General features: G+C 72.5%; 203 protein-coding genes, 2 pseudogenes and 2 riboswitches (1 of these 207 cut by a window edge). Of the genes and pseudogenes, 114 read left to right on the top strand and 91 right to left on the bottom strand.

Annotated features, from left to right (window positions below):
• Nucleotides 1-646, bottom strand: the 5' portion of a protein-coding gene (gene efeO, locus ACH4N1_RS01025) for an iron uptake system protein EfeO (RefSeq protein ID WP_398093570.1). It extends 497 nt beyond the left edge of the window; only the first 646 of its 1,143 coding nucleotides appear in the window; it begins with the start codon at nucleotides 644-646; its stop codon lies off the left edge, out of view.
• A 303-nt stretch (nucleotides 647-949) separates the two neighbouring features.
• Here efeO and ACH4N1_RS01020 point away from each other — a divergent pair, with 303 nt between their 5' ends.
• Complete coding sequence (locus ACH4N1_RS01020; protein ID WP_398093568.1) at nucleotides 950-1,594, top strand: PhzF family phenazine biosynthesis protein; 645 nt, start codon at nucleotides 950-952, stop codon at nucleotides 1,592-1,594.
• Nucleotides 1,595-1,705: 111 nt separating this feature from the next.
• The gene (locus ACH4N1_RS01015) at nucleotides 1,706-1,942 is read left to right on the top strand and encodes a hypothetical protein (protein ID WP_398093567.1); all 237 of its coding nucleotides are present in this window, start codon (nucleotides 1,706-1,708) and stop codon (nucleotides 1,940-1,942) included.
• Between the two features lie 68 nt (nucleotides 1,943-2,010).
• Here the strand turns inward: ACH4N1_RS01015 and ACH4N1_RS01010 are convergent, their stop codons facing one another.
• Both ACH4N1_RS01010 and map read right to left on the bottom strand, forming a co-directional pair.
• Nucleotides 2,011-2,658 (bottom strand): heme oxygenase (biliverdin-producing), encoded by a 648-nt coding sequence (locus ACH4N1_RS01010; protein ID WP_398093566.1) that lies wholly within the window; start codon nucleotides 2,656-2,658, stop codon nucleotides 2,011-2,013.
• A gap of 154 nt (nucleotides 2,659-2,812) precedes the next feature.
• A complete protein-coding gene (gene map / locus ACH4N1_RS01005) occupies nucleotides 2,813-3,670 on the bottom strand; it encodes a type I methionyl aminopeptidase (RefSeq protein WP_398093565.1) in 858 nt (285 codons plus the stop codon).
• Nucleotides 3,671-3,728: 58 nt separating this feature from the next.
• On the opposite strand from map, the gene ACH4N1_RS01000 reads away from it, so the two are divergent.
• Nucleotides 3,729-3,959: a hypothetical protein gene (locus tag ACH4N1_RS01000; protein WP_398093564.1), complete on the top strand. Its 231-nt coding sequence runs from the start codon at nucleotides 3,729-3,731 to the stop codon at nucleotides 3,957-3,959.
• Nucleotides 3,960-4,019: 60 nt separating this feature from the next.
• Here the strand turns inward: ACH4N1_RS01000 and ACH4N1_RS00995 are convergent, their stop codons facing one another.
• The gene (locus ACH4N1_RS00995) at nucleotides 4,020-4,625 is read right to left on the bottom strand and encodes a hypothetical protein (RefSeq protein ID WP_398093563.1); all 606 of its coding nucleotides are present in this window, start codon (nucleotides 4,623-4,625) and stop codon (nucleotides 4,020-4,022) included.
• Nucleotides 4,626-4,763: 138 nt separating this feature from the next.
• Between ACH4N1_RS00995 and npdG the strand changes: the two genes are divergently transcribed.
• Nucleotides 4,764-5,480, top strand: coding sequence for an NADPH-dependent F420 reductase (gene npdG / locus ACH4N1_RS00990; protein WP_366060077.1), 717 nt, complete (start codon nucleotides 4,764-4,766; stop codon nucleotides 5,478-5,480).
• Between the two features lie 96 nt (nucleotides 5,481-5,576).
• Nucleotides 5,577-5,756, top strand: a complete 180-nt coding sequence (locus ACH4N1_RS00985) for a hypothetical protein (protein ID WP_398093561.1) — start codon at nucleotides 5,577-5,579, stop codon at nucleotides 5,754-5,756.
• Here the strand turns inward: ACH4N1_RS00985 and ACH4N1_RS00980 are convergent.
• Entirely contained in the window at nucleotides 5,746-6,546 is an 801-nt protein-coding gene (locus ACH4N1_RS00980) for a site-2 protease family protein (protein ID WP_398093560.1), read from the bottom strand. The two genes, ACH4N1_RS00985 and ACH4N1_RS00980, sit on opposite strands and share 11 nt — an antisense overlap.
• A 182-nt stretch (nucleotides 6,547-6,728) precedes the next feature.
• Here ACH4N1_RS00980 and ACH4N1_RS00975 point away from each other — a divergent pair, with 182 nt between their 5' ends.
• Nucleotides 6,729-10,229 carry an AfsR/SARP family transcriptional regulator gene (locus tag ACH4N1_RS00975; RefSeq protein WP_398093558.1) on the top strand — a complete coding sequence of 1,167 codons (3,501 nt, stop codon included), beginning with the start codon at nucleotides 6,729-6,731 and terminating at the stop codon, nucleotides 10,227-10,229.
• 8 nt (nucleotides 10,230-10,237) lie between these two features.
• Here ACH4N1_RS00975 and ACH4N1_RS00970 read toward each other — a convergent pair whose 3' ends face one another.
• The 3 genes from ACH4N1_RS00970 to panB all read right to left on the bottom strand — a co-directional run bounded on the left by ACH4N1_RS00970 (nucleotide 10,238) and on the right by panB (nucleotide 13,205).
• Nucleotides 10,238-11,065, bottom strand: a complete 828-nt coding sequence (locus tag ACH4N1_RS00970; RefSeq protein WP_398093557.1) for an ABC transporter permease — start codon at nucleotides 11,063-11,065, stop codon at nucleotides 10,238-10,240.
• Nucleotides 11,062-12,090 carry an ATP-binding cassette domain-containing protein gene (locus tag ACH4N1_RS00965; protein WP_398093555.1) on the bottom strand — a complete coding sequence of 343 codons (1,029 nt, stop codon included), beginning with the start codon at nucleotides 12,088-12,090 and terminating at the stop codon, nucleotides 11,062-11,064. The genes ACH4N1_RS00970 and ACH4N1_RS00965 overlap by 4 nt, the downstream gene beginning before the upstream one ends.
• A gap of 248 nt (nucleotides 12,091-12,338) precedes the next feature.
• Nucleotides 12,339-13,205, bottom strand: a complete 867-nt coding sequence (panB, locus tag ACH4N1_RS00960; RefSeq protein WP_398093553.1) for a 3-methyl-2-oxobutanoate hydroxymethyltransferase — start codon at nucleotides 13,203-13,205, stop codon at nucleotides 12,339-12,341.
• Nucleotides 13,206-13,373: 168 nt separating this feature from the next.
• Here panB and ACH4N1_RS00955 point away from each other — a divergent pair, with 168 nt between their 5' ends.
• The 6 genes from ACH4N1_RS00955 to ACH4N1_RS00930 all read left to right on the top strand — a co-directional run bounded on the left by ACH4N1_RS00955 (nucleotide 13,374) and on the right by ACH4N1_RS00930 (nucleotide 19,394).
• Nucleotides 13,374-14,966, top strand: coding sequence for an MFS transporter (locus ACH4N1_RS00955; protein WP_398093552.1), 1,593 nt, complete (start codon nucleotides 13,374-13,376; stop codon nucleotides 14,964-14,966).
• Nucleotides 14,967-15,182: 216 nt separating this feature from the next.
• The gene (locus ACH4N1_RS00950) at nucleotides 15,183-15,884 is read left to right on the top strand and encodes a TetR/AcrR family transcriptional regulator (RefSeq protein ID WP_398093551.1); all 702 of its coding nucleotides are present in this window, start codon (nucleotides 15,183-15,185) and stop codon (nucleotides 15,882-15,884) included.
• 147 nt (nucleotides 15,885-16,031) lie between these two features.
• A complete protein-coding gene (locus tag ACH4N1_RS00945) occupies nucleotides 16,032-17,090 on the top strand; it encodes an endonuclease/exonuclease/phosphatase family protein (protein ID WP_398093550.1) in 1,059 nt (352 codons plus the stop codon).
• An 89-nt stretch (nucleotides 17,091-17,179) separates the two neighbouring features.
• Nucleotides 17,180-18,394 carry an MFS transporter gene (locus ACH4N1_RS00940; protein WP_398093549.1) on the top strand — a complete coding sequence of 405 codons (1,215 nt, stop codon included), beginning with the start codon at nucleotides 17,180-17,182 and terminating at the stop codon, nucleotides 18,392-18,394.
• Nucleotides 18,395-18,675: 281 nt separating this feature from the next.
• Nucleotides 18,676-19,059 carry a type II toxin-antitoxin system RelE/ParE family toxin gene (locus ACH4N1_RS00935; RefSeq protein WP_398093547.1) on the top strand — a complete coding sequence of 128 codons (384 nt, stop codon included), beginning with the start codon at nucleotides 18,676-18,678 and terminating at the stop codon, nucleotides 19,057-19,059.
• Nucleotides 19,056-19,394: an XRE family transcriptional regulator gene (locus ACH4N1_RS00930; RefSeq protein WP_398093546.1), complete on the top strand. Its 339-nt coding sequence runs from the start codon at nucleotides 19,056-19,058 to the stop codon at nucleotides 19,392-19,394. The genes ACH4N1_RS00935 and ACH4N1_RS00930 overlap by 4 nt, the downstream gene beginning before the upstream one ends.
• Before the next feature lie 116 nt (nucleotides 19,395-19,510).
• Here ACH4N1_RS00930 and ACH4N1_RS00925 read toward each other — a convergent pair whose 3' ends face one another.
• From ACH4N1_RS00925 to ACH4N1_RS00915, 3 genes are all read right to left on the bottom strand, one after another.
• Nucleotides 19,511-20,575, bottom strand: coding sequence for a DUF6215 domain-containing protein (locus tag ACH4N1_RS00925; RefSeq protein ID WP_398093544.1), 1,065 nt, complete (start codon nucleotides 20,573-20,575; stop codon nucleotides 19,511-19,513).
• A gap of 62 nt (nucleotides 20,576-20,637) precedes the next feature.
• Nucleotides 20,638-21,054 carry an ATP-binding protein gene (locus ACH4N1_RS00920; protein ID WP_398093542.1) on the bottom strand — a complete coding sequence of 139 codons (417 nt, stop codon included), beginning with the start codon at nucleotides 21,052-21,054 and terminating at the stop codon, nucleotides 20,638-20,640.
• Nucleotides 21,051-21,275, bottom strand: coding sequence for a hypothetical protein (locus tag ACH4N1_RS00915; RefSeq protein WP_398093541.1), 225 nt, complete (start codon nucleotides 21,273-21,275; stop codon nucleotides 21,051-21,053). The genes ACH4N1_RS00920 and ACH4N1_RS00915 overlap by 4 nt, the downstream gene beginning before the upstream one ends.
• A 112-nt stretch (nucleotides 21,276-21,387) precedes the next feature.
• Between ACH4N1_RS00915 and ACH4N1_RS00910 the strand changes: the two genes are divergently transcribed.
• Both ACH4N1_RS00910 and ACH4N1_RS00905 read left to right on the top strand, forming a co-directional pair.
• Nucleotides 21,388-22,251 carry a Scr1 family TA system antitoxin-like transcriptional regulator gene (locus tag ACH4N1_RS00910; RefSeq protein WP_398093539.1) on the top strand — a complete coding sequence of 288 codons (864 nt, stop codon included), beginning with the start codon at nucleotides 21,388-21,390 and terminating at the stop codon, nucleotides 22,249-22,251.
• Nucleotides 22,223-22,501, top strand: a complete 279-nt coding sequence (locus tag ACH4N1_RS00905; protein ID WP_398093537.1) for a DUF397 domain-containing protein — start codon at nucleotides 22,223-22,225, stop codon at nucleotides 22,499-22,501. The genes ACH4N1_RS00910 and ACH4N1_RS00905 overlap by 29 nt, the downstream gene beginning before the upstream one ends.
• A 49-nt stretch (nucleotides 22,502-22,550) precedes the next feature.
• On the opposite strand, the gene ACH4N1_RS00900 is transcribed toward ACH4N1_RS00905, so the two are convergent.
• The 3 genes from ACH4N1_RS00900 to ACH4N1_RS00890 all read right to left on the bottom strand — a co-directional run bounded on the left by ACH4N1_RS00900 (nucleotide 22,551) and on the right by ACH4N1_RS00890 (nucleotide 26,152).
• Nucleotides 22,551-24,596 carry an NAD(+) synthase gene (locus tag ACH4N1_RS00900; protein ID WP_398093536.1) on the bottom strand — a complete coding sequence of 682 codons (2,046 nt, stop codon included), beginning with the start codon at nucleotides 24,594-24,596 and terminating at the stop codon, nucleotides 22,551-22,553.
• A 285-nt stretch (nucleotides 24,597-24,881) separates the two neighbouring features.
• Nucleotides 24,882-25,496, bottom strand: a complete 615-nt coding sequence (locus ACH4N1_RS00895; protein WP_398093534.1) for a DUF305 domain-containing protein — start codon at nucleotides 25,494-25,496, stop codon at nucleotides 24,882-24,884.
• Nucleotides 25,493-26,152, bottom strand: a complete 660-nt coding sequence (locus ACH4N1_RS00890; RefSeq protein ID WP_398093532.1) for a DUF3105 domain-containing protein — start codon at nucleotides 26,150-26,152, stop codon at nucleotides 25,493-25,495. The genes ACH4N1_RS00895 and ACH4N1_RS00890 overlap by 4 nt, the downstream gene beginning before the upstream one ends.
• 233 nt (nucleotides 26,153-26,385) lie before the next feature.
• On the opposite strand from ACH4N1_RS00890, the gene ACH4N1_RS00885 reads away from it, so the two are divergent.
• The gene (locus tag ACH4N1_RS00885; RefSeq protein ID WP_398093530.1) at nucleotides 26,386-26,820 is read left to right on the top strand and encodes an RrF2 family transcriptional regulator; all 435 of its coding nucleotides are present in this window, start codon (nucleotides 26,386-26,388) and stop codon (nucleotides 26,818-26,820) included.
• A 184-nt stretch (nucleotides 26,821-27,004) separates the two neighbouring features.
• Here the strand turns inward: ACH4N1_RS00885 and ACH4N1_RS00880 are convergent, their stop codons facing one another.
• Nucleotides 27,005-27,538, bottom strand: coding sequence for a DUF4232 domain-containing protein (locus ACH4N1_RS00880; protein WP_398093529.1), 534 nt, complete (start codon nucleotides 27,536-27,538; stop codon nucleotides 27,005-27,007).
• Nucleotides 27,539-27,859: 321 nt separating this feature from the next.
• On the opposite strand from ACH4N1_RS00880, the gene ACH4N1_RS00875 reads away from it, so the two are divergent.
• Nucleotides 27,860-28,348 carry a sortase gene (locus ACH4N1_RS00875; RefSeq protein WP_398093528.1) on the top strand — a complete coding sequence of 163 codons (489 nt, stop codon included), beginning with the start codon at nucleotides 27,860-27,862 and terminating at the stop codon, nucleotides 28,346-28,348.
• Nucleotides 28,349-28,505: 157 nt separating this feature from the next.
• Nucleotides 28,506-29,210, top strand: coding sequence for a class F sortase (locus ACH4N1_RS00870; RefSeq protein ID WP_398093526.1), 705 nt, complete (start codon nucleotides 28,506-28,508; stop codon nucleotides 29,208-29,210).
• A gap of 136 nt (nucleotides 29,211-29,346) precedes the next feature.
• On the opposite strand, the pseudogene ACH4N1_RS00865 reads toward ACH4N1_RS00870, so the two are convergent.
• Nucleotides 29,347-29,558: pseudogene (locus ACH4N1_RS00865) on the bottom strand (hemin transporter); the annotation flags it as partial.
• 232 nt (nucleotides 29,559-29,790) lie between these two features.
• Here ACH4N1_RS00865 and glnA (ACH4N1_RS00860) point away from each other — a divergent pair.
• Both glnA (ACH4N1_RS00860) and ACH4N1_RS00855 read left to right on the top strand, forming a co-directional pair.
• Nucleotides 29,791-31,152: a type I glutamate--ammonia ligase gene (gene glnA / locus ACH4N1_RS00860; RefSeq protein ID WP_398093524.1), complete on the top strand. Its 1,362-nt coding sequence runs from the start codon at nucleotides 29,791-29,793 to the stop codon at nucleotides 31,150-31,152.
• Nucleotides 31,153-31,203: 51 nt separating this feature from the next.
• Entirely contained in the window at nucleotides 31,204-31,365 is a 162-nt protein-coding gene (locus ACH4N1_RS00855) for a hypothetical protein (RefSeq protein ID WP_398093523.1), read from the top strand.
• Nucleotides 31,366-31,422: 57 nt separating this feature from the next.
• Here ACH4N1_RS00855 and ACH4N1_RS00850 read toward each other — a convergent pair whose 3' ends face one another.
• Entirely contained in the window at nucleotides 31,423-31,872 is a 450-nt protein-coding gene (locus tag ACH4N1_RS00850) for a serine hydrolase (RefSeq protein ID WP_398093522.1), read from the bottom strand.
• A 241-nt stretch (nucleotides 31,873-32,113) separates the two neighbouring features.
• On the opposite strand from ACH4N1_RS00850, the gene ACH4N1_RS00845 reads away from it, so the two are divergent.
• The gene (locus ACH4N1_RS00845; RefSeq protein ID WP_398093521.1) at nucleotides 32,114-32,464 is read left to right on the top strand and encodes a helix-turn-helix domain-containing protein; all 351 of its coding nucleotides are present in this window, start codon (nucleotides 32,114-32,116) and stop codon (nucleotides 32,462-32,464) included.
• Nucleotides 32,465-32,479: 15 nt separating this feature from the next.
• Here the strand turns inward: ACH4N1_RS00845 and ACH4N1_RS00840 are convergent, their stop codons facing one another.
• Nucleotides 32,480-32,959: a VOC family protein gene (locus ACH4N1_RS00840; RefSeq protein ID WP_398093519.1), complete on the bottom strand. Its 480-nt coding sequence runs from the start codon at nucleotides 32,957-32,959 to the stop codon at nucleotides 32,480-32,482.
• 170 nt (nucleotides 32,960-33,129) lie between these two features.
• Here ACH4N1_RS00840 and ACH4N1_RS00835 point away from each other — a divergent pair, with 170 nt between their 5' ends.
• Nucleotides 33,130-36,126 carry a bifunctional [glutamine synthetase] adenylyltransferase/[glutamine synthetase]-adenylyl-L-tyrosine phosphorylase gene (locus tag ACH4N1_RS00835; RefSeq protein ID WP_398093518.1) on the top strand — a complete coding sequence of 999 codons (2,997 nt, stop codon included), beginning with the start codon at nucleotides 33,130-33,132 and terminating at the stop codon, nucleotides 36,124-36,126.
• 161 nt (nucleotides 36,127-36,287) lie between these two features.
• Here ACH4N1_RS00835 and ACH4N1_RS00830 read toward each other — a convergent pair whose 3' ends face one another.
• Complete coding sequence (locus ACH4N1_RS00830; RefSeq protein WP_398093516.1) at nucleotides 36,288-37,118, bottom strand: phosphatase PAP2 family protein; 831 nt, start codon at nucleotides 37,116-37,118, stop codon at nucleotides 36,288-36,290.
• 130 nt (nucleotides 37,119-37,248) lie between these two features.
• Nucleotides 37,249-38,283 carry a LacI family DNA-binding transcriptional regulator gene (locus ACH4N1_RS00825; RefSeq protein WP_398093515.1) on the bottom strand — a complete coding sequence of 345 codons (1,035 nt, stop codon included), beginning with the start codon at nucleotides 38,281-38,283 and terminating at the stop codon, nucleotides 37,249-37,251.
• Nucleotides 38,284-38,664: 381 nt separating this feature from the next.
• On the opposite strand from ACH4N1_RS00825, the gene ACH4N1_RS00820 reads away from it, so the two are divergent.
• From ACH4N1_RS00820 to ACH4N1_RS00785, 8 genes are all read left to right on the top strand, one after another.
• Complete coding sequence (locus ACH4N1_RS00820; protein WP_398093513.1) at nucleotides 38,665-39,939, top strand: extracellular solute-binding protein; 1,275 nt, start codon at nucleotides 38,665-38,667, stop codon at nucleotides 39,937-39,939.
• A gap of 108 nt (nucleotides 39,940-40,047) precedes the next feature.
• Entirely contained in the window at nucleotides 40,048-41,049 is a 1,002-nt protein-coding gene (locus ACH4N1_RS00815; protein ID WP_398093511.1) for a carbohydrate ABC transporter permease, read from the top strand.
• Nucleotides 41,050-41,062: 13 nt separating this feature from the next.
• A complete protein-coding gene (locus ACH4N1_RS00810) occupies nucleotides 41,063-41,968 on the top strand; it encodes a sugar ABC transporter permease (RefSeq protein ID WP_398093509.1) in 906 nt (301 codons plus the stop codon).
• Nucleotides 41,969-42,215: 247 nt separating this feature from the next.
• On the top strand, nucleotides 42,216-43,910 hold the full coding sequence (locus ACH4N1_RS00805; RefSeq protein WP_398093507.1) for a glycoside hydrolase family 13 protein: 1,695 nt from the start codon (nucleotides 42,216-42,218) through the stop codon (nucleotides 43,908-43,910).
• Between the two features lie 268 nt (nucleotides 43,911-44,178).
• Nucleotides 44,179-45,552, top strand: a complete 1,374-nt coding sequence (locus tag ACH4N1_RS00800) for an alpha-amylase family protein (RefSeq protein WP_398093506.1) — start codon at nucleotides 44,179-44,181, stop codon at nucleotides 45,550-45,552.
• A 174-nt stretch (nucleotides 45,553-45,726) separates the two neighbouring features.
• Complete coding sequence (pulA, locus tag ACH4N1_RS00795) at nucleotides 45,727-51,129, top strand: pullulanase-type alpha-1,6-glucosidase (protein WP_398093504.1); 5,403 nt, start codon at nucleotides 45,727-45,729, stop codon at nucleotides 51,127-51,129.
• A 70-nt stretch (nucleotides 51,130-51,199) separates the two neighbouring features.
• Nucleotides 51,200-52,822 carry a SpoIIE family protein phosphatase gene (locus tag ACH4N1_RS00790; protein ID WP_398094375.1) on the top strand — a complete coding sequence of 541 codons (1,623 nt, stop codon included), beginning with the start codon at nucleotides 51,200-51,202 and terminating at the stop codon, nucleotides 52,820-52,822.
• A 44-nt stretch (nucleotides 52,823-52,866) separates the two neighbouring features.
• The gene (locus ACH4N1_RS00785) at nucleotides 52,867-53,223 is read left to right on the top strand and encodes a 5-carboxymethyl-2-hydroxymuconate Delta-isomerase (RefSeq protein ID WP_382782313.1); all 357 of its coding nucleotides are present in this window, start codon (nucleotides 52,867-52,869) and stop codon (nucleotides 53,221-53,223) included.
• Nucleotides 53,224-53,247: 24 nt separating this feature from the next.
• On the opposite strand, the gene ACH4N1_RS00780 is transcribed toward ACH4N1_RS00785, so the two are convergent.
• Both ACH4N1_RS00780 and ACH4N1_RS00775 read right to left on the bottom strand, forming a co-directional pair.
• A complete protein-coding gene (locus ACH4N1_RS00780; protein ID WP_398093502.1) occupies nucleotides 53,248-53,937 on the bottom strand; it encodes a TetR/AcrR family transcriptional regulator in 690 nt (229 codons plus the stop codon).
• Between the two features lie 66 nt (nucleotides 53,938-54,003).
• The gene (locus ACH4N1_RS00775) at nucleotides 54,004-55,926 is read right to left on the bottom strand and encodes a hypothetical protein (RefSeq protein ID WP_398093500.1); all 1,923 of its coding nucleotides are present in this window, start codon (nucleotides 55,924-55,926) and stop codon (nucleotides 54,004-54,006) included.
• Between the two features lie 177 nt (nucleotides 55,927-56,103).
• Between ACH4N1_RS00775 and ACH4N1_RS00770 the strand changes: the two genes are divergently transcribed.
• Nucleotides 56,104-56,541, top strand: coding sequence for a hypothetical protein (locus tag ACH4N1_RS00770; protein ID WP_398093498.1), 438 nt, complete (start codon nucleotides 56,104-56,106; stop codon nucleotides 56,539-56,541).
• Between the two features lie 160 nt (nucleotides 56,542-56,701).
• Here ACH4N1_RS00770 and ACH4N1_RS00765 read toward each other — a convergent pair whose 3' ends face one another.
• The 7 genes from ACH4N1_RS00765 to ACH4N1_RS00735 form a co-directional block, all read right to left on the bottom strand.
• The gene (locus tag ACH4N1_RS00765; protein ID WP_398093497.1) at nucleotides 56,702-58,243 is read right to left on the bottom strand and encodes a DUF1996 domain-containing protein; all 1,542 of its coding nucleotides are present in this window, start codon (nucleotides 58,241-58,243) and stop codon (nucleotides 56,702-56,704) included.
• 261 nt (nucleotides 58,244-58,504) lie between these two features.
• Nucleotides 58,505-59,506: an NAD-dependent epimerase/dehydratase family protein gene (locus ACH4N1_RS00760; protein ID WP_398093495.1), complete on the bottom strand. Its 1,002-nt coding sequence runs from the start codon at nucleotides 59,504-59,506 to the stop codon at nucleotides 58,505-58,507.
• A 60-nt stretch (nucleotides 59,507-59,566) separates the two neighbouring features.
• On the bottom strand, nucleotides 59,567-60,160 hold the full coding sequence (locus ACH4N1_RS00755; protein WP_398093494.1) for a winged helix-turn-helix domain-containing protein: 594 nt from the start codon (nucleotides 60,158-60,160) through the stop codon (nucleotides 59,567-59,569).
• Between the two features lie 414 nt (nucleotides 60,161-60,574).
• On the bottom strand, nucleotides 60,575-61,606 hold the full coding sequence (glnII, locus tag ACH4N1_RS00750) for a glutamine synthetase (RefSeq protein WP_363087119.1): 1,032 nt from the start codon (nucleotides 61,604-61,606) through the stop codon (nucleotides 60,575-60,577).
• Nucleotides 61,607-61,895: 289 nt separating this feature from the next.
• Nucleotides 61,896-62,627 (bottom strand): hypothetical protein, encoded by a 732-nt coding sequence (locus ACH4N1_RS00745; RefSeq protein WP_398093492.1) that lies wholly within the window; start codon nucleotides 62,625-62,627, stop codon nucleotides 61,896-61,898.
• 129 nt (nucleotides 62,628-62,756) lie between these two features.
• Nucleotides 62,757-63,626: a hypothetical protein gene (locus tag ACH4N1_RS00740; RefSeq protein ID WP_398093490.1), complete on the bottom strand. Its 870-nt coding sequence runs from the start codon at nucleotides 63,624-63,626 to the stop codon at nucleotides 62,757-62,759.
• Between the two features lie 65 nt (nucleotides 63,627-63,691).
• A complete protein-coding gene (locus ACH4N1_RS00735; protein WP_398093489.1) occupies nucleotides 63,692-64,051 on the bottom strand; it encodes an ArsC/Spx/MgsR family protein in 360 nt (119 codons plus the stop codon).
• A gap of 142 nt (nucleotides 64,052-64,193) precedes the next feature.
• Here ACH4N1_RS00735 and ACH4N1_RS00730 point away from each other — a divergent pair, with 142 nt between their 5' ends.
• Together ACH4N1_RS00730 and ACH4N1_RS00725 are read left to right on the top strand one after the other, a co-directional pair.
• A complete protein-coding gene (locus ACH4N1_RS00730; protein WP_398093487.1) occupies nucleotides 64,194-64,481 on the top strand; it encodes a hypothetical protein in 288 nt (95 codons plus the stop codon).
• Between the two features lie 244 nt (nucleotides 64,482-64,725).
• Nucleotides 64,726-66,066: a DUF2252 domain-containing protein gene (locus tag ACH4N1_RS00725; protein ID WP_398093486.1), complete on the top strand. Its 1,341-nt coding sequence runs from the start codon at nucleotides 64,726-64,728 to the stop codon at nucleotides 66,064-66,066.
• A gap of 7 nt (nucleotides 66,067-66,073) precedes the next feature.
• On the opposite strand, the gene ACH4N1_RS00720 is transcribed toward ACH4N1_RS00725, so the two are convergent.
• Together ACH4N1_RS00720 and ACH4N1_RS00715 are read right to left on the bottom strand one after the other, a co-directional pair.
• Nucleotides 66,074-67,762, bottom strand: a complete 1,689-nt coding sequence (locus ACH4N1_RS00720) for an alpha/beta fold hydrolase (protein ID WP_398093485.1) — start codon at nucleotides 67,760-67,762, stop codon at nucleotides 66,074-66,076.
• A gap of 32 nt (nucleotides 67,763-67,794) precedes the next feature.
• Complete coding sequence (locus ACH4N1_RS00715) at nucleotides 67,795-68,316, bottom strand: DUF1269 domain-containing protein (RefSeq protein ID WP_398093484.1); 522 nt, start codon at nucleotides 68,314-68,316, stop codon at nucleotides 67,795-67,797.
• Between the two features lie 166 nt (nucleotides 68,317-68,482).
• On the opposite strand from ACH4N1_RS00715, the gene ACH4N1_RS00710 reads away from it, so the two are divergent.
• Nucleotides 68,483-68,752 carry a hypothetical protein gene (locus tag ACH4N1_RS00710; RefSeq protein ID WP_398093483.1) on the top strand — a complete coding sequence of 90 codons (270 nt, stop codon included), beginning with the start codon at nucleotides 68,483-68,485 and terminating at the stop codon, nucleotides 68,750-68,752.
• A gap of 52 nt (nucleotides 68,753-68,804) precedes the next feature.
• Here ACH4N1_RS00710 and ACH4N1_RS00705 read toward each other — a convergent pair whose 3' ends face one another.
• From ACH4N1_RS00705 to glnA (ACH4N1_RS00685), 5 genes are all read right to left on the bottom strand, one after another.
• Entirely contained in the window at nucleotides 68,805-69,389 is a 585-nt protein-coding gene (locus ACH4N1_RS00705) for a hypothetical protein (RefSeq protein ID WP_398093481.1), read from the bottom strand.
• Between the two features lie 2 nt (nucleotides 69,390-69,391).
• The gene (htpX, locus tag ACH4N1_RS00700) at nucleotides 69,392-70,312 is read right to left on the bottom strand and encodes a zinc metalloprotease HtpX (protein ID WP_398093480.1); all 921 of its coding nucleotides are present in this window, start codon (nucleotides 70,310-70,312) and stop codon (nucleotides 69,392-69,394) included.
• 144 nt (nucleotides 70,313-70,456) lie between these two features.
• Nucleotides 70,457-70,714, bottom strand: coding sequence for a hypothetical protein (locus ACH4N1_RS00695; RefSeq protein WP_398093479.1), 258 nt, complete (start codon nucleotides 70,712-70,714; stop codon nucleotides 70,457-70,459).
• 156 nt (nucleotides 70,715-70,870) lie between these two features.
• The gene (locus tag ACH4N1_RS00690) at nucleotides 70,871-71,254 is read right to left on the bottom strand and encodes a hypothetical protein (protein ID WP_398093478.1); all 384 of its coding nucleotides are present in this window, start codon (nucleotides 71,252-71,254) and stop codon (nucleotides 70,871-70,873) included.
• A gap of 505 nt (nucleotides 71,255-71,759) precedes the next feature.
• Nucleotides 71,760-73,169, bottom strand: a complete 1,410-nt coding sequence (gene glnA, locus ACH4N1_RS00685) for a type I glutamate--ammonia ligase (RefSeq protein ID WP_363087126.1) — start codon at nucleotides 73,167-73,169, stop codon at nucleotides 71,760-71,762.
• Between the two features lie 208 nt (nucleotides 73,170-73,377).
• Here glnA (ACH4N1_RS00685) and ACH4N1_RS00680 point away from each other — a divergent pair, with 208 nt between their 5' ends.
• Complete coding sequence (locus tag ACH4N1_RS00680) at nucleotides 73,378-73,845, top strand: RDD family protein (protein WP_398093477.1); 468 nt, start codon at nucleotides 73,378-73,380, stop codon at nucleotides 73,843-73,845.
• A 223-nt stretch (nucleotides 73,846-74,068) separates the two neighbouring features.
• Here ACH4N1_RS00680 and ACH4N1_RS00675 read toward each other — a convergent pair whose 3' ends face one another.
• From ACH4N1_RS00675 to lipB, 4 genes are all read right to left on the bottom strand, one after another.
• Nucleotides 74,069-74,770: a DUF4191 domain-containing protein gene (locus ACH4N1_RS00675; protein ID WP_398093476.1), complete on the bottom strand. Its 702-nt coding sequence runs from the start codon at nucleotides 74,768-74,770 to the stop codon at nucleotides 74,069-74,071.
• A gap of 90 nt (nucleotides 74,771-74,860) precedes the next feature.
• Nucleotides 74,861-75,061: a hypothetical protein gene (locus tag ACH4N1_RS00670; RefSeq protein ID WP_398093474.1), complete on the bottom strand. Its 201-nt coding sequence runs from the start codon at nucleotides 75,059-75,061 to the stop codon at nucleotides 74,861-74,863.
• Between the two features lie 302 nt (nucleotides 75,062-75,363).
• Complete coding sequence (gene lipA / locus ACH4N1_RS00665) at nucleotides 75,364-76,329, bottom strand: lipoyl synthase (RefSeq protein ID WP_382790198.1); 966 nt, start codon at nucleotides 76,327-76,329, stop codon at nucleotides 75,364-75,366.
• Between the two features lie 126 nt (nucleotides 76,330-76,455).
• Entirely contained in the window at nucleotides 76,456-77,253 is a 798-nt protein-coding gene (gene lipB / locus ACH4N1_RS00660) for a lipoyl(octanoyl) transferase LipB (protein ID WP_382790196.1), read from the bottom strand.
• A gap of 345 nt (nucleotides 77,254-77,598) precedes the next feature.
• Here lipB and ACH4N1_RS00655 point away from each other — a divergent pair, with 345 nt between their 5' ends.
• Nucleotides 77,599-79,092: a regulator gene (locus ACH4N1_RS00655; RefSeq protein WP_398093471.1), complete on the top strand. Its 1,494-nt coding sequence runs from the start codon at nucleotides 77,599-77,601 to the stop codon at nucleotides 79,090-79,092.
• A gap of 116 nt (nucleotides 79,093-79,208) precedes the next feature.
• Here ACH4N1_RS00655 and ACH4N1_RS00650 read toward each other — a convergent pair whose 3' ends face one another.
• Together ACH4N1_RS00650 and ACH4N1_RS00645 are read right to left on the bottom strand one after the other, a co-directional pair.
• On the bottom strand, nucleotides 79,209-80,594 hold the full coding sequence (locus ACH4N1_RS00650; protein ID WP_398093470.1) for an NAD(P)/FAD-dependent oxidoreductase: 1,386 nt from the start codon (nucleotides 80,592-80,594) through the stop codon (nucleotides 79,209-79,211).
• A 162-nt stretch (nucleotides 80,595-80,756) separates the two neighbouring features.
• The gene (locus tag ACH4N1_RS00645; RefSeq protein WP_398093469.1) at nucleotides 80,757-81,650 is read right to left on the bottom strand and encodes a TIGR01777 family oxidoreductase; all 894 of its coding nucleotides are present in this window, start codon (nucleotides 81,648-81,650) and stop codon (nucleotides 80,757-80,759) included.
• A gap of 71 nt (nucleotides 81,651-81,721) precedes the next feature.
• On the opposite strand from ACH4N1_RS00645, the gene ACH4N1_RS00640 reads away from it, so the two are divergent.
• A complete protein-coding gene (locus ACH4N1_RS00640) occupies nucleotides 81,722-82,213 on the top strand; it encodes a GNAT family N-acetyltransferase (protein ID WP_398093467.1) in 492 nt (163 codons plus the stop codon).
• Nucleotides 82,214-82,264: 51 nt separating this feature from the next.
• Here the strand turns inward: ACH4N1_RS00640 and ACH4N1_RS00635 are convergent, their stop codons facing one another.
• Nucleotides 82,265-83,449, bottom strand: a complete 1,185-nt coding sequence (locus tag ACH4N1_RS00635) for a MarP family serine protease (protein ID WP_398093465.1) — start codon at nucleotides 83,447-83,449, stop codon at nucleotides 82,265-82,267.
• Between the two features lie 293 nt (nucleotides 83,450-83,742).
• On the opposite strand from ACH4N1_RS00635, the gene ACH4N1_RS00630 reads away from it, so the two are divergent.
• Nucleotides 83,743-84,501 carry a peptidoglycan recognition protein gene (locus ACH4N1_RS00630; RefSeq protein WP_398093464.1) on the top strand — a complete coding sequence of 253 codons (759 nt, stop codon included), beginning with the start codon at nucleotides 83,743-83,745 and terminating at the stop codon, nucleotides 84,499-84,501.
• A 71-nt stretch (nucleotides 84,502-84,572) separates the two neighbouring features.
• Complete coding sequence (locus tag ACH4N1_RS00625) at nucleotides 84,573-84,842, top strand: hypothetical protein (protein WP_398093462.1); 270 nt, start codon at nucleotides 84,573-84,575, stop codon at nucleotides 84,840-84,842.
• A 79-nt stretch (nucleotides 84,843-84,921) separates the two neighbouring features.
• On the opposite strand, the gene ACH4N1_RS00620 is transcribed toward ACH4N1_RS00625, so the two are convergent.
• The 7 genes from ACH4N1_RS00620 to ACH4N1_RS00590 form a co-directional block, all read right to left on the bottom strand.
• Nucleotides 84,922-85,440 (bottom strand): DUF4240 domain-containing protein, encoded by a 519-nt coding sequence (locus ACH4N1_RS00620; protein ID WP_398094374.1) that lies wholly within the window; start codon nucleotides 85,438-85,440, stop codon nucleotides 84,922-84,924.
• 73 nt (nucleotides 85,441-85,513) lie between these two features.
• Nucleotides 85,514-86,488 (bottom strand): helix-turn-helix transcriptional regulator, encoded by a 975-nt coding sequence (locus tag ACH4N1_RS00615; protein WP_398093460.1) that lies wholly within the window; start codon nucleotides 86,486-86,488, stop codon nucleotides 85,514-85,516.
• Nucleotides 86,489-86,593: 105 nt separating this feature from the next.
• The gene (aceE, locus tag ACH4N1_RS00610; RefSeq protein ID WP_398093458.1) at nucleotides 86,594-89,296 is read right to left on the bottom strand and encodes a pyruvate dehydrogenase (acetyl-transferring), homodimeric type; all 2,703 of its coding nucleotides are present in this window, start codon (nucleotides 89,294-89,296) and stop codon (nucleotides 86,594-86,596) included.
• A gap of 321 nt (nucleotides 89,297-89,617) precedes the next feature.
• Entirely contained in the window at nucleotides 89,618-90,241 is a 624-nt protein-coding gene (locus ACH4N1_RS00605) for a GntR family transcriptional regulator (RefSeq protein WP_398093456.1), read from the bottom strand.
• Between the two features lie 209 nt (nucleotides 90,242-90,450).
• A complete protein-coding gene (sucB, locus tag ACH4N1_RS00600) occupies nucleotides 90,451-92,292 on the bottom strand; it encodes a 2-oxoglutarate dehydrogenase, E2 component, dihydrolipoamide succinyltransferase (protein ID WP_398093455.1) in 1,842 nt (613 codons plus the stop codon).
• Between the two features lie 67 nt (nucleotides 92,293-92,359).
• Nucleotides 92,360-93,748, bottom strand: coding sequence for a dihydrolipoyl dehydrogenase (gene lpdA / locus ACH4N1_RS00595; RefSeq protein ID WP_398093453.1), 1,389 nt, complete (start codon nucleotides 93,746-93,748; stop codon nucleotides 92,360-92,362).
• 291 nt (nucleotides 93,749-94,039) lie between these two features.
• Nucleotides 94,040-95,566 carry a leucyl aminopeptidase gene (locus ACH4N1_RS00590; RefSeq protein ID WP_398093452.1) on the bottom strand — a complete coding sequence of 509 codons (1,527 nt, stop codon included), beginning with the start codon at nucleotides 95,564-95,566 and terminating at the stop codon, nucleotides 94,040-94,042.
• A 355-nt stretch (nucleotides 95,567-95,921) separates the two neighbouring features.
• Here ACH4N1_RS00590 and ACH4N1_RS00585 point away from each other — a divergent pair, with 355 nt between their 5' ends.
• A complete protein-coding gene (locus ACH4N1_RS00585; RefSeq protein ID WP_398094372.1) occupies nucleotides 95,922-96,695 on the top strand; it encodes an endo alpha-1,4 polygalactosaminidase in 774 nt (257 codons plus the stop codon).
• A gap of 343 nt (nucleotides 96,696-97,038) precedes the next feature.
• Here ACH4N1_RS00585 and ACH4N1_RS00580 read toward each other — a convergent pair whose 3' ends face one another.
• Entirely contained in the window at nucleotides 97,039-97,845 is an 807-nt protein-coding gene (locus ACH4N1_RS00580) for an adenosylcobinamide-GDP ribazoletransferase (RefSeq protein ID WP_398093451.1), read from the bottom strand.
• A 61-nt stretch (nucleotides 97,846-97,906) separates the two neighbouring features.
• Between ACH4N1_RS00580 and ACH4N1_RS00575 the strand changes: the two genes are divergently transcribed.
• On the top strand, nucleotides 97,907-98,671 hold the full coding sequence (locus ACH4N1_RS00575; RefSeq protein WP_398093449.1) for a hypothetical protein: 765 nt from the start codon (nucleotides 97,907-97,909) through the stop codon (nucleotides 98,669-98,671).
• Nucleotides 98,672-98,703: 32 nt separating this feature from the next.
• Here the strand turns inward: ACH4N1_RS00575 and cobT are convergent, their stop codons facing one another.
• Nucleotides 98,704-99,825, bottom strand: coding sequence for a nicotinate-nucleotide--dimethylbenzimidazole phosphoribosyltransferase (gene cobT / locus ACH4N1_RS00570; protein ID WP_398093448.1), 1,122 nt, complete (start codon nucleotides 99,823-99,825; stop codon nucleotides 98,704-98,706).
• Between the two features lie 148 nt (nucleotides 99,826-99,973).
• Here cobT and ACH4N1_RS00565 point away from each other — a divergent pair, with 148 nt between their 5' ends.
• Nucleotides 99,974-100,930 carry a class I SAM-dependent methyltransferase gene (locus ACH4N1_RS00565; RefSeq protein WP_398093447.1) on the top strand — a complete coding sequence of 319 codons (957 nt, stop codon included), beginning with the start codon at nucleotides 99,974-99,976 and terminating at the stop codon, nucleotides 100,928-100,930.
• 181 nt (nucleotides 100,931-101,111) lie between these two features.
• Here ACH4N1_RS00565 and ACH4N1_RS00560 read toward each other — a convergent pair whose 3' ends face one another.
• Nucleotides 101,112-102,332 carry a bifunctional adenosylcobinamide kinase/adenosylcobinamide-phosphate guanylyltransferase gene (locus ACH4N1_RS00560; protein ID WP_398093446.1) on the bottom strand — a complete coding sequence of 407 codons (1,221 nt, stop codon included), beginning with the start codon at nucleotides 102,330-102,332 and terminating at the stop codon, nucleotides 101,112-101,114.
• 114 nt (nucleotides 102,333-102,446) lie between these two features.
• Here ACH4N1_RS00560 and ACH4N1_RS00555 point away from each other — a divergent pair, with 114 nt between their 5' ends.
• The gene (locus ACH4N1_RS00555) at nucleotides 102,447-102,659 is read left to right on the top strand and encodes a hypothetical protein (RefSeq protein WP_073497036.1); all 213 of its coding nucleotides are present in this window, start codon (nucleotides 102,447-102,449) and stop codon (nucleotides 102,657-102,659) included.
• 160 nt (nucleotides 102,660-102,819) lie between these two features.
• On the opposite strand, the gene ACH4N1_RS00550 is transcribed toward ACH4N1_RS00555, so the two are convergent.
• Both ACH4N1_RS00550 and ACH4N1_RS00545 read right to left on the bottom strand, forming a co-directional pair.
• Nucleotides 102,820-103,521 (bottom strand): class I SAM-dependent methyltransferase, encoded by a 702-nt coding sequence (locus ACH4N1_RS00550; RefSeq protein ID WP_398093445.1) that lies wholly within the window; start codon nucleotides 103,519-103,521, stop codon nucleotides 102,820-102,822.
• Nucleotides 103,522-103,604: 83 nt separating this feature from the next.
• Nucleotides 103,605-104,231: a DUF3043 domain-containing protein gene (locus ACH4N1_RS00545; RefSeq protein ID WP_398093444.1), complete on the bottom strand. Its 627-nt coding sequence runs from the start codon at nucleotides 104,229-104,231 to the stop codon at nucleotides 103,605-103,607.
• A gap of 289 nt (nucleotides 104,232-104,520) precedes the next feature.
• On the opposite strand from ACH4N1_RS00545, the gene ACH4N1_RS00540 reads away from it, so the two are divergent.
• From ACH4N1_RS00540 to ACH4N1_RS00520, 5 genes are all read left to right on the top strand, one after another.
• Nucleotides 104,521-105,297, top strand: coding sequence for a PspA/IM30 family protein (locus ACH4N1_RS00540; RefSeq protein WP_398094370.1), 777 nt, complete (start codon nucleotides 104,521-104,523; stop codon nucleotides 105,295-105,297).
• 34 nt (nucleotides 105,298-105,331) lie between these two features.
• The gene (locus tag ACH4N1_RS00535) at nucleotides 105,332-105,610 is read left to right on the top strand and encodes a hypothetical protein (protein WP_398093442.1); all 279 of its coding nucleotides are present in this window, start codon (nucleotides 105,332-105,334) and stop codon (nucleotides 105,608-105,610) included.
• 244 nt (nucleotides 105,611-105,854) lie between these two features.
• Complete coding sequence (locus ACH4N1_RS00530) at nucleotides 105,855-107,075, top strand: sensor histidine kinase (protein WP_398093440.1); 1,221 nt, start codon at nucleotides 105,855-105,857, stop codon at nucleotides 107,073-107,075.
• Nucleotides 107,072-107,755: a response regulator gene (locus tag ACH4N1_RS00525; RefSeq protein ID WP_398093438.1), complete on the top strand. Its 684-nt coding sequence runs from the start codon at nucleotides 107,072-107,074 to the stop codon at nucleotides 107,753-107,755. The genes ACH4N1_RS00530 and ACH4N1_RS00525 overlap by 4 nt, the downstream gene beginning before the upstream one ends.
• Nucleotides 107,756-107,936: 181 nt before the next feature.
• Nucleotides 107,937-111,041 (top strand): efflux RND transporter permease subunit, encoded by a 3,105-nt coding sequence (locus tag ACH4N1_RS00520; protein WP_398093436.1) that lies wholly within the window; start codon nucleotides 107,937-107,939, stop codon nucleotides 111,039-111,041.
• 70 nt (nucleotides 111,042-111,111) lie between these two features.
• Here ACH4N1_RS00520 and nadA read toward each other — a convergent pair whose 3' ends face one another.
• A complete protein-coding gene (gene nadA, locus ACH4N1_RS00515; RefSeq protein ID WP_398093434.1) occupies nucleotides 111,112-112,296 on the bottom strand; it encodes a quinolinate synthase NadA in 1,185 nt (394 codons plus the stop codon).
• Nucleotides 112,297-112,574: 278 nt separating this feature from the next.
• Here nadA and ACH4N1_RS00510 point away from each other — a divergent pair, with 278 nt between their 5' ends.
• Nucleotides 112,575-112,931 carry an iron-sulfur cluster assembly accessory protein gene (locus ACH4N1_RS00510; protein ID WP_030794551.1) on the top strand — a complete coding sequence of 119 codons (357 nt, stop codon included), beginning with the start codon at nucleotides 112,575-112,577 and terminating at the stop codon, nucleotides 112,929-112,931.
• Nucleotides 112,932-113,018: 87 nt separating this feature from the next.
• On the opposite strand, the gene ACH4N1_RS00505 is transcribed toward ACH4N1_RS00510, so the two are convergent.
• Complete coding sequence (locus tag ACH4N1_RS00505; RefSeq protein WP_398093433.1) at nucleotides 113,019-114,875, bottom strand: hypothetical protein; 1,857 nt, start codon at nucleotides 114,873-114,875, stop codon at nucleotides 113,019-113,021.
• 134 nt (nucleotides 114,876-115,009) lie between these two features.
• Complete coding sequence (locus ACH4N1_RS00500; RefSeq protein WP_398093432.1) at nucleotides 115,010-115,219, bottom strand: hypothetical protein; 210 nt, start codon at nucleotides 115,217-115,219, stop codon at nucleotides 115,010-115,012.
• Between the two features lie 129 nt (nucleotides 115,220-115,348).
• Between ACH4N1_RS00500 and ACH4N1_RS00495 the strand changes: the two genes are divergently transcribed.
• The gene (locus tag ACH4N1_RS00495) at nucleotides 115,349-116,323 is read left to right on the top strand and encodes a carbohydrate kinase family protein (RefSeq protein ID WP_398093430.1); all 975 of its coding nucleotides are present in this window, start codon (nucleotides 115,349-115,351) and stop codon (nucleotides 116,321-116,323) included.
• A gap of 132 nt (nucleotides 116,324-116,455) precedes the next feature.
• On the opposite strand, the gene ACH4N1_RS00490 is transcribed toward ACH4N1_RS00495, so the two are convergent.
• Complete coding sequence (locus ACH4N1_RS00490; protein WP_398093429.1) at nucleotides 116,456-117,832, bottom strand: cysteine desulfurase/sulfurtransferase TusA family protein; 1,377 nt, start codon at nucleotides 117,830-117,832, stop codon at nucleotides 116,456-116,458.
• 292 nt (nucleotides 117,833-118,124) lie between these two features.
• On the opposite strand from ACH4N1_RS00490, the gene coxB reads away from it, so the two are divergent.
• From coxB to ACH4N1_RS00470, 4 genes are all read left to right on the top strand, one after another.
• A complete protein-coding gene (gene coxB, locus ACH4N1_RS00485; RefSeq protein WP_363087163.1) occupies nucleotides 118,125-119,084 on the top strand; it encodes a cytochrome c oxidase subunit II in 960 nt (319 codons plus the stop codon).
• The gene (gene ctaD, locus ACH4N1_RS00480; protein ID WP_366062191.1) at nucleotides 119,081-120,817 is read left to right on the top strand and encodes a cytochrome c oxidase subunit I; all 1,737 of its coding nucleotides are present in this window, start codon (nucleotides 119,081-119,083) and stop codon (nucleotides 120,815-120,817) included. The genes coxB and ctaD overlap by 4 nt, the downstream gene beginning before the upstream one ends.
• Nucleotides 120,814-121,212 (top strand): cytochrome c oxidase subunit 4, encoded by a 399-nt coding sequence (locus tag ACH4N1_RS00475; protein WP_366062192.1) that lies wholly within the window; start codon nucleotides 120,814-120,816, stop codon nucleotides 121,210-121,212. The genes ctaD and ACH4N1_RS00475 overlap by 4 nt, the downstream gene beginning before the upstream one ends.
• Before the next feature lie 130 nt (nucleotides 121,213-121,342).
• Nucleotides 121,343-122,599 (top strand): Ig-like domain-containing protein, encoded by a 1,257-nt coding sequence (locus ACH4N1_RS00470; protein WP_398093426.1) that lies wholly within the window; start codon nucleotides 121,343-121,345, stop codon nucleotides 122,597-122,599.
• A 191-nt stretch (nucleotides 122,600-122,790) separates the two neighbouring features.
• Here the strand turns inward: ACH4N1_RS00470 and ACH4N1_RS00465 are convergent, their stop codons facing one another.
• Nucleotides 122,791-123,213 (bottom strand): hypothetical protein, encoded by a 423-nt coding sequence (locus ACH4N1_RS00465; RefSeq protein ID WP_398093424.1) that lies wholly within the window; start codon nucleotides 123,211-123,213, stop codon nucleotides 122,791-122,793.
• 179 nt (nucleotides 123,214-123,392) lie between these two features.
• Here ACH4N1_RS00465 and ACH4N1_RS00460 point away from each other — a divergent pair, with 179 nt between their 5' ends.
• The 6 genes from ACH4N1_RS00460 (at nucleotide 123,393) to ACH4N1_RS00435 (ending at nucleotide 130,606) form a co-directional block, all read left to right on the top strand.
• Complete coding sequence (locus ACH4N1_RS00460) at nucleotides 123,393-124,013, top strand: heme-copper oxidase subunit III (protein ID WP_366062195.1); 621 nt, start codon at nucleotides 123,393-123,395, stop codon at nucleotides 124,011-124,013.
• A gap of 65 nt (nucleotides 124,014-124,078) precedes the next feature.
• Nucleotides 124,079-124,891, top strand: a complete 813-nt coding sequence (locus ACH4N1_RS00455) for a c-type cytochrome (protein ID WP_398093423.1) — start codon at nucleotides 124,079-124,081, stop codon at nucleotides 124,889-124,891.
• Nucleotides 124,888-125,946: a Rieske 2Fe-2S domain-containing protein gene (locus ACH4N1_RS00450; protein ID WP_398093422.1), complete on the top strand. Its 1,059-nt coding sequence runs from the start codon at nucleotides 124,888-124,890 to the stop codon at nucleotides 125,944-125,946. Before ACH4N1_RS00455 ends, ACH4N1_RS00450 begins: the two co-directional genes overlap by 4 nt.
• Nucleotides 125,943-127,565, top strand: coding sequence for a cytochrome bc complex cytochrome b subunit (locus ACH4N1_RS00445; protein ID WP_398093421.1), 1,623 nt, complete (start codon nucleotides 125,943-125,945; stop codon nucleotides 127,563-127,565). Before ACH4N1_RS00450 ends, ACH4N1_RS00445 begins: the two co-directional genes overlap by 4 nt.
• A 139-nt stretch (nucleotides 127,566-127,704) precedes the next feature.
• Entirely contained in the window at nucleotides 127,705-128,769 is a 1,065-nt protein-coding gene (trpD, locus tag ACH4N1_RS00440; protein WP_398093420.1) for an anthranilate phosphoribosyltransferase, read from the top strand.
• Nucleotides 128,770-128,871: 102 nt separating this feature from the next.
• Nucleotides 128,872-128,988, top strand: a riboswitch (SAM riboswitch).
• A 256-nt stretch (nucleotides 128,989-129,244) separates the two neighbouring features.
• Entirely contained in the window at nucleotides 129,245-130,606 is a 1,362-nt protein-coding gene (locus ACH4N1_RS00435; RefSeq protein WP_398093419.1) for an aminotransferase class V-fold PLP-dependent enzyme, read from the top strand.
• A gap of 41 nt (nucleotides 130,607-130,647) precedes the next feature.
• Here the strand turns inward: ACH4N1_RS00435 and ACH4N1_RS00430 are convergent, their stop codons facing one another.
• Nucleotides 130,648-130,929 (bottom strand): Lrp/AsnC family transcriptional regulator, encoded by a 282-nt coding sequence (locus ACH4N1_RS00430; protein ID WP_367323768.1) that lies wholly within the window; start codon nucleotides 130,927-130,929, stop codon nucleotides 130,648-130,650.
• Nucleotides 130,926-131,674 (bottom strand): annotated as a pseudogene (locus ACH4N1_RS00425) (rhomboid family intramembrane serine protease). Before ACH4N1_RS00425 ends, ACH4N1_RS00430 begins: the two are co-directional and overlap by 4 nt.
• Nucleotides 131,675-131,845: 171 nt before the next feature.
• Here ACH4N1_RS00425 and ACH4N1_RS00420 point away from each other — a divergent pair.
• The 5 genes from ACH4N1_RS00420 to ACH4N1_RS00400 all read left to right on the top strand — a co-directional run bounded on the left by ACH4N1_RS00420 (nucleotide 131,846) and on the right by ACH4N1_RS00400 (nucleotide 137,222).
• Nucleotides 131,846-132,085 (top strand): hypothetical protein, encoded by a 240-nt coding sequence (locus tag ACH4N1_RS00420; RefSeq protein ID WP_073491882.1) that lies wholly within the window; start codon nucleotides 131,846-131,848, stop codon nucleotides 132,083-132,085.
• Nucleotides 132,086-132,121: 36 nt separating this feature from the next.
• Nucleotides 132,122-133,465: an NYN domain-containing protein gene (locus ACH4N1_RS00415; RefSeq protein ID WP_398093416.1), complete on the top strand. Its 1,344-nt coding sequence runs from the start codon at nucleotides 132,122-132,124 to the stop codon at nucleotides 133,463-133,465.
• Between the two features lie 211 nt (nucleotides 133,466-133,676).
• Nucleotides 133,677-134,711 (top strand): NlpC/P60 family protein, encoded by a 1,035-nt coding sequence (locus ACH4N1_RS00410; RefSeq protein WP_398093414.1) that lies wholly within the window; start codon nucleotides 133,677-133,679, stop codon nucleotides 134,709-134,711.
• A gap of 225 nt (nucleotides 134,712-134,936) precedes the next feature.
• Nucleotides 134,937-135,965 carry an NlpC/P60 family protein gene (locus ACH4N1_RS00405; protein WP_398093412.1) on the top strand — a complete coding sequence of 343 codons (1,029 nt, stop codon included), beginning with the start codon at nucleotides 134,937-134,939 and terminating at the stop codon, nucleotides 135,963-135,965.
• 63 nt (nucleotides 135,966-136,028) lie between these two features.
• Entirely contained in the window at nucleotides 136,029-137,222 is a 1,194-nt protein-coding gene (locus tag ACH4N1_RS00400; protein ID WP_398093411.1) for a hypothetical protein, read from the top strand.
• Nucleotides 137,223-137,337: 115 nt separating this feature from the next.
• Here ACH4N1_RS00400 and ACH4N1_RS00395 read toward each other — a convergent pair whose 3' ends face one another.
• Complete coding sequence (locus tag ACH4N1_RS00395; RefSeq protein ID WP_398093410.1) at nucleotides 137,338-138,561, bottom strand: glycosyltransferase 87 family protein; 1,224 nt, start codon at nucleotides 138,559-138,561, stop codon at nucleotides 137,338-137,340.
• Nucleotides 138,562-138,698: 137 nt separating this feature from the next.
• Between ACH4N1_RS00395 and ACH4N1_RS00390 the strand changes: the two genes are divergently transcribed.
• Together ACH4N1_RS00390 and ACH4N1_RS00385 are read left to right on the top strand one after the other, a co-directional pair.
• Entirely contained in the window at nucleotides 138,699-139,841 is a 1,143-nt protein-coding gene (locus ACH4N1_RS00390; protein ID WP_398093409.1) for a glycosyltransferase family 4 protein, read from the top strand.
• A gap of 185 nt (nucleotides 139,842-140,026) precedes the next feature.
• Entirely contained in the window at nucleotides 140,027-140,155 is a 129-nt protein-coding gene (locus ACH4N1_RS00385; RefSeq protein WP_398093408.1) for a hypothetical protein, read from the top strand.
• Here ACH4N1_RS00385 and ACH4N1_RS00380 read toward each other — a convergent pair.
• A complete protein-coding gene (locus ACH4N1_RS00380) occupies nucleotides 140,143-141,939 on the bottom strand; it encodes an AMP-dependent synthetase/ligase (RefSeq protein WP_398093407.1) in 1,797 nt (598 codons plus the stop codon). The genes ACH4N1_RS00385 and ACH4N1_RS00380 overlap by 13 nt on opposite strands.
• Nucleotides 141,940-142,234: 295 nt before the next feature.
• Between ACH4N1_RS00380 and ACH4N1_RS00375 the strand changes: the two genes are divergently transcribed.
• From ACH4N1_RS00375 to ACH4N1_RS00350, 6 genes are all read left to right on the top strand, one after another.
• On the top strand, nucleotides 142,235-143,032 hold the full coding sequence (locus ACH4N1_RS00375) for a metallophosphoesterase (protein ID WP_398093406.1): 798 nt from the start codon (nucleotides 142,235-142,237) through the stop codon (nucleotides 143,030-143,032).
• Between the two features lie 151 nt (nucleotides 143,033-143,183).
• Nucleotides 143,184-143,624: an SRPBCC family protein gene (locus ACH4N1_RS00370; RefSeq protein WP_382788598.1), complete on the top strand. Its 441-nt coding sequence runs from the start codon at nucleotides 143,184-143,186 to the stop codon at nucleotides 143,622-143,624.
• Nucleotides 143,625-143,752: 128 nt separating this feature from the next.
• The gene (locus tag ACH4N1_RS00365; RefSeq protein ID WP_398093403.1) at nucleotides 143,753-144,913 is read left to right on the top strand and encodes an ArsA family ATPase; all 1,161 of its coding nucleotides are present in this window, start codon (nucleotides 143,753-143,755) and stop codon (nucleotides 144,911-144,913) included.
• Between the two features lie 57 nt (nucleotides 144,914-144,970).
• Entirely contained in the window at nucleotides 144,971-145,471 is a 501-nt protein-coding gene (locus ACH4N1_RS00360) for a DUF5304 domain-containing protein (RefSeq protein WP_398093402.1), read from the top strand.
• A 98-nt stretch (nucleotides 145,472-145,569) separates the two neighbouring features.
• The gene (locus ACH4N1_RS00355; RefSeq protein ID WP_398093401.1) at nucleotides 145,570-146,523 is read left to right on the top strand and encodes an ROK family glucokinase; all 954 of its coding nucleotides are present in this window, start codon (nucleotides 145,570-145,572) and stop codon (nucleotides 146,521-146,523) included.
• Nucleotides 146,524-146,639: 116 nt separating this feature from the next.
• Nucleotides 146,640-147,395 (top strand): endonuclease/exonuclease/phosphatase family protein, encoded by a 756-nt coding sequence (locus ACH4N1_RS00350; RefSeq protein ID WP_398093400.1) that lies wholly within the window; start codon nucleotides 146,640-146,642, stop codon nucleotides 147,393-147,395.
• A gap of 139 nt (nucleotides 147,396-147,534) precedes the next feature.
• Here ACH4N1_RS00350 and ACH4N1_RS00345 read toward each other — a convergent pair whose 3' ends face one another.
• The gene (locus tag ACH4N1_RS00345) at nucleotides 147,535-148,158 is read right to left on the bottom strand and encodes a hypothetical protein (RefSeq protein ID WP_398093398.1); all 624 of its coding nucleotides are present in this window, start codon (nucleotides 148,156-148,158) and stop codon (nucleotides 147,535-147,537) included.
• On the bottom strand, nucleotides 148,151-148,930 hold the full coding sequence (locus ACH4N1_RS00340; protein ID WP_398093396.1) for an alpha/beta hydrolase: 780 nt from the start codon (nucleotides 148,928-148,930) through the stop codon (nucleotides 148,151-148,153). The genes ACH4N1_RS00345 and ACH4N1_RS00340 overlap by 8 nt, the downstream gene beginning before the upstream one ends.
• Nucleotides 148,931-149,167: 237 nt before the next feature.
• Here ACH4N1_RS00340 and ACH4N1_RS00335 point away from each other — a divergent pair, with 237 nt between their 5' ends.
• From ACH4N1_RS00335 to ACH4N1_RS00325, 3 genes are all read left to right on the top strand, one after another.
• Entirely contained in the window at nucleotides 149,168-149,956 is a 789-nt protein-coding gene (locus tag ACH4N1_RS00335) for a lysophospholipid acyltransferase family protein (protein ID WP_398093395.1), read from the top strand.
• A gap of 94 nt (nucleotides 149,957-150,050) precedes the next feature.
• Nucleotides 150,051-151,286, top strand: coding sequence for a MacS family sensor histidine kinase (gene macS, locus ACH4N1_RS00330; protein ID WP_398093394.1), 1,236 nt, complete (start codon nucleotides 150,051-150,053; stop codon nucleotides 151,284-151,286).
• Nucleotides 151,283-151,960, top strand: coding sequence for a response regulator transcription factor (locus ACH4N1_RS00325; RefSeq protein WP_366062735.1), 678 nt, complete (start codon nucleotides 151,283-151,285; stop codon nucleotides 151,958-151,960). Before macS ends, ACH4N1_RS00325 begins: the two co-directional genes overlap by 4 nt.
• Before the next feature lie 273 nt (nucleotides 151,961-152,233).
• On the opposite strand, the gene ACH4N1_RS00320 is transcribed toward ACH4N1_RS00325, so the two are convergent.
• Complete coding sequence (locus ACH4N1_RS00320) at nucleotides 152,234-154,123, bottom strand: anthranilate synthase family protein (RefSeq protein WP_398093392.1); 1,890 nt, start codon at nucleotides 154,121-154,123, stop codon at nucleotides 152,234-152,236.
• A 105-nt stretch (nucleotides 154,124-154,228) separates the two neighbouring features.
• A complete protein-coding gene (locus ACH4N1_RS00315) occupies nucleotides 154,229-154,285 on the bottom strand; it encodes a trp operon leader peptide (RefSeq protein WP_078912442.1) in 57 nt (18 codons plus the stop codon).
• Nucleotides 154,286-154,381: 96 nt separating this feature from the next.
• Between ACH4N1_RS00315 and ACH4N1_RS00310 the strand changes: the two genes are divergently transcribed.
• On the top strand, nucleotides 154,382-155,734 hold the full coding sequence (locus tag ACH4N1_RS00310; RefSeq protein WP_398093390.1) for a class II 3-deoxy-7-phosphoheptulonate synthase: 1,353 nt from the start codon (nucleotides 154,382-154,384) through the stop codon (nucleotides 155,732-155,734).
• Nucleotides 155,735-155,891: 157 nt separating this feature from the next.
• Complete coding sequence (locus tag ACH4N1_RS00305) at nucleotides 155,892-156,116, top strand: bacterioferritin-associated ferredoxin (protein ID WP_398093389.1); 225 nt, start codon at nucleotides 155,892-155,894, stop codon at nucleotides 156,114-156,116.
• Between the two features lie 95 nt (nucleotides 156,117-156,211).
• On the opposite strand, the gene bfr is transcribed toward ACH4N1_RS00305, so the two are convergent.
• A complete protein-coding gene (gene bfr / locus ACH4N1_RS00300) occupies nucleotides 156,212-156,691 on the bottom strand; it encodes a bacterioferritin (protein ID WP_398093387.1) in 480 nt (159 codons plus the stop codon).
• A gap of 174 nt (nucleotides 156,692-156,865) precedes the next feature.
• Between bfr and ACH4N1_RS00295 the strand changes: the two genes are divergently transcribed.
• Complete coding sequence (locus ACH4N1_RS00295) at nucleotides 156,866-157,498, top strand: sulfite oxidase-like oxidoreductase (protein ID WP_363087197.1); 633 nt, start codon at nucleotides 156,866-156,868, stop codon at nucleotides 157,496-157,498.
• A 73-nt stretch (nucleotides 157,499-157,571) separates the two neighbouring features.
• Here the strand turns inward: ACH4N1_RS00295 and ACH4N1_RS00290 are convergent, their stop codons facing one another.
• From ACH4N1_RS00290 to thiO, 5 genes are all read right to left on the bottom strand, one after another.
• Complete coding sequence (locus ACH4N1_RS00290) at nucleotides 157,572-158,450, bottom strand: deoxyribonuclease IV (protein ID WP_398093385.1); 879 nt, start codon at nucleotides 158,448-158,450, stop codon at nucleotides 157,572-157,574.
• A 131-nt stretch (nucleotides 158,451-158,581) separates the two neighbouring features.
• Nucleotides 158,582-160,516, bottom strand: a complete 1,935-nt coding sequence (pknB, locus tag ACH4N1_RS00285; RefSeq protein WP_398093384.1) for a Stk1 family PASTA domain-containing Ser/Thr kinase — start codon at nucleotides 160,514-160,516, stop codon at nucleotides 158,582-158,584.
• A 149-nt stretch (nucleotides 160,517-160,665) separates the two neighbouring features.
• The gene (locus tag ACH4N1_RS00280; protein WP_398093382.1) at nucleotides 160,666-161,460 is read right to left on the bottom strand and encodes a thiazole synthase; all 795 of its coding nucleotides are present in this window, start codon (nucleotides 161,458-161,460) and stop codon (nucleotides 160,666-160,668) included.
• A 3-nt stretch (nucleotides 161,461-161,463) separates the two neighbouring features.
• Entirely contained in the window at nucleotides 161,464-161,664 is a 201-nt protein-coding gene (thiS, locus tag ACH4N1_RS00275; RefSeq protein WP_382787300.1) for a sulfur carrier protein ThiS, read from the bottom strand.
• Nucleotides 161,661-162,824, bottom strand: a complete 1,164-nt coding sequence (thiO, locus tag ACH4N1_RS00270) for a glycine oxidase ThiO (RefSeq protein WP_398093380.1) — start codon at nucleotides 162,822-162,824, stop codon at nucleotides 161,661-161,663. The genes thiS and thiO overlap by 4 nt, the downstream gene beginning before the upstream one ends.
• Nucleotides 162,822-162,933: riboswitch (TPP riboswitch) on the bottom strand. (Overlaps the previous gene by 3 nt.)
• 52 nt (nucleotides 162,934-162,985) lie before the next feature.
• Here thiO and ACH4N1_RS00265 point away from each other — a divergent pair.
• The 6 genes from ACH4N1_RS00265 to ACH4N1_RS00240 all read left to right on the top strand — a co-directional run bounded on the left by ACH4N1_RS00265 (nucleotide 162,986) and on the right by ACH4N1_RS00240 (nucleotide 168,131).
• Nucleotides 162,986-163,336 (top strand): hypothetical protein, encoded by a 351-nt coding sequence (locus ACH4N1_RS00265; RefSeq protein WP_398093379.1) that lies wholly within the window; start codon nucleotides 162,986-162,988, stop codon nucleotides 163,334-163,336.
• Between the two features lie 32 nt (nucleotides 163,337-163,368).
• Entirely contained in the window at nucleotides 163,369-164,610 is a 1,242-nt protein-coding gene (locus ACH4N1_RS00260) for an NAD(P)/FAD-dependent oxidoreductase (protein ID WP_398093378.1), read from the top strand.
• Nucleotides 164,611-164,734: 124 nt separating this feature from the next.
• Complete coding sequence (locus ACH4N1_RS00255; RefSeq protein ID WP_398093376.1) at nucleotides 164,735-165,100, top strand: Rv2175c family DNA-binding protein; 366 nt, start codon at nucleotides 164,735-164,737, stop codon at nucleotides 165,098-165,100.
• 223 nt (nucleotides 165,101-165,323) lie between these two features.
• Nucleotides 165,324-165,971, top strand: coding sequence for a thiamine phosphate synthase (thiE, locus tag ACH4N1_RS00250; protein WP_398093374.1), 648 nt, complete (start codon nucleotides 165,324-165,326; stop codon nucleotides 165,969-165,971).
• A 211-nt stretch (nucleotides 165,972-166,182) separates the two neighbouring features.
• A complete protein-coding gene (metF, locus tag ACH4N1_RS00245) occupies nucleotides 166,183-167,106 on the top strand; it encodes a methylenetetrahydrofolate reductase [NAD(P)H] (protein ID WP_382783277.1) in 924 nt (307 codons plus the stop codon).
• Nucleotides 167,107-167,162: 56 nt separating this feature from the next.
• A complete protein-coding gene (locus ACH4N1_RS00240; RefSeq protein ID WP_398093373.1) occupies nucleotides 167,163-168,131 on the top strand; it encodes a hypothetical protein in 969 nt (322 codons plus the stop codon).
• Between the two features lie 39 nt (nucleotides 168,132-168,170).
• On the opposite strand, the gene ACH4N1_RS00235 is transcribed toward ACH4N1_RS00240, so the two are convergent.
• The 4 genes from ACH4N1_RS00235 to ACH4N1_RS00220 all read right to left on the bottom strand — a co-directional run bounded on the left by ACH4N1_RS00235 (nucleotide 168,171) and on the right by ACH4N1_RS00220 (nucleotide 173,722).
• Nucleotides 168,171-169,679, bottom strand: a complete 1,509-nt coding sequence (locus tag ACH4N1_RS00235) for a phytoene desaturase family protein (protein ID WP_398093371.1) — start codon at nucleotides 169,677-169,679, stop codon at nucleotides 168,171-168,173.
• A 563-nt stretch (nucleotides 169,680-170,242) separates the two neighbouring features.
• Nucleotides 170,243-170,866 carry a helix-turn-helix domain-containing protein gene (locus ACH4N1_RS00230; RefSeq protein WP_366058826.1) on the bottom strand — a complete coding sequence of 208 codons (624 nt, stop codon included), beginning with the start codon at nucleotides 170,864-170,866 and terminating at the stop codon, nucleotides 170,243-170,245.
• A 65-nt stretch (nucleotides 170,867-170,931) separates the two neighbouring features.
• On the bottom strand, nucleotides 170,932-173,016 hold the full coding sequence (locus tag ACH4N1_RS00225; RefSeq protein ID WP_398093369.1) for a YhgE/Pip family protein: 2,085 nt from the start codon (nucleotides 173,014-173,016) through the stop codon (nucleotides 170,932-170,934).
• Nucleotides 172,988-173,722, bottom strand: a complete 735-nt coding sequence (locus tag ACH4N1_RS00220; RefSeq protein WP_398093367.1) for an ATP-binding cassette domain-containing protein — start codon at nucleotides 173,720-173,722, stop codon at nucleotides 172,988-172,990. The genes ACH4N1_RS00225 and ACH4N1_RS00220 overlap by 29 nt, the downstream gene beginning before the upstream one ends.
• A gap of 174 nt (nucleotides 173,723-173,896) precedes the next feature.
• Here ACH4N1_RS00220 and ACH4N1_RS00215 point away from each other — a divergent pair, with 174 nt between their 5' ends.
• The 3 genes from ACH4N1_RS00215 (at nucleotide 173,897) to ACH4N1_RS00205 (ending at nucleotide 176,206) form a co-directional block, all read left to right on the top strand.
• Complete coding sequence (locus ACH4N1_RS00215) at nucleotides 173,897-174,463, top strand: SAV_6107 family HEPN domain-containing protein (RefSeq protein ID WP_398093366.1); 567 nt, start codon at nucleotides 173,897-173,899, stop codon at nucleotides 174,461-174,463.
• A 235-nt stretch (nucleotides 174,464-174,698) separates the two neighbouring features.
• Nucleotides 174,699-175,538 carry a methyltransferase gene (locus ACH4N1_RS00210; RefSeq protein ID WP_398093364.1) on the top strand — a complete coding sequence of 280 codons (840 nt, stop codon included), beginning with the start codon at nucleotides 174,699-174,701 and terminating at the stop codon, nucleotides 175,536-175,538.
• A 266-nt stretch (nucleotides 175,539-175,804) separates the two neighbouring features.
• The gene (locus ACH4N1_RS00205) at nucleotides 175,805-176,206 is read left to right on the top strand and encodes a DUF3040 domain-containing protein (protein ID WP_398093362.1); all 402 of its coding nucleotides are present in this window, start codon (nucleotides 175,805-175,807) and stop codon (nucleotides 176,204-176,206) included.
• Between the two features lie 366 nt (nucleotides 176,207-176,572).
• On the opposite strand, the gene ACH4N1_RS00200 is transcribed toward ACH4N1_RS00205, so the two are convergent.
• The 4 genes from ACH4N1_RS00200 to ACH4N1_RS00185 form a co-directional block, all read right to left on the bottom strand.
• On the bottom strand, nucleotides 176,573-179,095 hold the full coding sequence (locus ACH4N1_RS00200) for a DUF3488 and DUF4129 domain-containing transglutaminase family protein (RefSeq protein WP_398093360.1): 2,523 nt from the start codon (nucleotides 179,093-179,095) through the stop codon (nucleotides 176,573-176,575).
• Nucleotides 179,092-180,465, bottom strand: coding sequence for a DUF58 domain-containing protein (locus tag ACH4N1_RS00195; protein WP_398093359.1), 1,374 nt, complete (start codon nucleotides 180,463-180,465; stop codon nucleotides 179,092-179,094). The genes ACH4N1_RS00200 and ACH4N1_RS00195 overlap by 4 nt, the downstream gene beginning before the upstream one ends.
• Nucleotides 180,462-181,502: a MoxR family ATPase gene (locus tag ACH4N1_RS00190; protein WP_366058832.1), complete on the bottom strand. Its 1,041-nt coding sequence runs from the start codon at nucleotides 181,500-181,502 to the stop codon at nucleotides 180,462-180,464. Before ACH4N1_RS00190 ends, ACH4N1_RS00195 begins: the two co-directional genes overlap by 4 nt.
• A 174-nt stretch (nucleotides 181,503-181,676) precedes the next feature.
• Nucleotides 181,677-182,234: a beta-class carbonic anhydrase gene (locus ACH4N1_RS00185; RefSeq protein WP_398093358.1), complete on the bottom strand. Its 558-nt coding sequence runs from the start codon at nucleotides 182,232-182,234 to the stop codon at nucleotides 181,677-181,679.
• A 429-nt stretch (nucleotides 182,235-182,663) separates the two neighbouring features.
• On the opposite strand from ACH4N1_RS00185, the gene rsmH reads away from it, so the two are divergent.
• The 16 genes from rsmH (at nucleotide 182,664) to ACH4N1_RS00105 (ending at nucleotide 200,722) form a co-directional block, all read left to right on the top strand.
• Nucleotides 182,664-183,665: a 16S rRNA (cytosine(1402)-N(4))-methyltransferase RsmH gene (rsmH, locus tag ACH4N1_RS00180; protein ID WP_398093356.1), complete on the top strand. Its 1,002-nt coding sequence runs from the start codon at nucleotides 182,664-182,666 to the stop codon at nucleotides 183,663-183,665.
• Nucleotides 183,666-183,738: 73 nt separating this feature from the next.
• A complete protein-coding gene (locus tag ACH4N1_RS00175; RefSeq protein ID WP_398093354.1) occupies nucleotides 183,739-184,284 on the top strand; it encodes a septum formation initiator family protein in 546 nt (181 codons plus the stop codon).
• Nucleotides 184,285-184,289: 5 nt separating this feature from the next.
• Nucleotides 184,290-186,257, top strand: coding sequence for a peptidoglycan D,D-transpeptidase FtsI family protein (locus ACH4N1_RS00170; RefSeq protein WP_398093353.1), 1,968 nt, complete (start codon nucleotides 184,290-184,292; stop codon nucleotides 186,255-186,257).
• Between the two features lie 204 nt (nucleotides 186,258-186,461).
• Entirely contained in the window at nucleotides 186,462-187,982 is a 1,521-nt protein-coding gene (locus ACH4N1_RS00165; protein WP_398093351.1) for a UDP-N-acetylmuramoyl-L-alanyl-D-glutamate--2,6-diaminopimelate ligase, read from the top strand.
• A 4-nt stretch (nucleotides 187,983-187,986) separates the two neighbouring features.
• A complete protein-coding gene (gene murF, locus ACH4N1_RS00160) occupies nucleotides 187,987-189,417 on the top strand; it encodes a UDP-N-acetylmuramoyl-tripeptide--D-alanyl-D-alanine ligase (RefSeq protein ID WP_398093349.1) in 1,431 nt (476 codons plus the stop codon).
• Nucleotides 189,414-190,487 (top strand): phospho-N-acetylmuramoyl-pentapeptide-transferase, encoded by a 1,074-nt coding sequence (gene mraY / locus ACH4N1_RS00155; protein WP_363087225.1) that lies wholly within the window; start codon nucleotides 189,414-189,416, stop codon nucleotides 190,485-190,487. Before murF ends, mraY begins: the two co-directional genes overlap by 4 nt.
• Nucleotides 190,469-191,887, top strand: coding sequence for a UDP-N-acetylmuramoyl-L-alanine--D-glutamate ligase (gene murD / locus ACH4N1_RS00150; RefSeq protein ID WP_398093347.1), 1,419 nt, complete (start codon nucleotides 190,469-190,471; stop codon nucleotides 191,885-191,887). Before mraY ends, murD begins: the two co-directional genes overlap by 19 nt.
• A 73-nt stretch (nucleotides 191,888-191,960) precedes the next feature.
• Complete coding sequence (gene ftsW, locus ACH4N1_RS00145; protein WP_398093345.1) at nucleotides 191,961-193,313, top strand: putative lipid II flippase FtsW; 1,353 nt, start codon at nucleotides 191,961-191,963, stop codon at nucleotides 193,311-193,313.
• A 6-nt stretch (nucleotides 193,314-193,319) separates the two neighbouring features.
• Nucleotides 193,320-194,417 (top strand): undecaprenyldiphospho-muramoylpentapeptide beta-N-acetylglucosaminyltransferase, encoded by a 1,098-nt coding sequence (murG, locus tag ACH4N1_RS00140; protein ID WP_398093344.1) that lies wholly within the window; start codon nucleotides 193,320-193,322, stop codon nucleotides 194,415-194,417.
• Nucleotides 194,418-194,536: 119 nt separating this feature from the next.
• Complete coding sequence (locus ACH4N1_RS00135; protein ID WP_398093343.1) at nucleotides 194,537-195,331, top strand: cell division protein FtsQ/DivIB; 795 nt, start codon at nucleotides 194,537-194,539, stop codon at nucleotides 195,329-195,331.
• Between the two features lie 287 nt (nucleotides 195,332-195,618).
• The gene (gene ftsZ / locus ACH4N1_RS00130) at nucleotides 195,619-196,839 is read left to right on the top strand and encodes a cell division protein FtsZ (protein WP_366058843.1); all 1,221 of its coding nucleotides are present in this window, start codon (nucleotides 195,619-195,621) and stop codon (nucleotides 196,837-196,839) included.
• On the top strand, nucleotides 196,836-197,564 hold the full coding sequence (gene pgeF, locus ACH4N1_RS00125) for a peptidoglycan editing factor PgeF (RefSeq protein WP_398093340.1): 729 nt from the start codon (nucleotides 196,836-196,838) through the stop codon (nucleotides 197,562-197,564). The genes ftsZ and pgeF overlap by 4 nt, the downstream gene beginning before the upstream one ends.
• Nucleotides 197,565-197,569: 5 nt before the next feature.
• Nucleotides 197,570-198,304, top strand: coding sequence for a YggS family pyridoxal phosphate-dependent enzyme (locus ACH4N1_RS00120; protein ID WP_398093338.1), 735 nt, complete (start codon nucleotides 197,570-197,572; stop codon nucleotides 198,302-198,304).
• A gap of 127 nt (nucleotides 198,305-198,431) precedes the next feature.
• Nucleotides 198,432-199,073: a cell division protein SepF gene (sepF, locus tag ACH4N1_RS00115; protein WP_363087233.1), complete on the top strand. Its 642-nt coding sequence runs from the start codon at nucleotides 198,432-198,434 to the stop codon at nucleotides 199,071-199,073.
• A 63-nt stretch (nucleotides 199,074-199,136) separates the two neighbouring features.
• Complete coding sequence (locus ACH4N1_RS00110) at nucleotides 199,137-199,421, top strand: YggT family protein (RefSeq protein ID WP_363087234.1); 285 nt, start codon at nucleotides 199,137-199,139, stop codon at nucleotides 199,419-199,421.
• A gap of 53 nt (nucleotides 199,422-199,474) precedes the next feature.
• Nucleotides 199,475-200,722 (top strand): DivIVA domain-containing protein, encoded by a 1,248-nt coding sequence (locus tag ACH4N1_RS00105; protein ID WP_398093336.1) that lies wholly within the window; start codon nucleotides 199,475-199,477, stop codon nucleotides 200,720-200,722.
• Nucleotides 200,723-200,933: 211 nt separating this feature from the next.
• Here ACH4N1_RS00105 and ileS read toward each other — a convergent pair whose 3' ends face one another.
• On the bottom strand, nucleotides 200,934-204,080 hold the full coding sequence (gene ileS, locus ACH4N1_RS00100; RefSeq protein ID WP_398093334.1) for an isoleucine--tRNA ligase: 3,147 nt from the start codon (nucleotides 204,078-204,080) through the stop codon (nucleotides 200,934-200,936).
• A gap of 610 nt (nucleotides 204,081-204,690) precedes the next feature.
• Here ileS and ACH4N1_RS00095 point away from each other — a divergent pair.
• From ACH4N1_RS00095 to ACH4N1_RS00075, 5 genes are all read left to right on the top strand, one after another.
• On the top strand, nucleotides 204,691-205,773 hold the full coding sequence (locus tag ACH4N1_RS00095) for a TraR/DksA family transcriptional regulator (protein ID WP_398093333.1): 1,083 nt from the start codon (nucleotides 204,691-204,693) through the stop codon (nucleotides 205,771-205,773).
• Between the two features lie 67 nt (nucleotides 205,774-205,840).
• The gene (gene lspA, locus ACH4N1_RS00090; RefSeq protein WP_398093331.1) at nucleotides 205,841-206,482 is read left to right on the top strand and encodes a signal peptidase II; all 642 of its coding nucleotides are present in this window, start codon (nucleotides 205,841-205,843) and stop codon (nucleotides 206,480-206,482) included.
• A gap of 43 nt (nucleotides 206,483-206,525) precedes the next feature.
• Nucleotides 206,526-207,470, top strand: coding sequence for an RluA family pseudouridine synthase (locus ACH4N1_RS00085; RefSeq protein ID WP_398093329.1), 945 nt, complete (start codon nucleotides 206,526-206,528; stop codon nucleotides 207,468-207,470).
• Nucleotides 207,467-207,946, top strand: coding sequence for a GNAT family N-acetyltransferase (locus tag ACH4N1_RS00080; RefSeq protein ID WP_398093327.1), 480 nt, complete (start codon nucleotides 207,467-207,469; stop codon nucleotides 207,944-207,946). Before ACH4N1_RS00085 ends, ACH4N1_RS00080 begins: the two co-directional genes overlap by 4 nt.
• Nucleotides 207,947-208,042: 96 nt before the next feature.
• Nucleotides 208,043-209,629 carry a Na+/H+ antiporter gene (locus ACH4N1_RS00075; protein ID WP_398093326.1) on the top strand — a complete coding sequence of 529 codons (1,587 nt, stop codon included), beginning with the start codon at nucleotides 208,043-208,045 and terminating at the stop codon, nucleotides 209,627-209,629.
• A 235-nt stretch (nucleotides 209,630-209,864) separates the two neighbouring features.
• On the opposite strand, the gene ACH4N1_RS00070 is transcribed toward ACH4N1_RS00075, so the two are convergent.
• A complete protein-coding gene (locus ACH4N1_RS00070; protein ID WP_398093325.1) occupies nucleotides 209,865-210,977 on the bottom strand; it encodes a mechanosensitive ion channel family protein in 1,113 nt (370 codons plus the stop codon).
• A gap of 122 nt (nucleotides 210,978-211,099) precedes the next feature.
• On the opposite strand from ACH4N1_RS00070, the gene ACH4N1_RS00065 reads away from it, so the two are divergent.
• Entirely contained in the window at nucleotides 211,100-211,669 is a 570-nt protein-coding gene (locus ACH4N1_RS00065) for a dienelactone hydrolase family protein (protein ID WP_398093323.1), read from the top strand.
• A gap of 7 nt (nucleotides 211,670-211,676) precedes the next feature.
• Here the strand turns inward: ACH4N1_RS00065 and ACH4N1_RS00060 are convergent, their stop codons facing one another.
• The 4 genes from ACH4N1_RS00060 to ACH4N1_RS00045 form a co-directional block, all read right to left on the bottom strand.
• A complete protein-coding gene (locus ACH4N1_RS00060) occupies nucleotides 211,677-213,359 on the bottom strand; it encodes an alkaline phosphatase D family protein (RefSeq protein ID WP_398093321.1) in 1,683 nt (560 codons plus the stop codon).
• 114 nt (nucleotides 213,360-213,473) lie between these two features.
• A complete protein-coding gene (locus tag ACH4N1_RS00055) occupies nucleotides 213,474-214,286 on the bottom strand; it encodes a DsbA family protein (protein WP_398093319.1) in 813 nt (270 codons plus the stop codon).
• 225 nt (nucleotides 214,287-214,511) lie between these two features.
• A complete protein-coding gene (locus ACH4N1_RS00050; protein WP_398093318.1) occupies nucleotides 214,512-215,204 on the bottom strand; it encodes a hypothetical protein in 693 nt (230 codons plus the stop codon).
• Nucleotides 215,205-215,296: 92 nt separating this feature from the next.
• Nucleotides 215,297-216,646 carry a DUF2252 domain-containing protein gene (locus tag ACH4N1_RS00045; RefSeq protein WP_398093316.1) on the bottom strand — a complete coding sequence of 450 codons (1,350 nt, stop codon included), beginning with the start codon at nucleotides 216,644-216,646 and terminating at the stop codon, nucleotides 215,297-215,299.
• A gap of 315 nt (nucleotides 216,647-216,961) precedes the next feature.
• Between ACH4N1_RS00045 and dnaE the strand changes: the two genes are divergently transcribed.
• On the top strand, nucleotides 216,962-220,501 hold the full coding sequence (gene dnaE, locus ACH4N1_RS00040) for a DNA polymerase III subunit alpha (RefSeq protein ID WP_398093314.1): 3,540 nt from the start codon (nucleotides 216,962-216,964) through the stop codon (nucleotides 220,499-220,501).
• Nucleotides 220,502-220,589: 88 nt separating this feature from the next.
• On the opposite strand, the gene ACH4N1_RS00035 is transcribed toward dnaE, so the two are convergent.
• Nucleotides 220,590-220,754 carry a hypothetical protein gene (locus ACH4N1_RS00035; RefSeq protein WP_398093313.1) on the bottom strand — a complete coding sequence of 55 codons (165 nt, stop codon included), beginning with the start codon at nucleotides 220,752-220,754 and terminating at the stop codon, nucleotides 220,590-220,592.
• A 224-nt stretch (nucleotides 220,755-220,978) separates the two neighbouring features.
• On the opposite strand from ACH4N1_RS00035, the gene ACH4N1_RS00030 reads away from it, so the two are divergent.
• From ACH4N1_RS00030 to ACH4N1_RS00015, 4 genes are all read left to right on the top strand, one after another.
• Nucleotides 220,979-222,190: an NYN domain-containing protein gene (locus ACH4N1_RS00030; RefSeq protein WP_398093312.1), complete on the top strand. Its 1,212-nt coding sequence runs from the start codon at nucleotides 220,979-220,981 to the stop codon at nucleotides 222,188-222,190.
• 107 nt (nucleotides 222,191-222,297) lie between these two features.
• Nucleotides 222,298-223,272 (top strand): ABC transporter ATP-binding protein, encoded by a 975-nt coding sequence (locus ACH4N1_RS00025; protein WP_366058861.1) that lies wholly within the window; start codon nucleotides 222,298-222,300, stop codon nucleotides 223,270-223,272.
• A gap of 64 nt (nucleotides 223,273-223,336) precedes the next feature.
• A complete protein-coding gene (locus tag ACH4N1_RS00020) occupies nucleotides 223,337-224,161 on the top strand; it encodes an ABC transporter permease (protein WP_398093309.1) in 825 nt (274 codons plus the stop codon).
• A gap of 34 nt (nucleotides 224,162-224,195) precedes the next feature.
• Nucleotides 224,196-224,891, top strand: a complete 696-nt coding sequence (locus tag ACH4N1_RS00015; protein ID WP_398093308.1) for a DUF2567 domain-containing protein — start codon at nucleotides 224,196-224,198, stop codon at nucleotides 224,889-224,891.
• A gap of 341 nt (nucleotides 224,892-225,232) precedes the next feature.
• Here ACH4N1_RS00015 and ybaK read toward each other — a convergent pair whose 3' ends face one another.
• On the bottom strand, nucleotides 225,233-225,736 hold the full coding sequence (gene ybaK, locus ACH4N1_RS00010) for a Cys-tRNA(Pro) deacylase (protein ID WP_398093307.1): 504 nt from the start codon (nucleotides 225,734-225,736) through the stop codon (nucleotides 225,233-225,235).
• Between the two features lie 17 nt (nucleotides 225,737-225,753).
• Nucleotides 225,754-226,494 carry an LON peptidase substrate-binding domain-containing protein gene (locus tag ACH4N1_RS00005; protein ID WP_398093305.1) on the bottom strand — a complete coding sequence of 247 codons (741 nt, stop codon included), beginning with the start codon at nucleotides 226,492-226,494 and terminating at the stop codon, nucleotides 225,754-225,756.
• Nucleotides 226,495-226,813 lie beyond the last annotated feature (319 nt).

Here is a 226,813-nt window from a genome sequence, read left to right as displayed (position 1 = left end):
TGAACTTCTGCCCGTCCTCCAGGCCGTCCTCGCGGACGTCGACCTTCGGGTCGATGTCGCCGAAGGACTCCGCGACCGGCTCCGTGCGTTCCCAGCCGATGCGGGAGAGCGCGTAGGCCTTCTTCGCGGTCTCCAGGTCACCGGCCTTGACCGCCTTCACGAAGGCCTGGACCTTGGGCAGCGTCTCGTCGGCCTGCTGCTGCGAGTAGGCCCGGTAGGCGGCGACGGCCTTGTCCAGGCGCGGGTCGCGCTCGGCGGTCGCGGTGCCGCCGGTGACCTTGAGGTCCTGGCGGATGCCGTCGCCCTTCATGCCCGGCTTGCAGGCGATCAGGTAGTTGCCGGCCTTCACCTCCGCGGTGACCCGCTGCTTGGTGCCGGGGCCGATGTTCTCGCGCTCGGCCACCACCCGGTCGTCGGGGAACAGCAGGTAGACCTCGGTGACCTTGGAGCCCTTGTTCTCGATGGCGAGTTCGACGTGTCCGGCGGCGATCTCCTTGGCGGAGGTCTTGCACGTGTCGTCGGTCGCGGTCACGCCGATCACCCGGTCGCCGGCGGCGGCGTCGCTCTTCTCGGTGCAGCCCGTGACGGCGGTCAGGGCCGCGACGGCAGCGGCGGCTGTGGCGACGGAGAGTCTGGCGGCGCGCATGAGGGCTCCCAGCGTGGCTGAAAAATTACGTGACAGGGTCACAGGTTTCAGTGAGGCTTACCTAACTTATCGAAGGCTTACCTGCGCCATACCCGTCCGGACCGTGATTCACCTCTCATGGACGCTGTAAGAGCACGATCCGATCACGGTGACTCAAAATGTGCCCCAAGAAACGGTCAAATCCGTCCATGGGAAAGTCGGAGCGCATCCGAAGGCCGCACGCGCGCGGCCGCGGACCCCCGCTCCCGCCCGCCACCTGGCCGGGGCCGACGTCGCGAGCGGAGTCAGTGCTTCAATTCCCCGGTGACTGATTACGACGTGCTCCGCGTGTTCTGCGCACCGAACGGCGGATACGGCAACGAACTGGGCGTCATCCGCGAGGGATCGGTGCTGCCCGACCGGGAGGACCGGCAGGCCCTCGCGGCGAAGCTCGGCTTCAGCGAGACCGTGTTCGTGGACGACCCCGAGCGCGGCGTCATCGACATCTACACGCCGACCCTGCGGCTGCCGTTCGCAGGACACCCCTGCGTGGGCACGGCCTGGCTGCTCGACGTGCCCGAACTCGTCACCCCCGCCGGAGCGGTGGGTGCCCGCCTGGACGGGGAGTTCAGCTGGATCGAGGCGCGGGCCGAATGGGTCCCGCCGCGCACGCTCCGGCAGTACGCCGCCGCCGCGGAGGTCGACGCCCTGCCCGTGCCGCCGCCCGGCGAGTGGACCTACGCCTGGGCCTGGGAGGACGAGCCCGCGGGGCGCGTGCGGGCCCGCGCCTTCCCGGGCCGCGACGACGGCATCGACGAGGACGAGGCCACCGGCGCGGCGGCCCTGCTCCTCACCGACCTCCTCGGCCGGGCCCTGAACATCACGCAGGGGGCGGGATCGCAGATCCTGACCGCGCCGCAGCCGCACGGCTGGGTGGAGATCGGCGGCCGGGTCCTCCTGGAGCGCTGAACGGGCGGACGTCCCCCGGTCGTACGCCTCCGTACGGGTGGTCCCGTGTGTGGCCGGACGGTGAACGGGGACCACTCACGGTGACTGTCCGGTCACCGTGAGAGGAGCACCATGCGCATTCGTTCTGCCCTGGCCGCCGTCGTCCTGGGTGTCGCCCTGAGCGCCGCCGGCGCCGCGACCGCCACCGCCGGCGAGGGCAAGCACGTCGAGGGCGGCGACGACCACGCCGTCTGCAGCCCGTACTTCGGCGGGATCGTGACGGAGACCAGCAAGCTCTTCTGGGGCGGCGCCCAGTGCTCGGAGTACGCCGTCGGCCACGACAACTCCGTCGGTCGCGACGACGACTGACACGGCTTCCGGGCCCGCCCTCCTCGTGACCGAGGGGGCGGGCCCGTCCCGTGCGCGGGGCCGGCGGCTCACGCCGACAGCGGGAACTCCTCGCCCAGCGCCCGGAACACGCCCGTGTTCAGGGCGAACGCCTTCCTGCACTCCGCCACGATCCGCTGCTTCTCCAGGTCGTCCGCGCGCACCGCGTCCAGCAGCTCCCGGTACTCCCGCTTGAAGGCGGCCGGGTTGCCGACCTCCTCGAAGACGTAGAAGCGGACGCCGTCGCCCTTCTTCTCGAAGCCCCACGCCTTCTCGGCCCGGTCGCGGATGATCTGCCCGCCGGAGAGATCGCCGAGGTAGCGCGTGTAGTGGTGGGCGACGTACCCGCCCGGCCAGGACCGCGCGCACGCGCGCACCCGCTCCGCGTACGCCAGCGTCGCCGGCAGCGCGGAGAGCCCCGCCCGCCACCCGGCACCCCGCAGGTGCGCCAGGTCCCGCTCCAGGGCGTCCCGCCGGAACAGCTCCGGCCGTATGAAGGGCCCCGCCACCGGATCCGACGCCAGCCGCCCGGCCCCCTCCTCCAGTGCCTCGTACACGAACCACAGCTGTTCGGTGTAGCGCGCGTACGCGTCGACGCCGAGCCCGCCGCCGAGCAGGTCGCTCATGAACGTGGAGGTCTCCGCCTCCACGTGCTGCTCGTGGGACGCGGTCCGGATGACTGTCGAGAAGGAGTCCATGGGCCGAGTCTTGTGGTGAGGCATACCTGAGTCAATGTTTTGCCGACCTCCTGTCGGCAACCTTTCCGACAGCCCGTCGGCAAAAAGCCCGCCCGGACGGCCGGAAGCCCGCCCTCGGCGAGAGGGCGGGCTTCCGGGGCGGGGGGCGGCGGACTCAGGGCAGCGTGAGGATCTCCGCCCCGGTGTCCGTCACCACCAGCGTGTGCTCGAACTGGGCCGTCCGCCTGCGGTCCTTCGTCACGACCGTCCAGCCGTCGTCCCACATGTCGTACTCGTGCGTCCCGAGCGTCAGCATCGGCTCGATCGTGAACGTCATGCCGGGCTGGATCACGGTCGTGGCGTGCGGGCTGTCGTAGTGGGGGACGATCAGCCCGGAGTGGAACGACGAGTTGATGCCGTGCCCCGTGAAGTCCCGCACGACGCCGTACCCGAACCGCTTGGCGTACGACTCGATGACCCGGCCGATGATGTTGATCTGCCGGCCCGGCCGGACCGCCTTGATCGCCCGGTCCAGCGACTCCCGGGTCCGCTCCACCAGCAGCCGGCTCTCCTCGTCGACGTCACCCACCAGGTACGTCGCGTTGTTGTCGCCGTGCACCCCGCCGATGTACGCCGTCACGTCCAGGTTGACGATGTCGCCGTCCCGCAGCACCGTCGAGTCCGGGATGCCGTGGCAGATCACCTCGTTGACCGACGTGCACAGGGACTTGGGGAAACCGCGGTAGCCCAGCGTCGAGGGGTAGGCGCCGTGGTCGCACAGGTACTCGTGCGCCACCCTGTCCAGTTCGTCGGTGGTGACGCCCGGCGCGATCCGCTCGGCGGCCGCCGCCATCGCCCGCGCGGCGATCCGGCCGGCGACGCGCATCGCCTCCACCGTCTCGGGGGTCTGCACCTCGGGCCCGGTGTACGGGGCCGGCGCGGGCTTGCCGACGTACTCGGGACGGCGGATGTTTCCGGGCACGGAACGGGTGGGGGACAGCTCCCCGGGCGCGAGCAGCGACTGGCCAGACATACCGGCGAGTCTAACCAGCGGCCATGGGGGAACATGACGGTGGCGAGAGGAGCTGGTCATGGCCCTGTTCAAGAAGCGCACGGTCGGCAAGCCGGGCGAGTGGTACTACTGCCTGGAACACCACAAGGTCGAGGAAGGGCCCGAGTGCCCGGCCAAGGACCGGTTCGGCCCCTACGCCTCCCGCGCGGAGGCCGAGCACGCGATGCAGACGGCCCGGGAGCGCAACCTGCAGTGGGAGAACGACCCCAAGTGGCACGACGCCCCGGCGGGCACCGCGGACGACGACTGACCGCACCCGCCCCGCCCGGGACCACCGGGCACGACGGCACCCCGCCCCCGGCCCCTCGCCTCACCAGGGAGCCGGGGGCGGCGCCGTCAGGGACTCCGCCAGCCGGGACAGCCGGTCGCGCAGGCGGCGGGGGCCCCTCGGAGAGGGCACCGCCTGCTCGCCCGCCGCCGCGCTCACCAGGTGCTGCACCGTGTCCAGGTCCAGCTCCGCGCCGTCCGGCACGGCCAGCGTCTCGTGCGCCAGGTCCGGCAGCTCGCCCCCGACGGGGCCCAGGGCCAGCACGGTCACCCCGGTCCGCCGGGCGTCCGACACCCGCTCCAGCAGGGGCGCGTCTTCCTCCGGCTCCGGCGCCACCACCAGCAGGGTCTCGCCCCGCCGGGCCGCCTCGATGCGGCCGAGGCCCACCGCGAGGTGCGCCGGATCCGAGGGGCGGGCGCCGTGCCGCACCAGCGTGGGGGCCAGCTCCGGCGTACCGGACCAGGCGGCCTCGTCGACCAGGTGGGCGGCCAGGTGCCACGGTTCGTACGCGGCGGTGCCCACCAGCAGCAGCCCGCCCCCGTGCGACACCACCGACCCCCGCAGCACCCCGGCGAACCTGCGGGTGGCCCCGAGCCACTGCGTCCCGGCGAGCACGTCGCGCAGCAGCGCGACCCGTACGGCGTCCATGCCACCGCATCCTGCCCCAACCGGGCGCCCGCGGCCGGGCGTTCGCCGCCGATTCCCCCGACCCGGGGACCCGCCCGGCGGCCGTGAGGGCCGTCACCCCGCCCGGTGGGACGGCCCCCACGGACGTAAAGTCGGCCCATGACCTCTAGCGACAGTGCACACAACGCCCCCGCGAAGGCACCCGCCAAGGACCCGTGGGACCTTCCCGACGTCTCGGGGCTGGTCGTCGGCGTCCTCGGCGGGACCGGGCCGCAGGGCAAGGGGCTCGCCCACCGCCTCGCCAGGGCCGGCCAGAAGGTGATCATCGGCTCGCGTGCCGCCGACCGCGCGCGGGCCGCCGCCGAGGAACTCGGGCACGGCGTCGAGGGCGCCGACAACGCCGAGACCGCCCGCCGCAGCGACATCGTCATCGTCGCCGTGCCGTGGGAGGGCCACGGCAAGACCCTGGAGTCGCTGCGCGAGGAGCTGACGGGCAAGCTCGTCGTCGACTGCGTCAACCCGCTCGGCTTCGACAAGAAGGGCGCCTACGCGCTGAAGCCGGAGGAGGGCAGCGCCGCCGAGCAGGCCGCCGCCCTGCTGCCCGGCTCGCGGGTCACGGCCGCCTTCCACCACCTGTCGGCGGTCCTCCTCCAGGACCCGGACATCGACGAGATCGACACCGACGTGATGGTGCTGGGCGAGGAGCGCGCCGACGTGGAGATCGTGCAGGCCCTGGCCGGCCGCATCCCCGGCATGCGGGGCGTCTTCGCCGGACGGCTGCGCAACGCCCACCAGGTCGAGGCCCTGGTCGCCAACCTGATCTCCGTCAACCGCCGCTACAAGGCCCACGCCGGGCTCCGCGTCACCGACGTCTGAGCGGATGGGGGACACTGGACGGCACCGGCCGTACGGCCCGCCACGCGACCGGCCGTACCCGCAGTGCAGCAGTGTCCCCCGACAGGAGCCAGCCCCATGCCCCGTCTCGCCGTCTACTCCCTGATCGTCTGCCTCCTCGCGGTCGCGGCGGCGGTCGTCTCCTTCGTCCAGGGCAGCTTCCTGGGCGTCGTGTGGGTGCTGCTGGCCGGCCTGTCGTCCAACATGACCTGGTACTACCTCAAGCGCGAGAAGATCCGCCGGTCCGTCACGGGCTGACGGAGCAGATCTCCGGGGTGCCCTCCCAGAAGCGGTACAGCGCCTGGCCGCAGTAGGTCTCGAAGTCGCCGATGCCGAGACCGCCCAGCACCGAGTCGACCACGTCGAAGAACGCGCCGTTGACCGCCGGCACCCACAGCAGCGCGAACACGAACAGCAGGCCGAACGGCGCGAACGGCTCCACCTGCCGCTTCACGCCGTACGACAGCCAGGGCTCGATGACGCCGTAGCCGTCCAGGCCCGGCACCGGCAGGAAGTTCAGGATCGCCGCCGTGACCTGGAGGAGGGCGAGGAACGCGAGCGCGAACCGGAAGTCGGCCGGCACGCCGTCCAGCGCGTCCAGCCAGAACGGGGCGGTGCACACGACGGCGAACAGCACGTTCGTCAGCGGGCCCGCCGCCGAGATCAGGCTGTGCCGCCAGCGCCCCCGGATCCGGTTGCGCTCGATGAAGACGGCGCCGCCCGGCAGACCGATCCCGCCCATGATCACGAACAGCACCGGCAGCACGACGCTCAGCAGCGCGTGCGTGTACTTCAGGGGATTGAGCGTCAGGTACCCCTTCGTGCCGACCGAGATGTCACCGCTGTGCAGGGCGGTGCGCGCGTGCGCGTACTCGTGCAGGCAGAGCGAGACGATCCAGGCGCCGGTCACGAACAGGAACACGGCCACACCGGGCTGTTCGGCGAAACCGGTCCAGGTGGCCCAGCCGGTGACCGCCGTGACGGCCAGTATCCCGAGGAAGACGGGGCTGATCCGCCGGTCGCTGCGGCGGGAGAGGGCGGTGGTCATCTGCGGACGCTCCTGGGGTGCGATGTCGGGACCGGGTGTCCGGCTGCCCGACCGTACCGGGCGCAAGGGGGGAACGTCTCGTGACCGGTCGTCGGTTCCGGGCGGAGCGGGTCGGTCCTCCCGGGCGCGCCACCGGCCCGGGCGCCGTGACCCCGGCCGCCCCCACCGGAGAGAATGACCCCGTGCGCTACCGCATCCTCGGCACCACCCAGGCACTCCGGACCGACGGCACCCCCGTCGCCGTCGGCGGGGCGCGGCTGCGCGCCCTGCTGACCGTGCTGGCCCTGCGGGCCGGCCGCAGCGTGCCCGCGGGACTGCTGGTGGAGGAGGTCTGGGCCGGCGGTGAGCCGCCCGCCGACGCGCCCGCCGCGCTGCAGGCGCTGGTCGGCCGGCTGCGCCGGGCCCTCGGCGCGGACGCCGTCGCCTCGGCGGACGGCGGCTACCGGCTCACCGCCCCGCCCGACGCCGTCGACCTGCACCGTTTCGAGCGGCTGACCGCCGAAGGACTGCGCGCGCTCGCCGACGGCGACCCCGCCGGTGCGGCCGCGCTGCTCGACGACGCCCTCGCCCTCTGGCAGGACCCGGTCCTCGCCGACCTGCCCGACCGCACCGCCGAGGCGGTCCGCCGCCAGGCCCGCCGCCTGGACGCGATACGCGCCCGTCACACCGCGGCCCTCGCCCTCGGCCACGCCGGGCAGTCCCTGCCCGAGCTGACCGCCCTGTGCGACGTCCACCCCCTGGACGAACCCCTCCAGGCCCTGCGCCTGCGCGCCCTGCGCGACGCGGGCCGCACCGCCGAGGCCCTGGCCGCCTACGAGTCCGTACGCCGCCTGCTCGCCACCCGCCTCGGTTCCGACCCCGGCCCCGAACTCCGCGCCCTCCACGCGGAACTCCTCACCCCGGCCGAACTCCCGCCCCCGGTGCCCCGCCCGGCCCCGGCCGCCGCCTCCCCGGCCTCGGCCCCGGCCTCGGCCCCGGCCCCGGCCCCGGCCTCGGCCCCGGCCCCGGCCCTGGTCTCCGCCTCCCCGGCCCCGGCCCTGGTCTCCGCCTCCCCGGCCCCGGCTTCCGCCGATCCCGGCCGGGCCTCCGCGTATCCGGGCCCGGCTGCCGCAGGATCCGGCCGGGCCGCCACCCCTCCCGCCCCGCCCCCCGGCAACCTCCGCGCCCGGCTCACCTCCTTCGTCGGGCGGGAAGGGGACATCGCGGCCATCCACGGGGACCTGGACGGCGCCCGGCTGGTCACGTTGCTCGGGCCCGGTGGAGCCGGCAAGACGCGGCTGTCGCAGGAGGCCGCCGAGACCGCGGGGGAGACCGCCCGGGACGGGGTGTGGCTCGCCGAACTGGCGCCGGTCGCCGACCCCGACGCCGTGCCCCAGGCCGTCCTCACCGCCGTCGGAGCCCGCGAGACCGTGCTCTACGGCGCCGGTGCCGAGGAGATGCGGGTGGCGGTCGCCGAACGGCACGACGACCCCCTGGAGCGCCTCGTCGAGCACTGCGCCCGCCGCCGCATGCTGATCGTCCTCGACAACTGCGAGCACGTCGTCGAGAGCGCCGCCCGCCTGGTCGAGCACTTGCTCAAGCGCTGCCCGGAGCTGACCGTCCTCGCCACCAGCCGCGAACCCCTCGGCGTGCCCGGCGAGTTGCTGCGGCCCGTGGAGCCGCTGCCCGAGCCGGCCGCGCTGCGGCTGCTCGCCGAGCGCGGGGCGGCCGCCCGCCCCGGCTTCCGCGTCGGCGACGACCCCGAGGCCTGCGCCGAGATCTGCCGCCGCCTGGACGGCCTGCCGCTCGCCATCGAGCTGGCCGCCGCCCGGCTGCGCATGCTGTCGCCGCGCCAGATCGCGGACCGGCTCGACGACCGCTTCCGGCTGCTGACCTCCGGCAGCCGTACCGTCCTGCCCCGCCAGCAGACCCTGCGGGCCGTCGTCGACTGGTCCTGGGACCTGCTCGACGAGGACGAGCGCGAGGTCCTCGGCCGGCTGTCGGTCTTCGCCCGCGGCTGCGACCTCGCCGCCGCCGAGGCCGTCTGCGGTCCGGCCGCCCTCGACGCGCTCGGCTCCCTCGTCGACAAGTCCCTCGTCGTGGCCGCCCCGGCCCCCGACGGCGCCATGCGCTACCGGCTCCTGGAGACCGTCGCCGAGTACGCCGCCGCCCGCCTCGACGAGTCCGGCGCCCGCACCCGCGCCGAGCGCGCCCATCTGACGCACTACCGCGAACTCGCCCGCACCACCGAGCCGTCGCTGCGCGGCCGGGGACAGCGCGCCGCCATCGACCGGTTCCAGCTCGAGTACGAGAACCTGCGCACCGCGCTGCGCCGGGCCGTCGCCGAGCGCGACGAGCAGGAGGCGCTCTGCCTCGTCCTGTCCCTCGTCACCTACTGGCAGATGCGCGACCTGCGCATCGAGGCCCGCACCTGGTGCCGCGAGGTGATGGCCCTCGGCCCCGACCCCTTCGCCGACCCGGTGCGCCCCGCCGCCCCGCTCTGGAAACCCTGCACCGAGGCCCCGCCGCCGATGACCGGCGAGGTCCTCGCGGAGGCCCGGCGCGGTGTCCACCTCGCCCACCTCGCCTGCATGGACACCGAGCTGGACGCCTGGCAGACCCCGGCGGCCCAGGCCAAACTGCGGGCGATCGTCGACACCTACGCCCCCGGCCTCCCGCAGACCTGCCGCACCCCCGGCCTGCTCTGGTTCTACGCCGTCATGCTCACCGGCGACATGGAACGCATCCGCGTCATCGTCGACGCCAACATCCGCACCGCCCGCGAGACCCCCGGCTACGAGTGGGAGCTGGCCGTCTGCCTCCAGATGCGCGCCAACGTGCTGGCCAACCGCTCCGACTGGGCGGGCGACGCGACCCGGGACGCCGACGAGTCCCTGGAGATCTTCCGCCGCCTCGGGGACGCCTGGGGCACCGCCGAGGCCCTCTCCGCGCGCGCCGAGGCCCACGAGCGGATGGGCGCCTACCGCCTGGCCGCCGCCGACTACGAGGCGGCCATGGTCCACGCCGAGGAGCTCGACGCCCGCAGCCAGTCGGCGGTCCTGGCGGCCCGGCTGGGCAGCGCGCTGCTGGAGGCCGGTGAGGAGGAGCGCGGCGAACGCGTCCTGCGCGAGGTCCTCGACCGCTTCGACGGCACCGTCAACGAGGCCATGCCCGCCGCCCGGCTCTTCCTCTCCGGCCACCTCACCCTGACCGGCCGCACCCCCGAGGCCCGCGAGCAGCTACGCCTGCTGCGCAAGGAGTTCGCCCTCGCGCACTTCGTCGTCTTCGACGCCCTGATCCTCGGCGCGGAGGCCTGGCTGGACACGGTGGACGAGCGCTACGAGCAGGCCCTGGTCACCATCCGCGACGCCCTGGGCCGGGCGAACGACCCGCTGTCCACGGCCATCGCCCCGTACCTGCGCTCCTTCTACCTGGCCATCGCCGCGATCGCCCTCACCGGCACCGGGCGGACCGGCGCCGACGACGGTCCGCCCGGTGCCCGCGCCCGCGCCGAGGCCGCCGCCCGCTGCCTCGGCGTCGCCGACGCCCTGCTGCCGCCCCGGCACGTCTCGCCGCGCCTGGAGTCCGCGTGCCGGGAACTGGCCCACGCCCGGGTCCGTGCCGCGCTCGGCGAGGAGGCGTACACCGCCGCCCACGCCGAGGGCGGCGGCCTCTCCTACGAGGAGGCCGCCGCCCTGGTGTGAGACACCGGTCAGCTCTTGGTGCGGAACTTGTGGATCGCGACCGGCGCCATCACCGCGGTGAGCCCCGCCGACCAGGCCAGCGTCACCCACAGACCGTGCGCGACCGGACCGCCGATCATCAGCCCGCGCGCGGCGTCCGCGAGGCCCGACAGGGGATTGAACTCGGTGAAGTTGCGCAGCCAGCCCGGCATCGACGCGGTCGGCGCGAAGATCGACGAGCCGAACTGGAGGGGCATCAGCACCAGGAAGCCCATCGCCTGCACGGACTGCGCGTTCTTCATCACCACGCCGAGCGTGAGGAACACCCACATCAGCGCGAACCCGAAGGCCGCGGACAGCGCCACGGAGGCCAGCAGTCCGGGCCAGCTGGTGATCTCGAAGCCGACCAGCACCGCGACGACCACCAGCACCACCGTCGCGAACAGCATCCGCATCAGCTCGACCGCGATCTTCGCGAACAGCACCGAGCCGCGCCCGATCGGCAGGGACCGGAAGCGGTCCATGACACCGGAGTTGAAGTCCTGGTTGAACCCGGTGCCCACGCCCTGCGCCATGTTCATCCCCATCATGGCCAGCAGGCCGGGGATGACGTACTGGACGTACTCCTCCTGCCCGCCGCCCAGCGACTGGCCGATGGAGCCGCCGAAGACGTACACGAACAGCAGGGTGAAGACGACCGGGAACAGGACCGCGTCGAACATCGACTCCGGGTCCTGCCGGATCCACAGCAGGTTGCGGCGGACCAGCGCGCCGGTGTGCCGCAGGTGGGCCCGCAGCGGGACGGGCGCGTCGGCGCCCTGGGGGCCGGCCGGGGCGAGTGGGGTGGCGGCGCTCATACGGCGACCTCCTCGAGGGGCTTGTCGGCGGGGACGGTGCCCTGCGGCGCACCGGCACGGTGACCGGTGAGGGACAGGAACACCTCGTCCAGGCTGGGCAGTTCGGTGGTGATGGAGGAGAGCGTGAAGCCGCGCGCGGTGACCGCGCCGACCACGGCGGTGAGCTGCTCGTCGCTGAGCACCGGCACCAGCACCGAGCCGCGCTCGGTGTCCACGACGGTCGAGGCGAGGCCGGTGATGCCCATCTCGTCCAGCGCGCGGGCCAGCGGGCGCAGGTGCACCGGGTCGGCCGGGCGCACCCGCAGGGTCCGCCCGCCCACGCGGGACTTCAGCTCCTCGATGCCGCCCGTGGCGATGACCTTGCCCCGGTCGACGACGGTCAGCTCGGAGGCGAGCTGTTCGGCCTCCTCCATGTACTGGGTGGTCAGCAGCACGGTCACCCCCTCGCCGACCATCGACTTCACCTCGGTCCACACCTCGTTGCGGGTGCGGGGGTCGAGGCCGGTGGTCGGCTCGTCGAGGAAGAGGACGGCGGGCCGGCCGATCATCGACGCGGCGAGGTCGAGCCGTCGCCGCATGCCGCCGGAGTACGTCCCCGCCGGGCGCCGGGCCGCCTCCGTGAGCGAGAACCGCTCCAGCAGCTCGTCGGCGCGGGACCGGGCCTCCTTGCGGGGCAGGTCGAGCAGCCGGCCGATGAGGTACAGGTTCTCCCAGCCGGCGAGCTTCTCGTCCACGGAGGCGTACTGGCCGGTCAGCCCGATGACGCGGCGGAGCAGGCGGGGCTGGCGGACGACGTCGTGGCCGGCGACGGTCGCCCGGCCGGCGTCGGGGGCGAGCAGCGTGGACAGGATCCGCACGAGGGTGGTCTTGCCGGCGCCGTTCGGCCCGAGCACCCCCATGACGGTGCCCTCCCGCACGTCGAGGTCGACCCCGTCCAGTGCCTTGGTCTCCCCGTAGTGCTTGACCAGCCCCCGCACGGTGACGGCGCGGTCCGCGCCGCCGGGGTTCATGTCGATACGTGTCATGCCACCGAAGGTGCCAGCCCCCACCGACAGACCACCTACACCCGACCGACAGCCGCCTGTGCGCCACCGACATCACCGACAGGAAATCTCCTGACGACCACGGCGACCATCAATTGAGCCACCACGACGGCGAGCAACCACGTCCGCGAGAGCGGCGCCGGTTCAGGCGCAAAGGGGGCAGCCCGCCGAGGGGGACGATCGGCGGGCTGCCCGTGGTGCCGGGATGGCTCAGTGGTGCCGGGAACGGCTCAGTGGACGGAGTGCTCCTCCAGCGGGAACGTTCCGCCGACGACGTCCTCCGCGAACGCCTTCGCCGCGTCGCCCATGACCTTGCGCAGGTCGGCGTACTGCTTCACGAACTTCGGCACGCGGCCGCCGGTCAGCCCCATCATGTCCGTCCAGACCAGCACCTGCGCGTCCGTCTGCGCCCCGGCCCCGATCCCGACCGTGGGGATGTGCAGCACGCGCGTGACCTCAGCGGCCAGCTCCGCCGGCACCAGCTCCAGCACGACGGCGAACGCCCCCGCGTCCTGGACGGCCTTCGCGTCCCGCAGCAGCTGCGCGGCGGCCTCCTCGCCGCGGCCCTGGACGCGGTACCCCATGGCGTTCACGGACTGCGGGGTGAGCCCGATGTGGGCCATGACCGGGATGCCGGACTCGACGAGCAGCTCGATCTGCCGGTGCGACCGCTCGCCGCCCTCCAGCTTCACGGCACCGACCCCGGCCTCCTTGACCAGCCGGGTGGCGCTGCGCAGCGCCTGCACGGGGCCCTCCTGGTACGACCCGAAGGGCAGGTCGCCGACGATGAGGGCGCGCCGGGTGCCCCGTACGACGGCCGCCGAGAGCACGGTCATCTCGTCGAGGGTGACGGGCACGGTGGTCTCGTACCCGAGGTGGCAGTTGCCCGCCGAGTCGCCGACGAGCATCACGGGGATCCCGGCCTCGTCGAAGACGGACGCGGTCATCGCGTCGTACGCGGTGAGCATGGGCCACTTCTCGCCCCGCTCCTTGGCGGCGGCGATGTCGCGGACGGTGATGCGGCGTGTGCCCTTGCCCCCGTACAGCGCCTTGCTGCCGTCGGAAGGCTTCGTCTGGGCAGCCGAAAGCTGCGTCATTGCAACGGCTCCTTACGTCATCTCGAGGCGCCCTCACGGCGTCCCCGGACCACGTCCATGGTGGCACCTCGTGCCAGGGAGGGCCAGAGCACCCCCTGTGGGTAAAACCTCAGTAAGAGAATGCGATACGAGACGGTCTCGTATCGAAATAGGCCTACCCTCGGGTACATGACCAATCCTGCCGTCCCCACGACCCCCCGGATACCGGAAGCGGTGCACCGGCGTCGCTGGGTGATCCTCGGCGTGCTGATGCTGAGCCTGCTGATCGTGGTGCTCGACAACTCGATCCTGAACGTCGCGATCAAGACCATCTCCACCCCGGCCCCGGTCGGCCTCGGCGCCACCCAGAGCGAGCTGGAGTGGGCCATCAACTCCTACACGCTCGTCTTCGCGGGCCTGCTGTTCTCCGCCGGTCTGCTGGGCGACCGGCTGGGCCGCAAGAAGGTCCTGCTCGGCGGCCTCGCGGTGTTCGGCATCGGCTCCGCGCTCGCCGCGGAGTCCGGCTCACCTGCCCAGCTCATCGCCTTCCGCGCCCTGATGGCCCTCGGCGCCGCCTTCGTGATGCCCGCGACCCTCGCCGTCCTGATGAACGTCTTCGAACGCGAGGAGCAGCCCAAGGCGATCGGCGTCTGGGCCGGCGGCGTCGGCCTCGCCATCGCCATCGGGCCCATCACCGGCGGCCTCCTCCTCGACCACTTCTGGTGGGGGTCGGTGTTCCTCGTCAACGTGCCGATCGTGATCACCGCCATCGTGCTGATGGTGTGGCTGGTGCCGGACTCGCGCGACCCCGCCCCCGGCCGGATCGACCCCGTCGGCGTCGTCCTGTCCGTCGTCGGCCTGGTCCTGCTCGTCTACGGCATCATCAAGGGCGGCGAGCTGGCCGACTTCACCGATCCGACCGTGCTGGCGACGATCGCCGCAGGCCTCGTGGTCCTCGCCGCGTTCGTGGTGTTCGAGAAGCGCAGCGACCATCCGTCCATCGACGTCGGCTACTTCCGCAACAAGGTGTTCTCGGCCGCGATCGGCGTCATCGCGCTGGTCTTCTTCGCGCTGATGGGCGTGACTTTCTTCTCCGTCTTCTACACCCAGAGCGTGCGCGGCTACTCCCCGCTCCAGACCGGCCTGCTGATGCTGCCGCTGGCCGTCGCCCAGCTGGTCTTCGCGCCGCGGGCCCGGCTGGTCGTGGACCGCTTCGGCAACAAGGCCACGACCACGGGCGGCATGCTCCTCATCGCGGCGACCCTGGTCGCGTTCGCCACGCTGGACCGGGACACGCCGATCTGGCTGCTGGAGGTCGTCTTCTTCCTCATGGGCGCCGGAATGGCCCACATCATGACCCCGACCAGTGTCGTGATCATGCAGGCGCTGCCCCGCGAGAAGGCCGGGTCCGCGTCCGCGCTCAGCAACACCTTCCGCCAGGTCGGCGGCGCGCTCGGCATCGCCGTCCTCGGCTCCGTGCTGTCGACGGCGTACCGCACCGGCATCGAGGACGACCTCGGCGCGGTGCCGGCCGGGCTGCGCGACACGGCGGGGGAGTCCATCGAGGCGACCCTGGGCGTCGCGGCGAAGCTCGGCCCGCGCGGCGAGGCCCTGGTCGGCCCGGCCAACGACGCGTTCCTGCACGCCATGCACGTCACCGCGCTGTGCGGGGCCGGGGTCGCGCTCGTCGGCGCGGTCGTCGTGGCGGTGTTCCTGCCGGGCCGGTCGAAGGAGCCGGAGGAGGCGACGGACGAGGGCGAACTGGTGCGCACCGACTCGTAGACCGCGGGCGGCCGTGCGGGGGCGCGGCCGTTTCCCGGAGCCCCTGGGCGAGAATGCTGCGAGCGTGACGAAAGGACGGTCGTGAGTTCTGCCGAGACCCCAGCCGGGACCCCTGCGGGGACACCTGCCGAGACCCCCGCGGGCACCCCTGCCGGATCTCCTGCCGGGACCTCCGCCGGGGTCCCCGCCGGAACCTCTGTCGGCAGCGGGGCCGCCGTGCGGCCGCCCGCGCAGCCCGCCAGGGGACGGCCGCGCAGCGAGGCCGTCGAACGGGCCATCCTCGAGGGGACGATGAAGCTGCTGGAGGAGGGGGTGCCGCTCGGTGAGCTGTCCATCGAGCGGATCGCCCGCACCGCCGGGGTCGGCAAGGCGGCCATCTACCGCCGGTGGAGCGGCAAGGAGGAGCTGTTCGTCGACGTCCTGCTGAGCATCGAGCCGGACCAGCCCGAACTCCCCGGCACCTCCATGCGCGACGACCTCGTGGTGCTGCTGGAGTGGCTGCGCCGACGTGGACTGGCCAGCCGTTCCTCGGCGATCCTGCGCACCGCCCAGGCCCAGATGAAGAGCAGCCCCAGGATCTGGGAGGCGTACCACAGCGCGGTCATCGTGCCCCGGCGCCGGCTGGGCGTCGAGGTGCTGCGGCGCGGTCAGCGCGCCGGTGAACTCCGCGCCGACCTCGACGTCGAGCTGGCCAACGACCTGTTCATCGGGCCCATGCTGGTCCGTTCCGTCCTGCGTCCCGACGCCGACCTCACCGAGGGCCTCCCGGAACGGATCGTCGACACGCTGCTCGAGGGTCTGCGGCCCGCCGGCGCCGTCACCCGCCCGCGGTCCGGCGGTTCTCCCACCGGCGCACGGTCCGTCAGTTCCCCGCCGGTCTCGCCCGAATGTGCGCGTTTCGTCACAGACCACCCCTGACGGGCCGCGATCGGAACCCCTGGCGGCACTCCGTTCGTCCTCGTGCCCGTTGGGCCGTCATGGGACGGCGGGAACCGAGCCGTTCATCCCCTAGGGTCGTACGCACGGGGGAGAGACGGTGTGCACGGCAGGTAGTGAGGCGACGGTATGGCGCAGCAGGCGTATGTGACGGAGACGGACAACGGCGGCTCGGACCCCGAGCGTCCGGGAGCCCGGCTCCGACGCCTGTTCGTGCGGCTGGCCGGACGCCTGTCGGCCGGCTGGCGCGGTGATCCGCGGATCTGGCGCCGCGGCCTCGTCGTCGCCGTGCTCGCGCTGCTGCTCGCCCTGGTGATGCTGGTGCACGCGCGCATCCCCAACCGGTTCGGCAACCTCGGCAGCCTCACCGAGACGTTCCTGCCGTGGCTCGGCGTCTTCGTCCCGCTGCTGTTGCTGCTGGCGTTCGTGCGCAGGTCGGCGACCGCGCTGATCGCCCTGGTGCTGCCCGCCGTGGTCTGGCTGAACCTCTTCGGCGGGCTGATCGGCGACAAGACCGGCGGCGGCGGCGACCTCACGGTGGCCACGCACAACGTCAACGCCGACAACGCCGACCCCTCCGGCACCGCGCACGACGTGGCCGCCTCCGGTGCGGACGTGGTGGCCCTGGAGGAGCTGACCGAGTCGGCGGCGCCGGTGTACGAGAAGGCGCTCGCGACGACGTACCGCTACCACTCCGTGCAGGGCACGGTCGGGCTGTGGAGCAGGTACCCGCTGAGCGCCGTGGCGGCCGTCGACATCAAGCTGGGCTGGGTCCGCGCGATGCGCGCCACGGTGACCACGCCGGAGGGCCCGGTCGGCTTCTACGTCGCCCACCTCCCCTCGGTCCGCGTGAAGCTCCAGGCCGGGTTCACCGCCCGCCAGCGCGACAAGAGCGCGGACGCGCTGGGCGAGGCGATCGCCGCCGACCCGCTGAGCAACAAGATCCTGCTCGGCGACCTCAACGGCACGATGAACGACCGCTCGCTCAACGCCGTGACGTCGCAGATGCGCTCCGCGCAGGGCGCCGCGGGCAGCGGGTTCGGCTTCACCTGGCCCGCGTCGTTCCCCATGGCGCGGATCGACCAGATCATGGTGACGGGCGTGGAGCCGGTCACCTCGTGGACGCTGCCGCGGACGAGCAGCGACCACCTGCCGGTCGCGGCTCGTGTGCAGGTCACCACACCGTAACCTGCCGGAATACCGGGCGGGAGAGACTTTGTTCCGTAATTGAACATACGATGGACGGAACTCCTCTCCTGAAAGGCACAGGCTCTTCCATGCCCCTGGCCCTGCTCGCCCTCGCCGTGGGTGCCTTCGGCATCGGCACCACCGAGTTCGTGATGATGGGCCTGCTGCCCGACGTCGCCGACGACCTCGGCATCTCCCTCCCGGCCGCCGGCCACCTGGTCTCCGCCTACGCGCTCGGCGTCGTCATCGGCGCCCCGCTGCTCGCGGCCGCCACGGCGCGGATGTCCCGCCGCACGGTCCTGATCTCCCTCATGGCGCTGTTCGTGGCCGGCAACGCGCTGTCCGCGTTCGCGCCCGGCAACGGCTCCCTGCTCGCCGCCCGCTTCCTCAGCGGCCTCCCGCACGGCGCCTTCTTCGGCGTGGGCGCGGTGGTCGCCACGAACATGGTCGCGCCCGAGCGCAAGGCGCGCTCGGTGTCGCTGATGTTCCTCGGCCTGACGGTGGCCAACATCGCGGGCGTCCCGGTCGCCACGCTCATGGGCCAGCGCCTCGGCTGGCGGACGACCTTCCTGGGCGTGAGCGCGATCGGCCTGGTGGCGATGGCGTCGCTGGCCCTGCTGATCCCGCGCGACCGGGCCGCCGCCCCCACGACCGGCCTGCGCGGCGAGCTGGCCGCCCTGCGCTCGCTGCCGGTGTGGCTGGCGCTGGGCACGACGGTCGCCGGGTTCGGCGCGCTGTTCTCCGCCTACAGCTACGTCACGCCGATGCTGACGGACACCGCCGGTTACGCCGACTCCAGCGTGACCCTGCTGCTGGCGCTGTTCGGCGTCGGCGCGACGATCGGCAACCTGCTGGGCGGACGGCTCGCCGACCACGCGATGCGTCCGACCCTGTTCGGCGGCCTGGCGTCCCTGGTCGCCGTCCTGGCCCTGTTCCCGCTGCTGATGACGACGGCGTGGGGCGGTGCGCTGGCCGTGCTCCTGCTGGGCGTGGCGGCGTTCGTGACGGGTTCGCCGCTCAACATGATGGTGATGGAGAAGGCGGCCGCGGGCCCGTCACTGGCCTCCTCCGCCAACCAGGCCGCGTTCAACCTGGCCAACGCCGGCGGCGCCTGGATCGGTGGGCTGGCCCTCGCGGCGGGCTTCGGCGTGACGTCGCCCGCGCTGGCGGGCGCGGTGCTGGCGGCCCTGGGCCTCGGGGTGGCCGCGGTGGCGTACGCGGTGGACCGGCGCCGGGAGTCCGCCCGCGCGGGCCGCGTGGTCGCCACCCACACGCCCGAGCGGCCGGGAGTGCTGCACCACTGAGCGTTTTCAGCGTTGCTTCTCGAGGGCGAGGGCGAGGGCGAGGGTGACCTGATGACTTTGGCGATGACGGTCATGAGGTGGGGCTGATGCGGGCTCTGCGGAAGATCTGCCAGGACCTTCAGCCGTGCCACCCTTTCGACGAGCGCCTACGCCCGCCTCGCGGCCTACCTGTACAGGTCCTGCGGCGAGCGCGGCCTGTCCGAGCCCGTCCAGCCTCTGGCCCGGGCATCGGCCCCGATTCCGCAGATCACCACGGCGAAGTTAATGCTTGCGTTAACACGGTGGCCGTGGCTCAATGGGAAGTGGTCCTGGTCGGGGAGGTCGCGGCGTGGTTCGAGGCACTGGCCGAAGAGGACTGGAACACCGCTGAACAAGTGGAAGATGCCATCGACATGCTGGCGGCCACAGGCCCGACGCTGGGCCGCCCGCTGGTCGATCGGATCAAGGGCGCTGAGAATCATCACCTGAAGGAGCTGAGACCGGGCTCGTCCGGGAACAGTGAGATCCGCATCCTCTTCGCCTTCGATCCGGTGCGCCGGGCGGTACTGCTGGTGGCCGGCGACAAGGCCGGGAACTGGCAGCGCTGGTACGACATCAACATTCCGCTTGCTGAGCAGCGGTACCGGACACATGTGGCCGATCTCGAAACCAGGGAGTACGAATGAGCACCGTGAGCTGGGAGGAAACCAAGCGCAAGGCGCGCGAGCGGCGTGCGGTCGCTGGGTTGCCGGTGCGGTCGGCTCAGGAGAAGCAAGCGGCGATGGACCGGCTGACCGCCGAAGTGCGCGCTCACAAGCTCGCGGAGGTCAGGCGTGAACAGGCGCTGACTCAGCGCCAAGTGGCCGCGTCGATGGGGGTCTCAGCACCTCGGGTCTCCGCGATCGAGCACGGTGAGCTGGATCGCGCGGAGGTCGCGACCCTCCGGGCCTACGTGGAAGCGCTCGGCGGCCGACTGCGCGTAGTTGCAGACTTCGGGGACGCGGAGTACACCGTCGCCTGAGGCGCGAGCCAAAGCTCTCATCAACCAACAAGGACCAGGTGTCTGACCTGGGCCTTGATCATGGAGCGGGTGACGAGAATCGAACTCGCGCTCTCCGCTTGGACGTCCCGGACGTCTCAGCGGGCGCTCCGTCCGGGGATCGCCGGAAGGACCTTCTCGGCGATGTCGAGGAGGGCCTGGTCGGTGGGGAGGGCTCCGGACTCGCTCCACACGGTGATGTCGTAGGAGCCGCCCCGGTCCTTGCCGTCGAGCGCCACGGACAGCGTCCTGGCCAGGGGGCCTTGTTGCATCGGCGCGCTGGACCCCTCGCTCCCGAGACTGAACTCGAACTTCATGGTGTGCTCCGATGAGAGGAACGCGGGGCGGCCGAGGACCGTGAGCGTTTTGAGGTTCTTCTCGTCCTCGTCCCCCGCGATCTTCACCAGCTTCACGTACTGGGCGGTCGACAGGTCGTTGTACGTCGCCGAGAGGTTCACGGTGTACGTGTCGAACGCGACCTGGGCCTCCGGCTCGGCGACCTTCCCGTCGGTCAGCGCGGCGGTGTTGTTGCTGCCGGAGGCCGAGGTCGCGATCTCCGCGGGCGTACCGAGGAGCTTCGCCAGGTCGGACCGGTTGAGTGCCTGGCACAGCTGGTCACCGGTCACGGGCCGGGGCTTCTTCTCGTAGACCGCCGGCAGCGTCTCGTCCTCCGTCTCCGTGTCCGAACACGAGGCGGCCTGCGGTGTGTCGTCGTCGGCCGGCAGCATGTCGGGGCCCAGCCACAGCGCGGCCCCGAGTGCCGCGAACACGGCCACGGCCGCGACGGCCTGCCCCCACGGGTTGGGCTCCTTCTCCGCGGCGGCCGGGCCGGGAGGCGAGCCGGCTCCGACCGGTGCGGGTGCCGGTGCCGTTCCAGCCGGTGCCACCTGTGCCTGGGCCCAGGCTTGAGCGACGGCGTCGGTCGGCGGCGTCCCGTCCGCGGAGGCCGCCGGAGCCGGGTTCCGGCGCGCGCGCAGCGCCCGGACCACCATGTGAACGCGTATCGCGGTGAACACGAGGAACACCGCGCCGATACCGGCCATGACCAGGTCGTGGTCGTGGACGGCGAGGTACGTGAGGCGTACGCCGAGGACGGACCCGAGGGCGATGAGCAGGGGTTCGCGGACCCAGAAGGGCAGAACGCGCAGGAGGAGACCGAGCATCCGGTGATCTCACCAGGTCGAGCCCGCGTCCGCCATGGTGGAAGCCACAATTCCGGGTGCCCTCAGGGCCCTGCCGAAGTCGCGGCCCCGGCAGGTCCCTCCAGGACAGGCGTCTCCGGCCGGCGCCCCGGTACGGCCAGTTCGCACCAGACCGTCTTGTGGTCCGCTCCCTGGTCCACGCCCCAGCGCCGGGACAGCGCGTCGACCAGGGCCAGGCCGCGGCCGGACTCGGCGGTGCCGGTGGCCGACAGCAGGACGGGGAGGGCGCGGGCGTCGGGGTCGGTGACCTCGACGCGGGTGTGCCCGTGAGGGGTGCCGATGACGCGGACCGTCACCGGGGTGCCCTCGCCGAGGTGGTCGATGACGTTCGCCAGCAACTCCGTCGCGCACAGGAGGACGTCGAAGTCGAGTGCGCGCAGGTGGTGGCGCAGCTCGGGCACGGACTTCGGCGTGGCGAGCAGGTCGAGTTCGAAGGTCATCGCCCGGTCGCCGTCCCGCGCAGGGCGGTCGCGAGCGCCTGGGCCGTGGCGGTGTTGCAGTTCCCGAGCGCGACGAGGCCGGCGGGCGGCGCGTACGCACCGGCGAAGCTCGGCAGGTCCGCCCGCAGGGACGGCAGCGTGATGCCGTGCAGGGCGAGGGCGGTACGCAGGTTCTCGACGCAGAGGGTGACGTCGTAGGGGGTGGGGGAGCGGTCGGGCATGGGGGCGGCCACCTTCTGTGCGGTGTGTGACGAACTCCTCACAGAATGTCGCCGTGCTGGCTACGGTGGAAGGGGTCGCGCGTTCGCGACCGGTACGGCGGAAGGTGTGCGAGTGGCACGGCGCAAGGACATCGACGGCTCGATGAGCGTCCCGACGTTCTACGGCAAGGAGTTGAGGTGGAAGCGGGAGGCGGCGGGACTCTCGCTGGAGGGACTGCTCCAGGGCAGCTTCTACGGCAAGACCTACCTCAGCGACATCGAACGCGGCGAGCGCCGGATGCCGTTGGACCTGGCCCGGCACGTGGACCGGGCGCTGGGGACCGACGGGTTCTTCGAACGGCACTGTGAGGATGTGCGGAAGGCGCGGCGGGGGCCGCACGCCGCGTACTTCGAGAAGGCCCTGGAGGCCGAGAAGCACGCGGAGTCCATTGAGTTGTGGTCCCCCATCATTTTTCCGGGGCTGCTCCAGACCGCCCCCTACGCTCGGACACTGGTCCGGTCGGCGCACCTGGCGGTTCCCGATGAGTGGGTCGAGGAGAAGGTGATGGCCCGGCTCGCTCGTGCCCGCCTCTTCGAGGAGGATCACACCACCCCGGAGTACTGGGTGGTCCTGCATGAGTCGCTGGTCACGGACTCGATCCTTCCGCCACTGGAGATGGCCGAACAGCTGGACCGGGTCGTGGAGTTGGCAGAGCGACGGCGGATCACTCCGCAGATCATTCCGCGAACCTGTGGGGCGTATCCCCTGATGGCCGCCTCCATCATGGTCATGACCTTCCCGGACGCGCCCCCACTGATCTACACCGAGGCGTCCTACAGCGGTGACACCATCGACGATCCGGCCCTCGTGAGGCAGTACCGCAAGGCATACGATCGGCTCAGGGCCGTTGCGCTGTCACCAGAGACGTCCCTGGCCATGATCAGGGCAGCCGCAGAGGATTACCGAAATGACAAGCAACCGGATCGACTTGAGTGAAGCGCTCTGGTTCAGGAGCAGCTACAGCAACGGTGACGGCGGGGAGTGCGTCGAAGTAGCCACCGACTTCCCCGGCGCCGCCCTCTGGCGCAAGTCCAGCTACAGCAACGGCAGCGGCGGCGACTGCCTCGAAGTAGCCGACGACATCCCCGGCCTCGTCCCCGTCCGGGACTCCAAGGTCCCCCACGGCCCCGCCCTGCTCCTCGGTGCCGCCGCCTGGGCGCCCTTCGTCGCGTCGCTCAAGGGCTGAACCGGTGCCGGGGAGGAGTCCCCGGCCCCGGCCCCTCACCAGGGGGCTGTCAGCGTTCCGCCACCGCCTCGTCGACGCGGGCGAGGTCGCGCAACCAGGCCTCGGCCGAGCTGTCGGACGGTGCCCGCCAGTCGCCGCGCGGGGAGAGCGAACCGCCGGCCGACACCTTCGGCCCGTTCGGCATGGCCGAGCGCTTGAACTGCGCGAACGCGAAGAAGCGGCGGCAGAACACCTCCAGCCAGCGCCGGATCTCCGGCAGGTCGTACGCCACCCGCTTGGCCTCGGGGAAGCCCGGCGGCCAGGCGCCGCCCTCCGCGTCGTGCCAGGCGTGCCAGGCCAGGAAGGCGATCTTCGAGGGCCGGAAGCCGTAGCGCAGCACCTGGAACAGGGTGAAGTCGTGCAGCGCGTACGGGCCGATCCTGGACTCGGTGGACTGCATCTCCTCGCCCGGCACCAGCTCGGGGCTGATCTCGGTGTCGAGGATCGCGGTCAGCACCTCGCCGGTCTCCTCGTCGAACTGCTCGCTGCTGACGACCCAGCGGATCAGGTGCTGCATCAGCGTCTTCGGCACGCCCGAGTTGACGTTGTAGTGGCTCATCTGGTCGCCCACGCCGTACGTGGACCAGCCGAGCGCCAGCTCCGACAGGTCGCCGGTGCCCAGCACGATGCCGCCGCGCTGGTTGGCGAGCCGGAACAGGTAGTCGGTGCGCAGGCCCGCCTGCACGTTCTCGAAGGTGACGTCGTACACCGGCTCGCCGGAGGCGAAGGGGTGGCCCATCTCCTTCAGCATCAGCCGCGCGGTCGGCGTGATGTCCAGCTCGGCCGCCGTGACCCCGAGGGCCCGCATCAGCTTGTGGGCGTTGCCCTTGGTGTGGTCGCTGGTGGCGAAGCCGGGCAGGGTCCAGGCCAGGATGTCGCTGCGCGGCCGGCCCGCGCGGTCCATCGCGCGGGCGGCGACGATCAGCGCGTGCGTGGAGTCGAGACCCCCGGACACCCCGATGACGACTTTCGGGCCGCCGATCGAGGCCAGCCGCTGCTGGAGGCCGGCGACCTGGATGTTGTAGGCCTCGTAGCAGTCCAGGGCGAGCCGCTCGGCGTCGGCGGGCACGAACGGGAACCGCTCGACGCGCCGGCGCAGCCCCAGGTCGGCGACCGGCGGGGCGAGCGTGAAGGACACCGTCCGGAAGTCCCCGGTCCGCGCGGCGTGCGTACGCCGGTTCTCGTCGAACGTGCCCATCCGCATCCGCTCCTGCCGCAGCAGGTCGAGGTCCACGTCGGCCACCGCGTGACTCTCGCCGAGCGCGAAGCGGTCGGACTCCGCCAGCAGCGTCCCGTTCTCGTAGATGAGGGTCTGCCCGTCCCAGGACAGGTCGGTGGTCGACTCGCCGAGCCCGGCCGCCGCGTAGACGTACGCGGCGAGGCAGCGGGAGGACGCCGAGCGGCACAGCAGCTTGCGGTCCTCGGCCCTGCCGACCGTGATCGGGCTGCCCGAGAGGTTGACGAGGACGGTCGCGCCCGCCAGGGCGGCCTCGGCGCTCGGCGGCACCGGCACCCACATGTCCTCGCAGACCTCGGCGTGCAGCACAAGGCCGGGGACGTCCGCCGCCTCGAACAGCAGGTCCACGCCGAACGGTACGGCTTCCCCACCGACCCGGATCGTCCCGCCGCGCTCGTCGTCGCCCCCGGCGATCTGCCGGCGCTCGTAGAACTCGCGGTAGTTCGGCGGGTACGACTTGGGCACGACGCCGAGCACCCGGCCGCGGTGCACGACCACCGCGCAGTTGTAGACCCGGTTGCGGTGGCGCAGCGGGGCGCCGACGACCAGGACCGGCAGCAGTTCCGCCGACCCCGCCACCACCTCCGCCAGCGCCTCCTCGACCTGGTCGAGCAGCGCGTCCTGGAGCAGCAGGTCCTCGATGGAGTAGCCGCACAGCACCAGCTCGGGGAACACGGTGACGGCGACCCCCTCGTCGGCGCACCGGCGGGCCTGGCGCAGCACCGCTTCGGCGTTGGCGCGCGGGTCCGCGATGACGGTGTGGCCCGTGCACGCGGCGACGCGCGCGAAGCCGTGCTGGTAGATCGACCAGAAGTTCAACGGAGCTTCCTCGGGTGAAGGGGGCGGACACGGCGGACGAGCGCGCGGGGTCTCGCCGGCACAGGGCGGATTCCGGACACACGGGCAGTGTAATCGTCAGAGCGACGCGATGGGGGGTGCGGGGTGCGGGGCCGCTCCGCGCACAGCGCGAGGGGCGCGGGATCCGTGTTCCCGCGCCCCCTGGGTGCTGTTCTCCGGGGCCTGTACCGCACGCACCACGCGTCCCCCGGGGCCCTGCCGCGAAACGCCCCGGCAGCCGCGCCTCCGGGTCGGGCGGCCCGTGCCCTACGGGCGCGGTGCGGCCCCCCGTGCCGTGAGCATGTCGGACATCAGCCGGATCTCCGACTGCTGGGCCTCGACCATGCCCCGCGCGAGCCGCTTCTCCACGCCCACCGTGCACTTGTCGGCACAGCCCTCGGCCATGTGGACGCCGCCCCGGTGGTGGTCCGTCATCAGCTGGAGGTAGAAGATCTCGGCCTGCCTGCCGTTCAGCGTGCCGAGCTTCTCCATCTCGGTGTCGGTGGCCATGCCCGGCATCAGCGCCCCGTCCTCGCCGGAGGCCATGCCGGCCATGTCCATCCAGGCCATCGGCTCGTCCGAGGACACCTTGGGCAGCTTCCACAGGTCGAGCCAGCCGATCAGCATGCCGCGCTGGTTGGCCTGCGTCTGCGCGATGTCGTAGGCGAGCCGCCGCACCTCCTCGTCCTTCGTGCGGTCGCGCACGATGTACGACATCTCGACGGCCTGCTGGTGGTGCACCGCCATGTCCCGGGCGAAACCGGCGTCCGCGGATTCGGCGGAGGGCACCTCGGAGCCGTTGTCCCCGGCCACGGAGTAACTGATCGCCCCGGCGGCAACCAGCACCCCGGCCACGGCCACGGCGACGCCCGCGTACCTCACTTCGACAGACCGCCCGTGCACGCGGCGCCCGGCTCCGGGGTCTGCTCGCCCTGCACGTACTTCTGGAAGAACGTGTCCACGTTCGGGTCGCTCGCCCCGGTCACCGTCCGCTGGTGCCCCCAGGCGGTCAGCACGATCGGATCGGCCTGCTTGTCGTCCGGGCTCATCAGCGTGTACGGCGTCTTCTTCACCTTCGCCGCCAGCGCGTCCACGTCGGCCTTCGGCGCCTTGCTGTTGTACGTCACCCAGACCGCGCCGTGCTCCAGCGAGTGCACCGCGTTCATGTTGTTCAGGGCCTCGGTGTAGACGTCGCCGTCGCAGTTCATCCACACCTGGTTGTGGTCACCGCCGACCGGCGGCTCCATCGGGTAGCTGACCGTCTTGGTGACGTGGGTGCGGCCCAGCGTGCCCTTCCACGTCCTCACGCCGTCCGAGCCGGTGACGAAGCTGCCGGAGGTCTTGGCGTCGGCGGAGGGGGTGTCGTCCGACTGCGACCGCACGAGGAGCACGGTGCCGACGACGAGGGCGGCCACCACGAGGGTGCTCGCCGTGATCGTCAGGATCCGGTTGCGCCGCTCGCGCGACCGCTCGGCACGGCGCATCGCCTCTATGCGCGCCTGGCGCGCCGCGCTGATGTCCTTCTTGGCGGAACCCATGGGGCCTGTCCTTCTGGGAAAGGGGGCGGAACGGTCGGGGCGTGCGGGGCCTGCGAACGATCGCGGTGTCCGGGTGTCGTTCGATTCGTTCGGTTCCACTGATCGTAGTGCGGCAACCGGGTGAACCCCTAGGCAGGTCACGGCCAAGGGCGGGCGCGGGCGGCGCCGGGACGCCCCGCATAATCGGAGACCGAGATGCGCATTATGTGCGCGCCTCCTCTACCCTTCACTCCATGCGGCTCTTGCGATCCACCGACCTGGCACTGCGCGTGCTGATGCGGCTCGCGGTGGTGGACGGGACCACTCCGACGACCCGGGACGTGGCCGCCGCCATGGAGGTCCCGTACACCCACACGGCCAAGGTCGTCGCGGAACTCCAGCACATGGGCCTCCTGGAGGCCCGCCGCGGCCGGGGCGGCGGCCTCTCCCTGACGGAGAAGGGCCGTACGGCGTCGGTGGGCGCCGTGGTCCGCGCCTTCGAGGGCGACGGCGACGTCGTCGACTGCGAGGGCGCCACCCCCTGCCCCCTGAGCAGCGGCTGCCGCCTGCGCGGCGCCCTGCGCCGGGCCCAGGAGGCCTTCTACGCCTCGCTGGACCCGATCACGGTCTCCGACATCGTCGCGGCCCCGACGGGCCCGCTGCTGCTGGGGATCTCCGGGCGGGGCTGACGGGTCCGGCGGGTCCGCCGTGGCGGGCCGCGCCGACCGGACCCCCGCCGGGCGCATCGGCACGCGGCCTGGGCGGCCGGCGGGCCTCCGGCCCGCCGGCCGGTTCGCGGGTTTCAGCCCGTTCCGGAGCTCCCGCGGTGGCCGCGTCCGCCTCCGAAGGGAGGCTCAGCGGCCGTCCGGTCGGTCACAGCCCGACCGGGTCGAGGTAGGTGGCCGGGTGGGTGGCGCCGTCCTGCTTGAGGATCTGGCCCCCGAACGGCCACTTCAGGGTGAAGGCCTCCGTCTCGTCCGGCGGGGTCACCAGGAACTTCGACGGGACGAACTTCTCCGTCTGCGGCGTGGACGCGGCCACGGGGAGCAGGGTGATGCCGAAGTCCACCGTGTCCCCCTGCTCCAGGGTCATCTTCACGGGCTTCTTGGAGGAGCGCGCCAGCGACCAGGTCCCGTCGGTCTTCTGCGCGCCGACCATGTCGACACCGGCGAAGCCGGACAGGGTGCAGGTCCGCTCGCTCCGGTTGGTGAACCAGACGTACGCCCGGGTCTGCTTCTCGCTCTGCCCCATCTCCGGCTTCGCGTCGTCCCCCAGGGCGAAGCCGGCCTTCAGGTCGGCGGTGTGGCAGCGGGTCGGTCCGGCGGCGGCCGAGGCCGGTGCGGCGGTGACGGCGGCACCGGCGACGACGGCGGCCGCAAGGGCCATGGCGGTGAGCTTGCTGTTCATGAAGTGTCGGGTTCCCCTCGCGTACGGATCGGCGCGCGGGTCAGTGCGCGCCTGCGTACCTGAAGATGCGCGATGCCCGGGGGAGGTTCGGCGCGCTGTAGGACGTTTTCCGCCATCGTTCCCGCCATCGTTCGCGCCATCGTCCCCGCGACGGAGCCCCGGGCCCGGGCCCGGCCCCTCCCGGGGGGCGCCGGGTAAGCCTGCCGGGTGAAACCTCTGTCCAACTGCCACGTCGCGGAGGTGACGAGGCGTTAATCGTTTTATCAGTAGAGGCAAGAGGCGCCGTAAGGCAGACCTGACGAAGCTTCACTGGAGGACCCCTTGGGCAACACACGCATCGGCGTAGGCATCGGACTGGTGGTCGGTGCCCTGGCGCTGCAGATCCCGGTCGCCGCGGCCGACGACTCGAGTCTCCACATCCGCTCGCGGGCGGGTTCTTCCGGCTCCACGGTCACCGTCAGCACCGACGCCTGCGGCGCGGACGTGACCTACGGCAAGGGCGAGTCCGAGCTGGCGGGGGCGTTCCACCTCTTCGAGGGCGAGCGCAAGGGCGTGCTCACCGGCCGGTTCACGGTGCCGGCCGGGACCGGGGCCACCACCGACACCGTCACCGTCAAATGCCCGCCGCGGATCAAGCTCACGGACTCCTACACGCTGACGTCGCGTCAGCCCAACGGCGCCGTCGAGGCCGGCTTCGGGGACTCCGGCAACACGGCCGGACAGCTCGCCCTGGGCGGGGCGCTGCTGGCCGCGGGTGCCGCCGGCTGGCTGGTGCGAGCGCGTCACCGCGCGCACGCGAACCGCGCCTGACCGCCCACGCACCACCCCACCGGCTCGCGGTGTCCCCTTCATCCGGCTCACCGGGCTCACCGGGCTCACCGGGCTCACCGGGCTCACCGGGCTCACCGGGAACCGCGCGGCACGGCCGTCCGTCTCTCCCCCGTCGTCAGCGAGAGGCTCGAACCCGATGGCTCCCGGCCACCCCACCCGCGCTTCCACGCCCTCGTACATCCCTTCGACGAAACTCCTGGCCTGGACAGTGGTGACAGGCACGCTGCTGGTGACCGGTGCGCTGCGCGACGGGCAGCCACCGCAGCCTTCGGCGGGCCAGGCCTTCTCCGCCCCGGCAGCCCCCACCGCCGACCCGACCGCCCCGGCGACTCCCACCGCCGGCTCCACCGCCCCGGCAGCAGGTCCGGCCGTCCGGCCTCTGCGGCCCTCACCACCCGTGCGACTCAGGATCCCCGCCATCGGCGTGGACGCGCCGATGGGCGAACTGCGCCTCGACGCGTCGGGGGCACTCCAGCCCCCACCGGCCGACGCCCCCGGCCTCGTCGGCTGGTACGGCGGGGGCACGCCCCCCGGATCCGCCGGGACGGCCGTCACCACCGGACACGTGGACCTGCCCACCGGCGCCCCCGGGGTCTTCTACGGCCTCGGCTCCGTCGCCAAGGGCCACACGGTCGAGGTCGACCGGGCGGACCGGCGCACGGCCGTCTTCACCGTCGACGCCGTGGAGGTCTACGACAAGGAACGATTTCCCGACGACAAGGTCTACGGCAGTTCCGGCCGGGCCGAACTGCGCGTGATCACCTGCGGAGGCGGTTACACCGAGCGCACCGGATACCAGGGCAACGTCGTCGTCTACGCAACGCTCACCGCGGTGAGGTAGGCGGCCGCCGTCGGGTCGGCCCGGACCTCGCCCCGTCCTCGTCCACGCGCTCGTCCGCACGCCGGAGGGAAGCCCCCGGACCGCTGATCACGAGATCACGGGTCCGTGGTGCTCCCCTCCGGGCCGCGGGCCGCCGTCAGGCCGCCGCCGGCCACAGGTCCGGGCCGAACACCTCGTAGTGCGCGTCCGCCGGGGCGACCCCTTCTCGATCGGCTGGGCCCCGACCGCGCGCATGAACGGCAGCGGGCCGCACGGGTACGCGCGCGTACCGGGCGGGACCGGGACGTCCGTGAGGTCGGCGAGGCCGGTGCGGGCACCCTCGGGGGCGTCCTGCTCGTACCAGAGGTGGACCCCGCCTCGGGGTGGAGGGGGCCGGGCGTTACGGATGTCGGTGCGAACAGGCAAGATGGGCGGGGAGCGGTACACCTGCCGCACGCGAGGCGTTCACCCCGGGGTCGGTCTCACGATCAAGGTGCGCAACGCGCATGAAATGGTGTTGTGGTGGGATGCTCAGGTGCCCGACCGCCTCCCGCGATGCGGGAGACAGGCAGCCTGACCGGCAAGGATGGGGAAGCGGAAGATGGACAAGCAGCAGGAGTTCGTGCTCCGGACGTTGGAGGAGCGCGACATCCGGTTCGTACGCCTGTGGTTCACGGACGTGCTGGGCTTCCTCAAGTCCGTCGCCGTGGCCCCGGCCGAACTCGAACAGGCGTTCGACGAAGGCATCGGCTTCGACGGCTCCGCCATCGAGGGCTTCGCCCGGGTGTACGAGTCCGACATGATCGCCAAGCCGGACCCCTCCACCTTCCAGGTCCTGCCCTGGCGCGCGGAGGCCCCCGGCACCGCCCGCATGTTCTGCGACATCCTCATGCCGGACGGCTCCCCGTCCTTCGCCGACCCGCGGTACGTCCTCAAGCGTGCCCTGGCCCGCGCCTCCGACCTGGGCTTCACCTTCTACACCCATCCCGAGATCGAGTTCTTCCTGCTGAAGGACCGCCCCCTCGACGGCTCGCGTCCCACCCCCGCCGACAACTCCGGCTACTTCGACCACACCCCGCAGAACATCGGCATGGACTTCCGCCGCCAGGCGATCACCATGCTGGAGTCGATGGGCATCTCGGTCGAGTTCTCCCACCACGAGGGCGGCCCCGGCCAGCAGGAGATCGACCTGCGGTACGCCGACGCGCTCTCCACGGCCGACAACATCATGACGTTCCGCCTGGTGATGAAGCAGGTCGCGCTGGAGCAGGGCGTCCAGGCGACCTTCATGCCGAAGCCGTTCTCCGAGCACCCCGGCTCCGGCATGCACACCCACCTCTCCCTCTTCGAGGGCGACCGCAACGCCTTCTACGAGTCCGGCTCCGAGTACCAGCTCTCCAAGGTCGGCCGCTCCTTCATCGCGGGCCTGCTGAAGCACGCGGCGGAGATCTCGGCCGTGACCAACCAGTGGGTCAACTCCTACAAGCGCATCTGGGGCGGCTCCGAGCGCACCGCCGGCGCGGGCGGCGAGGCTCCCTCGTACATCTGCTGGGGCCACAACAACCGCTCGGCCCTGGTCCGCGTCCCGATGTACAAGCCCGGCAAGACCGGCTCGGCCCGCATCGAGGTCCGCTCCCTCGACTCCGGCGCCAACCCCTACCTGGCCTACGCCATGCTGCTGGCCGCCGGCCTCAAGGGCGTCGAGGAGGGCTACGAGCTGCCCCCGGGCGCCGAGGACGACGTGTGGGCCCTCTCCGACGCCGAGCGCCGCGCGATGGGCATCGAGCCCCTCCCGCAGAACCTCGGCGAGGCCCTGACCCTGATGGAGCGCAGCGACCTGGTCGCCGAGACCCTCGGCGAGCACGTCTTCGACTTCTTCCTGCGCAACAAGAAGCAGGAGTGGGAGGAGTACCGCTCCGAGGTCACCGCCTTCGAGCTGCGGAAGAGCCTGCCGGTGCTGTAGGGGCAGGTCGGGGCGGGTGCCCCGCTGGAACGGGCTGTGGGGCCGACGGTCATGGACCGCCGGCCCCACAGCGTCTCGCTCAGGCAGGGGGGCCGGGGACTGCACACCCCGCTTGGCCAGGAGTCCGCGTATCTCTTCTGCGGCCCTGGTGACGGTGGAGCGGTCGACGCCGAACGGCAGCCCGAGGACGGCGTGCGGGAGATCATGCCGTAGCTGAATCAGGTGAGACCACCAGCGGGAACGTGTCATCCGCTGCCACGCACCAACTCGTCAGGAAACCTTCCCGTTTCCCTTGAGGATCTCCACACCCGCCCGATCCGTACCCTCCGGCGGGGCGTTGAGGCGGTGGATCATCACCCAGCGGCCGTCGTCCGTCGCTCCGGTGAAGACCGAGGCGTGGCGTGCGGCCCCGTTGTGCCAGTGCAGGGGTCCTGCCGTCTGCCAGCTCGGGGCGGGATCTCCCAGTCGGCGCTCCACCAAGAGGCGTACCACCAGGTCGGCTGCCGCACGGGGCGTGGCCCACAGTCCTCCCGCCGGCAGGATCGCGCCGGCCATCGTCCATGGCCTGCGGGGCCGTCCCAGGAGTCCCGGGGGCAGCAGGCGTCGGCCGGGATCGGGGTTCGCGGTGATCTCCGTGAGATCCAGCGGCCGCAGGACGTACTCGGTCACCAGTTCCTCGTACGTCGCCCCGGATGCCGCGGTCAGGGCTGCGCCGAGCACGGCGTAGCCGAGGTTGGAGTACTCCTCCTCCTGTCCGGGGGGGGGGCCGCCCGGCGAGCGTGTCGAGGCGGGGCAGCAGCCGGTCCAGTGCGGGCCGGTCGAACGCCGCGTACGGGTCCCGGCGGGAGAGGCGGCCGGGTGGCAGGCGGGGAACTGGGATCGTTGGTACCGCGACAACGTTCCTCTGGCTGAACGGCTTTACTACGACTACACCGGTGGCACGGAGGACTGAGGAGTAAGCATGCCCAAGAAGGTCCCGCAGGACTGGGAGACCCTGGAGCAGGAGCTGTACTCGGCCGGTGTGGATCCCGCCGAGGTGGAAGCGGGATCGCGTCGTCTGCTGGCAGAAGCCCGTGGTCGTCAACTCGCCGAGGCGCGCCATCAGTACGGGCTGGCACAGAGGGATGTGGCTGTTCGTATGGGGGTGAGCATCGCTCGCGTGTCCCAGATCGAGCACGGCGAGGTCGCCACTCTTGATGTCATCGCACGTTACGTCGAGGCGCTCGGCGGCAGGCTGGACCTGGTCGCCGACTTCGGTGACCACACGCTGCGGATGCCGGCAAGCGGTGACCAGGGCGGCGCGGCGGCGTAGTCGGCAGGGGCCCGGCTACTCCGGCCGCCGTCCGGCCAGGTCCGCGAGGACCTGGTGCAGGGGTTCCGTCGCGCGGCGGCGGTACTCCTGGATGGCCCAGCCTCCCCCACTCTCGAACTCCGCTCGAGCGGGGGGACCCCCACCGTCGGGGTCCTTGAAGTACATGAAGGTGGCGCCGTCCCGCGGGGCGAACTGCTGCGGCTCGCTCACCTCCAGGCCGCGGGCGGTCAGCTCCGCGTGGGCCGCCTTCGCGTCCGTCACGCACAGCTGCATCCCGTGGTACGTCCCCGGGCTCGGCGTGCCCGTCGGGATCTGCATTCCGTCCACCAGGGCGATCGAGCAGCCCGAGCCGGGCGGGGTGAGCTGGACGATCCGTACGCCGTCCATCACCTCGCCGTCGAGGTCCACGTGGAAGCCGACCTTGTCCCGGTAGAACTCCTTGGCCCGGTCCACGTCGGACACCGGCAACAGGATGACTTCGAGGGTCATGTCCATGGAGCAACTCCTTCGTCGCGACCGTCACGCATGCCGTACGGCCGTCCCGGGCAGCCCCCGAGGCACATGGCCGCCCCCCACACAACCCGAAACCCGGCCGGGGCGCCACCACGTCGACGCGGGTTACGCTCGAGTCCGTACGACCTTGATCGCAGCGGAGGAGGCCGGGGATGACGGGGCCGGGGCGCAGGAGCAGCACCTTCACGCGACTGCTGCGGCACGGTTTCACCGATGCCTCCGCCGCCGAACGCCTCCTGGACGGCGCCGAGCTGTCCCCGGTGCGCGACGACCCCGTGCTGCTGGAGGCCCTCGGCCGCACCGCCGACCCCGACCTCGCCCTGCGGGGACTCGTCCGGCTGCTGGAGGCGCAGCCCGGTGCGGCCGCCCGGCGCGAGCTGATCGACACCGTGATAGCCGCCAAGCCGCTGCGCGACCGGCTGCTCGGGGTCCTCGGCGCCTCCGCCGCCCTCGCCGACCACCTCGCCCGGCACCCCCGGGACTGGGAGGCCCTGGTCACCTACGAGCCGAGCGACCTGCACCCCGGGGTGGAGGAGTTCGAACGCGGACTCGCCGGGGCCGACGACCCGGTCTCGCTGCGGATCGCCTACCGGCGCTGCCTGCTGTCCATCGCCGCCCGCGACGTGTGCGGGACCACCGATCTGGCCGAGACCGCCGCCGAACTGGCCGATCTGGCCACCGCCACGCTCCGGGCCGCCCTCGGTCTCGCCCGGGCCGCCGCCCCCGACGACGCCGCGCTGTGCCGGCTCGCGGTGATCGCGATGGGCAAGTGCGGCGGACACGAGCTGAACTACGTCTCCGACGTCGACGTCATCTTCGTGGGCGAGGCCCTCGACGGGGCCGACGAGGGCAAGGCGCTGCGCGCCGCCACCAAGCTGGCCTCGCACATGATGCGGATCTGCTCGGAGACCACCGTCGAGGGGTCCATCTGGCCCGTCGACGCCAACCTGCGGCCCGAGGGCCGCAACGGCCCTCTGGTGCGGACGCTCAGCAGCCATCTCGCCTACTACCGGCGCTGGGCCAAGACCTGGGAGTTCCAGGCCCTGCTGAAGGCCCGCCCGGTCGCCGGTGACCTCGCCCTGGGCGCGGAGTACGTCGCCACCGTCGAGCCGCTGGTGTGGCAGGCCGCCGAGCGGGAGAACTTCGTCGCCGACGTCCAGAAGATGCGGCGGCGGGTCGTCGAGAACATCCCCGTCGCCGAGGTCGAGCGCGAACTCAAGCTCGGGCCGGGCGGCCTGCGGGACGTCGAGTTCGCCGTACAGCTGCTCCAGCTGGTGCACGGGCGGGCCGACGCGTCGCTGCGCAGCGGCACCACCCTCGACGCCCTGCGGGCGCTCGCCGCCGGCGGCTACGTCGGGCGGACCGACGCCGTCCAGCTCGACGACGCCTACCGGTTCCTGCGGTCCATGGAGCACCGGATCCAGCTCCACCAGCTGCGCCGCACCCACCTCGTCCCCGAGGCCGAGGGCGACCAGCGGCGGCTCGGACGGTCCCTCGGGCTGCGGACCGATCCGGTGGCCGAGCTGAACCGCGAGTGGAAGCGGCACGCCGCCGTCGTCCGGCGGCTGCACGAGAAGCTGTTCTACCGGCCGCTGCTGGACGCGGTGGCCCAGCTCCCCTCCGGCGAGGCGCGGCTGAGCACCGCGGCCGCCCGCGAGCGGCTCGTCGCGCTCGGCTACGCCGACCCGGCCGCGGCCCTGCGGCACCTGGAGGCGCTGGCGTCCGGGGTGACCCGCAAGGCGGCGATCCAGCGGACCCTGCTGCCGGTGCTGCTCGGCTGGTTCGCCGACTCCGCCGACCCGGACGCCGGACTGCTCAACTTCCGCAAGGTGTCGGACGCGCTGGGGAAGACGCCCTGGTACCTGCGGCTGCTGCGCGACGAGGGCGCGGCCGCGGAGAACCTGGCACGGGTCCTGTCGGCGGGGCGGCTCGCGCCCGACCTGCTGATGCGGGCGCCCGAGGCCGTCGCGCTGCTCGGGGACGGCGACGGGGGCGGGCTGGCGCCGCGCGGCCGGGCCCACCTGGAGCAGGAGATCCTCGCCGCGGTCGGTCGCGCGGACGGCGCCGTGCAGGGCGTCACCGCGGCGCGCGGGGTGCGGCGCCGGGAGCTGTTCCGTACGGCCGCCGCGGACATCGTCGCCTCCTACGGCACGGAGGCGCAGCCCGTCGAGGCCGACCGGGGCGCCCTCGTCGACCTGGTCGGCGGGGCCGTCTCCGACCTCACCGCGGCCACCCTGGCCGGCACCCTGCGGGCCGTGGTGCGGGAAGGCTGGGGCGACACGCTGCCCACCCGGTTCGCGATCATCGGCATGGGGCGGTTCGGGGGGCACGAGCTGGGCTACGGGTCCGACGCGGACGTGCTGTTCGTGCACGAACCCCGCGAGGGGGCCGACGAGCAGGAGGCCGGGCGGGCGGCCAACACGGTCGTCGCCGAGATGCGGCGGCTGCTGCAGGTGCCCAGTGCCGATCCGCCGCTGCTCGTCGACGCCGACCTGCGGCCGGAGGGGAAGTCCGGGCCGCTGGTGCGGACGCTGAACTCGTACGCGGCCTACTACCGGCGGTGGTCGCTGGGGTGGGAGTCGCAGGCGTTGCTGCGGGCCGAACCGGTGGCCGGGGACGAGGAGCTGGGGCGGCGGTTCGTCGAGCTGATCGACCCGCTGCGGTATCCGCCGGCCGGGCTCGGGGACGACGCGGTGCGCGAGATCCGGCGGCTGAAGGCGCGGATGGAGTCGGAGCGGATGCCGCGCGGGGCCGATCCCAAGCTGCACACCAAGCTGGGGCCGGGCGGTCTGTCGGACGTCGAGTGGACCGTGCAGTTGCTGCAGCTGCGGTACGGGGCGCGGGAGCCGGGGCTGCGGACCACGCGCACCCGCGCGGCGCTGACCGCCGCCCGGGACTGCGGGCTGCTGTCGGAGGAGGACGCGGCGACGCTCGACGAGGCCTGGGTGCTGGCCACCAGGGTGCGCAACGCGGTGATGCTGGTCCGGGGGCGGGCGGGGGACACCTTCCCCTCCGATCCCCGCGAGCTGGCCGCCGTGGGACGGTACCTGGGGTACGGGCCCGGTCATGTGGGGGACATGCTGGACGACTACCGGCGGACCGGGCGGCTGGCCCGGCAGGTCGTGGACGCGCTGTTCTACGGCGCGTGACGGCTTGCGCGGGCACCCGGCACCGGAGAGGACGAGCCGCCGGGGCGGTCCCGCGGGAGCGGGGCGGGCGGCCGCCGGGACGGCCCCGCCCGGTGCACGGGTGCCGTCGGCCGACGGGCCGCGGAGACGGCGGCCCGCGGAGACGCCGGCCCGCCGTGCGACTACGGTCTCGGCGGTGGGTGCCGCGGCAGGGCGTGCGGCAGGGCGCCGTACCAGACGCGGGCCACCGCGTAGCCGAAGGCCAGGCAGACGAGGCCGCCCACCGCGTCCAGCCAGAAGTGGTTGGCGGTGGCGACGATGACGACCAGGGTGGCCACCGGGTAGAGCAGGCCCAGGACGCGCACCCAGGGGACCGCGGCCAGGGCGAAGATCGTCAGGCCGCACCACAGCGACCAGCCGATGTGCATGGAGGGCATCGCGGCGTACTGGTTCGACATGTTCTTGAGGTCGCCGGAGGCCATCGAGCCCCAGGTCTGGTGGACGACCACCGTGTCGATGAAGTCGTCGCCGTTCATCAGGCGGGGCGGGGCCAGCGGATACAGGTAGTAGCCGACCAGGGCCACGGCGGTGGTGGCGAACAGGGCGAGGCGGGTGGCCGCGTAGCGGCCGGGATGGAGACGGTAGAGCCAGACCAGCACGCCCAGGGTCAGCACGAAATGCAGCGTGGCGTAGTAGTAGTTCATGCCGACGATGAGCCAAGTGACCGAGTTGACCGTGCGGTTGACGGACTCCTCGACGGCGATGGCCAGGTGGTGCTCCATCCGCCAGATCCAGTCGGCGTTGCGCAGGGCCTCGGTCCGCTGCTCCGGGACCGCGTTGCGGATCTGTGAGTACGTCCAGTAACTCACCGCGATCAGCAGGACCTCGAACCACAGGCGCGGGCGGCGCGGAGTGCGCAGCCGCTGCAACCGGCCAGGGCGCTGCGGGGCCGTGACAGGCCCCGAGACGGCCTGGTCATGGCCTTCCAGAGACGTCACGGTCGATTCACCCATGGACACAGAGTCTGCCAGAAAAGCCTTCTCCTCCGATCATCCCCTGGTCCTATACGGCCCGCATGTTCTCCCCTCCCCGGGACCCCCGGGGACACGGCGGACGTACCGCCCGAACGCGGACGTATGCGCCCTACGGACGGCTCCGGTCACCCGGCGCCGAGGCCGTCGAGCCGCGGACCACCAGCTCCGGCATGAACACGAACTCGCTGTGCGGGGCCGGCGTACCGCCGATCTCCTCCAGCAGGGTGCGCACCGCGGCCTGCCCCATCGCGGGGACCGGCTTGCGGACCGTCGTCAGGGGCGGGTCGGTGAAGGCGATCAGGGGGGAGTCGTCGAATCCGACGACGGAGATGTCGTGGGGGACGGACAGGTCGCGCTGGCGGGCCGCCCTTATCGCGCCGAGGGCCATCATGTCGCTGGCGCAGACCACCGCCGTGCAGTCGCGGTCGATGAGTGCCATGGTGGCGGCCTGGCCGCCCTCCAGCGTGTAGAGGGAGTGCTGGACCAGCTCCTGCCCGACCGTCTCCGCGCTCAGCCCGAGGCTCTCCTGCATGGCGCGGACGAAGCCCTCGATCTTGCGCTGCACCGGGACGAAGCGCTTCGGGCCGAGGGCCAGGCCGATCCGGGTGTGGCCCAGGGACGCGAGGTGGGTGACCGCCAGGGACATCGCCGCCCGGTCGTCGGGGGAGATGAACGGCGCCTGCACCTTGGGCGAGAAGCCGTCGACGAGGACGAAGGGGACGCCCTGCGCGCGCAGCTGCTCGTAGCGCTGCATGTCGGCGGTGGTGTCCGCGTGCAGGCCGGAGACGTAGATGATGCCGGCGACCCCGCGGTCCACCAGCATCTCGGTCAGCTCGTCCTCGGTGGAGCCGCCCGGGGTCTGGGTGGCGAGCACCGGGGTGTAGCCCTGGCGGGTCAGTGCCTGGCCGATGACCTGGGCCAGGGCCGGGAATATGGGGTTCTCCAGCTCGGGCGTGATCAGGCCGACCAGGCCGGCGCTGCGCTGGCGCAGGCGGACGGGGCGCTCGTAGCCCAGGACGTCCAGAGCGGCGAGCACGGACTGGCGGGTGGTGGCGGCGACGCCGGGCTTCCCGTTGAGGACGCGGCTGACGGTCGCTTCGCTCACCCCCGCCTGCGCGGCGATGTCGGCAAGCCGTGTGGTCACAGGGTTGGACTGTACCGGCCAGGTGTCCCCTTGCACACCAAACGGGCGCCGCGGGCGACCTGTTGGACGGCCCCGGCCCGGCTGCTGCGTCATCGCGCTCCCTCGTGAAAGTGATGGCAAGAGCTTGCAGAGTCTTGCACAACCCGCCTCTGACCGCTCCACCGTTGAAAACAAGCGTCTCATGACGGTCGCCGAGAGGTCACGCCCGAATAACTTCGGAGATCCCTTGCCCTTCTTTTCTGCAAGGTCTTTCGCAATGCTTACATCGCTGTTACGTTCTGGACGCCCGACGGCGGCAATGGCGCGGTCGGCAAGTCGACAGGGGCGGCGGACGGGGCCGCTCCCTGGGCTACCCGGGCTTTCACCCTCAAGGAGAACTCAATGCGGCGTGGCATAGCGGCCACCGCGCTGGTGGCGTCCCTCGCCCTCGCGGCGACGGCCTGCGGCGGAAGTGACGACAGCGGCGATTCGGCCGACGGTCCGGTCACGATCACCTGGTGGGACACCTCCAACGCCACCAATGAGGCGCCGACGTACCAGGCCTTGGTCAAGGAGTTCGAGGCCGCCAACAAGGACGTCAAGGTCAAGTACGTCAACGTCCAGTTCGACCAGGCGCAGAACAAGTTCGACACCGCCGCCGGTTCCAAGGGCGCCCCGGACGTGCTGCGCTCCGAGGTCGGCTGGACCCCCGCCTTCGCCAAGAAGGGCTTCTTCCTGCCGCTGGACGGCACCGACGCCCTCGCCGAGCAGGACAAGTTCAAGTCGAACCTGATCGAGCAGGCGAAGTACGAGGGCAAGACGTACGGCGTGCCGTTCGTCACCGACACCCTCGCGCTCGTCTACAACAAGGCGCTGTTCACCAAGGCCGGCATCACCGAGGCGCCCAAGACCTGGGACGACCTGAAGAAGGCCGCCGCCACGATCAAGGACAAGACCGGCGTCGACGGCTACTGGGGCTCCACCCAGGCCTACTACGCCCAGTCCTTCCTCTACGGCGAGGGCACCGACACCGTCGACGCCGACGCCAAGAAGATCACCGTCAACTCGGCGGCGGCGAAGAAGGCGTACGGCACCTGGCTCGGCATGTTCGACGGCAAGGGCCTGCACAAGGCGGACACCACCGCCGACGCCTACGCCCACATCCAGGACGCCTTCGTCAACGGCAAGGTCGCGGCCATCGTCCAGGGCCCGTGGGAGATCACGAACTTCTACAAGGGTTCGGCCTTCGCGGACAAGAACAACCTGGGCATCGCCACCGTCCCGGCCGGCTCCACCGGCAAGGCGGGCGCCCCGACCGGCGGCCACAACCTCTCGGTCTACGCCGGCTCCGACGCCGCCCACCAGAAGGCCGCGCTGAAGTTCGTCAACTTCATGACCTCCGCGAAGACCCAGGCGGCCATCGCGCAGAAGAACTCCACGCTGCCGACGCGCGACGACGCCTACACCGCCGAGGTCAAGGCCGACCCGGGCATCGCCGGCTACCAGACCGTGCTGTCCGCCGCCCAGCCGCGTCCGGCGCTGCCGGAGTACAGCTCCCTGTGGGGCCCCCTGGACACCGAACTGCCCAAGATCGCGGGCGGCAAGGAGTCCCTCGACAAGGGCCTGAGCACCGCCGAGACCGCCATCGCCAAGCTGGTGCCGGACTTCAGCAAGTGAGCCCCGCGTGGCCGCCGGATCACCCCGAGCACGGGGGAGTGATCCGGCGGCCACCGGCCTGTGCCCCAGCCCGCCCCTGATCTTCGAATTTCCAGAAGGTGTCGAACCATGACAGTCGCCATCGACCGCGCGACCGGCAAGCGCCGCGGTGACGCGCCGCGCCCCGGGCTGGGTCAGCGCCTGAAGCACGGTTACCAGAAGCACTGGTACGCCTACGTCATGATCGCCCCCGTGGTGGTCGTCCTCGGCGTCCTCGTGCTGTACCCCCTCGGGTACGGCCTGTACCTCACCCTCACCGACGCCAACAGCCTCAACACGGCCCGCACGATCGGCGTCAACGAGATCGAGGCCACCTACAAGTTCATCGGCCTGGACAACTACGCCGACATCCTGTGGGGCGAGACCGCCTACGACCGCTTCTGGTCGCACTTCATCTGGACGATCGTCTGGACGGCGGCCTGTGTCGCCCTGCACTACACCCTCGGTCTCGGCCTCGCCCTCCTGCTCAACCAGAAGCTGCGCGGCCGCACCTTCTACCGGCTGATCCTGGTCCTGCCCTGGGCCGTGCCGACCTTCGTCACCGTCTTCGGCTGGCGGTTCATGCTCGCCGACGGCGGCATCATCAACTCCGCCCTGGAGAGCCTGCACCTGCCGACGCCGCTGTGGCTGGAGGACAGCTTCTGGCAGCGGTTCGCCGCGATCATGGTCAACACCTGGTGCGGCGTGCCGTTCATGATGGTCTCCCTCCTGGGCGGCCTGCAGTCCATCGACTCCTCGCTCTACGAGGCCGCCGAGATGGACGGTGCCAACGCCTGGCAGCGGTTCCGCTACGTCACCCTGCCCGGCCTGCGCTCGGTCAGCTCGACCGTCGTCCTCCTCGGCATCATCTGGACCTTCAACCAGTTCGCCGTGATCTTCCTGCTGTTCGGCAACACCGCGCCGGACGCCCAGATCCTCGTCACCTGGGCGTACTACCTCGGCTTCGGACAGCAGCCGCGTGACTTCGCCCAGTCGGCGGCCTACGGCATCCTGCTGCTGGCCATCCTGATCGTCTTCACCTCGTTCTACCGCCGCTGGCTGAACCGCAACGAGCAGCAGCTCGCGATCTGAGGCAGGAGTTCCCATGAGCACCACCACCGTCGAGACCTCCTCCGACGTGACCGAGCCGCCCGCGGCCGCCCCCGGCAAGACCCGGGGACGCGAGCAGCGCGGCGTCGCCGCCTCGCTCGCCTCGCACGGCGTGCTGACCGTCGCCTCGCTGATCGCGCTCTTCCCGATCGCCTGGCTGGTCTACCTCTCGCTCGGCCCGGACAAGGACGACTACCTCCACCCCGGGCGCATCTGGTCGAAGATGACCTTCGACAACTACACGTTCGTCCTCCAGGAGACGAACTTCTTCGACTGGCTGAAGAGCTCGCTGGTCGTGTCGCTGGGCACCACGGTGATCGGCGTGCTGATCGCCGCCACCACCGGCTACGCGGTCTCCCGCATGCGCTTCCCCGGCTACCGCAAGTTCATGTGGGTGCTCCTGGTGACCCAGATGTTCCCGGTCGCCGTGCTGATGGTGCCGATGTACCAGATCCTGTCGGACCTCCAGCTCATCGACACCTACCTCGGTCTGATCCTGGTCTACTGCTCGACCGCGGTGCCGTACTGCGCCTGGCTGCTCAAGGGCTACTTCGACACCATCCCGTTCGAGATCGACGAGGCCGGCCGGGTCGACGGGCTGACCCCCTTCGGCACCTTCGCGCGCCTGATCCTGCCGCTCGCCAAGCCGGGCCTCGCGGTGGCCGCGTTCTACAGCTTCATCACGGCCTTCGGCGAGGTCGCCTTCGCCACCACGTTCCTGCTGGACGACGAGAAGTACACGCTCGCCGTCGGACTCCAGAGCTTCGTCAGCGAGCACGACGCACAGCGCAACCTGATGGCCGCCACCGCGGTGCTGATCGCGATACCGGTCTCCGCGTTCTTCTACCTCGTGCAGAAGAACCTGGTGACCGGCCTGACCGCGGGCGGCACGAAGGGGTGACGCCTGCCGGGACGGCGGTCGCGCGGCCGCGGCCGACCACCGGCCGCGGCCCCGTCGCGGCCGCTCCCGGCGCCGCCCACCGAAGACCCGAGGCGGCCGCGGTCACCATCCGACCCCGCTGTGACCGCGGCCGCCTCGTCAGCCACCCGGTACATCCGGCACCGCCGTACCTCCGTCCGAACCCGATGACTCCTCCCCCCGCCCGGCCTCGCTCGAGCGGGGGGAGCCCCACCGCATCAAGGAAGCCATGAGCCAGCAGCACTCCGCCGCCCCGGCCCCGACCACCCGGCCCGTCCCGGCCGTCGCCACCGTCGCGCAGCGCGGCGACTGGTGGCGGGACGCGGTCATCTACCAGGTGTACCCGCGCAGTTTCGCCGACAGCAACGGCGACGGCATGGGTGACCTGGAGGGCGTACGCTCCCGCCTCCCGTACCTGCGCGACCTCGGCGTGGACGCCGTGTGGCTGAGCCCCTTCTACGCCTCGCCGCAGGCCGACGCCGGCTACGACGTCGCCGACTACCGTGCCGTCGACCCGATGTTCGGCAACCTCCTGGACGCCGACGCCCTGATCCGCGACGCCCACGGACTGGGCCTGAGGATCATCGTCGACCTGGTCCCCAACCACTCCTCCGACCAGCACGAGTGGTTCAAGCGGGCGCTCGCCGAGGGCCCCGGCTCCGCGCTGCGCGACCGCTACCACTTCCGCCCCGGCAAGGGCGCGGACGGCGAACTGCCGCCCAACGACTGGGAGTCCATCTTCGGCGGCCCGGCCTGGACCCGGGTGACCGAGCCCGACGGCACGCCCGGCGAGTGGTACCTGCACCTCTTCGCGCCCGAACAGCCCGACTTCAACTGGGAACACCCGGCCGTCGGCGACGAGTTCCGCTCCATCCTGCGGTTCTGGCTCGACATGGGCGTCGACGGCTTCCGCATCGACGTGGCGCACGGCCTGGTGAAGGCGGAGGGCCTGCCCGACCTGGGTTCCCACGACCAGCTCAAGCTGCTGGGCAACGATGTCATGCCGTTCTTCGACCAGGACGGCGTGCACGAGGTCTACCGGCAGTGGCGCCTGGTCCTCGACGAGTACGCCGGTGAACGTATTTTCGTCGCCGAGGCGTGGACCCCGACCGTCGAGCGGACCGCCAACTACGTCCGCCCCGACGAACTGCACCAGGCCTTCAACTTCCAGTACCTGGCCACCGAGTGGGACGCCAAGGAGCTGCGCCAGGTCGTCGACCGCACCCTGGAGGCCATGCGTCCGGTCGGTGCCCCGGCCACCTGGGTGCTCTCCAACCACGACGTCACCCGGCACGCCACCCGCTTCGCCAACCCGCCCGGCCTCGGCACCCAGATCCGCACGGCGGGTGACCGCGCCCTCGGCCTCAGGCGCGCCCGCGCGGCCAGCCTGCTGATGCTGGCGCTGCCCGGCTCGGCGTACGTCTACCAGGGCGAGGAGCTGGGGCTGCCGGACGTCGTCGACCTGCCCGACGAGGTCCGCCAGGACCCGGCGTACTTCCGCGGCGCCGGCCAGGACGGCTTCCGCGACGGCTGCCGGGTCCCGATCCCGTGGACCCGCGAGGGCTCGTCGTACGGCTTCGGCGGCGGTGGCAGCTGGCTGCCGCAGCCCGAGGGCTGGGGCGAGCTGAGCATCGAGGCGCAGCAGGGCGTGCCCGGCTCGACGCTGGAGCTGTACCGCTCGGCGCTGGCGCTGCGCCGGTCCCGGCCGGACCTCGGGGCGGGCGACTCGGTGGAGTGGCTGCGCGCGCCCGAGGGCGTCCTGGCGTTCCGGCGCGGCGAGTTCGTGTGCGTCGCCAACACCACCGGTGAGCCGGTGACCATCCCGTCCTACGGCCGTGTCCTGCTCGCCAGCGGTGAGCCGGACGAGGCGGACGGCGGGACGAGGCTTCCGGCGGACACGACGGTGTGGTTCACCACGGCCTGACGGTTCACCACGGCCTGACGGTTCACCACGGCCTGACGGTTCACCACGGCCTGACGGTCCGGTCCGGACCGGTTCGTTCCGGTTCGGACCGACGTGACGTGACAGCCCGGTCCGCCACGTCCTGACGGCCCCGCGAAACTTCTTGCATCAACTTCTCCCGGCCCGCTGCCTTTTCAGGCAGCGGGCCTTTAACATCTGCGTCACCGCAAGGTTGCTGGAATCTTTCAGCAAGAACCTTCAACACCCTTCAACGTCGAAGGAACCCCACATGGCACGCAGAACCCTCTCCGGGGCGCTCGCCCTCTCGGCCGCCGCCCTTGTCATGACCCCGTCCCTGGCGCAGGCCTCCCCGCCCGGCACCAAGGACGTCACCGCCGTCCTCTTCGAGTGGAACTTCGCCTCCGTCGCCAAGGAGTGCACCAACACCCTCGGCCCCGCCGGCTACGGATACGTGCAGGTCTCCCCGCCCGCCGAGCACATACAGGGCGCCCAGTGGTGGACGTCGTACCAGCCGGTCAGCTACAAGATCGCCGGACGCCTCGGCGACCGCGCGGCCTTCCAGAACATGGTGAACACCTGTCACGCGGCGGGCGTGAAGGTCGTGGTGGACTCCGTCGTCAACCACATGTCCGCGGGCAGCGGCACCGGCACCGGCGGCTCGTCGTACACGAAGTACAACTACCCCGGCCTGTACTCCTCGTACGACTTCGACAACTGCACCTCGCAGGTCACCAACTACAGCGACCGCTGGAACGTCCAGAACTGCGAACTGGTCGGACTCGCCGACCTCGACACCGGCGAGGACTACGTCCGCGGGGCCATCGCCAGGTACCTGAACGACCTGCTCTCCCTCGGTGTCGACGGCTTCCGCATCGACGGCGCCAAGCACATCGCGGCCGCCGACCTCGCCAACATCAAGTCCCGGCTGACGAACCCGAACGCCTACTGGAAGCAGGAGGTCATCTACGGCAGCGGCGAGGCCGTCCAGCCCACCGAGTACACCGGCAACGGGGACGTCCAGGAGTTCCGGTACGCCTACGACCTCAAGCGGGTCTTCAACAACGAGAACCTCGCCTACCTGAAGAACTACGGCGAGGGCTGGGGCTACATGAACAGCTCCGTCTCCGGCGTCTTCGTCGACAACCACGACACCGAGCGCAACGGCTCCACGCTCAGCTACAAGGACGGCGCCACCTACACGCTGGCCAACGTCTTCATGCTGGCCTGGCCCTACGGCGCCCCGGACATCAACTCCGGTTACGAGTTCTCCGACACCGACGCCGGCCCGCCGAACGGCGGCTCCGTGTCCGCCTGCTGGCAGAACGGCTGGAAGTGCCAGCACGCCTGGCCGGAGATCCAGCGCATGGTCGCCTTCCGCAACGCCACCCGCGGCCAGTCGGTGACCAACTGGTGGGACAACGGCGGCGACGCGATCGCCTTCGGCCGGGGCTCCAAGGGCTACGTCGCGATCAACCACGAGAGCGGCTCCCTGAGCCGGACCTACCAGACCTCGCTGTCCGCCGGGACGTACTGCAACGTGCAGAACAACACGACGGTGACGGTCGATTCGGGCGGCCGGTTCACCGCCACCCTGGCCGCGAACACGGCGCTCGCCCTCTACGCGGGCAAGTCCAGTTGCTGACCGGGTGACCTGACCGCGTGACAGCAAGGGTCGTGAAATTTCTTGCCGAGTCTTTCACGACCCTTGCTGTAAGCCTTTCGCCGGGGTTACGGTCGCGCCGGCGCCCGGCGACACAGCCGTCCCGTGGCGCAGGGGTCGGACCCCATGAGCCGTAATCGCAAGGAGTTCACACCTGTGACACCGAGATGGCCGGCGCCCGGGACGCGCCGCACCCACCGTGCCGGGCGGGTCGCCGCGGTCACCGCGGCAGCCCTCGCGGCAGCCCTCGTGCAGCCGCTCGCGGCCCGCGCCGCCACCCCGCCCCCGCCGCCCTCCGACGCGGCGCTGGCGAAGACCGCCGCCCGGCACGACCTCACCCGCGAGCAGTTCTACTTCGTCCTGCCGGACCGTTTCGCCAACGGCGACACCGCCAACGACAAGGGCGGCCTGACCGGTTCCCGCCTCGCCACCGGCTACGACCCCACCGACAAGGGCTTCTACCAGGGCGGCGACCTCAAGGGCCTGACCCGGCGCCTCGACTACATCAAGGGGCTCGGCACCACCGCCCTGTGGATGGCGCCCCTCTTCAAGAACCAGCCCGTCCAGGGCACCGGGAAGGACGCCTCGGCCGGCTACCACGGCTACTGGATCACCGACTTCACCCAGGTCGACCCGCACTTCGGCACCAACGAGGACCTGGAGACCCTCATCGACAAGGCGCACGCCAAGGGGATGAAGGTCTTCTTCGACGTCATCACCAACCACACCGCCGACGTCGTCGACTACGAGGAGAAGTCCTACGGCTACCTCGCCAAGGGCGCCTTCCCGTACCTGACGAAGGACGGCGAGCCCTTCGACGACGCCGACCACGCGGGCACGAAGGACTTCCCCGAGGTCGACGCCGGCTCCTTCCCGCGCACCCCCACCGTGCCGTCGGCGAAGAAGGACCTCAAGGTCCCCTCCTGGCTCAACGACCCCACGATGTACCACAACCGGGGCGACTCGACCTTCGCCGGCGAGAGTTCGACGTACGGCGACTTCTCCGGCCTCGACGACCTGTGGACCGAGCGTCCCGAGGTCGTCCGGGGCATGGAGAGGATCTACCAGCGCTGGGTGCGGGACTTCGACGTCGACGGCTTCCGCATCGACACCGTCAAGCACGTCGACACGGAGTTCTGGACGCAGTGGGCCACGGCCCTCGACGCCTACGCGGCGAAGCGGGGCCGCGACGACTTCTTCATGTTCGGCGAGGTCTACTCCGCCGACACCGCCGTCACCTCCCCGTACGTCACCCAGGGCCGCCTCGACGCCACCCTCGACTTCCCCTTCCAGGAGGCGGCCCGCCAGTACGTCTCCCAGGGCGGCAGCGCGAAGAAGCTGGCCTCCGTCTTCGGCGACGACTACCGGTACACCACCGACAAGGCCAACGCCTACGAACAGGTCACCTTCCTCGGCAACCACGACATGGGCCGCTTCGGCACCTTCCTCGCCCAGGACAACCCGAAGGCCACGGACGCCGAACTGCTCGCCAAGGACCGGCTCGCCAACGAGCTGATGTTCCTCAGCCGCGGCAACCCCGTCGTCTACTACGGCGACGAGCAGGGCTTCACCGGCGCCGGCGGCGACAAGGACGCCCGCCAGACGATGTTCGCCTCGAAGACCGCCGACTACCTCGACGACGACGAGATCGGCACCGACCGCACCCACGCGTCCGACGCCTACGACACCGGCGCCCCGCTCTACCGGCAGATCAGCACCCTCGCGGCGCTCCGCAAGGCCCACCCGGCCCTCACCGACGGCATCCAGACCGAGCGGTACGCGGCGGACGGCGCGGGCGTCTACGCCTTCTCCCGCACGGACGCGAGGACCGGCACCGAGTACGTCGTCGCCTTCAACAACGCGGGCGAGGCCAAGTCGGCGACCTTCGAGACCGGTTCGGCGGGCACCGCCTTCCGCGGGCTCCACGGCACCTCCGCGACCGTCACCTCGGACGCCGGCAAGAAGATCACCGTGACCGTCCCGGCGGGCTCGGCGATCGTCCTCAAGGCGGCCGGGAGGCCCGCCGCGCCGGCCGTGAAGCCCACCGTCACCCTCCGGGCCCCGGCCGCCGGCGCCACCGGCACCGTCGAGCCGAGCGCCGACGTGGACGGCGGCGGCCTCAACCGCGTCGTCTTCGCCGCCCAGGTGGGCAACGGGAAGTGGCGCACGCTCGGCTCCGCCGACCACGCCCCCTACAAGGTCACGCAGGTCATCGGCGAGGACGTGCCCCCCGGCACCGCCCTGCGCTACAAGGCCGTGGTGATCGACTCGGCCGGTCGCACGGCGAGCGCGACCGCCGCCTCCGCCACCAACACCCCGCCCGCCCCCGAGATCCCCACCGCCTCCTCCCGCGACTACGCGGTCGTCCACTACAAGCGCACCGACGGCGACTACGCGGACTGGGGCCTGTACGCCTGGGGCGACCTCGCCGACGGCGAGTCCACGAACTGGCCCGACAGCCACCCCTTCACCGGCCGCGACGCGTACGGCGCCTTCGCCCACGTCAAGCTGAAGCCGGGCGCGTCCGGCGTCGGCTTCCTCGTCATCGACGGACAGGGGAACAAGGACGTCTCCGCCGACCGCACGATCGACGTCACGAAGACCGGCGAGATCTGGATCGAGCAGGGCAAGGAGACCGTCCTCACCGAACGGCCCGCGTACCCGGCACAGGACAAGAGCAAGGCCGTCCTGCACTACCACCGGGCCGACGGGAACTACGACGGCTGGGGCCTGCACACCTGGACGGGCGCCGCGAACCCCACCGAGTGGTCGAACCCGCTGAAGCCGGTGCGGACCGACAGCTACGGCGCGGTCTTCGAGGTGCCGCTCACCGAGGGCGCCACCAGCCTCAGCTACATCCTCCACCGGGGCGACGAGAAGGACCTCCCCACCGACCAGTCGCTGGACCTCACGGCGAACGGCCACGAGGTGTGGCTGCTGAACGGCCAGGAGAAGTACCTCCTGCCGCAGCCCGCCGGCTCCGCCGCCGCCCTCGACCTCACCACCTCCAAGGCGGTCTGGATCGACCGGAACACCGTCGCCTGGAACGGCTCCGACGCGGCCGCCTCCACCCAGCTGCTGTACTCGCGCACCGGCTCGATCACGGCGAAGGACGGCACGCTCACCGGCGCCGACCAGCGCTGGCTGCGGCTGGCGAAGAGCACCCTCACCGACGCCCAGAAGGCGAAGTTCCCGCACCTGAAGGACTACACCGCCTTCACCGTCGACCCCCGTGACCGCGACCGCGTCCGCGAGGCCCTGCGCGGCCAGGTCGTCGCCTCCCAGCGGGCCGTGAACGGCGCCGTCCTCGCCGCCACCGGAGTGCAGACCGCGGGCGTCCTCGACGACCTCTACGCGGGCGCGACCCGGGCCGACCTGGGCCCGACGTTCCGCGACGGCCGTCCCACCCTGGCCGTCTGGGCGCCGACCGCGCAGAAGGTCGCCCTGGAGATCGGCGGCTCCACCGTCCGGATGAAGCGTGACGACGCCACCGGCGTCTGGTCCGTGACCGGCCCGAAGTCCTGGAAGAACAAGCCGTACCGGTACGCGGTCACGGTGTGGGCGCCCAGCGTCCGCCAGGTCGTCACCAACAAGGTCACCGACCCCTACTCGGTCGCCCTGACCGCGAACTCCGCGCGCAGCCTGGTCGTCGACCTCGACGACAGGGCGCTCGCCCCCGAGGGCTGGTCGAAGCTGGCCAAGCCCGCCGCCGTCCCCCTCGAGGACGCCCAGATCCAGGAACTGCACGTCCGGGACTTCTCGGTGGCCGACCCGACGGCCGACGACCCCGGCACCTACCTCGCCTTCACCGACAAGGACAGCGACGGCTCCGCGCACCTGCGGCAGCTGGCGAAGTCCGGCACGTCGTACGTCCACCTGCTGCCGGTCTTCGACATCGCCACCGTCCCCGAGGAGAAGACCGACCAGGAGACCGCCGACTGCGACCTCGCGTCGTACGCCGCGGACTCCGACCAGCAGCAGGAGTGCGTGGCGAAGACCGCCGCGAAGGACGCCTACAACTGGGGGTACGACCCCTACCACTACACGGTCCCCGAGGGTTCCTACGCCACCGACCCCGACGGCACGGCCCGTACCGTGGAGTTCCGCAAGATGGTCGAGGCGCTCAACCAGGACGGCCTGCGCGTCGTCATGGACGTCGTCTACAACCACACCGCCGCGGCCGGACAGGCGTCCACCAGCGTCCTCGACAAGGTGGTGCCCGGCTACTACCAGCGACTGCTGGCCGACGGCTCGGTCGCCAACAGCACCTGCTGCGCCAACACCGCCACCGAGAACGCCATGATGGGCAAACTGGTCGTCGACTCGATCGTCACCTGGGCGAAGGAGTACAAGGTCGACGGCTTCCGCTTCGACCTCATGGGCCACCACCCCAAGGCCAACATCCTCGCGGTCCGCAAGGCCCTGGACGCCCTGACCCCCGCCCGCGACGGCGTCGACGGCAAGAAGATCATCCTCTACGGCGAGGGCTGGAACTTCGGCGAGGTCGCCGACGACGCCCGCTTCGTCCAGGCCACGCAGAAGAACATGGCCGGCACCGGCATCGCCACCTTCTCCGACCGCGCCCGCGACGCCGTCCGCGGCGGCGGCCCCTTCGACGCCGACCCGGGCGTGCAGGGCTTCGCCTCCGGCCTCTACACCGACCCCAACCCGAACGCCGCCAACGGCACCCCCGCCGAACAGAAGGCCCGCCTGCTGCACTACCAGGACCTGATCAAGGTCGGCCTCAGCGGCAACCTCGCCGCCTACCGCTTCACCGACACCTCCGGCAAGCAGGTCACCGGCGCCAAGGTCGACTACAACGGCGCCCCGGCCGGCTACGCGGCCGCTCCCGGCGACGCCCTCGCCTACACCGACGCCCACGACAACGAATCGCTCTTCGACGCCCTCGCCTTCAAGCTCCCGGCGGACACCTCCGCCGCCGAGCGGGCCCGCATGCAGGTCCTGGCGATGGCCACGGCCACCCTCTCGCAGGGCCCGGCACTCTCCCAGGCCGGCACCGACCTGCTGCGCTCCAAGTCCCTGGACCGCAACTCCTACGACAGCGGCGACTGGTTCAACGCGATCCACTGGAACTGCGCCGACGGCAACGGCTTCGCCCGCGGCCTGCCCCCGGCCGCCGACAACGCCCCCAAGTGGTCCTACGCCAAGCCCCTGCTGACCAAGGTCGGCGTGGGCTGCGCCCAGATCGGCGGCGCCTCGGCCGCCTACCAGGACCTGCTGAGGATCCGCACGACGGAGCAGGCGTTCTCCCTCGCCACGGCCACACAGGTCCAGTCTGCCCTCTCCTTCCCGCTGTCCGGCAAGGACGAGACACCCGGCGTCATCACCATGGAACTCGGCGACCTGGTCGTCGTGTTCAACGCCACGCCCGACGCACAGGACCAGCGGGTCGGCGCGCTCGCCGGAACCGGCTACCGCCTGCACCCGGTGCAGGCCGCCGGAGCCGACAACACCGTCAAGGCCGCCGCCTACGCGACGGACACCGGCACCTTCACCGTTCCGGCACGGACCGTCGCCGTATTCACCCGCACTCCCTGAAAATCGCACTACCTTGGTGGAGCAGACCTCGAACCCGGTCTGCTCCACCGCTGTGTCCGGGGGCGACACGATGAAGGCAGGCGGCAGGCGGCCCGCGGTGACCGTGCTGGTCGTGGACGACTCCACGGCCATCCGCCTCGCCATGGGCACCCTGCTGCGCCGGGCCGGCCACCAGGTCGTCACGGCCCCCACCGGCCGCGCGGCACTCGACGAACTCGACGCACGGCTGCGCGAGGGCACCCTGCCCGACGTGGCCCTCGTCGACGTGGACCTGCCCGACATGAGCGGCTTCGACCTGTGCCGCCGCATCAAGGCCCGCCCGCACCTGGCCGGTCTGCCCGTCGTGCACGTCAGCGCCGCCCCCCTCTCCCCGGCGGACCGCTGCCAGGGCCCGGACGCCGGCGCCGAGGCCCACCTGGCCCTGCCCGCCCGGCCCGGGGAGGTCGACGCCGTCGTCCGGGCCGCCGTCCGCGCCGCCCGGCTGCGCGCCGACGACCACCTGCTGGCCCGCAGTCTGGCCCTGCTGTCGGAGACGATCGCCGCCGTCCAGGCGGCCCGCTCCCCGCAGGAACTCGCCGAAGCCGCCGCCGACGGCACCTCCCGCCTCACCGCGGGCCCCGCCGCCGTCTTCGTCCTCGGCCCCGACGACGAGCTGTACCGCGGCACCTCCCGCGACCGCACCTCCCTCGCGGCGCCCGACACCGGCGCCCACCGGACCGTGGCCGCCCTGCTCCGCCGGCTCACCCGCGGACAGAGCGGGGTGCGGATCACCACCGTGCCCGCGCCGCTGTGGCCCGCCGGGTTCTTCCGGCCCGGCGTGGAACACGACGCCCGCCTCGCGCTGATCCCCACCGCCGACGGCCGGGCCGCGGTCTGCCTGGCCACCCCCACCCGCGGCGTACGCCGGGTCGACCCCGAGCGGGAGGCCCTGGTGGCCCGGCTCGCCCAGGCCACCGCCCTCGCCGCCGAACCGCTGCTCATGTACCAGGCCGAGCGGCACGTCGCCCTCACCCTCCAGCACAGCTTCCTGCCCCAGCCGCACCGGCTGCCCGAACTGCCGGGCGTCGAGGTCGCCGTCCGCTACGTCCCGGCGTCACGCGAGGCCGAGATCGGCGGCGACTTCTACGCCGCCCTGCGCACCCCCGAGGGCCACCTGGCCGCGGTCGGCGACGTCGTCGGGCACTCCCTGGAGGCGGCCACCGTCATGGTGGAGATCCGGCACGCGCTGCGCGCCCACTGCGTCGAGGAGAGCGACCCGGCCGTGCTGGCCGAACGGCTGGACCGGATGCTCCGGCACTACCACCCCGCGGTCACCGCGACCCTCTGCCTGGTGGCCATCGAGCCCGGCACCGGCCGCATCCGGATCGCCAACGCCGGGCACATCCCGCCGCTGATCATCCGCGACGGCAGCGGCGCCGACTACGCCAAGGCCGCCGGCCCGCTCCTCGGCCTGGGCGTGCCCCACCCGCCGCCCACCGAACTGGTCCTCGACCCCACCGACCGGCTCCTCATGGTCACCGACGGTCTGATCGAGACCAGGGGCACCGACCTCGCCGTGTCGATGGAACACCTGCGCGCCGCCGCCACCGGCGCCCTGCCCGGCCTGGACGCCCTGTGCGACACCCTGCTCGACTGCTTCGGCCACGAACGCGAGGACGACATCGCCATGCTGGCGCTGCGGCTCGCGCAATAGGCTGACCCCGTGGCCCACCACCGGGCCGTCCAGAAGGGGTGCCCATGCCGCAGATCACCGTCGACTACTCCGACCGGCTCGCCGACGACTTCGACCGGCCCGGCTTCGCCACCGCGCTGCACCGGGCCGTGGTCGAGATCGCGGCCGCCAAGCCGCCGGCCTGCAAGACGCGGTTCCGCCGCACCGAGGACGCCGTCGTCGGCCCCGACACCGAGGGCCACGCCATCGTGCACGTCCACATCGCCCTGCTGGCCGGCCGCACCGAGGAGACCAAGGCCAGGCTCACCGAGACGGTCCTGGAACTGCTCCGGCAGCACGTGAAGCCCGCGGCCGAAACGGTCCTGCACGCCTCCGCCGAGGTACGCGACCTCGACCCGTCGTACCGCAAGCACGAAGCCTGAGAAGCCGCCCCGCCCCGCCCCGTCCTACGACGCCAGTGCGACCAGCCGGGTCATCAGGTCGCCGAACGGGCCGTCGCCCGGTTCCTCGCTCAGGACCGGCCGCAGCAGGGCGCGCAGCTCCTCGTCGTAGGCGGCGGTGACGGCGGTGAGGGCGGCGAAGTCGCGCACGAGCTTGACCTCCAGCTCCTCGCGGGGGACGCGCCGCCCGTCCAGCCAGATCAGCGCGGTCGACTCGGCGAGCGAGATCCAGGACCGGACGACCAGTTCGAGCCGCGCGGGCGCCTCGGCGACTCCCAGGTGCGACAGGATCTGCTCGTACGCGACCTGGCGCACGGAGTCGACGAGCGCGTTCGTGGTGGAGGAGCCGACCGCCGGGCCACCGCGCATCAGGGCCGAGAAGCCGGGGCCGTGCGCGTCCACGAAGTCGAAGTACCGGCCCATCACCCGCAGCAGCCGGGCCCCCAGCGGCCCCTCGTGCGGCTCGGTGAACCGGCTCGCCAGATCCTCCGAGGCCCGCTTCAACGCGGCCTCGTACAGGCTGAGTTTGCCGGGGAAGTAGTGATAGACGAGCGGCCGCGAGATGCCCGCGGCCGCGGCTATCTCGTCGATGGAGACGTCGTCGGGGGAACGACGGGCGAACAGCTCGAGAGCGACGCCGATCAGCTGCTGCCGCCGCTCCTCCACGCCCATCCTGCGGCGAACCCCGATAGTCATGCGAACACCTTACCGATCGAATCCGGACGCGAACGGACGGGATCGGCCACGGTGTTCGCACGGCGCTCAGCGCAGCCCGCGGATCGACCGCCCGTCCTCCAGCGTCCCCTCCAGTTCGGCCTGCGCGCCCTGCCGCGTCGGCACGGCCAGCAGGTTGCCCTCGCCGGACCCGCTCACCCCGCCCGTCGCGCGCACCGACCCGGTGTCCTTGTCCCCGGCGGCGAGGAGGTACCAGGTGCCCGGCTCGGACTTCCACAGCACCCCGGCCAGGACGTGCGGGTCGCGCGGTCCGCAGGCCGCGACGTCGTCGGCCTGTGCCGTGACCGCCCCGAACAGGCCGCCCGACGTGTGGAACTGGGCCAGCACCCGGCTCCCGGCGCCCCGCCAGGTGTCGGCGCGCGTGCACGCCCAGCGGGCCTGGCCGCCCGCGTCGGGCAGCGGCTGGCGCGCGTACGCCCAGGCGTTGACCGACCGCACGCCCTGCGCGCGCATCTCGCCCAGGGAGCACGCGAACGGCGCCCAGGTGCGCAGCGCCTCCGCGCCCGTCGCCTCCTTCGGCGCGGTGGGCCGGCCCGCGGTCAGCCGGGCGGGCACCAGCTCGCCGAGATCGCTCAGCAGGTACGACCCGGAGGCGTCGGTCACCTGGAGCACGTTCCACGTGGTGCAGGCACCGGCGTGGGTGGCGGGGCTGGACAGCGGCGAGGTGATGCCGCCGGCCAGGGTCAGCTCCATCAGGCCGGCACCCGGCTTCGACAGGTCCCGCTCGGCCGCCGCGGACACCCAGGGGGCCGTCAGGTAGCGGACGTTGCCGTCGGCCCGGTCCAGGACCACCGCCGCGGCCTCGGCGCCGGTCGCGCCGTCCACCCGCGCGAAGTCCAGCGCCGCGCCCGTCGTGCCGTCCCTCGGCTCGGCGTAGCGGGCGATGCGCAGACCGTCGTACAGGAGGACCACGCGGGCCGTGGCGGTGTCGCCCGCGTACAGCAGCTGGGGCGGGCCGGCCGGGCCGCCGGAGGGGGTGCCGGGCGTCGACGAGACGCGCACCCGCTCGCCGGGGCGGGCCCAGACGGCGAGGGCGCGGCGCAGCAGCGCGTCGTCGCCGGTGAGGTCGCCGCGCGCGGGCCAGACGGAGAAGTCGGTGCGCGCGGAGGTCTTCCAGGCGGCGGGCGGGACCTTCACCAACCGCGCCGGATCGAGAGCGGCTTCGGCCGCCGGGTTCTGCGCGTACGCCGGGGCGGCAGCGCCGTCGGGCCCCCAGCCGTCACCGGGCAGCGCGACCAGCGCGCCGCACACGGCGAGCGCGGCCGCGGCGGCGAGCGCCGCCTTGGTGTGCTGGCGCCGCCGCATCAGGTCGGTGGGGCGGGCCTGGAGCGCACAGGGGTCGAACTCGGCGGACTCGAGCAGCGCGTACCGCGCGGGGACGGTGTCGGCCTCCCGCAGCGCGGCACCCGCGTCGTCGACGCCGGCTTCGGTCAGCACCTCGCGCACGTCGCCGTCGGGGAGCCTCTCCAGTCCGCGCAGGACGTAGGCGGCGCGGGCCGGGCCCGACACGGTGGACAGCCGCTTTTCCAGGGCGAGTTCGTCGGCCCCGCCGGAGCGCGGGAAGAGCCGCAGCCCCCACACCTGGGGCAGCAGCGGCGGCAGTTGGGCACGCCTGGGCCGGGCCCGGCGCCTCAGCGGCAGTCCCGCCTCCAGCGCCGTGCGGACGACGTGCAGGCGGACGTAGGCGTAGCCGGGGTCGCCGTCGCGGGCGCCGGACTGGGACGGGACGACCACGGCGGAGGCGCGGCGGCGGGGGAGGGCCCGCTGGACGAGGGCGTGGGCGCTGAGGACGCGCCTGCCGCGGCCGAGACCGGCGGGCAGCACCAGATAGGCGAGCCGGACCAGACGCGGGTAGTGCTCGACGAGCGCGGCCTCGGCCCGCTCGACGTCGACGGTCCGGTCGGCGGCGGAACCGGGTGCGGGGCGCGGGGCGACATCCTGTGACTGCACGTCCAGCAGAACGAGCGAGCCGGGCGATGGTCACCGCCGGCCGGGCGGCCCCGGCACGGCTCCCCGGCTGCCGCGAGGCCCTCCGGGCTGCCCGCGGGTGTCCTCGGGACGCGGGTAGGTTGAGCGGACCGGGCGCGGGAGCCGTATCCAGAGCGAGGCTCTCGCAGGGAGGAACAGATGAAGGTGACGCGACCGATGCTCGTGGCGGCCGCCGCCGCGGCGGCAGCGCTGGTGCTGACGGGCTGTGGTGCCGGCGAAGGCACGGAGAGCGGTGTACCGGTGACCGCGACCGGCAGTCTGGAGCACCTGGCCGCCGAGGTGAAGTGCACGCCCGACATGCAGACGGACGCCGACGAACTCCGGCAGGCGATCTGCAAGAACGCCGACGGCAAGTTCATCCTGCTGACCTTCGCCACCGACCGCGGCCAGCGCGAGTGGATCAACGGGGCCAAGGACTACGGCGGTCACTACCTGGTCGGCCGCAAGTGGGTGGCCGTGGGCGAGGAGACCAGCACCGTCACGGCGCTGCGGGACACGCTCGGCGGCGACATCGAGGAGGGCACGGACCACTCCGCGCACGAACCCTCGGAGGGTGCGACGCACTCGGGGCACTGAGTCCCCGGGAACTCCCGGTCACGGGGCACGGGGCACGGGGCACGGGTCACGGGGCGCGGGGCGCGGACAGCGCGAGAGGCCGGCGGTGAGGAATCCTCACCGCCGGCCTCTCCGTGCGCGGTCAGACCGCCGGCCTCTCAGAAGCCGGCCGGACCGTCGCTCACCTGCACCTCTTGCCGGTGTTGATGCAGTTGACCATCTTGTTCATCGTGTTCTGGGAGAAGAAGTTGATGAAGTCGTTGTGGTCGGTGATCGGCTTGTGCAGGTTCTCCGGGAAGCTGTCCACCGCGTACGGGTTCACGACCTGCCCGTTCTGGATCTTGGGCGCCGGGACGTTGTAGACCAGCCGGACCTGGAGCTGCGGGATCGCCTTGAAACCGTTCGCGCAGGTGCCGTTCGCCTGCACGAACGCCACGTGCGTGCGGTGGTTGGCGCTGTCGATGTTCTGGCCGTCCCAGCAGCTCTGGAAGTTGGTCGTGCGGACGACCTGGCTGCCCTGCGGGCAGATCGGGTACTTGTCCTCCAGCTGCACCTTGTTCTCGAAGCCGGTGCAGCTCCAGTTGACGTTGGCGTTGCCGTTGCCGTTGACGAAGGCCTTGGCGTCACCGGTGATGATGCGCAGCGCCGTCGGCATCGCGACGACCTTGCCCCGCTTGTTGCCGACGAACTTCAGCTGGGCCTGGGCCGGCTGGAGGATCTTGCCGACGTTGCCCTCCTTGCCGCCGCCGTCCTTGTTCTGGTCGAAGTCCTGCGAACCGTCCTGCACGCGCAGCACGGGCCAGAAGTACGACGACTTGTCGCCCTGGTTCTGGCAGCTGGTCTCGGCCGCGGCCAGCTCCTGGTCGCTGGCGAACGCGTCGTTGTTCTGGTTGCCGACGTAGTCGTGCAGGTGGTGCGCGCCGTTGGTGACACCGGGGGCGACGATCACGTTGTCCGTGTTGTGGTTGTCGTTGCCGTTGGTGCCGCAGGAGGTGGTGAAGGTGCCGCGCGATCCGCCGTTGCCGTTCGCGGCGAGACCGTTGGCCCCCACGCCGAGCTGGGCGTTCCGCGGGGCCTTGGTGATGTCGACGAAGTCCGCCGCCGTCGGGCCGTTGCCGCCCTGGCCGCCGTTGCCCTGCTGACCGTTGTTCTGGCCGCCGTTGTTCTGACCGCCGTTCTGCTGGCCGCCGTTCTGCTGCTGCCCGCCGCCGTTCTGCTGCTGGCCGCCGTTCTGGCCGCCGCCGGCATTGGTCTGCGCGCCCTGCGTGGTGCAGGCGGCGAGCTGGCTCAGGTCCTGGACCTGACCGCCCGCGCGCTGGATGTTGATGCGGATCCGGTCGATCGTGGCGGCCCGCTTCTCCTTCAGGGGGCCGACGATCGCGTTCTGCACGAAGCCCGCGTCGTTGGCCTGCGCCTGGCGCGTGGAGGCGAGCCGGGCGTAGGCCTCGGTGATCTGCTTGTCGAGGTTCGCCAGCTCCCTGTCGACCCCCGAACGCGCCCCGCCGGGCACGTTCGTCAGCTTCTGCCCCACGTCGGGGCAGGAGACCGTGGCCACCTGCGCGGCGGCGGCCTTGGTCTGGTTCTGCGACGAGTTCTTCGACTCGTGCGCCGAAGCGTAGAAGTTCGCCCAGATCAGCCCGCCCCCACCGAGCGCTAGGGCCGCCGATGCTGCCACGGCCTTCGTGGCCATCGACGAACGGCGTTTACGTGTGTTGCGTCCCATGGAACTCCTCTGACTTCCTTGCGGGGCAGCATCGAGGCGCCCGACAGGAGTGAAGCGGCGCCTCTCCATACGCACGCCGCCCCGCAGGTGTTCAGCGGTCTCAGAAATTGATGAGAGATCCGCGGGACAATTCCACTTCAACTGTCTTATGAGCAAAGGTGGTTGCGGCAGTCACCGGTCCCGGTCCGGCGGTCCCGGTCCGGCGGTCCCGGTCCGGCGGGACCGGTCCGGCGGGACCGGCCGGCGCGGGCAGTGGTGCCGCTACCGCGCGCCCGCCGCCAGCACCTTCGCCTCCACCTCCGGGTCCAGACCCTTCCGCGTCCGGTCCGGGCGCTGCGGCGCCTCGCCGCCGATCTCCCGCAGCCACCGCCAGGTGTCGGCGACGGTCTCCCCGACCGGCCGGCAGCTCAGGCCGGCGGCGAGGGCCCGGGAGACGTCCGCCGCGTGCAGGGCGTCGTGCAGGTCGCTGCCCGGCGGCACCCACACGGGCAGTTGGGTCCACGGCTCGATGCCCGCGGCGAGGACGGTCTCCGGCGCGGTCCAGCGCAGTTCGGCCGGACCGCCGGTGACCCGTACGCACGCCTCCAGCAACTCGCCCATGGTCGTGTGCCCCTGAGGGCTCATCAGGTTGAACGGCCCGCTCAGTTCCCGCTCCACCGCCTTGAGGGTCCACTCGGCGAGGTCACGGACGTCGACGTACTGCAGGGGCAGCTCGCGCGGCCCCGGCGCCAGGACCGGGCCGCCGCGCGCGATCCGGTTCAGCCACCAGGGCAGCCGGCCGACGTTCTCGTACGGCCCGAGGATCAGCCCGGCCCGCACCAGCACGGAGTCCGCCGCCCCGAACGCGTCCACGGCCGCCAGCTCGCCGCCCCGCTTGTCGCGGGCGTAGTCGGTCTGCTCCGCGCCGGGCTCGGCACCCTCGACCAGCGGCGCGTCCTCGGCGTACCCGGCGGGCGGGGACCAGGCGTACACCGAGCAGCTCGACACGTACACGTACCGGCCGGCGCGGCCCCGCAGCAGCCGCGCCGCCTCGTGCACCGCGCGGGGCGCCGCCGACCAGGTGTCGACGACGGCGTCCCACTCGCCGTCCTCCAGCGCCGCGAGACCGCCGGGCACGGTCCGGTCGCCCACCAGGGTCCGCGCGCCGGGGACGGACGCGTGCCGCCCCCGGTTGAAGGCCGTCACCTCCCAGCCGCGCCCGAGGGCCGCCTCGACGACGGCCCGTCCCGCGAACTCCGTACCACCCAGCACCAGAAGTCTCATGCCGGTGACTGTGCCCGGTCCGCCGCCGGGAGGGAACCGTGCTCTGCCGTCAGCAGAGGATCACGAACCGGTCGGCGGCGTGTACTTGTAGCCCACCCGGCGCACCGTCTGGATCGCCCGGCGGTGCTCCGCGCCCAGTTTGCGGCGCAGCCGGGCGATGTGGACGTCGACGGTACGGCCGTCGCCCACATGCCCGTAGCCCCACACGGTGGTGACGAGCCGGTCGCGGGTGTGCACCTGGTTCGGGTGCGCGACGAGATGCGCGAGCAGCTCGAACTCCAGGTAGGTCAGGTCGAGTTCCCGCCCGCTCACCCACGCGGTGCGCTGCACGGGGTCGACCCGTACGACCGCCTCACCGGCGGCCGTGGCCTCCTCGGGCGCCGGCCGGCCGGGCGCCGCCGCGAACGGGAACGGCGGCTGCCGGTCGGCCGGGACGAGCACCAGGTAGCCGACCATCGGTGGCTGCCCCGGCAGCGTGGGCAGGGTGTGTTCGGGAGCGGGCAGCCAGGTGGCACCCGGCGGCAGGAAGTCCGGGACGTCCACGACCTCGTCGCGGTCCACCGCGCGGAGGCGGTGCCGGGCGGTGAGGGCCGGGGTGGGGAGGGTGGAGGCGGGGAGAGCGGAGGCGTTGTGGAGGGAACGAGTGGTCGCCATGAGAGGTCAGCTCTTTCGCGCGAGAGGTTCGTCGGGAGGCGACGGCCGCGATGTGTGGTCGGGCCCGTCGGGGGACGTACGTCGTTCGCGCCGGCCGAAGACCGGGGTGTACGGCTTTAGAGGGCCGGCGCGTTCCTCGCGCGGCGACAGACCCGGTCGAAGTCGTGGTGCTGACGGGAAGGCCAGAACGGCTCGAGGTCCTGACGACCCGTCGCGGTGTGCTGCTGGAAGCCGGCCATGGGCTCATTGAAGCAGACACCGGCCCCGGACAGCAGACCGCTCTCACTGCTTGGACGCGTCCCGGCCGGAAACCGGACAAGGGGCGCCCGCCGAGTCGGCGGGCGCCCCTTCCGGGCGGACTGCGGAGTCAGACCCGGAGGAGATCCGGGATCCGGTTCCGGCGGGAGCGTGGGATCAGACCTGGCCGGCCTTCTCCAGCGCGGAGCAGCAGGTGTCCACGATCAGGCGGGTGACCAGGTAGGGGTCCACGTTGGCGTTCGGGCGGCGGTCCTCGATGTAGCCCTTGCCGTCCTTCTCGACCTGCCACGGGATGCGGACCGAGGCACCGCGGTTGGAGACGCCGTAGGAGTACTCGTTCCACGGGGCGGTCTCGTGCAGACCGGTCAGGCGGTCGTCGATGCCGGCGCCGTAGTTCTTGACGTGGTCGAGGGGCTTGGAGCCCTCACCGAGCGACTCGCACGCGGTGATGATCGCCTCGTACGTCTCGCGCATCGCCTTGGTGGAGAAGTTGGTGTGCGCGCCGGCGCCGTTCCAGTCGCCCTTGACCGGCTTGGGGTCGAGGGTGGCGGCGATGTCGAAGTCCTCGGCGGTGCGGTAGAGCAGCCAGCGGGCCACCCACAGCTGGTCGGAGACCTCCAGCGGGGAGAGCGGGCCGACCTGGAACTCCCACTGGCCGGGCATGACCTCGGCGTTGATGCCGGAGATGCCCAGGCCCGCCTTCAGGCAGTTGTCCAGGTGCGCCTCGACGACGTCACGGCCGAAGATCTCGTCGGCGCCGACACCGCAGTAGTAGCCGCCCTGCGGGGCCGGGAAGCCGCCCTTGGGGAAGCCGAGCGGGTAACCGTCCTTGAAGAAGGTGTACTCCTGCTCGATGCCGAAGATCGGCTCCTGCGCGGCGAACTTCTCGGCGACCTCGGCCAGCGCGGCGCGGGTGTTGGACTCGTGCGGCGTCATGTCGATGTTGAGGACCTCGCACAGCACGAGGATGTCGTCACCACCGCGGACCGGGTCGGGGCAGGTGAAGACCGGCTTGAGGACACGGTCCGAGGCGTGGCCCTCGGCCTGGTTCGTGGACGACCCGTCGAAGCCCCAGATCGGCAGCGCGTCCAGACCCGCGGGCTCACCCGTGATGATCTTGGTCTTGGAGCGGAGCTTGGCGGTCGGCTGGGTGCCGTCGATCCAGATGTACTCAGCCTTGAAGGTCACGGGCCACTTCCTTCGGGGGTGGGTCAGACGCACTTGCGGGTGCTGCGGCGCTGCGGCACTGGGGCGCCGCACTCGATGCCGGGCAGCCTGTCAACAGGCGATTTCCCGGCCATTGCTCGCATGTGAACCCCGTGTTACCTGGTGGTGCTGTGGCGCGGCTCACGGTGTGAGGGGACGGCCCGGTCCGGAGCCGCCGTCCGCAGGTGCGGCCGCGGGGCCCGGACGCGCCGGTCCCGCCGTCCGTGGCCGCGGACGGCGGGGCCTGTGACACGTACGTTTCTTCCGGACGTCACCCCACCTTCTCGATCAGGGCCCGGCGGATGAGGAACTTGCCGGGCTCGCGGACCTGCTCGAAGGCCGCGTTGTTCAGCAGTGCGCAACTGCCGGAGACCGAGGTCACCTCGACGGTCGTGGACTTGTCGTTGTCCAGGTTGGTGACCTTGAGCTTCGTCCCCGGCGGGAACTGGTTGCTGGACGCGGCCGGGGCGCCCGCCTCGCCGGAGAGGGTGACGGTCGAGCCGTTGCAGACCTGTCGGCCGGAGGCGGCCCCGGCGTTTCCTGTATTCCCCGCGTTGCCCGCGTTGCCCGTGTTTCCGGCCGGGGCGCTCTGCGGCGGCCGGGCGGGCTGGGTGGCCTGCTGCCCGCCGCCCTGCCCGTTCTGCCCGCCGCCCTGCCGGCCGCCCTGCGCCGGCTGCGTCGCCTGGGAGTCCTGAGCCGACTCCCCGACGACGCAACCCGACGCCTTCTGCTGCACCTCGATCTGCCCGACGACCGCTTCCCGGTTGGCGATCCGGGCCGCGGACTGCGCGTCCGGGTTCGCCCGCTGGTCGGCGATGAACCGCTGGTTGTTGCCGAGGGCGGTGGCGAGCCCCTGGCAGACGGTCGACTCGGCGGCCGTCCGCGGGCTCTGCGCGGCGTTGGAGGTGGTCGCCATGACGAAGGCGCCACCTCCCGCCACCGTCGCGGCGCCCACCAGCAGCGCGAGCTTCTTCTTCGTGCCGAGAGTTCTCCTGCGCGACATCCGCGCCTCCTGGGAGGTAGGGGAGAGTACGCCGCTATGTACGAGATACCGAACGGGGCTGCTCAGTGGTCACCGGCGTCAGTTGACGTGGCGTGCGTCACACGGGCGCCCCTCCGTCCGGTGATCCGCTCAGCCGTTCCCCCCGTCCTCGTACGCCACCACCGTCTCGTTGACGTGCCGCAGCAACCCCTCGGTCTGAGCGGTGAGTTCGGCCTCGCCGGTCTCCGAACCGTCGCCCCACTGGCCGTTGGCGAACACCACCGAACGGACCGTCATCACCCGCCGGAACACCCCGGCCGAACCCGGCGGCACCGTCGGCATGCCGGCCTCGGGCGGCGGGTCCAGCGAGACCACCTGGTAGGTGACCGGGTCCATCGACGCCATCATGAACACCCGGGTGGCGTCCTCGACGCGGGCGAAGCTCAGTACGCTCACCGTGATCTGCGAGCGCCGGTCCGTGTCCGTGAAGAGCGCCGCCGTCAACCGGGAGCACGGCTCGCCCTGTTCGATCAGCTGGGCCAGCTCCGCCGACATGCCGCGGGTGCAGTCGGTGGTGGTGGCGAGATCGACCCGGGTGTACCGCGAGCCGTCCCCGACGCGGACGTTCTTCGCCGGGAAGGCCTGCTCCGGCCGGATGACCGGCCGGGCGAGCAGCGAGGGCAGGGCGCTCGGGGCGTCGGAGGGCAGGGACGCGTCGACGGACGGGACGGCCGGGCCCGAACCGGTCGCGGTGGCCGCCGGGGGAGCGGCGTCCCGGCCGCCCCCGCCGGGCCCGCCGTCCCGGTCCGCCGCCATCACGACACCGGCCGCGACGGCGGCGGCCAGGACGGCACCGGTCCCGGCGGCCGCGAGACGCCGGTTGCGCCGGCGCCGGCGTATCCGCTCCTGCTCGATCCGCTCCTGCTCGATCCGGTTCTGCTCGATCCGGTCCTGTTCGGCCGTGAACGGGGCGTACGGCTCGGGTGGTCCGTACGGGAATCCTTGATCACCGAAGGTCATGGCGGCGGAGGGTAACAGCGTGGCCGCCCCGACTCCCGTCGCCCGACCAATCGTTCACAGCCGGACTAACGGGACAGAGCGTCCCGTACGGCCTCGTCCGTGCGGGCCACCACCGCCGTACCGTCCTCGGCGGTGATGATCGGGCGCTGGATGAGCCGGGGGTGCCCGGCGAGCGCCGTGATCCAGCGCCCGCGCGCGGCGGCGTCCCGCGGCCACTCCCTCAGCCCCAGCTCCTCGGCCTCGGCCTCCTGGGTGCGGGTGATGTCCCACGGCTCCAGCCCGAGGCGGTCGAGCACGGCGCTGATCTCGTCCTCGCCCGGTACGTCCTCCAGGTAGTGGCGGACGGTGTAGTCGGCGCCCTCGGCGTCGAGGAGGGTGAGGGCGCTGTGACACTTGGAACAGGCGGGATTGATCCAGATCTCCATGCCGGTCACGGTAGCCGGAAACAGGGCCGAAAGCCCTTCTGGCCAGGGGCGTTTGTCAGTGGTGGGCCGTAGAATAGAAGCAGTGTTCGAGGGTTCCGCCGGAGGTGCCGGCCGGGGCCCTGACCGCGACAGGAGGATGCCCGTGCCCGCTGCCGCACTCAAGACGAAGCGACCTGTCCCACTCGACCAGCCCTACGTGCCCGTGGAGAAGCGGCCGCTGCCGCCCGGACGGCCCCGCGACTGGTACGTCACGCACAACCGGCGCCTCAAGGCCATGCGCCTCGCGATAGCCCTCCTCGACCTGGGCGTCTACCTGCCCAGCCAGGCCCGCAACGAGAAGATCCGCAGCACGGCCCTGCTCATCGGCGTGCACCCGCCGTCGGACACGACGTGCCACATGGTGCGGGCGCTGATGCGCTACAGCAGGTGAGGGCGGCGCCGGGTGCCGCCCCGCACGGCACCCGGCGCGCCACGCCCCCTCCGGAAGATCCGCCGCCCATGGGCAACGCCCCCCCGCGTCACCCGTTCGCCGTACCCGGCGTGCGGAGGCCCCCCGCCGGGCCTTCACTGCGATCAAGCCCACACACGCAGTCGTAGGCACCCGTGCACAGCCGTACGCACGCGTGGGCGTGCACGCGAGCAGGGAGGCCAGCCATGACGCAGAGGCAGCCCGCATGACCACCCCCGCCGACCGCGCCCGCCGCGGCCGGGACGCCCGCAAGCGCGCCTCCCGCTCCGCGCACGCCTACTGGCTTCCGTCCGTCGACCGCCCCGACCCCGTCGGCGTCCTGGAGCGCCAGGGCCGCGACCGGCTGACCGAACTGCTGCCGATCCGGTACGGGCGGATGGCCGCCTCGCCGTTCGCCTTCCTGCGCGGCTCGGCCGCCGTGATGGCCGCCGACCTGGCCGCCGGACAGCACACGGGGCTGACCGTGCAACTGTGCGGCGACGCGCATCTGCTCAACTTCGGCCTGTACGCCTCGCCGGAGCGCGCCCTCCTCTTCGACATCGACGACTTCGACGAGACGTTCCCCGGCCCCTTCGAGTGGGACGTCAAACGCCTCGCGGCCTCCGTCGCCGTCGCCGCGCGGGAGAACGGCCACAGCGAGGCCAAGGCCCGCCGGGCCGCCCTGGAGACCGCCGCCGCCTACCGCACCGCCGTCCGACGGCTGTCCGGCCTCGGTGAACTCGCCGTCTGGTACGAGCGCATCGAGGCCGACCGCCTGCTGCCGCTGATCCGTTCCGCCCGCCGCCGCCGGCGCGCCGGGGCCAGCCTCACCCGGGCCCGCCGCCGCACCGGCCTGCAGGCCCTCGACCGGCTGACCGAGGTGGTCGACGGGCGCCGCCGCATCGTGCACGACCCGCCGCTGCTCGAACCGGCCGGCGCCTCCGACTCCGCCACCCTGCGCAAGATCTTCAGCGACTACCGCTCCACCCTCTCCGAGGAACGCCGCCTGCTCCTCGACCGCTTCCGCTACGTCGACGCCGCCCGCAAGGTGGTCGGCGTCGGCAGCGTCGGCACCCGCTGCTTCGTCGTCCTGCTCACCGGCCGCGACACCGACGACCCGCTGTTCCTCCAGCTCAAGGAGGCCCGCCCGTCGGTGCTGGAGGAGCACCTGCCGAGCGGGGCGTACGTCCATCCCGGCCACCGGGTCGTCGCCGGTCAGCGGCTCCTGCAGGCGGCGAGCGACATCTTCCTGGGCTGGACGACCGGGCCGCAGGGGCGCGCCTTCTACTGGCGGCAGCTGCGCGACATGAAGGGCTCCGCCGACGTCGCCGGCATGACCCCGGCCGACCTGGCCACGTACGCCCGGCTGTGCGGCACGGCCCTGGCCCGCGCGCACGCCCGCTCCGGCGACCGCGTCGCCATCGCCGGGTACCTCGGGGGCGCCGACACCTTCGAACGCGCCGTGGCCGACTTCGCCCTCGCCTACGCCGACCAGACCGCCGCCGACCACGCGGCCCTGGGCGCGGCGATCGCGGCGGGGGTCGTACCCGCCGCGCCCGGAGTGTGAACGCCCCTCACGCGTAGGCCTCCAGCAGCCCCGCCACGTACGCCTCCAGCCGCCCGCCGAGCACCTCCGCCGTCAGGTCGGTCCGGCCCAGCTCGCGCCACGGCCCCGCCGGCTTCGCCGCGTCGGGGCAGTAGGCCAGGGCGTCGAGCAGCCGCCAGTACAGGTGGTCGGTGCCGTCGGCCAGACCGTGCCCGCCGTGCTCCTCGTAGCGCCCCCGGAAGCCGAGGCCGTGGGCGGGACCGTGCAGCAGGGCCAGTGCTGTGGAGCAGTGTGCGACGTCGAGGTCGGCGGGGCCCCAGGAGGTCTCCACCCAGTCGACGACCCCGCTGACGCGCAGCCCGTCGCCCGCTCCCTCGAACAGCACGTTGCCGGGATGGAAGTCCCGGTGCAGGAAACGCCCCTCGTGGGCCGGGGGCTCGCGGCGGATCACGTCGACCGCCCGCTCCCACACCGCCCCCGCGGGCGCGCGGACCCGCTCCGGGGACGTCCAGGCCTGGTAGGTCCGCGGGCGTTCGCCGGGGCCGACGGCGTGGACCCGGACGAGCTGGGCCGCGAGCAGGTCCAGTCGGCGTTCCAGGTCCTCCTCGTCGACCCGCACCCGGCCGGGCAGCGACGACATCAGCAGGCTGGGGTGGTCGCACAGTTCGCCCGTCGCGTCGACGGCGACCAGTCGCGCCGCCGGGACGCCCTCCTGCCCGGCGAGCAGCGTCAGCACGTCCGCCTCACGCGCCAGCAGCCCCGGCGCGTGACGGCGGAAGAAGGGCTTCACGAACGTCCGCAGCACCAGGGACGTGCCGTCGTCCAGGGTGAGCCGGCGCATCTGGGAACTCCAACCGCCCCGCAGCGGAAGGGAGTCGACGACCGTCCGGCCTTCCGGCAGCCGCCCGGCCAGCCAGGCACGGGTCGCCGTCCAGCCGTTCTCGCCGAGGCCGGTGAGGACGGCACGGACGAACTCCCGCCGGTCGTCGGGGTGATCGCGCAGCCACGCACCCAGCTGGTGGTCGGCGTCCGGCAGTTCGAACCGGGTGTACTGGGAACGGGCGGCCAGCGCGTCCTGCACCGCCTCCGTGACCTCCGCCGGGATCACCGCGTCGGTCCCCGGCACGGCGAGCACCGCCCGGCCCTCGTACGCCCGCAGGACGTCGAACGCCGGCGCCGCCTCCCAGCTCCCCGGCGTCCGGATGATCGCGCTGAACCGCCCGGCCCCGTTCCCGGCCGCGTCCGCCCGGGAGGGACCCCCGCCGTCCCCGAACGGCACGTCCCACGCCTCGGCCGCGTACACCGCGGGCGCGCACAGGCCGAGGGCCGCGACCCGGTCCCCGTAGTGGGCGGTGAGGTCGGCCACCGTCTGGCCGCTCATGCTGAACCCGACGAGCACCAGCGGTCCGCCCCGCGGCACGTACGCGTCGATCACCGCCACGGCCTGCTCGAAGCGTCGCCGCAGACTCGACTCCCGCAGCGCGCCGGTGCTTTCGCCGTGGCCGGAGAAGTCGAGGGCGAGGGCGTGACAGCCCCGCGCCGTGAACTCGCCGAGCAGCGGCAGCAGTCGTTCCTTGCTGCTGCGGCCGGCCCCGTGCAGCACGACGGCGGTGGCCGCCGCCGGCCCCTTGCCGCCGTCGCCGTACACACCGCTGAGCCGTTCACCGTCGTGCTCGTGCCGGAAGGGTCGATGAAGGACGCCGGAGAACTCGCTCATCGACCCATTCACTCACGTCCACCGACGGGCGGTCACGCCGTCGGAGAACCGGCCTCCGACCGGGGCGCCCGGGCCGCCCTGATCGCCTCCCGCAGATGCTCCTCCTCCGCCTTGCTCAGCGAGGTCTGCACCAACTGCCCGCCGAACGGGGCGATCTGCGGGATCACCTTGTCCTCGGCCGCGTGCTCGGCCAGGACGAAGAGGGCCGCGGCACCGGGCCGCAGGTTCTGGCTGAGGTCCCTCATGAAGTCGTCGTCGATACCGGTGTCGGTGAAGGAGCCTCCGGCCGCTCCGGCCGCCGCGCCCACCGCCGCCCCGAGCAGCGGGGCCAGGAACAGCAGTCCGATCACCCCGCCCCACACGGCGCCGCCCGCCGCGCCGACCGCCGTGTGGTTCACCGCCTGGTGCAGTTCGATCCTGCCGTCGTCGCGCCGCTCGACGACCACCGCGTCCTCCAGCTCGACCAGATGCTGCTTGGACAGCTCGAACAGCTTGTCGCGCACCTGGCCGGCGGTGGCGAGGTCGTCGTAGGCGACGACGAAGAGATTGCTCATCAGGGCACCCTTTTTGATCCGGCATGTGCCGTTCTGGCCGACTCCAGGCGCCGGGAAAAAGGGATGCACGTCGAGTGACCGTCTCCCTACTCTGAGGAGACCGCCCCACCCCCCGTCCCCACCACCCGGCACACCCGTCCGTCCCTGCCCAGGAAGGAGGCACACCATGGGCACCGTCGTTCTCTCCGGGACCGTCGTCCTGGTGGTCCTGGGATGCGGCAACCACCTGTACTGGCTCGCCGCGGTCGCCGCCCTCTACCTGTACGCCCGCCGGGGCCACGGCTCGTCCTCGTCGTCGGCGTCCGGCCCGGTCGCCGGCTCCGCGCAGGGCTCCGCTCCCGCGTCCGCGCCGACGTCGTACAAGGCCTACCGGGCACGCCGCGACCAGCAGGCCAAGTGGGAGCGCCGCTACGCCCGCGAGCGCGGCGGCAGGTAGGAAGCGGAGGGCCGCTTCGCGCAGGGGCCCCCGCACCGGCCGGCGCCACCCCTCACAGGCCGGGCGCGCCCCACAGCGGGTACCAGCGGCCGAGGTCCGACTCGGTCCGCAGGTCGCTCGCCAGGGCCGCCCTCACCTGGAGCTCCAGCGAGCTGTCGCGCCGCTGCCCCCCGCCGGGCAGCGGCGCGAACGGGTAGAAGGACCCGCGCTTGTACAGGTACACCAGCGCCAGCCGTCGCCCGTCCCGGTCCTCGAACCCCACGAGCGAGCACAGCAACTGGGGGCCGAAGCCGTTGACCTCCATCGCGCTGTTCACCGCGTGCAGATCGTTGACCAGCTCCGGGAGCTCGCCGGGGGAGCGCAGGGAGACCAGCCAGGAGTAGCCGTAGTCGTCCCGCAGCAGCCGCACCGGGGGGCCGGTGCGCTCGGTGTCCGCGTCCAGCAGGGCCTGGACCTCGCGGTGCGTCTGCTCGAACGCCGACCCCTCGACCGTCGCGAAGCACACCGCGCCCTGCCCGGTCGGCGTGAACCCGGCCGCCGCCTCCAGCGTCACCGCCGCCGACGGCAGCGCGAACAGCTGGTCCAGGTCGGGCGCGACCGGCTTCGACCGGCCGAGCAGGATGTCCAGCAGCCCCATGATCAGTCCGCCTTCCCCGGAGTGGCCGCCTCGCCCAGTTCGGCCGAGATCCGCCCCAGCTGTGCCAGCCGCTGCTCCAGGCTGGGGTGGGTGGAGAACAGCCGCGCGACACCCGGCTCGGAGCCCAGCGCCGGGGTGAAGTAGAACGCGTTGAACGCCTGGACCGTCCGCAGGTCCTTCGACGGGATCCGCGCGATGTCCCCGGTGACCTTCGTCAGCGCGGAGGCCAGCGCGGAGGGCCGTCCGGTCAGCAGCGCCGCCGCCCGGTCCGCCGCCAGCTCCCGGTACCGGGACAGGGCCCGGATCAGCAGGAAGCTGAGCGCGTACACGGCCGCGGAGACACCCATGACGGCCGCGAAGACGACCGCGGTGTTCTGGTCCCTGCGCCCGCCGCCGAAGAGCTGGCTGTAGAAGGCGAACCGCACGACCAGCCCCGCGATCACGCCGAGGAACGAGGCGATCGTGATCACGGCGACGTCCTTGTGCGCCACGTGCGACAGCTCGTGCGCGAGGACACCCTCCAGTTCGGCCGGCTCCAGCCGCCGCAGCAGCCCGGTGGTCACGCACACCACCGCGTGATCGGCATTCCGCCCGGTGGCGAACGCGTTCGGCATGTCGATCTCCGACACGGCGACCACCGGTTTGGGCATGTCGGCCAGCGCGCTCAACCGGTCGACCACGGCGTGCAGTTCGGGATACTCCTCCCGCTCCACGACCCGGCCCCGCATCGCGAACAGCGCGATCCGGTCGGAGAACCAGTACTGCGCGCCGAGCATCCCCGCCGCGACCACGACGACCAGCACCCACGACTTCAGCAACACGATCAGCGCGGCGACGAACGCCACGTACAGCAGCCCGAGCAGGAACAGCGTGACCGTCATCCGCACGGTCAGCCCGCGGTCGCTGCGAAATCGACTCCGCATCTGCACCACCACCCACAGTCAGGCACTCGCCCCACTGCCCAGTGTGCACCGGCCCTCCCCCATGAGGAGGTCCCCGACGTCCCCAGTCCGGGCAAAAGGTCCCGGGAACCCCGGCGACCCGCCGGCGCCGCCCCGGCCGGGCGGTCAGTGGGGCGCCTGGAACCGCGCGTACCCCAGCAGCAGGATCACCGCGGCGACGCAGCCCAGGACGATCGCCGTCGACGTCCAGGACGACCGGCGGGGGGTCCGCGGGCCGGGAGCGGCCCGGAAGGGCTGGGGCTCGGGCGGGTTCTCCTTCCAGCGGGCGGCCAGCATGCGGGCGCGTGCCGAGGGCTCCTTGTGTTCCGCGCTGTCGGCCCACTTGAGGTCGAACTCCCGCTCGGCATCGTCCTGTTGGGACATCCCCGTCTCTCCCCGTCACCCTTGTCGAACAACTGTGCCGGAAACCATACGACGGCGCCCCCGCCCTGAGAAACCGGGAACGGGGGCGCGGCCCGGCGGGCCGACGGCGCCGCGCCGGGTACGGGCTGGGCGGCGGTTGCCCGGGTCGGACGTGGTTCAGCCGCCGACGCGGCGCTCTGCGGCGTGGGCGTTGTCGTCCTTCGCCTGGGCGCGCGTGCCGGGGGTGACGCAGACGAGGTCACTGGGCTGAGCCTCACGCCACACGAACCCCGGCTTGCACGTGGGGTCGTCCTCGCTGACCCGGCGCTCTGCGGCGTGGGCGTTGTCGTCCTTGACCTGGGCGCGCGTGCCGGGGGTGACGCAGACCAGGTCGTTCGTGGTGACCTCACGCCACACGAACCCCGCCTTGCACTGGAGCGACAGTGCGGGCAGCTCCGGAGCCGCCTCCGCGGTGGTCGACAGCCCCACGCCCCCTGCCACTGCGGCCAGGACAGCCGACACGACGGTGATCCTGCGAGCACGCTCGAGAATTTTCGCCATGCTTTCACACTCCTTTGTAGGATTGCGAGCTTTGTCCACACCCGAAGGGTGCGCTGACGTGAGAAGACCGTGACGGGGCCGGGCTCATCGAGGTGCGACGTACAAGCAGGGCCCGACTCCGGAACCGGAGTGCCTCTGCTGTCGGATGGAGGTGGTGCGGCCTGGCCGATCACTCCGCGTGTGCCCTGGCTGAGCCATGGCGTACGGACGGGTCAGGGGGAATTCCTGCTCTTTCCCGACCGGGTCTCGCTTCTCAGATTGGCACTTCACTCTTCGGGGTGCATCTCGAGTGATCTGCGAGCGCGGTACGGAGGTTGGCCGCAGGACCTTGAGCCGCCCCCGAGGCGGACCCGGCCGAAGCCGGCGGCGCCGCTCTCGGCGGCCGTTCACGGCGCGGGGCCCGAAAAAGGCCGTCGGCCGTGCCCTTCCAGCGGAGGAAGAACACGGCCGACGGCCCACAGCCGGCCCGGGTCGGAGCGGAAACCCGCTTCGACCCGGGGCTATATCACACGTCGAAGTACAGCTCGAACTCGTGCGGGTGCGGACGCAGCTGGAGCGGCGCGATCTCGTGCGTGCGCTTGTAGTCGATCCACGTCTCGATCAGGTCGGGCGTGAAGACGTCACCGGCGAGCAGGAACTCGTGGTCGGACTCGAGACGGTCCAGGACGGCCGACAGCGAGGTCGGGACCTGCGCGACGTTCGCGTGCTCCTCGGGGGCCAGCTCGTAGAGGTCCTTGTCGATCGGCTCGGCCGGCTCGATCTTGTTCTTGACGCCGTCCAGACCCGCCATGAGGAGCGCGGAGAACGCCAGGTACGGGTTGCCGGAGGCGTCGGGCGCGCGGAACTCGACGCGCTTGGCCTTCGGGTTCGAGCCCGTGATCGGGATACGCATCGCGGCGGAGCGGTTGCGCTGCGAGTACACCAGGTTGACCGGGGCCTCGAAGCCGGGGACCAGGCGGTGGTACGAGTTCACCGTCGGGTTGGTGAAGGCCAGCAGCGACGGGGCGTGCTTGAGGATGCCGCCGATGTAGTAGCGCGCCATGTCCGACAGGCCCGCGTAACCGGCCTCGTCGTAGAACAGCGGGGAGCCGCCGCTCCACAGCGACTGGTGCACGTGCATGCCCGAGCCGTTGTCGCCGAAGATCGGCTTCGGCATGAAGGTCGCGGTCTTGCCGTTGCGCCAGGCGACGTTCTTCACGATGTACTTGAACAGCTGAAGGTCGTCGGCCGCGGCGAGCAGCGTGTTGAACTTGTAGTTGATCTCGGCCTGGCCGGCGGTGCCCACCTCGTGGTGCTGGCGCTCGACCTGGAGGCCGGACGCGGCCAGCTCCAGGGAGATCTCCGCCCGCAGGTCGGCGAAGTGGTCGACCGGCGGGGTCGGGAAGTAGCCGCCCTTGTAGCGGACCTTGTAGCCGCGGTTGTCCTCCAGCGCACCGGTGTTCCAGGCGCCCGCCTCGGAGTCGATGTGGTAGAAGGACTCGTTCTCCGACGTCTTGAAGCGCACGGAGTCGAAGACGTAGAACTCGGCCTCGGGGCCGAAGTAGGCCGTGTCGGCGATACCGGTCGACGCCAGGTACGCCTCGGCCTTCTTCGCGACGTTCCGCGGGTCACGGGAGTACTGCTCGCCCGTGATCGGGTCGTGGATGAAGAAGTTGATGTTCAGCGTCTTGTCGCGGCGGAACGGGTCGAGACGCGCCGTCGACAGGTCGGCGCGCAGCGCCATGTCGGACTCGTGGATGGCCTGGAAGCCACGGATCGACGAACCGTCGAACGCCAGCTCCTCGTCCGGGTCGAACGCCTCGACGGGCAGCGAGAAGTGCTGCATGACGCCCGGCAGGTCGCAGAACCGGACGTCGATGAACTTGACGTCCTTGTCCGCGATGAACTTCTTGACCTCGTCGGCGTTCTGGAACATCCAGCTCCTCCTACTCCCGGCCGTCGAGCCGGGGTGGTAGTTCGTTCGTGCGGCCAGTGCGGTGGCACACGCTGTCGTCGACCCTAGGGACGGGTGGTTTCTCTGGCGTGACCCGTTTGTTTCGCAGAAGTTAACGGGCCCGGTTCCACCGTAACGCCGCCGCACCCCACCGTCCCGCCCGCGAAAGGGGGCGCAGTACCGTGGACGGGTGGACAACAGGCAAGCAATCGGATCGTGGCTGTCCGGGCCCCGCGCGGCCATGGAGGACGCGGGTGCCGACTTCGGGTACCGGGGCGAACAGCTGGGCCTGCCGGAGGAGGGGCCGGGGTCGATCGCCCGCCCCGGCCGGCGACTGGGCGCGCTGGCCGTGGACTGGGGCCTGTGCGTCCTGATCGCATACAGCTTGATCACGCACGGCTACGGCCCCGCGACCAGCAACTGGGCCCTGCTGATCTTCCTCGTGATGAGCCTCCTCACGGTGGGCACGCTCGGGTTCACGCCCGGCAAGCGGCTGTTCCGCCTGCGCGTGGTGGCCCTCGGCACCGGCACCGTCAGCCCCCTGCGCGCGGCCGCCCGCACCGTCCTGCTCTGCCTCGCCGTGCCCGCCCTGATCTGGGACCGCGACGGCCGCGGCCTCCACGACCGCGTGGCCCGCACGGTCGAGGTCCGCTTCTGAGAAGCAGAGAAGCAGAGAAGCAGAGAAGCAGAGAAGCAGAGACGCGGAGACGCGGAGACGCGCGTCCGGGCGGCACGAGCGCGAGCACGGCCCCACGGCAAAGCGGCAAAGTGCGACGGCGCGACGAAGTGCGACGGCGCCACGAAGTGCGACGGCGCGACGAAGGGGGCGCCCGGATGATTCCGGGCGCCCCCTCCGTGTGGGACGTTCGTGGGGGCGGTGATCAGCGGGGCCGCTGTCCGCCCTTCGGCAGGCGCATGCCCTTGGGCATCGGGCCCTTCGGCAGCGGCATGTTGCTCATCAGGTCGCCCATGGCGCGCAGCCGGTCGTTGGTGGTGGTCACCTGCGGACCGGTCAGCACCCGCGGCAGCTTCAGCATGGTGGTCCGCAGCTTCTTCAGCTCGACCTGGCCCTCGCCCGTGCCGACGAGCAGGTCGTGCACCGGGACGTCCGCGACGATGCGGTTCATCTTCCTCTTCTCGGCGGCCAGCAGGCTCTTCACCCGGTTCGGGTTGCCCTCGGCCACCAGCACGATGCCGGCCTTGCCGACCGCGCGGTGCACCACGTCCTGGCTGCGGTTCATCGCCACCGCGGGGGTCGTCGTCCAGCCTCGGCCGATGTTGTCGAGCACCGCCGCGGCAGCGCCCGGCTGGCCCTCCATCTGCCCGAAGGCCGCCCGCTCGGCCCGGCGCCCGAACACGATCGCCGTCGCGAGGAAGGCGAGCAGGAAGCCCAGGATGCCGAGATAGATGGGGTGACCGATCAGGAAGCCGATCGCGAGGAAGACACCGAAGGTGACGATTCCGACAGCCGCGAGCACAAGGCCGATCTTCTTGTCGGCCTTGCGGGTCATCTTGTAGGTCAGGGCGATCTGCTTCAGTCGCCCGGGGTTAGCGGCGTCAGTCGCCGTGTCCTTCCTCGCCATGCCACGCAGTCTACGTGGCCCCGGGAGCGCCGACGACGGCAGTGCCCCGGAGATCTCCCGGAGGCGGCCCGGAGAAGAGGCCGGGGGCGGTCACAGATGGACGGAGGTGACCTCTTCGAGGACGCGCTGCGCCTCGAAGCGGTCCTTGGCGCGACGACGGTCCTCCAGGACGGAGGTCCAGGCGTTGCGCCGGGCGGTGCGCTGGCCGCTGCTCATGAGCAGGGACTCGACGGCGCGCAGGGCGTCGGTGATGGACGGGATCGCGGTGGCGCGAACGGGCGCGGCCTGCATGGCGGGGGTCCCCCTCGGGAGCGGCTCGGCACGGATCTGCGGTGGTCTGCGCTGGTCTGCATCGGTCTACGTGATGTGACACCAGCGTCACTGTTTGGTGTTACCAGGGCATGACCGACCGGTCAAACACCCATGAAGCCTCGGTGCGGGGGGCCGAAATGCTGACGCGGCCCTGACGTGCGCCCTCATCTGCGAGGACGGTCAGGACCGCGTCGTATCGGACTCTACTGGCGGGTAATCGCTTGTGCGGGAATTCACACACCGGCGCTCCCGGCCCGGCTCGAGGGGCGCTTGACGGAGTGTCAGACGGCCTGGACGGCCACGAAGGAACCGCGCTTCTCGACGGCCATCTGGTACAGGCGTCCGGCGCGGTAGGAGGACCGTACCAGCGGTCCGGACATGACGCCCGAGAAGCCGATCTGCTCGGCCTCCTCCTTCAGCTCCACGAACTCGTGCGGCTTCACCCAGCGCTCCACCGGGTGGTGGCGCACCGAGGGGCGCAGGTACTGCGTGATGGTGACCAGCTCGCAGCCCGCCTCGTGCAACTGCCGGAGCGCCTCGCTGACCTCTTCGCGGGTCTCGCCCATGCCGAGGATCAGGTTGGACTTGGTGACCAGGCCGAAGTCGCGGGCCTCGGTGATGACCTTCAGCGAGCGCTCGTACCGGAAGCCCGGACGGATGCGCTTGAAGATCCGCGGGACCGTCTCGACGTTGTGCGCGAAGACCTCGGGGCGGGCGGAGAAGACCTCCGCCAGCTGCTCGGGGACGGCGTTGAAGTCGGGCGCCAGCAGCTCGACCTTGGTGCGGCCACCCTCGCGGCCGGCGGTCTGCGCGTGGATCTGGCGGACCGTCTCCGCGTACAGCCAGGCGCCGCCGTCCTCCAGGTCGTCGCGGGCGACGCCGGTGATGGTGGCGTAGTTCAGGTCCATGGTCACCACGGACTCGCCGACCCGGCGGGGCTCGTCGCGGTCCAGCGCCTCGGGCTTGCCGGTGTCGATCTGGCAGAAGTCGCAGCGCCGCGTGCACTGGTCGCCGCCGATGAGGAAGGTCGCCTCGCGGTCCTCCCAGCACTCGTAGATGTTCGGACAGCCGGCTTCCTGGCAGACCGTGTGCAGGCCCTCGCTCTTCACGAGGTTCTGCATCTTGGTGTACTCGGGACCCATTTTCGCCCGGGTCTTGATCCACTCGGGCTTGCGCTCGATGGGGGTCTGGCTGTTGCGGACCTCCAGGCGCAGCATCTTGCGTCCGTCGGGTGCGACTGCGGACACGACCGGCTCCCTGTAGCTTCGATTCTTCGGCGTACACCAGGGTACGCCCGTGTTTGTTGAGCCCTACCGGTGAGGCCAACCCGCAGACCACGGGGGCCATTCCCCCAGGGGGCGGGCACCGTCCGGTCAGACGGCCGCCTTCTCGATCTCCCGCGGCTTCAGCTCCGCGTTCTCCAGCACGTCCCGCAGGTGCCGTTCGGCGACCGGCAGCACCTCGTCGATCGTGACGTCCCGGCCCAGCTCTGCGGCCAGGGACGTGACGCCCGCGTCCCGGATCCCGCACGGGATGATGCGGTCGAACCAGGCGTTGTCCGGGTTCACGTTCAGGGCGAAGCCGTGCATCGTCACGCCCTTGGCGACCCGGATGCCGATCGCCGCGAGCTTGCGGTCCTCGCGGCGCTGGCCGGCGTTGGAGGGCGCGTACTCCGGGCCGTTCAGCCGCGGGTCGAACTCCTCGTCGTGCAGCCGGGGGTCGAAGTCGAGGGAGAGACCGCCGAGCGAGGGCCGCTGCTCGACCGGGTCGCCCAGCACCCACACCCCGCTGCGGCCCTCGACCCGCGAGGTCGCGACGCCGAACTCCGCGCACACCCGGATCAGGGCCTCCTCCAGCCGCCGCACGTGCGCCACGACGTCCACCGGCCGCGGGAGCTTCTGGATCGGGTAGCCCACCAGCTGGCCGGGTCCGTGCCAGGTGATCTTGCCGCCGCGGTCCACGTCCACCACCGGGGTGCCGTCCAGCGGGCGCTCGCTCTCGGCCGTGCGCCGGCCCGCCGTGTACACCGGCGGGTGTTCCAGCAGCAGAACGGTGTCGGGGACCTCGTCCGCGAACCGCGCCGCGTGCACCCGGCGCTGCTCGTCCCACGCCTCCCGGTACTCCACGGCGTCCGCTCCGAAGCCCATGCGAACGAACCGCAACTCACTCACGGCAAGCGCCTCCCTAGGCGATACGGCAATACGGCGGTACGGCAGTGCGGCGGGGCTCCGTCCCGGTCGTCCGGACCTGCCTGCCGGCACCCGGATCCGCGGGCGGCCGCCAGGACCTGTCCGTCATGCCCCACCGCGCCCCAAGCCACTGTACGTCCGCCCGTCGCGCGTCAGCTCAGCGGGCAATCCTCACACGATCGGATGAATGAACGTCGAGATGTGCGATGGCTTGCTCACGCTCCGCTACATTCGCGCCGTTCACGAGGCCATCAGGGCTGCTCACCGCAATCAGGGCACTTCATCCGGGCACGTCACGGGCCCGGAAGGCAGGAGACCGCACCGCAGATGACGGAACGACCCGCGCAGCGCATTCCCAACCGTCAGCTCGCCGCGCTCATCGCAGAAGCGGGATTCTCCAACGCGGGTCTGGCCCGACGCGTCGACCAGCTCGGCCTCGAGCACGGCCTGGACCTCAGATACGACAAGACGTCCGTCACCCGGTGGCTGCGCGGCCAGCAGCCCCGCGGTACCACCCCCGCCCTCATCGCCGAGGTCTTCACCCGCCGCCTCGGCCGCCGGCTCACCGCCCAGGACCTCGGCCTGGACGCCTGCGCCCCCGTGTACGCGGGTCTGGAGTTCGCCGGCACCCCCGAGGAGGCCGTCGAGATCGTCAGCGGGCTCTGGCGCAAGGACTCCGGCAGCCACGCCGAGCTGCGCAAGATCGCCTTCACCGCGGCCGGGCTCGTCGTGCCCAGCCGGGACTGGCTGATCGGCCGGGCCGACGAGAAGGTGGCCCACGGCGATCCGGCCGCCCGCGTGCCCGCCCAGGGCCGCCCGGCCGCCCGCCCCGCCCCGCCCAGGACCGCCCTCGCGGCCGGCCCGCCCGCGCTGCCCGCCGTGCCCCGGCAGCGCGGCACGGCCGAGCGGGGCCCCGGCCAGCGGGTCACCGGCGGCGACATCGCCGCGCTCCGCTCGGTCGGCGAGCTCTTCCGCACCCTCGACAACATGTACGGCGGCGGTCACGCCCGTCAGGCCCTGGTGCGCTACCTGGAGCACGAGTGCGAGCCGATGCTGCGCGGCACCTACGGCGAGCAGACCGGCCGCCGGCTGTTCGGCGCCGCCGCCGACCTCACCCGCCTCGCGGGCTGGACCTCCTTCGACATCGCCGCGCACGGTCTGGCCCAGCGCTACTTCGTGCAGGCCCTGCGCCTCTCCCAGGCCGCCGCGGACCGGGCGTACGGCTCCTACGTCCTCGTCACCATGAGCCGTCAGGCCGTGTACCTCGGACACGGGCGGGAGGCCGTGCAGCTCGCGCGCGTGGCGCAGCAGGGCGTCGGCACCGGTGGGCCGCCCACCGTGCAGGCGTTGCTGCACGCGGCCGAGGCCCGCGGGCACGCGGTGCTCGGGGAGGTGCGGGCCTGCACGGCGTCCCTGGTGCGGGCCGAGCGGGCGCTGGAGGCGGCCGGGCCGGGGGAGGAGGCGCCGCTCTGGGCGCGGTTCTTCGACGAGGGGCAGCTGGCCGACGAGTTCGGGCACTGCCACCGCGACCTCCAGCAGTTCCGCGCCGCCGCGCAGCACGCCGAACGCTCCCTGCGGCTGCGGCCCGCCGGGTACGCGCGCAGCCGCCTGTTCTGCCGCGTCGTCCTCGCCACCGCCCGCCTCGGCCTCGGCGAGATCGACCAGGCCTGCCAGATCGCCGCGGAGGCGGCGGGGCAGGCCGCGGAGATGCGGTCGGTGCGGGCCGTGGAGTACGTCCGCGACTTCGAACGCCGTCTGGAGCCGTACCGCGACGCGGCCCCGGCCAGGGTGTACCGGGACCGGGTGGCGGCGCTGGGGTAGGCGCGCCGGCCCCCGCTCCACCGGCCCCCGCTCCCCGTCCCGCCGGGTCGGGTGGTGGGCGGCCGGGGGCCGGGGCCGGGGGGCAGAGGGCTCTGCCCCCCGGACCGCGCGTGCGCTCATGCCGCCCGCTGCGCCGTCCTGACCGGCTCGGCCGCGTGGAGCGAACCCGCTCCCAGGTCGGAGACGATCGCCGCGGACGCCCGGTGCGCCGAGTGCAGCGCGCCCTGGACCGTGCTGGTGTCCCGGTGGTCGCCGCAGACGTACAGCCCGGCCAGCAGCCGCACCGGGCGGCGCAGGTCGTGCGGCGGCCGCATGGCCGGCACGGCCTCGGCGGTGTGATGCACGGCCAGCGTCTCCCAGCGCCCGGTCGAGGTGCCGTACAGCCGCGCGAGGTGCCTGCGGACCGCCGTGTCGACGCCGTCCGGCGGCGTCCCGAGCACCGTGGAGGAGATCAGCGTGCGGCCGGCCGGGGCCCGGCTCGGGTCCACCCCGCTGAGCACCGCCGTGTGGGCGACCGGTCCGCTCCGGTCGGCGTCCAGCAGCAGCGAGGCCCCGGTCGAAAGCGGCTCGTCCGTCGTGTGGTGCAGGACCGTGACGGGATGGAAGCCGGGCACCCGCAGGCCGGGCAGCAGCTCCGCCGCGGTGCGCGCGTCGGTCGCCACCAGCACCGCGCGGCACCGGAACTCGCCGTGCTCGGCGGTGGTCACCGAGGTCGTGGAGACGGCGGTGGCACGTACCCCGGTGTGCACGGTTCCCGGGGGCAGCGTCCGCGCGAGCAGTTCGGGCAGGACGTCGGCCCCGCCCTCCGGCACGCACAGCCGCCCGGCCGCGAAGGCGCGCAGCGCCAGGTCCGCGCACCGGCTGGAGGTGGTCAGGTCCGGGTCGCACAGCAGCGCGGCGAGCAGCGGCCGCAGGAAGCCGTCGATCGTGCGGGCGGGCAGACCGCGCGCCGCGAGGGCCTCGGCGGCCGGTGCCTCGGGCCGGCGCAGCAGCCGCTCGGCGGGCGTGGCCGCGAGCCGGGTGAGCGCGGCGCCGAGCCGGGCCTGGTCCACGGCCGAGCCCAGCGGCGCCCCGGTCCGCATCCGTGGCGGTGCGGCGGCCGGGCCGGTGCGCGGCCGTGGCAGCGCGCCGCTCCGGGGAGCGCCGGCGAGGGCGCGCACGGCATGGAGTGCGCCCCTTGCGCCCCCCGCCCCCGCCTGCGCGCCCGCGCGGTGGTGGCGTCCGTCGCTGTGCAGCAGGACCCCCGGGGCGAAGGGACGCAGGGTGAGCGCGTCCAGCCCGGGGGTCAGGGCCAGTTCGGGATACGCCGTGGACAGCAGCTGTCCGATGCGGTCGAGCCGGAAGCCGTCGACCTTCTCGGTCGCCATGCGGCCGCCCACGCACGGGGCGGCCTCCAGGACCGTGGTCGTCACTCCTGCACTGGTCAGCCGATGTGCCGCGGAGAGTCCGGCGACCCCGGCCCCCACGATGACGACGTCCGTCCGGTACGCGGGCTCAAGCACGTGCCCCTCCTCGAGGTTGCGCGGCCGATGGAGACGTCATGCCCCCAACTGGCGTCCTGGATACCCGAGTTCGGATCGAGCCTAGGCCCGTGACCGGCTGGCGGCAGTCGCGCATGGACAGGGCACGGTCGCACGGCGGTCGCATACGGTCCCGACGGGGCCTCAGGCGGCCCGCAGGGCGTCCTCGATCCCGGGGAACGCGAAGGTGAACCCCGACTCCAGCAGCCGCTTCGGCACCACCCGCGCGCTGCCCAGCACGTCCCCGGCCATCTCGCCCAGGACCCCCCGCAGCACCGGTGCCGGCACGGAGAACAGCGTCGGCCGGCGCAGCACCCGCCCCATGGCCGCGGTGACCTCACGGTTCGTCAGCGGCTCCGGCGCGGTCAGGTTGAACGGCCCCGACAGGTCGTCACGGTCCAGCAGGTGCCGGATCGCCGCCACCTCGTCGTGCAGCGCGATGTACGACCAGTACTGCCGCCCGTCACCCATCCGCCCCCCGAGGCCCGCCTGGAACAGCGGGAACAGCCGCCCCCAGGCGCCGCCGTCGCGCGACACCACCAGCCCGGTCCGGGGGAACACCGTCCGCACCCCGGCCGCCCGCGCCGGTTCCGCCGCCGCCTCCCACTTCACGCACAGCTCCGGCAGGAAGCCCCGCCCGGCCGGCGCGCTCTCGTCGACGACCCGGTCGCCCGTCTCGCCGTAGTAGCCCATCGCGCTGCCGTTCACGAACACCCGCGGCCGCTCGTCGAGCGAGGCGACGGCTTCGGCGAGGGCGGTCGTCCCGTGCACCCGGCTGTCGTGGATCCGGCGCTTGTACTCGTCCGTCCAGCGGTGGTCGCCGACCCCCGCGCCCGCCAGGTTGACCACGGCGGTGCACCCGGCGAGCCCCGCCGCGTCCACCTGCCCCCGCTCGGGGTCCCAGCGCACCTCGTCCGCCCCCCGGGGCGCGTGGCGCACCAGGCGGACCACCTCGTGCCCGTCGGCGGTCAGGGACCGCACCAGGGCGCTGCCGATGAGACCGGACGCGCCGGCCACCACGATTCGCGTTCGTTCCATGGGCCCATCCTGCCCCCGTGCCCTCGGAACACCCCGCGGTGACGAGCCGCCCGACTCGTAGGATGCCCCCCATGACCGGCCCCCTCATACGCCCCGCCCGGCCCGACGACGACGCCGCACTCGCCCTCATCGACGCCTTGACCTGGTCCCCCCTGCACGCCGTCATGCCGCGGCCGCAGCCGCCGTACGGTCCCTTCTTCGACGCGCGGCACCTCCCCGAGGACCACCTGGTCGCCGAGGTGTCCGGCCGGGTCGTCGGCTACGTCCGCCTCGCCCGCCCCACCGGACTCGCCTGCAACGCGCACGTGCGCCAGATCCAGGGCCTCGCCGTCTCCGACGAGGCGCGCGGCCACGGCGTCGGACGCGCCCTGGTCCGGGCGGCCGTCGAGGAGACCCGCCGGCGCGGCGCCCGTCGCCTGACCCTGCGCGTGCTCGGCCACAACACCGCGGCCCGCTCGCTCTACGAGTCCGAGGGTTTCGTGGTGGAGGGCGTCCTGCCGGAGGAGTTCCTCCTCGACGGGGCGTACGTCGACGACGTCTTCATGGGCCGCTCCGTCCTCTGATCCGCCGGATGCCCCCGGACGCCCCTGAGCGTCTCCGAGCGCCCCGGAGTCCTAGGAGCCGACCGGCTCGCCCGTGTCCACGGCCGTCGTCGCCGTCGCCGCACGCTCGGCGTCCCCGGCCACCTCGGCGGCCGTCAGGACGTACCCCGTCCCGGCGTCGGAGGTGGACCGGGCGAAGACGACCCCGAACACCCGGCCGTCGGTGGTCAGCAGCGGACCGCCGGAGTTGCCGGGGCGCACGGTGGAGCGGATCGAGTAGATCTCCCGGGTGACGGTGCCGTCGTTGTGGATGTCCCGCCCCCTCGCGTCGATCCGGTTCGCCACCGTCGCCGCCCTCAGGTCCAGGTCGCCGTCCTGCGGATAGCCCGCGACGACCGCGGCGTCCCCGCGCGAGGCGTCGTCGTCGAACCGCAGCTCCGGCGCCCGCAGCCCCGGCACGTACAGCACCGCGACGTCCCCGGCCGGGTCGAACAGCACCACCCGCGCCCCGTACGACCGCCCCACACCCCCGACCTGTACGGTCGGGTCGTCGATGCCCGCCACCACGTGCGCGTTGGTCATCACCCGCTCGCGCGCGTACACGAACCCGCTGCCCTCCCGGCCCTGGTCGCCCGCGACGCCCTCGACCTTCACCGTGCTGAACCTGGCGGCGTCCGTCGCGGCCGGGGTGACGCTGTCGCCGGTGGGCTCGGCGACCCGAGCCGTCGACTCGTTCTCGAAGGGGTTGAATACCTGCGGGAAACCCGCGTCGGTGAGCGCGGACGTGGCCCGCGAGAACCAGGCCGGGGTGGTGTCCGGCATCGTGTCCTGCACCGCCCCCAGCAGCCGGGAGTCCCGGATCGCCGACGACACCACCGGCGTCGAGGACACGGCCAGCACGCTCGCCGCCACCCAGGCCACGATCAGCACCGCCGCCGAGTTCGCCACCGCCCCGCCGGCCCCGTCGGCCACCCGGAGCGGCCCGCGGTCCAGTTCCCGGCGCAACCGCAGCGCCGGCCGCCCCGCCAGCTCGTGTCCCGCCGCCGCCGGGACCAGCACGGTGAGCACCGCGGTGACCGTCGCCGCCGTCGTCCCCGGCGCCACCAGGTCCATCACCCACGGCAGGAGCCACACGCCCGCCGCCGCGCCGCCCACGAAACCGGCCAGCGAGACACAGCCGGCCACCAGTCCCCGCCGGTAGCCCGATCCGGCGTACGCCAGGACCACCAGCACCAGCGCGATGTCGAGCAGGTCCACGCAGCCGCCTTCCTCTCGGGCCCCTCCATACGTGGGGGACGGGCCCGGTGATCAGCCTCGCGCGCGGGGCCCGCCCCCGACCGGCCACGCACGCGTGCACCCGGAAAACGTCGCGGACCGGGAGGATGGTTCCACCGGGTGGCACAGCACACATCGCGGGCGGAACGGAACCGTCCGACAGTGGGGTCATGCATGCCATCCGACAGGTCCCCCGCCCCGGGCGGAGGCCTGTGCACAGACGCGGGCGGAGACCTCGGGGACGGCGCCCGGCGCGGCTGCCGCGCCCGCTCCTCGTGGTCCTGGCCTGCCTGCCCGGACTGGCCGCCGTGACCGCCCTGGGCCTGTGCGCGGACGGCGTCGAACACGCCGCCACGGCGTCCCTGGCCGCCCGCCCCGTGCGGCGCGCGGCACAGCTCCCCGCGCACTCCGCCGCCCGGCCGCGCATCGTGCCGCGCTCGGTCTGGGTGGCCGACGCCGCCCGCGCCCAGCCCCCGCCGCGCTACGACGACAAGGTCGTCGCCGTCTTCGTCCACCACACCGACTCGCCCAACGGTTACGACTGCGCCGACGCGCCCCGCATCATCCGTCACCTCTACGCGGGCCAGACCGGCGGCCGCGACTGGGACGACATCGGCTACAACTTCCTCGTCGACCGCTGCGGCACCGTCTACGAGGGCCGGGCGGGCGGCGTCGACCGGCCCGTCACCGGCGCGCACACCCAGGGCTTCAACCACCGCACGGCCGGCATCGCCGCCCTCGGCACGTTCACCTCGGGCGTCCCCGTGCCGCAGGCGATGGTGGACTCGATAGCGGCCCTCGCCGCCTGGAAACTCGGCCTGGCGGACGTCGACCCGCGCGGGAGCGTCCGGCTGACCTCCAGCAACAGCGGCAGCCGGTACGCCGCGGGCGTCACGGCCGCCCTGCCCGCCCTCGCCGGGCACCAGGACGGCTACATGACCAGCTGCCCCGGCGCGGCCCTCAGCGCCCGGCTGCCGGAGATCCGGCAGACGGCCGCCCGCCTCCAGGGCCGGACGTCCACAGGAAAGCCTTAGGCGCCGTTCAGGGTTCTCCCATCCCCGCCCCCTACGGTCATGCACAACACAAGCCGACCGAGGTGGGGATCATGAACGGCACGAACGGTGTCCCGCAGACCAGCACCGGCACCAGCACCGGCAGCACGCACCGCGGCCAGGAGGCGGCGGCCGCCGGGCGCCGGGCCCTCCGCAGCCCCTGGACGGTCGTCTGCGTCGTCGCCGCGGTCGTCCTCGGCCCCGCGGCGGCCACCGCGTCCGCCCTGGAGCAGGCCAACAAGGCACCGCTGCACCACGCGGTGCGGGCCGAGCAGCAGGCGTACCTCCCGGCGGACGCCACCCGCCGCCGCACGACCGTCTGACCCCGGCCCCAGCCGCGACCCCAGCCGCGAGCCCGGCCGCGCCCCCGACCCCGACCCGCTCGCGGCCCGGCCGGCGCGGTCAGCCCCGGAAGCGCTCCCACAGCCGCGGATACCGCTCCGCGAGCGCCCGCTCGCTCTCGAAGTCGCCCGGGGCGCCCGCGGGTTCCGCCGGAGCGGGCGCGATGCCCAGGTCCGGCGCGACGGTCCCGGTGAGCTGCTCGTAGGCCTCGTCGGCCGCGTAGCCCAGCTCCTCGCCGTCGCCGTCGATCTCCTCGTCGAACTCGCCCAGCAGCTCCGCGAGCGAGTCCGGATCGTGCACGGCGCCCTCGTACACCTCCCGGCCCTGACCGATCAGCCAGCACCGGAAGAAGTCGAAGGCGTCGTCGCTCGCCCCGTCCAGCAACACCCAGGCGGCACCCCACAGGTCCCAGGTGTACGCCCGGTTGTAGCGGGCCTCGAAGTGACGGGCGAAGTCGAGCACCATGTCGGGGTCCAGCAGGAGCAGCCGCTCCACCAGCAGATCGGCCTGGTCCTCCGGGTCGCCCCCGGCGGCCTCGCGGGTGGCGTCGACCAGCTCCCAGAACTCCGTCTCGTCCATCACGCGTCCCAGCATCCTGCCTGGGCGGGCGGGCCGCACCTGGAGTGCCGGCGGTCTCGGGGGCGGTACGGCCTCAGGAGCGGTACAGCGCCGCCAGCCGGGCCGCGTCCTCGGCGAGACGGCGGCGCAGCGGCTCCGGGGAGACCACCTCGGCCTCCGGCCCCAGCGCGGTCAGCTGGGCGTGCGCCACCTCCTCGGACTCCACGCCCAGGGTGACCGTCACCCACCCCCGCGCGTCGGGCTCCCCGGCCCCCGCCAGGGCGTCCCGCGCGGCCACCGGGTCGACGGCGTACGGCAGCCGGCGCAGCCCCGCCGGCGTGAGCCGCAGGACGACCTCCGCTCGCAGGATCGACCGCGCGAACCGCTCGGCCTGCCGGGCCCAGAAGCCGGGCAGATCGAAGTCCTCGTCCCTGCCGAACCGCTCCGCGCCCGGTCGCGCGTCCGTGAACCGGTCGACGCGGTACGTCCGGAAGGCCCCCGCGTCGGTCACCCGCGCGCACAGGTACCAGACGCCCGCCTTCAGCACGAGCCCGTACGGCTCCAGCTCCCGTACGGCCTCCGTCCCGCCCCGCAGGTACCGGGCGGTGAGCGGACGGTCGTCCCACACCGCCCGCGCGACCACGGGCAGCAGCGGGGGTGTCTCCGGCTCCTGGAACCAGGCGGGCGCGTCCAGGTGGAACCGCTGCGCCGCCGTCCTCGGGGCGTCCCTGAGGGACGGCATCAGAGCGGCCGACACCTTCAGGCGGGCCGCCGAGGCCGCGTCCTGCAGGCCCATCTCCCGGAGCGCGCCCGGTACGCCGCTCAGGAACAGCGCCTCCGCCTCGCCGCGGGCCAGGCCGGTGAGGCGGGTGCGGTAGCCGTCGACCAGGCGGTAGCCGCCGGCCCGCCCGCGCTCGGCGTACACCGGGACGCCCGCCTCCGACAGGGCCTGGGCGTCCCTGGTGACCGTGCGCTCCGACACCTCCAGCTCGCGCGCCAGTTCGGCGGCGGTCATGGCGGACCGGCCCTGGAGGAGCAGCACCATCTTGATGAGCCGGGCAGCACGCATACCCGCATGATGCCGGGTGGCACCGACAGGGTGCTCCCGCCCCCGGACGCCCGCAGGGGCGCGGCGGCCGTGGCCACCGCGCCCCTGCGGACGCACTCACCGGGCCTACAGCCCGTACCGCTCCCGTGCTTCCTTCACCGCCGTCGCCCGGACCTCGCCGCGGCGGGCCAGCTGGGCGAGGGCCGCCACCACGATGGACTCCGCGTCGACGCCGAAGTGGCGGCGGGCGGCGTCACGGGTGTCGGACAGGCCGAAGCCGTCGGCGCCCAGCGACGAGTAGTCCTGCTCGACCCACTGCGCGATCTGGTCCGGGACCTGGCGCATGTAGTCGGAGACCGCGAGGACCGGCCCCTCGGCACCCTGGAGCGCCTGGCGGACGTACGGCAGCCGCTCCTCGCCGCGCAGCAGCGCCGCGTCGGCCTCCAGCGCGTCGCGCCGCAGCTCGGTCCAGGAGGTGGCGGACCACACGTCGGCGGCCACGCCCCACTCCTCGGCGAGCATCCGCTGCGCCTTCAGCGTCCAGTGGATCGCCGTGCCGGAGCCCAGGAGCTGGATGCGCGGCGCGTTGGCCGCCGGGGACAGGTCCGCCGACTCCGCCGTGTTGAAGCGGTACAGGCCCTTGACGATGCCCTCGTCGATGCCGGGGACGGCCGGCTTCGCGGGCTGCGGCACCGGCTCGTTGTAGACGGTCAGGTAGTAGAAGACGTTCGGGTCCTCGCCCGGCGCCGCCTCGCCGTACATCCGGCGCAGACCGTCCTTGACGATGACGCCGATCTCGTACGCGAACGCCGGGTCGTACGTCAGCGCGGCCGGGTTGGTCGCCGCGATCACCGGCGAGTGGCCGTCGGCGTGCTGGAGGCCCTCGCCCGTCAGCGTGGTGCGGCCGGCCGTGGCGCCGACGAGGAAGCCGCGGCCGAGCTGGTCGCCGAGCTGCCACATCTGGTCGGCCGTGCGCTGCCAGCCGAACATCGAGTAGAAGATGTAGAACGGGATCATCGCTTCGCCGTGCGTGGCGTACGCGGTGGACGCGGCGATGAAGTCGGCCATCGAGCCGGCCTCGGTGATCCCCTCGTTGAGGATCTGGCCGTTCTTGGCCTCCTTGTAGTACATCAGCTGGTCGCGGTCGACCGGCTCGTACGTCTGGCCCTTGGGGGAGTAGATCCCGAGCGAGGGGAACAGCGACTCCATGCCGAAGGTACGCGCCTCGTCGGGGACGATCGGCACCCAGCGCCTGCCGGTCTCCTTGTCGCGGACCAGGTCCTTGACCAGCCGGACGAAGGCCATGGTGGTGGCGACGTTCTGGGAACCGGAGCCCTTGTCGAACGCGGCGAACGCCTTCTCCGCGGGGGCGGGCAGCGGGGCGAGCGCGTGCGTACGGCGGGCCGGGGCCGGGCCGCCGAGGGCGGCGCGCCGCTCCTGGAGGTAGCGGACCTCGGGGGAGTCGGTGCCGGGGTGGCCGTAGGGCACGACCCCGTCGACGAACCGGCTGTCGGAGATCGGCAGCTCCAGCAGGTCGCGCATCGCCTTGAACTCGTCCACCGAGAGCTTCTTCATCTGGTGGTTGGCGTTCTTCGACGCGAAGCCCTCCCCGAGGGTGTGGCCCTTGACCGTCTGGGCCAGGATGACCGTCGGGGCGCCCTTGTGCTCGACGGCCGCCTTGTAGGCCGCGTACACCTTGCGCGCCTCGTGGCCGCCGCGGGAGAGGTGGAAGCATTCCAGGATCTTGTCGTCGCTCAGCAGCTTCGCCATCTCGACGAGCGCCGGGTCGGCGCCGAAGAAGTCCTGGCGGATGTAGGCGGCGTCACGCGTCTGGTACGTCTGCACCTGGGCGTCGGGCACCTGGCGCAGGCGGCGTACGAGCGCGCCCGTGGTGTCGAGCCGGAACAGCTCGTCCCAGGCCGAACCCCACAGCGTCTTGACGACGTTCCAGCCGGCGCCGCGGAACTGGGCCTCCAGCTCCTGCACGATCTTGAAGTTCGCGCGGACCGGGCCGTCGAGGCGCTGGAGGTTGCAGTTGATGACGAACGTGAGGTTGTCCAGCTCCTCGCGGGCGGCGAGCGCGAGGGCCGCCGTCGACTCGGGCTCGTCCATCTCGCCGTCGCCGAGGAACGCCCAGACGTGGGAGGCGGAGACGTCCTTGATGCCGCGGTTGGTCAGGTAGCGGTTGAAGCGCGCCTGGTAGATCGCGGAGAGCGGGCCGAGGCCCATCGACACCGTCGGGAACTCCCACAGCCAGGGCAGGCGCCGCGGGTGCGGGTACGACGGAAGGCCGTTGCCGCCCGCCTCCTGGCGGAAGTTGTCCAGGTGGCCCTCGTTCAGGCGGCCGTCGAGGAAGGCGCGGGCGTAGATGCCGGGGGAGGCGTGGCCCTGGATGTAGAGCTGGTCGCCCGAGCCGTCGGCCTCCTTGCCCCGGAAGAAGTGGTTGAAGCCGGTCTCGTACAGCCAGGCCGCGGAGGCGAAGGTGGCGATGTGGCCGCCGACGCCGTGCTTCGCGCCCCGGGTCACCATGGCCGCCGCGTTCCAGCGGTTCCAGGCGGTGATGCGGGCTTCCATCGCCTCGTCACCCGGCGTGGCGGGCTCGGCGGCGGTGGGGATGGTGTTGACGTAGTCCGTCTCGAGCAGCTTGGGCAGCGCGATGCCGTTGCCCTCGGCCCGCTCCAGCGTGCGCCGCATCAGGTACGCGGCACGGTGCGGCCCGGCCGCCTGGGCGACCGCGTCCAGTGAGGCCTGCCATTCGGCGGTCTCCTCCGGGTCCCGGTCGGGGAGCTGGTCGAGCGCGCTCGGCTGGATGGCGTGGGGGTCGGTCATGTCGCCGCCTTCCTCAGTCGAAGGGGGTTCCCTCATCGGTAAGGGTTCGGGGGTGCCCTTGGTCTTTGGCAGGACAGGGCGGTGGGGCTCTGCCGCGGAGTCGTGGTACGACACCGTCGCGCGGCCCGTCGGCGACTGTAACCCCCTGATCGATGATCGATCAAAGGGTTGAGGGTGAAAACCTCTTGATCACGAGAAAGTCGGCACGGGGTGTCTCGCACAAAGGCACCCCGTGCCGCGTTTTCGAAAGGTTTTCGCAGGTGGGGCCACGTATGAGCGAATGCGCGCTCAGTGGCGTCCGGAGCTCCCGGCGCGCACCGCTCAGGGCCGCGGCGCGCAGCCCAGCACGTGTGCCTTCACGATCTCCGCGATGCGCGGGTCCCGCCGCTTGAAGGCCGCCACCAGTTCCTCGTGCTCCTCCGCGTACGACTGCTGCACCGTCCCCAGCCAACGGATCGACAGCGCCGTGAACACCTCGATGCCCAGGCCCTCCCAGGTGTGCAGCAGCACGGAGTTGCCGGCCGCGCGGACCAGCTCGCGGTGGAAGGCCACCGTGTGCCGCACCTGGCCCGTCCCGTCCGACGCCCGGTCCGCCTCGTACAGCGCGGCCACGTGCGGCTCCAGCGCCGAGCAGTCCTCGGCCAGCCGCTGCGCCGCCAGCTCCGCGGCGATCGCCTCCAGGCCGGCCCGGACCGGGTAGCTCTCCTCCAGGTCGGCCGCGGTCAGGTTCCGCACCCGCACGCCCTTGTTCGGCGCGGACTCGATCAGCCGCAGCGACTCCAGCTCGCGCAGCGCCTCGCGCACCGGCGTCTGGCTGACCTCCAGCTCGCCGGCGATCCGCCGCTCCACGATCCGCTCGCCCGGCTTCCAGCGCCCGCTGACGATCCCCTCCACGATGTGCTCGCGGATCTGCTCGCGCAGCGAGTGGACGACGGGCGCGGTCATGAGGGCTCCTTAGGGAGGGGCCGCCCATCGGCCCCTGGGGCGTTCGACGTTTAGACAATAAGGCCGCGACGGGTCCGGGGAGCGGCCCACGGGGGTGCTTCCGCGCAGGTGAGACGAGACTTACACGCGCGGGAACACTCCGGACGCCAACGTGCGGTGCCCCCGCCCGGGAGACCCGGGCGGGGGCACCGCACGACACCGCGCGCCGACTACAGGCCGAGCTCGACCTCGAACTCGCCCGCCTCCAGGATCGCCTTGACCGCCGTCAGGTAACGGGCCGCGTCGGCGCCGTCCACCAGCCGGTGGTCGTAGGACAGCGTCAGGTAGGTCATGTCGCGGACGCCGATGACCGTACCCTCCTCCGTCTCGATGACGGCCGGACGCTTCACCGTGGCCCCGATGCCCAGGATCGCGACCTGCCCCGGCGGCACGATGATCGTGTCGAAGAGGGCACCGCGCGAACCGGTGTTGGAGATGGTGAAGGTCGCGCCGGACAGCTCGTCCGGAGTGATCTTGTTGCCGCGGACCTTGCCGGCCAGCTCGGCCGTGGCCTTGGCGATGCCGGCGAGGTTGAGGTCACCGGCGTTCTTGATGACCGGGGTCATCAGGCCCTTCTCGGAGTCCACCGCGATACCGATGTTCTCGGTGTCGAAGTAGGTGATGGTCCCCTCGGCCTCGTTGATCTTGGCGTTGACCGGCGCGTGGGCCTTCAGCGCCTGGGCCGCGGCCTTGACGAAGAACGGCATCGGCGAGAGCTTGACGCCCTCACGGGCCGCGAAGGAGTCCTTCGCCCTGGCGCGCAGCTTCATCAGCCGCGTGACGTCGACCTCGACGACCGACGACAGCTGGGCCTGCTCGTGCAGCGCCTTGACCATGTTGTCGCCGATGACCTTGCGGATGCGCGGCATCTTGACGGTCTGGCCGCGCAGCGGGGAGGCCTCCAGCGCGGGGGCCTTCTTCGCGGCGGCGGGGCCTGCGGCGGTCACGGCCGCGGCGGGAGCCGGGGCAGCGGCGGCGGCCTTCGCGGCCTCGGCGGCGGCGACGACGTCCTGCTTGCGGATGCGGCCACCGACACCGGTGCCCTTGACCGAGCCCAGGTCGACGCCGTTCTCGGCGGCGAGCTTGCGCACCAGCGGGGTGACGTAGGCACCCTCGTCGGTGGCCTGCGCGGCCGCGGGGCCTCCGGCAGTCGGAGCGGCGGCCGGGGTGACCGGAGCCGGCGCGGGCGCCGGAGCCGGGGCCGCGGCGGCCGGAGCGGGCGCGGCCGGAGCCGGAGCGGGCTCCGGGGCGGGCGCGGGGGCCGGGGCGACGGGCGCGGGGGCGGCCGGAGCCGGAGCGGCGGGCGCGGCCTCGGCGGGCGCCGGGGCCGGGGCGGCGGGAGCCGGGGCAGCGGCCGGAGCCGCACCCGGAGCGCCGATGACGGCCAGCTTGGCGCCGACCTCGGCGGTCTCGTCCTCGCCCACCGTGATCTCGAGCAGCACACCGGAGGTGGGCGCCGGGATCTCGGTGTCGACCTTGTCCGTGGAGACCTCGAGCAGCGGCTCGTCGGCCTCGACGGAGTCGCCGACCGACTTCAGCCAGCGGGTGACGGTGCCCTCGGTGACGGACTCGCCGAGCGCGGGCAGGACGACGTCCGTGCCCTCGGCGCTGCCGCCGCCGGAAGCGGCCTCGGCGGTGGGAGCGGGGGCCGGGGCCGCCTGCTCGGTGGAGGGCTGCGCGGCCGGGGCCGGCTCGGGAGCCGGCGGGGCGACCTGCTCGGCGGCCGGGGCCTCCTCGGCGGCCGGAGCCGGCTCGGTGGCCTCGGCCGCACCGGTGCCGTCGTCGATGACGGCCAGCTCGGCGCCGACCTCGACGGTCTCGTCCTCGGCGACCTTGATGGACGCCAGGATGCCGGCGGCGGGCGAGGGGATCTCGGTGTCGACCTTGTCGGTCGACACCTCGAGCAGGGGCTCGTCGGCCTCGACGCGCTCGCCCTCGGCCTTCAGCCAGCGGGTGACAGTGCCCTCGGTGACGCTCTCACCGAGCGCCGGAAGGGTTACGGAAACCGCCATGGTTTCGGTTGCTCCTTACGAATTGCGGAAGTCTGTGTCGTCGCGGAGTCGCTTCGTCGACCGAGGGTCAGTCGTGCGAGTGGAGCGGCTTGCCGGCCAGGGCCAGGTGGGCCTCGCCGAGCGCCTCGTTCTGCGTCGGGTGGGCGTGGATGAGCTGCGCGACCTCGGCCGGCAGCGCCTCCCAGTTGTAGATCAGCTGGGCTTCGCCGACCTGCTCGCCCATGCGGTCGCCGACCATGTGGACGCCGACCACGGCACCGTCCTTGACCTGGACGAGCTTGATCTCGCCCGCGGTCTGGAGGATCTTGCTCTTGCCGTTGCCCGCCAGGTTGTACTTCAGAGCGACGACCTTGTCCGCGCCGTAGATCTCCTTGGCCTTGGCCTCGGTGATGCCCACGGAGGCGACCTCAGGATGGCAGTACGTCACCCGCGGGACGCCGTCGTAGTCGATCGGGACGGTCTTCAGACCGGCCAGACGCTCCGCCACCAGGATGCCCTCGGCGAAGCCGACGTGCGCGAGCTGGAGCGTCGGGACGAGGTCGCCGACGGCGGAGACGGTGGGGATGTTCGTGCGCATGTACTCGTCGACCAGGACGTAGCCGCGGTCCGTCGCGACGCCCTGCTCCTCGTAACCCAGGCCCTGCGAGACCGGGCCGCGGCCGATGGCGACGAGCAGGATCTCGGCCTCGAACTCCTTGCCGTCGGCGAGGGTGACCTTGACGCCGTCCTGGGTGTACTCGGCCTTCTGGAAGAAGGTGCCCAGGTTGAACTTGATGCCGCGCTTGCGGAACGCGCGCTCGAGGAGCTTGGAGGAGTTCTCGTCCTCGACCGGGACGAGGTGCTTGAGGCCCTCGACGATGGTGACGTCGGTACCGAAGGACTTCCACGCCGAGGCGAACTCCACGCCGATGACGCCGCCGCCCAGGATGATCGCGGACTTCGGTACGCGGTCCAGGACGAGCGCGTGGTCGGAGGAGATGATCCGCTCGCCGTCGATCTCCAGGCCCGGCAGCGACTTCGGCACGGAGCCGGTCGCCAGGAGCACGTGGCGGCCCTGGATCCGCCGGCCGTTCACGTCGACGGAGGTCGGGGAGGACAGACGGCCCTCACCCTCGATGTACGTCACCTTGCGGGAGGCGACAAGCCCCTGCAGGCCCTTGTACAGACCGGAGATGACCCCGTCCTTGTACTTGTGGACCCCGGCGATGTCGATGCCCTCGAAGGTGGCCTTGACGCCGAACTGCTCGCTCTCGCGGGCCTGGTCGGCGATCTCGCCCGCGTGGAGCAGGGCCTTGGTGGGGATGCAACCCCGGTGCAGGCAGGTGCCGCCGACCTTGTCCTTCTCGATCAGGGCGACGTCCAGGCCCAGCTGGGCCCCGCGCAGGGCCGCGGCGTAACCGCCACTACCACCGCCGAGGATCACTAGGTCGAAAACGGTGCTGGCGTCGTTCGCCACGTCACGTCCTCCATGCATGTGCGCCGTGCGCCGGTCGTCGCTGACCGCCGGCGGCTGGTGTCCGGCCGCTCTTTCTTCGGCCCTGTGGTGGGGGCCCTGTCCTGCCGAGCCCCATCTTCGCACCTGTGGGAGGCGAACGAGACGCCGGGCCGGGGTGTGAGACACCCCACGCTCACTTGTGTCCGGGGTGAGCGCCCCCGCCGGGGGCGCGGGACTGTGCCGGTCCGCGGCCGCGCCGCGTGACCGCGGCCTGCCGGGTGACCAGGCGCACAGTCCCCGCCCCCGCGGCGGTCAGCCGAGGTCGCCCTCCGCGGTCAGCTCCGCCAGCCGTACCAGCGTCCGCACGGCCGTGCCCGTACCGCCCTTGGGCGTGTAGCCGAACGGCCCGCCCTCGTTGAACGCCGGTCCCGCGATGTCGAGGTGCGCCCAGGTGATCCCCTCGCCGACGAACTCCCGCAGGAACAGACCGGCGACGAGCCCGCCGCCCATCCGCTCACCCATGTTCGCGATGTCGGCGACGGGGGAGTCCATGCCCTTGCGCAGGTGGTCGGGCAGCGGCATCGGCCAGGCCGGCTCGCCGACCTCCTCGGCGGCCTCGTGCACCGCGGCGCGGAACGCGTCGTCGTTCGCCATGATGCCGAACGTCCGGCTGCCCAGCGCCAGCATCATCGCGCCGGTCAGGGTCGCGACGTCCACGATGGCGTCCGGCTTCTCCTGGGAGGCGGCCCACAGCGCGTCGGCGAGGACCAGCCGGCCCTCGGCGTCGGTGTTGAGGACCTCGACCGTCTTGCCGCTGAACATGCGCAGCACGTCACCCGGGCGGGTGGCGGAGCCGGAGGGCATGTTCTCGGCCAGCGCCAGCCAGCCGGTGACGTTGACGTCCAGACCGAGGCGCGCGACGGCGACCACGGCGGCGAAGACCGCCGCCGCACCGCTCATGTCGCACTTCATCGTCTCGTTGTGCCCGGCCGGCTTGAGCGAGATGCCGCCCGAGTCGTAGGTGATGCCCTTGCCGACGAAGGCGAGGTGCTTCTTCGCCTTGGAGGAGGTGTACGACAGCTTCACCAGCCGCGGGGCCGCGGCCGAACCGGCGCCGACGCCGAGGATGCCGCCGTAGCCGCCCTTGGCGAGGGCCTTCTCGTCGAGGACCTGCACCTTGACGCCGTGTTCCTTGGCCGCGGTCTGGGCGAGGGCGGCGAAGGCCTGGGGGTCCAGGTCGTTCGGCGGGGTGTTGATGAGGTCCCGGGCGCGGTTGAGCTCCTCGGAGACGGCCGCGGCGCGGGCGAGGGCCGCCTTGTGGGCGGCGTCGCGCGGCTTGCCGCCGAGCAGGACGGCCTCCGCGAGCGGGGCCTTGCCGTTCTTCGCCTTGGCGTCCTTGCCCTGCTCCTTGTAGGTGTCGAAGGAGTAGGCGCCGAGCACGACGCCCTCGGCGACCGCGCCGAGGTCGGCGGCGTCCGCCAGGGGCAGGGCGAAGGCGGCCTTCTGGGAACCGGCGAGGGCGCGGGCGGCCACACCGGCGGCGCGGCGCAGCGCCTCGGCGTCGTAGGAGGCGTCCTTCCCGGGCTCCGCGCCCAGCCCCACCGCCAGCACGAGAGGCGTCTTGAAGCCGGCCGGGGCCGGCAGCTTCGTCACCTCGCCCTCGGCGCCGGCGGCACCGAGGGTTTCCAGGACGCCGGCGAGCCGGCCGTCGTAGGCCTTGTCCACGGCCTCGGCGCCCGCTGTGACGACGGGGCCGTTGGCGCCCTTGGCGACACCGATCACGATCGCGTCGGCCCGCAGGCCGGGCGCCGCGGCGGTGCTGAGAGTGAGAGCAGTCACGGTGGTGATTTCTCGCTTCCGATGTGGAGTTGCTGTGGCCGATATGAGTGGGTCGACCGGGCCCGACAGCCGACCCTAGATCCGGGCTGGGGGAGCGGTCGTTACCGGGGTCGGCCTCACCGGCGCGGCGTACCGGAGCGGCGACCCCGCGACGAGCGTACGCGTGCGTGAGCGTTCGCCCGTGCACGGCAGTGTTCACCTGTCGGTGGCGTCGTGGCCACGGACCGATCCTCGCATCCGGCGGACGGGGGCACACCTCTCGGGTGCGGTGGAGGGCGGCGCCCCGCGCCGGACGGCGGCGGGAGATCATGGCGGCAGCCGCCGTCGCCCACCCTGGAGCCCGTCCGTGAGACGCATGATCCTGCTGCCCGTCCTGCTGTCGCTGCTCGCGGGCTGTGCGTCCGCGCCGGACGAGGAGCCGGCGGAGGGGGACCGCTGGCGGCCCCGCCCCGGCATCGGCTGGCAGTGGCAGCTGAGGGGGCGTCTGGACACCTCCGTCGACGTGCCGGTGTACGACATCGACGGCTTCGACCAGAGCGCGGCGGCCGTCGCCGGGCTGCACGAGGACGGCCGCAAGGTCGTCTGCTACCTGTCCACCGGCGCGTGGGAGGACTGGCGTCCGGACGCGGCGAGGTTCCCGCGGGCGGTCCTGGGCGAGGGCAACGGCTGGGAGGGGGAGCGCTGGCTGGACATCCGCCGTACCGACGTCCTCGAACCGCTGATGGCGGACCGGCTCGACATGTGCCGCGACAAGGGCTTCGACGCGGTGGAACCGGACAACATGGACGGCTACCGCAACGGGACCGGTTTCCCGCTGACGGCCGCCGACCAGCTCCGCTACAACCGGCTGATCGCCCGGCTCGCCCACGACCGGGGCCTGTCCGTCGGTCTGAAGAACGACCTCGACCAGATCCCCGAACTCGTCGACGACTTCGACTTCGCGGTCAACGAACAGTGCGCCCAGTACGGCGAGTGCGCGAGGACGACCCCGTTCGTCGAGGCGGGCAAGGCCGTCTTCCACGTCGAGTACGAGCTCCCCACGAGCCGTTTCTGCGCCGAGTCCCGCCGCCTGAAGCTGAGTTCCCTGCGGAAGCAGTACGAACTCACCGCGTGGCGCGAGGCCTGCTAGTGACCTGAGTCGGAAGTTCTTCGCCAGATGGGCGGCCGTCAACCGGATGCCGTGCTGCCGCCAGGTCCGGCCCGGCCTGCTGAAGTCCGGTCTCCGGCACGTCAGGCAGCTCGCGAGAACTACCCGAAAATCTCCGACTCAGGTCACTAGGCCCTGTCGTCAAATTCCCGCCTGCCCCGCGGCGCCATGCACGCACTCTCGCCGCACCGGGCCCTGACCCGAGTACGTCCAGTACGAGGATCAGGGCCCGGCACGCCGAGAGCACGCACCTGACGCCGCAGAGCCCGCCCTCCAGGCGGACGGCAGGAATTTGACGACAGGCCCTAGGGGCGCCCCGCGGCGTTCAGCCGAGGCAGAGGACCACCAGTGCCGTCGTGGCCGCCGTCTCCGCCAGGCCGCCGAAGACGTCGCCGGTGACCCCGCCGAAGCGGCGCGTGCAGTGGCGCAGGAGCAGTTCGGCGGCGGCGACCGCGGCGACGACCGCGGCGGGCGTGCGGACGGCGTCGAACGGGCCGAGGAGGGCGCCCCCGGCGGCCGCGGCCGCGAGGCAGCCCGCCGCCACGGCCAGCGCGCCGCGCACCGGGACCACCCCGGCGACCGCCGCGCCGAGCCCCTCCGGCCGGGCGGCGGGCACACCGGTCCGGGCGGCGAGGGTGAGCGCCAGCCGGGCGGCGACCGCGGAGGCGACGGCCGCCAGGGCGCCCCGGCCCCAGGAGGAGCCGTAGAGCTCGGCCAGCGCGGCCACCTGGGCGAGCAGGACGAGGACGAGGGCGATCACGCCGAAGGGCCCGATGTCCGACTGCTTCATGATCCGCAGCGCGTCGTCCGCCGGCCTGCCGCTGCCCAGCCCGTCCGCGGTGTCCGCCAGCCCGTCGAGGTGCAGGCCGCGGGTGAGGGCGGCGGGTACGGCGGCGGAGGCGACGGCGGCGAGCGGCGGGCCCGCGCCGAGGAGCAGGAGCAGCAGCCCGAGCCCGGCCGCGCCGCCGCCGACGACCAGCCCGGCCAGCGGGGCCGCGAGCATGCCCCCGCGCGCGGCCCCGCGGTCCCAGCGGGTCACCCGGACGGGGAGGACGGTGAGGGTGCCGAAGGCGAAGCGGAGACCGTCGAGGCCGGAGGCCGGGGACGGCGGGGAGGGCGGGGTCGTGGACACCGGCGCAGGTTACCCGGCGGTCGGACGGGCGCCGCGGGGAGCCCGGGACGAAAATGCGCCTATGGGAGATTGGCTGCAGCGCAACATCGTCGAGCCGGGCAAGCTGCCGCTGCTCGTCGCCCTGGCCTCCTTCGTCCTGACCTTCCTGATCACCCGCGTCGTCACCCGCCTGATCCGCGCGGGCAAGGGCCCGTTCGGCAACATCAGCGCGGGCGGGGTGCACATCCACCACGTGGTCCCCGGCGTCGTCCTCACCGTCGTCGGCGGCTTCGGCGCGGTGGCCAGCGGCCGGAGCGGCTTCGGCTCGTACGTCTGCGCGGCCCTCTTCGGCATCGGCGCGGGCCTGGTCCTGGACGAGTTCGCGCTGGTCCTGCACCTCGACGACGTGTACTGGACGGAGGCCGGCCGCAAGAGCGTGGAGGCCGTCGTCCTGACGGCGGCCCTGGTCGGCCTGGTGCTGGTCGGCTTCGCCCCGTTCGGCGTCAACGACCTCAGCGAGGAGGAACTCCAGGACCGGGGCGCCGTGCTCTCGACCGTGGCCGTGAACTTCCTGTTCGCCCTGGCCGTACTGAGCAAGGGCAAGGTGAAGCTGGCGGTCTTCAGCGTGATCGTCCCGTTCATCGCCCTGTTCGGCCTCGTCCGGGTGGCCCGCCCCGACTCCCCGTGGGCCCGCCGCTTCTACCGCAGGCGCCCGCGCGCCCGCGCCAAGGCGGTCCTGCGGGCCTACCACCACGACCGCCGCTGGGCGGGCCCGCGCCGGGTGGTCGGCGACTGGCTGGGCGGCAAGACCGACGCCGAGCTGAGCCGGGCCGCCGAGCACCGCTGACGCGCCGCCGCGACGGCCGCGGGCCCCGGTGGCTACTCCGTGCCGAGCACCCCGGCGGACTCCCCGGACTCCCCGGACTCCCCGGGCCGCTCGGGCTCCCGGGGCGCTTCGGGCTTCTCCGGCAGTTCGGCGGCCAGGGCGGCGGCCGCCTGCACCAGCGGCAGCGCCAGCAGCGCCCCCGCGCCCTCGCCCACCGTCACGCCCTGGTCCAGCAGCGGCTCCAGCGCCATCCGGTCCAGTGCCTTCGCCTGCCCCGGCTCCCCGCTGCGCTGCCCGGCCAGCCACCAGTCCGGGGCCCGGAACGCGATCCGCTGCCCGACGAGCGCGCACGCCGCCGCCACGACGCCGTCCAGCACCACCGGCATCTTGCGGACGGCGCTCTGGAGCAGGAAGCCCGTCATCGCGGCGAGGTCCGCCCCGCCCACGGTCGCCAGCAGCTGCACCTGGTCCCCGAGCACCGGCCGCGCCCGCCGCAACGCGTCCCGGATCGCCGCGCACTTGCGCATCCACGCCAGGTCGTCGATCGCCAGGCCGCCCCGCCCGGTCACCACCGACGCGTCGGTCCCGCACAGCGCGGCCACCAGGACGCCCGCCGCGGTCGTCCCGCCCACGCTGACGTCGCCGAGCACGACCAGGTCCGTCCCGGAGTCGGCCTCCTCGTCGGCCACCGCGACCCCGGCGAGGAAGGCGGCCTCGGCCTCCTCCGCGGTCAGCGCGTCCTCGACGTCGATACGGCCGCTGCCGCGCCGCACCCGGTGCCGCACGACGTCCTCGGGGAACGTCTCCGGCGGGCAGTCCAGCGCCATGTCCACGACGCGCACGGGGACGCCGAGCCGCCGGGCGAGCACCGACACCGGCCGGCCGCCCTCCCGCACCTGGCGCACCAGCTCCGCCGCGCTGCCCGCCGGACGCGCCGAGACGCCCAGTTCGGCGATCCCGTGATCGCCGGCGAACAGCACCACCCGCGGCCGTACGACCGGCCGTACGGGCACCGAACCCTGCGCCGCCGCCAGCCACTCACCCAGGTCGTCGAGGCGGCCCAGCGATCCGGGCGGCACGGCCAGGCGTTCCCGGCGGGCCTCCGCGTCGCGGCGCACCCCGCCGTCGGGGCGCTCGATCAGATCGGTGAAGTCGTCGAGATTCAGCGAGCTCATTCGCCGAACAGTACCGGCACCGATCGAACGGTCCGGCGCCACATCGGCACCACACCCCCACGACGTCTTTGCACCCGGGATCGGCATCCCCTACGTTCCGTTTTGCTGCGAATTGCCGCATCCCTCGACGCCCTCCACGGAGCCGCTCATGCCCCCCAGGCCCATCCACGAGCCGCGCCGCGACAACTGCCCCTGGTGCGGCTCGAAACGCCTGCGCACCCGCCTGCGCGCGCCCGACCTGCTCCATCACCGGCCCGGCACCTTCGCCGTCGACGAATGCCGGGACTGCGCCCACACCTTCCAGAACCCGCGACTGACCGCGGAGGGCCTCGCCCTCTACCAGCGCCCCCCGGCGGGGGGCCCGCCCGGAGGCTCCGCCGCACGCGTCCTCGCCACCCGCACGCGGCGGCGCCGGCTGGTGGCCACCGCCCGCGCGATGCTGCCCTTCCCCGAGCCGGAGAGCTGGCTGGACGTGGGCACGGGGGACGCGCTGTTCCCCGAGGCGGCGAAGGAGGTCTTCACCTACACCTCCTTCGACGGGCTCGACCCCACCCCGCGGGTCGTCCGGGCCCAGGAGGCCGGCCGCGTGGAGGAGGCCCACCAGGGGCAGCTCACCCACCCCGCCACCAGTGCACGGCTGCGCGCCCGCTACGACGTCGTCAGCATGCTCGGCCATGTGGAGCACACCCTGGACCCCCGCGCGGAACTGCGTGCCGCGCTCGTCGCGCTGCGGCCCGGCGGGCATCTGCTCCTCGAACTGCCCGAACCGCGCAGCGCGTCCGCGGCGCTGCTCGGCAAGTGGTGGGTGGCCCACGGGCAGCCGCGCCACCTCCACCTCATCCCGCTGCCCAACCTCCGCGCCGAACTCGAGTCGCGGGGCTGCACCGTCGTCACGGCCGACCGCAGCGGCGCCCACGTCCCCCACGACCTCGCGGCGGCCCTCGCGCTGTCCCTGTCCCGCCCGGTCCCGGGCGCCGGCACGGCCCTCCTGCGAGCCGCCGGCCCGCTGGTCACCGCCGCCAACGCCCTCGACCACGCGCTGGCCCCCCTGCTCCGCCGGACCCGCTTCTCCAACACGTACCGGGTGATCGCCCGCAAGAACTGACCCCGGCGCCGGCGGGACCCGACCCCGGCCCTCGCGTCCACACCCCGCCCCGCCCCGCCCCGCGCCCGGTCGCGCTCGCGCGGGGCGGCCCACGTCCCGGCGGGGTGGGCCGCGCGGCCCGGAGGAGGCGACCCCGGCCGGCGGCCGTCCGCCGCCGTCCGCGGGCCGGCGCGCCGGCGCGTCAGCCCCGTGGGCCCCGTAGCACCAGCACCTGCCCCGCCACCGCCAGCAGCACCTCCTCGCACTCGCCCGCGACCGCCGCGTTCAGCCGTCCCAGTTCGTCCCGGTACCGCCGTCCCGACGCCGTGGCCGGCACGATCCCGGACCCCACCTCGTTCGACACCAGCACCACCGGCCGCCGGGTCTCCCGCACCGCTCCCGCCAACTCCGCCACCCGGGAGCGCAGTTCGCGCTCACCGCCGTCCGCCCACACCGCGTCGTCCCAGGCGCCGACGGAGTCCATGGCGTCGGTCAGCCACAGCGACAGGCAGTCGATCAGCAGGGGCGGCGCACCGTCCTGCGCGAGCAGCGGCACCAGGTCGCACGTCTCGACCGTCCGCCACGACCCCGGCCGCCGCTCCCGGTGCGTGGCGACGCGGGCCGCCCACTCGCCGTCCCCGCCCCGCGATCCGCCGGTCGCGACGTACAGCACGTCGGGGAAGGACTCCAGCCGCCGTTCGGCCTCCACCGACTTCCCCGACCGCGCGCCGCCCAGCACCAGGGTCCGCCGCGGCACGTCCGGCACCTCCTCGTACACCCCCACCGTCAGCGTCGATCCGTCCGGCACCGCCCGCGCCCCCGCCGCGGCCAGCCGGCGCCGCGACTCCGGCCCCGGGGGCACGTCGTGGTCCAGATGGACGACGACGACGTCCGTCGTGGGCCCGACCGCACCCACCGCCCGCAGCTTCGCCAGCGCGTCCGGCCGCCCCACCACGTCGGCGAGGACCATGTCGTACCGCTCGGCCGGCTCCCCGCCCTCCTCCAGCCCGGCCGGCGCGCCGCCCGGCGGCAGGTACAGCAGCCGCTGCCCGTCCGGCCCGGTCACGGCGTACCCCGTACCGGGCGCGTCCATCGCCACCGCCCGCACCCGATGCCCCGTCAGCTGTGTCAACTCCCGTCCGTCCGGCACCCGGACGGGTTGCGGCAGCCCGGCCGGCACCTCGACCGCGGGCCCGTCGTGCGGATGCGACAGCAGCACCTGCCGTACGCCGCCCAGGGAGTGCCCGGAGCGCGCCGCGGCGAAGGCCGCGCCCGGCGTGAGGTCGAGCAGCAGCGCCCCGTCCACGAGCACCGCGGTCGCCGCCCGGGCGTCCGCCCCGAGGGAGGTCGCGCAGACGGCACAGGGACAGTCGGGGCGGGGGAGTCCCGCGGGGGCACCGGTACCGAGCAGAGTCACTTCCACGGACCTGATTTTCGCGCGTCCGATCAGGTCTTGCGCATCCGGCTAGGCTGCGTGCCAGGAGCCGGACCATGATCCGGCTTCTGCTCTGCATGTGCTCACACGTTGGAGGCGTACATGGCGGCATGGACGTGGCGGTTCGAGAAGGCCGACGGGACGGAGGTCCAGCCCGCGGTGCAGCCCGAGGAGTTCACCACGCAGGGGGACGCCGAGTCCTGGCTCGGGGAGCACTGGAAGGCCCTGCTCGAAGGCGGCGCGGACCAGGTCCGGCTGTTCGAGGACGCCACGGAGATCTACGGCCCGATGAACCTGCACGCCGACGAGTCGTAGGACGGGCGGTCGCGGGACGGGCCCCGGCCCGGGGTGGCCGGTCGACGGCCACCCCGCTCACCCCGCCCCGACCGCCCCCGCCCCCGCCGCCGCTCGCCCGGCGGTCACGCCGGCCGTCCGCCCGTCGCCGGTGCGGGCGGGATCCACCCCGGGGAGCCTCTCAGCCCCGCACCCCGCACAGGTGCAGCAGTGCCGCCACGCCGCGGTACGGGTCCGTCCGGCCCGCCCGCTCCTCCGCCGCCAGCAGCGGCTCCGGGTCCTCGGGGACGTCCGAGCCGTCCACCGCCGTGTCCGTGAAGACCCGCACGCCGTACCAGGCGTGCAGCGGGGCCCCGATGCCCGCGAGGGTCGCGGTCAGGGTCTCCCGGCGGTCCGCGCGGACGTCGAGGCCCAGCCGGTTGCGGTACGCAGTGGTGTCGAAGGCGCCCAGGGCGCCCGCCCAGTCCCCGGCCAGGCCGGGCCGCATGGCCAGCGCGTCGGCGTTGCGGACCAGCAGGGACAGCAGCCCGCCGGGGGCCAGCACGCGCGCGAGGCCCGCGAGCAGGGGATCCGGCTCCTGGACGTACATGAGCACGCCGTGGCAGAGCACCACGTCGAAGCTGCCGGGCGGGAAGTGCACACCGGTGTCCCGGCCGTCGCCCTCCATGATCTGCATCCGCTCCCGGATGCCCTCGGGCTCCCCGCGCAGGGCGTCACGGGCCGCGGCGATCATCGTCGCGTCCTGCTCCAGCCCGGTCACCTGGTGGCCCAGCCGGGCCAGCCGCAGCGCCTGGGTGCCCTGGCCCATCCCCACGTCGAGCACGCGCAGCCGCTGCCCGACCGGATACCGCCCGGCTATCTGTTCGTCGAGCTGCCGGGCCACCAGCTCCTGCCGTACGACATCACGCAGTCCGCCGAGCCTGCTCAGCCAGGCCTTCGCCGCGCCCCCGGAGAAAGCAGCGGTGCTCAGGGCCGCTCTCCGCGCTTGACCTGCGGCTTGGGCAGCCGGAGCCGACGCATCTGGAGGGAGCGCATGAGCGCGTAGGCCACCGCGCCCCGCCGGTTCTGGTCGGGGAAGCGCTCGGCGAGCCGCTTCTTCAGACGGAACCCGGTCACGAGCGAGTCCAGCACGATCAGCACGATCACCACGAGCCACAGCAGCAGCGCGATCGTCTGGAGCGAGCTCACCCGGACCATGCTCAGCACCAGGATGACCACGGCCGTCGGCAGGAAGAACTCCGCCACGTTGAACCGCGAGTCGATGGTGTCGCGCGCGAACTTGCGCACCGGACCCTTGTCGCGGGCCGGCAGGAACCGCTCGTCACCGCCCGCCAGCGCCTGGCGCTGGCGCTCCAGCTGGGCTCGGCGCTCCTCGCGCTGACGCTTGGCGGCGTCCTTGCGCGACAACGAGGTGTTGGCGACGCTGCGGCGCTGGGACTGGGCCTCACTGCGCTTGGGCGTGGGCCTGCCCTTCGGGGCCTGCGGGTCGCGGGTCTGCTTGGAGTCGGCCGGCGCCTTGTCGGCTACCGGGGCCTTCTCTTCCTTGGCACGGCTACGGAACACAAAACCCAAGGGTAAGCGCTCCCCGGGCATGGACCCCAGCCGCGTGGGGAACGATCCGGCAACACCAGTCGTCTGAAGTGAGGACGGACCCGGGACGAACCGGTGGAGAGGGGACGAGCGGTGGCGCGACGGCCACCCTGAAGGTCACCTACTCCTTACGCCGGAGCAAGGCCTTGGTCAGTCGTCCTTGGGGATGAGCGCATCTGGCCTCGGACAGTGCGTCAATGGAAGCAGGGCCCGTACTGTGGGTTCTGTCGCAGAGCTGGAGCTGGACGTCAGAAGGGGGCGCGCGAAGCCCATGAGCGGTGTCATGAAGCGTATGGGGATGATCTTCCGCGCGAAGGCGAACAAGGCCCTTGACCGGGCCGAGGACCCGCGCGAAACCCTCGACTACTCGTACCAGAAGCAGCTGGAGCTCCTCCAGAAGGTCCGCCGCGGCGTCGCGGACGTGGCCACCTCGCGCAAGCGGCTGGAACTCCAGCTGAACCAGTTGCAGTCGCAGTCCTCCAAGCTGGAGGACCAGGGCCGCAAGGCGCTCGCGCTGGGCCGCGAGGACCTGGCCCGCGAGGCGCTCTCCCGCCGTGCCGCCCTCCAGCAGCAGGTCACCGACCTGGAGACGCAGCACTCGACGCTCCAGGGCGAGGAGGAGAAGCTCACCCTCGCGGCCCAGCGCCTCCAGGCCAAGGTGGACGCCTTCCGCACCAAGAAGGAGACCATCAAGGCCACCTACACGGCGGCGCAGGCGCAGACCCGGATCGGGGAGGCCTTCTCCGGCATCTCCGAGGAGATGGGTGACGTCGGGCTGGCGATCCAGCGCGCCGAGGACAAGACGGCCCAGCTCCAGGCCCGGGCCGGCGCCCTCGACGAACTCCTCGCCTCCGGCGCCCTCGACGACCCCACCGGCATCGCCAAGGACGACCTCCAGGCCGAGCTGGACCGGCTCTCCGGTGGTACGGATGTAGAGCTGGAGCTCCAGCGCATGAAGGCGGAGCTGGCCGGTGGCCCCTCGTCCGGGCAGCAGGCCATCGAGGGCGGCGCCGACCCGGCGCAGAGCCGGCAGCAGCCGCAGGACACCCCGCGCTTCGACAAGCAGTAGCTTCCGGGCCGGGGCCGGAGCCGAGGAGGCCGACGTGATCGTCCGGATCATGGGGGAGGGCCAGTGGACGCTGGCCGACTCCCACTTCGCCGAGCTGAACGAGCTGGACGACGAACTGCTGGCCGAGATGGAGGGCGGCGACGACGACGGCTTCCACCGCACCCTCGGCGCCCTCCTGGACGCCGTCCGCCGCCTCGGCGAGCCCCTTCCCGACGACGCCCTGGAACCGTCGGAACTGATCCTCCCGGCCCCGGACGCGAGCCTGGAGGAGGTCCGGGAGATGCTGAGCGACGGCGGGCTGATCCCCGGGTGAGGCCGGGCCCCGGGTCCTGTCCGACATGATCCGCCGGACGGGCCCCGGACGACGGCGGCGCCGCACCCCCCGGGGCGGCGCACGTGTCCGGCCCGTCGGGCGGCCGAGGACGAGGCCGCCCGATCCGAGGCCGCCCGATCCGAGGCCGCCCGATCCGAGGCCGACGGCCGGGTCCGAGGGCGGCAGCCGCCGGCGGCGGTCCCGGCGACGGCCACGAAAGCGACGGCACGGAAAGTGACCCCCCTTGACCCCCCTCGCCCGAGCCCGGCACCGGCTGAAGGCCCACCCCCTCGCCCTGGACTCCGCCCTCGCCGCCGCCGTACTGCTGTGCATGCTGGCCGGTTCCTTCATCGACCCGCACGGCGACCGGGGGGTCAGCTGGAGCCTGCGCAGTCCTGACCCGCTCAGCCTGCTGCTGATCACCCTCGGCGGCGTCGCCCTCGTCCTCCGCCGCATCGCCCCCCTGGCGGTCCTCGCGGTCACCGGCGCCTGCTCCGTGGCCGAGAGCGTCACCGGCGACCCCCGCGCCCCCGTCGCGATGTCCGCCGTCATCGCCCTCTACACCGTCGCCTCCACCACCGACCGTCCCACCGCCTGGCGGGTCGGCCTGCTCACCATGACCGTCCTCACCGGCGCCGCCATGCTCGCCGGGCCACTGCCCTGGTACGCCCAGGAGAACGTGGCGATCCTCGCCTGGACCGGCATCGGCGCCACCGCCGGGGACGCGGTCCGCAGCCGCCGGGCCGTCGTGCGCGCCATCCGGGAGCGGGCCGAACGGGCCGAACGCACCCGTGAGGAGGAGGCCCGCCGCCGGGTCGCCGAGGAGCGCCTGCGCATCGCCCGCGACCTGCACGACGTGGTCGCCCACCACATCGCCCTGGTCAACGTGCAGGCCGGGGTCGCCGCCCACGTCATGGACAAACGCCCCGACCAGGCCAAGGAAGCCCTCGCGCACGTCCGCGAGGCCAGCCGCTCCGCGCTCAACGAACTCCGCGCCACGGTCGGCCTGCTGCGCCAGTCCGGCGACCCGGAGGCGCCCACCGAGCCGGCCCCCGGCCTCTACCGGCTCGACGAACTGGCCGGCACCTTCCGCAACGCGGGCCTGCGGGTCGAGGTGGCCCGCTCCGACCACGGCACCGAACTCCCCGCCGCCGTCGACCTGGCCGCCTACCGCGTCGTCCAGGAGGCCCTCACCAACGTGCGCAAACACGCGGGCCCGGAAGCCAGGGCCGAGGTCAGCGTGGTCCGCGTCGGCCCCCACATCGAGGTCACCGTCCTCGACGACGGTGCCGGGGACGTACCGGCGTCGGAGGACGGCGGCGGGCACGGCCTGCTCGGGATGCGCGAGCGCGTCACCGCCCTGCGCGGCGCCCTCACCACCGGTCCCCGCTACGGAGGCGGCTACCGCGTCCATGCGATCCTGCCCGTCGAGACCCGCTCCGCCGTCCCCGAGGACTCCGCATGACCATCCGTGTCCTGCTCGCCGACGACCAGGCGCTGCTGCGCAGCGCGTTCCGGGTGCTCGTCGACTCCGAGCCCGACATGGAGGTGGTCGGTGAGGCGTCCGACGGGGCGCAGGCGGTCCGGCTCGCCAAGGAGGAGCGCGCCGACGTCGTCCTGATGGACATCCGCATGCCCGGCACCGACGGCCTCGCCGCCACCCGTCTGATCAGCGCCGACCCCTCCCTCGCGCACGTCCGGGTGGTGATCCTGACGACCTTCGAGGTCGACGACTACGTGGTGCGGTCGCTGCGCGCGGGTGCCTCCGGCTTCCTCGGCAAGGGCAGCGAGCCGGAGGAACTGCTCAACGCCATCCGGGTCGCCGCCGGCGGTGACGCCCTGCTCTCGCCGACCGCGACCAAGGGACTGATCGCCCGCTTCCTCGCCCAGGGCGACGCGGGGGACGACGGCGGTGACCCGGACCGGGCGCAGCGGCTGTCGGCACTCACCGGCCGGGAGCGCGAGGTCCTCGTCCAGGTCGCCGGCGGCCACTCCAACGACGAGATCGCCGAGCGCCTGGAGGTCAGCCCGCTGACCGTGAAGACGCACGTCAACAGGGCCATGGCCAAGCTGGGCGCCCGCGACCGGGCCCAGCTCGTGGTGATCGCGTACGAGTCCGGGCTGGTCCGCCCGAGGGTGGACTGATCTCCACCCGGCCGTACTGCACCCGGAGTATGCGCCGTATAAGGAAATCGACCTGGGGCTTACGGATCGGGCTCTCCTCATGGCTCAGGGTGTAGGGGACGGCGCCCAGGTGCGCCCGCGTCATCCCTTTCCGTCCCTGCCATGCCGCTTCTGCCGCTTTCAGAAGAGAGACCTGTAACCCATGTCCTGGCTGTCGAAGTTCAGCCTCGCGCAACGGGCCCTGATAGGCCTCGTGTCCATCATCGCGATCGTGTTCGGGGCGATCGCGATCCCGCAGCTCAAACAGCAGCTCCTGCCCACGATCGAACTGCCGGTGGTGTCGGTGCTCGCGCCGTACCAGGGTGCCTCCCCCGACGTCGTCGAGAAGCAGGTGATCCAGCCCATCGAGGACAACCTCGAAGGGGTCGACGGCATCACCGGCGTCACCTCCACGGCCAGCGAGGGCAACGCGGTCATCCTCGCCTCCTTCGACTACGGCAACGACACCAAGCAGCTCGTCGCCGACGTCCAGCAGGCCGTCAACCGGGCCCGCGTCCAGCTCCCGGACTCGGTGGACCCGCAGGTCGTCGCCGGTTCCACGGACGACATCCCGACCGTGGTCCTCGCCGTCGCCTCGGCCGGGGACCAGCAGGCCCTCGCCGACCGCCTGGACACGACGGTCGTGCCCGCGCTGAAGGACATCGACGGCGTCGGCCAGGTCACCGTCGACGGGGTGCGCGACCTGCGGGTCGCCGTCACCCCGGCCGACGCGAAGCTGGCGAAGGCCGGTCTGACCACCCAGTCCCTCGCCCAGGCCCTCCAGGCCGGCGGTGTCACCGTCGCCGCGGGCTCCTTCGACGAGGCCGGCGGCAACCGCACCGTCCAGGTCGGCGGCGGCTACACCTCCCTGCGGCAGATCCAGGACCTGGTGATCCCGGCGCGGCCGGGCGGCAAGCCGGTCCGCCTCGCCGACGTCGCCACGGTGAAGCAGGAGGAGGCCCCGGCCGCCTCCCTCACCCGCACCGACGGCAAGCCCAGCCTCGCCGTGGCCGTCACCATGGACCACGACGGCAGCGCGGTCGCCATCTCCGACGCGGTCCGGGACAAGCTGCCCAATCTGCGCGAGGACCTCGGCGCCGGCGCGTCGATCACGGTCGTCAGCGACCAGGGTCCGGCGGTGTCGAAGTCCATCGAGGGCCTGACCACGGAGGGCGCGCTCGGCCTGCTCTTCGCGGTCCTGGTCATCCTGGTCTTCCTGGCGTCGATCCGCTCGACGCTGGTGACGGCGGTGTCCATCCCGCTGTCGGTGGTCCTCGCCCTGATCGTGCTGTGGACCCGTGACCTGTCGCTCAACATGCTGACCCTGGGCGCGCTGACCATCGCCATCGGCCGGGTCGTCGACGACTCGATCGTGGTCCTGGAGAACATCAAGCGCCACCTCGGCTACGGCGAGGAGCGCCGGACCGCGATCCTCACCGCGGTCCGCGAGGTGGCCGGCGCGGTCACCTCCTCCACCCTCACCACGGTCGCCGTGTTCCTGCCGATCGGCCTGGTCGGCGGCATGGTCGGCGCCCTGTTCGGCGCGTTCAGCCTCACCGTCACGGCGGCCCTGCTGGCCTCCCTGCTGGTGTCGCTGACGGTCGTCCCCGTCCTGTCGTACTGGTTCCTGCGGCCCCCGAAGGGCACCCCCGAGGACGCCGAGGAGGCTCGCCGCGCGGCCGAGGAGAAGGAGGCGAACAGCCGCCTCCAGCGCTTCTACGTCCCCGTCCTGCGGTTCGCGACCCGGCGCCGTCTGACGAGCGTGGCGATCGCGGTCGTCGTCCTGATCGGCACCTTCGGCATGGCGCCGCTGCTGAAGACCAACTTCTTCGACCAGGGCGAGCAGCAGGTCCTGACGGTCAAGCAGGAGCTGGAGCCGGGCACCAGCCTGGCGGCGACCGACGCCCAGGCCAGGAAGGTCGAGCAACTCCTCGCCGACACCGACGGGGTGAAGGACTACCAGGTCACCGTCGGATCCTCCGGGTTCATGGCGGCCTTCGGCGGCGGCACCGACACCAACCAGGCCTCGTACCAGGTGATGCTGGAGGACTCGGCGTCCTTCGAGGACGTCCAGGACCACATCGAGGACGGCCTGAAGAAGCTGTCCGGCATCGGCAGCACCACGGTCGCCGCCGGCGACGGCTTCGGCAGCCAGGACCTGAGCGTCGTCGTGAAGGCGGCCGACGCCGAGGTGCTGCGCACGGCGGCCGAGCAGGTCCGCGCCGCGGTGGCCGGCCTGGACGACGTCACGGACGTCACCAGCGACCTCTCGCAGAGCGTGCCGCGCATCTCGGTCGAGGCGAACGCCAAGGCCGCGGCGGCCGGGTTCGACGAGCAGACGCTGGGCGCGGCGGTCACGCAGGCGGTCCGCGGGACGACGGCGGCGAAGGCGACCCTGGACGACACCGAGCGCGACGTCGTCATCACCTCCGCCCGGCCGGCCACCACGCTGGCCCAGCTCAAGGCCCTGCCCCTGGGCCCGGTGAAGCTCGGCGACATCGCGACCGTGCGGCTCGTCGACGGCCCCGTCGCCATGACCCGCATCGACGGGCAGCGCGCGGCCACCGTCACCGCGCGGCCGACCGGCGACAACACGGGCGCGGTGAGCGCGGACCTGACGTCGAAGCTGGACGCGCTGAAGCTGCCGGCGGGCGCCACGGCCGAGATCGGCGGTGTCTCGCAGGACCAGGACGACGCGTTCAAGAACCTGGCCCTGGCGATGCTCGCGGCGATCGCGATCGTCTTCATGCTGCTGGTGGCGACCTTCCGGTCGCTGGTCCAGCCGCTGATCCTGCTGGTCTCCATCCCGTTCGCGGCGACCGGCGCGATCGGCCTGCTGATCGTCACCGGCACCCCGATGGGCGTCCCGGCCATGATCGGCATGCTGATGCTGATCGGCATCGTGGTGACCAACGCCATCGTGCTGATCGACCTGATCAACCAGTACCGCGGACAGGGGTACGGCGTGGTCGAGGCCGTGATCGAGGGCGGCCGCCACCGGCTGCGGCCCATCCTCATGACGGCACTGGCGACCATCTTCGCCCTGCTGCCGATGGCCCTGGGCGTCACCGGTGAGGGCGGCTTCATCGCGCAGCCGCTGGCGGTGGTGGTGATCGGCGGTCTGATCACCTCGACGCTGCTCACCCTGCTGCTGGTCCCGACCCTCTACGCGATGGTCGAACTGCGCAAGGAGCGGCGGGCGGAGAAGCGGGCGGCGAAGAAGCGGTCCGCCGAGCCGGAGAAGGCCCCGGAGCCGGCCGGCGTCTGAGCGGTACACACACCGAGGCCCCGGTCCGCAGTGCGCGGGCCGGGGCCTCGGTGTCTGTCCGCCGCGGGCCCTACGGCAGCGCCAGCATCCGCTCCAGCGCCAGCTTCGCGAACTTCTCGGTCTCCTTGTCGACCTCGATGCGGTTGACCAGCGTGCCCTCGGCGAGGGACTCCAGGGTCCACACCAGGTGGGGGAGGTCGATGCGGTTCATGGTCGAGCAGAAGCAGACCGTCTTGTCCAGGAAGACGATCTCCTTGCCCTCGGGCGCGAAACGGTTCGCCAGCCGGCGGACCAGGTTCAGCTCCGTGCCGATGGCCCACTTGGAGCCGGCGGGCGCGGCCTCCAGGGCCTTGATGATGTACTCGGTCGAGCCGACGTGGTCCGCCGCGGCCACGACCTCGTGCCGGCACTCCGGGTGCACGAGCACGTTCACGCCGGGGATGCGGGCGCGCACGTCCTCGACCGACTCCAGGCTGAAGCGGCCGTGCACCGAGCAGTGGCCGCGCCACAGGATCATCTTCGCGTCGCGCAGCTGCTCGGCGGTCAGCCCGCCGTTCGGCTTGTGCGGGTTGTAGACGACGCAGTCCTCCAGGGACATGCCCATGTCGCGGACGGCGGTGTTGCGGCCGAGGTGCTGGTCGGGCAGGAACAGGACCTTCTCGCCCTGCTGGAAGGCCCACTCCAGGGCCCGCTCGGCGTTGGAGGAGGTGCAGATCGTGCCGCCGTGCCTGCCCGTGAACGCCTTGATGTCCGCGGACGAGTTCATGTACGAGACGGGCACGACCTGGTCGGCTATGCCGGCCTCGGTCAGCACGTCCCAGCACTCGGCGACCTGCTCGGCCGTCGCCATGTCGGCCATCGAGCAGCCGGCCGCCAGGTCGGGCAGGACCACCTTCTGGTCGTCGGACGTCAGGATGTCCGCGGACTCGGCCATGAAGTGCACACCGCAGAACACGATGTACTCGGCCTCCGGGCGGGCGGCCGCGTCCCGCGCCAGCTTGAAGGAGTCGCCCGTGACGTCGGCGAACTGGATGACCTCGTCGCGCTGGTAGTGGTGCCCGAGGACGAAGACCTTGTCACCGAGCTTCTCCTTGGCGGCGCGGGCCCGCTCCACCAGGTCCGGGTCGGACGGGGAGGGCAGGTCGCCGGGACACTCGACGCCCCGCTCACTCTTCGGGTCGGCCTCGCGGCCGAGCAGCAACAGGGCGAGCGGAGTCGGCTGTACGTCGAGCTCCGTGGTCTGGGCGGTGGTCACGACACGCACCCTTTCTACTTTTCGTCGATCTGACGCTATCTATCATAACCCGCTTCACGTCACTTTGACGATGGTCATTGCGTCGGTGTGACATGAATCCCGCGCGCCCCGGCGCGCGCCCGTCCGCGGCCGCCGAGGGACGCTGTTCGCCGCTGCGCGCGTGTGCGAGCATGAAGGAACGGGCGGAAGACAACTCGCCCGGCCCGTGGAATGAATCCGCGGCCCCGCCGGTTGAAACCGTCGGCAAGCAGTCTCCGTACAACCCGGGAGAGATGTAGATGTCCGTATCGGACGAGACCAGCACCGTCACCGACGGCATCATCCTGTCCGACGCCGCCGCGGCGAAGGTCAAGGCCCTGCTCGACCAGGAAGGCCGTGACGACCTGGCCCTGCGTGTCGCCGTCCAGCCCGGCGGCTGCTCCGGCCTGCGCTACCAGCTCTTCTTCGACGAGCGTTCCCTCGACGGCGACGTGGTCAAGGACTTCGACGGCGTCAAGGTCGTCACCGACCGCATGAGCGCTCCCTACCTGGGCGGCGCGTCCATCGACTTCGTGGACACCATCGAGAAGCAGGGCTTCACGATCGACAACCCGAACGCGACGGGTTCCTGCGCCTGCGGCGACTCCTTCAGCTAGGACGTCCCGCGTTCGACGCGGAAGGCGGCGGTCCCCCGGAGGGGGCCGCCGCCTTCCGCGTGTCCGACGCGAATCGTCAGACACGCCCTAGCGGGGCAGCCGCGCCCCCGGCTTCTCCAGGGGGACCTGCCCGCCGTCCGAGCCGACGACCGTCCGGTCGCCCAGCGGCTCGTCGAGCCGCACGGTCCGGTGGAAGAACTTGGCGATCTTGATGCAGACGGTGTCCGGCCACGGCGTCTCGGTCACGGTGACCTTCACCCGGTCCCCGCTCTCCACCGCCGTCGCCCGGTAGTCGGAGCACACCCCGCCCGTGAAGCCGACGACCAGTTCGTCGCCCTCGGCCGTGTAGCCGTCGACCTTCACGTCACGGGTCTCGCTGCCCGAGGTCGGCGCCGCGGACGGCGTGGCGGCCGGGGGCGCGCTCAGGAACTCCGGCTCGACCGCCGGATGCGTCACCGTGTAGGCGTCCCCCGCCCCGGCCCCGCGCACCGAGAACAGCCAGGAGGGCACCAGCACCTGCCGGCCGCCCGAGGCGTGCGGGGCGAGCCCGAACACCGCGTCCTCGACCGTGAGCGTCTCCTTCGGGGACACACCGGCCGACGTCCCGCACGGGCTCTCCGGCCGTTCCTCCGCCGGCACGGGCGTGGCGCAGCCGCCGATGCCCGCACGGGGATCGGTCCCCGGCGCCGCGTTCATCAGGTCCAGCGTCTCCCGCGCCCCCAGCACGGGGTACGACGCCCCCTCGGCCGGTGCCTTCACCTGGCCGCTGCCGGCGACGATCTCGCCCTGGGCGCTCACGGTGACGCCGGTCGTCCAGCCGTAGGTCGGCAGGCCGTCGATCACGGGGTCGGCGTTCACGACCCGCCGTGCGTCCACGACCTGGCTCGCGTCGAGCGTGGCGTCGTCCTGCCCGACCGCCTTCAGGACCGGTGCCGCCGCCTTCTTCGCGGCCGCCTCGCTCACCGGGTCCGCGGACGAGGCCGTGGCCTCCGGTGCGCAGACGTCGGAGCCGTTCTTGCAGGCGTCGGTACCGGGGACGTACCGGCTGAACGTCCACTGGCCCGGCGCCCCCTTCTCCACCCGGAGCACCGGGCCGGAACCGTCCTTCACGGCGCCGACCCGCCACGTGCTGCCCTCGGCCACCGGGGTGCCCTCGACGCCCAGCGCGCCCGCCAGCCGGGCCACCTCGGCCTGCGCGACCTCGCCCTTCGCCCAGTACACGGACGCCGAGTCGGGGCCCGCCGGGAGGGTGCCGTCGGCCCGGTAGGTCACCCCGTACGGGTTCGGCTCCCCGGGCGCGATGCCCTGCGGGCTCCCCTGGGCCGGCGCCGGGGCCCGGTCGTCCAGCACGAGCGCCGGCGGAGTGCCGTCCGCCGCGGGCGTCCGGCCACCGCTGCTCGTGTCGTCCCCCGCACGGGAGGCGAGACAGGCCCCGCCCCCGCCGACGAGCAGCACGGCGGCGGCGACGGAGGCGACGAGGGCGACGGAGCGCCGGCGGCCGCCCTCGGAGGGGCCGTGCCGCTCGCCGGCGGGGGAGCGGCCGACGACGCCGTCCTCGGCCTCGTCCCGCGGGTCGGGGTCGGGGTCGGGGTCCGGGGGCGGCGCCGGGACGGCGGGAGCGCCGTCGGCCACCGGTTCGACCGCCGGCTCCTCCGCGTCGGCCGCACCGGCCGTGCCGGGACTCCCCGCTTCCCCGGCCGGACCGGGGGTGTCGACGGGCACTTCGCGGCCGGACCCAGGCGCTCCCGCCGCGGTCTCTCCGCTCGCCTCGGCCTCCCCGGCCTCCCCGGCCTCCCCGGCCTCCCCGGCCTCCCCGGCCTCCCCGGTCTCCTCGACCGTGGCCTCCTCCGCACGCGCCTCCTCCGGCGTACCCCGGCCCTGCGGGGTACGTCCGTCCTCCGGCCCGCGTGCGGCGTCGTCGTTGTCGGGTCGCTCGGTGTTCACCGCATCGCTCCTTCGGCTGCGCCGCTGTCGTACCTCACATCCCCTTCACGGGGACAGCGATGGGACGCGGCGGGGGAGCGCACGGTTCCCCTGCTCGCGCCCCGGCCGAAAGAAGGGCCCGCGAAAGCCCCGCGTCAGTTGCCGTACTCCGGCATCGCCTCCAGCAGCCGGGCCGCGGTCGCGGGGACGCTCACGCCGTGGATCAGGGACAGTGGCACCGGACGGGCCACGCGCTTCTCCGGTGCGGTCCAGTGCGGTGCCATCCGGGCGCAGTCACCCCGCAGCGACGCCAGGTCGCCTTCGAGATCGGCCGGAGCGGGCGCGTGGACCTTGAGGTTCGTCATAACGGCACCGTACGCACGGTCGGTGCCGCGAAGAAAGATCTACTATCGGGTAGTTTCATCCGCTTCAACGGTCGCGGTCGACCGGGTAGCGTGAACTGTCAATCCCCCTCCCACAGGAGAGTCCACGCCGTGCGCATCGCAGTCACCGGCTCCATCGCAACCGACCACCTCATGACGTTCCCCGGCCGCTTCGCCGACCAGCTCGTCGCGGACCAGCTCCACACGGTCTCGCTCTCCTTCCTGGTCGACAAGCTGGACGTGCGGCGCGGCGGGGTGGGCGCGAACATCGCCTTCGGCATGGGGCAGCTCGGCACGAAGCCCATCCTGGTCGGCGCCGCCGGCTCCGACTTCGACGAGTACCGGGCCTGGCTGGACCGGCACGGCGTCGACACCGCCTCGGTCCGCATCTCCGAGACCCTGCACACCGCCCGCTTCGTGTGCACCACGGACTCCGACCACAACCAGATCGGTTCCTTCTACACGGGCGCGATGAGCGAGGCCCGCCTCATCGAGCTGAAGACCGTCGCCGACCGGGTCGGCGGCCTCGACCTGGTCCTGATCGGCGCCGACGACCCCGAGGCGATGCTGCGCCACACGGAGGAGTGCCGCTCCCGCGACATCCCCTTCGCCGCCGACTTCTCCCAGCAGATCGCCCGCATGGGCGGCGAGGAGATCCGCATCCTGCTGGACGGGGCGACGTACCTCTTCTCCAACGAGTACGAGAAGGGCCTCATCGAGTCCAAGACCGGCTGGAGCGACGAGGAGATCCTCGGCAAGGTCGGCCACCGTGTCACCACCCTCGGCGCGCGCGGCGTGCGCGTCGAGCGGGCCGGCGAGGAGCCGATCCAGGTCGGCTGCCCGCAGGAGGAGCGCAAGGCCGAGCCCACCGGTGTCGGCGACGCCTTCCGCGCCGGCTTCCTCTCCGGCCTGGCGTGGAACGTCTCCCTGGAGCGCGCCGCCCAGATCGGCTGCATGCTCGCCACCCTGGTCATCGAGACCATCGGCACCCAGGAGTACCAGCTCCGCCGCGCCCACTTCATGGACCGCTTCGCGAAGGCGTACGGCGACGAGGCCGCCGCCGAGGTCCAGAAGCACCTGAGCTGACCCGGGCGGCTCCGGGCAGGCCGGCACCCCGGCCTGCCCTGAGCCTGCCCTGAGCAGACTCGGGCGCCCCGGAGCCTGCCCTGAGCCGCCCCGGAGCCTGCCCTGAGCAGACTCGGGCGCTCCGGAGCCGACTCAGACGAGCCGGCGGACCAGATGGGCGGAGCCCCGGTCCGCCGGCTCCTCGCCGACGTACTCCTGTCCCCGCATCTGGCACCAGGCGGGGATGTCGAGCCGGGCCGCCTCGTCGTCGGCCAGGATCCGCACGGTGCCGCCGACCGGCACGTCACCGATGACCTTCGCCAGTTCGATGACGGGGATCGGGCAGAGCTTGCCGAGGGCGTCGACGACCAGCTCGTCCTCACTCGTGACGGCCGTCGGCGCCGGCGCCCCGAGCGTGTCCCGCACCCCTGCCACCGCGCCCGGCAGCACGGCGAGGAACCGTTCCACGTCCTCCTCGGCCGTCCCCGGCGGCAGCGACACCCGCACGTTGCCCTCGCTCAGCACCCCCATCGCCCTGAGCACGTGACTCGGCGTGAGCGTGCTGCTCGTGCAGGACGAACCGGAGGAGACGGAGAACCCCTCCCGGTCCAGCTCGTGCAGCAGTGTCTCCCCGTCGACATAGAGACAGGAGAAGGTGACGATCCCGGGCAGCCGCCGCTCCGCGTCACCCACCACCTCCACGTCCGGCACGGCCCGCGCCACCCCGGCCCGGATCCGCCCGGTCAGCTCCCGCAGCCGCGTCGCCTCGGCCGCCGCCTCCGCCCGCACCGCCCGCAACGACGCCACCGCCGCCACGATCGCCGGGATGTTCTCGAACCCGGCCGCGCGCCCCGACTCCCGCTCGTCGACGGGCCCTTGGGGAGCGAACCGCACCCCCTTGCGCACCACCAGCAGCCCCACCCCTGACGGTCCGCCCCACTTGTGCGCGCTCGCCGCCAGCAGCGACCACGGCCCCGCCACCGGCCCCCACCCGAGCGACTGGGCCGCGTCGACGAACAACGGCACCCCCGCCTCCCGGCACGCCTCGGCCACCTCCGCCACCGGCTGCTCGGTCCCCACCTCGTGGTTGGCCGACTGCAGACAGGCGAGCGCGGTGTCGGGCCGCAGTGCCCCGGCGTACGACGCCGCGGTCACCGCGCCGGACCGCAGCACCGGCACCCGGGTCACCGTCCCGCCGGCCGACTCGAAGGCCTCGGCCGAATGGAGCACGGAGGAGTGTTCGACCGCTGACACGATCAGGTGGCGTCCGGCGCGCCGCCGGCCCGCCAGCGCGCCCGCGACACCGCTGTGCACGGCGCGCGTCCCGGACGGGGTGAACACCACCTCGTCGGGCCGGCACCCCACCGCATCCGCCGCGGCCTCACGGGCCGCGTCCAGCAGCAGCCTGGCCCGGCGGCCCTCCCGGTGGAGCCGGGCGGGATCGGCCCAGCCCTCGTCGAGCGAGGCCAACAGGGCCTGACGGGCCACGGGATGGAGCGGGGCGGCGGAGGCGGCGTCGAAGTAGGGCACACGGCAACGGTAGAGCGCGGGGGAGCGGGACGGCGGGCCGGGGAACGGTGCGAGCAGCCACAAACCCGCACGCACGCGTCAACAGGCCGCATCCCCGAGCGATTAGGGGCCCTCTCCCACCCCTGGGCATGACCCCCGGCGCGTTGCCCACCCCTCCCCGCGCGACCCCAAAACGCGTCCAGTAGGGTTTGGTCCGCATAAACATCCAAACCCCTGCCCGACGCAGGGCGGCGACCTACCAGCGAGAAGGCCGCAGCCGACCGCGCGGGCGAGACTCTCGGGAAGGCGCTACGTGAGTCCCAACGGCTCCGACCGCTCGCCGCGGCGCCCGATGCGGCGGAAGCTGCTGCAGGCACTGACCGCGGGCCTGGTCCTTGCGACCGCAACCGGTTGCACATACGAGGACTTCCCCCGCCTTGGTATGCCCACCCCGACCACGGAAGAGGCTCCGCGGATCCTCTCCCTGTGGCAGGGCTCATGGGCTGCCGCGCTGGCCACCGGCGTGCTGGTGTGGGGCCTGATCCTGTGGAGTGCTTTCTTCCACCGGCGCAGCCGCACCAAGGTCGAGGTACCTCCGCAGACCCGGTACAACATGCCCATCGAGGCCCTGTACACGGTGGTCCCGATCATCATCGTCTCGGTCCTCTTCTACTTCACCGCCCGCGACGAATCGAAGCTGCTCAGCCTCGAGAAGAAGCCCGACGTCACGGTCAACGTGGTCGGCTTCCAGTGGAGCTGGTGCTTCAACTACATCGAGAGCGTCGACGGTTCCACCGGTGACGCGAAGTCCGACAAGAACCTGGCCGCGATCCCGGACCGGTACAAGAAGGACTTCCCGGCCGACGCGGGCGGTGTCTACACCTGCGGCACCCCCGGTGAGCGGAACCCGCAGACCAACAACCCCGGCCCGACCCTCTGGCTCCCCGAGGGCAAGACGGTCCGCTTCGTCCTCACCTCGCGTGACGTCATCCACTCCTTCTGGGTGGTGCCGTTCCTGATGAAGCAGGACGTCATCCCGGGCCACACCAACGCCTTCCAGGTGACCCCCAACAAGCAGGGCACCTTCCTGGGCAAGTGCGCCGAGCTGTGTGGCGTCGACCACTCCCGGATGCTGTTCAACGTGAAGGTCGTCTCCCCCGAGCGCTACGAGCAGCACCTGAAGGACCTCGCCAAGAAGGGGCAGACCGGTTACGTTCCGGCCGGCATCGAGCAGACGAGCCCCGAGAAGAACCGGGAGTCGAACATCCTGTGAGCATCCTCAACGAACCCCAGGGTGCCGCCGCAGCAGGGTCCCACTATGAGGACGAGCTGCCGGTCCGGCGCCAGCGCCGCGGCGAAGTCGCCGTCAAGTGGCTCACCACGACGGACCACAAGACGATCGGCACGCTGTACCTCGTGACGTCGTTCGCGTTCTTCTGCATCGGCGGCGTGATGGCGCTCTTCATGCGCGCCGAGCTGGCCCGTCCGGGTCTGCAGTTCATGTCGAACGAGCAGTTCAACCAGGCGTTCACGATGCACGGCACGATCATGCTGCTGATGTTCGCGACGCCGCTGTTCGCCGGCTTCGCGAACTGGATCATGCCGCTCCAGATCGGCGCGCCGGACGTGGCCTTCCCGCGGCTGAACATGTTCGCCTACTGGCTGTACCTGTTCGGCTCGCTGATCGCCGTGGCCGGCTTCCTCACCCCCTCGGGTGCGGCCGACTTCGGCTGGTTCGCCTACTCCCCGCTGTCGGACGCGGTCCGCAGCCCGGGCATCGGCGCCGACATGTGGATCATGGGCCTGGCCTTCTCCGGCTTCGGCACGATCCTCGGCTCGGTCAACTTCATCACCACGATCATCTGCATGCGCGCACCCGGCATGACCATGTTCCGCATGCCGATCTTCACCTGGAACGTCCTGCTGACCGGTGTCCTGGTCCTGCTGGCCTTCCCGGTCCTCGCGGCGGCGCTGTTCGCCCTGGAGGCGGACCGCAAGTTCGGCGCCCATATCTTCGACGCCTCCAACGGCGGCGCGTTGCTGTGGCAGCACCTCTTCTGGTTCTTCGGCCATCCAGAGGTGTACATCATCGCCCTGCCGTTCTTCGGGATCATCTCCGAAGTGATCCCGGTGTTCTCCCGCAAGCCGATGTTCGGCTACATGGGCCTGATCGCCGCGACCATCTCGATCGCCGGTCTGTCCGTGACGGTGTGGGCGCACCACATGTACGTCACCGGTGGCGTGCTGCTCCCGTTCTTCTCCTTCATGACGTTCCTCATCGCCGTCCCGACGGGCGTGAAGTTCTTCAACTGGATCGGGACGATGTGGAAGGGGTCGCTGAGTTTCGAGACCCCGATGCTGTGGGCGGCCGGCTTCCTGATCACCTTCACCTTCGGTGGTCTGACCGGTGTCATCCTGGCCTCGCCGCCCATGGACTTCCACGTCTCGGACTCGTACTTCGTGGTGGCGCACTTCCACTACGTCGTCTTCGGCACCGTCGTCTTCGCGATGTTCTCCGGCTTCCACTTCTGGTGGCCGAAGTTCACCGGCAAGATGCTCGACGAGCGCCTCGGCAAGATCACCTTCTGGACGCTGTTCGTCGGCTTCCACGGCACGTTCCTGGTCCAGCACTGGCTGGGTGCCGAGGGCATGCCGCGCCGCTACGCGGACTACCTGGCCGCCGACGGCTTCACCGTCCTGAACACGATCTCGACGATCAGCTCGTTCGTGCTCGGCCTGTCCGTCCTGCCGTTCTTCTACAACGTGTGGAAGACCGCCAAGTACGGCAAGCCGGTCCAGGTCGACGACCCGTGGGGCTACGGCCGCTCCCTGGAGTGGGCGACCTCCTGCCCGCCGCCGCGGCACAACTTCCTCACCCTGCCGCGGATCCGCAGTGAATCCCCGGCGTTCGACCTGCACCACCCGGAGATCGCAGCGCTCGAGCAGCTGGAGCACGCCGGTCACGGCGCCGCCGCCGTCGCGGGCAGCAAGGAGGCCGGCAAGTGAAGATTCAGGGCAAGATGTTCATCTGGCTGAGCGTCTTCCTGCTCGTCATGGCGACCGTCTACGGCGTCTGGTCCAAGGAGCCGGCCGGTACGACGGCCCTCTTCCTGGCCTTCGGCCTGTCCATCATGGTCGGCTTCTACCTGGGCTTCACCGCCAAGCGGGTCGACACCGGTGCCCAGGACAACAAGGAGGCGGACGTCGCGGACGACGCCGGCGAGCTGGGCTTCTTCAGCCCGCACAGCTGGCAGCCGCTCTCCCTGGCCATCGGCGGCGCCTTCGCCTTCCTGGGGGTCGCGGTCGGCTGGTGGCTGCTCTACTTCTCCGCCCCGCTGATCCTCATCGGCCTGTGGGGCTGGGTCTTCGAGTACTACCGCGGTGAGAACCGCACCCAGTAGCACACGCCGCGCGCGGCAGAGCCCGGACACTCCGAGAGGAGTGTCCGGGCTCCTGCTTTTGCCGTAATCGGTATCGCCCGTCCGTGTCACCCAGCGTGCCGTGGTTGACGTTGCTCCCTAGCGTGAAGCCATGAGCCACGAACCCCGCCCCCGCACCGTCGTCAGCTGCACGCTGCTGGTGATCGCCCTGGTAGCGGGCGCAACCGCCTGCGGCTCGGACGGCAACCCGCTCGCCTCACGCCCGTACGACGCCACGGACCGGATCTCGTTCAACGTCCCCCGCGGCGACGCCGGGAAGGCCGACCCGGACAAGCCCCTGGAGATCAGGGCGGAGGAATCCGGCGAGCGGATCACCGACGTCACCGCCCTGGACGCCGCAGGCCGCCACGTGACGGGCGAACTCGACGCCGACGGCCGTCGCTGGCACAGCACCGAGCCGCTCGCCGCAGGCGCCCACTACACGGTCCGGGTGAGCACCGAGGACGAGGACGGCGCCCCCGGCCGCCGGGTCCTCACCTTCGACACCGGCAGCCCCACCGCCAAGAAGCGGCTGACCGTCACCTTCGGCCCCGGCACGGGCACCTACGGCGTCGGCCGCCCAGTCACCGCCGAACTGAGCCGGCCGATCAAGGACCCCGCCCAGCGGGCCGTCGTGGAACGCGCCCTGAAGGTCGACGCCAGGCCCTCCGTGCAGGGCGGCTGGCACTGGGTGGACGACAAGACGCTGCACTACCGCCCGAAGGACTACTGGCCCGCCCACGCCACCGTCCGCGTCCGCAGCGACCTGGACGGCATCAAGGTCGGCGACCGGCTCTGGGGCGGGAAGTCGAAGGGCGTCACCCTCACCATCGGCGACCGCGTCATCGCCGTCACCGACGCCTCCGCGCACTCCCTCACGCTGTACCGCAACGGTGAGGAGGTGAAGGAGATCCCCGTCACCACCGGAAAGCCCGGCTTCGAGACCCGCAACGGCGTCAAGGTCGTCCTGGGCAAGGAGTACTTCGTACGCATGCGCGGCACCAGCATCGGCATCGCCGAGGGCTCCTCGGAGTCGTACGACCTGCCCGTGTACTACGCCACCCGCGTCACCTGGAGCGGCGAGTACGTCCACGCCGCTCCCTGGTCGGTGGGCTCCCAGGGCTCCGCCAACGTCAGCCACGGCTGCGTGGGCATGAGCACCGAGAACGCCGAGTGGTTCTTCGACAACGTCCGCGAGGGCGACGTCGTCCAGGTCGTCAACAGCGACGGCGACACGATGGAGACCTTCGGCAACGGCTTCGGCGACTGGAACCTGGACTGGAAGGAGTGGCGCGAGGGCAGCGCCCTGACGGCCGGCAAGCAGAAGATCCAGGAGGACACCTCCAGGCTCCGGCCGACGGCCGTCTAGGTCCTGTCGTCAAATTCCTGCCGTCCGCCTGGAGGGCGGGCTCTGCGGCGTCAGGTGCGTGCTCTCGGCGTGCCGGGCCCTGATCCTCGTACTGGACGTACTCGGGTCAGGGCCCGGTGCGGCGAGAGTGCGTGCATGGCGCCGCGGGGCAGGCGGGAATTTGACGACAGGGCCTAGCGCGCCCCGCCGCCTCAGGCCCCGGCAGGGCCCTCGGACGCGCCCACGAGGCTCTGGCGGCCCAGCAGGGCCGCCAGGGCCCCCGCGAACTCCACGGGGTCCACCGGCAGCGTCACGGCCGCGTCGGCCCGGCTCCAGGTCGCCAGCCACGCGTCCTGCGGCCGCCCGATGAGCAGCAGCACCGGCGGGCAGCGGAACACCTCGTCCTTGATCTGCCGGCACAGCCCCATGCCGCCCATGGGCACGGCCTCGCCGTCCAGCACGCACACGTCGATCCCGCCCCGGTCCAGCTCCGTCAGCACGGCGGCGGGCGTCGCGCACTCCAGGAACTCGACCAGGGGCGCGTCCGGGGCCGGCCGCCGGCCTGCGGCCAGCCGCACCTGCTCCCTGGTGTCGGCGTCGTCGCTGTAGACCAGCACCGTGGCGGTCGCCTGCATGGTTCCTCCGCGTCATTGGAGTGGAACTTCGGGGTACCGATGGGGCGGATGCTACTCCCCCGGACACCTCGTCAACACCTGTTGGAACATGCCTGCGATGGGCCATACGGGCAGTACACGGGGTGCGAACACTCCGAACGGCACCCCCCGGAGTGAGGGCGGGATAAGCGACCGACATAATGTCGGTCGTGGCGACAGCAACGACAGTAGACACCGGGCACGCGCACCCGTCGGTCAATCGGCCGAACCTCACCAGCGTCGGAACCATCATCTGGCTGAGTTCCGAGCTGATGTTCTTCGCGGCCCTCTTCGCGATGTACTTCACCCTGCGATCGGTGACGGGTCCCGATCACTGGAAGGAAATGGCGCACGCGCTGAACCTTCCGTTCTCGGCGACGAACACCACGATCCTGGTGCTCTCCTCCCTCACCTGCCAGCTCGGCGTCTTCGCCGCCGAGCGCGGTGACGTGAAGAAGCTCAGAATGTGGTTCATCGTCACCTTCGTGATGGGTGCGATCTTCATCGGCGGTCAGGTGTACGAGTACACCGAACTGGTCAAGAAGGACGGGCTCTCGCTCTCCTCCGACCCGTACGGCTCGGCGTTCTACCTGACCACCGGGTTCCACGGCCTGCACGTGACGGGTGGCCTCATCGCCTTCCTGTTCGTCCTCGGCCGCACCTACGCGGCGAAGAGGTTCACCCACGAACAGGCGACCGCGGCCATCGTCGTGTCCTACTACTGGCACTTCGTCGATGTCGTCTGGATCGGCCTCTTCGCCACGATCTACCTGATCAAGTAGCCGGGCCCGATCCCGCACCCGTCCCAGAAGCATCGACGCAGAAGATCCTGACACCGGGGTAATCCGTGAAAAAGCTCTCCGCACGACGACGCCATCCGATGGCGGCGCTCGTCGTCCTACTCCTCGCGCTGGCATGCACCGGGGGGCTGTACGCCGCGTTCGCACCCGCGAGCAAGGCGCAGGCAGACGAAACCGCACAGTCCCTCGCCATCGACGAGGGCAAGAAGCTCTACGCCGTCGGCTGCGCCAGCTGCCACGGCACCGGCGGTCAGGGCACCTCCGACGGTCCGAGCCTGGTCGGCGTGGGCGCCGCGGCCGTCGACTTCCAGGTCGCCACCGGCCGGATGCCGGCCGCGACCTCCCAGGGCGCCCAGGTGCCCAAGAAGAAGAACATCTACACGCAGGCCGAGATCGACCAGCTCGCCGCGTACATCGCCTCGCTCGGCGCCGGCCCGGCCGTCCCCACCGAGGCCCAGTACGGCCCCGAGGGCGCGGACATCGCCAAGGGCGGTGAGCTGTTCCGCACCAACTGCGCCCAGTGCCACAACTTCACCGGCAAGGGCGGCGCCCTGACCCGGGGCAAGTACGCGCCTTCGCTGGAGGGCGTGGACCCGAAGCACATCTACGAGGCCATGCAGACCGGCCCGCAGAACATGCCCTCCTTCCCCGACACCACCATGTCGGAGCAGAACAAGAAGGACATCATCGCGTACCTGGACGCGGTCAACAGCTCCGACTCGGAGAGCCCCGGCGGTCTTGAGCTGGGCGGCCTCGGGCCGGTCAGCGAGGGCCTCTTCGGCTGGATCTTCGGTCTCGGCGGGCTGATCGCCGTCGCCGTGTGGGTCGCCGCCCGGACCGCAAAGGCCAAGAAGTCATGAGTAGCCAAGACATCCCAGAAGAGAACCTGCCCGCTGAGCAGGATCACGCCCACGGAGCCGTGGACGTCGCGGACGAGAAGCACCCGTTCGCCGACCCCGGGCTGCCGCCGCACGAGCACCGCGTGCAGGACATCGACGAGCGGGCCGCCAAGCGGTCCGAGCGTGCGGTCGCCTTCCTGTTCACGCTGTCGATGCTGGCCACCGTCGGCTTCATCGCCTCCTACGTGGCGATCCCGCACGACAAGTCGGTCTTCATCTTCCCGCTCGGCCACATCAGCGCGCTGAACTTCGCGCTCGGTCTGACGCTCGGCGCGGCCCTGTTCTGCATCGGCGCGGGCGCGGTCCACTGGGCCCGCACCCTGATGTCCGACGTGGAGATCGCCGACGAGCGGCACCCGATCGAGGCGGCGCCCGAGGTCAAGGCCAAGGTCATGGCCGACTTCCGGGACGGTGCCCGGGAGTCCGCGCTGGGCCGCCGCAAGCTGATCCGCAACACGATGTTCGGTGCGCTGGCCCTGTTCCCGCTCTCCGGCGTCGTCCTGCTGCGCGACCTCGGTCCGCTGCCCGAGGACAAGCTGCGGCACACGCGGTGGTCCAAGGGCAAGCTGCTCGTCAACATGAACACCAACGAGCCGCTGCGTCCCTCGGACGTCGCCGTCGGTTCCCTCACCTTCGCCAAGCCGGAAGGCCTGGAGGAGGAGGACCACGACTTCCAGACCGAGATCGCCAAGGCCGCCCTGATGATCGTCCGCATCCAGCCGGACAACATCAAGGACAAGCGCGAGCTCGAGTGGTCGCACGAGGGCATCGTGGCGTACTCGAAGATCTGCACCCACGTGGGCTGCCCGATCTCCCTGTACGAGCAGCAGACGCACCACGTGCTGTGCCCCTGCCACCAGTCCACCTTCGACCTGTCCGACGGTGCCCGAGTGATCTTCGGTCCCGCCGGTCACGCCCTGCCGCAGCTGCGCATCGGCGTGAACGACGAGGGCTATCTCGAGGCGCTCGGCGACTTCGAAGAGCCCGTCGGTCCTGCCTTCTGGGAGCGCGGATGAGCAACAAGGACGACCGCAGCAAGGCACCCGCGGGCGAGCGGGTCGCCGACTGGGCCGACGGCCGCCTGGGGATCTACTCCCTGGCCAAGGCCAACATGCGCAAGATCTTCCCGGACCACTGGTCCTTCATGCTCGGTGAGATCTGCCTCTACAGCTTCATCATCATCATCCTCACGGGTGTGTACCTGACGCTGTTCTTCCACCCGTCGATGAACGAGGTGGAGTACCACGGCAGCTACGTCCCGCTGCAGGGCCAGCTGATGTCCGAGGCCTTCAACTCGACCATGCACATCTCCTTCGATGTGCGCGGCGGTCTGCTCATCCGGCAGATCCACCACTGGGCCGCGGTCATCTTCCTCGCCGGCATGTTCGTGCACATGATGCGCGTCTTCTTCACGGGCGCCTTCCGCAAGCCGCGCGAGATCAACTGGCTGTTCGGCTTCCTGCTGTTCGTCCTGGGCATGTTCACCGGTTTCACCGGCTACTCGCTCCCGGACGACCTGCTCTCCGGCACCGGTGTCCGCTTCACGCAGGGCGCGATCCTGTCCGTGCCGATCGTCGGCACGTACATCTCGATGTTCCTGTTCGGCGGGGAGTTCCCGGGCGGCGACTTCGTCGCGCGGTTCTACTCGATCCACATCCTGCTGCTGCCGGGCATCATGCTCGGGCTCGTGGTCGGCCACCTGATCCTGGTCTTCTACCACAAGCACACCCAGTTCGCGGGTCCCGGACGCACCAACAAGAACGTCGTCGGCATGCCGCTGCTGCCGGTCTACATGGCCAAGGCCGGAGGCTTCTTCTTCCTGGTCTTCGGCGCGATCGCGGCCATGGCCGGCATCGCGTCCATCAACCCGATCTGGGTGCTGGGCCCCTACCGTCCGGACCAGGTGTCCACCGGCGCCCAGCCCGACTGGTACATGGGCTTCGCCGAGGGCCTGATCCGCGCGATGCCGGGCTGGGAGATCAACTTCTGGGGCCACACGCTGGTCATGGGCGTGTTCGTCCCGCTGGTGCTGTTCGGTCTGTTCCTCGGTGTGATCGCGATGTACCCGTTCATCGAGTCCTGGGTCACCGGCGACAAGCGCGAGCACCACATCCTGGACCGCCCGCGCAACGCCCCGACCCGTACGGCCTTCGGTGTCGCCTGGGTCACCGGCTACCTGATCATGCTGGTCGGTGGTGGCAACGACATCTTCGCCACCCACTTCCACCTGTCGATCAACGCGGTCACCTGGTTCGTCCGGATCGGCTTCTTCGCCGGACCGGTCGTCGCCTTCGTGATCACCAAGCGGATCTGTCTCGGCCTCCAGCGCCGCGACAAGGAGAAGGTGCTGCACGGTCGTGAGACCGGCACCATCAAGCGCCTGCCGCACGGTGAGTTCATCGAGGTGCACGAGCCGCTCAGCCAGGAGGCGCTCTACACGCTCACCTCGCACGAGCAGTACGCGCCCGCCGAGATCGGCCCGACGGTCGACGAGAACGGCGTCGAGCGCAAGGTGAAGCGCACCGAGAAGGTCCGCGCCAAGCTGAGCAAGGCGTACTACGGCGAGGAGAGCCAGATCGCCAAGCCGACCGTCGAGGAGTACAAGGAGATCACGAGCGGCCACGGCCACCACTGATCACTGCGTCGCCACGCACCCCAGAAGGGCCCCGTCCGGTGTACGGACGGGGCCCTTCGCCCTGTCCGCGGCTGGATAGGGTGGAACCGTCGAGACGCGCGTCCCGTGGAGCGGGACCACACTGACCCAGGAGCGGCTTATGAGCGCTGTGACCCCCGCCGGAGGCGACACCGCGGCGGCCCGTTCCTGGCCCGAGGTGCTGAACGCCCTGCTGTCCGGACGTGACCTGAGCGCCGACGCCACGGCGTGGGCGATGGACCGGATCATGCGCGGCGAGGCCACCGACGCGCAGATCGCCGGCTTCGTGGTGGCGCTGCGCGCCAAGGGCGAGACCGTCGAGGAGATCAACGGACTCGTCCGCGCGATGTACGAGCATGCGAACGTGATCGAGGTGCCCGGCCCGGCGGTCGACATCGTCGGCACGGGCGGCGACGGCGCGAAGACGGTCAACATCTCCACGATGTCCTCGATCGTCGTCGCCGGCACGGGCGTCAAGGTCGTCAAGCACGGCAACCGGGCCGCGTCCTCCGCCTCCGGTGCCTCGGACGTCCTGGAGAAGCTCGGCGTCCGCCTCGACCTGACCCCGCGGCGGGTGGCCGAGGTCGCCGAGGAGGCGGGCATCACCTTCTGCTTCGCCGTCAAGTTCCACCCGGCGCTGCGTCACGCGGGTGCCGCGCGCGGCCAGCTGGGCATCCGCACGGTGTTCAACGTCCTCGGCCCGCTGACCAACCCGGCCAGGGTCCGGGCCCAGGCGGTCGGCGTGGCGGACCCGCGCATGGCGCCGATCGTCGCGGGTGTCTTCGCCGAACGCGGCCACTCCTCGCTGGTGTTCCGCGGCGACGACGGCCTCGACGAGCTGACGACGACCTCCACCTCCCGGGTCTGGGTCGTGCGGGAGGGCAAGGTGACCGAGGAGTCCTTCGACCCGCGCGACGTCGGCCTCGACCTCGTTCCCGTCGAGGCCCTGCGGGGTGCCGACGCCTCCTACAACGCCGAGGTGGCGCGCAGGCTGCTGGACGGCGGGACGGGCCCGGTCCGCGACGCCGTCCTGCTGAACTCGGCGGCCGCCCTGGTCGCCCTGGAGCCGACCGGGGCGCCGCTCGCCGAGCAGCTCCGCGCCGGCATGGCCAGGGCCGCGGAGTCCCTCGACTCGGGGGCGGCGAAGCGGACGCTGGAGCGCTGGGCGGCGGCCACCCACGCCTGAGCCGGGACGGCGGCCGGTACGAGGCGCGGTCCGGACCCCTGGTGTCTCAGGAAATGGACCGCGCCTTGCGCGCCGGTGATCGTATGGCAGGATGCCGTACCAGGTCATGAGTGACAGTCATCAGGCCCCGGCCGACTGTCCGGCAACCCTCCGTCCGTGGCGGGGTGCCCCGGGTGAAGACCAGGCCGTGGACAGAAAGGTCCACGGCAAGCGCGGACCCCTCGCACGCTTCTGATCGAGCGAGGGCAGGGGTCCTGGTCGTCGAGGAGCCTCTTCCGTGAGCAAGCGAATGCGATAGGGCCGCAGAGCCCCCCTCCGCATCCCTCCTTCACCTTTTCCCGCGCTCGAGCCCCAGGGCCTCCCGTGGGGATCATGCCGGGTCCGCAGGGCCCGGTGCCTTGATCCGGCCTGATCCCCACGAAGCACCCCGGCCGCTCGCGTGGTGAATCCCCCTGCCTCCCAAGGGAGTTCCGTCATGCCCGTCTCCACCGCTGCCGCCGCCCCGACCGTTTGCGCCCCCCTGCCCGTTCTGGGACGGGATGTCACCGTCCCGCTCGTCACCGGAGGCGAGATCGGCTACGCGGCCCTGGACTACGCCGCCAGCGCACCCGCCCTCCAGCGCGTCTGGGACGACGTGGCCGCCTACGCCCCCTACTACGGCAGCGTCCACCGCGGCGCCGGACACCTCTCCCAGCTCTCCACCGACCTCTTCGAGAACGCCCGCCGGACGGTCGCCGGGTTCCTCGACTGCCGGCCCGACGACCAGCTCGTCTTCACGCGTTCCACCACCGACTCCCTCAACCTCCTCGCCGCCGCGCTCCCCGCCGACTGCCAGGTCTTCGTCTTCGAGACCGAGCACCACGCCGCGCTGCTGCCCTGGAAGAACGCCCGGGTCACCTGCCTCGACGCCCCGCGCACCCCGCGGCAGGCCGTGGCCGCCCTGGAGCGGGCCCTCGCCGGCCGCGACCGGTCCGGCCCCGCCCTGGTCTGCGTCACCGGCGCCTCCAACGTCACCGGCGAGCTGTGGCCGGTACGCGAACTGGCCGCCGCGGCCCACGCCCACGGTGCCCGGATCGTCCTGGACGCCGCCCAGCTCGCCCCCCACCACCCGGTGTCCGTCCGTGACCTCGACGTCGACTGGGTCGCCTTCTCCGGCCACAAGCTGTACGCCCCCTTCGGCTCCGGCGTGCTGGCCGGCCGCGCCGACTGGCTGCGGGCGGCCGAGCCGTACCTGGCCGGTGGCGGCGCCAGCCGCAGGGTGACCCGGCGCGCGGACGGGGGGGTGGACGCGGAGTGGCACGAGAGCGTCGCCCGGCACGAGGCCGGCTCCCCGAACGTCATCGGGGCCTACGCCATCGCCTCCGCCTGCAAGGCCCTCACCGAAGCGGGCTTCGACACCCTGGTGGCCCGCGAGCAGCACCTCGTGGAGAAGGTCCGCACCGGCCTCGCGGAGGTCCCCGAGGTGCGGATCCTGTCCCTCTTCGGCGACGACGCGCCGCGGGTCGGCGTGATCTCCTTCGTCGTGGACGGCTGGAACAGCTCCCACTTCGCCGCCGCGCTCTCCGCCGAGTACGGCATCGGCGTCCGCGACGGCCTCTTCTGCGCCCACCCCCTGGTGCGCACCCTTCTCGGCGGCGACCCCCACCGCCAGGGCGAGTGCGGCGCCCCCGAGGCGGCCCCCGGCGAGAAGTCCCTCGACGCGATCCGCGTGAGCTTCGGCGCGGGCACCCCCGACGAGCACGTCGACCGCTTCGTGGCGGCGGTGCGGGAACTGGTGACCGAGGGCGCGAAGTGGCGCTACCGCACCCAGGACGGCCGCTGCGTCCCGGCGGTGTAGGCGGGTCCTCCCCGCCGCGGGCGGTGCGCCGGGCGGTCAGGTCAGGAGTCCAGCCCGATGGCGAACGCTGCCTCGAGGTCGTGCTGCGAGTAGGTGCGGAACGCCACGTGCGTGTCCGTCGCCTCCACGCCCGGAATCTTGCTGATCCGTCCCGGGATCACCTCGGCGAGGTCCTCGTGCTGCCGCACCCGCACCATGGCGATCAGGTCGTAGGTGCCGGTCACGGAGAACACCTCGCTCACGGACTCCAGCGAAGCGATCGACTCCGCGATCTCGGGGATCCGGTCCACGCTGGTCTTGATGAGGACGATCGCGGTGATCACGGCTGGTTCTCTCCCTCGGGGGCCGGAGCTGGGCTGCTGCTCACTCTAGTGCCGCGGCACCGGCGGGCCGGGTGGACCGGGCCCACGCGTAGACGAAGCCCAGCCCGAAGCCCACCATGTGCGCCAGGTACGCCACGCCCGGCCCCTCCCCGGCCCGCCCCGCCGCCACCCATTGCAGCGCCGCCCAGAAGGGCAGCACGACCCAGGCCGGGAAGCGCAGCGGCAGGAAGAAGAGGAACGGCAGGAGACTGGTGACGCGGGCCCGGGGAAACAGGTACAGGAACGCGCCGAGAACCGCCGAGATCGCCCCGGAGGCGCCGACCAGGGACTGCCCGGAGCCGGCGTTGGCGGCGGCGTACCCCAGCAGCGCCAGGGCGCCGCAGCCGAGGTAGAAGAGCGTGAACTCGACGCGGCCCATCCGGTGCTCGGTCATCGCCCCGAAGACGTAGAGGAAGAGCATGTTGCCCAGCAGGTGCACCCAGCTGCCGTGGACGAACAGGGCCGTGAAGAGCGTGAGGGCGGACCTCGGCACGCCGTCGAACACGTCCGCGGGGATCACGCCCCACCGGCGGAAGTAGGCGCGTTGCGCGAGCGCCGCCTCCTCGCCGGTGCCGTACACCGGATCGAGGCCCGAGGCCGGACCGATCACGAAGACCAGGCAGCACAGGGCCATCAGTGCGTACGTCACGGGCGCCACGGGGTGTCGGACGGCCCGGCCCAGGGGCCCCCTCCAGTCGCTGATCATGGCTACAGAGCATGACGCAACCGGACGTACCGGGCCGTACCGCCTCGCCGCCGTGGACGGACGGGCGGCGAGGACCCGCCAGGCCGTAGGGTTACGAGCCACATGCTCCGGGGAGCCTTCGGCACGCCCCGGTCCCCAAAGACCGACACTAGAAGGAAGCGGACAGTCACGATGACGGTTCCCCTGCCGACCGCCACGACGCGGTGGCGCTGCACCCTCTGCGGCAACCTCACGCGGTTCGACGTGACGCGCTCGTCGAAGGTCGTCGAGTACGTCCACCTCGATCTCGCCGGTGAGGCGAAGGTGGAGGAGCGCGAGGTGGTCAGTGAGACCATCGAGTCGGTGCGGTGCCGTTGGTGCAACGCCGTGGATCAGGTGGAACTGGTGGACAGGCCGGGCGCCGGCTCCTGAGGGAGTCGGCCCCGCACAGCTAGTGGGGTGTGACGGATGGTGGAGACCACGGGCGGGGGGCCGGGCGACGGCGCCGCCGAGGTGCTCGACCGTCCGCTGCCCGGCGGCGTGCGGCGCCGGGTCGTGCAGATCGTCTCGGACGGCTTCGGCGGCCTGACCGTCGCCGAACTGCCCGCCCAGTTGCGGCAGTACGCCCGGTTCGCCCCGAACCGGCGGGCCAAGTTCGCGGGCAACGCGATGGCCGCCGCGCTGGAGACCGATCCGCTGTTCCGGCAGCGCATCGCGGAGAAGTTCAGGGAGGCCCAGCCGGAACTGGCCGGAGCCCTGGACTCCGGTGCGCCGCCCCCGGCCGCGGACCCGCTCGACGTGGCCGCCGCGGCCTACGTGCTGCGCCCCGCCGGCTGGGTCAAGCTGGTCACCGCCGCCGGCGAGGAGGCCCTGCGGGCGGACGCCGAACGGGCCGACGAGGAGAGCCGGGCGGAGCTGGAGCGGCTGCGCGAGCAGCTCGCCGAGGCCCGTGAACTGACCCGGACCGAGACCGAGCGGCTGCGCGCCGAGCTGGACGCGGCGAAGCGGGAGGGCGAGTCGCTGCACCGCAAGCTGCGGTCGGCCCTCAGTGACGTCAAGCGGGGCGAGGCCGCGCTGCGCAAGCTCCAGGGCGAGATGGAGGCCGTGCGGAGCGAGGCGCAGGCGCAGGCGTCCGCGGCCGAGAGCGAGTCGCGGCGGCTCAAGGCGCGGCTCGGCGAGGCGGAGGCCGCGCTGGAGGCCACCCGGCGGGCGGCCCGCGAAGGGCGCAGCGTCGAGGACATGCGGGTACGGCTGCTGCTGGACACCCTGCTGGAATCGGCCCAGGGGCTGCGCCGGGAACTGGCGTTGCCACCGGTGTCGGTGCGCCCGGCGGAGACCGTGGACGCGGTGGAGCCCGGCCGGATGACCCCCAAGGACATCGCGGCCCGCGCGCTGTCGGAGAACGACCCGGCGATCCTGGACCAGTTGCTGGCGCTGCCGCAGGCGCACCTCGTCGTCGACGGCTACAACGTCACCAAGACCGGTTATCCGCAGATGCCGTTGGAGAAGCAGCGGCTGCGGCTGCTCGGGCAGCTCTCGGCGCTCGCCGCGCAGACCGGCGCCGAGGTCACCTGTGTCTTCGACGGTGCCGAACTGGTCGCGCCGGTACTGCTGGCGCCGCCGCGCGGGGTGCGGGTGCTGTTCTCCAAGCCGGGGGTCACCGCCGACGAGCTGATCCGCCAGCTGGTGCGGGCCGAGCCGCCCGGCCGGCCGGTCATCGTGGCCTCGACGGACCGCGAGGTGGCCGACGGGGTGGCCAGGGCGGGGGCCCGGCCCGTGGCTTCTGCGGTGCTCCTGAAGCGACTGACCTGAAGGTCAACGTAAAGGGCCAATGCCCGAATTGGCGCAATCGTCACGCAACGTAGCGTCAATCGGGCGTCACTGCATGTGGGTTGAGTGTAAAGAATGCAGTGCGTCACCGACTTTTTCGGCCCCAGGATTTGAAGTGATCACAAGAAGGTCACTAGGGTCTGCCTTCGAACCTCCGCACGAGTGATCACTCACATGAAGGAGCTCGCTCTCCGTGGCGTCCCACCGTCGACCCAAGCAGCCGAGTCGCGCACGCGTGACCTTGCTGACCACCGCGGCCGCCGCCGCTGTCGCCCTGACCTCGCAGGCCGCCAATGCCGCGCCGAGCGAGAAGCCCAGCAAGGACGAGGTCAAGTCCAAGGTCGACAAGCTCTACGAAGACGCGGAGCAGGCCACCGAGAAGTACAACGGGGCCAAGGAGAAGCAGGAGAAGCTCCAGAAGGAGATCTCCACGATCCAGGACAACGTCGCCCGCGGCCAGGAAGAGCTGAACGAGCTGCGTGAGTCCATAGGCCAGGCGGCGGCGGCCCAGTACCGCTCCGGCAGCATCGACTCCTCCCTCCAGCTGTTCCTGTCCTCGGACCCGGACGACTACCTGGACAAGGCGTCCACCGCCGACCAGCTGAGCGCCCAGCAGGTCGAGTCGCTGAAGAAGATCCAGGACAAGCAGCGCGAGCTGGCCCAGGACCGCGCGGAGGCCTCCGACAAGCTCGAGGACCTCGCCTCCACCCGCACCGAACTGGGCAAGAAGAAGAAGGAAGTCCAGGCCAAGCTCGCCGAGGCGCGCACGCTCCTCAACACGCTGACGGCCGAGGAGAAGGCCGCGCTGGCCGCCTCCGACGCCCGCGCCAGCCGTGACGCCGGCGAGCGCGTCGACCTCGGCAACACGGGCGCCGCCTCCGGCCGCGCCATGGCCGCCTTCCAGGCCGCCCAGAGCAAGATCGGCTCGCCCTACTCCTACGGCGCCACCGGCCCCTCCACCTTCGACTGCTCGGGCCTGACTTCCTGGGCCTTCGCCCAGGCCGGCGTCAGCATCCCGCGCACCTCCCAGGCCCAGGCGAACGCCGGCACGCGCATCTACTCCCAGTCCGACCTCAAGGTCGGCGACCTGGTCATCTTCTACGGCGACCAGCACCACGTCGGCTTCTACGCGGGCAACGGCCAGGTGCTGCACGCCCCGCGCACCGGCACCGTCGTGCGCTACGAGTCGATCAACAACATGCCGTACCAGTTCGGCGTCCGGATCTGAGCATCCGCCCGACCGCGACACCGGCACGCCCGAACGGGCGAATCACCGCGACGTGAACTGACCCCGCACCCCGCCCATGACCTGCGTCAGAGGCGGGGTGTCACGTTGTGTCGCCACCGAGGTCTTTGGTGGGCCCCCCGTCGCGCGGCTACTGTCTGCCGCGTTTCCCCGGCACGCGTGCCGGGGGACGGTCTCTGTCCGCCAGAGGAAGGAGCGCGGCTTCCCGTGGGGTCCCATCGCCGCCTTGCACCGTCCGGGTTCGACCGGGGCGCCCTGTGCGTCCTGTCCGCCGCCGCAGCCGCCCTCGGGGCCGTCGCCACCACCGCCGTACCGGCCACGGCCGCCCCGCACGAGGACACCCGGACCGAGGTGGACCGGCTCTACGAGGCCGCCGAGAAGGCCACCGAGGCCTTCAACGAGGCCGGGGAACGGGCCGGCACCCTGCGCCGGCAGGTCGGCGACTCCCAGGACCGCGTCGCCCGCAAGCAGGAGCGCGTCAACGTGCTGCGCGAGCGGCTCGGCGCGCTGGCCGGCGCCCAGTACCGCTCCGGCGGACTCGACCCGTCCCTGGCGCTGCTGTTCTCCGAGGACCCGGCCGACTACCTCGACAAGGCCTCCGTCCTCGACCGCGTCACCGCCCACCAGGCCGGCGAGCTGAAGGACCTCCAGCACGCCCTGCGCGAACTGGCCCAGGAACGCGCCGAGGCCACCCGGAAACTCGGCGAGCTGGAGAAGAGCCGCGAGGCCGTCGAGAAGCACAAGCGGGCCGTCGAGCGGAAGCTCGCCGAGGCCCGGCGGCTGCTGAACTCCCTGCCGTCCGCCGAGCGCGCCGCCTACGACCGGGCCTCCCGCTCCGGCCGCTCCGACCTGCCCGGCCTGCCCGGCCCCGAGGGCGCCGGCGCCGCCTCGGGCCGCGCGGCCGCCGCCCTGGCCGCAGCCCGCTCCGCACTCGGCAGACCGTACGTCTGGGGCGCCAACGGGCCCACCGGCTTCGACTGCTCGGGCCTGGTGCAGTGGTCGTACGCGCGGGCCGGGGTCTCCCTGCCGCGGACCTCACAGGCCCAGGCGCACGCCGGACGGCGGGTCCCGCTCTCCCAGGCCCGGCCCGGCGACATCGTCACCTACCGCTCCGACGCCAGCCACGTCGGCATGTACGCGGGCAACGGTCAGGTCATCCACGCCCCCCACCCGGGCGCGCCCGTGCGCTACGACCCGGTCGGGATGATGCCGGTGTCGTCGGTGACCAGGCCCTGACCGGGGCGGGCGGCACGCGCCTTCGGGGTTCCGTCCGGGGCGGCCCGCCGTACGATCGGGGGGATGGCTGGTCACGGGCGGGCGCGCGGATCCGGAGCCGTGGGGCTCGTGGTGCTGCTGCTCGTCCTGCTCGTGGGCTGCGGCGGGCGGCCCGCCACCGGCGGCGCCAGGGCCGAGGTGCAGCGGGTGCTGGACCGGCGGGCCGCCGCCGTCCTGGCCCACGACGCGGCCGCCTACGCCGCCACCGGGGACCCCGCCGGATACACCCGGCTGCGCGCCGTTCCGCTGGCCGCCTGGTCCTACCGGGTCACCGCCGTCCGGTCCGGCGGGGACGCGGCCGAGGCCGACGCGGAGCTGAGCTACCGCGTCGAGGGCCACGACCGGGGCCCGGTGACCGTGGCGCGCACCCTGCGGCTGACCCGCGACACCGCCGGACGGTGGCACGTGGCCGCCGACGAGCCCGCGCGGAAGGCCGGCCCGCAACTGTGGGACCAGGGCACGGTCACGGCCGTCCGGGGCGCCCGCAGTCTCGTCCTCGGGGTCGGCCGGTCCGGCGAGCAGCTGCGGACCTTCGCCGACCTGGCCGACCGGGCCGTCCCCGCGGTCTCGCGGGCGTGGGGCACCGACTGGGCCCGGCGGGTCGTCGTCCTGGTGCCGAAGTCGCTCGACGGCATGGCGGCGCTGCTCGGCTCGCCCGCCTCGTCCTACCGCGGGATCGCCGCGGTCACCACGGGGGAGACGGGCGGCGGGGCCGACGCGCCGGCCGACCGGGTCATCGTCAACCCGGACGCCTTCGGCATGCTCGGTCCGGTCGGCCGGCAGGTGGTGTTCACCCACGAGACCACGCACGTCGCCACCCGGGCCGACACCAACGCGGCGACCCCGCTGTGGCTGTCGGAGGGGTACGCCGACTGGGTCGGCTACCGCGGCACCGGCCGCACCCCGGACGAGGCCGCGCCCGAGCTGCGGAAGGCCGTCCGCGAGGGTGACCTGCCGGACGGGCTGCCGTCCGACGGCGACTTCGGTTTCGCCGGGGACGCGGCGCGGCTGGCGCGGGCGTACGAGGGCGGCTGGACGGCCTGCCGGATGATCGCCGGGCGATGGGGCGAGGAGGAACTCCACGCCTTCTACCGGGCCGTGGGGGAGCACGGGAAACGGCCGGGGGCGGTCGAGGGGGCGATGGAGAGCGTGCTGGGAACGACCCTGGAGGACTTCACCGCCGAGTGGCAGCGGTACCTCCACGACGAACTGGGCTGAGCGCCGCCGCGTCCCGTCACCCGGCCGCCGCGTCCCGTCACCCGGCCGGCCCGACGGTCGCCCCCCGCACCGGGCCCGCCCGGCCTCCCCGTGCGCCGGGCCCGGCGCCAGGACGTCAGGAGGCGACCGGCGCGTGCCCGGCGCGGACGGGCCGACCGGGGCCGGCGGGCGGGGCGGCGGCCCGTGGCACCGTCGAGCGCCACAGCCGTACGGCCGCGGTGACCGCGGCCGCCACCAGCAGGCCGTTGCGCAGGAACAGCAGGGTGAGCCCGAGGGCGTCGCTCGCGACGACGTGGTCGAACCAGACGGGGAACTCCAGCACCGTCACCGGTGACGCGGCCAGCACCAGGGCGGTCGGCGGCCCCATCCGGCTGCCCGGGAAGCACCGGCAGACGGCGGCCAGACCCACCAGCCACACCAGGTACTGCGGACTGATCACGCGGCTGGTGGTGGTGAACAGCAGGACGGCGGTGAGGGCGGCGTCCGCGAGCGTGTGCGGCGCGAACCGCCGCGCCCGCAGCCGCCACAGCAGCAGCCAGCCGAACGCGGCCGCCGTCAGGGCGAGGGACGCGTCGCTCACCACGTCCACGTGCGGGCCGAGGAACTCGACCGAGCCGTAGTGGAGCCGCACCTCGCCGCTCCAGCCGAGATGCCGGGCGACGTGGAACACCAGGGCGCCCAGCGACTCCACCTCGGTGCCGCGGTCCCGCTGGGAGGAGAGGAAGGCGAGGGCGCCGGGCGCGGCCGACGCGAACAGGGCCGCGAGGACGCCGACGGCGACCACCGCCGCGCCCGTGGCCCGCCGCCGCGCACCGGCCAGCAGCAGCACCGGCCACACCTTGAGCAGGGCGCCCAGACCGGCCAGCGCACCCATGACCCGGGGATGCCGGATTCCGGCGAGCAGCGCGGCCACCGCGACCGCGGTCACCGTCAGGTCGTAGCGGGCGTACACCGTCGGGCCCAGCAGGGGGACGCCCGCCACCCACACCAGGGCGCCGCGCGGGGAACGGCCGACGGCCAGCAGCAGCACCAGGACGGCCAGATCGGCGAGGAGGGCCAGGACGAAGAACGCCGACGCGTAGTCCAGGAAGGGCAGCAGGCCGGGCGAGAGGATCGCGAGGGCGGCCGCGGGCGGGTACTGCCAGGTCACGTCGTCGTGCGGGTAGGCCCCGGTGCTCAGCACGTCGTACCAGCCCCGGTAGATCACCGACACGTCGGTGGTGACGTCCGGGCCGGGGAAGACGTACACCTTGAACACCCACAGCAGCAGCACGAGCCGGGTCACGCCCCAGAGGGCCGACAGACCCGTCAGGCGGGCCGGGGAGCGCCTGTCGTCCATGAACTCCACGTGTGCCCCTGTTCGTCCTCTTCGTCGGGGTATGTGGACCACATGGTCTCCCCCCCCCCGGCTGTGCGCGGGCCGTGCGGCACGGCCGGGCGCGGCGGTCAGGGACGGTTTGGATAGGGTCGGCGGCGATGCACAAGACCCTGATCGTGACCAACGACTTCCCGCCCCGCCCGGGCGGCATCCAGGCGTTCCTGCACAACATGGCGCTGCGCCTCGACCCCGAGCGCGTCGTCGTCTACGCGTCCACCTGGAAGCGGGGCCGCGAGGGCGCCGAGGCGACGGCGGCCTTCGACGCCGAGCAGCCCTTCACCGTCGTACGGGACTCCACGACCATGCTGCTGCCGACGCCCGGCGCGACGCGGCGGGCCGTCGCCCTGCTGCGCGAGCACGGCTGCACGTCCGTGTGGTTCGGGGCCGCCGCGCCGCTCGGACTGATGGCTCCCGCGCTCAGGAGGGCCGGCGCCCGGCGGCTGGTGGCCACCACGCACGGCCACGAGGCCGGCTGGGCCCAACTGCCCGCCGCCCGGCAGCTGCTGGGACGCATCGGTGAGGCCACCGACACGATCACCTACCTCGGCGAGTACACGCGCTCGCGGATCGCCACCGCGCTGAGCCCCGAGGCCGCCGCGCGGATGGTGCAACTGCCGCCGGGCGTCGACGAGAAGACCTTCCACCCCGGCTCCGGCGGCGACCTGGTGCGGGCCCGCCTCGGGCTCACCGACCGCCCGGTGGTGGTGTGCGTCTCGCGGCTCGTGCCGCGCAAGGGCCAGGACACGCTGATCCGGGCCATGCCGCGGATCCTCGCCGCCGAGCCGGAGGCCGTGCTGCTCGTCGTCGGCGGCGGCCCCTACGAGAAGGACCTGCGCCGCCTGGCCCACGAGAGGGGGGTCGCCGCCTCCGTGCGTTTCACCGGCTCCGTCCCCTGGTCGGACCTGCCCGCCCACTACGGCGCCGGCGACGTCTTCGCCATGCCGTGCCGCACCCGCCGGGGCGGACTCGACGTCGAGGGCCTCGGCATCGTCTACCTGGAGGCCTCCGCGACCGGCCTGCCCGTCGTCGCCGGTGACTCCGGCGGCGCCCCCGACGCCGTACTGGACGGCGAGACCGGCTGGGTCGTCCGGGGCACCTCGCCCGAGGACGCGGCCGACCGCGTCACGGCCCTGCTGGCCGATCCCGAACTGCGCCGCCGCATGGGCGAACGGGGCCGCCGGTGGGTCGAGGAGAAGTGGCGCTGGGACCTGCTGGCGGAGAGGCTGAAGGAACTGCTCTAGGCGACCCGCGCCGCCCCGTCACGGCCGCCCGCGGGCCCGTCGGCGCCCTCCCGCGCGTCCGCGGCCCCCCGGGCGGACCGGACGATCCGCCCGGGATGCCGGCACGGCACCCCGCCTGACGCGTCGTCACCTGACGGAACGTCACATTCTGGGCGTGGCGGCCGTACGCGACCGACGGCTCGCTGGTGCCCGCACCGATCGGGGTGAACCCGTTCCTCGCCGTCGCCGTCGCCGCGCCCGCCGGACGCACCGTGGCGCGGGTCCTCGTCGAGGACACCGCGCCACGGGACGGACTCGGGTACTACTTCGCGTAGATCGCCTCGATCTCCGCCGCGTAGTCCTTCGCCACCACGTTGCGCTTGAGCTTCAGGGACGGGGTGAGGTGGCCCGAGTCCTCCGTGAACTGGGCGGAGAGGATGCGGAACTTCCGCACCGATTCCGCCTTCGAGACCGCGGCGTTGCCGTCGTCGACCGCCGACTGGATCTCCGACAGCAGGTCGGCGTCCTCGCGCAGCGACGCCGCGGTGGATCCCGCCGGCTTGCCGTGGTCGGCGGCCCAGCGGCCCAGGAACTCCTCGTCGATGGTGACCAGCGCGCCCACGAACGGCCGCCCGTCGCCCACCACCATGCACTCCGCGACCAGCGCGTGCGCCCGGATGCGGTCCTCGATCACGGCCGGGGCGACGTTCTTGCCGCCCGCGGTGACGATGATCTCCTTCTTGCGGCCGGTGATCCTGAGGTAGCCGTCCTCGTCCAGGGTGCCGATGTCGCCGGTGTGGAACCAGCCGTCGGCCAGCGCCTCCGCGGTCGCGCCGGGGTTGTTCCAGTACTCCTTGAACAGGTGCTCGCCGTGCAGCAGTACCTCGCCGTCGTCCGCGATGCGCACGACCGAACCCGGCAGCGGCTGGCCGACCGTGCCGATCTTCTGCCGGTCCCACGGGTTGAACGCGGTCGCCGCACAGGACTCCGTCAGGCCGTAGCCCTCCAGGACGGTGAAGCCGATGCCGCGGAAGAAGTGGCCGAGGCGCTCGCCCAGCGGGGCGCCGCCGGAGATGGCGTACTCGCCCCTGCCACCGAGCACCGCGCGCAGTTTGCCGTAGACCAGCTTGTCGAAGACCTTGTGCTTGATCCGCACGCCGAGTGACGGGCCCGACGGGGTGTCCAGCGCCTTGCTGTACGCGATCGCGGCGTCCGCCGCCCTGTCGAAGATCGCGCCCTTGCCGTCCGCCTGCGCCTTGGCCCGCGCCGCGTTGTAGACCTTCTCGAACACCCGCGGCACGCCGAGGATCAGCGTCGGCCGGAAGGACGCCAGTTCGTCGGTGAGGTTCTTGATGTCCGGCACCGTGCCCAGCTTGATCGGCGCCATCATCGGGGCGATCTGCACCAGGCGGCCGAAGACGTGCGCGAGCGGCAGGAACAGCAGCACGCTGCACTCGCCGGTGCGGAACAGCGGGCGCAGCCGCTCCACCACGTTGCCGCACTCGGCGAAGAAGCTGCGGTGGGTGAGCACGCAGCCCTTGGGCCGGCCGGTCGTGCCGGAGGTGTAGACGATGGTGGCCGGGTCGTCGGCCTTGGCGAGCGAGCTGCGCTCCTCCACGGCCTCGTCGGAGACGTCCGTGCCCAGCCGCCCGAGCTCCTCGACGCCGCCCGCCTCGATCTGCCAGACGTGCTTCAGCGCCGGCAGGCTCTCGCGCACCGACTCGACGGCGGCGCCGTGGGTGTCCAGCTCGACGACGCAGGCCGTCGCGCCCGAGTCGGAGAGGATCCACCGCACCTGCTCGGGCGAGCTGGTCTCGTACACCGGCACGGTGACGGCGCCCGCGCACCAGATCGCGAAGTCGAGCAGGGTCCACTCGTAACGGGTGCGGGACATCAGGCCGACGCGGTCGCCCGGCTGGACACCGGAGGCGATGAGGCCCTTGGCCGCCGCGTGCACCTCGGCCAGGAAGGCCGTGGCCGTGACGTCCTGCCAGACGCCGTCGACCTTGCGGGCGATGACGGCGACGTCGGGATGCTGCGCGGCGTTTCTCCGGACGATGTCGGTCAGATTGCCGTCGGCGGGGACCTCGTACAAAGCCGGAAGGCTGAACTCGCGCAAGACTGCTGCTCCTCATAAGGCGCCGACGCCACGACGTTGTGCGATGCGACGGTGCGGTCCAAGGCTCGGGCAAGTGCTCGCGCATCGGTGGTTGAAATGCTGAGCACGACTGGACTGCCCGGACGTTACCCGCCGGTATGGCTTCTTCGACAGGGGGTCCCGGCGAGATGTTCGCTGCGTCACACAGATGGATGGTGCAGTCCGTACGGTAGTCCACCGGAAAACCGACCGGCCAGTAACGGCAGGTTTCACCGGCACTGTTCACGTATGCCGCACGGGCCTACCCTTGATCGACATGGCCTCCACACCCTCCGGGAACTCCGGCACGCGTATCCACGTGGTCAGCGACGTGCACGGCAACGCCCGCGACCTGTCCCTGGCCGGCGAGGGCGCGGACGCGCTGATCTGCCTGGGCGACCTCGTCCTCTTCCTCGACTACGCCGACCACTCCCGCGGCATCTTCCCCGACCTGTTCGGCGTGGAGAACGCCCACCGCATCGTCGAGCTGCGCACGGCCCGCCGCTTCGCCGAGGCCCGCGAGCTGGGAGCCCGGCTGTGGAGCGGGGTCGGCGAGGACCGGGCCGCGGTGATCGAGCGGGCGGTGCGGGGGCAGTACGCCGAGATGTTCGCTGCCTTCCCGACGCCGACGTACGCCACCTACGGCAATGTCGACATGCCGGCACTGTGGCCGGAGTACGCCGGTCCCGGCACCACCGTGCTCGACGGCGAGCGCGTCGAGATCGGCGGCTGGACCTTCGGTTTCGTGGGCGGCGGCCTGCGCACCCCGATGCGCACCCCCTACGAGATCAGCGACGAGGAGTACGCCGCGAAGATCGAGGCCGTCGGCGAGGTCGACGTCCTGTGCACGCACATCCCGCCCGAGGTGCCGGAACTCGTCTACGACACCGTCGCGCGCCGCTTCGAACGCGGCAGCCGCGCCCTGCTGGACGCCATCCGCCGCACCCGGCCCCGCTACTCCCTCTTCGGCCACGTCCACCAGCCGCTGGTCCGGCGGATGCGGATCGGGGCGACCGAGTGCGTCAACGTCGGGCACTTCGCGGGGACCGGGAAGCCGTGGGCGCTGCAGTGGTGAACGCCGGTACGCGGCGCGGCACGGGCCGCCGTGCCCCACGGGGTGAAGGCGGCTGGTCGGGCGCGCGGTAGCCTTCACGCTGCACACACGTGCGCACGCTCGCGCACGGGGGATCCCTCCCTACCGGCCCGCATCTGGAGGAGCCACCGCGATGGCGGAATACACCAGCTCGAGCATCACGATCGAGGCGGCACCGGCCGACGTCATGGCGGTCATCGCCGACTTCGCCCGCTACCCGGACTGGACCGGCGAGGTCAAGGAGGCGGAGGTCCTGGCGACCGACGCGGCGGGACGCGCCGAGCGGGTGCGGCTGGTCATGGACGCGGGCGCGATCAAGGACGACCAGACGCTGGCCTACACCTGGACCGGCGAGCACGAGGTCTCCTGGACGCTGGTCAAGTCCCAGATGCTGCGCTCCCTGGACGGCTCGTACCTCCTGCGGGCCGCCGGGGCGGGGGCGACCGAGGTCACCTACCAGCTGACGGTCGACGTCAAGATCCCCATGCTGGGCATGATCAAGCGCAAGGCGGAGAAGGTCATCATCGACCGGGCGCTGGCGGGCCTCAAGAAGCGGGTCGAGTCGGGCCGGTAGCCGGTAGCCGGTAGCCGGTAGCCGGTCATCCGGCGTCGGTGGGGGCTGCCGCGGGGCCGCCGCCCCAGGCCTGCGTCCCGCCGTCGGCCACCGGGGCACCACCCCGACTTCCGTTACCGTTCACCCTCATGCGCACCCTCCTGATCACCGGCCCCGGCGGCAGCGGCCGTACGACCGTCGCCGCGGCCACCGCACTCGGGGCGGCCCGCGCGGGCGTGAGGACCCTCGTGCTCAGTGCCGACCGCACCGACACCCTGGGCGCGGCACTCGGCACGGCCACGGGCGCGGTGCCGGTGCAGGCGGGCCCGCACCTCACCGCCTGGCGTCCCGACGCCACCGCCGGCTTCCGGGACGACCTCACCTCCTTCCAGGACCGCGCCTCCACCGTCCTGGACCTGCTCGGCGCCTCCCGGCTCGACCCCGAGGAGGTCACCCCGCTGCCCGGCGCGGAGGAACTGACCCTGCTGCGCGCCCTGCGCGACGCCGCCCTCGCCGAGACCCACGACCTCCTCGTCGTCGACCTGCCGCCCGCCCCGCAGGCCCTCGCCCTGCTCGCCCTCCCGGAGGAACTGCGGCGCTACCTGCGCCGCCTGCTCCCCCCGGAGCGGCAGGCCGCCCGCGCCCTGCGCCCCGTCCTCGGCCGCCTGGCCGGCGTCCCCATGCCCGCCGAGTGGCTGTACGAGACGACCGCCCGCTGGGACCTGGAACTGGCCGCCGTGCAGGCCGTCCTCGCCGACCCCGGGACCTCCGTACGGCTGGTGGCCGAGCCGGGGCCGGCCGGCGCCGACGCCGTCCGCGACGCCCGCCTCGGCCTGGCCCTGCGCGGCCTGCCCGTCGAGTCGCTCCTCGCCAACCGCGTCCTGCCCGACGACGCCGGCGACGGCGTGCTCGCCGGGCTCCACGCCCAGCAGCAGAAGACCCTGGGGGAGTGGACCGGCGCACGGACCGTCGCGCACCTCGGCCGCGACCCCCGCGGGGACGACGACCTGACCGCCCTGGCCGTGCCCGGCGTCAACCCGGCGGCCTCCCCGGTCGAGTGGCCCGTCGAGGACCGGATCGGCGCGGACGGCGTCCTGGTGTGGCACCTCCCGCTGCCCGGCGCCGTACGCGACGGGCTGGACCTCGTCCGCCGCGGCGACGAACTCCTCGTCACCGCCGGCCCGTTCCGCCGGATCGTCCCACTGCCCTCCGCCCTGCGCCGCTGCACCGTGGCGGGCGCCGCCCTGCGCGACGGCGAGCTGCGCGTGCGGTTCGCGCCGGATCCCGCGCTGTGGCCGCGGACCCGGTGAGGGACGTTCCGCCGTTCGGGTAACGTCGGAGGGACGAACCGTAGTCAGGAGCCCGTCATGAGCGAAGAGATCCCCCCGTCGGACACCGGTGGGCACCGGACCCCCGACGAGGCACCTCGCGCCACCGACGCCGACGCCTGGGCGACCGCCTGCGCCGAGGACATGGCGGCGGAGAAGGCCCGCCGCCGGGCGGAACAGGGCGCGCCCCAGGGATCGGCCGCCGAGGAACTGCGCAGACTCGTCGACACGGTCGCCGACAAGCTCTCCGGCCTCCAGTCCCCGCTGCTCGGCGCGGTCGCCGGACCCGCCGCCCAGCAGGTGGTCCGCCAGGTCGTCCAGCAGGCCAGGGCGGCCGTCGAACCGGTCATCGAGCGCAACCCGGACGTCTTCGACCACCTGGCCGCCGCGGGCGGCGAACTGCTCGCCGCCTACCGCTCCGCCGTCCAGCAGCAGGAACGCCGCTGGACGGCCCGCACCGCCGATCCGCGCGAGGACCCGGCCCACCCCCGCGACGACGACGGGGGCACCGGCCCCGGCCAGCGCATCGATCTCGACTGACGGTCCTGCCCCGCACCCGGGCGGCGCTCGCGCGGTAGTGGCGCCGCCCCCTCGGGTACGGTTGGCCGTAGCGGGGCTCGACCGAAACTGAGGGATTCATGGGACTCACCATCGGCGTCGACATCGGCGGCACGAAGATCGCGGCCGGCGTGGTCGACGAGGAAGGCAACATCCTCTCGACCTTCAAGGTGCCGACCCCGGGTACGCCCGAGGGCATCGTGGACGCCATCGCCTCCGCGGTGGAGGGCGCCCGCGCCGGGCACGAGATCGTCGGCGTGGGCATCGGTGCCGCCGGTTACGTCAACCGCCAGCGCTCCACGGTCTACTTCGCGCCCAACATCGACTGGCGCAACGAGCCGCTCAAGGAGAAGGTCGAGGCCCGCGTCGGCCTGCCGGTCGTCGTGGAGAACGACGCCAACGCCGCGGCCTGGGGCGAGTACAAGTTCGGCGCGGGCAAGGGCCACCGCAACGTCATCTGCATCACGCTCGGCACCGGCCTCGGCGGCGGCATCATCATCGGCAACAAGCTGCGCCGCGGCCACTTCGGCGTGGCCGCCGAGTTCGGCCACATCCGCATGGTCCCGGACGGGCTGCTGTGCGGCTGCGGCTCGCAGGGCTGCTGGGAGCAGTACGCCTCCGGCCGCGCCCTCGTGCGGTACGCCAAGCAGCGCGCCAACGCCACCCCGGAGCGAGCCGAGGTCCTGCTCGCGCTCGGCGACGGCACCCCCGACGGCATCGAGGGCAAGCACATCTCCATGGCCGCCCGCCAGGGCGACCCGGTCGCCGTGGACTCCTACCGCGAGCTGGCCCGCTGGGCCGGCGCCGGCCTCGCCGACCTGGCCTCCCTGTTCGACCCGTCCGCCTTCATCGTCGGCGGCGGCCTCTCGGACGAGGGCGACCTGGTCCTCGACCCGATCCGCAAGTCCTACAAGCGGTGGCTGGTCGGCGGCAACTGGCGCCCGGTGGCGGACGTGATCGCGGCCCGGCTGGGCAACAAGGCGGGGCTGGTGGGCGCGGCCGACCTGGCCCGCGAGCCCGACCCGATCATGTGAGGGCGGCTGTCTGACGCACGACGGTTCCCCGCACCCCTTCGGGGGCGCGGGGAACCACGCCTGCGGCCGCCCGGGATCCCCGCCCCCGCCGGGCGATCAGCCCGTATCGTGACGGCATGGTGACGCCCCCGCCGCTCCCGGAATCCCGTACCGAACCGGACGGCTCCGCCGTGATCCGCGTCCTCGGCTACAACATCCGCTCGATGCGCGACGACACCGCGGCCCTCGCCCGGGTCATCACCGCCTGCGCCCCCGACCTGGTCCTGGTCCAGGAGGCCCCGCGGTTCTTCCGCTGGCGCAAGAAGCTGGCCCGGCTCGCGGCCGCCTCCGGGCAGGTCGTCCTCACCGGCGGCGGCACGGCCGCGGGCCCCGCCGTCCTCTGCTCGCTGCGGGCGAGCGTCGAACGCACCGAGGACGTGCTCCTGCCCCTCACCCCCGGACACCACCGACGGGGCTTCGCCACCGCCGTGGTCCGGTTCGCGGGCACCCGCCTCGGTGTCCTCAGCTGTCACCTCGGCCTGCACGGGGCCGAGCGGTACGAGCAGGCCGGGATGCTCCTCGACCGGCTCGCCGGACTGGGCGTGGAGCACGCCGTCGCGGGCGGCGACCTCAACGAGCGCCCCGGCGGACGCGCCTTCACCCGCCTGACCGCCGCACTCCAGGACTGCCGTACGACGGCCCCCTGGGGCGGCGAGAACACCTTCCCGCCCGACCGTCCGGACCGCCGCATCGACGCCCTCCTCGCGACGAAGGGCGTGGAGGTGCTGGGCTGCGGAGTCCCGCTCGGTCTCCCGGGCGTCACGGACGCGGACCTGAGGGCGGCCACGGACCACCTGCCGGTCCTGGCCGCCCTGCGGGTGCCCGCCGTCTGAACCGACCGCCGGACGCGGGCCGGGGCCGCGCCGTGCGCGCGTCAGGGGCGTCCGCGCCGGGGCCGGCCACGGCGCACCGGCCGGTCCCGGCGCCCCCGGGGTGCCGGGACCGGAGCGGCGACGCGCGGGTGCGCGGTCCTCAGACGACCGCGCCCCGCCCCGGATCCCCGTCGTCCTCGTCGTCCGGGCGCATCCGCATCACCAGCGTGGCGAAGCCGCCCAGGAAGCCGCCGATGCAGATCGTCGTCAGCCACCAGGTCATCTCCCAGCCGAGCAGGATCGCCAGCAGCAGCAGGACCGGACCGCCGATCACCCCGAGCCAGGCGAACTTCGCCGTGGTGTCGGCCTCGGGCAGCGGCGGCGGCTCGGGCGGCACGAAGTGCCCCTCGTCCTCCCCGTCGGGGTCCGCCGCGGCGGGCTCGGCCGGCGAGTGGTCGCGCGGTCCGACACCGGGGGCGAAGGAGACCGAGCTGCCCAGCGGTCCGGCCGGCTTCTTCTCCTCGGCGGGCTCCTCCAGGGGGCCCGCGCCCGAGGGAGCGCCGCCCGCCGGACCCTCGTCGTTGGTCTGCGCTTCCAGGAGCGCCAGGTCCTCGACCGACTTGAACGGCTTGGCGCCCGGCGGGTCCACCGGCTCGTCGCCGTACCCCGCGACGATCGCCGCCCACGCGGCCTCCTCGTCGAAGGGCACACTCTGCTCCGGCTCGTGGTCGCGGCCGTCCTCGCGGTCCTCACGGTCCTCGCGGTCGGAGTCGTGCTCAGCCACCTGCTGTCGTCCCTTCCTTGCCGACACTGGGTGCGAGCCGGCCGATGAACGCGAGAGTCTCCTCGAAGATCCGGTCCGCGTCGTGGTCCAACGTCGCCACGTGGTAGCTCTGTTCCAGCAGGACCTCGGTCACGTCCGTCGACGACACCCGGCTCAGGATCCGGGCGGAGTCGGCGGCCGGCACCACATGGTCCCGCACACTGCGCAGGAGCAGCAGCGGCTGGGTGACCTGCGGCAGCTCGCCGTCGACCATCCGGAGAAAGGCCCGCAGCGAGTGCGCCGCGTGCAGCGGCACCCGGTCGTACCCGATCTCCACCGCCCCCTCCTTCGCGATGTCGCCGGCGACCCCCCTCGTCGTGCGCACGAGGTGACGCGCCACCGGGAGCGCGCGGGCGGACAGACCGTGCACCCGGTTCGCCGGGTTGACGACCACGACGCCCTCGACCGCGTCGCCGTGCCGGGCGGCGAGCCGCAGCGCCAGGGCGCCGCCCATCGAGAGCCCGGCCACGAACACCCGCGCGCACCGCTCCCGCAGGACGCGCAGCTCGCGGTCCACCTCCGCGTACCAGTCGGGCCAGCCGGTGAGCGCCATGTCCTCCCAGCGCGTGCCGTGGCCCGGCAGCAGGGGTACCGAGACGGTCAGGCCGTGCCCGGCCAGATGCCGCGCCCAGGGACGCAGCGACTGCGGGGAACCGGTGAAGCCGTGACAGAGGAGGATCCCTACCTCCCCGCCCTCGCGGCGGTACGGCTCGGCTCCAGGAAGGACCGGCACCTTCGGTCTCCTGTCTTCGTCGTTCTCGATGGGGGCTTCTCGCTGGGGTTTCTCGGTGGAGCCTTCGGTGGCGCTTCTCGACGGGCCTTCCGCGACGGACTTCCGCGACGGACGGACGTGAGGTTCACCGTACGCGACCGCACCGACACCGACCAGGGTCGTCGAAGCCTCGGGCCGCCACTCCGGGTTAAGGTCTGAGCGACACTTACAGGAGGCACTCGGTTGTTGTACGGCGCGATGAAGGTTTCCGTCGGGGGGCCGCTGAAGATGATCTTCAGGCCCTGGGTGGAGGGCCTGGAGAACGTGCCCGCCGAGGGCCCCGCGATCCTGGCGAGCAATCACCTCTCCTTCTCCGACTCGTTCTTCCTCCCCGCGGTCCTCGACCGCAAGGTCACGTTCATCGCGAAGGCCGAGTACTTCACCACGCCCGGCGTGAAGGGCCGGCTGACGGCGGCCTTCTTCAAGGGCGTCGGGCAGCTCCCCGTGGACCGCTCCGGCGCCCGCGGCGCGGGCGAGGCGGCGATCAGGAGCGGGATAGGCGTGCTGGAGCGCGGTGAGCTGTTCGGGATCTACCCGGAGGGCACCCGCTCACCCGACGGCCGGCTCTACCGCGGCAAACCGGGCGGCCTCGCGCGCGTGGCGCTCGCCACCGGCGCTCCGGTGATCCCGGTCGCGATGATCGACACGGAGAAGATCCAGCCGCCCGGTCAGGTGATGCCGAAGATCATGCGGCCCGGCATCCGCATCGGCAGGCCGCTGGACTTCAGCCGCTACCACGGCATGGAACACGACCGTTTCGTGCTCCGGGCGGTGACCGACGAGGTCATGTACGAGATCATGAAGCTCTCCGGCCAGGAGTACGTCGACATCTACGCGACGGCCGCCAAGCGGCAGATCGCGGAGGCGGCGAAGGCCGACAGGGAAGCGGAGAAGGCCGCGAAGGCCGCCCTCGCGCAGGCCGAGAGGGAACAGGCGAAGAAGGAGAAGTCCGAGCGGGACGAGCGGGACGAGCGGGACGAGCCCTAGGGCCTTTCGTCCGGATCAGGTTGGACCAAGGGGCCGCGCCCGGTCCGGGGGAGGACCCCGGCGACGTCGGTCCGGGCTCACGGGGGTGGGGGAAGTGCCCAAGCGCGAGAGAGTCATGAGGATGTCGGTCGAGCTGCCGCTGTGGCGCGCGCTCACCGCCTACCGGGTGCTGACCATGCTGTACGCGGTCGGCCTGTTCGCCGCCGACCACGACGGCTACGACCGGCCCGGCATCGCCGTCGCCTACTTCACCGTCCTGTGCGGCTGGACGCTCGCCACCCTGCCCCGCGTGCAGAACGCGACGGCGTGCACCAAGCGCTTCCTCACCGCCGACCTCCTCGTCGCGCTCGTCGGCATCCTCCTGACCCCGCTGGTCGTCGACGACCGGTACATCCAGGACAACGGTCCCACCCTGCCCTCGATATGGACGGCCGGCTCGGTCCTGGCGTTCGCCATCAAGGGCGGCTGGCGCTGGGCGGTGTTCGCCTCCACACCGGTGGCCGTCGCCAACCTGATCGAGCGCGGCCGACCGGCCCACGACACCGTCCACAACGTCATCCTCGTCTGGGTCGCCTCCATCGCCATCGGTTACGTCGTCGAGGTCGCCCGCGCCTCCGAGCGCACCCTCGCCCGCGCCCTGGAGATCGAGGCCGCGACCCGCGAGCGGGAGCGGCTCGCCCGCGACATCCACGACAGCGTGCTCCAGGTGCTCGCCATGGTGCAGCGGCGCGGCGCGGTCATCGGCGGCGAGGCGGCCGAGCTGGGCCGGATGGCCGGCGAGCAGGAGGTCGCCCTGCGCACCCTGGTCTCCGGCGGTCTCGTCCCGGTCTCCCGGGTGTCGCGGGACGCCGCCGAGGGAGCCGTCGTCGTCGCGGTGGACGAAGACGACGGCGACGGCGACGACGAGGCCGGTCCGGTCGATCTGCGCGCGCTGCTCGCCCCCTTCGCCGCGGCCCGGGTCAGCCTCGCCGAGCCCGGCGCCCCGGTCCTGCTGGCCCCGGCCGCCGCCCGGGAGCTGGCCGCGGCGGTCGGAGCCGCGCTGGACAACGTGCGCAAGCACGCGGGGGAGCGGGCGCGGGCCTGGATCCTGGTCGAGGACGAGCCCGACGCGGTGATCGTGACCGTACGGGACGACGGGCCGGGCATCGCGGAGGGCCGGCTGGCGCAGGCCGAGGGCGAGGGACGGCTCGGGGTCGCCCAGTCGATCCGGGGCCGGCTGCGCGACCTGGGCGGCGGGGCCGAGCTGGTCTCGACGCCGGGACAGGGCACCGAGGTCGAACTGACGGTACCGAAACAGCACGTCAAGCGGGGGAAGGCAGGCACACGATGAGCAGCGGACAGGACCCGATCAAGGTGATGGTGGTCGACGACCACCCCATGTGGCGCGAGGCCGTCGCCCGCGACCTCGCCGAGTCCGGCTTCGACGTGGTCGCCACCGCCGGCGACGGCGAGCAGGCCGTGCGCCGTGCCAGGGCCGCCTCGCCCGACGTCCTCGTGCTGGACCTCAACCTGCCCGCCAAACCGGGCGTCCAGGTCTGCAAGGAGGTCGTCGCCGCCGACCCGGCGCTGCGCGTCCTGGTGCTGTCCGCGAGCGGCGAGCACGCCGACGTACTGGAAGCGGTGAAGTCCGGCGCGACCGGCTACCTGCTGAAGTCGGCGTCCACGGAGGAACTGCTGGACGCGGTGCGCCGCACCGCCGTCGGCGACCCGGTGTTCACGCCGGGCCTGGCCGGACTGGTGCTCGGCGAGTACCGGCGGCTGGCCTCCGACCCCGGCCCGGCACCCGGCGCCGACGAACCGGACGCGCCCCGGCTCACCGACCGCGAGACCGAGGTGCTGCGCCTGGTCGCCAAGGGCCTGAGCTACAAGCAGATCGCCGAACGCCTCGTCATCTCGCACCGCACGGTCCAGAACCACGTGCAGAACACCCTCGGCAAGCTCCAGCTGCACAACCGCGTGGAGCTGGTGCGGTACGCGATAGAGCGCGGCCTCGACGACGAGTGACCCCGCCGCCGGGACACCGGAAGCACCCGGCGGCGCCGGTCGCGGCACCGCCGGGTCCCCGCCGCCGTCGGCACCGGGACCGCCGCCGGCGGGAGCGCGCCGGACAGTCCTAGGGCGTGTCTGACAATTCGCGTCGGATCAGTGCGCGGCGTCTGGTGCGGTGCATCGCAAGGCGGAGGATCGCCCGTGTACTGGATGTACTCGGGTGATCCGACAACGCGGCGAGGTGCCGTGCCAGGCGTCGCGCGCCCGACGGGAATTGTCAGACACGCCCTAGAGCGCCGGCCGCCGCTCGGGCCGGCTGCCGGTGTTCCGCAGCCGAGCCATCAGCTCCCGTACGATCGCCGCCCCGTCCAGCGTCAGCACCGACTCCGGGTGGAACTGCACGCCGGCGAACCCGGGCCCGCGCAGCGCGTGCACCTCCCCGTCCGCGGTCCGGCTCACCTCCACCCCGTGCGCGCTCAGCTCCTGCCGGGCGTCGTCGTCGCACCGCGCCACGAAGCTGTTGTAGAACCCGACGGTCTCCTCCCGCCCGAACAGCTCCACCCGCGTCTGCGCCCCCTGGTACGGCACCTCCTTCCGCACGATGTCCAGCCCCAGCTCCGCCGCGATCAGTTCGTGCCCGAGGCACACGCCCAGCACCCCGTGCCGGTGCTCCCCGACGACCCGCGCGGTCAGCTCCCGCAGGAACCGCATCCGGGGGTCGGCCAGGTCGGACGGATCACCCGGACCCGGGCCCAGCACCACGGGACCCTCGTGCGCGAGCACCGCCGCCCGCAGCCCCGGTTCGTCGTGACGCCGGACGGTGACCTCCAGTCCGGACGAGCGCAGGACGTGCGCGAGCATCGCCGTGAAGGTGTCCTCGCAGTCGACCACCAGGGCGTGCCCGGTCAGTTCCCGGGACCGCTCCCGCATCCGCAGCCAGAACGGCGCCAGCGAGGCCCGGCGGCCGTCCAACGCCGCCCGCACCCGCGGATCGTCGGCCAGCCGGGGCCGCGCCCGCTCGGTCCGCGGCCTTCCCGGCCGGACACCGAGGGCCGTCAGCACGCCCGCCGCCTTGGCGTGCGTCTCCGCGACCTCGCCCGCCGGGTCCGAACCGCGCACCAGCGTCGCCCCGACCGGCACCCGCAGCCGGCCGGCCGCGTCGATGTCGGCGGTGCGGATGAGGATGGGGGAGTCGAGGGTCTGGGCCCCGCCGGAGTCCCGCCCGATCAGCGCCAGCGCGGCCCCGTAGTAGCCGCGCCCGCCGACCTCGTGCCGCTCGATGACCCGGCAGGCGTTCTGCACCGGCGAACCCGTGACGGTCGCCGCGAACATCGTCTCCCGCAGCACCTCGCGCACGTCCATCGAGGACTTCCCGCGCAGCTCGTACTCGGTGTGCGCGAGATGGGCCATCTCCTTCAGCCGCGGTCCGACCACCACCCCGCCCATGTCGCCGACGGTGCACATCATCTTCAGTTCCTCGTCGACGACCATCGACAGCTCCTCGATCTCCTTGCCGTCGGCGAGGAAGTCCAGCAGGTGCTCGGGTGTCGGCCCCCCGTCGGGATAGCGGTACGTCCCGCTGATCGGGTTCATCACGACCGTGCCGCCCGACATCCGCACGTGCACCTCAGGGCTGGCCCCCACCAGCGTCCGGTCCCCGGTGTGCACGACGAACGTCCAGTACGCGCCCCGCTCGCCCTCCAGCAGCCGCCGGAACAGCGCGAGCGCGTCGGCCCTCCCGAATCCCGGGACCGCGCCCTCGTACGTCCGCCGGATGACGAAGTTCGCCCCCTCGCCCCGCCCGATCTCCTCGCGCAGCACCCGTCCGACGATCTCCGCGTACTCCTCGTCGCCGACGTCGAAGCCGCCGCCCTCGACGCGCACCTCGTGCGCGGGGAGCTGCTCCAGCGCCTCGGCGAGCGGGATCTCGTACCGCTCCTCGGGGATCAGGACGGACAGCGGCGTGCCGTCGTCGCGGACGTCGAAGCCGCGCTCGCGGATCTGACGGAACGGCACCAGCGCGAGGCCCTCGTCGGGCAGGTCGGCGAGCCGCTCACGGACGGCGACCGGGCCGACGAGCAGCTCCACGGTGGCGCCGTCCTCGGTGGCCCGGCCCGGCGCCCGGCGGCGCAGCAGGGCGAACGGGCGGGGGTCGGCCAGGAGGTCGAGCAGATGCATGGGTCCGTGTCCTTCTCGGTGGGAGAGTCGACAGGGACGGCCGGGCCCGGAAACACCGAAGGCCGCCCCTGCGGGCGGCCTTCGCGAAGTCTTGCGTACGCGCAGTCAGTGGGCCGCCGGATGAGCGGTCCACCACCAGTTCTGGGTCGAAAGCGCGAACATGCGACGCACCCTACCCCACGCGCACCTGAGCGCCGGGGCGTCTCACCTGTCGAGCCGCACGAAAATCACTCGACACGACCCCGTAATGTGGGATGCGTGACCGTGAACGCTAAGACCAGCGCGAGCGCTGGCAACACCTGGCGAGACCTGCCCGCGGCGCAGCAGCCCGAGTACCCCGACACCGAGGCTCTGCGCGCAGTGATCGCGGACCTCGAGTCGTATCCGCCGCTCGTCTTCGCGGGCGAGTGCGACCAGCTGCGCGCCCGGATGGCGGCTGTCGCCAAGGGAGAGGCGTTCCTCCTCCAGGGCGGCGACTGCGCCGAGGCCTTCGACGCGGTGTCGGCCGACCACATCCGCAACAAGCTCAAGACGCTCCTGCAGATGGGCGCCGTCCTCACGTACGCGGCCTCGGTGCCGGTGGTGAAGGTGGGCCGGATCGCGGGCCAGTACTCCAAGCCGCGTTCCAAGAACACCGAGACCCGCGACGGCGTGACCCTGCCGACGTACCGCGGTGACTCGGTCAACGGCTTCGACTTCAACGAGGCCGCCCGCGTCCCGGACCCCGAGCGCCTGAAGCGGATGTACCACGCGTCCGCCTCGACGCTGAACCTGGTGCGCGCCTTCACCACCGGCGGCTACGCCGACCTGCGCCAGGTCCACGCCTGGAACCAGGACTTCGTGAAGTCGTCCCCCTCCGGCCAGCGTTACGAGCAGCTCGCCCGCGAGATCGACCAGGCGCTCCACTTCATGCACGCCTGCGGGGCGGACCCGGAGGAGTTCAAGACGGTCGAGTTCTACGCCTCCCACGAGGCGCTGCTCCTCGACTACGAGTCGGCCCTCACCCGCGTCGACTCCCGTACCGGCCGCCTGTACGACGTCTCCGCGCACATGGTGTGGATCGGCGAGCGCACCCGCCAGCTGGACCACGCGCACATCGAGTTCGCCTCGAAGATCCGCAACCCCATCGGCATCAAGCTCGGTCCGACGACGACGGCCGAGGAGGCGCTCCAGTACATCGAGCGCCTCGACCCCGACCGGGAGCCGGGCCGGCTGACCTTCATCGTCCGCATGGGCGCCGACAAGGTCCGCGACAAGCTGCCGGAGCTGGTCGAGAAGGTCACCGCCTCGGGCGCGACCGTCGCCTGGGTGACCGACCCGATGCACGGCAACACCTTCGAGGCGGCCTCCGGCCACAAGACCCGCCGCTTCGACGACGTGCTCGACGAGGTCAAGGGCTTCTTCGAGGTCCACAAGGCCCTCGGCACCCACCCCGGCGGCATCCACGTCGAGCTGACCGGCGACGACGTGACCGAGTGCGTGGGCGGCGGCGACGAGATCTTCGTCGACGACCTCCACCAGCGCTACGAGACCGCCTGCGACCCGCGGCTCAACCGCAGCCAGTCGCTCGACCTGGCGTTCCTGGTCGCGGAGATGTACCGGGACCAGTAGCGGCCGGTGACGTGGCGGACCGGCGACCGGTTCGCGCGTCGCGGAACCCGAAGTGGGGCGCGGATCACATACGATCCGCGCCCCATCTCCCTTTTGCGGCCTCTGGGCGCCGGGTAAGGTTAGGTAAACCTAATCGATCTCGGCGGGAGGTGTCCGCGTGTACGTCTGCAGCTGCTTCGGAGTGACGGAAGCGCAGGTCCAGCAGCACGCGGACGGCGGCGCCTGTACGCCTCGCCAGATCGCCTCCGCCTGCAAGGCGGGCACGGACTGCGGCTCCTGCGTCCGCCGCATCCAGGCGATCCTCGGCCGGGGCGCCGCCCCGCGCCGTGACCTGGCCGGCGAGGGCCGGCCGGTCCTCGCCGCACTCGACGAAGCCGCCTGAGCGCCTGAGGGTTCCCGCCGGGCCTTCCCGGCCCTCCCGGTTCTCGCCGGTTCCCCCTGGGGTCGTCCGCCGGGTCCCGGCCCTCCCGCCGCGTCTCAGCTCTCCGGCTGCTCGATCAGCTGCGCGATGTACAGCGCCTCGCCGAGCTTCTCCACCAGGTCCAGCTGGGTGTCGAGGTAGTCGATGTGGTGTTCCTCGTCCTCGAGGATCGCCTCGAAGAGGTTCGCGGACGTGATGTCGCCCTTCTCGCGCATCACCTTGATCCCGCGCTTGAGGCGGTCGATCGCCTCCACCTCGACCTGCCGGTCGGCCTCGAACATCTCCTTGACCGTCTGGCCCACCCGCACGTGGAACAGCCGCTGGTAGTTCGGCAGGCCGTCCAGGAGCAGGATCCGGTCGGTCAGGAGCTCCGCGTGCTTCATCTCGTCGAACGACTCGTGCCGCGTGTATTTCGCGAGCTTCGTCCAGCCGAGGTTCTCCTGCATCTTCGCGTGCAGGAAGTACTGGTTGATCGCGGTCAGCTCGCCGGTGAGCTGCTCGTTGAGGAACTCGAGGACCTCGGGGTCGCCCTGCATCGCAGAGGCTCCTTCCGCACGGGGATTCGGGAGGTTGCCGCCGCATGATGTCACCGGCGCGTAAGATCGTCCAGTAAGTGCGCACTTACCAAATTGGCCCATGTTTGGTGTCGCTTGTCCGATTCTGGTCATGCCTGGTCATTCGCACCGGCCGTGGTCTGTCAGGATGGAGTCATGGGTCATCCGGTGGAGCGAGAACCAGGAGAAGCAGCAGCGTCCGAGCTTCCGCCGGGGCAGCGACTTCAGCGGGGCTGGCCTGTCACCCACTACGGTCCGGTGCCCAAGTTCCGGCCCGAGCGCTGGGAGTTCAGGGTCTTCGGCGGCACCGCCGACGGTGACAAGCGCTGCTGGACCCACGAGGAGTTCACTGCCCTTCCGTACGCCACCGTGGTGGCCGATCTGCACTGCGTGACGAAGTTCAGCATGCTCGGCGCCGAATGGGGCGGCGTCCCGGCCCGGACCATCCTGGAGGCCGTGCCGCCCGCCGCCGACGTCACCCACGTCATGGTGTGGGCGGAGTACGGCTTCAGCTCCAACCTGCGGCTGTCGGACTTCGCCGCCGAGCACACCCTCTTCGCCACCCACAAGGACGGCGAACTGCTCACCGCCGAGCACGGCTTCCCGGTGCGCCTGGTCGTGCCCCACCTCTACGCCTGGAAGGGCCCCAAGTGGGTCCGCGGTGTCGAGTACATGACCGCCGACCGCCGCGGCTTCTGGGAGGAACGCGGCTACCACAACATCGGCGACCCCTGGAAGGAACAGCGCTACTCCTACCAGGAGGAGCCCGGGGACGGCCCCGAACTCTGAGCCCCGGCGTCCCCGGCGTCCCCGGCGTCCCCGGCGTCCCCGGGGCGTCCGGTCACCGCTTCGGGAGGGCGGATCAGCCGTCCCGGAGTTTCTTCAGCCGCTCCACGTCCGCCGCGTGCCCCTCCCTGCCGCCGGGCGTCTCGATCACGAGCGGTACGCCCGCGGTCGCCGGGTGCGTCATCAGCGCGCGGAACGGATCCTCGCCGATGTGACCCGCGCCGATGTTCTCGTGCCGGTCCTTGTGGGCGCCCACCACGTCCTTGGAGTCATTGGCGTGGACCAGCTTCAGCCGGCCCTCGCCGACCGTGTCCACCAGCAGGTCGAGGGTCTGGTGCATGCCCGCCGGACCGGTCAGGTCGTGCCCGGCCGCGAAGACGTGGCAGGTGTCCAGACAGACGCCGAGCCTCGGATGGGCGTCGAGCGCCTCGAAGTACGGCCCGAAGTCCCAGGTCCGCGAGCAGAGCGAGGCGCCCTGCCCGGCCGTCGACTCCAGCAGCAGGAACGGGTCGTCGTCGTGGGTCAGCTCGTCCAGCAGGGGCAGCAGGTACTCCCGGACCTGCTTCAGGGCCACCCCCCGGTCCCGCCCGCCCGTCGCGCTCCCCGTGTGCACGACCACGCCCAGCGCGCCGATCGCCCGCGCCCGGCGCAGCGAGTGCCGCAGGGACTCCACCGACCGCTGGGCCGTCGCCTCGGTGTGCGAGCCGAAGTTGATCAGGTACGGAGCGTGCACGTACGCCGGGATCGACCCCGCCGCGCAGGCCTCCCGGAACGCCTCGTCCTGCGCCGGGTTGCCCGCCGGGGTGGCCCAGCCGCGCGGGTTGGCGACGAAGACCTGGACCGTCTCGGCCTCGAGGTCATGGGCGTAGGACATGCCCACGGAGTGCAGACCGCCGGCCACCGGGACATGGCCGCCGACGGGATTGCGGGAGGGGAAGGGGGACGCGGAACTCACCCGTTCAGGGTGTCATGCCCCCGGCGCCCCCCGGTCAGCGGAGGGCGCTCGCTCCCGTCGCGCGGGACGGGCCTCCCGGTCACCGGAGTGCGGTCGGGCGGCACCGTCACTGGAGGCGGTCGGGCGGCACCTCACCGGATGGTGATCGTGATCGTCGATCCCTTGGGGGCCGTCTCGCCCCCGTCCACGGACTGGCTCTTGACCGTGTCGCCGAACAGGCCCAGCAGGCCGCGGTCCTCGTCCACCTCGAAGCCGGCCTTCTCCAGCTCGGCCTTGGCGTCGTCGACGCTCGCGCCGACCACGTCCGGGACCTCGACCATCTCCGGGCCCTTGGACAGGGTCAGCGTCACCGTGTCGCCGTCGGCGACCTCCTCGTCCGCGCCCGGCGACTGGGCGGCGACCTGGCCCTTGTCGAACTCGGAGGTGACCTCCTCGGTGGAGACCTTCACCTCCAGGCCGGCCTCCTCCAGTTCGGCCCGCGCGTCGTCCAGGTCCTGGCCGGTGACGTCCGGGACCTCGATCGGGCTGCCCTTGCTGACGACGAGGGAGACCGCCGAGCCCGCCCGCCGCTCGGTGCCGGCCTGCGGGCTGCTGCTGATCACGAAGCCCTTGAGGACGTCCTCGCTGAACGCCTCGGTGACTAGGCCGGGCTCCAGTCCGTCCGTCTTCAGCAGTTCCCTGGCCTTGTCCAGCCGCGAGCCCTTCACGTCCGGCACCTTCACCGTCTCGGGGCCGTCGGAGACGGTGAGGGTCACCGAGTCGTTGGCGCGGATGCGGGCGCCCGGCTCCGGGTCCGTGCTGACGACGGTGCCGCGCTTGACCGTGTCGCTGTAGGCGTGCTTCACCTCGCCGACGTCCAGCCCGGCCGCCTCCAGCCGCTCCCTGGCCTGCGCCTCGGTCTGGGTGAGGACCGCCGGGACCTTGGTGAACTGGCCCGAGTTGATGTACCAGACGCCCGCGCCGACGCCGAGCACCAGCAGGACGGCGGCGACGACCGCGACCAGCTGGCGGCGGGGCCGCCCGGAGCGGCGCCGGGGCGGCGGGGGCTCCGCCGCGAACCGGGACGTCCGGTTCATCGGGTCCCCGTCGCCGCCCTGCTCGTCCTCGTCGACGGGCAGGGGGCGCGGGACCGTGAGCGAGCGCGGGATCACGCTGGTGCGGTCCTCGGCGATGTCGCGGTCCGCCGACAGGGCCTGCGGCGGCAGCGCGTCCAGCTGGGCCTCGTCGAGCGCGGCCCGCGCCTCGCGGACCTGCGCGAGCAGGGCCACCGCGTCCGCCGGACGGACGTCGGGGGTGCGGGCGGTGGCCGAGGCCACCAGCTCGTCCAGCGCGAACGCCATACCGGGGACGGCGGCGGAGGGCGGCGGCACGTCCTCGTGGAGGTGCTTGTAGAGCACCACGGCGGGGGTGTCGCCGTCGTGCGGCTTGTCGCCGGTCAGCATCTCGTAGAGCACGACCCCGCAGGCGTAGACGTCCACGCGGGCGTCGGTGGTGCCCTGCTCCATCTGCTCGGGCGCGAGGTAGGCGACGGTGCCGAGGACGGCTCCGGTGGTGCTGGTCACGGTGTCCACGGACCTGACCAGGCCGAAGTCGGCGACCTTGACCCGGCCGTCGTCCCCTATCAGCACGTTCTCCGGCTTCATGTCCCGGTGCACGAACCCGGCGCGGTGCGCGGCCCCGAGCGCGGCGAGAACCGGCTCCAGGATGTCCAGCGCGGCCCGCGGCTGGAGGGCGCCGCGCTCGCGCAGCACGTCCCGCAGGGTGCAGCCGGCGACGTACTCCATCGCGAGGTAGACGTACGACCCGTCGGTCCCCTGGTCGAACACCTGGACGACGTTCGGGTGCGCCAGCCGGGCCACGGACTTGGCCTCGCGGATGAAGCGCTCGACGAAGGAGGCGTCGGCCGCGAGGGCCGGGTGCATCACCTTGAGCGCGAGGACGCGGTCCAGGCGGGTGTCCACGGCCCGGTAGACCGTGGCCATCCCGCCGACCGCGATCCGCGCGTCCACGCGATAACGCCCGTCGAGCACCTGCCCGACCAGAGGGTCCTGAAGGGTCGTGTCCACGCAGGCGAGTCTACGAGCCCGCACCGGCACCCCTCACCGCTCACACCGGTATCGCAGCGGGACTGAAGCGGACCTGTGACGAGCGGCACGACCGCCGGCGGCGCCCGGCCCTCCCGGGCGCGGTGCGGGCAGGCGGGTGGGAGGCGCCGTCAGAAGGCCGGCCGTTCCGGGTCGAGGGCGGCGCGGCCCTCCCCCGGCGACGACGCCTGCGCGAAGTGACGGCGGGGAATGCGGCCCGCGAGCCGGGCCAGCCTCCCCGCCTCCACGGCCCCCCGCATCGCCCGGGCCATCAGCACCGGCTCCTGCGCCCGCGTCACCGCCGACGCCAGCATCACCCCCGCGCACCCCAGCTCCATCGCCAGCGCCACGTCCGACGCCGTACCGGCGCCCGCGTCCAGGATCACCGGCACGCGCGCGTGCTCGACGATCAGCTGGAAGTTGTGGGGGTTGCGGATGCCCAGCCCGGACCCGATCGGCGAGCCCAGCGGCATCACCGCCGCACACCCGACGTCCTCCAGCTTCCGCGCCAGCACCGGATCGTCGTTCGTGTACGGCAGCACCGTGAACCCGTCGTCGACCAGCGTCTCCGCCGCGTCCAGCAGCTCGACCGGATCGGGGAGCAGCGTCCGCTCGTCGGCGACGACCTCCAGCTTGACCAGGTCGGTCCCCAGCGCCTCCCGTGCCAGCCGTGCCGTCAGGACCGCCTCCCCGGCCGTGAAGCACCCCGCCGTGTTCGGCAGCACCCGGATGCCGAGCCGTTCCAGGACCGACAGCACGGACCCGTGCACCGAGGGGTCCACCCGCCGCATCGCGACGGTGGTCAGCTCGGTGCCGGACGCGGCCAGCGCCCGCTCCAGCACCTCCAGGCTGGGCGCGCCGCCCGTCCCCATGATCAGGCGGGACGAGTACGCCGTACCGCCGAGGACGAAGGGATCGTCGGCCATGGCTCAGCCTCCCTGGACGGCGGTGAGGACTTCCACGCGGTCTCCGTCGGAGAGGGCGGTGGCGGACCACCGCGCGCGGGGGACGACGGTCTCGTTGAGGGCGGCGGCCACCCCGGAGGACGCCGGCGTCAGGGACCGTACGACGCTGTCGAGGGCCGTGCCGGGAGCGACCTCGCGCCGCTCACCGTTCACCGAGATCTTCATGCGGTCTGCTCCGAGTGGGCGGCGGCGTGGAAGCGCCGGGGGGTGAAGGGACGGGCCTCGTCGGGGAGTTCGCCGGTGGCCAGCGCGTGCGCCAGCGCGTCCCCGGTGACCGGTGCCAGCAGTACGCCGTTGCGGTAGTGCCCGGTCGCCAGCAGCAGACCGTCCAGTCCGGTCGGCCCGAGCAGCGGCGCGTTGTCCGGCGAGCCGGGACGCAGCCCCGCGCGGGTCTCGGTGAGCGGCAGCTCGGTGATCCCGGGAACCAGCTCGTGGGCGTCCCGCAGCAGCTCGTACACGCCGCCCGCCGTCACCGTCGTGTCCCAGCCCAGCTCCTCGCTCGTCGCCCCGACGACCAGCTCGCCGTTCTCGCGCGGCACCAGGTAGACCTGGCTGCCGCGCACCACGGCCCGGACCGTCCGGGTCAGGAACGGCGCGTACCGCCGCGGCACGGTCAGCCGCAGCACCTGCCCCTTCACCGGCCGCACCGGCGGCAGCACCTTCGCCGGGACGCCCGCGAGCCGCCCGCTGAGGCTGCCCGCCGCGAGCACCACCTGCCGCGCCGCGAGCGTCGTGCCCGCGCGCGTGCGCACTCCCGCGGCGCGCCCGGCCGACACCGTCAGCCGCTCCGCCCAGTCGCGGTGGACGGCCACGCCCGTCCGCTCACAGGCGGCCACCAGCGCCCCCACCAGCCGCCGCGGATCGATCTGGTGGTCCCCGTCCACCCGCAGCCCGCCCCGTACCCCGGGCGCGAGCATGGGCTCCAGCCGCCGGCACTCCCGCCCGGACAGCCACTCCGAGGCCAGCCCCGACCGCCGTTGCAGGGCGTGGAGTTCCCGCAGGTGGGCGCGGTCGTCGGCGTCCAGCGCGACCGCGAGGGTCCCGGAACGGCGGTAGCCGAGGTCGTGACCGGTCAGTTCGGTCAGCTCGGCCGCGAAGTCCGGGTAGCGGCGGGCCGATTCCAGGTTCAGGCCGAGCAGTGTCTGTTCGCCGTAGTGCAGTTCCGAGACGGCGGCCAGCATCCCGGCCGCCACCTGCGCGGCCCCGCCGCCCGGCTCGGGATCCAGCACCGCCGTGGCGAACCCGCGCTGCGCGGCCCGCCACGCGGTGACCAGCCCGATGATGCCGCCCCCGACGACGAGGACGTCCGAATTGCCTGAGGACATGGGCGTCCAGCCCCTCCCTTCGCCGGCATGACCCGGATCAGGTTCGTACGGTCGGAGGCCGCCAGCCTCCCTCTCAGCCCGGTGCGTCCGGGCTCCCGCGAGTGCTCTAGGTTGGCCACCCTAGCCCCCCGTCCTCCGTCTCAGTAAGGGAGCCTCCCTCCGTGGCCCGTTCGCTCGACGGCCTGGTCCTGGCCCCGGTGGCCGACCAGGCCCCCGGTCAGGTCGGCACCCGCACCCGCTTCACGTACCGCGAACGCGACGGCGTCGTCTGGGCCGACTACGCGGGCGGCGACGTCGTCCGCGGGCATCTCGTGGGGACCCGGCGGGGGGACCGGCTGGACTTCCGGTACGTCCAGCTGCGGCACGACGGGACGACGTCGTCCGGGCACTGCGTGTCCACGGTCGTCGAGCTGCCCGACGGGCGGCTGCGCCTCGACGAGACCTGGGAGTGGGAGTCGCGGGCCGGCAGCGGGACCAGCGTGGTGGAGCAGATCACCGAGCGGGACGGCTGACTGACGGCACGTCAGCTGTCTAAGGTGATCGGGTGAGCGAGCAGACGCGGGAAGAAGACGGGCGGGCGGCGCGACGGGTGGTCGTCGTCGGCGCGGGGATGGCCGGGGTGCAGACCGCGGTCGCCCTGCGCGAACAGGGCTTCGACGGCACGGTGCTCGTCGTCGGCGCCGAACCCCACCAGCCCTACGACCGGCCCCCGCTGTCCAAGGCCGTCCTGCTCGGCAAGGCCGAGCACTCCGCCTTCGACGTCGACTTCGAGAGCCTCGACGTCGAACTCCGGCTCGGCAGCGAGGCCCTCGGCGTGCGCCCCGCCGACCACGAACTCGACACCGAGTCCGGGCCCGTCCCGTACGACGTCCTCGTGCTCGCCACCGGCGCCGAACCGATCCGGCTGCCCGGCGCCGAGGGCGTCCCCGGCGTCCACCTGCTGCGCACCCTGGACGACGCCGAACGGCTGCGGCCGGTGCTCGCCGCCCGTCACGACATCGTCGTCGTCGGTGCCGGCTGGATCGGCGCCGAGTTCGCCACCGCCGCACGCGAGGCCGGCTGCGCGGTCACCGTCGTCGAGGCCGCCGACCGGCCGCTGGCCGGTGCCCTGCCCGCCGACGTCGCCGCCGCGATGACCGCCTGGTACGCCGACAGCGGCGCCGAACTGCGCACCGGCACGCGCGTGCGGCGCGTCGAGCCCGGCGCGGTCCTCCTCGACGACGGGACCCGGCTGCCCGCCGATGCCGTCGTGGTCGGCATCGGCGCCCGCCCCGCCACCGCCTGGCTGACCGGCTCGGGCATCGAGCTGGGGCCGCACGGCGAGGTCGTGGCCGACGCGGGCCTGCGCACCTCCCTGCCCGACGTGTACGCGGTCGGCGACTGCGCGTCCTTCCCCTCCGGGCGGTACGGCGAGCGCCTCCTGGTCCACCACTGGGACAACGCCCTCCAGGGCCCGCGCACGGTCGCCGCGAACATCCTCGGCACCGCCGGCGGGGAGGCCCCCGCGGTCTACGACCCGGTCCCGTACTTCTGGTCGGAGCAGTTCGGCCGCTTCGTCCAGTACGTCGGGCACCACAGCGGCGCCGACACCACCCTGTGGCGCGGCGACCCCGCCGGACCGGCCTGGACGGTCTGCTGGCTGCGCGACGACCGCCTGGTCGCCCTGCTGGCGGTGGGCCGCCCGCGCGACCTCGCGCAGGGCCGCCGGCTGATCGAGTCGGGCACGCCGGTCGACCCGGAGCTGGTCGTGGACCCGCAGCGGCCGCTCAAGACGGCGACGGCCTGACCGGGGCCTTGCGGGGCGCGACCGGTGCTCCGTCCGGAGGACTCCCGCGGCGTCCGGCGGCGCCCCGTCCCCCTCAGGGGAGCCTCGGGTACCGACTGTCGGTCCGGGATGGCAGTCTTGAGGGGTGACCGAGATTGACGCAAAGATCGATGCTCTCGTCCCCGCCTGGCTCACCCTGCCCGACATCGCGGAGATGCTCGATGTCGACGTGACGCGTGTGCGGCAGCTGGTGAAGGAAGGCCAGCTCGTCGCCGTACGCCGTGGTGAGAACAGGGCGCTGCACGTCCCCGCCGCCTTCATCGACGAGGACAAGGTGACCAAGGGCCTGACCGGGACCCTGACCCTGCTGCGGGACGACGGCTTCACGGACGAAGAGATGCTGGAGTGGCTGTTCACGCCCGACCCGTCCCTGCCCGGGACCCCGGCGCAGGCACTGAGCGAGAATCGCGGCACGGAGGTGAAGCGCCGCGCCCAGGCGCTCGCCGTCTGAGCCGGAGATCCGCTCCCCGGATCCGCCGCTCTCCCCGGATCCGCTGATCGGCCGATCCACGGATCCGCCCGTTCACCGATCCACGGATCCGCCGATCCGCTCGGAGATCCGCCGCGCGGATCCGTCGTCAGAACCGCCAGGTGTGCGGCCGTGGTCCGCCGCGGCCGCACACCGCCGCCCCGGGAAAGGCCCGAGGCGCCACCACGCCCCGGGGGACCCACGCATGTCCGACACGGCCCGCTCCCAGCTCGCCGACGCCCGCCTCTACCTCTGCACGGACGCCCGCGAGCGCCAGGGCGACCTGCCGGAGTTCCTGGACGCGGTCCTCGCGGGCGGCGTCGACATCGTGCAGCTGCGCGACAAGGGCATGGAGGCGGCGCAGGAGCTGGAGCACCTCGAGGTGTTCGCCGACGCCTGCGCCCGCCACGGCAGGCTGCTCGCGGTCAACGACCGGGCGGACGTCGCCCATGCCGCCGGCTCCCAGGTGCTCCACCTCGGCCAGGGCGACCTGCCGGTCCTCGCGGCCCGCGCCCTCCTCGGCGACGGCGTGCTGATCGGCCGCTCCACGCACAGTGAGGCGGAGGCGGAGGCCGCGGCCGTCCAGGAGGGCGTCGACTACTTCTGCACGGGCCCGTGCTGGCCCACCCCGACCAAACCCGGTCGCCCGGCCCCCGGCCTCGGCCTGGTCCGCCACACGGCGGCGCTGGGCACCGGGCGTCCCTGGTTCGCGATCGGCGGCGTCGACCTCGGCAACCTCGACGAGGTGCTGGAGGCGGGCGCCCGCCGCGTCGTGGTCGTCCGGGCGATCACGGAGGCCGACGATCCCGGGGCCGCGGCGGCGGAGTTCGCCGAGCGGCTGCGCGCGGTCTGAGCAGGACGCCCGGACGCCGGCCCGTTCACCCGTCCGGCCTCCTCGCCCGTCCCCGTCCCGTCCCTCCCCGTTCCCGCCCCGTTCCCCCGCCGTCCGCCACCCTCTCCCCGGCTCGCCCCCGCCTGTCCAAGGGATGGACAACAAGTCGACAATTCGGGCAAATTTCCGAGTTTCGGTTGGGGGAGGCCCTTCCCCTGGCTAACCTGCGGGTATGGCCCTCGGAACCGCATCCACCAGGACCGACCGCGCCCGCACCGTGCGCGACATCCTGGCCACCGGCAAGACGACGTACTCGTTCGAGTTCTACGCGCCGAAGACCGCCCAGGGCGAGCGGAGCCTGTGGAACGCGCTCCGGCGGGTCGAGGCCGCGGCCCCCGACTTCGTCTCCGTCACCTACGGCGCCGGTGGAACCACGCGGGCGACCACGGTCAAGGAGACGCAGCAGATCGTCGTCGACACCACCCTCACCCCGGTCGCGCACCTCACGGCCGTGGACCACTCCATCGCCGAACTCCGCAACATCATCGGCCAGTACGCCGACGCCGGGATCCGCAACATGCTCGCCGTGCGCGGCGACCCGCCCGGCGACCCCATGGGTGAGTGGGTGCCGCACCCGCAGGGCCTCACCTACGCCGCCGAACTCGTCCGACTGATCAAGGAGTCGGGTGACTTCTGCGTCGGCGTCGCCGCCTTCCCCGAGATGCACCCGCGTTCCAGCGACTGGGACACCGACGTCGCACGCTTCGTCGACAAGTGCCGGGCCGGCGCCGACTACGCCATCACGCAGATGTTCTTCGAGCCCGATTCCTACCTGCGGCTGCGCGACCGGGTGGCGGCGGCCGGCTGCGAGACCCCGGTCATCCCCGAGGTCCTGCCGGTGACGAGTGTGAAGATGCTGGAGAGGCTGCCCAAGCTCAGCAACGCCCACTTCCCGGCGGCGCTGAAAGAGCGGATCCTCACAGCCAAAGACGATCCGGCCGCTGTACGCTCCATTGGCATCGACTTCGCCACGGAGTTCTGCGCTCGGCTGCTCGCCGAGGGAGTGCCCGGACTGCACTTCATCACGCTCAACAACTCCACGGCGACGCTGGAAATCTACGAGAACCTGGGTCTGCACCACCCACCGCAGGCCTAGACCGGTCGCACCGCCTTACGACACACTGCGGAGCGGCCAAGGGGAGAGGGGCGTACATGGGCTGGACGGTCCTCTACATCGCGTTCGGCATCGTCGCGCTGTGGCTGCTCGGCGAGGTGCTGCTGCAGTACAAGGCACGGCTGCGCTGGCGGCTGCTCGCCTTCGGCGGCTTCCTCGGCGTGGTGGTCGGTGTCCTGATCCCGTCGGTCGTCGTCATCGGTGTGGGGGCGGCCGCCTTCGCGGTCGGCCAGACGTACGTCACGCTGTCGTTCCGCCGCGGCTTCGCCGAGGGCTGGGCCGTCAGCCGCCCCGGCACCGAAGGCACCAAGCGCCGCCGCGGCAGGGGCGAGCGCCAGGACCCGACCCTGGAGGTCTCCGACCTGGAGGAGACCGAGGGCGGCCCCGACCCGTACGGCCGGGACACGGGCACGCCGTTCGCCGGCGACGACATCACGTACGGCCAGGACAAGGCCGCCTACGGCGACGACGACCGCGACGACGTGTTCACGCCCGCCCCGCGCGGCACCGCGCCGGCCGAGAGCACCTCCGTCTACGAGCCGCAGCCCCTGCCCGACGACACCGGCTCCTACGGCGTGTACAGCGACACCGCCCACGCGTCCACCACCCAGCCCCAGGACCAGTACGCGGCCGCCGCCCAGGGCACCGACCAGGGATACGGCTACGACGGCTACTCCGGATACGGCCAGCAGCAGTACGGCTACGGCTCCTCCGGCGAGCAGCAGCAGTACGCGGCCTACTCCGACCCCTACATCGGCACCCAGACCTACGGCGGCGGCTCCTACGACGCCGGGTACGACCAGCAGCAGTACCCGCAGCAGGGCTACGGCCAGGACCAGTACGGCACCGGCGGCCACGACGGGACCCCGGCCGGCGGCGTCTGGGTCCCGCAGCAGCGCAGCACCGACGACCCGCTCGCCGGCGAACTCCCGCCCGAGCAGCCGTACCCCTACCAGGGCGACGGGCAGCGGCAGGGCAACGGGTACGACGAGCAGTACCGCTTCTGACGGACGCTCACGACCGCCGCCCCGAGGGGCGGCCCGGGCTCACTGCGAGCCGCGGAACTCCGGCCCCTCCACGACGAGTCCCGACACCAGCGCGCCCGACATGCCCGCGTGGGGGAGTCCACCGCCCGGGTGCGCCCAGCCGCCCGCGGTGAACAGGCCCGCAAGGGCGGTCGAGTTGGCCGGGTGCAGCAGCCGGCCCCCCGCCGCCGCCAGCGCCGGCGCCGGGACGGAACCGCCCTCCACGCCGGTCTCCTCCGCGATGTCCGCCGGGGTGCGCACCTCGCGCCACAGGACGCGGTCCCGCAGGCCCGGAAGGGCGCGCTCGGCGACGCCGAGCACCGCCTCCACCAGGTCGGCCCCCGGGTCGGTCCCGGCCGGGACGACGACACTCAGGGTGACCGCCTCATGGGCGGAGTCCGGCACGAGAGCCGGGTCCCCGGGCCGCAGCACCGTGACCGTCGGACCGGCGGCCGGCGCGGGCGCCGTACCGAACAGGGCCTCCAACTCGCCCTCGCGGTCCCGCGTGTGCACCACCGTCCGGTGCGCGGTCCCCTCCGGGCGCCCGCCGCGCAGGGCGAGCAGCACGGTGAGCCGGCTCGGCAGGCCCCGCTGCGGCGCGACCTCGCCCCGGCCGCGCGGCGGCAGCCCGGTGAAGCGGCCCGCCCCCGGCGCGACCACGAAGTCGGCCTCCACCACGCCGCCTCCCCCGGAGCCGGAAGCCTTGGACGCGCCCCCGGCCAGCTCCACGCCCGCCGCCCGGCCGTCCTTCTCCACGATCCGGGTGACCTCGGCGCCGAACTCGAACACGACCCGGCGGGCCAGGCACCTCTCGTACACCGCGCGGGCCAGCTCGCGCACGCCACCGCGCACGGACCACGTGCCGAAGGCGTGCTCCATGTACGGCAGGACGGCCGCGCTCGCCGGGGTGACCCGCGGATCGAGGCCGTACGCGAGCACGTGGCTCTCCAGGAGGGCGGCGAGCCTGGGGTCGCGCAGTTCCCAGGCGCCGACCTCGGCGAGCGTGCCGGCCCGGCGGGTGCGCAGCAGGCGCTTGTGCGGCACCGCCGGATAGGGCTCGCGGTCGGCGAGCACCGTCCAGTTCGGCCACAGCGGCTCCTCCAGGAGCGGGCGGCGCGTGCGGTCCCAGGCCTCCCGGGCCCGGACCAGGAAGTCGCCCCAACGCCCGCCGGCCCCCGGGCCCAGCGCCTCGTCCAGGGCGGAGACGACACCCGCGCGTGAGGCGTTGGGCAGCACGGCCTCGGTGCCGTCGGCGAACACGTGCCGCGCCGACGGGTCGACCTGGACCAGCTCGACACAGTCCTCCAGCGGCTCCTTGCCGGTCTTGACGAAGAGATCGCGCCAGACCGCGGGCAGGGTCAGCAGACCGGGGCCCGTGTCGAAGGCGAACCCGTCCCGCTCGAAGCGGCGCACCGCACCGCCGTACGTCTCCGTACGCTCGTACACCGTCACCCGGTGGCCCGCGACGGCCAGCCGGGCGGCAGCCGCCAGCGCGCCCATCCCGGCGCCGATCACCGCAATCCGTGCCATGCCCGCGACCCTATCGGCCGCCACCGACCGTCACGGCGCCAGCCCGCCCGCCCGTGAACACCGGGGAGAGTCCCGTGAACACCGGGGGGAGTACGGACACGGGGGCGATCGTCACCAGGGCGGCCGCGCGGCGCCCTGGGGTCGGGCGCCCAGGTCTGAGTAGCCGTACCTAGCCGCCGAGATGAGTACGCGCGCGGATGGGGCGCGCCCCGGGTGGACGGGAGAGTGGAGCCCACGGAAAGGGGCCCGGCACCGCACCGCCGACACGGGGCGGCGGAACGGTGCCGGTCCTGGACCGCTCCTTCCGCCGGCCCGGTCGGCGGAAGCGAGGCACGGGGGCAGTCCGGGGAACGACCGGACGGGGGAACACGGGGGACACGGGGGACACGGGGGACACGGGGGACACGGGGGACACGGGGGACACGGGGGAACACGGGGGAAGTACCAGGGAGCGCCGGTTCGCGGTGGCACACGGGGGACGTGGCCACGGCGGACCGGCGCTTCCGTGCCCCGCCCCGCCGGCCGGCGGCGGCCGGCCGGCGGCACCGCCTCCCGCGGAGCGCTCAGCGCCCGCTGACCCGGCCCTGGAGCAGTCGGGACAGGGCCGCGTGGACGTCGTCCAGGGACCGCTCCGGCTGGAAGGCCTGCCAGTCCAGAGCGGCCACCAGGACCATGCCGACCAGCGCGGCCGCGGTCAGCGGCACGTCGATCTCGTCGCTGAACTCGCCGTGGTCGATGCCCTCGCGCAGCACGCCCTCGACGACGGCCACCGCCTGCTGGCGCACCACCATGAGCGTGGACTGCCAGGCCCGGTTGGTGCGCCAGAGCTCGGCCACGTAGAGCTGGGTGAACGCCGGATAGCGGTCGATGAAGACCAGGCCCGCGCGGATCATCGCGTCCAGCGCGTCGACCCGGCTGCCGCCCTGGTGCGCCGTGCTCTCGGCGGCCTCCCGGAGGGACGCGGTGAGCAGTCCCACGCCGTGCCGCAGCAGCTCCTCGAAGAGGACCGACTTGCTCGCGAAGTTGTAGTAGACCGTGCCCTTCGCGACGCCCGCCCGCTCGGCGATCTCGTCCACGGTGGTGGCGGAGAAGCCCTGCTCGGCGATGAGCGTGACGGCTGCCTCGTAGAGCTTCTGCCGGGTGGCCTCGCGGCGGGTGCGGCCGGTCGGCGTGGTGGTGCTGTCCATGCTCCTGATTGTCACAGGAACCCGACCCGCCGAAGTCCCCGGTCGCGCGGTCACGGGGTCGGCGGTCACAGGGTCAGCTCCGGGTGCAGCCGGTCCAGCGTCCACACCTGGCGGCGGCGCGCGGACAGAGCGGTCAGTGCCAGGGCGCCCGCCGTGAAGGCGGTCAGCACCACGCACGCGTGCCACACCGGTTCCAGGCCGCCGCCCGTGATGAGCCGGCGCAGCGCCTCGACGACGTAGCTCATCGGCAGGAAGGGGTGCAGGGCGTTGAAGAAGCCCGGACTCGTCTGCACCGGGTAGGTGCCGCCCGCCGACGTGAGCTGGAGCATCAGCAGGGCCAGGACGAGGATCCGGCCCGCCGGGCCGAAGCGCGCGTTGAGCCACTGGACGATGGCCGCGAAACAGGCCACCACCAGGAACAGGAAGCCCACCGTGCCGGCCGCCCGGACCATCCGCAGGCCCACCGCCCAGTGCAGCACGGCCATCAGCGCCACGGTCTGGAGCACCCCGATCGCGGCCACCGGCAGCCAGCCGGCCAGCGCGATCCGCCACGCGGAGGCGCCCGCGGCGAGCGCGCGCCGGTTCAGCGGCGCGATCAGCATGTACGCCACCATCGCGCCCACCCACAACGACAGCGGGATGAAGTACGGGGCGAAGCCGGTGCCGTAGTTGGGCGCCTTGTGCAGGTCGTGGGAGGCCAGCTGGACCGGGTCCGCCATGACGGCGGTGCGCGCGTCCCGGTCCTCCTTGTCGTAGTCGGGGATCCGCCCGGCGCCGTCGTGCAGTCCGCCGGCGAGCTCCGCGGAGCCGTCGACCAGCTTGAACATGCCGCCGTCGAGCTTCTCGGCGCCCTTCTTGAGCTTGCCGACGCCCTTGTCCAGCGCGGTCGCGCCGCTCTTCGCGGTGCCGATGCCGGTGTTCAGCTTCTCGGCGCCCGCGGCCACCTTCTGGGCGCCCTTGTTCAGCTCGTTGATCCTGGAGACCGCGTCGGCGACGTCCTCGGACAGGTGCGGGGCGCGGTCGGCGAGCGCCTGGGCCTGCTTCTGGAGCGCCGCGAGGTTCGTGCGCATCGTCTTCAGGCCGCCGTCCTGATCGGCGACGACCGTGTCGACGTCGTCGGCGATCAGCACCACGTCCGCGGCGGCGTCCCTGGCCTTCTTCAGGTCGGCGCAGGCCGGGTCGGGCAGCGCGGGCGTCTCGCAGCGCGTCCGGTGGATCTCGTCCAGGGTCTCGGAGGCGGCCCGCGCACCCTTCGCGGCCACCGGCGCCGTCTTCACCAGGGTGGACAGATGGCCGCGGACCGCCTTGGCGGAGTCGGCGACCAGCTGGGCGGTGTCCCCGATGGTCTTCTCGTTGTCCTGGAGGAAGGGCGTGACCTTGCCGGAGACGCCGTTGACCTCGTCGGCGAGCGTCTGCGTGCCGTCGGCGACCTTCCGCGAGCCGTCCTCCAGGTCACCGGCGCCCTTGTCGAGCCTGGTCAGTCCCCCGGACAGCTTGCCGCTGCCCGACTTGGCGTCCTTGAGGCCGTCCGCGAGGGCCTTGGAGCCCTGCTCGGCCTTCCCGATGCCGCCCTTCAGCCTGTCGGCCCCGTCGGCGGCATCCACGGTCTTGCCGTGGATGTCGGAGAAGGAGATGAAGATCCTGTCCAGGAAGGAGCGGGAGGCCTTCGTCGAGGCGGCCGTGCGGACCTCGCTGAAGACCGTCCGCGAGATCTGCCCGACGATGTAGTTGTTGGCGTCGTTCGTGCGCACCTGCAGGGCGCTCGTCGCGGGGGAGTCCCCCGAGCTGGAGGCGATGCGCCGGCTGAAGTCGGCGGGCATGGTCAGCGACAGGTAGTAGGTGCCGTCCTCCACGCCCGCGCGCGCCTGCGCGGCGTCGACCTCGCGCCAGTCGAAGACCTTGCTGTCGCGCAGCCCTTCGGTGATGTCGTCCCCGGCGGCGATCCGCCGGCCGTCGGCACTCGCCCCCTCGTCGTCGTTCACCAGGGCCACGGGGATGCGGTCGAGCCGGCCGTACGGGTCCCAGAAGGACCACAAGTACAGCGCGCCGTAGAGCAGGGGCAGCAGCAGGAGCGCGACCAGGGCGGCGCGCGGGAGCTTCCCCCGGCCGAAGCGGCGCAGCTCAAGCGCGGCGAGTCGCGGCGCGTGCATCGGCCGTCTCCTCTCCGGGGCCCGGCCGGCTGGCCACCGTCACGGCGCCGTCGGGTGCCTCGGCGCACGCCGCCACGACGGTGGTCCCGGAGGCGGCGACGGAGGCCAGCAGGGCCCCGGCCGCGGCGCGTTCGGCGTCGGACAGTTTCAGGTCGGCGTCGTCGACCGCGAGCAGTCGCGGCCGCCCGAGCAGGGCCAGCGCGACCGACAACCGCAGCGCCTCCAGCCGCTCCAGATCGCGTACGGCGGTCCGCGCTCCCTCGGGCAGCGCCTCCCGTTCGAGCCCGGCGGCGGCCAGCGCGGCGTCGACCTGCAGCTTCTCCTCGGTCACGCGCGCGGTGCGCGGCCGCAGCAGCGCGCGTACGGAGCCGCCGAACCGCCGCTGCAACAGAGCCCGTTCGTGCAGGTGCTCGCCGACGGTCAGCGCCGGGTCGAGGTCGGTGACACCGGTGACGTTGGCCAGGGCGCTGACGCGGCGCACCGCGGCCATCTGCTTCGGCAGCCGTGCGGTGCCGACGACCGCCGTCCCCTCGGTGGCCTTCATCCGGCCGGTGAGCGCGAGCAGCAGGCTGGTCCGGCCGGAGCCGGAGGGCCCCTCGACCGCGATCAGCGAGCCGGGCTCCGCGTCGAGACCGACGTTCCGGAAGGCCCAGCCGCGCGGACCCCGCAGCCCGAAGCCCTCGGCGGTGACGGCGACTCCGTGCACGGTTCCCCCCGTGAGCAGAATTTGAACTGACTGGTCAGTGCAAAAACTAGCCCGAACTTTCGATCGAGGCAAAAGCCCAGGTCGCAGCGGATTGTCAGTGGCATGGCGCACGATGGGCACATACGGCACCATCCGCCAGGATCGTGCCGTCACACAGACGACAGGAGGTTCGTCATGGCCAGCTCCCACGCAGCAGCCGCACGTCGGCGACGCGCCACCGGCCCTGCCCCCTCACTGACCGGCCCGGCGAGCGACGTGCACCCCGTGCTGCGCCGGACCACGGCCCCGCCCGCCGCCCTCGACCTGCTCGCCCAGGCCCACGCCGGGCTGGACGAGGCCACCGTCCTCGACACCCCCAACGAGCGGTACGCCACGGCCCACCTCGCCGCGCTGCGCACCGCCGCCGCCGTCCTCGCCGCGCGGGGGCGCCCGGAGGCCACCCCCCGACGCCGGGCCCGGATCAGGAGCGCGTGGGAGGTGCTCCCCGAGATAGCGCCCGAACTGGCCGAGTGGAGCGCGCTGTTCGCCTCCGGAGCCGGGCGCCGCGCCCGCGCCGAGGCGGGCATCCAGGGCGCGGCCAGCCGTCGTGACGCCGACGACCTGATACGCGACGTGGCCATGTTCCTCCGCCTCGTCGAACGCATGCTGGTCCTCCAGCCGGTGCTGCCCCCGCCCCGCCGGGAGGGCGCCGAAGGGGACGGCCCGGGCGCGGGGTCGGACAACATGCCGGACGCGGGATGAGCCCCGCCGCCGACGCGACCGGCCGGGCCGGCGGGGCGTCCGTCCGGGACGCGCGCACGGGCGTCCCGGGCAGGCCTGCGGACCCCGCGACCCGGGCGCACCGCGGTGACCGGCGGCGGGGGCGGAGGCAATAGGGTGGACAGCGCCTGAAGCCTTTCCCCGCCGCCGCGGCCGGGAAGGCGCCCCGTTCGCTCCGCCGCGCCAGAGGCGGTGCCGCGCCGAGGAGTCAACTGCCGTGCCGGACCCCATGCGCCCGTCCGTCTCCCACCGCCACTCGCACACGGCGTCGCTGCGCTCCGGCACCTCCCGCCCCCGCGCCTCGCTCCGTACCGCCGTGGTCTGGGAGGTGCTCCAGGACGCCCTCGACCGCCAGGTCAAGGCCACGGGGCGGGAGTCGCTGGACGTGCTCGACACCGGGGGCGGCAGCGGCAACTTCGCGGTGCCGGTCGCCCGCCTCGGGCACCGGGTCACCGTCGTCGACCCCAGCCCCAACGCGCTGTTCGCGCTGGAGCGCCGCGCCGCCGAGGCCGGAGTCGCCGACCGCGTGCAGGGCGTCCAGGGCGACGCCCACGGCCTCTTCGACGTGGTCCGGCGCGGCGGCTACGACGTCGTCCTGTGCCACGGCGTCCTGGAGTACGTCGACGACCCCGCCGAAGGCGTCCGCAACGTGGTGGCCGCGCTGCGCTCCGAGGGGGTCCTCAGCCTGCTCGCCGCCGGCCTCGGCGGCGCCGTTCTGGCCCGCGCCCTCGCCGGTCACTTCACGGAGGCCCGCCAGGCCCTCACCGACCCGGACGGCCGCTGGGGCGAGGGCGACCCCGTGCCGCACCGTTTCACCGCCGACCAGCTCACCGGACTGGTCGAGGGCGCCGGCCTCCGGGTGGGCGCCGTGCACGGGGTGCGGGTCTTCGCCGACCTCGTGCCCGGTGTGCTCGTGGACACCGAGCCGGGCGCCCTGGAGGCGCTGCTGAAGCTGGAGGAGGCGGCGGCCGAACTGCCCGCCTTCCACTCCGTGGCGACACAGCTCCACGTGCTCGGTGAGACCCGGGGGACCGACGAGGCCGCCGCCCGCTCCTGAGACGCGCCGCTGATCAGGTACGCGGCCGCGCATGGAGTACGCCACAGGCCCCCCGTTCGGCCGAAGCGCGCCGTATGATCGAGGGGGACCGCCCGGCATGACGGGTCGGCCGCCGGGGAATGGAACCCCCAGCGGACCCGAGACGCTCATGACGGGCTCCGGTTGGCCAATTGGCGTAGAGGGGCGGGTTTCACGGGGGCGATTCCCTGCCTATCCTGAAGGGACCCCCCGGGTCGCCCCGGCGACTGCACGATGAGGAGGACTCCGTGCCGCTCTCGGAGCACGAGCAGCGCATGCTCGAGCAGATGGAGCGAGCGCTGTACGCCGAAGATCCCAAATTCGCGTCGGCGCTTGAGGGAAGCGGGCTGCGTACGTACACCCGGCGCCGGGTCTACCAGGCGGTCGCGGGCTTCCTCGTGGGTATCGCGCTCCTCATGGCCGGTATGGTCGCCCAGCAGGTCTGGCTCAGCGTGGTGGGCTTCCTCGTCATGCTGGGGTGTGCGGTCCTCGCGGTCACCGGCTGGCGCAAGGCCCCCAAGCCGGGTGAACAGCCCGCCGGCACCCCGCAGGCACGCGGGCAGGGACGGCCGAAGCGCTCGGTGATGAACCGGATCGAGGAACGCTGGCAGCGCCGCCGCGACGAGCAGGGCGGCGGCCAGGGGCACTGAGGCGTCGCTGAGGCTGTGCCGGCCGCTCCCGCGCCCGACCCGCTGAGACGCCGGAGCCGCGCAGAGACGTGGTGAGGGGGTGACCGCCCGACCGGGCGGTCACCCCCTCACGCATGTCCCCTGCCTGCGCCCTCGCCTGCGGACGCGGCGCTTCCGCAGGCCCGCCGCGGAACAGCGTTCGGCCCCCGTTCCGGGAGAGATCCCGCAACGGGGGCCGAACGCGCCGTCACCGGGCGCACCTCAGCGGCCCCGTCGAGCGTCAGCGGCCTCGGCGACCCGGCGGAACCTGAGCGTCCGCCGCAGCCACCGGCCGCCTGTCGCAGCCACCGGCCGCTGCCGCCGCAGCCACCGGCCGTCGCCCGAGCGTCAGCTGCCCGCCCGGGCGTCCGCCGCCCGGCTGCCCGGTCGTACCCGACGGGCCAGGGCCGTCAGACGGGCCGAGCAGGCCGCCTTGGCCGCCGTCCAGCGGTCGCTGAGGTCCCACACCACACGGACGGCCGAACGCGGTGCCACGACCGCGCGCAGCCGGGTGCGCCGGCCGACCCGCGCCCGCAGGGCCACCCGCACCGTGCGCACGTCCTCGGCCAGCCCGGCCTCGGCCCGCGGCCGCGGGGCGAACAGCACCTGCTCCACGGCGCCCGCCAACCGGTGCACGGATTCGGCCACCGCCTCGTCCAGCTCGCCGAGCCGGACGATCCGGTCCGCCGCCCGGCGGGGCGTCAGCGCGTCGTCGGGCGGGATCCCGTAGTCCCAGGCCGTGTCGGTCAGCTCGCGCCACACCCCCAGGACGTGGGCCGCGGCCGCCTCGCCGGCCTCCTCCGGCGGCAGGTCCGGCAGCACCGCCGGACCGGTGCCGCCCACCGGCCGCCCGACGCCGTCCCCGCGTGTCACGGGGTCCGCCCGGCTCCCCGCCGGGGGACCGGTGTGCTGGGCCGAGGCCAGCCGCACCGAACGCCGTCTCAGCCGCCACGCCATCGGCAGCAGGGGCAGCACCAGCACCACGAGCCCCAGTGCCGTCCAGCCCGCGATCCTGTACCAGGGCGGGCCGCCGCCGCCCTGATCCGCCCGGTCCAGCGTCAGCGCGTCGGCGCAGCCCTGGAGCCTCTTGTCCTCCGCGGTGCAGCTCGTGCTCGCCGACGGCTCGGCCGACGGCGCCGCGCCCGCCGACCGCGAGGCCTGCGGCAGGTCCGGGACGGCACTGCCCGAGGTCTCCGGCAGCGTGTACGGAGGTGTCGTCCCCCGGGTCGGGGTCGGCTCGAAACGGGTCCAGCCCACGCCCTCGAAGTACAGCTCCGGCCAGGCGTGCGCGTCCTTCAGGCTCACCGCCACCGAACCGTCGGACTGCGGCGAGCCGGGCGCGAATCCCACCGCCACCCGGGCCGGAATGCCCAGCGTGCGGGCCATCGCCGCCATCGCGAACGAGAAGTGCACGCAGAAGCCCTGCTTGTCCCGCAGGAAGCGGGCGAGCGCGTCCTTCCCGGTGCCGACCTCGACCTCGGTGTCGTACTCGAAGCCGCCCGTCACCGCGAACCAGTCCTGGAGCTTCACCGCCCGCTCGTAGTCGTTCGACGAGCCGTCGGTGATCTCGCGGGCCGTCCGCGACACCACCGCCGGCAGGGTGTCCGGCACCCGGGTGTACTCGCCGCGCAGCGAACCGCGGGCCTCCGGGGCGGCGGCCAGCTGTTCCGCGGTCGGCCGCACCTGAAGGCTGTTCACCTCGTAGGACTTGCCGCGGGTGGTCTGGCGGTGGTCGCCGACCACGGTCATGCCGACCGGCTCGTACCGCCACCTGCCGCTGACCTGCACACCGCTCGGCGGGTACGGCATCGGCAGCCAGTCCTGGGCGTACCAGTCGGCGGCGGCCACCCGGGTGGTGATCTCCTCGCGCCGCACCCGCGGGCTCAGGCCGGGCGGGGTGGGCAGCTCGTCGGGCACGGCGACGACGTCGCGTTTCGACGGCTTCCACGTGGTGCCGTCGAAGTCGTCCAGGGAGACGATCCGCAGATACAGGTCCGAGAGGTCGCCGGTGTTGGTGCGCAGGGTCAGGACCGTGCGGTCCTCGTTCACGTTCAGGCTGTCGCGCAGCGACACCAGCGGATTGACCGCGGAGATCGTGCCCCCGCCGCCGGCGCCCGGGCCGACCCCGGTGCCCGCGCCGTCCAGCAGACCGCCGTCGATCGCGGGCAGCGGCAGCAGCGGCACCGCGAGCGCCACGCCCAGGGCGGCCGCGCCGATGCGCCGCCCGGTGCGCACCGGGGCCACCGGGCCGGACTGCCCGCCCGGACCGCGCGGGGCGCCTCCGAAGACGCGGCCCCACTGCGAGAGCCGCTCCCGGCCCTCGGCGAGCAGCAGCATGAGATAGCCGCCGCCGGCCACCAGGAACCAGAGCCAGTCGGTCCCCCCGTCGGAGAGCCCCGCGGCGACCGAGTACAGCGCCAGCAGGGGCAGGCCGGCCGGCGCGGCGTTGCGGTAGGTCACCGCGAGGGTGTCCACCGCGAGCCCGATCAGCAGCACACCGCCGATCATCATCAGCCGGATGCCGTCGGAGAGCGGCGCCGGTATCGCGTACCGCCCCACGTCGTCGGCGCCCGCGCGGAGCAGGTCGGCGAAGTGCTGGAAGGCCTGCGGGCCGGGGACCAGCCCGGCGAGGGCCTGCTCCCGGGCGAAGACCAGGGTGAGCAGCACCAGCGTGACCAGGACCTGGGCCAGCACGGTCAGCGGCCGGGCCAGCGGCACCCGCCGGGTGGCCGCGCCGACCCCGCACTGGACGGCCAGCAGGACGGCCGCCAGCAGGATCCACGAGGTCCGCTCGACCAGGGGCAGCAGGGCGGAGGCGGCCATCAGCGTGGCCGCCGCGGCGCACAGCGTCAGCCGGGCCCGACCGCTCATGACCCCGCCCCCCTTCCGCTCGGTCCGCCGGCCGTCACGACACCCGAACGCTCCCGGTCCGCCTGCCGCCACAGCTCGTCCAGCGGGGCGCCCCGCGGCACACTGACGGCCGTCCAGCCCGCCTCGCGCAGCATCCGCAGCCGCTCCTGGTGCCCGTTCACCGGATGCGGCACGTCATGCGGTTCACGCACCCAGCCGTCGCCGTCCAGGAGGAAGGCGACGGCGCCCCCGCTGCGCTGGCGCATCTTGGCGGCCACCGCCGCCTCCTCCTCGTCGAGGTCGCCGAGGAAGGCCACCAGCAGACCCTCGTTGCCCCCGCGCAGCACGTCGTAGGCCGGGGACAGGCCCGTGCCGTCGGAATGGTCGATCACGGCGAGGGTGTCCATCATCAGCCCGGCCGCGTCGGCCGATCCCTCGCCGGACCCGGCGAAACCCTCGGCGCCCTCGCCCGGCACCGAGCTGCCGGTGTCCGTCAGCAGCCGGACGGAGAAGCCCCGCTCCAGCATGTGCACCAGCACGGACGCGGCGCCCGAGACCGCCCACTCGAAGGCGGAGTCGGGGCCCGCGCCCCGGTGGGCGAGCCCGCGGGTGTCCAGCAGCACCGTGCAGCGGGAGCGCTGGGGCTGCTCCTCACGGCGCACCATCAGCTCGCCGTAGCGGGCGGTGGAACGCCAGTGGACACGGCGCAGGTCGTCGCCGTAGCGGTAGCCGCGCGGGATCGCGTCGTCCTCGCCGGCCAGCGCCAGCGAGCGCTGCCGCCCGTCGCCGTACCCCTTCGCCTCGCCGCCCAGCCGGACCGGCGGCAGCGCCTCCACGCGCGGCACGACCGTCAGGGTGTCGTACGTCGAGAAGGAGCGGGTCAGCTCGCACATGCCGAACGGGTCGTTCAGCCGCAGCTGGAGGGGGCCCAGCGGGTAGCGGCCGCGCAGGTCGGAGCGGACCCGGTAGGACACCTCGCGCCTGCCGCCCGCCTCGACCCGGTCCAGGACGAAGCGGGGGCGCGGGCCGAGGACGTAGGGCACCCGGTCCTGGAGCATCAGCAGGCCCGTGGGCAGCCGGGAGACGTTGTCCATCCGCAGATGGACGCGGGCCTCGCTGCCGGCGGGCACGCGCGCGGGGGAGAGCCGGCGGCTGCCGGCCACCCGGTAGCGGGTGCGGTAGACCACGGCCGCGCAGACCAGCGGCAGCGCGGCCAGCAGCAGCCCGACGCGCAGCAGGTCGGGCTGGCCGAGGACGTAGGCGCAGATCGCGGCGGCGACCCCGGCCGCCAGGAAGGAGCGGCCACGCGTGGTGAGACCGGCCAGGGCGGTGCGGACACCGCCCTTCTCCCCGCGGTCCGCCTCCGCCGGTCCGGCCGCGCCGGTGGTCATCCGAGCCTCCGCGGCGGCTGCCGGTTGTACGCCTGGGGGCCGTCGCCCAGGCCGTAGCCGCGCTGCTGCGGGGAGCCGGTGGGCACCGGGGTGCGCTGGATGATCTCCTCGACGACCTGCTCCGAGGTACGGCGGTTCAGCTGGGCCTGCGCGGTGGGCAGCAGCCGGTGGGCCAGGACGGCCACGGCGAGGTTCTGCACGTCGTCCGGCAGCGCGTAGTCCCGGCCGCCGAGGGCGGCGGACGCCTTCGCCGCGCGCAGCAGGTGCAGGGTGGCGCGCGGGGAGGCGCCGAGTCTGAGGTCGGGGTGGGTGCGGGTGGCGGAGACCAGGTCGACCGCGTACCGCCGGATCGCCTCGGCGACGTGGACCCCGCGGACCGCCTCGATCAGCTTCAGGATCTCGTGCGCGTGGGCCACCGGCTGGAGGTCGTCCAGGGGGTTCACCCCGCCGTGGACGTCGAGCATCTGCAGCTCGGCCTCCGGGCTGGGGTAGCCGATGGAGACCCGGGCCATGAAGCGGTCGCGCTGGGCCTCGGGCAGCGGATAGGTGCCCTCCATCTCCACCGGGTTCTGGGTGGCCACCACCATGAAGGGGCTGGGCAGCTCGTAGGTCTGCCCGTCCATGGTGACCTGGCGTTCCTCCATCGACTCCAGCAGCGCGGACTGGGTCTTGGGCGAGGCGCGGTTGATCTCGTCGCCGATCACGATCTGCGCGAAGATCGCGCCCGGCTTGAACTCGAAGTCCCGGCGCTGCTGGTCCCAGATGGACACGCCGGTGACGTCCGACGGCAGCAGGTCGGGCGTGAACTGGATGCGCCGGACCGAGCAGTCGATGGACCGGGCCAGCGCCTTCGCCAGCATCGTCTTGCCCACGCCGGGGACATCCTCGATCAGAAGATGTCCCTCGGCGAGAAGCACCGTCAGAGAAAGCCGTACGACCTCGGGCTTGCCCTCGATCACTCCCTCCACCGAACTGCGGACCCGCTCCACAGTGGCGGTCAGATCTGTGAGGCTCGCACGCTCGTCATAGGTCGTCACCCGGCCCTCCTCGGCCCGTTCTTTCCGGGCCGACGCTCTGCGACGCGGACCGGCCCACCCCGAAACACGGACACCACGCGGGAAATGCTCAGCGCGACGCCACTCCCGCATTCTTGCTGCCGTTACCGTTTCGTGTCACTCGCCTGTGGACAACTGACAGCGATATGTCAGGTCTTAGGACTGTTCGGCCGGGTCGATCTCCCTCAGCATCCCCGTCCTCACGTCGAAGACGAAGCCCCGTACGTCGTCGGTGTGCAGCAGGAACGGCGAGGTGCGCACGCGCTGCATCGACTGCCGCACGTCCTGATCGACGTCCCGGAAGGCCTCCACCGCCCATGCCGGACGCTGCCCCACCTCCATCTCCAGGTCGTGGCGGAACTCCTCGGTGAGGCTCTCCAGGCCGCAGCCGGTGTGGTGGATCAGCACCACGCTGCGGGTGCCCAGGGCGCGCTGGCTGATCGTGAGGGAGCGGATCACGTCGTCGGTGACGACACCGCCCGCGTTGCGGATGGTGTGGCAGTCGCCGAGTTCCAGGCCGAGGGCGTCGTGCAGGTCGAGTCGGGCGTCCATGCAGGCCACCACGGCCACGTGCAGGACAGGGCGCGCGTCCATCCCCGGGTCGCTGAACGCGGCGGCGTAGCGCCGGTTCGCGTCGACCAGGCGGTCGGTGACCGTACCGCCAGTGGGTATGGCGGCCTCGGAGCCGGTGGGTACCGATGCAGAAGTCGTCATACCCATGACGTTACTGGTCACAAGCTCTCCGGTCTCGTTGTGAGAAGGGTGAAGAACGTCATCCCGGTCTCGTGTGAGGTAATCCACACGAGTGGCGGGAGCAAGTCCGTAGGAGTGATTTTCCCGTAATCGCCGCTTCGCACGCCTCCCGGAGCACGACGCGCAGGCCGGTTGATTGACCGCGAGACAGGGTGGACTAAAGTGACGCGAAGCGGGAGGCGGTGATCTCCCCGCTGGACTGAATTCCCCGAGAGACCCCGGCGCGGCCGCCGGGGATCTCCCCGCGTGCGCGGCGCGTACGTACGGCTCGGCCTCCTCCCGCTCCCGGTCGGCTGACGCTTCCGGCGCCGGCGGACCTCCCCTTCTTCGAGCGGGTGGGGACCCGGCGGTGCGTACGGACTCCGCCGGATCTGAGAGGGCCCAGGACCAATGGGGCGCGAAGCGCATTCGAACGAGGGCGACGGCGGACCACGGGAGGGACGCGGTCGACACGTCCCGGTGATGCTCCAGCGGTGCCTGGACCTGCTGGCCCCCGCCCTCCAGTCGCCCGGAGCGGTGGTCGTCGACTGCACGCTCGGCCTCGGCGGACACAGCGAGGCCCTGCTCACCCGGTTCCCCGAGGCCCGCCTCGTCGCCCTGGACCGCGACAAGGAGGCCCTGCGGCTGTCCGGCGAGCGCCTCGCCCCGTACCAGGACCGCGCCACCCTCGTGCACGCCGTGTACGACGAACTTCCCGAGGTGCTGGAACGGCTCGGCGTCCCGCGCGTGCAGGGCGTCCTGTTCGACCTCGGTGTCTCCTCCATGCAGCTCGACGAGGCGGACCGGGGATTCGCCTACGCGCAGGACGCCCCCCTCGACATGCGCATGGACCAGACGACCGGCATCAGCGCCGCCGAGGTCCTCAACACCTATCCGCCGGGCGAACTGGTGCGCATCCTGCGGGCCTACGGCGAGGAGAAGCAGGCCAAGCGGATCGTCTCCGCGGTCGTGCGCGAGCGGGAGAAGGAGCCGTTCACCTACAGCGCCCGGCTCGTCGAGCTGATCCGCGACGCGCTGCCGCAGGCGGCCAAGCGCACCGGCGGCAACCCGGCCAAGCGCACCTTCCAGGCGCTGCGCATCGAGGTCAACGGCGAACTGTCGGTCCTGGAACGGGCGATCCCGGCCGCCGTGAAGGCCCTCGACGTCGGCGGACGGATCGCCGTGCTGTCGTACCACTCGCTGGAGGACCGGCTGGTCAAGCAGGTGTTCGCGGCCGGTGCCGCCACCACCGCGCCGGCCGGACTGCCCGTCGTCCCCGAGCGCTACCAGCCGCGCCTCAAGCTGCTCACCCGTGGTGCCGAACTTCCCACGGAGGAAGAGGTCGCCGAGAACCGGCGGGCCGCCCCGGCGCGGCTGCGCGGGGCCGAGCGCATCAGGGAGGACGTCGAGTGACGGGCGTGCGGCGGGCGGGCCGGGGCACACCCCGGCCCAACGGGTTCGTGACCGGCGGCCCAGGGGAGGGCGAGTGAGCAGGAAACCCCGGCTGAAGGGGCGGGCCGCCCGGCTCGCGCGGCTCTTCCCGGCCCGGCCGCGGCAGGCGGCCCGCACGCCGTTCGTCCTGCTCGTCGTGCTGCTCCTCGGCGGTGGCCTGATCGGCCTGCTGGTGCTGAACTCCGCGCTCAGCGAGGGCTCGTTCGAGATGGACGACCTCCAGAAGGACACCAAGAACCTCACCGACGAGGAACAGGCGCTCCAGCGGGACATCGACTCCTACTCCGCCCCGGACGCCCTCCAGCGCCGCGCGCGGGAACTGGGCATGGTGCCCGGCGGCGACCCGGCCTTCCTCGACCCCGACGGCACCGTGAAGGGCGTCCCCTCGGCCGCCCCCGGCTCCCCGGCGGACACCCAGCTCGCCGTGCGGCCCCCCGAGGCCATCGCGACGCTGCCGCCCCTCCCGTCGGCCACCGCCGCCCCCGGCGCCTCCCCGACCGCCGCGGCCGGACCCGGCCCGGCGGCGACCGCCCCGGGCGCGTCCGCGACCACAGCCATCCCCACGACTCCCGGCAGGTGACGGAAGTGTCCGACAGGGAACCGCCCCGCCGGCGCGTGCCCGGCCCCGCCCGCCCGGCCCGGCCCACCCGCCCCGCGTCGGCCGGGCGCCGGCCGGGGCCCGGAGCGCGCCCCGCCCGCCGCCCGGCCGCACGGCCCGCGGCCCCCCGCGTCATCCGGCTCGGCAGCCCGCGCCCCCGGCTGCGCCTGGTCGGCCTCGCCCTGGCCCTGGTGATGATCGCCTTCGTCGTCCGGCTGCTCCAGGTGCAGGCCGTCGACGCCGGCACCTACGCCGCCAAGGCCGAGCAGAACCGCTACGTCGGCCAGGTCCTGGCGGCCGAGCGCGGCGAGATCACCGACCGCTCCGGCGTGGCCCTCGCCTCCAGCGAGGACGCCTACGACATCACGGCCGACCCGACGATGTTCGCCCGCGGGCAGCTGAAGATCGACGACGGGCCCGAGCAGGCGGCCGCCCTCCTCGCGCCGATCCTCGGCCAGGAGCAGTCCGCGCTCGTCAAGAAGCTGCGCCCCGGCGACGCGAACGTCCGCTACGCCAAGCTGGCCGGCCGGCAGACCCCGCAGGTCTGGAAGCAGATCAAGGACCTGAAGTCCGCGCTCGCCACCAAGGCCGAGTCGGACCCCGCCACGGCCAACGTCCTGGCCGGCGTCTTCTCCGTCCCGAGCAGCAAGCGCGTGTACCCCAACGGTGAGCTGGCCGCCGGGATACTGGGCTGGGTCAACGCCGAGGGCACGGGCGGCGGCGGCGTCGAACAGCAGCTGAACGCCACCCTGGCCGGCAAGGACGGCAAGATCCGCTACGCCCAGTCCGGCGGCCGTCAGGTGCCCACCGCGGGCTCCACCGAGACGCCGGCCGTGCCCGGCTCCGACGTCGAGCTGACGATCGACCGGGACATCCAGTGGGCCGCGCAGAACGCCATCACCGAGCAGGTGAAGGCGTCCAAGGCGGACCGCGGCTACGTCATCGTCCAGGACACCCGCACCGGCGAGATCCTCGCCCTGGCCAACTCGCCCGGCTTCGACCCCAACGACCTGTCCGACGCGAGCCCCGACGCCCTCGGCAACGCGGCCCTCCAGGACGCCTTCGAGCCCGGCTCCACCGCCAAGGTGATGTCGATGGCGGCCGTACTGGAGGAGAACGCCGCCACGCCCCTCACGCACGTCACCGTGCCCAACCGGCTGCACCGCGGCGACCGGCTCTTCCAGGACGACATCGACCACGCCACCTGGTACCTCACGCTCAACGGCGTGCTCGCCAAGTCCAGCAACATCGGCACGATCCTGGCGACCGGCCAGCTCGGCAGGACCCAGGCGCAGGCGAACCGCACCCTCTACTCCTACCTGCGCAGGTTCGGCATCGGCAGCTACACCGGGCTCGGCTTCCCCGGCGAGACCAAGGGCATCCTCGCGGCACCCGGCGACTGGTCGACCTCGCAGCAGTACACGATCCCTTTCGGCCAGGGCGTCTCCATCAACGCGCTCCAGGCGGCCTCCGTGTACTCGACGATCGCCAACGGCGGCGTGCGCGTCGAACCGAGCCTGGTGCGCGGCACCAAGGGGCCCGACGGCCGCTTCGCCCCCGCCGAGGCCCCCCGCAAGACACGGGTGGTGAGCCAGAAGACGGCCAAGTCCCTCGCGCAGATGCTGGAGTCGGTGGTGGACGACGAGGAGGGCACCGGCACCAAGGCACGCATCCCCGGGTACCGCGTCGCGGGCAAGACGGGTACCGCGAACCGCGTGGATCCGGCCACCGGCAAGTACCGCGGCTACACCTCGTCGTTCGCCGGGTTCGCGCCCGCCGACAACCCCCGGGTGACGGTCTACTGCGCGATCCAGAACGCCACCGAGGGCAGCTACTTCGGCGGCCAGATCTGCGGCCCGATCTTCAAGCAGGTCATGGAGTTCTCCCTGAAGACGCTCCAGATCCCGCCCACCGGGGGGAAGCCCGCGAACCTCCCGGTCTCCTTCGCCCCCTGACCCCGCCACCCCGCCCGCCAGCCCGTCAGCCGCCCGTGTTCAGCGCCGAACCAGCCAGGGAACCAGCCCGTGACCATGATCACTCCCGACCCCGCGAACCAGGCACCACCCGCCGCCTCGCTTCGCTCCCGACCAGCCCCGCCCGGTACGCTCACCGCCGTGCCACACGCTGATCAGTCCCCAACCACCCAGAAGGGCGCTTCCGTGACGTATCCGGGACCGCCGCGACCGGTTCACGTCGCCGCCACACCCCTGGCGGAGCTGGCCGGACAGCTGGGTGCCGAGCAGCCGGAGAGCGCCGCGCAGGTCACGGGGATCACCCACGACTCACGTGCCGTCCGCCCCGGCGACCTGTACGCCGCCCTCCCGGGCGCCCGCCTGCACGGCGCCGACTTCGCCACCCAGGCCGCGGGCCTCGGCGCGGTCGCCGTGCTGACCGACCCGGCCGGCGCCGGGCGCGCCGCCGCCACCGGCCTGCCGGTCCTGGTCGTCGACGACCCGCGCGGACGCATGGGCGAACTGGCGGCCACCATCTACGGCCACCCCGGCCGCGAGCTGCTCCAGATCGGCATCACCGGCACCTCCGGCAAGACCACCACCGCCTACCTCGTCGAGGGCGGCCTGAAGAAGGTCAGGGCGACCGGCCTGATCGGCACGGTCGAGATGCGCATCGGCGACGAGCGCATCAAGTCCGAGCGCACCACCCCGGAGGCCACCGACCTCCAGGCCCTGTTCGCGGTCATGCGCGAACGCGGCGTCGAGGCGGTCGCGATGGAGGTCTCCAGCCACGCCCTGGTCCTCGGCCGGGTCGACGGCTGCGTCTTCGACATCGCCGTGTTCAACAACCTCAGCCCGGAACACATGGAGTTCCACTCCGACATGGAGGACTACTTCCGGGCCAAGGCGCAGCTGTTCACCCCGCTGCGCAGCAGGCTCGGAGTGGTCAACCTCGACGACGAGTACGGCCGCCGGCTGGCCGGCGAGGCCACCGTCCCCGTCGTCACGTTCTCCGCCGAGGGCCACCCCGACGCCGACTGGCGGGCCGTGGACGTCCAGGTCGGCCCGATGGACTCGACGTTCACCGTCCTCGGCCCGCGGGGCGAGCGGATCGCCGCCAGGTCGCCGATCGCCGGCCCCTTCAACGTGGCCAACAGCCTCGGCGCCGTCGTCGCCCTCGCCGCCGCCGGGCTCGACCCGCAGACCGCCGCCGACGGCGTGGCCGCCGTACCGGGCGTGCCGGGCCGGCTGGAGCGGGTGGACGCCGGACAGGACTACCTCGCGGTCGTCGACTACGCGCACAAGACGGACGCCGTGGAGTCGGTGCTCAAGGCGCTGCGCAAGGTCACCAAGGGCCGGCTGCACGTGGTGCTCGGCTGCGGCGGCGACCGCGACACCACCAAGCGGGCCCCGATGGGCGCCGCCGTGGCCCGGCTCGCCGACACCGCCGTACTGACCTCCGACAACCCCCGCTCCGAGGACCCCCTCGCGATCCTCGCGACGATGCTCCAGGGTGCCGCGTCCGTGCCGGCCCACGAGCGCGGCGAGGTGCAGCTGTTCGAGGACCGGGCCGCCGCGATCGCCGCCGCCGTCGGCCGGGCGCGGCCCGGGGACACCGTGCTGGTCGCGGGCAAGGGCCACGAGCAGGGCCAGGACATCGCCGGTGTGGTCCGTCCCTTCGACGACCGCCAGGTGCTTCGCGAAGCTATCCAGAAGACCCAGGGATGAACTTGTGATCGCCCTCTCCCTCGCCGAGATCGCAGCAGTCGTCGGCGGGCAGACGTACGACATACCGGATCCGTCCGCGCAGGTCACCGGACCCGTCGTCCGGGACTCCCGCGAGGTGGAGCCCGGCAGCCTCTTCGTCGCCTTCGTCGGCGAACGGGCGGACGGCCACGACTACGCGCGGGCGGTCGTCGAGGCGGGCGCGGCGGCCGTACTGGCCTCGCGGCCCGTCGGCGTGCCCGCGATCGTCGTGGACGACGTCCAGGCGGCGCTCGGCGCCCTCGCCCGGCACGTCGTGCGCGAGCTCGGCACGACCCTCGTCGCCCTCACCGGCTCGGCCGGCAAGACCAGCACCAAGGACCTCATCGCCCAGGTCCTGCGGCGCAAGGCGCCGACGGTGTTCACGCCGGGCTCGCTCAACAACGAGATCGGGCTCCCGCTGACCGCCCTGTCCGCCACCGAGGAGACCAGGTTCCTCGTCCTGGAGATGGGCGCCCGCGGCATCGGCCACATCCGCTACCTCACCGGTCTGACGCCGCCGAGGATCGGCCTCGTGCTCAACGTCGGCACCGCCCACATCGGCGAGTTCGGCGGCCGCGAGCAGATCGCCCAGGCGAAGGGCGAACTCGTCGAGAGCCTCCCGCCCGCGAGCGGGGGCGGTGTGGCGGTCCTCAACGCCGACGACCCCCTGGTCCGTGCCATGGCCTCCCGTACGAAGGCGAAGGTGGTCCTTTTCGGAGAGTCCGACGAAGCGGACGTACGCGCCGAGAACGTGAGACTCACGGACACCGGACAGCCCGCCTTCAGGCTTCACACACCCTCCGGTGCAAGCGATGTGACCATGCGCCTGTACGGTGAGCATCACGTGTCGAACGCGCTCGCCGCGGCCGCCGTCGCCCATGAGCTGGGTATGTCCGCGGAAGAGATCGCCACCGCGCTCTCCGAGGCGGACTCCCTCTCCCGCTGGCGGATGGAGGTCACCGAGCGCCCGGACGGCGTGACGATCGTCAACGACGCCTACAACGCGAACCCCGAGTCCATGCGAGCCGCCCTGCGCGCGCTCGCGGCCATGGGCAAAGCCTCACAGGCAAAGGGGGGCCGTACGTGGGCGGTGCTCGGCAAGATGGCCGAGCTGGGGGACGAGGCGCTCGCCGAGCACGACGCGGTCGGACGGCTCGCCGTCCGGCTCAATGTCGGCAAGCTCGTCGCGGTCGGGGGCAGGGAAGCCGCCTGGCTGCAACTGGGCGCATACAACGAGGGTTCGTGGGGTGAGGAGTCGGTGCACGTGTCCGACGCACAGGCGGCTGTCGACCTGTTGCGCAGCGAGTTGCGCCCGGGGGACGTCGTACTCGTGAAGGCGTCCCGTTCGGTCGGACTGGAGAGCGTCGCGCAGGCGTTGCTCGAGACCGGTGCCGAGGGTGAGGTCGCGGCCCGATGATGAATCAGATCCTGTTCGCGGGCGTCATCGGCCTCTTCCTGACGCTGGTCGGCACCCCGCTGCTGATCAAGCTGCTCGCACGCAAGGGGTACGGCCAGTACATCCGCGACGACGGCCCGCGCGAGCACGCCAGCAAGCGCGGTACGCCGACCATGGGCGGTATCGCCTTCATCCTGGCGACGGTCGCGGCGTACTTCCTGTCCAAGGTCATCACGGGCAAGCCGCCGACCTACTCCGGTCTGCTGGTGCTCGGCCTGATGTGCGGCATGGGTCTGGTCGGCTTCCTCGACGACTACATCAAGATCGTCAAGCGGCGTTCGCTGGGCCTGCGGGCCAAGGCGAAGATGGCCGGCCAGCTGATCGTCGGCATCGCCTTCGCGGTGCTCTCGCTCCAGTTCTCCGACCAGCGCGGCAACACCCCGGCCTCCACGAAGCTGTCGTTCATCACGGACTTCGGCTGGACGATCGGCCCGGTGCTGTTCGTCGTCTGGGCGCTGTTCATGATCCTCGCGATGTCCAACGGCGTGAACCTGACGGACGGTCTGGACGGCCTCGCCACCGGTGCCTCCGTCCTCGTCTTCGGCGCCTACACCTTCATCGGCGTCTGGCAGTTCCAGGAGTCCTGCGCCAACGGCGAGACCCTGACCAACCCCAGCGCCTGCTACGAGGTGCGCGATCCGCTGGACCTCGCGGTCATCGCCTCCGCACTCATGGGCGCCTGCCTCGGCTTCCTGTGGTGGAACACCTCGCCGGCCAAGATCTTCATGGGCGACACCGGTTCGCTGGCGCTCGGCGGCGTGCTCGCCGGTCTCGCGATCTGCTCCCGCACCGAACTGCTGATGGCCATCCTGGGCGGGCTGTTCGTCCTCATCACCATGTCGGTGGTCATCCAGGTCGGTTCCTTCCGGATGACCGGCAAGCGCGTCTTCCGCATGGCGCCGCTCCAGCACCACTTCGAACTCAAGGGCTGGTCCGAGGTTCTCGTCGTGGTCCGCTTCTGGATCATCCAGGGCATCTGCGTGATCGTCGGACTGGGTCTCTTCTACGCGGGATGGGCAGCAGAAAAGTGACCGACTGGCAGGGGAAGAACGTCACCGTCGCCGGACTCGGCGTCTCCGGCATCCCGGCGGCCAAGGTGCTGCACGGCCTCGGCGCGCACGTCACCGTCGTCAACGACGGCGACGACGCACGCGCGCGTGAGCAGGCCGCGGAGCTGCTGGAGCTGGGCGTCACCGTGCGCCTCGGCGACGGGGCGACCCTGCCCGAGGGCACCGACCTGATCGTCACCGCGCCCGGCTGGAAGCCGGACAAGCCGCTGTTCACGGCGGCCGCCGCGGCCGGTGTGCCGGTGTGGGGCGACGTCGAACTCGCCTGGCGGCTCAGGGGGCCCGACGCGGCCCCCTGGCTCTGCGTCACCGGCACCAACGGCAAGACCACCACCACCCAGATGCTGGCGTCGATCCTGACGGCGGCCGGCCTGCGCACGGCGGCCGTCGGCAACATCGGGGTCTCGTTGCTGGACGCGGTCCTCGGCGAGGAGCGCCACGACGTCCTCGCCGTGGAACTCTCCAGCTACCAGCTGCACTGGGCGCCCTCCCTGCGCGCCCACTCGGCCACCGTGCTCAACCTGGCCCCGGACCACCTCGACTGGCACGGCTCCATGGAGGCGTACGCCAAGGACAAGGGCCGGGTGTACGAGGGCAATCGGGTCGCCTGCGTCTACAACGTGGCCGACAAGGCCACCGAGGACCTGGTGCGCGAGGCGGACGTCGAGGAGGGCTGCCGGGCCGTCGGCTTCACGCTGGGCACCCCCGGCCCGTCCCAACTCGGCGTCGTGGACGGCATCCTGGTCGACCGGGCCTTCGTCGAGAACCGGCAGAAGAACGCCCAGGAGCTGGCCGAGGTCTCCGACGTCACCCCTCCCGCGCCGCACAACATCGCCAACGCCCTTGCCGCGGCGGCCCTCGCGCGCGCCTTCGGGGTGCCCGCCACGGCCGTACGGGACGGGCTGCGGGCCTTCACGCCCGACGCCCACCGGATCGCCCACGTGGCGGACCTGGACGGCGTCGCGTACGTCGACGACTCCAAGGCCACCAACACCCATGCCGCGCAGGCCTCGTTGGCGGCGTACGAGTCGATCGTGTGGATCGCGGGCGGCCTCGCCAAGGGGGCGACCTTCGACGAACTGGTCGCGCAGTCGGCGCAGCGGCTGCGCGGGGTCGTGCTCATCGGCGCCGACCGCGCCCTGATCCGCGAAGCCCTCACGCGACACGCCCCGCAGGTACCGGTCGTCGAGCTCGACCGGACCGACACTGGGGCGATGCTCGCGGCTGTCCAGGAGGCCCGCGGACTCGCCGTCGAAGGCGACACGGTGCTCCTCGCCCCGGCCTGCGCCTCCATGGACATGTTCGTCAACTACAACCAGCGCGGTGACGCGTTCGCGGAAGCCGTTCGCGAACTCGGCGCCTGACCCGGCCGCCTGCCGGGCGGACCTTGGGAGGGACGCGTGCGACCGTCGAGGCCGACGTTCACCGGAGGCTGCGGTGCCCGGTAGCCGTACCGGGCGGCCGCCCGTCCAGCGTGCCGTCCGCAGACCCGCCGCCGGGCCGCCGCGCGACAACCCGGTGCTGCGGCTCCACAAGCGTGTCCGCAGGGCCTGGGACCGGCCGCTGACCGCCTACTACCTGATCCTCGGCGGCAGCCTGCTGATCACCGTGCTGGGCCTGGTGATGGTCTACTCGGCCTCACAGGTCACCGCGTTGCAGATGTCGTTGCCGGGCTCGTTCTTCTTCCGCAAGCAGTTCCTCGCCGCCGCCATCGGCGGGCTGCTGATGCTGGCCGCCTCCCGGATGCCGGTGAAACTGCACCGGGCACTGGCCTACCCGATCCTCGCGGGCGCCGTCTTCCTCATGGTCCTGGTGCAGGTGCCGGGGATAGGGATGGCGGTCAACGGCAACCAGAACTGGATCTCGCTCGGCGGCTCGTTCCAGATCCAGCCCAGCGAGTTCGGCAAGCTCGCGCTGGTGCTCTGGGGGGCCGACCTCCTGGCCCGCAAACAGGACAGGACGCTGCTGAGCCAGTGGAAGCACCTGCTGGTGCCGCTCGTGCCGGTCGCGTTCATGCTGCTCGGACTGATCATGCTCGGCGGCGACATGGGGACGGCGATCATCCTCACGGCCATCCTGTTCGGCCTGCTGTGGCTGGCGGGCGCGCCCACCCGTCTCTTCGCCGGCGTGCTCTCGATCGCCGCCCTGATCGGCGTGATCCTCATCAAGACCAGCCCGAACCGCATGGCCCGGCTCGCCTGCATCGGCGCCACCGAACCGAAGTCCGGGGCGGCCGACTGCTGGCAGGCCGTGCACGGGATCTACGCCCTCGCCTCGGGCGGCATCTTCGGCTCCGGACTCGGGGCGAGCGTGGAGAAATGGGGACAACTCCCCGAGGCGCACACCGACTTCATCTTCGCCGTCACCGGCGAGGAACTGGGTCTCGCGGGGACGCTGTCGGTGCTCGCCCTCTTCGCGGCTCTAGGCTATGCGGGTATCCGCGTGGCCGGACGCACGGAGGACCCCTTCGTCAGGTATGCCGCGGGAGGCGTGACCACCTGGATCACGGCCCAGGCCGTGATCAACATCGGTGCGGTGCTCGGCCTGCTGCCGATCGCCGGTGTCCCCCTCCCGCTGTTCTCCTACGGAGGATCCGCCCTGCTGCCGACCATGTTCGCCATCGGGCTGATGATCGCCTTCGCACGCGACGAGCCCGCTGCGCGGGCGGCGCTTGCGATGCGGCCTCCCCGCTTTGGTAGAAAGCGGGGAGCCGGGGGTCTCACGGGGCCCCGGAGATGGAACACGATGCGACGGCGTGCCTCGGCGGCGCGTACGTCCGGAGAGCGGTGAATTTCGGTGCATGTCGTACTCGCTGGTGGGGGGACCGCCGGCCACATCGAGCCCGCGCTCGCCCTCGCGGACGCCCTGCGCAGGCAGGACCCCTCGGTGGGGATCACGGCCCTGGGCACGGAGCGCGGTCTGGAGACCACGCTCGTACCCCAGCGGGGTTACGAGCTGGCGCTGATCCCCGCGGTGCCCCTGCCGCGCAAGCCGACCCCCGAGCTGATCACCGTCCCGGGCCGGCTGCGCGGCACGATCAAGGCGACCGAGCAGATCCTGGAGCGCACCAAGGCCGACGTGGTCGTGGGCTTCGGCGGATACGTGGCCCTGCCCGCCTACCTCGCCGCCAAGCGCCGGGGCGTGCCGATCGTCATCCACGAGGCCAACGCCCGCCCGGGCCTGGCCAACAAGATCGGCTCGCGGTACGCCGCCCGCGTCGCCGTCTCCACGCCCGACAGCAAGCTCCGCGACGCCCGCTACATCGGCATCCCGCTGCGCCGTTCCATCGCCACGCTGGACCGGGCCGCCGTGCGCCCCGAGGCGCGGCACGCCTTCGGCCTCGACCCGAACCTGCCGACGCTGCTCGTCTCCGGCGGTTCGCAGGGCGCCCGCCGCCTCAACGAGGTGGTCCAGCAGGTCGCCCCGTGGCTCCAGCAGGCCGGCATCCAGATCCTGCACGCGGTCGGCCCGAAGAACGAACTGCCACAGGTCCAGCAGATGCCGGGAATGCCCCCGTACATCCCGGTAGCGTATGTGGACCGGATGGATCTCGCGTACGCCGCCGCCGACATGATGCTCTGCCGCGCGGGCGCCATGACCGTCGCCGAACTCTCCGCCGTCGGGCTCCCCGCCGCCTACGTCCCGCTGCCCATCGGCAACGGCGAACAGCGGCTGAACGCCCAGCCGGTGGTCAAGGCCGGCGGCGGCCTCCTGGTCGACGACGCGGAACTGACCCCGGAGTGGATCCGGGAGAACGTCCTGCCGGTGCTGGCCGACCCGCACCGGCTGTACGAGATGTCCCGCGCCGCCGGTGAGTTCGGGCGCCGGGACGCCGACGACCTGCTCGTCGGCATGGTGTACGAGGCGATCGCCGCCGGCCGTGCACACCACTAGGAAACGCATCGGCGAGTGAGCCGAAGGGGCGCGTCGGCGCCGAGCGGTCAGGGACCCCCTGCCGTTCGGCGCCGCCCGCGGTGCCCCGGAGGTCAACCGGGCCAGGAAAGGGAGTGCGCGTGGCCGGATCCGCCACCGCCGAGCGCGGTGCACGCCAGCAGGAGTCGTCCGGCCCGCCCCTCGTCCGGCGGCTCGGTCCACGCCGGCTTCGTATGATCATCATCATCGCGCTCGCGGCCGTCCTCCTCGGCGCCGGCGTCGGCTGGCTGCTGTACGGCTCCCCGTGGCTGCGCGTGGAGCGGGTCTCCGTCTCCGGCACGGCGGTTCTGACGCCGGCCCAGGTCCGCGAGGCCGCCGACGTCCCCGTCGGGTCGCCGCTGGTCTCCGTCGACACCGGCGCGATCGAGGAGCGGTTGAGGGGGAGACTGCGCCGAATCGACTCGGTTGCCGTGACCCGTTCGTGGCCAGACGGAATCGGTCTGGAAGTGACCGAACGCACGCCCGTCCTGCTGGTCCGAAAAGAGCGGAAATTCATCGAAGTGGACGACGAGGGTGTCCGTTTCGCCACTGTTTCCCGGGCTCCGAAGGGTGTTCCGCTACTCGAAGCGGAACCCTCCCCGTCGAGTTCGGCCGCCGCGAGCCTGCGCCGCTTCGGCGAGGACCGCCTCGTCCGCGAGGCGGTGCGGACCGCCGGTGCCCTGCCGTCCGCGGTCGCCCGGGTCACCCGCGTGGTCAAGGTCCGTTCCTACGACGACATCTCGCTGGAACTGAGCGGTGGCCGGACCGTCGCGTGGGGCAGCGCCGAGGACGGTGCGGCGAAGGGTCGTACCATCCTCGCTCTGATGAAAGCCTCTCCGGACGCACGGCACTTCGTCGTGAGTGTCCCCACGGCCCCTGCGTCGGCGAGGAGTTGACGCACATCGGCGCAGGCCAGCACCCTGGTTGGGCAGCGACATGGCTGATCACATAGGGTGAAAAGAAAAACGGGAGGTTCGGCGTGTTCGTTGAACGGGCGCCACTTGTCGACTTAGTGTCCTGTTCAGAAGACTTCAAGGAACAGGCACACTGGTAACCCTAAACTTCAGCGTTAGGGTTCGGGTCGGCGAAACGGACCGTCCCATTCGGCATCAGTCGCCGGATCGTGGAGCGCAGAGCGTCTCGCGAACCAGCGACACGTAACTCGAGGCGAGAGGCCTTCGACGTGGCAGCACCGCAGAACTACCTCGCAGTCATCAAAGTCATCGGTGTCGGCGGCGGTGGTGTCAATGCCATCAACCGGATGATCGAGGTCGGTCTCAAGGGTGTCGAGTTCATCGCCATCAACACGGACGCCCAGGCGCTGTTGATGAGCGACGCCGACGTCAAACTCGACGTCGGCCGCGAACTCACCCGCGGACTAGGCGCCGGAGCCAACCCGGCCGTCGGCCGCAAGGCCGCCGAGGACCACCGCGAGGAGATCGAGGAGGTCCTCAAGGGGGCCGACATGGTCTTCGTGACGGCCGGTGAAGGCGGTGGCACCGGCACCGGCGGCGCACCCGTCGTGGCCAACATCGCGCGCTCCCTCGGCGCCCTGACCATCGGCGTGGTCACGCGCCCGTTCACCTTCGAGGGACGGCGCCGCGCCAACCAGGCCGAGGACGGCATCGCCGAACTCCGCGAAGAGGTCGACACCCTCATCGTCATCCCCAACGACCGGCTGCTGTCCATCTCGGACCGTCAGGTCTCCGTCCTCGACGCGTTCAAGTCGGCGGACCAGGTCCTGCTCTCCGGTGTCCAGGGCATCACCGACCTCATCACCACGCCGGGTCTGATCAACCTCGACTTCGCCGACGTCAAGTCGGTCATGTCCGAGGCGGGTTCGGCCCTCATGGGCATCGGCTCGGCCCGCGGCGACGACCGCGCGGTGGCCGCCGCCGAGATGGCGATCTCCTCGCCGCTGCTCGAGGCGTCCATCGACGGTGCCCGGGGTGTGCTCCTGTCCATCTCCGGCGGCTCCGACCTCGGCCTGTTCGAGATCAACGAGGCCGCCCAGCTGGTCAGCGAGGCCGCCCACCCCGAGGCCAACATCATCTTCGGCGCCGTCATCGACGACGCGCTCGGCGACGAGGTCCGGGTCACCGTGATCGCGGCCGGCTTCGACGGGGGCCAGCCCCCGGCCCGCCGGGACAACGTCCTCGGCTCGGCCTCCGGCTCTTCGTCGTCCTCGGCCTCGTCCTCGCCCCGCCGCGAGGAGCCCGCTCCGGTACGGCAGCCGGAGAGCCGGCCGACCTTCGGCTCGCTCGGCAGCGTGACCCCGAAGGAGGAGCCGGAGCCGGCGCCCGAGCCGGTCGCCGACATCCCGGTCGCCCCGCCGGTGCCGCCGTCGCGCAGCTACTCGGACAGCGCGGCCGAGGAACTGGACGTGCCGGACTTCCTGAAGTGATAGGACAGCGCGGACACGCGAGCGGCGCGCACTTCGCCTTCACCGACCGGTGGGGCGGGGTGAGCGCCGCTCCGTATGAGGAGCTCAACCTCGGCGGAGCGGTCGGCGACGACCCCGAGGCCGTACGGACCAACCGGGAGTCGGCGGCCAAGTCGCTGGGTCTCGAGGCGGACCGGGTCGTCTGGATGAACCAGGTGCACGGCGCGGACGTCGCCGTCGTCGACGGCCCCTGGGGCGAGCAGCCGGTGTCCGAGGTCGACGCGATCGTCACCCGGGAGCGGGGGCTCGCGCTCGCCGTCCTCACCGCCGACTGCACGCCCGTGCTGCTCGCCGACCCGGTCGCCGGTGTCGTGGCCGCGGCCCATGCCGGCCGGCCCGGGATGGTCGCGGGGATCGTGCCCGCCGCCGTACGGGCCATGGTCGGACTCGGTGCCGAGCCCTCCCGGATCGTCGCCCGCACCGGCCCCGCCGTCTGCGGCCGGTGCTACGAGGTGCCCGAGGCGATGCGGGCCGAGGTGTCCGCCGTCGAGCCGGCCGCGCACGCCGAGACCGGCTGGGGCACCCCCGCTGTCGACGTGACCGCCGGGGTGCACGCGCAGCTCGACCGGCTCGGGGTGCACGACCGGGAGCGGTCGCCGGTGTGCACGCGCGAGTCGCAGGACCACTTCTCGTACCGCCGCGATCGCACCACGGGGCGACTCGCGGGATATGTCTGGCTGGGCTGATGGGCATGACGGACCGCAAGGAAGAACTCGCCGGAAATCTGGCGAAGGTGGAACAGCGCATCGCGGCCGCGTGCGCGGCGGCCGGGCGCGCGCGGGAGGAGGTGACCCTGATCGTGGTCACCAAGACCTACCCGGCGAGCGACGTGCGGGCACTGTCGGAACTGGGCGTGCGGCACGTCGCCGAGAACCGTGACCAGGACGCGGCGCCCAAGGCCGCGGCCTGCTCGGATCTGCCCCTTTCCTGGCACTTCGTGGGGCAACTGCAGACCAACAAGGTGCGTTCCGTGGTCGGTTACGCGGACGTCGTGCAGTCCGTGGACCGGTCCCGCCTGGTCACGGCCCTGTCGAGGGAGGCCGAGCGCGTCGGGCGCGAGGTCGGCTGCCTCATCCAGGTCGCGCTCGACGCGGGGGAGCCCTCGGCGGGAGGGGGCGCGCGGGGGGAGCGGGGCGGTGTCGCACCCGGCGGGATCGCGGAGTTGGCCGACCTCGTGGCGGGCGCTCCGGGGCTCCGGCTCGACGGGCTGATGACAGTCGCACCTCTGACCGGGGAGTACGCCGGACGTCAACGGGCGGCGTTCGACCGGTTGATGGATTTGTCGACCGACCTGCGCCGAACCCATCCTGCTGCGAACATGGTCTCGGCAGGGATGAGCGCGGACCTCGAACAGGCCGTGGCGGCCGGAGCGACACATGTACGCGTCGGCACCGCGGTACTCGGAGTCCGTCCCAGGCTCGGGTAACGTCGCCAGGAAGTCGGACCACAGCAGAAAATATGGTCATTACCGTCGAAAGGCGGCACAAGGGCCACGTGGATCGCGGGACTTGGCAGTCGTCAGCGGATCCACCACAGAGCGGAGGACTCAGAGCATGGCCGGCGCGATGCGCAAGATGGCGGTCTACCTCGGCCTCGTGGAGGACGATGGGTACGACGGCCGGGGTTTCGACCCCGACGACGACTTCGAACCCGAGCTCGACCCTGAGCCCGAGCGTGACCACCGACGGCATGAGCCGTCACACCAGTCACATGGAGCACATCAGTCCCAAAGGGACGAAGAGGTGCGAATCACTCAACCGCCCGTGCCGCGCGAGCCGGTGGCCAGATCCGTTTCGCCAGGCGCGGAATCCGGGCGTCCGGCGCGTATCGCGCCCGTGGCATCCATCACACAAGAACGTCAGTCCCTGGAGAAGAACGCACCGGTGATCATGCCCAAGGTCGTGTCCGAACGAGAGCCGTACCGGATCACCACGCTCCACCCCCGGACCTACAACGAGGCCCGTACCATCGGGGAACACTTCCGTGAGGGCACTCCGGTGATCATGAATCTGACGGAGATGGACGACACGGACGCGAAGCGACTTGTCGACTTCGCGGCCGGTCTGGTGTTTGGTCTTCACGGCAGTATCGAGCGGGTGACGCAGAAGGTGTTCCTGTTGTCGCCTGCTAACGTCGATGTCACGGCGGAGGACAAGGCCCGCATCGCAGAGGGCGGGTTCTTCAACCAGAGCTGAGACGCACGACCGGAACAGCAGTGACGAGAGAGTACGTGGGCAGGGGAGAGGGAAGCACCGAACATGAGCGTGGTCCTGGATGTCGTCTACATCGCGCTGATGGTCTTCCTCATCGTGCTCATCTTCCGGTTGGTCATGGACTACGTCTTCCAGTTCGCCCGCTCATGGCAGCCCGGCAAGGCGATGGTGGTCGTTCTGGAGGCCACCTACACTGTCACCGATCCACCGCTCAAGCTTCTGCGGCGGGTGATCCCGCCGTTGCGTCTCGGGGGCGTGGCGCTCGACCTGTCCTTCTTCGTACTGATGATCATCGTCTACATCCTGATCTCGATCGTGGTCCGGCTGTGAGCGATGTGAACTACCGTCTTGCCGAATGCCGACGACTACGTTGAGGTGAAGAGATGCCGTTGACCCCCGAGGACGTGCGGAACAAGCAGTTCACGACCGTCCGCCTCCGAGAAGGCTATGACGAGGACGAGGTCGATGCCTTCCTCGACGAGGTCGAAGCCGAACTGACCCGCCTGCTGCGGGAGAACGAGGACCTGCGCGCCAAGCTGGCCGCCGCCACGCGTGCTGCTGCCCAGAACCAGCAGAACATGCGCAAGCCTCCGGAGCCGCAGGACCAGCAGCAGGGGATGCCCCCGCAGCAGCAGGGTATGCCTCAGCAGGGTATGCCCCAGCAGGGGATGCCGCAGCAGGGGATGCCGCAGGGTATGCGCGGCGGACCGGTGCCCGCCGGCATATCGGGCCCGCCGCAGCAGCAGATGGGTGGCCCCATGGGTGGTCCGCCCCAGCTGCCGAGCGGTGCCCCGCAGCTGCCCGCCGGCCCCGGCGGTGGTCAGGGCGGTCAGCAGGGTCCCGGCCAGATGGGCCAGGGCCAGATGGGCCAGAACCCCATGGGTCAGGGGCAGATGGGTCCCGGTCCGATGGGCCAGGGTCCCATGGGTCAGGGGCAGATGGGTCCCGGTCCGATGGGTCAGGGCCCCATGGGCGGCCACCCCATGCAGCAGCAGATGGGCGGCCCCATGGGCGGCCCCGGTCAGGGCCCCGGTGGCGACAGCGCCGCCCGTGTCCTCTCGCTGGCCCAGCAGACCGCCGACCAGGCGATCGCCGAGGCCCGCTCCGAAGCCAACAAGATCGTCGGTGAGGCGCGTTCGCGTGCCGAGGGTCTCGAGCGCGACGCCCGTGCCAAGGCCGACGCCCTGGAGCGGGACGCGCAGGAGAAGCACCGCGTCGCGATGGGCTCCCTGGAGTCCGCCCGCGCCACGCTGGAGCGCAAGGTCGAGGACCTGCGCGGCTTCGAGCGCGAGTACCGCACGCGCCTGAAGTCGTACCTCGAGTCCCAGCTGCGTCAGCTGGAGACCCAGGCCGACGACTCCCTCGCCCCGCCGCGCACCCCGGCCGCGGCCTCCCTGCCGCCGTCCCCGTCGCCTTCGATGGCTCCGGCCGGCGCGAGCGCCCCGTCCTACGGCGGCGGCAACCCGGGCATGGGCGGACCGAGCCAGGCCGGCCCGTCCTACGGTGGTCAGCAGCAGATGTCCCCGGCGATGACCCAGCCGATGGCGCCGGTGCGTCCGCAGGGCCCCTCCCCGATGGGGCAGGCTCCCTCGCCGATGCGCGGCTTCCTCATCGACGAGGACGACAACTGACGGCCGGTACCACGCCTTAGGCGTCGGCAGCGTTCACAGGGCGGGGCCCCGGATTCCTTTCCGGGGCCCCGCCCTGTTTACGCGTGTTGCGGGGCCGGCCCACGCGTGCCGAGGGGCCGGGCGGCAGCCTCCGGCGACGCCCGGCATGCGGAAGGGCCCGGTCTCTCCCCCGCGGGGGGAAGAGACCGGGCCCTTGCCGGCCCCGGAGGCGTTACGCCTTGCGCAGGCGGAACGTCAGGGTCAGGCCCTCGTCCGCGAACGGGGCGCCGTAGGTGTCGTCCGCCCCGCCCTGGGCGAAGTCGGTGGCGAGGACCTCGTCGGCGATCAGGGCCGAGTGACCGGTCAGCGCGTCGACGGTCGCCGGGTCGGTCGCGGTCCAGCGGAGCGCGATGCGGTCGGCGACGTCGAGGCCGCTGTTCTTGCGGGCCTCCTGGATCAGGCGGATCGCGTCCCGGGCCAGGCCGGCGCGGCGCAGCTCCTCGGTGATCTCCAGGTCGAGGGCGACCGTCGCGCCCGAGTCGGACGCCACCGACCACCCCTCGCGCGGGGTCTCCGTGATGATCACCTCGTCCGGGGCGAGGGTGACCGTCTCGCCGTCGACCTCCACCGATGCCGTGCCCTCGCGCAGGGCGAGGGAGAGCGCGGCCGCGTCGGCGTTCGCCACGGCCTTGGCCACCTCCTGGACGCGCTTGCCGAACCGCTTGCCCAGGGCGCGGAAGTTGGCCTTGGCGGTCGTGTCGACGAGGCTGCCGCCGACCTCGGCGAGCGACGCCAGCGACTCGACGTTCAGCTCCTCCGTGATCTGCGCGTGCAGTTCGGGGGAGAGCGCGTCGAAGCCCGTGGCCGCGATGAGCGCCCGGCGCAGCGGCTGGCGCGTCTTCACGCCCGACTCGGCGCGCGTGGCACGGCCCAGCTCCACCAGGCGGCGCACCAGGGCCATCTGCCGCGACAGCTCCGGGTCGATCGCGGAGAGGTCCGCCTCCGGCCAGGACGCCAGGTGCACCGACTCGGGGGCGTCGGGGGAGACCGGCACGACCAGGTCCTGCCAGACCCGCTCGGTGATGAACGGGGTCAGCGGGGCCATCAGCTTCGTGACCGTCTCGACGACCTCGTGCAGGGTGCGCAGCGCGGCCTTGTCGCCCTGCCAGAAGCGGCGGCGGGAGCGGCGTACGTACCAGTTGGACAGGTCGTCGACGAACGCCGAGAGGAGCTTGCCGGCGCGCTGGGTGTCGTAGGCCTCCAGGGACTCGGTCACCTGGTCGGTGAGCGCGTGGAGTTCGGACAGCAGCCAGCGGTCGAGGACGGGGCGGTCGGCGGGGGCCGGGTCGGCCCCGGACGGGGCCCAGCCGGACGTGCGGGCGTACAGGGCCTGGAAGGCGACCGTGTTCCAGTAGGTGAGGAGGGTCTTGCGCACCACCTCCTGGATGGTGCCGTGGCCGACGCGGCGGGCCGCCCAGGGAGAGCCGCCGGCCGCCATGAACCAGCGCACCGCGTCGGCGCCGTGCTGGTCCATCAGCGGGATCGGCTGGAGGATGTTGCCCAGGTGCTTGGACATCTTGCGGCCGTCCTCGGCGAGGATGTGGCCGAGGCAGACGACGTTCTCGTAGCTGGACTTGTCGAAGACCAGGGTGCCGACCGCCATCAGCGTGTAGAACCAGCCGCGGGTCTGGTCGATGGCCTCGCTGATGAACTGCGCGGGGTAGCGGGACTCGAAGAGTTCCTTGTTCTTGTACGGGTAGCCCCACTGCGCGAACGGCATCGAACCCGAGTCGTACCAGGCGTCGATGACCTCGGGCACGCGCGTGGCCGTCTTCCCGCAGCCGTCATGGCGGCAGTCGAAGGTGACCGCGTCGATGTAGGGGCGGTGCGGGTCCAGTTCGGACTGGTCGGTGCCGGTCAGCTCGGTCAGCTCCGCGCGCGAGCCGACGACGGTGAGGTGGTCGTCCGCACAGCGCCAGATCGGCAGCGGGGTGCCCCAGTAGCGGCTGCGGGAGAGCGCCCAGTCGATGTTGTTGTTCAGCCAGTCGCCGAAGCGGCCGTGCTTGACGGTGTCCGGGAACCAGTTGGTCTTCTCGTTCTCCGCGAGGAGGCGGTCCTTGACGGCCGTGGTGCGGATGTACCAGGACGGCTGCGCGTAGTAGAGCAGCGCGGTGTGGCAGCGCCAGCAGTGCGGGTAGCTGTGCTCGTACGGCAGGTGCTTGAAGAGGAGGCCGCGCTGCTGGAGGTCCTCGGTGAGCTTTTCGTCCGCCTTCTTGAAGAAGACGCCGCCGACCAGCGGGACGTCCTCCTCGAAGGTGCCGTCCGGGCGGACGGGGTTGACGACGGGCAGGCCGTAGGAGCGGCAGACCTTGAGGTCGTCCTCGCCGAAGGCGGGGGACTGGTGGACCAGACCCGTGCCGTCCTCGGTCGTGACGTACTCGGCGTTGACCACGTACTGCGCGGGTTCGGGGAACTCCACGAGCTCGAACGGACGCCGGTAGGTCCAGCGCTCCATCTCGGCGCCGCTGAAGGTCTGGCCGGTGCTCTCCCAGCCCTCGCCGAGGGCCTTGCCGAGCAGCGGCTCGGCGACGACGAGCTTCTCCCGTCCGTCGGTGGCGACGACGTAGGTGACGTCGGGGTGCGCGGCGACCGCGGTGTTGGAGACCAGCGTCCAGGGCGTGGTCGTCCAGATCAGCAGCGCGGCCTCGCCGGCGAGCGGACCGGAGGTGAGCGGGAAGCGGACGTACACGGACGGGTCGACGATCGTCTCGTAGCCCTGCGCCAGCTCGTGGTCCGACAGGCCCGTCTCGTCGCGCGGGCACCAGGGGGCCACGCGGTAGTCCTGCACCAGCAGGCCCTTGTCGAAGATCTGCTTGAGCGACCACCACACGGACTCGATGTACTCGGGGTCCATGGTCCGGTAGGCGTCGTCCAGGTCGACCCAGTAGCCCATGCGGTGGGTCAGCTCGGTGAACGCGTCGGTGTGCCGGGTGACGGACGCGCGGCACTTGTCGTTGAACTCCGCGATGCCGTACGCCTCGATGTCCTGCTTGCCGGTGAAGCCGAGCTCCTTCTCGACCGCCAGCTCCACCGGGAGGCCGTGACAGTCCCAGCCGGCCTTGCGGCCCACGTGGTAGCCGCGCATGGTGCGGAAGCGGGGGAAGACGTCCTTGAAGACGCGTGCCTCGATGTGGTGGGCCCCCGGCATGCCGTTGGCGGTGGGCGGGCCCTCGTAGAACACCCATTCGGGGCGGCCCTCGGACTGCTCCAGGGTCTTGGCGAAGATCTTCTGCTCGCGCCAGAACTCGAGCACGGCGTGCTCGAGGGCGGGCAGGTCGACCTGGGCGGGTACCTGGCGGTACTGCGGCTGCGTGTTCAACGAGCTTCCTCCGGCGGATGTGCTGCCTTCCGTCGGAGGGACGAGAGCTTTGTCCACGCCGTGTGCGGCGCGCTCCCGCGGTACCACCCTCCTTGGCCCTCCGGTGCGCCGTACGCTCCGGGGAGCCCCCTCATTGGGGTCGCGATGCCGGTTCTACCGGCCTCGGACGTCCGTGGGCGGGGCCCACTGTCCGAGGCTTTCTTCCGGCGGCTCCGGGGTGATCTTCACGTCGCGCTCGCCCCCGGGCTTCCACCGTCCCCGGGTCGCTCTGGGCTGCGTACGCCGCTACTCGTCCCCATCCACGCTTCTCGCTCCGCCCAGTGTACGGCGCCGCGCGGACGGCGGCCGACCGGTTTTCCGGCTTCGCGGACGGCGGGCCGGGGGCGGTCCGGGATGACCCGAACGGCGAGGTGCGCGGGTTCCGGCTCCCGGACCGCCGACTGGTCGGATTACCCGGCGGGGAGCTGGGCACAACGGATGCATGCTTGCCGTGTGACGTGTGCGAGGCGGGCGGATCGGGCGGTGTGCCCCGTTGCCGCGGGACTCAAGTCGATTTATCGTCCCAGCACGATTCGCGTGCAAGATCACAATATGTGAAGGGGCCGCGGCCATGGTGGCGAAGAAGACCGCCGTACAGCAGTCGGCGTCCGGCAGCTCCACCGGCGCCTCCGGCGGTGCGGCCAAGGACGTCGGTGCGAAGAAGAGCATGCGGGGCGGTGGCACGGCGGGGGCCGCGAAGCCGGCGGGGCGGGCCGCGAAAGCGGCGCCCGGGAAGGCGGCGCCCAAGGGGGCGGCGGCCGGGAAGAAGGCCGCGGCCCCGGAGACGGCTGCCGCCTCCGGGGCGGCCGCGGCATCCGGTGAGGCAGGGGTCTCGGGGAGGACGGCGGTCGAGGGGAGGACGGTCGCGGCGGAGAGGACGGCGGCCGCGGGGAGGGCGGTCGCCGGGGAGACGCCCGTCGCGAAGGAGCCCGCCGGGAAGAAGGCCGCTTCGAAGAGGGCGGCCGCGGGCAGGAAGACGGCCGGGGCCCGGCAGGGTGCGGCCCGCGAGTCGGGAGCCGGTCCGCGGGACGCGGTCGGTGAGGTGGACGCCGGTACGGAGGGGGCCGGCGGCGGGGGCGGTGCGGCCGGGAAGGGGACCGCCCGCAGGAGCACCCCCAGGAAGAGCACGGCCAAGAAGGTGGGCGCGGCCTCGGCCGCGGAGCAGACGGGAGCCACGACGGTGGTTGCGAAGAAGACTGGCACGGCCCCGGCGGCGCAGACCGCTGTTCCGAAGGCGCGGTTCGCCGCGACGGAGCCCGGCGAACTGGCGGTACGCCCCGGCGAGGACCCCTGGACCCCCGAGGAGGTCGCGGAGGCCCGTGCCGAACTGGACTCCGAGAAGGACCGGCTGCGTGCCGAACTGACCTCGTCCGAGGCGGCCCTGGTCGGACTGATGCGGGACTCGGGGGACGGCGCCGGCGACGACCAGGCGGACACCGGTACGAAGAACATCACGCGCGAGCACGAGCTGGCGCTGGCCGCCAACGCGCGCGAGATGCTCGTCCAGACCGAGCACGCCCTGGAGCGGCTGGACGCGGGCACCTACGGCCTGTGCGAGAACTGCGGCAATCCCATCGGCAAGGCCCGCATGCAGGCCTTCCCGCGGGCCACGCTGTGCGTCGAGTGCAAGCAGAAGCAGGAGCGGCGGTACTGATCACCCGGCCGCCGGAAGGCGTGCCGTACCCTCGTCCTCAGTCAGGTACCTAGGTCGAGGGACTCACGTGGCAGAGGCGGAGCGCATCATCGGTACGCCGGACACTCCAGAGGCGGCGGGAGCCGAACCGGAGCCGTCCGGCGGAAACGCCGGGCAGCCGGCGTCGGGCGAGTCGCCCGGTGCGGACGGGACCGCGGCGCAGGCCGCCGGGCAGCGCCCCCGCGGCAGGCGCCGCATCGCCGTGCTGTTCACGGTCGCCGCGTTCGCCTACGCCGTCGACCTGATCAGCAAGATGCTCGTGGTCGCGAAGCTGGAGCACCACCAGCCGATCGAGATCGTCGGGGACTGGCTGCGGTTCGAGGCGATCCGCAACGCGGGCGCCGCCTTCGGCCTCGGCGAGGCCTTCACCGTGATCTTCACGGTGATCGCGGCGTCGGTGATCGTGGTCATCGCCCGGCTCGCCCGCAAGCTCTACAGCCTGCCCTGGGCGATCGCGCTCGGCCTGCTGCTCGGCGGTGCGCTCGGCAACCTCACCGACCGGATCTTCCGGGCGCCGGGCGTCTTCGAGGGCGCGGTGGTGGACTTCATCGCGCCGAAGCACTTCGCCGTCTTCAACCTGGCCGACTCGGCGATCGTGTGCGGCGGCATCCTGATCGTCCTGCTGTCCTTCAAGGGCCTCGACCCGGACGGCACCGTCCACAAGGACTGAGCGTGTGTTCGGGGGTGCCGGACCCGTCCGGCATACTCGACGGGTGAGCACGATTCCCGAGATCCGCACCCTGCCCGTGCCCGACGGCCTGGAGGGCGAGCGTGTCGACGCCGCCATCTCCCGCATGTTCGGCTTCTCCCGTACCAAGGCCGCCGAACTCGCGGCCGCGGGGAAGGTCATGGTCGACGGGTCGGTGGTCGGGAAGTCCGAGCGGGTGCACGGCGGGGCCTGGCTCGAGGTCGAGATGCCGCAGGCGCCCGCGCCGGTGCAGGTGGTCGCCGAGCCCGTCGAGGGCATGGAGATCGTGCACGACGACGAGGACGTGGTCGTGATCGTCAAGCCGGTCGGCGTGGCCGCGCACCCGTCGCCCGGCTGGAGCGGCCCCACCGTCATCGGCGGACTCGCCGCCGCCGGGTACCGCATCTCCACCTCCGGCGCCGCCGAGCGCCAGGGCATCGTGCACCGCCTCGACGTGGGCACCTCCGGCCTGATGGTGGTCGCCAAGTCGGAGCGCGCGTACACCTCGCTGAAGCGCCAGTTCAAGGAGCGCACGGTCGACAAGCGCTACCACACACTCGTCCAGGGCCACCCGGACCCCACCAGCGGCACCATCGACGCCCCCATCGGCCGGCACCCCCAGCACGACTACAAGTGGGCGGTCACCGCCGAGGGCAAGCCCTCCGTCACGCACTACGACCTGATCGAGGCCTTCCGCGCCGCCTCCCTGCTGGACGTCAAGCTGGAGACCGGCCGCACGCACCAGATCCGCGTCCACATGGCCGCCCACCGCCATCCGTGCGTCGGCGACCTGACCTACGGCGCCGACCCGACGCTCGCCAAGCGGCTGAAACTGACCCGGCAGTGGCTGCACGCGGTCCGGCTTGGCTTCGAGCACCCCGGGGACGGCCGCTGGGCCGAGTTCTCCTGCGAGTACCCGGACGACCTCCAGCAGGCCCTCGACCAGGTCCGCGAGGAGACCTACGGATGAGCGGCACGCCCGCGTACGTGGTCCGCGTCGCCGAGCACCCCGCCGACCGTGAGGCCTGCTTCGCGGTCCGCAAGGAGGTCTTCGTCGGCGAGCAGGGCGTTCCCGAGGACATCGAGTACGACGCCCACGACGCCGGCGCGGTGCACGTGCTGGCGGTCCGGGAGGACGGCGTACCGATCGGTGCCGGGCGGCTGCTGTACGGCGCGGAGGCCGCGGCCAAGACCGGCGGGGACCCGTCGGTCGGGTCGCTGGGACGGCTCGCCGTCACCCGGCGGGCGCGCGGGCTCGGAGTGGGGGCCGCGCTGGTGCGGGCCGTCGAGGACGCGGCACGCGCGCGTGGACTCACGGCCGTGGACCTGCACGCCCAGACCCACGCCCTCGGGTTCTACGAACGGCTGGGGTACCGGGCGTACGGCCCCGAGTTCCCGGACGCGGGGATCCCGCACCGGGCGATGCGGCGGGCGCTCCAGCGGTAGCCGGGGCGGCCGGGGGCGCCGAAAGGGCTGGTGACGGGGGTGACGTGGCAGGCTTGAGGTCTGCCGTGTGACGTCTCAGCCCCCGGAGCACCGACCGTGGACCAGTTGGCCCTGTTGTTCGTCCTGCTGCTCGGGGCCGTGGTGAGCGTCCCGCTGGGAGACCGGTGGAACCTGCCGGCGCCGGTCCTGATGACCCTGCTCGGGATCGTGCTCGCGGTCGCCGACTTCGTGCCCGACGTGAACGTCCCGCCGGACCTGATCCTCCCGCTGCTGCTGCCGCCCCTGCTCTACGCGGCCGTACGACGCACCTCCTGGCGGCAGTTCACCGCCAACAAGCGGCCGATCTTCCTGCTCGCCGTGGCGCTGGTGTTCGTCACGATGCTGTGCGTGGCCGCCGTCGCCCACGCGATCGTCCCCGGCCTGCCGATCGCCGCCGCCGTGGCCCTCGGGGCGCTCGTCGCGCCGCCGGACCCGGTGGCCGCCACCGCCGTGGCGGGGCAGCTCGGGCTGCCGCGCCGGCTGGTGTCCATCCTGGAGGGCGAGGGGCTGTTCAACGACGTCACCGCCATCGTGCTCTACCACGTGGCCATCGCCGCCGTCGTCAGCGGCACCTTCTCGCCCTGGGAAGCGGGTCTCGACCTCGTGCTGTCCGCCGTCGTCGCGGTCGCGGTCGGGCTGGCGCTCGGCTGGGGGGCGAACCGGCTCATGGACCTGCTCGGCGACCCGACCCTGCAGATCGGGCTCACCCTGCTGGTCCCGTACGCCTCCTACGTGCTCGCGGAGGAGTTCCACGGGTCGGGGGTGCTCGCCGTGCTCACCACCGCGCTGTTCCTCGCCGAGTACGCCACCGATCCCGACGACGTGATGACCCGTCTGGCCGGGCACACCTTCTGGAACATCATCGACACCCTGGTGACCGGGGTGGCGTTCGGGCTGATCGGCCTGGAACTGCACATGGCGATCCGGACGGCGTCCGGACGGTGGGGGGAGATGCTGGGGTGGGCCGCGGCGGTGGTGGCCGTGGTGATCCTCGTGCGGCTGCTGTGGCTGCTGCCGGCGACCTGGCTCGCCCAGCGGATGCACGCCAGACGGGACCACGACGAGGACATCCCGACGACCTGGCGGGAGACCGTCGTGATGTGGTGGTCGGGGATGCGCGGGGTCGCCTCGGTGGCGCTGGCGCTCGCGATCCCGCTGAGGACCGACGAGGGAGCCGCCTTCCCGGACCGGGACGAGATCGTGTTCATCGCCTTCGGCGTCATCATGGCGACGCTCGTCCTCCAGGGGCTGACCCTGCCGTGGCTGGTCAAGCGGCTCGGGGTGCAGGCCGACACCGGCCGCGAGAAGGAGTTCGAGAAGGAACTGGCCGTGCGGGCGGCCAAGGCGGCGAAGCGCCGGCTGCGGGAGATCGAGGCCGAGGAGGAGCTGCCGGAGGAACTCTCCGAGCAGATGGGCCGGCGCGCCCTCGACATCGGGCTGCGGATCAGCCCGGACCTGGGCGAGGACGAGCGGCGGGAGGCGCACGAGCACCGGGTGCGCCGGCTGAGGCGGGTGCGGCGGATCCAGGGCGAGATGCTGAGCGCGGCCCGGCACGAGGTGGTCGCGGCGCGCAGCGAGCCGGGGGCCGATCCCGAGATCGTGGACCGGGTGCTGCGCCACCTCGACGTGCGCAGCCTGCGCTGACGCCCCGCCCGCGGCCGTCGGGCGGGGCGGGTCCGGCCGCGCCCGGCGCGCCGGTGCCCGCCGGTGGTGGGGCTCCCCGCGCGGTGGCTCGCCGTCGGCGGCCTGGCACGGACGGAGGCGGGGGGCCCGGTACGGACGGACGCGGGGGACGCGGTACGCGACGCCGGCCGGGCGCACGGGGCGGCCCGGCCGGCGTCACCGGTTCACCGGTTCACCGGTTCAGCGGTTCACCGGTTCAGCGGTCGGCCCGCGGCGACTCGTGGGCGCGGCGCTGAGGCCCTATGCCGCCGGGGATCCGGCCGTTGGAGCGGGACGACCGCAGGATCGCGTCGGCGGTGTTGACGCGGGGAAGCGCGTACGGGTGCTCCTCGGACAGCCAGCGGATCATCCGCTCGCGGACGGTCACGCGGACCGTCCAGATGTCGTCGGCGTCCTTGGCGGTCACCAGCGCCCTGATCTGGAGGGTGTTGGGCGTGGTGTCCGTGACGTCCAGGCCGTAGGCGCGGCCGTCCCAGGCCGGGCACTCGCGCAGGATGTCGCGGAGCTTCTCACGCATCGCGTCCAGCGGTGCCGAGTGGTCGAGGTGCCAGTAGACGATGCCGGTCATCTGCGGGGTGCCGCGCGACCAGTTCTCGAACGGCTTGGACGTGAAGTACGAGACGGGCATGGTGATCCGGCGCTCGTCCCAGGTCCGCACGGTGAGGAAGGTCAGCGTGATCTCCTCGACCGTGCCCCACTCGCCGTCCACCACCACCGTGTCGCCGATCCGCACCATGTCGCCGAAGGCGATCTGGAAGCCGGCGAACATGTTGCTCAGCGTCGACTGGGCGGCGACACCGGCGACGATGCCGATGATGCCCGCCGAGGCCAGCAGCGAGGCGCCGGCCGCGCGGAACGCCGGGAACGTCAGCAGCATCGCCGCCACCGCGACCACCCCGACCACCGCGGAGACGACCCGCATGATCAGCGACACCTGGGTGCGCACCCGCCGTACCCGGGCCGCGTCCTGGTGCACGCGCGCGTAACGGCGGTACGAGGTCTCGACGATCGCGGCGGCGATCCGGATCGCCATCCACGCGGTCGACCCGATCAGCACCAGGGTGAGCGTCTGGGCGATGCCGACGCGGTGGTCCTCCAGTATCTCGGCGTTGTCGAACGATCCTCTCAGCAGGGCGGCGCACAGCCCGAGCTGGTACGGGATGCGCCCGCGGCGCAACAGCCCCCACAGGGGTGTCTCGGGATGCCGTCGGTCGGCCTTGGACAACAGTCGGTCGGTGGCCCAGCCGATGAACAACGTCAGCACGACCGAACCGCCGACCACGATCAGTGGGCGGAGCAGGTTCTCCATGCCTTCGAACGTAACCGGCCCGGCGGGGTCGTGAACATGCACGTTGTGTGAAGAGACCCACGTGAGGTGGTGCGGGGGCCGCCCCGTGGGGCGTTGTCGGTACCGGCTGGCACCATGGCCCCATGAACATCATGCTCTTCCATTCGACCTATGGACTGCGTCCCGCGGTGCGCGCGGCGGCGGACCGGCTGCGCGCCGCCGGTCACGAGGTGTGGACCCCGGACCTCTTCGACGGGCGCACGTTCGACACGGTCGAGGAGGGCATGGCCCACAACGAGGGGATCGGCAAGGACGAGCTGCTGAGGAGAGCCGTCCTGGCCGCCGCGCCCTACTCGGAGCGGGGGCTGGTGTACGCCGGTTTCTCGCTGGGCGCGTCGATCGCCCAGACCCTCGCCCTCGGTGACGACAAGGCACGCGGTCTGCTGCTCCTGCACGGCACCTCCGACCTCGCGCCGAACGTCTCGGTGGACGACCTGCCGGTGCAGCTGCACGTGGCCGAGCCGGACCCGTTCGAGACCGACGACTGGCTGAGCGCCTGGTACCTCCAGATGGGCAGGGCGGGCGCCGACGTGGAGATCTACCGGTACGCCGGGGCCGGTCACCTCTACACCGACCCCGACCTGCCCGACTACGACGCCGAGGCCGCCGAGGCCACCTGGCGGGTGGCGCTCGGCTTCCTCGCGGGCCTGTAGGCGGCGGCTACACGGGGTCGTACGTCCGCTCGACCTTCTGCGTGCCGGTGCGGGTGCGGTAGGAGCGGGACCAGGACGAGGTCGCGTCCGCCCTGGTGCGGCTGGACACCACGTAGTAGTCCATCTGCGCGCGGTCGGCGGTGATGTCCAGGACGCCGTAGCCGTGCCGGTCGGTGTCCACCCAGTGGACGTGGCGGTTGGCGGCCCTGATGACCGGGGCGGCGATCGCGGAGACCGTGCCCTCGGGGACCTTCACCAGGTCGTCGAGGTTGTCGGAGGTCACCGAGGTGACCACGAACTCCGTGGCGGCCGAGGCGGACAGCGGGTAGGTCCCGGCGTCCACGGGCACGTCGTTGGCCCACGCCATGTGGATGTCGCCGGTGAGGAAGACGGTGTTGCGGATGGCGTTCGCGCGCAGGTGGGCGAGGAGTTCACGGCGGTCGTCCGTGTAGCCGTCCCACTGGTCGGTGTTGAGGGCGAGGCCCTCCTGCGGCAGGCCGAGCAGCTTGGCGAGCGGCTTGAGCAGGTCCGCGGAGAGCGAGCCGATCGCGAACGGCGAGATCATCACCGAGTTGCCGACCAGCCGCCAGGTGGTGTCGGACGCCTTCAGACCGGCCTTCAGCCAGTCGAGCTGGGCGCGGCCGGTGAGGGTGCGGTCCGGGTCGTCGACGTCGCCGTTGCCGACGGAGACCTGTTGGGAGCGGAAGGAACGCAGGTCCAGCAGGGAGAGGTCGGCGAGCTTGCCGAAGCGCAGCCGGCGGTAGGTGGTGCCCGCCAGCGCCGGGCGGACCGGCATCCACTCGAAGTAGGCCTGCTTGGCGGCCGCCTGACGGGCGGTCCAGCTGCCCTCGGCGCCCTCGGTGTGGTTCTCGGCGCCTCCCGACCAGGTGTCGTTGGCTATCTCGTGGTCGTCCCAGATCGCGATGACGGGCGCCTTGGTGTGCAGGGCCTGCAGATCGGGGTCGGTCTTGTACCTGCCGTGCCGGGTGCGGTAGTCGGCGAGGGTGAGGATCTCGTGCGTGGGCGCGTGCTGCCGTACGACGGTGCCGCGGGTGCCGTACTCGCCGGTGCCGTACTCGTAGATGTAGTCGCCGAGGTGCAGCCAGGCGTCGAGGTCGCCGCGGGCGGCGAGGTGGCGGTAGGAGGAGAACCAGCCGGCCTCCCAGTTGGCGCAGGACACCACGCCGAAGCGCAGGCCCGCCACGGACGCGTCCGCCGCCGGCGCGGTGCGGGTACGCGCCACCGGGGAGTCGGTCCCGCCGGCCGAGAAGCGGAACCAGTAGTCCGTGGCCGGGGCGAGACCGCGGACGTCGGCCTTGACGGTGTGGTCGGAGGCGGCGGTCGCGGTGACGGACCCCTTCGCCACGACGTTCGTCAGTGCCTTGTCCCTGGCGACGACCCACTCGACCTCGGTGTCCGGGCCGAGCCCGGAGCCGGGTACGGCCTCGGCGGTCGGCGTCACCCGGGTCCACAGCAGGACGCCGTCGGGCAGCGGGTCGCCGGAGGCGACACCGTGCAGGAAGGCGGGGGCCTCGTCGGCGGCCCACGCGGGCAGCGCGGCGGCGAGCGGCCCGGCCAGCACGGCGGTGGCGGCGGCGGCCTTGACGACCGTACGGCGGCGCGGGGCGCGTGCGTCGAGGCGGTCCGACGGCGCGTCGGTGCTCTCTGTTGATCTGTATCGACTGGTCACGGGCGATCAGATTACTGACCAGTACGACGAAGAGCGGGCGAACTGGCAAAAGTTCGCCCGCTCTTCGGTTCTCCGTCTCTCAGCCCGCCGTCACGCGGAGGGCGTTCAGGCCGTTCAGGCCTTGAGGGCCGCCTCGAGCGCGGTGGTGAAGTCGGCGACCGTCATCGGCGCGTTCTGGCTGCCGGGTGCGGTCAGCGGCTTCCCGTCCATCCTCAGGGTCGGAGTGCCCGACACACCGCTCTTGTCGAACGTCTCGGACATCTCCAGCGCCCACCTGTCGTAGGTGCCGTCCTTCACGGCCTTCTGGAACGCGGCGTTGCCCTTGAGCGCGGAGACCGTGTCGGCCGCCTTGATCAGGTAGCTGTCGTCCTTGAACTTGTCGTCGGACTCCTCGGGGTGCCACTTCGCCGAGTACAGCGCCGTCTTGTACTCGAGGAACGCCTCCGGGCTGACGTCGAGCGCGGCGCCCAGCGCGCTCAGCGCGTTCTTGGAGCCCTCGCCGGACAGGCCGTTGTCGAGGAAGGTGGCGCCGACGAACTGGAGCTTGAACTTGCCGGCGTCGTAGTCCGACTTCAGCTTGGGGCCCACGGTCTGCTCGAACTGGGCGCAGACCGGGCAGCGCGGGTCCTCGTACATCACGAGGGTCTTCTTGGCGGTGCTCTTGCCCATCACGACCGTCGTGCCGTTCTCGCCGGTGGTGTTGGCCGGCTTGACCAGCGGCTTGTCCTTGGCCTCTTCCCAGTAGGTGGGCTTGTTGTTCTGGACGACCGCGTAACCTATGCCGCCGGCCACCGCCAGCACCGCGACGACCGAGCAGGCCACGACGACCTGCCGCTTGACCTTGGCCCGCTTGGCCTGGCGTTCGCGCTCGACACGCAGTCGCTCGCGGGCCGCCGTCTTCGCCGCCGCGCTGTTGCGCTTGCTCATGGTGGTGTTCTCCAGGTGGGACGCGCACAGGGGTGCGCGGGATACGTGTGTGGGGGCTGTCGTGCTCCGGGGCCGCGCAGAGCGACCGGGACGGGGACCGGCCCGGTGACCGAACCCGTCGGATCGAACCCGTCGGATCGAACCCGCCGGACCGGCCCTGGCGGACCGAAGCCGGTGACCGGACCCGGTGCGTCGGACCGGCGGTCCGGTGCGGTCCGGTGTCGCTCAGGCGGCGGCCGGGCGCGGGGGTCCGCGGCGTCCCAGGGAGTGCACGAGGATCCGGTCGCGGCTGGTGGTGACCGGACGGCGCGCGGGCCGCGGCAGGCGGCGGGCGGCCGGGGCGGTGCGGACGGTCACGGCGGCCACGGCCAGCAGCAGCGGCCGGAACGTGGTCGCGGTCGCCGCGCGCAGCAACTGGCCCAGCGCGCGCTCGCCCCGCCGCAGCCAGGCCGCGGCGACGAGGCCGACGCCGACGTGCGCGCCCAGCAGCAGCCAGGCCGTCGACGGGTCGGCGTGGGCGAGGAGGCCGCCGACCCGCTCGGGGTCGGCGCCGGTCACGCGGGCCAGCGGGGCGCCGACACTGGTGCCGTCGCCGCACAGGACGTCGAGGCCGACGGAGCGCAGCGGGCCGGCGACCGGGCCGCCCGCCCGGCCGTAGCAGACGTGCTGGCCGGTGGTGAAGACGGTGTCGGCCGCCAGCTCCAGCGGGATCAGCAGGGCGGCGATCCGCCCGAAGCCGCGCTCCCGGCCCGCCAGCGCGTACGCCAGGAGGAACACGGCGACCGCGAGGGCGGCCACCGTGTTCAGCGGCAGCGGGACCCGCGACAGCAGCACGTGCGACGCGGTGCTGAGCGTCACGACGAAGGCCGTGAACAGCGCCGCGCGTACGGCTCTGAGGCGGGTCCCGGATATGTCCATAGCGGAGGAGAGTGTGTCACGCGTGCCGGTAAGAGGCCCCTAAAGGGTCGCTGTGAGCGCCCTTTTCGTTATGGAGTTCGTCATGGAGCCCGTCACAGACCCGGGATCCGGCCGTTGCGGAACAGGTCGAGGAAGATCTGGTGGTCCGCACGCGCGCGTGCGCCGTAGGCGTGCGCGAAGTCGACCAGGAGCGGCGCGAAGCCCTCCTCGTCGCCGGCGATCGCCGCGTCGATGGCCCGCTCGGTGGAGAACGGCACCAGCGACTCGCCGGAGGTGTCGTCCGCCGCCGCGTGCATGGTGGCCGTGGCCCGGCCCAGGTCGGCGACGACGCCCGCGATCTCCTCCGGGTCGTCGATGTCGCCCCAGTCCAGGTCCACCGCGTACGGCGAGACCTCGGCGACCAGCTGGCCCGCGCCGTCCAGCTCGGTCCAGCCCAGCCACGGGTCGGCGTGCTGCTGGAGGGCCCGCTGGGAGATCACCGTGCGGTGGCCCTCGTGCTGGAAGTAGTCGCGGATCGCCCGGTCGGTGATGTGCCGGGAGACGGCCGGGGTCTGGCCCTGCTTGATGTAGATCACCACGTCGTTCTCCAGGGCGTCGCTGTGGCCCTCCAGGAGGATGTTGTACGAGGGCAGGCCCGCCGAGCCGATGCCGATGCCCCGGCGGCCGACGACGTCCTTCACGCGGTAGGAGTCCGGGCGGGCCAGGGAGGTCTCCGGCAGCGTCTCCAGATAGCCGTCGAAGGCGGCGAGGACCTTGTAGCGGGTGGCGGCGTCCAGCTCGATGGAGCCGCCGCCCGGCGCGAAGCGGCGCTCGAAGTCGCGGATCTCGGTCATGGAGTCCAGCAGCCCGAAGCGGGTCAGGGAGCGGGCGTCGCGCAGCGCGTCCAGCAGGGGGCCCTCGGCGGTGTCCAGCGTGAAGGGCGGCACCTCGTCCTGCTTGGCGCCCGTCGCCAGGGCGCGGATCCGCTCGCGGTAGGCGCCCGCGTACACCCGCACCAGCTCGGTGATCTGGTCGTCGCTGAGCGCCTTCGCGTACCCGATCAGGGCGATCGAGGCGGAGAAGCGCTTCAGGTCCCAGGTGAAGGGGCCGACGTACGCCTCGTCGAAGTCGTTGACGTTGAAGATCAGACGGCCCTGGGAGTCCATGTAGGTGCCGAAGTTCTCCGCGTGCAGATCGCCGTGGATCCACACGCGCGAGGTGCGCTCGTCCAGGTAGGGCCCGGTGAAGGTGCCGGTCGCACCGCGCCCGCCGCTCGCCGCGTCCTGGTCGTGGTAGAAGAGGCACGCCGTGCCCCGGTAGAACGCGAACGCCGAGGCCGCCATCTTGCGGAACTTCACGCGGAACGCGGCCGGGTCGGCGGCCAGGAGTTCGCCGAAGGCGGTGTCGAGGACGGCGAGGATCTCCTCGCCGCGAGGCTCTTCGTCGAGCTGCGGAACCGACATCGCGGGGTGCCTCCTGGTGCTTCATGCGTACGACAGCGTTTCTGTCGTCTCCAACGGGCGGACGCGTGCGAAAGTGCCCACGGCCCCCCGCTGTGAAGGTACGCGGGGGAGCCGCCCGCCCGTCACCCGGCCACCGTTCCTCGTCGAGGCGCTTCGCGCCACCGTGTTCGCCTCACATGTCGGTGCCGAGGCATAGACTTCGAGGCTGACCCCCCGACCGTCCGCCAGCCCGTCGTCGATCGTTCACCCGCCGCCCGACCGCCGCCCGCAACACGGCGCGTCGCGCCGCAGCACCTGTCCCATGGAGGCCATGCCGTGTCGAAGCCGCCGTTCACGCACCTGCACGTCCACACCCAGTACTCGCTGCTGGACGGTGCCGCGCGGCTGAAGGACATGTTCAACGCGTGCAACGAGATGGGCATGACCCACATCGCCATGTCCGACCACGGCAATCTCCACGGGGCGTACGACTTCTTCCATTCCGCGAAGAAGGCCGGGGTCACCCCGATCATCGGGATCGAGGCGTACGTCGCCCCCGAGTCGCGGCGCAACAAGCGCAAGATCCAGTGGGGCCAGCCGCACCAGAAGCGCGACGACGTCTCCGGTTCCGGCGGTTACACGCACAAGACCATCTGGGCGGCGAACGCGACCGGCCTGCACAACCTCTTCAAGCTCTCCTCGGACGCGTACGCCGAGGGCTGGCTCCAGAAGTGGCCGCGGATGGACAAGGAGACCATCTCCCAGTGGTCCGAGGGGCTCATCGCCTCCACCGGCTGCCCCTCCGGCGAGCTCCAGACCCGCCTGCGCCTCGGCCAGTACGACGAGGCGCTGAAGGCGGCGTCCGAGTACCAGGACATCTTCGGCAAGGACCGCTACTTCCTGGAGCTGATGGACCACGGCATCGAGATCGAGCGCCGGGTCCGGGACGGCCTGCTGGAGATCGGCAAGAAGCTCGGCATCCCGCCGCTGGTCACCAACGACTCGCACTACACGTACGCGCACGAGGCGACCGCCCACGACGCCCTGCTGTGCATCCAGACCGGCAAGAACCTCTCCGACCCGGACCGTTTCCGCTTCGACGGCACCGGCTACTACCTGAAGTCCACGGACGAGATGTACGCCATCGACTCCTCGGACGCCTGGCAGGAGGGCTGCGCCAACACCCTCCTGGTGGCCGAGCAGATCGACACGACCGGCATGTTCGAGGCTAAGAACCTCATGCCGAAGTTCGACATCCCCGAGGGCTACACGGAGGTCAGCTGGTTCAAGGAGGAGGTCCGCCGCGGCATGGAGCGCCGCTTCCCGGGCGGCGTCCCCGAGGACCGGCAGAAGCAGGTCGAGTACGAGATGGACGTCATCATCCAGATGGGGTTCCCGGGCTACTTCCTCGTCGTCGCCGACTTCATCATGTGGGCCAAGAACAACGGCATCGCGGTCGGCCCCGGCCGAGGCTCCGCGGCCGGCTCGATCGTCGCGTACGCCATGGGCATCACCGACCTCGACCCGATCCCGCACGGCCTGATCTTCGAGCGGTTCCTCAACCCCGAGCGCGTCTCCATGCCGGATGTCGACATCGACTTCGACGAGCGCCGGCGCGTCGAGGTGATCAGGTACGTGACCGAGAAGTACGGCGCCGACAAGGTCGCCATGATCGGCACCTACGGCAAGATCAAGGCGAAGAACGCCATCAAGGACTCCGCGCGCGTGCTGGGCTACCCGTACGCGATGGGCGACCGCCTCACCAAGGCGATGCCGGCCGACGTCCTGGGCAAGGGCATCGACCTGAACGGCATCACCGATCCCTCGCACCCCCGCTACAGCGAGGCGGGCGAGATCCGCGCGATGTACGAGAACGAGCCGGACGTGAAGAAGGTCATCGACACCGCCAAGGGCGTCGAGGGCCTGGTCCGGCAGATGGGCGTGCACGCGGCGGGCGTGATCATGTCCAGCGAACCGATCGTCGACCACGCCCCGATCTGGGTGCGGCACACCGACGGCGTGACCATCACCCAGTGGGACTACCCCCAGTGCGAGTCGCTGGGCCTGCTGAAGATGGACTTCCTCGGCCTGCGCAACCTCACGATCATGGACGACGCCATCAAGATGGTGAAGGCCAACAAGGGCATCGACCTGGAGATGCTCGCCCTCCCGCTGGACGACCCCAAGACCTTCGAACTGCTCTGCCGCGGCGACACCCTCGGCGTCTTCCAGTTCGACGGCGGCCCGATGCGCTCGCTGCTCCGCCAGATGCAGCCCGACAACTTCGAGGACATCTCCGCCGTCTCGGCCCTGTACCGGCCCGGCCCGATGGGCATGAACTCGCACATCAACTACGCGGAGCGCAAGAACGGCCGCCAGGAGATCACGCCGATCCACAAGGAGCTGGCCGAGCCCCTCGAGGAGGTCCTGGCCGTCACCTACGGCCTGATCGTCTACCAGGAGCAGGTGCAGAAGGCGGCCCAGATCATCGCCGGGTACTCGCTCGGCGAGGCCGACATCCTCCGCCGCGTGATGGGCAAGAAGAAGCCCGACGAGCTGGCGAAGAACTTCACCATCTTCCAGGCCGGCGCGAAGAAGAACGGCTACAGCGACGAGGCGATCCAGGCCCTGTGGGACGTGCTGGTCCCCTTCGCCGGCTACGCGTTCAACAAGGCCCACTCGGCCGCGTACGGACTGGTCTCGTACTGGACGGCGTACCTGAAGGCGAACTACCCCGCCGAGTACATGGCCGCGCTGCTCACCTCGGTCAAGGACGACAAGGACAAGTCGGCCGTCTACCTCAACGAGTGCCGGCGCATGGGCATCAAGGTGCTCCCGCCGAACGTGAACGAGTCCGAGTCGAACTTCGCCGCCCAGGGCGACGACGTGATCCTCTTCGGCCTCTCCGCGGTGCGCAACGTCGGCACCAACGTCGTCGAGTCGATCATCAGGTCCCGCAAGGCCAAGGGGAAGTACTCCTCCTTCCCCGACTACCTCGACAAGGTCGAGGCCGTGGTCTGCAACAAGCGCACCACGGAATCGCTGATCAAGGCCGGCGCCTTCGACTCCATGGGCCACACCCGCAAGGGCCTCACCGCGCAGTACGAACCGATGATCGACAACGTGGTCGCGGTCAAGCGCAAGGAGGCCGAGGGCCAGTTCGACCTCTTCGGCGGCATGGGCGAGGAGCAGAACGACGAGCCGGGCTTCGGCCTCGACGTCGAGTTCACCACCGACGAGTGGGACAAGACGTACCTGCTCGCGCAGGAGCGCGAGATGCTCGGCCTGTACGTCTCCGACCACCCCCTCTTCGGTCTGGAGCACGTGCTGTCCGACAAGGCGGACGCCGGCATCGCCCAGCTCACCGGTGGTGAGCACGCCGACGGCGCGGTCGTGACCATCGGCGGCATCATCTCGGGCCTCCAGCGCAAGATGACCAAGCAGGGCAACGCCTGGGCCATCGCCACCGTCGAGGACCTCGCCGGCTCCATCGAGTGCATGTTCTTCCCCGCGACCTACCAGCTGGTCTCGACCCAACTCGTCGAGGACGCCGTGGTGTTCGTCAAGGGCCGCCTCGACAAGCGGGAGGACGTGCCCCGCCTGGTCGCGATGGAACTCCAGGTGCCGGACCTGTCCAACGCGGGCACCAACGCGCCCGTGATCCTCACCATCCCGGCCGTGAAGGTCACCCCGCCGATGGTCAACCGCCTCGGCGAGATCCTCACCCACCACCGGGGCGACAGCGAGGTCCGGATCAGGCTCCAGGGCCCGACGAAGACGACCGTGCTCCGCCTGGACCGGCACCGGGTCAAGCCCGACCCGGCCCTGTTCGGCGACCTGAAGGTGCTGCTCGGCCCGTCCTGCCTGGCCGGCTGAGCCGCGGACGCACGCAAGGGGCGCACCCGGACCTCCGGGTGCGCCCCTCCTGCATGCGCGAGGGCGTCAAGGGCCCGTCACGCGGATGCTAGTTGTGGCCGAAGCGCTTGCCGCGTCCCTTGCCGCGGGCCATCTCGCCGGGCGCCATCTGCGTCGGGTTCGACTCGTCCTGCGGCTCCAGAGTGGCCTGCGCCGTCCGCGGAGCGCGCTCGGACTGCGGCTGCTTACGGTCACGGTTCTTGTTCTTGGCCATGGGGATCTGCCTCCTGTTGGGGGTCTAGGGGCCAGGGCCGGAATCAGATTCACATAGGCTGACTTGTGCCGCATTTCGGATAATTACCGTCGGTGACAGGGTCCGTCGGCGGGCTCCGCTCCGAAACGCCACGCCGAAGATCGAGTTCCGGCCGTTAACCCCCGTGCGGTCGGGCAGACTCGAAGCAGGCCTGAAGCAAACCTCCCGGGAAGAGGGTGAGTCGTGTGGACCGCTGCATCGTCCTGGTGGACGCCGGGTATCTGCTGGGGGCCGCCGCGAGTCTCCTCGCCGGAGAACCCTCGCGCTCCCGGATCACCGTCGATCACGCCGCCCTCGTCCAGGGCCTGCGAGAACAGGCCGAGTCCGAGACCGAACGGCCCCTGCTGCGCATCTACTGGTTCGACGGCGCCCCCGACCGCGTCCCCCAGCCCGAGCACCGCAGACTGCGTGTGATGCCGCGGGTCACCGTCCGGCTGGGCGCCCTGACCCGCAGCGACGGCCGCTGGGCGCAGAAGGGCGTCGACGCCGCGATGCACGCCGAGCTGACCGAGCTGGCCCGCAACCGGGCCTGCTCCGACGTCGTCCTCGTCACCGGTGACGGCGACCTGCTGCCCGGCATGATGGCCGCCAAGGAACACGGCGTCGCCGTCCACCTGTGGGCCGTCCAGGCCGCCGACGGCGACTACAACCAGTCCGAGGACCTGGTCGCCGAGGCCGACGAACGGCGCGTCCTGGACCGCACCTGGATCACCAGGGCCGTACGCGCCAAGGACCTCGGCGGGGTCTGCGCGCCGTCGCCCGTGCCGCGGCCCGAGATCGCCGCCATCCTCTCCGCGCCGCTCCCCGAATCCACCCTGGCGCCCACGTCCGAGCGGCCCGCGGAGCAGAGCGAGCACCCCTCCGCCGCCACCGACGGCACCCGGGACCGGGTCCCCGCCCCCAAGGGCGTCCCCACCCCCAAGGACCTCGCCGCCCTGCGCGCGCCCGGCGACCGGGCCGACCGGCCCCCGGCCACCGCGACCCTGCGCTGGTCCTCCGACAAGGGCTGGGTCGACCGGCCCGGCACCGCCGCCGAGCCCCCCGAGATCGCCTCCATGCCGACCCTCGCGCAGGTCACCACGGCCGAGCAGCGGTGGGCCGACCGCGAGGAGGACATCACCACCGTCGGCGGCGACCCCTTCGAGGTGGGGCAGGTCTTCGCCCGCCGCTGGATGGGGCGCCTCGGCGACCAGGGCCACCTCCAGAAGCTGTCCGGCATGTACCCGCGCATCCCGCACCGCATCGACGGCGAACTGCTGCGCTACGCGGCCCGCTTCGGCCTCCTCGCGCACAAGGACGACCAGATCGACGAGCACGACCGCTACGCCATCCGGGCGGGGTTCTGGCGCGAGATCGACGTCCGGGCGACGGCCGAGCACGCACCCGCGGCGGACTGAACCGGACACTCTGGGCGCCCCCGACGGCGGGCGGGGGCGCCGACCCCGTAGGCTCGTTCCTTGTGAGTACGCGCGCGGCATCGACCATTCGGCACGGGGACGAGGTCGTGTGTGCCGTACGCGGACTGACCAAGACCTATCCGGCGGTCCGGGGCCGGCGCGGCACTGCCGGGACCCCCGAGGTCCGCGCCACCGACGACGTGCGGCTCGACGTGCGGCGGGGTGAGATCTTCGGCCTGCTCGGACCCAACGGGGCCGGCAAGACCAGCGTCGTGCGCCAGGTCACCGGGCTGATGCGGCCGGACGGCGGCAGCGTGGAGATCCTCGGCCACGACATCGTGCGCCACCCCGAACGGGCCGCGCGCATCCTCGCCTACCTCGGCCAGGAGTCCACCGCCCTCGACGAACTCACCGTCTCCCTCGCCGCCGAGACCACCGGACGGCTGCGCGGACTCCCCGTGCGCGAGGCCCGGCGGGAACGGGACGCCGTGCTCGAGGAACTGGGGCTCACCCCCATCGCCGGCCGGCCGCTGCGCAAGCTCTCCGGCGGACAGCGGCGGCTGGCCTGCTTCGCGACCGCGCTGGTGGGGGAGCGGCCGCTGCTGGTGCTGGACGAGCCCACCACCGGGATGGACCCCGTCGCCCGGCGCGCCGTGTGGTCCGCCGTGGACCGGCGGCGCGCCGAGCGCGGCACCACCGTGCTGCTCGTCACCCACAACGTCATCGAGGCCGAGACCGTCCTCGACCGGGTCGCCGTCCTCGACCGCGGCCGGGTCATCGCCTGCGACACGCCCGCCGGGCTCAAGGAACAGGTCGCCGACGAGGTACGGGTCGAGCTGGTGTGGCGCGAGCGGGCGCCGCTGGACGTCCCCGAGGTCGCCGCGCTGCGCGAGCGGGCCGTGGAGTCCGGGCGCCGCTGGACGCTGCGGCTCGGCCCCGAGGAGGCCCGCACGGTCGTCGCCACCGTCACCGGCGGGGCCGCCTTCGCCGCCCTGGACGACTTCACCCTCGCCACCCCCAGCCTGGAGGACGTCTACCTGGCGCTGGGCGGGGCCGCCCGGCAGGGGTTGGTGAAGGCGTGAGCAGGACCGTCCCCGCGTCCGTACCGAACAGGGCGACCACCGGACCCAAGAGGAGCACCGCGACGTGAGTGTCGTACCCGCAGAGGTTCTGCCGGGCAGCGGCCTGGCCGTGGACGGACAGCCGGCCCGGGAGGCGGCCGAGCTGGCGCCGCGCGCGCGGCTGTGGCCGTCGCTCGTGGCCGTGTACCGGGCGCAGCTGTCCCGCGCGCGGGTGGCCCGCATCCCGCTGCTGTTCGTGGCGACCTTCCAGTCGGTCGGCATCCTGATCATGATGCGCGGGGTCGTGGAGGGCGGACGCGAGGCGGAGGCCGTGGTGGCCGGCTCGGCGGTCCTCGTCGTCGCCTTCGTCGCGCTGAACCTGCTGGCGCAGTACTTCGGCCAGCTGCGGGCCACCGGCGGCCTCGACCACTACGCCACGCTGCCGGTGCCGCCCGCGGCCGTCGTGCTGGGCGCCGCGGGCGCGTACGCCTCCTTCACCGTGCCGGGGACGCTGGTGACCGCGGTCTTCGGCGCCGTGCTCTTCGGGCTGCCGCTGACCCACCTGTGGGTCCTGGTGCTCGTCGTCCCGCTGTCCGGCGCCGCGCTGGCCGGGCTCGGCGCGGCCTTCGGCCTGCTCGCCCCGCGCCCCGAGCTGGCCACCGTGCTCGGCCAGCTGGGCATGTCGGCGGCGCTGCTGCTCGGCGTCCTGCCGCCCGACCGCATGCCGGAGGCGGTGCGCCTCGCCCGCGACCTGCTGCCGTCGACGTACGGCGTGGAGGCGCTCGCGCGGACCTTCCGGCCGCACCCCGACTGGGCCTTCGTGCTCGGTGACCTCGCGGTGTGCGCCGCCGTCGGCGTGGTGTCGCTGGCGGTCGCCACCTGGGCGTACCGCCGGGCCGCCGTCCGATGACGCACGGCGCGGACGGGCCTGGCACGATGTCAGGGTGACCGCACCGCTGACTCCCCCTCCGCCGCCGCACGAACCGTCCCCGGGCGACGCCCGGCCGTCGCCCGGCGCCCACCCCGATGCGGCCGCGTTCCGGGGCACCGCGCCCCACGACGCCGGACACGGACAGGACGGGCCCGGGATGAGGACGGAGCTGCGGGAAGCCGCCGTGATCACCGTCGTGGTCGCGTTCGTCGGAGCGGCGCTGGGGCTGCTGTGGCTGTGGCTGGCGCCGCGCGTCCCGCTGGTCGGGGAGGTCGTCGACGACAACTGGGTCGTCTACCTCAAGGACACCGAGGGCGAGCAGGCCGTCGGCGTGGACGGAACGTTCGTCCTGCTCGCCGCGGCCTGCGGCGCCCTGAGCGCCGCCGCCGTGTTCGCCTGGCGCCGGCGCGGAGGCGTGCCGCTGGTCGTGGCGCTGGCCCTCGGCGGACTGCTCGGCTCCCTGCTGGCGTGGCGGCTGGGCGTGTGGCTCGGCCCCGGGCAGGACGTGATCGCGCACGCGAGGGCGGCGGGCGCGGGCGTCACGTTCTCGGCCCCGCTGAAGCTGAGCGCCAAGGGCGCGCTGCTGGCCTGGCCCCTGGCCGCCCTCCTGGTGCACCTCGGCCTCACGGCCCTGTTCGGCCCCCGCGACCCCGACCCGTACGGGCAGGGACCGCTCCCGAAGGACCCGTACGGGGCGCCGCTCGAGTAGGGCGGACGGGCGCCGGGCCCGCGCCGCGCCGGCGCCGGGCGTGCGGTGCCCGGCCCGGGCCTGCGGCCTGGTCCGGCCGGGCCCGGGCCGGGGTACGGCGCCGCTCTGCCGGCTTGTGCGCCGGGGAGCGGTGGGGCGTGGCCGGGATCGGCGGGCGCGTGGCCGAGGTGGCCGGGTGCGCCCGGTTGTACGGGCCGTGCGGTGTCCGTACGAGGCGTGCGGCACCCGAGCCGGAACTGCGACCGGGCGTGCCGGGTCCGGGCCGGAGTGCCGACCGGGCGTGCCGGGCCCGGGCCGGGGTGCGGTCGGGCCCGTAGCGAACCTCTCGCGGCGCTCGCCGGTCAGGCGCGGCCGATGGGGGACAGGACCGCTCCCGTGAGCTCGGCCAGGTCGGTGGGGGCCAGTTCGACCTCCAGGCCGCGGCGGCCCGCCGAGACGCAGATGGTGGCGTGTGCCCGCGCCGAGTCGTCGAGCACGGTGGGGAGCCTCTTGCGCTGGCCCAGCGGGGAGATGCCGCCGCGGACGTAGCCCGTGGTGCGTTCGGCGAGGGCCGGGTCGGCCATGGCGGCGCGTTTGCCGCCGACCGCCGCCGCGAGGGCCTTGAGGTCGAGCGAGCCGGCGACCGGCACCACGGCGACCGTCAGGGAGCCGTCCACGTCGGCGACCAGGGTCTTGAAGACCCGGTCGGGGGAGACGCCCATGGCCTCGGCGGCCTCCTCGCCGTAGGACGGGTGGGCCGGGTCGTGGTCGTAGGCGTGGACCGTGAACTCCACGCCCGCCGCCGTCAGGGCGACGGTCGCGGGCGTACCGCCGGACTGCTGCTGCTTCTTCGACTTCTTCGCCATCAGGGCCTTCCCGTGCGTCAGTTCAGACTCGTCGGCCCGCGGGTCAGGTCCGCCGCGGGCAGCGAGGGCAGGCTACGGAGGATGGCCGTCTCCGCGCGCAGGAGTTTCAGCTCGTCGCGCAGCCGGGAGGCGGTGTCCGGAGCCTGGAGCAGCCGCTGCTTGACGGGCGTGTCGAGCATCATCGCGGCCGCCACCAGGTACGACACCACGGACGGATCGTCCGGCAGGTCCGCCCCGGTGGACAAGGAGCGTTCGCGGGCGCCCGCCAGACGCTTCTGGTACTGGCGGAAGGCCCGCAGCACGCCCTCCGCGAGCGCGCCCGCCTCCTCGCCCGGCTCCTCCGGCAGCTCCTCCAGTTCCGCCACCAGGAAGGGGCCCGAGGCGTCCACCGACACCAGACGCACCCGGGTCGTCCCGGTGGCCAGCACCTCGAAGGTGCCGTCGGCGCGCTCCCGGACCGTCGCCGCGTCGGCGACGCACCCGACGGAGTGGAACGCCTCGACCGGGTCGTCGCCGAACCCGGCGGTGGGGCCCCGCCGGGGCGGCGCCGTCGCGTCCGGCATGCCCGGGGCGGCCGGTGCCACCTCGTGGCCGTCGCGGATGGCGACGACGGCGAACCGGCGCGCCTCCTCCTCGGGGGTCTTCAGCAGATCGCGCATCAGGGCGCGATAACGCTCCTCGAACACGTTGAGCGGCAGCACCAGTCCGGGGAAGAGGACGGTGTTCAGCGGGAAGAGCGGCAGCCGGACGGTGGTCACGGCGCAGAAGCCTAGGGCATGTTTCGAAAGTCCCTCCCCCAGAGGGGATGCCCCCAGCCCGGCGACGCCTGGCACGCACTCCCCCGGAGGGGGCACCCCCAGCCGCGTTGTCGAGGTCGCCCCGATACCACCGGTATCGGGGCGACCCTCCGCCTTGCGATCGCACGCGCCGGACGCCGCCGGGCCTGCCCTTCGGGCAGACGACGCCACTTTCGAAACACGCCCTAGGCGGTGTCTTCAAATGTCACGCCCACATCAGGAGCGATGCGAGGGTGACGGCTGCTTGGTAGGACTCGGCGGTCTTGTCGTAGCGGGTGGC

This window comes from Streptomyces sp. NPDC017202 (assembly GCF_044331705.1).
Classification (GTDB): Bacteria; Actinomycetota; Actinomycetes; order Streptomycetales; family Streptomycetaceae; genus Streptomyces.
The sequence above is the reverse complement of the archived record's forward strand: the minus strand, read 5'-3'. Positions and strand labels throughout refer to the sequence as shown.

Bases quoted from the DNA above. Each gene is read 5' to 3' on its own strand.
- ACH4N1_RS00110 (WP_363087234.1), top strand. From the start codon at position 199,137: ATGAGCGTGGTCCTGGATGTCGTCTACATCGCGCTGATGGTCTTCCTC.
- thiS (WP_382787300.1), bottom strand. From the start codon at position 161,664: ATGAAGATCTCGGTGAACGGTGAGCGGCGCGAGGTCGCTCCCGGCACG.
- ACH4N1_RS00830 (WP_398093516.1), bottom strand. From the start codon at position 37,118: ATGGGTGAATCGACCGTGACGTCTCTGGAAGGCCATGACCAGGCCGTC.
- ACH4N1_RS00575 (WP_398093449.1), top strand. From the start codon at position 97,907: ATGGGAGATTGGCTGCAGCGCAACATCGTCGAGCCGGGCAAGCTGCCG.
- ACH4N1_RS00465 (WP_398093424.1), bottom strand. From the start codon at position 123,213: ATGCAGGCGACCGCCACGGTGCTGGTCTACAGCGACGACGCCGACACC.
- ACH4N1_RS00855 (WP_398093523.1), top strand. From the start codon at position 31,204: ATGGACCGCCGGCCCCACAGCGTCTCGCTCAGGCAGGGGGGCCGGGGA.
- ACH4N1_RS00715 (WP_398093484.1), bottom strand. From the start codon at position 68,316: ATGAGCAATCTCTTCGTCGTCGCCTACGACGACCTCGCCACCGCCGGC.
- ACH4N1_RS00770 (WP_398093498.1), top strand. From the start codon at position 56,104: ATGAAGGTGACGCGACCGATGCTCGTGGCGGCCGCCGCCGCGGCGGCA.
- ACH4N1_RS00755 (WP_398093494.1), bottom strand. From the start codon at position 60,160: ATGGCGACCACTCGTTCCCTCCACAACGCCTCCGCTCTCCCCGCCTCC.
- ACH4N1_RS00555 (WP_073497036.1), top strand. From the start codon at position 102,447: ATGGCGGCATGGACGTGGCGGTTCGAGAAGGCCGACGGGACGGAGGTC.
- map (WP_398093565.1), bottom strand. From the start codon at position 3,670: ATGTCTGGCCAGTCGCTGCTCGCGCCCGGGGAGCTGTCCCCCACCCGT.
- ACH4N1_RS00360 (WP_398093402.1), top strand. From the start codon at position 144,971: ATGAGCGAAGAGATCCCCCCGTCGGACACCGGTGGGCACCGGACCCCC.
- ACH4N1_RS00395 (WP_398093410.1), bottom strand. From the start codon at position 138,561: ATGGACGACAGGCGCTCCCCGGCCCGCCTGACGGGTCTGTCGGCCCTC.
- ACH4N1_RS00045 (WP_398093316.1), bottom strand. From the start codon at position 216,646: ATGTCGGTTCCGCAGCTCGACGAAGAGCCTCGCGGCGAGGAGATCCTC.
- ACH4N1_RS00835 (WP_398093518.1), top strand. From the start codon at position 33,130: ATGACGGGGCCGGGGCGCAGGAGCAGCACCTTCACGCGACTGCTGCGG.
- htpX (WP_398093480.1), bottom strand. From the start codon at position 70,312: ATGCGGAGTCGATTTCGCAGCGACCGCGGGCTGACCGTGCGGATGACG.
- rsmH (WP_398093356.1), top strand. From the start codon at position 182,664: ATGGGGCGCGAAGCGCATTCGAACGAGGGCGACGGCGGACCACGGGAG.
- ACH4N1_RS00035 (WP_398093313.1), bottom strand. From the start codon at position 220,754: ATGGCCAAGAACAAGAACCGTGACCGTAAGCAGCCGCAGTCCGAGCGC.
- ACH4N1_RS00390 (WP_398093409.1), top strand. From the start codon at position 138,699: ATGCACAAGACCCTGATCGTGACCAACGACTTCCCGCCCCGCCCGGGC.
- ACH4N1_RS00805 (WP_398093507.1), top strand. From the start codon at position 42,216: ATGAGCCAGCAGCACTCCGCCGCCCCGGCCCCGACCACCCGGCCCGTC.
- ACH4N1_RS00690 (WP_398093478.1), bottom strand. From the start codon at position 71,254: ATGGCGAAAATTCTCGAGCGTGCTCGCAGGATCACCGTCGTGTCGGCT.
- ACH4N1_RS00705 (WP_398093481.1), bottom strand. From the start codon at position 69,389: ATGGGGCTGCTGGACATCCTGCTCGGCCGGTCGAAGCCGGTCGCGCCC.
- ACH4N1_RS00230 (WP_366058826.1), bottom strand. From the start codon at position 170,866: ATGGACAGCACCACCACGCCGACCGGCCGCACCCGCCGCGAGGCCACC.
- ACH4N1_RS00815 (WP_398093511.1), top strand. From the start codon at position 40,048: ATGACAGTCGCCATCGACCGCGCGACCGGCAAGCGCCGCGGTGACGCG.
- ACH4N1_RS00725 (WP_398093486.1), top strand. From the start codon at position 64,726: ATGACCACCCCCGCCGACCGCGCCCGCCGCGGCCGGGACGCCCGCAAG.
- ACH4N1_RS00765 (WP_398093497.1), bottom strand. From the start codon at position 58,243: ATGGGACGCAACACACGTAAACGCCGTTCGTCGATGGCCACGAAGGCC.
- ACH4N1_RS00225 (WP_398093369.1), bottom strand. From the start codon at position 173,016: ATGCACGCGCCGCGACTCGCCGCGCTTGAGCTGCGCCGCTTCGGCCGG.
- mraY (WP_363087225.1), top strand. From the start codon at position 189,414: ATGATGAATCAGATCCTGTTCGCGGGCGTCATCGGCCTCTTCCTGACG.
- ACH4N1_RS01000 (WP_398093564.1), top strand. From the start codon at position 3,729: ATGGCCCTGTTCAAGAAGCGCACGGTCGGCAAGCCGGGCGAGTGGTAC.
- npdG (WP_366060077.1), top strand. From the start codon at position 4,764: ATGACCTCTAGCGACAGTGCACACAACGCCCCCGCGAAGGCACCCGCC.
- glnA (WP_398093524.1), top strand. From the start codon at position 29,791: ATGGACAAGCAGCAGGAGTTCGTGCTCCGGACGTTGGAGGAGCGCGAC.
- ACH4N1_RS00925 (WP_398093544.1), bottom strand. From the start codon at position 20,575: ATGCTCGGTCTCCTCCTGCGCGTTCTGCCCTTCTGGGTCCGCGAACCC.
- ACH4N1_RS00710 (WP_398093483.1), top strand. From the start codon at position 68,483: ATGGGCACCGTCGTTCTCTCCGGGACCGTCGTCCTGGTGGTCCTGGGA.
- ACH4N1_RS00420 (WP_073491882.1), top strand. From the start codon at position 131,846: ATGACGGTTCCCCTGCCGACCGCCACGACGCGGTGGCGCTGCACCCTC.
- ACH4N1_RS00965 (WP_398093555.1), bottom strand. From the start codon at position 12,090: ATGACACGTATCGACATGAACCCCGGCGGCGCGGACCGCGCCGTCACC.
- ACH4N1_RS00400 (WP_398093411.1), top strand. From the start codon at position 136,029: ATGGCTGGTCACGGGCGGGCGCGCGGATCCGGAGCCGTGGGGCTCGTG.
- ACH4N1_RS00055 (WP_398093319.1), bottom strand. From the start codon at position 214,286: ATGAGCAAGCGCAACAGCGCGGCGGCGAAGACGGCGGCCCGCGAGCGA.
- ACH4N1_RS00080 (WP_398093327.1), top strand. From the start codon at position 207,467: ATGAGCGGCACGCCCGCGTACGTGGTCCGCGTCGCCGAGCACCCCGCC.
- ACH4N1_RS00540 (WP_398094370.1), top strand. From the start codon at position 104,521: ATGGGGATGATCTTCCGCGCGAAGGCGAACAAGGCCCTTGACCGGGCC.
- ACH4N1_RS00890 (WP_398093532.1), bottom strand. From the start codon at position 26,152: ATGGGTTCCGCCAAGAAGGACATCAGCGCGGCGCGCCAGGCGCGCATA.
- ACH4N1_RS00640 (WP_398093467.1), top strand. From the start codon at position 81,722: ATGACCGGCCCCCTCATACGCCCCGCCCGGCCCGACGACGACGCCGCA.
- thiO (WP_398093380.1), bottom strand. From the start codon at position 162,824: ATGTCCTCAGGCAATTCGGACGTCCTCGTCGTCGGGGGCGGCATCATC.
- ACH4N1_RS00120 (WP_398093338.1), top strand. From the start codon at position 197,570: ATGACGGACCGCAAGGAAGAACTCGCCGGAAATCTGGCGAAGGTGGAA.
- ACH4N1_RS00615 (WP_398093460.1), bottom strand. From the start codon at position 86,488: ATGCGTGCTGCCCGGCTCATCAAGATGGTGCTGCTCCTCCAGGGCCGG.
- ACH4N1_RS00585 (WP_398094372.1), top strand. From the start codon at position 95,922: ATGATCCTGCTGCCCGTCCTGCTGTCGCTGCTCGCGGGCTGTGCGTCC.
- ACH4N1_RS00945 (WP_398093550.1), top strand. From the start codon at position 16,032: ATGGCGCAGCAGGCGTATGTGACGGAGACGGACAACGGCGGCTCGGAC.
- ACH4N1_RS00620 (WP_398094374.1), bottom strand. From the start codon at position 85,440: ATGGACGAGACGGAGTTCTGGGAGCTGGTCGACGCCACCCGCGAGGCC.
- ACH4N1_RS00905 (WP_398093537.1), top strand. From the start codon at position 22,223: ATGACAAGCAACCGGATCGACTTGAGTGAAGCGCTCTGGTTCAGGAGC.
- ACH4N1_RS00655 (WP_398093471.1), top strand. From the start codon at position 77,599: ATGACGGAACGACCCGCGCAGCGCATTCCCAACCGTCAGCTCGCCGCG.
- aceE (WP_398093458.1), bottom strand. From the start codon at position 89,296: ATGACCGACCCCCACGCCATCCAGCCGAGCGCGCTCGACCAGCTCCCC.
- ACH4N1_RS00790 (WP_398094375.1), top strand. From the start codon at position 51,200: ATGAAGGCAGGCGGCAGGCGGCCCGCGGTGACCGTGCTGGTCGTGGAC.
- ACH4N1_RS00670 (WP_398093474.1), bottom strand. From the start codon at position 75,061: ATGCAGGCCGCGCCCGTTCGCGCCACCGCGATCCCGTCCATCACCGAC.
- ACH4N1_RS00625 (WP_398093462.1), top strand. From the start codon at position 84,573: ATGAACGGCACGAACGGTGTCCCGCAGACCAGCACCGGCACCAGCACC.
- ACH4N1_RS00645 (WP_398093469.1), bottom strand. From the start codon at position 81,650: ATGGAACGAACGCGAATCGTGGTGGCCGGCGCGTCCGGTCTCATCGGC.
- ACH4N1_RS00350 (WP_398093400.1), top strand. From the start codon at position 146,640: ATGGTGACGCCCCCGCCGCTCCCGGAATCCCGTACCGAACCGGACGGC.
- ACH4N1_RS00355 (WP_398093401.1), top strand. From the start codon at position 145,570: ATGGGACTCACCATCGGCGTCGACATCGGCGGCACGAAGATCGCGGCC.
- metF (WP_382783277.1), top strand. From the start codon at position 166,183: ATGGCCCTCGGAACCGCATCCACCAGGACCGACCGCGCCCGCACCGTG.
- ACH4N1_RS00740 (WP_398093490.1), bottom strand. From the start codon at position 63,626: ATGACCTTCGGTGATCAAGGATTCCCGTACGGACCACCCGAGCCGTAC.
- ACH4N1_RS00235 (WP_398093371.1), bottom strand. From the start codon at position 169,679: ATGGCACGGATTGCGGTGATCGGCGCCGGGATGGGCGCGCTGGCGGCT.
- ACH4N1_RS00995 (WP_398093563.1), bottom strand. From the start codon at position 4,625: ATGGACGCCGTACGGGTCGCGCTGCTGCGCGACGTGCTCGCCGGGACG.
- ACH4N1_RS00295 (WP_363087197.1), top strand. From the start codon at position 156,866: ATGGGTCATCCGGTGGAGCGAGAACCAGGAGAAGCAGCAGCGTCCGAG.
- ACH4N1_RS00050 (WP_398093318.1), bottom strand. From the start codon at position 215,204: ATGGACATATCCGGGACCCGCCTCAGAGCCGTACGCGCGGCGCTGTTC.
- ACH4N1_RS00545 (WP_398093444.1), bottom strand. From the start codon at position 104,231: ATGCCCGGGGAGCGCTTACCCTTGGGTTTTGTGTTCCGTAGCCGTGCC.
- ACH4N1_RS00915 (WP_398093541.1), bottom strand. From the start codon at position 21,275: ATGCCCGACCGCTCCCCCACCCCCTACGACGTCACCCTCTGCGTCGAG.
- ACH4N1_RS00370 (WP_382788598.1), top strand. From the start codon at position 143,184: ATGGCGGAATACACCAGCTCGAGCATCACGATCGAGGCGGCACCGGCC.
- ACH4N1_RS00470 (WP_398093426.1), top strand. From the start codon at position 121,343: ATGAGCCACGAACCCCGCCCCCGCACCGTCGTCAGCTGCACGCTGCTG.
- ACH4N1_RS01015 (WP_398093567.1), top strand. From the start codon at position 1,706: ATGCGCATTCGTTCTGCCCTGGCCGCCGTCGTCCTGGGTGTCGCCCTG.
- ACH4N1_RS00065 (WP_398093323.1), top strand. From the start codon at position 211,100: ATGAACATCATGCTCTTCCATTCGACCTATGGACTGCGTCCCGCGGTG.
- murD (WP_398093347.1), top strand. From the start codon at position 190,469: ATGGGCAGCAGAAAAGTGACCGACTGGCAGGGGAAGAACGTCACCGTC.
- ACH4N1_RS00970 (WP_398093557.1), bottom strand. From the start codon at position 11,065: ATGAGCGCCGCCACCCCACTCGCCCCGGCCGGCCCCCAGGGCGCCGAC.
- ACH4N1_RS00415 (WP_398093416.1), top strand. From the start codon at position 132,122: ATGGTGGAGACCACGGGCGGGGGGCCGGGCGACGGCGCCGCCGAGGTG.
- ACH4N1_RS00820 (WP_398093513.1), top strand. From the start codon at position 38,665: ATGCGGCGTGGCATAGCGGCCACCGCGCTGGTGGCGTCCCTCGCCCTC.
- ACH4N1_RS00070 (WP_398093325.1), bottom strand. From the start codon at position 210,977: ATGGAGAACCTGCTCCGCCCACTGATCGTGGTCGGCGGTTCGGTCGTG.
- ACH4N1_RS00920 (WP_398093542.1), bottom strand. From the start codon at position 21,054: ATGACCTTCGAACTCGACCTGCTCGCCACGCCGAAGTCCGTGCCCGAG.
- trpD (WP_398093420.1), top strand. From the start codon at position 127,705: ATGAGCGCTGTGACCCCCGCCGGAGGCGACACCGCGGCGGCCCGTTCC.
- ACH4N1_RS00780 (WP_398093502.1), bottom strand. From the start codon at position 53,937: ATGACTATCGGGGTTCGCCGCAGGATGGGCGTGGAGGAGCGGCGGCAG.
- thiE (WP_398093374.1), top strand. From the start codon at position 165,324: ATGTCCGACACGGCCCGCTCCCAGCTCGCCGACGCCCGCCTCTACCTC.
- ACH4N1_RS00785 (WP_382782313.1), top strand. From the start codon at position 52,867: ATGCCGCAGATCACCGTCGACTACTCCGACCGGCTCGCCGACGACTTC.
- ACH4N1_RS00980 (WP_398093560.1), bottom strand. From the start codon at position 6,546: ATGACCACCGCCCTCTCCCGCCGCAGCGACCGGCGGATCAGCCCCGTC.
- ACH4N1_RS00605 (WP_398093456.1), bottom strand. From the start codon at position 90,241: ATGACCGCGCCCGTCGTCCACTCGCTGCGCGAGCAGATCCGCGAGCAC.
- panB (WP_398093553.1), bottom strand. From the start codon at position 13,205: ATGACGCAGCTTTCGGCTGCCCAGACGAAGCCTTCCGACGGCAGCAAG.
- ACH4N1_RS01010 (WP_398093566.1), bottom strand. From the start codon at position 2,658: ATGGACTCCTTCTCGACAGTCATCCGGACCGCGTCCCACGAGCAGCAC.
- ACH4N1_RS00520 (WP_398093436.1), top strand. From the start codon at position 107,937: ATGTCCTGGCTGTCGAAGTTCAGCCTCGCGCAACGGGCCCTGATAGGC.
- ACH4N1_RS00760 (WP_398093495.1), bottom strand. From the start codon at position 59,506: ATGAGACTTCTGGTGCTGGGTGGTACGGAGTTCGCGGGACGGGCCGTC.
- ACH4N1_RS00525 (WP_398093438.1), top strand. From the start codon at position 107,072: ATGACCATCCGTGTCCTGCTCGCCGACGACCAGGCGCTGCTGCGCAGC.
- ACH4N1_RS00940 (WP_398093549.1), top strand. From the start codon at position 17,180: ATGCCCCTGGCCCTGCTCGCCCTCGCCGTGGGTGCCTTCGGCATCGGC.
- bfr (WP_398093387.1), bottom strand. From the start codon at position 156,691: ATGCAGGGCGACCCCGAGGTCCTCGAGTTCCTCAACGAGCAGCTCACC.
- ACH4N1_RS00105 (WP_398093336.1), top strand. From the start codon at position 199,475: ATGCCGTTGACCCCCGAGGACGTGCGGAACAAGCAGTTCACGACCGTC.
- ACH4N1_RS00880 (WP_398093529.1), bottom strand. From the start codon at position 27,538: ATGAACAGCAAGCTCACCGCCATGGCCCTTGCGGCCGCCGTCGTCGCC.
- ACH4N1_RS00985 (WP_398093561.1), top strand. From the start codon at position 5,577: ATGCCCCGTCTCGCCGTCTACTCCCTGATCGTCTGCCTCCTCGCGGTC.
- ACH4N1_RS00955 (WP_398093552.1), top strand. From the start codon at position 13,374: ATGACCAATCCTGCCGTCCCCACGACCCCCCGGATACCGGAAGCGGTG.
- ACH4N1_RS00720 (WP_398093485.1), bottom strand. From the start codon at position 67,762: ATGAGCGAGTTCTCCGGCGTCCTTCATCGACCCTTCCGGCACGAGCAC.
- ACH4N1_RS00365 (WP_398093403.1), top strand. From the start codon at position 143,753: ATGCGCACCCTCCTGATCACCGGCCCCGGCGGCAGCGGCCGTACGACC.
- ACH4N1_RS00930 (WP_398093546.1), top strand. From the start codon at position 19,056: ATGAGCACCGTGAGCTGGGAGGAAACCAAGCGCAAGGCGCGCGAGCGG.
- ACH4N1_RS00845 (WP_398093521.1), top strand. From the start codon at position 32,114: ATGCCCAAGAAGGTCCCGCAGGACTGGGAGACCCTGGAGCAGGAGCTG.
- ACH4N1_RS00445 (WP_398093421.1), top strand. From the start codon at position 125,943: ATGAGCAACAAGGACGACCGCAGCAAGGCACCCGCGGGCGAGCGGGTC.
- ACH4N1_RS00335 (WP_398093395.1), top strand. From the start codon at position 149,168: ATGAAGGTTTCCGTCGGGGGGCCGCTGAAGATGATCTTCAGGCCCTGG.
- ACH4N1_RS00320 (WP_398093392.1), bottom strand. From the start codon at position 154,123: ATGCATCTGCTCGACCTCCTGGCCGACCCCCGCCCGTTCGCCCTGCTG.
- sepF (WP_363087233.1), top strand. From the start codon at position 198,432: ATGGCCGGCGCGATGCGCAAGATGGCGGTCTACCTCGGCCTCGTGGAG.
- ACH4N1_RS00095 (WP_398093333.1), top strand. From the start codon at position 204,691: ATGGTGGCGAAGAAGACCGCCGTACAGCAGTCGGCGTCCGGCAGCTCC.
- ACH4N1_RS00565 (WP_398093447.1), top strand. From the start codon at position 99,974: ATGCCCCCCAGGCCCATCCACGAGCCGCGCCGCGACAACTGCCCCTGG.
- ACH4N1_RS00840 (WP_398093519.1), bottom strand. From the start codon at position 32,959: ATGGACATGACCCTCGAAGTCATCCTGTTGCCGGTGTCCGACGTGGAC.
- ACH4N1_RS00240 (WP_398093373.1), top strand. From the start codon at position 167,163: ATGGGCTGGACGGTCCTCTACATCGCGTTCGGCATCGTCGCGCTGTGG.
- ybaK (WP_398093307.1), bottom strand. From the start codon at position 225,736: ATGGCGAAGAAGTCGAAGAAGCAGCAGCAGTCCGGCGGTACGCCCGCG.
- ACH4N1_RS00435 (WP_398093419.1), top strand. From the start codon at position 129,245: ATGCCCGTCTCCACCGCTGCCGCCGCCCCGACCGTTTGCGCCCCCCTG.
- ACH4N1_RS00195 (WP_398093359.1), bottom strand. From the start codon at position 180,465: ATGACCACCGGCGCGGCCGGACCGGCGGAGGCGGACCGCGGGGAGAAG.
- ACH4N1_RS00500 (WP_398093432.1), bottom strand. From the start codon at position 115,219: ATGACGAACCTCAAGGTCCACGCGCCCGCTCCGGCCGATCTCGAAGGC.
- glnA (WP_363087126.1), bottom strand. From the start codon at position 73,169: ATGTTCCAGAACGCCGACGAGGTCAAGAAGTTCATCGCGGACAAGGAC.
- ACH4N1_RS00800 (WP_398093506.1), top strand. From the start codon at position 44,179: ATGGCACGCAGAACCCTCTCCGGGGCGCTCGCCCTCTCGGCCGCCGCC.
- ACH4N1_RS00745 (WP_398093492.1), bottom strand. From the start codon at position 62,627: ATGTCGCGCAGGAGAACTCTCGGCACGAAGAAGAAGCTCGCGCTGCTG.
- ACH4N1_RS00735 (WP_398093489.1), bottom strand. From the start codon at position 64,051: ATGGAGATCTGGATCAATCCCGCCTGTTCCAAGTGTCACAGCGCCCTC.
- ACH4N1_RS00375 (WP_398093406.1), top strand. From the start codon at position 142,235: ATGGCCTCCACACCCTCCGGGAACTCCGGCACGCGTATCCACGTGGTC.
- ACH4N1_RS00215 (WP_398093366.1), top strand. From the start codon at position 173,897: ATGGCCAGCTCCCACGCAGCAGCCGCACGTCGGCGACGCGCCACCGGC.
- sucB (WP_398093455.1), bottom strand. From the start codon at position 92,292: ATGGCGGTTTCCGTAACCCTTCCGGCGCTCGGTGAGAGCGTCACCGAG.
- ACH4N1_RS00280 (WP_398093382.1), bottom strand. From the start codon at position 161,460: ATGGCCGACGATCCCTTCGTCCTCGGCGGTACGGCGTACTCGTCCCGC.
- ACH4N1_RS00675 (WP_398093476.1), bottom strand. From the start codon at position 74,770: ATGGCGAGGAAGGACACGGCGACTGACGCCGCTAACCCCGGGCGACTG.
- ACH4N1_RS00510 (WP_030794551.1), top strand. From the start codon at position 112,575: ATGTCCGTATCGGACGAGACCAGCACCGTCACCGACGGCATCATCCTG.
- cobT (WP_398093448.1), bottom strand. From the start codon at position 99,825: ATGAGCTCGCTGAATCTCGACGACTTCACCGATCTGATCGAGCGCCCC.
- ACH4N1_RS00885 (WP_398093530.1), top strand. From the start codon at position 26,386: ATGCGGCTCTTGCGATCCACCGACCTGGCACTGCGCGTGCTGATGCGG.
- ACH4N1_RS00460 (WP_366062195.1), top strand. From the start codon at position 123,393: ATGTCGGTCGTGGCGACAGCAACGACAGTAGACACCGGGCACGCGCAC.
- ACH4N1_RS00695 (WP_398093479.1), bottom strand. From the start codon at position 70,714: ATGTCCCAACAGGACGATGCCGAGCGGGAGTTCGACCTCAAGTGGGCC.
- ACH4N1_RS00810 (WP_398093509.1), top strand. From the start codon at position 41,063: ATGAGCACCACCACCGTCGAGACCTCCTCCGACGTGACCGAGCCGCCC.
- ACH4N1_RS00185 (WP_398093358.1), bottom strand. From the start codon at position 182,234: ATGACGACTTCTGCATCGGTACCCACCGGCTCCGAGGCCGCCATACCC.
- ACH4N1_RS00325 (WP_366062735.1), top strand. From the start codon at position 151,283: ATGAGCAGCGGACAGGACCCGATCAAGGTGATGGTGGTCGACGACCAC.
- ACH4N1_RS00200 (WP_398093360.1), bottom strand. From the start codon at position 179,095: ATGAGCGGTCGGGCCCGGCTGACGCTGTGCGCCGCGGCGGCCACGCTG.
- ACH4N1_RS00450 (WP_398093422.1), top strand. From the start codon at position 124,888: ATGAGTAGCCAAGACATCCCAGAAGAGAACCTGCCCGCTGAGCAGGAT.
- ACH4N1_RS00870 (WP_398093526.1), top strand. From the start codon at position 28,506: ATGGCTCCCGGCCACCCCACCCGCGCTTCCACGCCCTCGTACATCCCT.